The following is a 230686-nucleotide window of genomic DNA, read 5'->3' on the forward strand; positions in this document are numbered from 1 at the left end:
ATTGGAACGTATTCGTATGATGCTTCTTGGAGAGAAGATTCTAAGATAAAATCATTTACATTAAAACCTGGTGTAAACACAATCCAATCTCCAAATGGGGGGCTGATTTATTTTTATAATAAACAGCAAGGAGGTAGCATTCGAACAACAATTACAACAGGTGGAACGACTACGCCTTTCTTTGAACTAGGAAAGCATACAAAACAAGATTTAATAAACATGCTGGACCAATATCCTAATGCACATGCAGTGGAGTTAAAAGGCGAACGTGTATTAATTACGGCCAGCCCTGCACGTGTTAAGAAATATTTGTTGGGTTCTAATACAGATCCTGTACAACTCTTAAAAAAGATGGATGAAGCTACTCGAATTCAAGACAAAGTAGCTGGATTATCTGAAGAACAAGTAGATAAACATTATGTTCATTACGTAGAAGAAAATCATTCTCCTGATTATTATATGTATGCAACTTCTTATCGAACAGCATATGTAGGAGATGCAATCCAATACGTGTTAGATATTAATAAATTTATAACAGATGGCTGGGGCCCTTGGCATGAGGCAGGACATTTGAGACAACAATCGCCCTGGAAGTTTTATAATATGACAGAAGTACAAAATAATATATACAGCCTTTCTGTAGAAAAAGCATTTAATCAACCATCCAACTTAGAGAAAAGTGGAATTTATCCAAAAGCATTTCAATATCTAGAACAAGTGAATAAAAATTATGATGAAATTAGCGATGTTTTTGTAAAGCTTGTTATGCTTTGGCAACTACAGTTAGCGTATGGAGAGGATTTCTATCCTAAATTGCATCAATTGTATAGAGACATGCCTGCAAGTGAACTTCCACAAACTGATGAAAATAAAAAACAATTATTTATGATTTCAGCATCAAAAGTAGCCAAACAAAATTTGATTCCTTTCTTTGAGAAGTGGGGATTACGTCCAAATAACGATACTATTCAAAAAGTAGCTGCATTAGGATATCCAATTTTAACAGCAGAGATTTGGAAGGGTACGGATTCTAATCCAATTAAACCAGATATGCCTAATGTGAATAATATTTTAGAAGGAAACCAGTTTGCATGGTCACTAAAAGGAATTAGTGATTTCGAGTTTGCTAAAATTAATTTCAATAAATCGACAGAAGAAATGCAAGTAGACTTAAAAGCAGGCGTACCGCATCATTATTTTAATGAAACATATGCGAGTATTAAAGTACAAAATGCATCAGGGAAAGTAGTATACAATAAAGACATTTATGGAAATAAACAACAAAATGCTGAATCGCAAAAAGTTTCAGTCAAAGTAGGGGATTATATTGAGTTAACACATCTAGAAGGTGTGCATAGAGCTACTCTCACAAATGTAGATAATAGTAAACAAGAGAGCTTTGGAAAAAAAGCCATGTACGAAGTTACAAAGGAAGGTCTGAAGAAAGTAAATCAAATTGTTAATCCGAAACCGGACACAGAAGCTCCAACACAGCCACAAGGGTTATATGGAAGCAACCTTACTTCTAACAGTGTAGAGCTAAAATGGAATCCTTCTACAGATAATGTAGGTGTAAAAGAATATCAAGTATTACGCGATGGACAATTGATTCAAACGGTACAAGGAACGACGTTTACTGATCAAAACTTAACAGTTAATAAGGAATATAAATATGCAGTGAAGGCTGTAGATGCAGCTGGAAATACATCAATCCAAAGTGAAATTCTTCTTGTAAAAACCAAAGATCAAAATGTATCTTATGAAAAATGGGATCCAAAGAAGGCATATACAAAGGGCGATAAAGTAGAACATCAAGGGACAGTGTATGAAGCTGTTCAAAATCATCAAGGAAATGGTGACCCGAATTGGATATTTGCACTATCGTTATGGAAAGCAATTACAATCAATTAATATGTAAGAATCAGATGTAAAGATAGAACAACATCCAGTATTTTGAAGAATTACTGGATGTTGTTTGAATTTTGATAGATTTCTCTACTACGTTAGTATTCAATAATAAAAATTAGAAAAGGATGTAGATTAGTGATTAGTCAGAAAACAAAGCAAAGATTTAATAAAGTTATTATAATTACCGCAGCATGTAGCATGTTTTCTATGTTTGGAACGTCTATTTTGCACACTAAAGCTGCAACACATTCAGCTGCTCCAGCAGTTTATGTGAGTCCCCAAAATATACCTGCCTCAGATATTATTAGTATAGACTGGTCACCAGTTCAGACACCACCTTATACGTACTGGGCTGTACACAACTGGAATGCAGGTGGTGAAGCTGGAGGATATGCTGGTTTTCAACAACAAAGTGGGTTTGATGAAAATGGAAAACGTACTTTACATTTTGCCTTATGGGATCCAATTTCCTCTAAAGAAGCAATAAAGGCCGAATACTTATCTCCGAATTCGCAAGCTGGACCCTTTGGAGGAGAAGGAACAGGAATGAAGGTTCAAACAACTTATGGTTGGAAAGACTACAATTGGTACACAATGACAATGCGTTCATGGCAAGAAAATGGTCATACTAAATTTGGACAATGGATGAAAGATGTAACAAAGAATAAATGGCATCAAATTGCAATTATGGACTTTCCGGTTGCTAATGTTGCATTTAATCATGGATTAGGAATGTTTCAAGAAGACTGGGCTGATAGTGGACAGAATGTTCGAGAAGCGCGTCTAAAAAATGGTTATAGCCGAAAATTAGTTGATAAACAATGGAGTTCTTGGAATAATCAAAGTATTTCTGGAACGCATGATAATACTTATCAATATGATGGAGGATCTACTTCAGAATATGTATGGGTCAAAGCAGGAGGTAATACGCAGTCTACTATTGGGGCAGGAAAAATATTCACGCTAAATCAACCTACTCAACCTGAAATAGGAAAACTAGATTTTGATATCCAATCTATATATTATGAAAATGAAAAATTAAATGTATCTTGGAAACTAAAAGAAAATAGTACACCGCAATTTAAGGGGAAAATTGAAATTTATAACAATGAAAATATGACGGGCCAACCTATTAACGTAATTAATGATATTAAATCCTATCAAAATGGAATCAGTCAATCTATATCATTACCAACAAATGCTTATGCAAAGATTGTATTAACGGATATATTTGATCAAACTGTTGAGAAAAAGGTACAAATCAAAAATGAATCTCCAAACATTTTTGAAGGTAATGAATTTGCATGGTCGTTGAAAGGGATTGGAGATTTCGAATTTGCGAAAGTAAATTTAAATAAATCAACAGAAGAAATGCAAATTAATCTAAAAGCAGGTGTACCACATGACTACTTTGATAGTACATATGCAAGTATTAAAGTGCAAAACACATCAGGTAAAGTGGTCTATAACAAAGAGATTTATGGAAACAAACAGCAAAGTGCTGAATCGCAAAAAGTTCCAGTCAAAGTAGGCGATTATATAGAGTTAACACATCTAGAAGGTGTACATAGAGCTACTCTTACAAATGTAGATAATAGTAAACAAGAGAGCTTTGGAAAAAAAGCCATATACGAAGTTACAAAGGAAGGTCTGAAGAAAGTAGAAAAAATGCCAGAAGCAACAATTTTAGAAGGAAACAAGTTTGCATGGTCATTAAAAGGATATAGTGATAGAGAAATTGCAAAAGTAGATTATGATAAAACGGTAGAAGAGATGAAGGTAAAACTAGAAGCAGGTGTACCACATTCCTATTTTGCTAGTACGTATGCGAGTATTAAGGTCCAGAATTCTTCTGGTAACGTTCTGTACAATAAGGAAATCGTGGGAAATAAACAACAAAATGCTGAAAGCCAAACTGTGCCCGTCAAGGTAGGGGATTACATTGAATTTACCCATATAGAAGGAGAAGCAACAAAGGAAAAAACGCGAGCAACTTTAACTAACCTTGAAAATAACAAAAATGAAACCATTGGAAAGACAGCGAGGTATCAAGTGACAAAAGAAGGCTTGAAGAAAGTAGAGAAAATGCCAGAAACAACGGTTTTAGATGGAAATCAATTCGCTTGGTCATTAAAGGGATATAATGATCGAGAAATCGCGAAAATAGAATATAACAAAGCAACAGAAAAAATGCAGATTAAATTAGAAGCGGGTATCCCCCATTCTTATTTTACTAATACGTATGCAAGCATTAAAGTCCAGAATTCATCCGGTAATATTTTGTACAATAAAGAAATTATAGGAAATAGACAACAATCTGCTGAGAGCCAAACCGTTTCAGTCAAAGTAGGAGATTGTATTGAGTTTACTCATATAGAGGGAGAAGCACAAAAGGAAAAGACACGCGCCACACTTACTAATCTTGAGAATAGTAAACAGGAGTATATGGGAAAGAAAAGAATATATCAGGTTACCTTTATGGGATTATTAATAAAGCCATAGATTTCACTACAAAAGTTAAATTATAGATTTATATATTATATAAAAATCTTAACCATTATACGCATTAAAAAATGTTCAAGAGAATATAGATTGGCGGGTATAGTATGAACATATTTAAAGGGTTTCTAATTTCATCAATTGCAATGACCACATTTGTAGGAACAGATCTAATTCTACAAAATGATAGTATTCATAATAAAGTTTACGCTGAATCTTATAATGTCACATACAAAGAAAGAGATTCACAGGAAGAAAGATTAATTGTAAAGTTTAAAAATCAAATTGACTTACCTTATGAAGATGGTATTGAGAAACGAATAAAAAATGGGGATTATGATAACAATTTAAAGAATTTATTTTCCGAAAATACAGAACTTACTTTGGATCGTCTGTTCTCATCTGTAAATCCGATAGAGATTGAAAAATTATCAGTACAATCTAAATCAGTTGCTAATGAATCAGCTAATAATTTATTAAATTATTATATTGTACAAGCTCCTAATAACATAGAAATAGAATTATTACTGAAAAAATTTGAAACATCTCCTCTCGTAGAGGAGGCTTATATACAAGAAAAACAAATTTTGACACCCCCTGAAATACAGTTACCAGATTTATCTGTAAATCCGTACGATGATCCTAGATTTCAAAATCAAGGATATCTTGAAGCGGCACCAAAGGGAATTAATGCCTCGCATGCTTGGAGCATTAAAGGTGGTGACGGAAAGGGTACAACTTTTGTGGATATGGAATATGGATGGTTATTGAACCATGAGGATCTAGTTAATAAAAATATAAAGCTTATGTCTGGACAAAATATAAGCCAGCATAGAGCTCATGGTACTTCTGTATTAGGAATTGTTTCATCAGAAGATAATCAAATTGGAAATATTGGAATTGCACCAAGTGCAAATGTAAAAGTAATATCCCAGATCAGGGATAATGGAATTTATAATACAGCGGATGCTATTTTAAGTGCTGTACATAATTTACAAGCGGGAGATATTCTTTTATTAGAGGCACAAGCTTCGTATGATGGGTATGGGGAGAAATATTTACCTGTAGAAGTACATCCAGATATTTTTGATGCAATTCGTGTTGGTGCAGATAAAGGGATTATTATTATAGAAGCTGGCGCAAATGGTTCAAACGACTTAGATAATTTTAAAGATCGTAATGGAAAAAAGATCTTAAATCGAAATAGTCCAGAATTCAAGGATTCAGGTGCTATTATGGTTGGGGCGGGATCATCAACTGTTCCACATAAACGTTTATGGTTTTCAAATTATGGAAGTCGATTAGATGTATATGGATGGGGAGAAAATGTTGATACAACATCAGCAAATCCAAGTCAAAATACTACAAATTTATATACATCAACATTTAGTGGAACATCAAGTGCTTCACCAATTATTGCTGGAGCAGCAACTTCGATTCAAGGTATTGCTAAAGAACATCGAGGTTCTCCTTATACACCAGCCGAATTAAGAAATATCTTAAGTAATCCGAATACAGGAACAAAATCTCAAGATCCGTGGAATGATAGAATAGGTGTTTTACCTGATCTAAAATCTATATTAGATAACTTAGGTTTTAATTCAGATATACCGGACTCTTCTAGTATTTTAGAAGGAAACCAGTTTGCATGGTCACTAAAAGGAATTAGTGATTTCGAGTTTGCAAAAATTAATTTCAATAAATCAACAGAAGAAATGCAAATCGACTTAAAAGCAGGCGTACCGCATCATTATTTTAATGAAACGTATGCGAGTATTAAAGTACAAAATGCATCAGGAAAAGTAGTATACAATAAAGACATTTATGGAAACAAACAACAAAATGCTGAATCGCAAAGAGTTCCAGTCAAAGTAGGAGACTATATTGAATTAACACATCTAGAAGGTATTCATAGAGCTACTTTAACAAATGTAGGTAATAGTAAACAAGAAAGCTTTGGAAAAAAAGCAATATACCAAGTTACAAAGGAAGGTCTGAAGAAAGCAGAAAAAATGCCCGAAGCTACAATTTTAGATGGAAATCAATTTGCATGGTCACTAAAAGGAATTAGTGATTTCGAGTTTGCAAAAGTTAATTTTAATAAGTCGACAGAAGAAATGCAAATCGACTTAAAAGCAGGCGTACCGCATCATTATTTTAATGAAACGTATGCGAGTATTAAAGTACAAAACACATCAGGTAAAGTGGTCTATAACAAAGAGATTTATGGAAACAAACAGCAAAATGCTGAATCGCAAAAATTTCCAGTCAAAGTAGGCGATTATATAGAGTTAACACATCTAGAAGGTGTACATAGAGCTACTCTTACAAATGTAGATAATAGTAAACAAGAAAGCTTTGGAAAAAAAGTCATGTACGAAGTTACAAAAGAAGGCTTGAAGAAAGTAGAAAAAATGCCAGAAACAACGGTTTTAGATGGAAATCATTTTGGGTGGTCTTTAAAAGGATATAGTGATAGAGAAATCGCAAAAGTTGATTATAATAGGACAACAGAGAAAATGCAGGTGAATTTAGAAGCAGGCGTACCACATTCTTACTTTAATAATACGTATGCAAGTATTACAGTAAAGAATTCGACCGGTAGTGTTGTGTATAATAAGGAAATAGTGGGAAATAGACAACAAACTGCTGAAATCCAAAAGGTGCCCGTAAAAGCGGGAGATTACATTGAGATTACCCATATAGAAGGGGAAGCAGTAAAGGAAAAGACACGCGCTACACTTATTAACCTTGAGAATAATAAACAAGAATATATAGGCAAAAAAAGAACCTATCAAGTTACTTCAACGGGATTAAACAAAATAGATTAACATGAAGAACCTTCTAATTATTAGTTAGATGCAAATAGTCGTTCATTATGAACGGCTATTTGGCTTTTATTTAAAGAAAAGTGAAATGAAAATACTCTCTCTTTTGTATATACTCTCCTTGCCATCAACTGCTACATTTGTTTATCAGGGAGGGGGGATTTTAAAAATGTGCTTGAGAATTGATAAATGTTTAAGTGTTATAGATTTGAGAAAAAAGAAACAGAATAGTAAGGTATTTGTTGATAAACCCTCTCCGGTATTACAATATTTTACATATCTGGTATGATATATATGAGTTCTATGTATATTAAGGGAGGAATGAGAATGAAAAGTTTCATAACACGTGCAAGTGGTAATACAATCTCAAAAAGGTTAGTTTTAATGGTGTTGTCGATGGTTTTAATGATATTGATGATTACACCATCGAATGATGTATCGGCAGCCAATCTATCAAAAGCAGGTTCACTAAAAGGCGTAAATTTATTTAATGGAAGTTGGACAGTTGCTATACAGGCAGCAAATTTACAATATGTATCGGCTGAGCCTTCGGGAAATATAATAGCAAATCGTAATGCAGTTAATGGATGGGAGAAATTCGAATTAATTTCGACTGGGGAATTATATACGTACGCTTTAAAAGCTAAAAGTAATGGGAAGTATGTTTCGTTTGAGCCAAATGGTAGAGTAGTAGCAGATCGTACATCAATTGGTGCATGGGAAAAGTTTATCTTATATAATGGTGGAGACAATAGGATATATGTATTACAAGCACTAAGTAATGGTAGATATATATCAGCAAATGGTGGTAGAGAATTAACAGCTACTAGTTATGTAGCTGGAAGCTGGGAAAGATTTGTTATTGTATACTTCTAAACTTTGAAGTGTTATATATCTAAATGATAATGGCATGTTTAGTTGGTATAAATACCTAATACAATAAAGTTTTAAGCATGTAATACAAGTGTATATTAACGTGTAAAAGGGCTGCAAATAATTAGCAGTCCTTTTTGCATGGACTTACTGAGGTTATAATGAGAAGAAAAAGAACCCTATGGGGTTCTTTTTCAAGGCATATTAACAGTAAGGAGAATCATGAAATGCTACTTCAAATCTTTATTAGGGGAAAGATTTTGAATAAGCTTAACATACATCTATTTTTACATAAATGTAAGATATAGTAAATTGATAATTTTTATACTTACTATTACCAATATTCAATTAACATAGTTAACACTATTTGTATAGTGTTAATCGGTGCTTAGTACAGTATACATTTAGAAATCTAATAGTAGATTTCATTTGTTAAAAAAACTAATAGATATATTATTTCAAATTCTAACTAACATTTAAACGGTTTTAATTGAAAATGGTTGTGTATTAACTCTTATAAGCCATTAAAAGTAAATAAAATAAACAAAGACCCTGTAAAAATACAGGGTTAAGGGAACACATAGTTTCTTAGAATTATAATAGCATATATTCTTTGTATAGCTACATGAGGATTTTGACAGAATTAAGAACAAGATAGAAAATCTGTAAGAAAGCAAATATAGTGCTGGAAATGTGATTTGAAATTAAATTATAGGCCTATTGAAATAGGTGAAAACTCTTGAATACCTTGATTAAATTCCTTCTAAATATGAGGTTTAGATTAGAGGGATAATTGGATCTTACTGAAAAGGAAAATATTTTTCAGGTTAAAAGAAGAAAAGACACCTTTTGGGTGTCTTTTCTTTAGGTAAACAGTTCACATATTGCTGAATTAGATACGAAACCATAATTCGAATACGAAGTAAATCTTAACATAATCTGAACTGAAAAATATGTAATTTTTGTTAAATAAAAAAAACATGCACAAAAATTGTGCATGTTTAATAAAAAGCTATGTCTTGTCTATGTAAATATATGTTTGGTTTATACAAACTGTGAGTATTTTTAAGTAAATTATTTGTTTATAAACAAATATAAAGAGCGTCCTGGAGGACGCTCTTCCACCCAAACTTACAATGAAAAAGAATACGTGGCATTGTATGCATTTTTTTTCTCTTTGTGTAGTTTTTCAACAAAAAAGAGCGCTTTTAAAGGCGCCCAATGACCAAGATTTATATAAAAAAGGTGCACAAGATATGGTATGTATGCTCCTTAATCTTGGTGCAGATTTAATACAAAATCCTTATTTGAAAACAAAAAGCCCTAGAATTAGGGCTCTAGGGCTTTTTGTTTTGGTATTCTCACATGGTTTTTCAAAAAGAATAGAACATATTGAAGATAACATGTGAATGTTTCATAAATGTATCAAAAAAGTGAACAAAATTGCTATTGCAGAAGAAGCAAAAATGAAGTTTCTAATACGTAAGTACGTGAAAGGTATTATTTCCAGTGGATAAAGTGCGTATGGGACATCTAATTATTATTTTATCGGGGGAAAAGAATATGTTATGAACTCGGTGGAATGAAAAAATGAAAATTTTACTTTTAGATTGAAACTAAACAAAAACGCTATTTTGTAGAGCTTTAATTCCATGAGAAAAGAGCACTTCATAAAAGTGCTCTTTTGACCAAAAACCATTTTGTAAAAGAGAGGAATACGTAATATCATATGAATTTATTTTTAAATGTGTTTAAAATCGTATAAAAACTTCTTTTTGCACAACAAAGTAGCCAGCTTAATTAGCTAACTGCTTGTTGTACAAAAGAAAATTAGGCCCTACAAGTAAATGATATGTAACTTTAAGTTACAACTATATTATAAGCAGAATTAAACATGTTATGCGGTAGTAAAAATAAGCTTAATCAAACTTTCATTTTGTATTAAGTTGGAATATAAAAAGAGCACTTAGTAAAGTGCTCTCGTGACGAGTCTCATTTTATAACGACTATTTTATAAAGAAAGGAACTCAGGATATTATATGTGCGCCAGTCAATTGAGTACCTTGTACAAATAAAGAGCAGCTAACAAAAGTTAACTGCTCAAGTTGTATTATGAGTAGTATTGTTAGAATATCAAATTTTATCCGTTTAATAAAAAAAGCAGCTAGCAAAAGCTAGCTACTTAGCCCCAGGGAAGGGAGAGGAGCGATCAATTAAGTCTAAGTTTGGAATAAGGTTTTTAGATTTTAATTCAAAGGTATCTGTATTGTACAAAGTTTATATGATGTGGGACTGGGATTCAAAATCAATGCAATAGTAAATGTCAATGGTGCGACACACTCTAAAGGCTAAATGTTTTATATCATAGCAAATTCAAAGTTAATTGCTGTGTAGTAAAGAGAAATTCACTTTTATAAGGAGGAATATTCTTGTTTGCTATTCTAATTTATCTGACTTAATAAATAGAAAATTATCGTAATTTTTGGTGAGGAAAGTATCAAGATTTTTCATAGAAAATTCCTCTGAAACTATTATCTGAATTTTCAGAATAAATAGGGGGACGTTTGTTTTTATATCAATTGTGATCAAGTCTAAGCAAATTGTAATCAAAAACATAGTCTATCTTATAAAGCAGTGAGGCAGTTCTAAAATAAGATGAGATTTACTTTACTAGTTTTCATTTCATATAGTAAGTAGGTTTGATTCAAAAAGACTTCTTCACTCCTTTATAAATTTCAAAGGAAAGGTTGATGAAAATGGCAGAACATCATGAAGATGAAATCCGTACTTTGTTACGCGCATTTCAATTAGTAGGAGCAAGAGTTGTATTATTTTTACCTTCATTCCACGTAGAAGGTCTTATTACTCGAATCGGAGAAACTTTTGTTACGCTTCGTCGTGGTAATGGAGAAGGCGTAGAAGTAGAAAGTAATAATGCTGGAAATGCACTTGAAAATCCTAACCAAATTAGTGTGAAAATTAGTGATATTTTATCAGTTAGTGATGATCAAGGAGCGTAATTAGCAAGCTTAAAAATGCACTAGGTATTTGTAATCCTAGTGCATTTTTTTAATATTATATAAAATTTGTATAAATGATTTATCAAATGAAGAATTTGAATTTAATTACATACAAGCCTAGTGATAGTGCAATTACCTAAAATATAAGTAATATCAATATTTTAGGTAATTGCACTATCACTTTTATACAAGTCATGTTTACAATATAATACAAACTTTTATAGGAGGGGATTATATGTGTAAGTTCTGTTCAAATCAAAAAAATACTCAATTTAAATTATTTGATATAAAACCTATCCCGTTTTTTATTCCACCAAAAACTTTTGCATATTCATCGGGGCCTCAAGAAGCACCTGATACTTCAACAGAACCAATAAGGCCTCAAGGATCACCTGATACTTCAACAAAACCAATAAGGCCTCAAGAAGCACCTGATACTTCAACAGAACCAATAAGGCCTCAAGAATCACCTGATACTTCAACAGAACCAATAAGGTCTCAAGAATCACCTGATACTTCAACAGAACCAATAAGGTCTCAAGAAGCACCTGATACTTCAACAGAACCAATAAGGTCTCAAGAATCACCTGATACTTCTGTAAAACCAATAAGACCTCAAGAATCCACTGATGCTTCTGCAAAACCATTAAAAACCCCAAAATCCTCTCGTGTTTTATTAAGATTAAGTGATATTTTTAACAATCCACCAACCCCTAAAAAATTCATACTATCGCAAGATAATTCGCAATTATTATATAGTCAAAAAGAATCTCATTACCAAATAGATACATCTAATAATATTGAAATAAAAACAACTGAAATTAAAAAATTACTATGTGATTATCAACTAACCAATTTATACATTATATTATTTTTAGAAGATATTCATATCAAAGGTTTTATACTGCACATTAGCAAAGATCTAGTTACTATTATTGGACCAAATATAAAAGTAGAAAGCAATTCAACAGATAATCTTATAGGATCACCAAACAGAATTAACGTAAAAATTGACATGATTCAAGGGATTGGTGATGTAGGAGCTTCTCTCTCTAGCTAAGATAAATTTGTATATCAATATGGATAGTGTTTATGTATTCGTATTGATATACAGTTATTACGGTAATGTGAAACCAATATTTCTTTTTAAATTTGCATTGAATCTATTAGTTCTTGCTCAAGTTGTTCTTATGTATCATCTGTAACTAGTGATTTCGGAACTTTATTTAATTAGTTAAGAATCTCGTTATTTCCAATGAACTGTTCCGGAATTGAAACGAATGACCTCCACTTTACTATACTTCTCCAATGTAATTACATGAAATAAAGGTATATCCTTAGAACGTAAGTACTTCAATGGGAAAATAATCAGTATGTAAGAAGGTGTGTGTATTATCTAAATAAAAAAGTGCTAACAAGTTTGCAAACGAACTTGCTAACACCAATATAAAATAGACATAAATTATCGCTGATATGTCGTCTTTGAAAATGGCTTTAATCAGTTACATCATACTTATACGAAATGCTCATAAAAACAGTCTTAATATCAAGAATAAAGAAAAAATTATGAGTAAAGATTTTGTTTGCTCTATATGAAAAGATAAATAGATATTCATCAGACAAGGATAATTTAGCATATCTTGAATAGGGTGTAGGAACGAATTAAAGAAAGGGATATTTGTTTAGGAAGGGACTGACTCAGGAGTAGGACTTTCGGACAGGATTTGGGGAGCGGTGGTTGCCTTTGGCATTGCGACTAATATCGTTGCTTGTATAATGGCAGTATACATTCAAAAATATGAGCTAATGATAAATCATCTTACAAATATTTTATTTTTAATAATTATCTCTTTAACGTTTATTAAAATGAAAATTAACAAATGGGTGGCTTTAGGATTTACATTGGTTGTAATAGAGAAAGGTATTAAGGCGGGATATGACTTCTACACACATAATTATTATGGTGTCAGTTGGAGTTTGGCTATCATTGTCTATTGCATATACGAGATGAAAAAGTATCATATTGAAATAAATGAATAGCCGCAACAATAAGATGTTAGTAGACGTAATTTTTTAAAAATACTATAAAAAAGACACTACAAGAGTGTCTTTTTTTTGAAAATACTCTATAATTAACTTTGGGGAAGGTAATGTTAGAGTATTCGTTTAGCATTATCTTTATATTTGATAAACCATGAAATCGAAAGATTTTGTGGTTTATTTTATGAACAATAGATATTACAGTATTGGCAGTGAGCTATTGATCATTATAAGCATTAGGAGAGAAGGGATTAAAAGTCTAACATCGAATAACAGTTCCGGAATATAGCGTTGCGAAATGATCTCCCATATCCCAGACGGTACTTGCTTGTATATAGCCCTTAAAGCCTTCTGAAGAATAATAAATCTCTTTTGGTATACTTTCTTTAGTTTGGAAATGTGCTTTAGAATATTTTACATAATGGTTTTTAACAACTTTTGCTTCTGGAACAATAGTGTTTTTTTGTTCCAATGTTTGCCTAGCACTAGAAGGTGGTATGAATTTTTGAGTGTCTTGGTAATTATGATCTAAGGTGTCAGCCTGTACACTGTGTGACGACATAAAGACGCTTAAACTACTTCCCACAATTAATGTTGCAAATGCTAACTTTGAGACTTTCGTTAATCTAATCATTTTATAATCTCCTTTTCATTATTTTGTAAGGTACCTCCTTACACCTCACAGTCTATATCCACTACATAAGGGTGTACATACATATTGATAGACAAAATTCTACAAAATACCTCGTGTTTTTAGGTTTGTGTATAATAATTCAATATTTGATAATTTATCAGAAGCAAAAATGTAGGCCTTATATAAATGAAAATGAATAATTTATGCAGAGCTTGTATATAAAATTATTGTTCAAATATTCTAAAATAAGTTGATAAAGATGGTGTGGTATTATTAGACAATAATTGATTCGATAGGTTGGATTTGAAAAGTGAATTCTCTTTTTGAGCTTTTATGAATCATCAGTGGAGAAAGTAAAAAGAGATTCAATATATAAGCAGGAGCTTTAGTGGAGTAGCTACAAGAAGGGGGATAGTTATAAAATTGTTAAAGCAAAACATAATTATCGAAACCTTCCCTTGTTTCCTTTTCGGATAGAATAAGTAGAAGAAGACAGGAATTTTTTCTTTGAACTGAGCATTTTTGACAAGAATAGATATTTTGATAACTAGAACAAATAAATGAATAATTGCATATACTGTCTTTTCATTAAAGCAAAGCATTATTCTCTCAAAGGAATCACTAAAACAATATGTGAGTCCTTTGAGAAATGCTATTAAATGCTAGATTAATTTCTAATGGTCCCAGTATCTTTTATTTTGACGTGTGTCTTTACATTTATTTTCGCCTCTGCTAACGCTTGCAACCAATCTCCTTTTACTTTTTTCCATTCTTTATATTGAAAAGCTCTAGCATATAGGGATAATCCTATTGGATCAATTTTATTCTGCTGTATTTCATTTAATATATTTTGTAAATTATTATTAATTTCTTTTTGAATAGCACTTTTTAAATGATATATATTTTTTTTATTATCATAGTAACCCTTAATTAAATTCGGATTGGTTTTTTCTATTAAAGCTACATTAGCATATATATCGAGATTAAATACAAACTTTCCGTTTTGAAAAGTAACATCTACCTTCCTTGTCGCGTTCTGTACAAAGATAGAAGTATTTGTTTTTTTGTTGGAATTTTTAGGAGGAAGTGCAAGGTGTAGTATCATTCGCCCGTTACTTTTTGGCTTATTTATAAGATTGAAAAATTTTACATCTTTTTTAGGGATATAAGTTAAATATTTCCCTTTTCGATTTAAAAATGCAATTCCAACTGTGTCGATTTCATTCTTTGTTTTTTTGATAATTGGAACAGTTTGCGTCATTCCATCTTCATTTTGTTCTCTCATTAATTGCTGAATTGTAGAAGAGACGGATTGGTTATTTTGAATTGAGGATTCGATTACACCATTTATATAAGATGATAGTGATGGTTTACTAGGCTTATAAATTTTGAAAATTTCTTCTGCAGGCCCATCTACAAGTACTACTTTAGCATTAATGGTAGCGTAAGGATCACGGTAAGAAGAATCAAGCTCCTGCAACCAGTTTGCTTCTTGCGCTAATTTTTTCCCAATTAAAATGATTTCAGCTTTGGAAGCTGTCAGATATCCCGTTAACTTCGTATCTATCTTACTGAATCCATTATATACAGTTGATGCTTGTGTCCAATGCTCTATAGTACTTTTTTGCTGCTTATGATGAAAGAGTGGTATGCTTGTTCCAACTTTTATGTCTCCATTAGAGGTTCTATCCAAGCCAATTAACAGGATTAATGAAACCTTCTCAAGAGGAATTCTCTGACTACAACCAATTATATATACACAACAAATTACAATCCATATCCATTTTCGAATCAAAGTTGTTTCCTCCTAGTAACCCAAGTAAAAAGAATACTGTAAGCGAAAAATAAGATTGGTAATAGAATAAAGAAAATGACATTTAAGATATCCATAAGAGAATATATAAACAAATATTGATCCACATCGGGATTTAGGAAAATAAATACTCCAACTATAAATAACATAAAAGCAAGCAGCGCCCAATTTCGGGCGTTTTTTTGAAGTGATATGGTCATAGATTCAAAACTGAAAAATAAATACGGATATAAAGTAGTGGAGAATACAATTAAATAGTAAGCGATATAAATAATTTCTAATCGTTCCATGAAAGAAAAACGAACCCCTTGTAACAAATGAAATACGGGCCAAATTACGTCTTTTATCCCCTCGGGGCTAAAATATATATAAGAAAGAATAGTCACATATAGATAGAAAATCATGGTTCCAGTATTAGCTATTAGTATTCCTTTTATGGCCTTTTGTTTTTTTTGTAAGAACGGATATATATAATATGCAATTTCTAAGCCAGCATAAGGAGTAATAGTTTCTTTTGTTGCCTTTAAAATAGGGTATAATCCCTCTTTAAAAATAGGTAGTAGGTGTAAAGGGTTGTAGTTACTCTTTAGTGAAAAAAGAAGAAATAGTGGCATCCAAGTAGTGAAGAAGAAAACAAGCATAGAATAACTAGTAAGAGCCCTTAACCCACTCAGAGCTAAAGTAATAAAAGGTAATAGTAATAATATGGTGATTTGATAAGCAGGAGTGGAAGGGAATATCCAAACTTTTACAATATCAGTTGCCTTTAGTAAAGTATTAAAGCCAGCAAAAAATAGATAACAGGCATATAAAAGAAAAAGAATCGTCCCTAGCCATTTACCAAAGTATGTTTTTAAGATTTGTGAGAAATTTTTGTTGGGATTTTTTTGTAACATTAATATAATAAATACACCGATTATAGAAGTAACCATCCATCCAAGAATGATTGAAATCCAGCCATCTGTGCCAGCAATAGTAGCAAGTGGGCTTGGCATAATTAACATACCAGATGCAAGTTGCAGCGAATGGATGAAAATAATAAATTCGAATAAAGTTATATTTTTGAATTTAAGATTCCCCATGCGAACCACCTTCTTTTTTCTTTTCTTGTTTCGGCTGTCCAGTACTCGAGCGGGTGGTAATCATCGATATAGGAAACCTTACAAAAGAATCTTTTAACTCTTGGAGCCGAAATGGCGCGATTGGCAATCCGTATGGTGAACCATAGGAAGTTAGTGAAACAAAATGAGCAAATAAGAGCATTAATCCACTTACAATACCTACAATCCCATAAAAGTATGCCAATAACATCATTGGAAAACGAATAAGGCGTATAGAACTTGATAAATCATAATTAGATACAATAAATGATGCAATGGCTGTAATAGAGACGATAATAACCATAACGTTACTCACAAGCCCAGCTTGAACAGCTGCCTGTCCAATTACAATCCCTCCAACTATTCCAATGGTTTGTCCAATTGGTTGTGGTAAGCGAATACCAGCTTCACGTAGCATTTCAAGTGTAATTTCCATTATAAATGCTTCCAGTAGGGGAGAGAAAGGGACTTTGACTCTTGACGTTGCAATAGAAGTGTATAGATCTATAGGAATGATTTCAAAGTGAAAAGAGACTATAGCAATATAAAATGCGGGTAAAAAAATAGCTATAATAAATCCTGCAAATCGTAATAAACGATAAAAAGATGCAATGAGCCAATGAATATTATAGTCATCTGGGGTTTGAAAAAATCCAATCAAATTCATAGGAACAACCATAGCACCAGGGGATCTATCCATTAACACTGCTACTTTTCCATCAAGTATATGATTTGAAATGGCGTCTGGACGTTCGCTTAAATAAGCCTGTGGAAAAGGAGTCCAATTTTGATCTTTTGTATAATTAGATAGCTCTCCAATACTTAATACCGCATCTGTTTTGATTTTACAGATTCTAGTTTCTATTTCTTGGACGACATCTGAGTTTGCTACATCGCCTAAGTAAATTAAATAGACTAAAGAAGTGGCTCGTTCTCCAATCGTCAGCTTTTTGATTTTTAACTCTGTAGAAGGGATATATCGACGAATTAGGCCTATATTTTTTGTGACATTCTCAATAAAACCATCATGTGAGCCTTTAATAGTAACTTCTGAAATTGGTTCTTGAATGGCTCTCTCTGCCCAGCCTTTTGTATTTATTAGAAGTGACCGATTTTCTCCTTCCATAAACAGTACACATTGACCCTCAAGTAATCCTTCTTTAATTTCATTCCATGTATAAACGATTTTTGTATGAGTAGCAATAATATTAGAATTAAAAATTTGACTGTCTTCATTTACTTCTTGTAATAATGGTGTAACAACATTCGCTTTTAATGCAACACCATCTGTAAGGCCTTCAAAATAATATAGTAAAATATTAGTGTTTGTTTTTAATTGCAAAGGATGTTCAATTAAATCTGCACTAATATCAAAGATATTATCTAGTGTATGTTTAAGTTGTTTTAAGTTACTTGTTTGGATCTGTTCAATGGTTTTATCTGTCTTAGTTTCTAAGGTCTCTTCATTTAAGGACAAAATTGACACCTCTTTAATATATAACGATTAGTTGTATTTATTATTTTTATATGATTGAATTTTATTCACTAATTTAAACTAATTGAAGATAAGAATTAATAAATTTGATGTGCGATATTATTAATTCAATAATTGAGAGCAAAAAGTAGATGTGATTTGTGTGGAAATCTAAGTATTAAGATAGAATTGAAATTTGAATGATTATAATAAAAAGAACCCTTGATAGGTTCTTTTTATTTGGTAAATATGTTGTCAACAATAGATGGCGATAAAGGTAGTAATTTAGATGTCTTTATGTTAATCAGCTAAATTTTGTAGGAAGAATTCTTTTTTCATACCTTAATACTCAATGAAAAAGGATATTTCATTTATTTGGGTGTTCTAGTGTATTTGAATTTTGCGCACCAACAAATTTTGTTTAGGGACAAAATGCGTTTTCTTAATTATCAGAAAAAATAGCGCAACAAAATTCCTATTCATTATTTTGGTAGGTATCAAATATTTCTTTGGCCTTATTTTCTTGATATTACCGTACGTTTATATGTTTCTAAGGGAAAGAAATACTTTCATTTTTATGACCATCTATTGTTTGATTAAGATGGTAACACGAAATAGAAGCGTTTACAACCAGAAAATAAAGAAAAAATATTAAAATTAGACTTTTTTCGACAATTATTTTATATTTATATTTCATTTTATTATAGGAAAAGGCGGGGGAAAGCGGACCTTTTCCTATAAAATGTTTTGTTGGAATTAGAAATAACTAAAAAAGTAATATTAGCTTAAAATTAAAGTGAAATTCAATGATAAGGTTATAATTGAATTTTTAAACATCATGTGTATTGAAAGTATGGTCAAATCTTAATCCACGTTGCGTTTCTTCCTTTTGTAACTAGCTTAATATGGCCAAACACTTGCAAGGAATTTAAAGCCTTACTGATTGTACTTTCTGCAATGTCTGGATAAGTGTTACGAATACTTTCCTTAGTAAAAGGTTGTTTTTGTTTAAGTATAAAATCCTGAATTCTCTCAACTTTAGTATGTTTACATATAGAATCTAGAACTGTGTTATGTAGATCTTTGTAAGCCTCTAATATAATAGTTAAAAACGTTTTTAACCAAAAGCTACTATTGTGTTCCTCGCAGTACCAATTTACCGAAGATTTATAAATTGAATTGTAATATTCAGATTCGTTTTTCTTAATATACTTATCCAAACACACATATTTTACAAATGTATGTCCACTCTTAATTAACAGCAATTGCATTAACATAAATGCCAGCCTGTTATTACCTTGATTGAAAGGGACTATGCAATAAAAATTTAATATAAAACGAGCTATTAATAAAAGTGAATGTAGCCCCTTACTAGTATTTAATGAGTTGTATTGATCACATAATTGCTCCATAAACCGTGGGATAAGTTCATGCGGAAGAATGCGGTAACTATTCAAGTGCATTCCATGTTCTGGAACTCCCGGAATAATAAAAGGTTTTTCACGCCATTTGGCACTGTCAGAGGTAAGGTAATGTATTAGTTGAAAATGTAATTCCTGTATAGTTGCTGGATTAATTGATAAAGTACAGGAGTTTTTATGTACAAAAGAAAGTGTTTGATAATAGCAGAAAATAGCATCTTCAGAAATATTTTGAGGTACTATATCATCTAAAATAAGTTCTTTTAATCTTTTATTAGGAACTTTTATATCCTCATAAATAGTTGTGAAATTTTTTATGTAATGTAGTGGTATGGTTTTTTCTAAACTATTAAATATGTCAGGGTTTTGTTCCTGATAAGCAGCTAATTTTCCTTTGAATTCGCTAATTTCACTTATTAAATTGATTAACCTCCTTTTTAATTCAATATTTTTGTACTTATCATCAAAAAAGTCTCTCATTTTTGTTCCTCCTGTAACCCCTTAACACGTTGTTGCATATATCTTTCCATTCTAAAGGTATGCCACGAAATCATTGTAAAATAAAGATATTGTAGGTCTGATTTTGAATATATATATCAGAATCTATATTTTTATTTAACAATTAAAATATGGAAATTATAAAGAAGAATCGATAGGATTCAATTTTAATAGGCATAATCCTAACATCAAATGCAAAAATGTACAATAAAAAAATATAAAACTATCGAATCTTTTGAAAGATTATCTAAAAGAGTTTTAATAAATTGTAGGTATAGATGTGCTTTGGTTTAGGAGTAAATAATAAAGCGGTAATAGAGTTTTCATAGGTAATTAAAAAGTAGATAGACTATTAATTTGTGACAATTACGTGCCTAATCTATCATATGCTTTTATGAGAATTCTAAAATTAAATCCTAAAGAGCTGAATTTTCTATATTTAGCATAAATATTAGGAGAGGCGTGCTGATGAAATGTATCATTTTATATAGAAATATGTAACGTTTAACACTCGTATTGTAAAATATTTTGACATACGTTAATTTAAATATTAGGTACAGGAACATGTAATAAAAACTCAGTACTAAAGTACCCTTTAAACGTTTCACCCTAAGAACGTTTCTCAAGCAACTGAAGTTTACCCTTTGTTTCTGTGCCTTATTAGATAAAAATAACATAATAAATTTTTGGAATATGATAATGAAAAATGAATTTTCCTTAAACATTAACAATTTCTTGATGATCTGTTTAAAGTAAGGAAATGCAGGGTAGACAATGGTATTAATAAAGAAAATACAGTTAAGTTAGATACCCTAAGTTAGATACCCTAAGTTATTTTATAAGTAATTAAGCGTTAGATTGAATTAGTAAGAATATTATATGTGTTTGCTAAATGGTTTGTTTTAATTGGTCTGTTACTATTAATTTATGAATTTTAACATTTAGAAGCTAGTCAACATATAGGTTATATTAGTTATGTTGGTTTTAACTTCAAGTGTATATGTTTAAGGTTAAAGGATTTGTGAGTGGTATAAAAGAAGTGAAAGTCTGGAAGAAACGGATATAATCGGTTTCTTCCAGACTTTTTTTGCTTTTTTGTAATATAAAAAATTTATTTTTCCTACATGATTTAATTATCCGTTTTAATATTTGAATTTTTTGTGAAATAAAATGAGGTTTTTATTCTTCTTTAAATACATAATGTTACAAGATAGCGTAATTGTATTTACTTTATTTTTATAGGAGATTAAAAATAATAATAAATGTACCAATTTATGAGGGATATTAATATATTAATTGGTGATTTGTTCGTTTATCCCTATATTGCTATTATATTAGCGAAAACAATATATTGGGGGGACAAGAATGAATTTGAAATTAACATCTAAATTGGAAAGATTAAGAAAAAGTAAAAAAGGAATTGGTGCTTGTGTTCTGGCTGCAGGGGTGACGGCAATTACAATGATTCCTCAAAGTGCGTATGCACATGGGTTTGTTGAAAAACCGAGTAGTCGTGCTGCTTTATGTAGTCAGAATTATGGGGTATTAAATTTAAATTGTGGAAATGTAATGTATGAACCTCAAAGTCTAGAAGCACCTAAAGGGTTTCCAGAAGGTGGACCGATTGATGGTAAAATCGCTTCGGCAGGAGGACTATTTGGAGGAACTCTTGACCAACAAACAACAAATCGTTGGTTCAAAAACACAATTAAGGGTGGAGCAAATACATTTACATGGAAATATACAGCAGCACATTCTACAAGTAAATGGCATTATTACATTACAAAAAAAGGATGGGATCCTAATAAACCATTAACACGTGCTGAATTAGAACCAATTGGAACTGTGAAACATGACGGTTCGGCCGCATCAAATAATTTAACACATACAATTAATGTACCAACTGATCGTAATGGTTATCATGTTATTTTAGCTGTATGGGATGTAGCAGATACGTCAAATGCGTTTTATAATGTAATTGATGTAAATTTAGTAAATAATGAAACTCCTGATACAGTAGCTCCAAGTCAACCAACTGAATTAAATGCCTCTAAAGTTTCTGCCAATAGTGTTGAGATAACATGGAAGGCCTCTACTGATAATATAGGTGTAAAAGAATATCAAGTGTTACGTAATGGCGAAGTAATTGATACGGTACTAGGTACAACTTTTATTGATAAAAAACTAAAAGCAGATACGGAATATACCTATACAATAAAGGCATTAGACTCTGCTGGAAACATATCAAAAGAAAGTGAAAAACTAAAGGTTAAGACAACACATGCAATCCCAGATATAGAGGCTCCAACTCAACCAAAAGGATTACATAGTATGGGTACAACAGCGAAAACTGTTGATTTGATGTGGAGTCCGTCTGAAGATAATGTAGGTGTTGACCATTATATTGTATATAGAGAAAGCGCTGGGGTTATGAATAAAATTGGGACAGCGGCTAATACATCCTTTATGGATAAAGATTTGAAGGCTAATACATCGTATAAATATGTAGTGACGGCGGTTGATTTAGCTGGAAATGAATCTAGTAGAAGTGATGTTTTGAATGTAACAACAAAGTCAGAGGATTCCACATATGAAAAATGGGATGCAAGAAAAGCATATACTAAAGGCGATAGAGTAGTACATGAGGGAAAAGTGTATGAAGCAGTTCAAGATCATCAAGGAAATGGCGACCCAAATTGGATTTTTTCCTTATCGCTTTGGAAGCCAGTTTTGAATAAGTGACAGGTGGGAAAAGGTAGTTAACATTTTGGGGGTTTCTTTTAAAAATTAAGGGCTGTGCCAAATATGAATTATCTTATGATTTAAATGATAAATCAATAAGATTTAAACCCCATCCTAATGTTTACGAAATGAAATTAAAAAAGAATCCCAATGGAATTTCATTGGGATTCTTTATTTTCTAATTTGTAATAGCGTATATTTTCACTGTGAATTTGTTAGTGGCACCCGTTGGACTTGCAATATAGTATTTAGTATTTGTGTAAGCTTCAGTCCTAGATCCATGTGAAATGTTTTTCCAACGAGTAGAATCTATTCCTAGGGAAACATCAATCATCACATTGAAAGAGATAGTAGAAGAATAATCTTTTTCTGAAGGCTCAATAACCCATTTTAATTCTTTGGTACCTACAGGTAAACTATCAATTTTAAAGTTTTGACTGGATCGATTTTGTTGCCCGGATAAAGGACTAGATTCAGATGATATTTGCGAAATTAATATTTCGTTTTCATTAGAATGTAGACCATTTAATTTAATGATACTATCAATTAAACCTGGACCAGGAAAATCAGCTGCGATGATACCAGAATGTTTAATTACGCCTTGTTGTAAGAGATCGGTCCCAAGTGTATTCATTCCCCCATAGTATACTTGTCCGTTTCTATCGCGAGGGAAATCACTCCATGCATTTGTGGAATTCGTTTGAATCAATTTAGGACTACTATCAGTATTTCTGCTCTCTTTTCCGCTTGCAATAAACCAAGGATATACATTATTTAAAAATGCCGCTGCGCCCCCCGTACCACTAAAATGGTTGAGATAAATTTTTCCATTATTAAAGTTAGTATTTGCATTTTGTAGATGGGTTTTTATCGCAATCCATTTTGCATATATTTCGTCTGGTTCGCCTCCAATTTCAAATTTATCTTGTATATTCAAACCTTCGTAATCAATACCGTACAATTGAGTGGATGTAAAGTTTTGTAAGATTACAATTTTCCCGCGGGTATCTCCTAAAGTAGGGTTATTTCTATCTGAAGTTGGTACGGAATTAGGATCCCAAAAATATGAAGCATTAACGTTTTTATATTTTAAAAATATCTCCTCAAATGATAGAGATCCACTTTCAGGAGTAGTTTCTTCTTTTAAGCGCATTAATATTGTTTCTGTTGGATGATCTTTTAAAAATTGAATGGTCTCTTTTAATACATCTTCAAACACAGCTTTTTGATTTACAACGCCATGATACATTGCAAAAGAATCTTTTACACGTTTAACACGCATATCTACATATCGAATTCCGGAATTTAATTGTTGGGATAAACTGATAGTTTGATTTCTTGTCAAATTTTCATCAAGAAAACTCGCTCCATGTAAAGCCATCGTACCGTGAGTCCCTGGAATAGATATTTCACTTATTTTTGTTGAATCTTCTATTTTCGACATCCACGATGGATTTTGATACCCTATATTGGATTCATAGGAGTAACCTGGATGACTATCAGCTAAAATAGTAGATGGTGTACTTAAACTTGCTAGTGTAATACAAGTAAGGATGCTAATTTTAAAGAAATTTCTCATTTTTATTTTGTTCATTTTTTCTCTCCTGACCTTCAAACAATTGTTAGATGATTTTTTACTATATTTATTGTTTTTCATTCTTAAGATAATAAATTTTTGTATTTAAAAATAATTAACAATAGGGGGAGTAAGTTATTTGAGACTTTAATAATTTTTTATTATAAATTGTCACTAATAGTCAAACGTATTCTTGAAAACTCGAAGTATAGCCTCCAAAAAACAACTGTTTATCGTATTGAATACAAACAAAACAGAAGTCCTAAAAAAGACTTCTATTTTGTGACATATAATGAATGATAAGATGGTAAACAAATCAAGATAATGTGATTGAGTGGTAAAAATTTATTAATAGCTGTTTTAGAATCTCTTATAACAAGGCTGATTACAAAAAGCGGATCTCTACACTGCTAATAAAAATTGAAAAATTCTACTCATTAAAACTTAGACTAACTACAGTTGCAATTGATTGGGCTGCATGTTCCCAGCTTCCATCTATAACTTTACCAATCTGCTGACCAAGTGCATTTAAATCATTTGGATTAACTGGAATTCCATTATACGCAGCAAGAATTGATAAAAGTGGAGCAGCAAATGGTGTCCAGCCACCTCTATCAATATTAAATACAGGTTTATCTAGTACCTTTCCATCTTGTACTGTAAACTCATAATAAAATTGATCATCTGGACGAAAACTTAAATGATGAGAAATTTGCCCCTTAACATATTTTTTTCCTGCACCTAGATTTACTACTTCTATTTCTTTTACATTAAATTCATGTTCAAATACTTTAATTTTTTTGACTTCTGGACCATTTAAGGCAGCTTGAACGGCTGTTTCCAAATTATTTTGTGCAAAAGGTTGAATACTCATTTGTGCCTCTTTTGGTTGAATAGGAGCCTCTTTTTCTGCAGCAAACACCGAAGTAGTAGGTAGCACACCTGTAGCTAATGTAGCTGCAAGTGCTGTTGTCATAATGATTTTTCTTTTCATCTTCATAGTTTTCCTTCCTCTCTTAAAGTTATGATATATAATCTTTTAAAGACTGACACAGTGCAATTTTTTTCATAATGTACGCAAAAAATCAGTTTAAGAATTATGTGAAATCGTGTCAGAAAATTAAAGGTAATTATATATGTATTTAAGATGATATCCATCTACACATGTTTTTTCAATTTTTAGATAAATGTAATAGTAATGACTTCTTGAGAATTAATTTAGCACCTTGTTTATCTAGAAAAGTCCTATAAACACATTTAGTTCATAGTAAAAGTAATATATTTGATATTAAATGTCTTGCGTAATGCGATAAAATTTCACAATTTTTCATCATTATATACAGAAAAAGGTAAAGAAACTTAAGTGATATTTAATGCTTGTCTTAGTTGTGAATTATGTGAATCTACTTATTGTAACAGCTAAGATGTTAGATCTTGTTTTTTTTAAAACATTACTTATCCGGATTCATGAAAAGTATTTTAATATATTAGTTTTATTCGATGTAACAATATATGGTTTTGTTATTTAAAATAAAATATGGAAGTAACATAGGGGATTTACGCATATAGTAATGGTAATGGTATAATTAACGGAATTTTCACTTAAATATGATAAAACTATGGTGTTTTTAACTTATAATAATGTTACTACGATGAAAATATGGCTACTAATTAGTTAATTTAAAAATCAATTTTAGATAGGAAGAGGATAATGAAGACTAGAGATAGTTATAAAATTATTGTCATTGGTGCCGGGACTGCAGGACTATCTTCTACTGCACATTTATTACGAAATGTCCCCCTATTGAAAGAAAGTATAGCGATTATTGATCCGTCAAAAAAACATTATTTTCAGCCACTATGGAGTTTAGTGGGGGGAGGAATTGTTTCAAAGGAAAGTACGATGCGTGATCAAGAATCACTTATTCCAAAAGGGGCAACGTGGATCCCTAAAAGTGTTGTTAAGTTATGTCCATCTGAAAATAAGATACTTTTAGATGATGGACTGTTGCTTGAGTATGAAATTCTTATTGTAGCAGCCGGAATACAAATAAATTGGGAAGGTATTAAAGGCTTAAAAGAGTCTATTGGGAATAATGGGGTTTGTAGTAATTACTCTTATAAATATGTTGATTCAACTTGGAGAGAAATTGAAAAATTTAAAGGAGGAAATGCGGTTTTTACCCACCCCAATACTCCTATTAAATGCGGTGGTGCTCCACAAAAGATTATGTATTTAGCAGAAGAGTATTTTTCTAATAGCGGTGTAAGAAACAAAAGTGAAGTAATGTTTTATACTGCGAACGCTAACATATTTCAGGTTCCACGTTATGCAAATACTTTAGAACAAGTACTAGAAAGAAAGCAAATTATAACAAATTATAATAAAAACTTAGTAGAAATTATTGCCGAAAAGAAAGAAGCAATTTTTGAAGATACGCAAACACTGAAAAGAGAAACTGTACCATACAGTATGATCCATGTTGTTCCACCAATGGGGCCACCTAATTTTATTAAAGAGAGTGAGATAAGTGATTCTCAGGGGTGGGTAGATATAAGCCCTTATACTTTACAGCATATACAGTATAAGAATATTTTCGGACTTGGAGATTGTACCAATTTACCCACCTCTAAAACTGGAGCGGCAATTCGAAAACAAATACCTGTCTTAAAACAAAATATTATGGACGTAATTAACGGAAGAGACTTGCATGCTAAATATGATGGATATACATCCTGTCCGATTGTTACAGGATATAAAAGTCTTATACTCGCTGAATTTAACTATGAACATGAGCCCCAAGAAACGTTTCCATTTAATCAAGCGAAAGAACGGTATAGTATGTTTTTACTTAAAAGATATATGTTGCCCTATATGTATTGGAATTTAATGTTGAAAGGGACCTTATAGGAGAAGATAAAAAGTGGTTATAAAAATTGAAAAACAATTTGAAATAACTATTTGGAGGGAATAACTATGCTTTTAAAATATTTTTATGATGAAAAATTAGCACATGCTTCCTATTTAGTCGGTTGTCAGAAGGAAGGTGTAGCAATTGTAATTGATCCAGGTCGCTATATAGAACAATATATAGAGTTTGCTAAGAAAGAGGGGATGGAAGTAATTGCTGCAGCTGAGACTCACATTCATGCAGATTTTTTTTCTGGATCTAGAGAACTTTCTAATCTTTATCATGCAAATTTATATGTATCTGATGAAGGAGATTGTGATTGGAAATATCAATATCTTAACGAAGGTCGATACAAATTGGTTAGAGAGGGCACAGAGTTTAAAGTAGGTCATATAAAATTTAATGTAATTCACACCCCAGGGCATACGCCTGAAAGTATTTCTTTTTTAGTAACTGATACAAGTCAAAATAACTATACGAATGATAAGCCGATAGGAATATTCACAGGTGATTTTATATTTGTAGGAGATATAGGAAGACCGGATTTATTAGAAACTGCTGTCGGCATGAAAGATACTGCAAAAATAGGAGCGAAACAATTATTTGATTCCATACAAAAAATAAAAATATTTCCTGATTATTTGCAAATATGGCCTTCACATGGTGCAGGAAGCGCATGTGGAAAAGCATTAGGAGCAATTCCAACTTCTACATTAGGTTATGAAAAGATGTTCAATTGGGCATTTCAGTGTAATGAAGAAAGTGATTTTGTATCGACTTTATTGACGGGACAGCCAGAGCCTCCAAAGTATTTTTCATTAATGAAGAATTTAAATAAGTATGGTCCGCCAATTCGTAAGAAGAGAAAAAGTACTGCTATTAATACAGTAGAAGAACTTCAAGAAATTTTGAAGAGCGTTCATCAAATAGTTGATATAAGGGATGTAGAGAGTTTTGCTGCAGGTCATATTGAGAAGTCAATTAACATACCTTATAACAATTCATTCACAACTTGGTGTGGATGGTTATTAGATTATAAAAAAGAAACTTTAATAATTCTAGATGAAGAAAAAGTTAAAGTGGAGGCAGTTATTAGAGAATTTGAATCCATTGGGTTAGATAATATTATTGCTTTTGCACCCTTAAAAGTAATACAAAGACTTGATAGATTTGAAAGTTACAAAGAAAAAACATCGATTGAATTATATCCGCATATAAAAGGTGAAAGCGTTAAGGTTATCGATGTGCGTAGTAAAAAAGAGTGGGAGGAAGGACACCTTCATGATGCAATACATATCACTTTAGGTAATCTAATTGAACAGATAGATTATATACCGAAAGATTGTCCAATAGTTTTGCAATGTCGAACCGGACTACGTTCCGCTATAGCAGCTAGTATTTTACAAAGAGCTGGTATAAAGGAAGTAGTGAATTTAAAGGGAGGATTTCTTGCATGGAAAAAAGAAGGGCTTCCTTATACAACATGCAATCTCAATGTGTAGGAAAATATTATATGATAGGTAAGGATAATTAAAAGAAGTTATAGATGACGTGTTAGACAAGGAAATCATAATTGTTGCAGCTTCAGGAAATACATTAGGATTATTAATTGATTATCCGGTAAATATGAAAATGTAATATTTGTTTTAGCATTAATGAATTTAACATTTGATCCATCTTTTATGGAATGGTAGTGTTGGAAGTACTTAGGTATTATCAATATGAACCCAATCAAAAATTCTCTTGGATGCAAGAGAATTTTTTTATTGGGAATAGTAAGGGGGAGGGGAGGTGCATTACATATGGGAAAAGGTAGAAGTAATAATGCTGGTAAAAAGCAACCGAATTTTGATGATTCATCTAATTTTGCTAAACAAAGCCAACCGACAGAAAAGAAGAAGAAATAAGAACAGGAGCTCTCTTGATAAAGGGAGCTCCTATTAAAAGTGTATTAACGCTTCAGAACAACATATCGAAATAGCTATAAATACAAGGTTTTAATTTTTACGAATGGCACCTCATTTAATATTATTGTCCCGCTTTTTTATACTTATTGACGCGTTAAATCCATTTGAAATGCTCCTTAATGGCGTTGGGCATGACCTCAATTAAAATTTTTTAAACCTAATGGGACTTACCATTAAGAGAGCGAGGATTAAAGTAATCCATGCATTGCTATATGAAAACAATCCCATACCAGCCAATGATAATCCTGCAGCTGGAATAGGTAATCCTTTAAAATATCCAATAGTTGGTTTAACACTAAATTTAGCTAATCTTAAAGCACCCATTATTGGGAAAAGGATAAATGCCAAAGACGTTAAAATAGAAGGTGTTGCTATCGTATGAAATAAAAGCGCAGGAGCGACGCCGAAACTAACAATATCAGCTAAGGAATCCAATTCTACGCCAAACTCACTGTTCACTTTTAATTTTCTCGCAATTCTTCCATCAAGAAAATCTAAAACAGCTGAAAAGAAAATGAAAATGGAGGCTGCTCCTAAATATTCACTCATATTCAAGGTGATGGAGAAAACACCGCACAATAAATTTCCAATCGTAAATAAATTCGGTATAACTTTTACAAGCTGATTAAACAAGTTTGTTCCTCCTAAATTAATTAAACTTCACATTTCTATAGCAATTTCTATATATTCTTCCGTTATTCTTAAAAATATATGACCACTGTATTACTGTAAATTAATTAAATTTCGATAAGAGAAAAATTGATTTCTTAAACGTTCCGCTGGTTTATAAAAATGTTTAATGATTTTCAGTACGCGTTATTGAATATTAGTACCTGATAGTTGATATTTTGAGTAGTCAGGGATTTTCCGGTTCTGGTGCAAAAAATTCAAGGTAATTAAAAATAATCTCTAAAAAGGAGACATAATGATACTATTATTTTAAAAAGGTTCGTGGTTGGTATCGAATATAAAAAAGTTGGGGTTTTTATACAAAAAGCGCCCGAAAGGGTGCCTTTTGTATCTCTTAAAATGACTTAAGATGTGTTTACCTGAGTTCATTAGGTAGTTAGAGGTTCATAGACTATCTTTAACGAAAATGTTGGGCGGTTTGTAATTTTTATATATAAATTTAATGATAATAAGAGGGTAAAACCATAGGGGACTTAGAAAGTTTCATGGAAAGTACATATCAAGCTGACTGGAAGATTGGAAATTTAATAACTGGTAATACATTTTACTTAACGCAACATTTTGGTGCGTTAAGTAAAATTTTTAAAGTCCACACAAATGGTACCCTAGAACGATTCCAAACAAGAGAACCAGAATTAAAATAAAATTTGTTGCAGGATCTATTAAATTCATTCTTTGTTATGAAAACACATTTTTAGCGGAAATATCTTCTTCACTATTTTGCGCTGGACAGACTTTATAAAAAATGGTTACGTTTCCTGATCTTGAAATAATCCTCTCAAATTGCAATCCTACTTTTTCTAAAAGTTTTTTAAATGAAATTTCTAAAAGTTTGATATGCAATACCAAGGGAAAAGACCGTAGCTACCATATGTGCAGTCCATTTAGGAATATTTAAATTCAATACGGTATTGTACAAGATTCCATATATGATACAAATGATTAATACAAATGCAATGAATTGAAGAGCTAAAAAAAATAGTGGTTGTTCCATTTATTCTCACTTCCTTTGTTTGATATATTAATATAATTTTTTGAAAGTGGAAGTTTTATTTCTATAAAGTTCCAAAAATGTGATATGAAAGGGATATTAGTAATCACAAGAATTGATGCAACTATAATGTAACTAAAAATAGTATTACAAAATCAGTAAAATAGTAAAGAAGGTCGCCATTCACGGCGACCTTCTTTATTATGCGTTATATCCAAATAACTTTAGATCTTCTCCAGATCCTGAGATAATCTTCTCAAATCGTAATCCTACTTTTTCTAAAAGCTTTCCTGAATTGATGTTATCTATAGAAGTAATTGCTACAATGCGTTTTAGGCCTAGCTTTTGTACACCATACTCAATTACCGCAGAAGCTGACTCGTAGCCATATCCTTTTGAACGGAACTTTTCTAAAAAGGCAAAGCCGATATCAACATCTTCTAATGAATCTTTTTTAATAAGACCACACATACCAAGTGGAGTGAGATCTTCTTTTCGTTCTACTAAGTAAAGGCCAAATCCGAGGTTGTTATACATATCGATGGGACCGTTTACAATATAATTTTTTGCATCGTCTAAGTTTCTAACTCCTTTGTCACCGATAAACTGAATCCATGCAGGATCGTTTACTAATTCGAGAATAAAAGGAGCGTCTTTTATATCAAACCAACGAAGATTAAGACGTTCAGTTTCAAGAACTATCAATTATTACACCACCTTTAAAAAGTTATAACAATTAGTATGGATTGTGTAAAACAAAAGTGCAACATATTTTAATGGGGGTGTTTGTTCACATAAAGTTCGTTTGTTTTGTATAGAGAGATATTTTATAATTAGGATTGATTGTAAAGAGTGAGATACTTATACAATGACTCCTAAGTGACTAGGAGTTTTTACTATATAACTATCATTATTACTAAATATGACACACTACACATTCTACTCAAGGAGGTACATAATGAGGAAATTATATAATGCATCGTTTACGTATTTGATTATCGGTTTATTATCAGGGATTTTCGCTAGGGAGTATGGTAAGTATAAAGGGATTTTAGGATCTACTTTGTTAAATCTTTTGCATACACATACACTTGTACTTGGCTTTTTCTTCTTTTTAATTGCTTTAGGATTAGCAAAAGTATTCGCGTTTCATGAAGTGCAAGGGTTTAATAAGTGGTTTGTTTTACATAACATTGCATTAACATTAATGTTAGGTTCGCTAGCAGCGAGAGGGCTTCTTCAACTAAATGGAGCTGACTTTAAAGGGTTAACTTATATTGTAGGGTTTTCTCATTCGTTGATGGCAGTTACTTTAATTTGGTTTATGTTGTTAATAAAGAAATCGTTTAAAATGTAGTGAAAAAGAACTTGTAGCGTGTGCTGCAGGTTCTTTTTTGTATGTTCAGATTTTAATAATCTCATTTTTCTAATTATTTTGTATAAAGATGGTATACTTGTTTTAAAATTAAAAAGGAGAGTTGATTATGGAAATAACAATTGAACATGTAGTAAATGAATTAAAAGGCATACTTCCTGAAGATCGAGTAGTAATAAATATGACAGTAAGAGAGTTACATAGTAAAGATGAATCTTACCACGTTAGTAGTTTACCTGATGTAGTTGTTTTTCCAAAAACGACTGGAGAAGTTAGCGCGATAATGAAAATAGCGAGTCAGCATGGGACAGCTGTCGTTCCATTTGGAGTAGGATCCAGTTTAGAGGGACATGTAATTCCTTACGAAAAAGGAATTACAATGGACTTTTCTCTTATGAACAAAATACTTGAAATAAGAGAAAAGGATTTTCTTGTGAGAGTACAGCCAGGAGTGACGCGCTCTCAGCTTAATAAAGAATTGAAAAAGTATGGATTATTTTTTAGTGTAGACCCAGGAGCTGATGCAACGTTAGGAGGAATGGCTGCTACAAATGCGAGCGGAACGACAGCGGTAAAGTATGGTGTAATGCGTGATCAAGTTCGAGATTTAGAAGTCGTTCTTGCTGATGGAGGATTTATACATACGGGGAATTTAGCGGCGAAGTCATCATCAGGTTATCATTTAAATGGTATTTTCGTAGGATCAGAAGGAACACTTGGATGTTTCACGGAGTTAACTTTAAAAGTATACGGTATACCAGAACATGTTATGGCTGCGAGGGCATCGTTTCCAACTATAAATGATGCAGTAGAAGCTGTAATTAACATACTACAAGCAGGTATTCCAATCGCGAGAATTGAACTCGTTGATGAATTATCTATGAAACAAGTAAATCATTACAATGAAACAAGTTACAGAGAAGAACCGACACTGTTTTTAGAGTTTCACGGCAATGAAGCAGGGTTAAAGCAAGATATTGAATTTACGAAAGAAATCGTTCTTGATCATAAATGTATAGAAATTGCGTTTGAGACGGAAACAGCAGCGAGAAATAAACTGTGGGATGCAAGACATAACTTAGCGTACTCTTACGTGCATAGTTATCCTGGTAAAAAGCTAATGAGTACAGACGTATGTGTGCCAATTTCGGAATTAGCTGGAGCGATTCAACATGCGAAAGAGGTATTAGATAAAGTAGGGCTTATTGGCGGTATTCTAGGTCATGTTGGAGATGGGAATTTCCATGTACTCTTAATGATTGACACAAATGATAAAGAGGAAGTAAAGAAGGCGGACGAAATAAACGAAAGTATCGTTCTGTATGCTCTTAAACGAGGAGGAACGTGTACAGGAGAACATGGCGTTGGAATCGGAAAACGAAAGTATCAAGAAGAAGAACATGGGGCGGCATTATTTGTAATGGAGAAAATAAAGAAAGCTCTTGATCCGCAAAATATTTTGAATCCGAATAAGGTGTTTCAATTAAAAGATAGGGGCTGAGTGGATGAAAGTACTAGAAGCGATAAGTAATATAGCTGGAAAGTATTTTGCATTTTGGGTTATTTGTATGGCAGCTATTGCATACTTCATTCCCGTGCCATTTCTAGGGTTAACTAGTTACATAACGATTTTACTTGGGATTGTAATGTTTGGGATGGGATTAACATTAAAGGCTGTTGATTTTAAAATCATCGCTACAAAACCATTGCCAGTTATTATCGGTGTATGTGCTCAGTTTATTATTATGCCACTTGTCGCATACGTACTAGCCTACGTTATGAATTTACCAGCGGAATTAGCAGCTGGATTAGTGTTGCTCGGTTCAGTACCGGGTGGCACTGCATCAAATGTTATGGTTTATTTAGCAAAAGGGAACTTGGCGCTGTCTATTGCAATGACTTCATTATCAACGTTACTAGCACCAATTGCTACACCACTCATTTTACTATTACTTGCGGGGCAATGGATGCCAGTAAATGCTATGTCCATGTTTCTTTCTATCGTACAAGTCATTATTGTGCCTATTATTTTAGGACTAGTAGTGAAAAAGTTTTTCCCTCATATCGTTAATAAAGGAATGACTGTTATTCCTTTATTATCAGTTGTAGCAATTATCATAATTGTTTCTGCAGTTGTTTCAGCGAATGTAAGTAGCATTACTTCTTCAGGACTTCTTATCTTTATTGCGGTGATGCTCCATAATGCTTTCGGTTTTTTGCTCGGATATATAACTGCGTTCGTACTTGGACTAGACGAAGGGACAAGAAGGGCTATTTCAATAGAAGTAGGAATGCAAAATTCAGGTTTAGGTGTTGCACTGGCGACAGCGCATTTTGGACCGGCTGCTGCACTACCAAGTGTATTAGCGGCAGTATGGCATAACATTGCAGGGCCAATATTAGCAACCATCTGGTCAAAAAATGCAAAGAACACTTTCAGCGATGAAAATGTATCAATAAATATAGAAAAATAGGAATGATAAATAATGCAAAAACGTATTGTACATTTTGAAGGAATGGTTGTATTTTTAGCCACGATTTATATGTATTCGATATATGAGTTTAGTTGGATTATATTTTTTGTATTCCTTTTAGCGCCAGATTTATCTATGTTAGCGTATGGGATCAATAATCATGTTGGTGCTAACATTTATAATTTATTTCACACATATATCATATCCATATTAATTGTTCTAATAGGTGTCTATTTTAAGATAGATACCGTTATAATGATTGGCTTAATATGGACAGCACATATTGGAATGGATAGAATGTTTGGATATGGATTGAAATCTGAGACGGATTTTAAGGATACTCATATTCAGCGGTTATAATTTGTTTTGAGAAGAGGGGTACGTTGAAGCAGAGAATTGCTATCGAAGAATATAATGTCAAATGGGAAAGTGAATTTAATAAAATACACACTCTTATTAACAATGTAATGGAAGACAGCATTGTATCTATTGAACATGTTGGGAGTACATCTGTTAAAGGGCTTGCATCAAAACCAATACTAGATATTGATATTGTAATAGAAGAGTACGAAATTTTTCATGAGGTAGTAAAAAAACTGGAGAAGATAGGGTACTATCATCAGTTAGAATGGAGCTTTAAAGGAAGAGAGGCGTTTGGAAGAAAGGATACGATCGTTCCATGGAACGAGGGAAATACAGTTTGGATGGAACATCATTTATATGTGTGTGATAAAAATAGTGAAGAGTTGAGAAGGCATATAGCGTTTCGAGATTTCCTTCGTGAACATACTAAAGTAGCTAATGAGTATGGAAACTTGAAGGAAGAGTTAGCAAGAGAGTCGAAAAATCGATCTAGTTATATTGAAGGTAAGACCGTATTTATTACAAATATATTAGAAAAAATAAACTAAGGCAGCATGGAATACATGCTGCCTATTGTTTTGAAATAGAAAGCTGCCATTATAAAACAAATACAAACTGGCCCTGTTGATTGATGCGGTTACTAAATATAATAGGAAATAAAATAGAAAAGAGCGGAAAAGAGGGAGCTTATGTACATACCAAAATATTTCGCAATACAAGATGAAGAGATGAAGTACGAAATAATGGAACAAAATAGCTTTGCGACACTATTTTCTCAACATAACGGAGAACCATATGCAACGCACTTGCCGTTGTTGCTAAATAGGGAAACTCTTACTTTACATGGTCACTTCGCACGACCGAATGAACAGTGGAAAGATATTGGGACTCAGCAAGTGCTAGCTATATTTCAAGGACCACATAGTTACATCTCTCCGTCATGGTATGAAACAAACAATGCAGTACCAACATGGAATTACGTTGCAGTGCATGTATATGGTGAATTAGAAATTGTTGAAGATGAGAAGACATTAGTAGATTCTCTTCAAGATTTAGTAAATAAATATGAAGATCCAGAGAGTACCTACTCACTTAATGATGTAGATCCAAATTATATGGAGGGATTAAGTAAGGGAATAGTTGGATTCAAAATAAAGATAAATAAAATAGAAGGAAAAGCGAAGTTAAGTCAAAATCATTCTGTAGAGAGACGGAATTTAGTTGTGGAGAAACTTGAGAAAGTTGGTAGTGAGGAGAGTAAGAGGATTGCGGAGTTGATGAGAAAATAAAGCCTACATGAAAGGAAAATATTCTAAATAAGCGTATTTAAAAAGACCTTCTTAATTGAAGGTCTTTCATTTTTTAAAGTGCTTTTTCAGTTGTTGTTGAGTTGTAGTCTTTACTTACGTCAACGGATTGAACAAGGTCAGGTCTTTGTGGTGCAGGGGTGTCCCCAATGTTTAATGCTACATATCCTAACTGTGTTTTCGGTGTTTCTGAGGTGAAGCTTAATCCAAGGGTTGTGATGCTAATAACAGCTAAGCCAATGATGCTCAATTTAATCTTTTTCATTATATCAAAGCTCCCTTTTCTTCATGTTTTTTTCTTGCTTGATTGGCCATGTAAAAGTATTGACTAGCTTTTATATGGTCTTCTTTTTCATAAAACATATTTGCTAGAACATCAGTGTACTCTTGTATACATTCCCAAAGGTTTTCTGTTTTAAAGTAAGAAATTCCTTCCAAAATTATCATTTCTAAATCATTTATAGAAGTTTTATTATTTAGTTCTCTTAAAATCATGAAACGATATTGAAACTCTTTGTTTTCTAGTTTATTTGAGATGTTTAATCCTTTTTTTATAAGTTCTTTAGCCTGGGTATATTCTCCAAGCTTGTAGTATTCACGTGCTTCAACAAAAAGTGCTTTAAAGTGATTTGGTTGCTTAGTGGTAACCTCTGAAATATGACGCATTGCTAACTCTGAAAGGTTTTGACTTGCATATAGCCAAGCTAAATTATGTCGTACTCTTAATGATAAAGTCTCCTCTGAATACTTCTGTAGAATATTTAATGCTGAATCAAGTCTAATTTCAGCTTGTTCAAACTGTTTTAAATCAATACAAGATAAACCAAAGATGTTATCACACAAAGCAATATTAATTTCGCAGTTTATATGTTTTGAAAAAATCGCTTTAGCTTCATTTGCAGATTGGATTGCTACTAGTGGTTGATATGTTTGATAATAATAGGAAGCTAAGCGGTAGTTAAATTCAGCATTCTCTAGTTCGTCAGATACGTGTATTAGCAGCTTTTTAGCGTTCTCGAAAAGGTGTTTTGCTGTATTGTAGTTTCCAATAATTGTATTGTGAATAGCTTTAAAAAAATGATAATAATAAGAAAATAGCCCATTCTCTGGAAGTGGGAAAGAATCAATTTTATTAAAATCATCTTTATTAATATTTAAACCATCTGTTAAAATTTTGTATCTGAAATTAAAAAGTGAATAATACAATTGTAGGTTTGTATCTTCTTCTGAGTTAGAGATGATATTTTCAATATCTTTTTTTATTTTTGTTGCATGGGTAGTTTGATGCTGTAACATAGCTCTATACCAGTCATTAAATAATTTTGTAATTTGTTCATTACCTTGTAGTTGAACGTTCATGAAATCCCCTCACTTTTTGAATATTCTTATAAAATATAGTATCAAAAATAAAAATATTTAGAAATGATGTTTTATATTTCTCAATATTTGTTTAACAAGCTTACGAGTAAGTCTATTGGAATAGTGTAGAATTTATTTTGGATTAAAGAAATGGCATCGGGGGATGTGCATTTTAAAGTTTTAGTTGAGTGGGGGGATATAAAAAGGGTGCGTTCACACAATTTATATGAACGCACCTTTTTACATATTAAACAATCAAGTCCCACAAAAAGTACGATAAGGGCGATTCGTCGGTGCAGGCGGAATACAGTATTCTTCTTGATCTGTAGAATACGCATAAGGGTTTGATAAAGCTTCAAGAAGTTTCTCCATTACGCTATAGTCGTCATTTGTAACAGCTGCTTCTAGTGCCTCTTCTACACGGTGGTTCCTTGGGATGATTGATGGGTTATTATTTTTCATCATCTCGTAGGCGTTTTCTTTCGATTCTTCTTGTCTTTCTAATCGAGATTGCCACAGTTTGTACCACTTTTTAAATTCAGGACTTTCAAATAAAGCTGTAGTTTCAATAGTATCAAGTGTTAGTGAACGGAATGTATTTGTATAATCCGCTTTATATTTCTCCATCATTTTTAAAAGTTGCTCAATAAGTGATTGATCTTGTTCCTCATTGCTAAATAGTCCTAATTTCTTTTTCATTCCAAGGAACCAATGGTTTTCATACTGTACGCTAAATTTCGAAATTTCGTCTTGGGCGATTTTTAGTGCTTCTTCTTCATCTTCGTGCAGAATTGGTATTAAAGATTCTGCTAATCGGGCGAGGTCCCATGCGGCCATATATGGTTGATTTCCATATGCATAACGGCCTTGTGTGTCAATAGAGCTAAATGCGGTTCCTTGGTCGTAATTGTCCATAAATGCACAAGGACCGTAATCAATTGTTTCGCCACTAATCGTTATATTGTCAGTGTTCATTACGCCGTGAATAAATCCAACAAGTTGCCATTTTGCGATAAGACTTGCTTGTTTTTTAATGACTTCTTGTAGTAATGCAGTATATCGGTTTTCATGAGATTCAATTTCTGGGTAATGTCTTTTTATCGTATAGTCAGCTAGCGATTTCAGGTCCTCTATTGAACCACGAGCTGCAGCATATTGAAATGTACCGACGCGTATATGACTACTAGCGACTCTAGTTAAAATTGCTCCAGGTAACTTTGTTTCACGATAGGTTGGCTCGCCGGTTGTGACAACTGCTAAACTGCGGGTAGTTGGAATATCAAGTGCATACATAGCTTCACTAATAATATATTCACGTAGCATCGGACCGAGTGCAGCACGGCCATCTCCTCGGCGTGAATAGGGAGTAGGGCCAGAACCTTTCAGTTGAATATCGAAACGCTCACCTGAAGGAGTAATTTGTTCGCCAATTAAAAGAGCACGACCGTCGCCTAACATATTAAAATGTCCGAATTGATGACCAGCATATGCTTGAGCTAATGGATGAGCTCCTTCTGGGAGTGCATTACCAGCGAAAATAGCAATTTCAGCTTCCTTTTTCAGTTCTTCAGGGGTCAAGCCAAGAGATATCGCTAATGAATGGTTTAGTTTAACTAACTCCGGTGAACTTACGGGAGTAGGGGGGATTTCTGTATAAAATGATTGTGGTAAAGTCATATAACTATTATCTAAATTCCAACCTGTTTCATTATTTTTAGTCATTGTATCTCCTCCTTTTTGTATTTTAAATTATGTATTTGTACGTATGTATTCTTTGTAAAGTTAACTAAAAGTATAATACAATATTTCCCCTTGCAATCTATTGTAAGGACTTCATTGTACTATGTCTATTTAACAGCAAATTTAAAACCTCCATTTTTAAAAATGGAGGTTTTATTATTGTTTAATTTTTACAATTATTTTTCCTTTTGCTCTTCCAGACTCTGAATATTCCATTGCTTTTTGCGCATCTTCAAAAGGAAAAACTCGATCGATTACAGGTTTGATTTGTCCAGCTTCAATATAGTTTGCAATAGTACGTAATTGATCCCCGCTTGGCTTCATAAATAAAAATGAATATTGAGCATTATGCTTTTTTTCAAGTGCAGTAAGTTTTTTGCTGGCTAATGAAAATAAGAGAGTTTTAAAGAATCCTGAACCAAATTCTTTACCGAAGCGAGCATTCGGCATGCCTGAAACGGAAACAATGTTTCCTCCCCTTTTTATAATATTGAATGATTTTTCAAGTGTTGCACCGCCGATTGTATCAAATACGGCATCATAATTTTTTAGTATATCTTCAAATTTCTCTGTTTTGTAATTAATAATTTCATCTGCGCCAAGAGACGTTACTAAATTCGCACCAGCTTCACTAGCAGTCGTTGTAACAATGGCACCCATTATTTTTGCTAGCTGAATAGCGAAAGTACCAACACCACCGGATCCGGCGTGAATTAAAATCTTTTGTCCTTTTTGTAATTGCATGATGTCATGTAATGCTTGATATGATGTTAAGCCAACGAGTGGAATCGAAGCAGCTTCCTCAAAACTTAAATTTTTCGGTTTTAAAGCTATATCATCTTCATGAATGGCTATATACTCCGCGAAAGTACCAATCTTATTTTTTCTTGGACGAGCATATATTTCATCACCAACTTTAAAACGAGTTACTTTTGATCCAACCTTCGTGATGACACCGGCAAAGTCGTTACCAAGGATTAGGGGCATTTCATATTTTAGTAACATTTTTACTTTTCCGTCGCGTATTTTAAAATCAATTGGGTTAATGCTAGCTGCATGAATTTCTGCGAGCACTTCATGTTCATTTATTTCAGGAGTAGGTACTTCTGTCATACGCATTGGAACTTTCCCGTACTTATCAATTATCATTGCTTTCATTTCTTATACCTCCACATTTCAATAAAAGTTGTGCAATAGCTTTTCAATATCTAATACAAGATTTTTTAATAAACTTAATTTTGTACGTATATCAATATAATAAAAGTTTTTTGTACCTTCTTTTCGCATTAAAATAATACCGGCTTCTCGTAAAATCCTAAGGTGATGCGATACCGCTGGTCGAGACAGGTGTGTTTGCTTCGTAATTTCTCCTACACGTAATCCTGTTTGACATTCCGTTTCCATGAGAACTAACAAAATAGCTTGACGTGTTTCATCGCCAATTGCCAATAATACTTTTTGAGAATCAATAAAATCTTTTTTTATAACATTTAATTGTTCTTGTTTATTCATTTCAATCACTTTACCTCCAAAAAATTGGTCGAAAGGTTTAAGATGATGAACCATTATATCGATACGGTAATGCTACATGATTGTTGTATGAGCTGCAATATTGGGAAAGAAAATCGAGACGAATGAAGTTTTATGATTTGAAAATGCTAGGGGATAGAAAAGGATTACATACTAGAATGGTTGAAGTTTTAAAAATAGAAAATAATTTCATAATATGTTGTTTACTGGGGATAAAGGATAAAGATTTTAAAAAAATAAGCGGTCGTACCCTGAATAACTTATAAGGTTACGACCGCTTATCATGTTTTTATTATTTTGGTGTCTAATAAAAGTGAGTTGTTTCGTTTTACTCTTTCATTCACGCATAATTCAAACAGATTATAGATGTATGAAAAAGTAAAAGTAATTTGGGGCGTAATCTATCTATATGATAATTTAAAATGAAATATAAGTCTATATCTTTGTTGTTTTTTTGATTATATTTATATCACTGAGCTCAGAACAATGATGTGGAGGATAAATATATGAAATCGAATGATGTACCAGTTTTAATTGTTGGAGGGGGATTATCAGGGTTAGCGTCTGCGTTATTTCTTGCCAAACATAATATTGATTATTTATTGATTGAAAGGCATCCGTCTACTGCAATTCATCCAAAAGCAGGTGGAATCACTTTTCGTACGATGGAGTTATTTCGAGAATTAGGTTTAGAACAAAGAATTAGATCGGCGGGTAAAGCGTTAGGAAATTGCCGTGGAAGAATAGCAGTTCATACAATAGCTGATGCGAATAAAGAAGAATTGGAACAAATGAGAGCGACGCAATACGGAAACGATGAAGAGTTACTTCAAAAAATAGAAAAGATTAGTCCATCAAAACAAACTGCGTGTTATCAAATTATTTTAGAAGAGATGATGTTACAAGAAGCGAGAACATTAAGCGGAGAATTATCTTTTTATCAAGAATTAGTTTCTTATGAACAAAATGAGCACGGGGTAATAGCAACGATTCGGAATCGCGAAACGGAAGAAGAAAGTATTATTCATTGTGACTATGTAATTGCAGCGGATGGAGCGAAAAGTAAAATACGTGAGCAGCTAGGGATAAGTACGGAGGGACGAGGTACAATCGGTGGCTATTATATGAATATATATTTTGAAGCGGATTTAAGCGAATTTATACAAGGAGATGCATTTGGTTTTTCTATGGTACTTCATGCGGAAGTTCTTGGTGCGCTTATTCCAGTTGATAACGAAAGAAGGTGGATTTACCATGTATCCTACGATCCATTAAAAGGAGAGGGGCCAGAGGATTTTACTATAGAACGTTGTAAACAAATTATCCAAACCGCAATTGGAAGCACAAATGTTAAGTCAGAAATAGTAAGTGTTTTACCGTGGGAAGCGACTGAAAGTACTGCTACAAAATTTCAAGATAATCGCATTTTTTTAGTTGGTGATTCTGCACATATTATGCCGCCAACTGGAGGTTTCGGTTCAAATACAGGAATACAAGATGCGCACAATCTTGCTTGGAAATTAGCAGCTATTTTAAAAGGCAAGGCAAATCCAAAATTGTTAGAAACATATTATGAAGAGAGATATCCTGTTGCAAAATTAACGACAGCTTATGCAAGTAGTTTACTGTTTCGTGCTGCGAAGAGAGAGGAAGGCAGTTTGAATAATATGGATGGTTTAGCTGTTACAGTTGGATATCAGTATTGTTCAGAGGCGATTATAGATAATTCAGTCACTCCACATAGAATGGATAGCATAGAGTTGAACGGAAGACCTGGAACGCGAGCGCCACATTTATGGGGAACGTATGAAGGAAAGGAAGTTTCTATATTAGACTTATTCGGTAACAGTTTTGTATTACTTACAAGAGTAGAAAATAGTTCTTGGGCTGAAGCAGCACATACTGTTTCAGCTAAATTAGGAATAAATATAAAAGGGTATCGTGTTGGCTTAAGTGGAGACTTTATTGCTCCAGAAGATATTTTTAGCAAATTATATGGTATAGGGAATGGAGGTGCTGTATTAATTAGACCAGATGGCTTTATCGGATGGCGTTCGGAAAAAACGGTAGTAAATCCAGATATAGTATTGGAAGAGGTAATGAGAAATTTATTATGTGATTTTTAAGTAACTACGGAAATATTGTTTTATGTGCTTCACTGTACTGAAAAAAACATTCACAAATTTCAATAGGTTTGATATGATTAAATTCGACAAGTTAATAGAGGCCGGAGATATTTGAGAAAAGCCATAAATTTATTTAGGGATACAGGAGTGTAGCCTAAATAATTTATGGCTTTTTTTATTGAATGAACCGTACAAAATAGGGAGTTACATGTGAAAAGGAGGGCTATAGGAATTAAATAGGATAATACTAGTTTTCTATATTAATAATATAGAGAAAGTATATTTGTAGGAGTGGAATTTTAATATAGGTTTATAAAAATAATGAAAGTGTGTCTTCTATTTCGTGTAAATCTCATTAGCTTGTTGAAATTTGCAACGTAGGAAGGGTTAGAAGGATGAGAAAGATTATTAGCGTTTTAGTTATTTTCTTTATGACGGGAAGCATCTTTGCTGGGGGAGCTGTTCATGCAAAGGCAGAAGGAAAGCATGAGGGGAATGCGAATAAGTTTTTAAATATTGCACATCGCGGAGCAAGTGGACATGCACCTGAGCATACTTTTGCTTCTTATAATCTAGTGAAAAAAATGAAAGCGGATTATTTAGAGTTAGATATCCAATTAACAAAGGATGGCCAATTAATTGCAATGCATGATACAGCAGTTGATCGCACTACAAATGGAACAGGCGAAGTACGTGATAAAACGTTAAGCGAAATAAAGAGTTTAGATGCAGGATCATGGTTTAATAAAGCGTATCCAGAAAAGGCTAAGCAAGAGTATGTTGGGCAAAAAGTTCCAACTCTTGAAGAAATTTTTCAAAAGTATGGAAGAAGTATGAAGTATTATATTGAAACAAAATCACCAGATGTGTATCCAGGAATGGAAGAGAAATTGTTGGCGTTGTTACAAAAATATAATTTAGTAGGTCAAAACATGTCTTCTAGCCGTGTTATGATTCAATCATTTAGTAAAGATAGTTTGAAAAAGATTCATAGTATGAATGAAAATATTCCGTTAGTTCAATTGCTTTGGTATTATCCAAATGAAAACAATGAAATTGTCGAATGGTCTGGCATTACACATGAACCGAAAAGTGTAACGAATGATGATTTTCAAGAAATTAAAAAGTATGCAGCTGGTATTGGACCAAACTTACGTAATGATAACGGAGAATTAATTATTGATGAGTCATATATGAAAATGGCTAGGAAAAATGGACTGTTAATTCACCCTTATACAATTAACGAGAAACCAGATATGAGACTGTTAATCAAATGGGGTGCTACAGGAATGTTTACAAATTACCCGGATCGATTACATAGTGTATTGAAGGAAAAATAAGTGGAAAAGGGTATACCAGTGTTTTAGGTATACCCTTTTAATTTAACTCCCCGATAAACAGAATCTCTTTTTCATAGCATTCATCTAAATCATAAATAATTTCTTGAAAGCGAAGTGTTTGGAAGGAATGATAAACTGAAATTTTCCATGTCTCCCAAAAATCAATTTCATTTGAAAGAAGAATCCATTTTTGAAATTCACTATTTCTATTAAAGAAATTATGAAAGTAGTCCTCATTTTTAAATATAATGATTTGCGAATCACACAAATTATTTATAGAAATCAAAACAACAACTCGATATGTATATGTATCGCTCGGTTTCATATTTATTAAATGATTTGCTTGATTTAATAAGGTTTGAATACATAATCGCTTTACTTTTCTAGGTGTTTTACGAGAGTCAATAAAAGCTTGCGAAACTGGCAATAGCATATTCCAATATTCATCGTTATAGAAAGTAGAAGGGAACGTTTTTGTATGTTCCTCAATTCGTTTTATCATAGTGTTTGTTTTTCGTTTCATACCACGTATTTTCTTTTCACGCATTGAGAGTCATCTCCATAAATTTTTGTAATGCAGCAGAGTGATATATATCTTTTCTAGTAATAAAAGTAGTAGGAACTTTTTTGAAGCTATTTGGCAAAGGGTTGAATGATATGTCATGTTGATGACCATTTAAAATAGACTTCATCATAATTGCTACGCCCATACCTGATTTTACACATGCGAGTATCGCTTCAATTGTTCCAAACTCTAATACTCGTTTAGGTGAAATTCCTTCTTCTTGAAGCCAATTTTCTAATAAATTTCTATAATAGCACCCGTGACTAAATGCAAGTAAATTCATGTCTCCTATGTCTTTAAAGGAAGATAAAGGCTTTTTGCTAATGAGAACTAATTCTTCTTCACGAAATATATTTGTATGAAGTTCAGAATGCTGAGTAGAGCCAGCTATAAACGCTCCATCCAGTTTTCGTTCTAATACAAGTCTAATCAATTGTTCCGTCGTATTTGATTCTAAAATCAATTCGACTTTTGGGTATTCCTCATAATAGGCCGTTAATATAGATGGAAGTCTTACAGCGGTTATAGATTCTGTACATCCAATTTTTAAAGTGCCTCTTGGTTCGATCCCATTACTTTGAACTGCTTTAACAGACTGATTCATTAAGTGGATAATTTGTTTGGCGTATGTTAATAAAATCTCACCGTTAGAAGTTAAAGTTACACCTTTTCCGTTTCGGTAAAATAAAGGCACACCTAATTCGTTTTCTAGTTGTTTCATACGCATTGTCACGCCAGACTGTACATAGTTTAAATTTTTAGCTGCGTGAGATATGTTTTTTTCTTTCGTAACTTCGTAAAATACAGTTAAATCTTTTATATCCAAGTATCATCCCTCCAGAAAAGGTATCATTTTTTTTGATGGATCACATGATAAATCTTTATTTTATATGATATCAGAACTTTCATACAATGGAAGGGGATGGAGGGATTATTGTGTTAATGGAAGAAAGGGTGAATAGTACTTATAAGTGGGTTATGTTAATTTTTGCGACGGTTGCTCAAACTACAGCGACACTTATAACGTATGGTGTTGGAGCGTTTGCTTTATTTTGGAAAGAAGAATATGCACTTACGAATACGGAGATTGGATTGTTAGTAAGTGTTGTAAATATAGGACCGCTATTTTGTATGCTTTTTGTCGGGCGGCTACTTGATCAATACAATGAAAAGTTGTTAATTTCGATAAGTTCATTTTTACTAGGGGGTTCGTTTTTACTGACTAATATGGTCAATGGATTTAATGGGTTACTCTTTGTACTTTTATTAGTAGGAACGTTTTATAGTGTTTCGCAGCCAGGAGGAAGTAAGGTGATAATGAAGTGGTTCTCAAAAGAAAATCGCGGGTTAGCGATGGGGATTAGACAAGCCGGTATACCGATTGGTGGTACATTAGCGGGAGTATTGATCCCGTTTCTTACAATAAAATATAATATGGCCTATGCGGTAAATAGCATTGCATGCATTTGTATAATTGGAGGGTTTTTATTTTTTATATTTTATAAGGAACCATATATTCAAGAGAAAGTTAAACAAGAACGTATTAAACTTTCTTTTTGGATGCAGTTAAAAGAAGTGATGTGTAAAAAAGAGTTATATGCAATTTATATAACTGGCATTTGTATGATTTCATTGCAAATGGTGTTAGTTGGACACTTTATAAAATTTTTAGTATTGGAACAATCAATCACACCAATTTTAGCCGGAAAAGTATCTTCCGTTATGTTCTTTTCTGGAATGGTTGGTAGGGTTATATTAGCAGCTACTAGTGATTTGTTTTATAAGGGAAATCGGCGTACCCCCTTATTTATAACTGTTTGTATTTCTATTTTCTTCATTCTAATATTAGTAATGAGCATACATACAATAACTAATGTATTGTATGGTGTAAGTGCATTGTTAGGGTTCTTTTCAATTGGATGGTTTAGTCTTTTTATAGCTGAAGTTGCAGAATCAGCAAGTGAAGAATCAGTAGGGATGACAGTGAGTTTTGCACTTACATTAAATCAAATCGCTATTATTGTTGCGCCTGCTTTATTCGGTTATATTGTAGATGAGAAGGGATATACGTATGCGTGGTTGTGCATAGTTGTATTACTAACTATTTCAGCGGTTAGCTTATATAGGAAGTGTAGAAAATGAAGGAATGTTAGCAATGTAAATTTTTTATGAAGAAAGTCTAAAGAAATGTTGAATGAGCGACATTTCTTTTTTTATTTGTTGTATAATCAAAATGTAAATGAGATTCGTTTTCAATTTCGTTCATTACCTCTTTTGAAATTACCTGTAATTTTAGCCATAATTAGCTGTTTTTCTTTATTGTTATTTGCATGATTTATTTTATTTAAAAATTTTTCAGCATCATTTCCTTTTAATGTGATGATTTGTTTTCCGTAATATTCAATTAATATCATGTTGTTTTTTGTTATCCGATAATGAAACATCTTATCATCTAAACGATTGCGTTTATCGGTGTTTTTCATATTACATCTCCATTCTTTTTAGTATGTAACAAATGTTACAAAAGAATTTGAAATTATAGTGTAATGCATCCGATTGTATGTTGGAAATTTTGCAAGAAAGAAATACAATAGAGAGTAGTCAAAATCGAAAATGAGAAAAAGGAATCTAGTTTTAACAGAGTGAATATTAAATAATATTATAATATACTTGATAATTAAAAGATATAAAATAGAATGGATATACGTTAAGTGAAACTAGATAAAAGAGGGTTCCTAGTATGTTAAAGAAATGGTTAATCATTTTCTTTATTTTTGCTGTTTTTTGTGGAAGTGTTGTTACACTGATACATGCAAATAAAGGAAAAAAATATGATGCAAAGGCATTTTCTAATGTAAATAGTAAGAAAAAAGATGTTAAGCAGGAAGTTGATGCGAATGAGAAAAAGCGTTATGAAATTGCAGCTGGAAAACTAGATCAGTACTTAAAAGATAAAGGATTTAATGGGAGTGTTCTTGTAGCAAGTAAAGATCATGTCATTTTACGAAAGGGCTACGGCTATGCGAATGTGAAAGATCAAGTATTAACAACGCCAAGAACGAAATATCGCATTGGGTCTATTACGAAAACAGTTGTTGCAATATCTATTATGCAACTAAAAGAAAAAGGGAAGTTGAACATTGAAGACAATGTAAATAAATATATCCCATCGTTTCCGGCAGATAAAAACATTACGTTACGAAACTTGTTAACACATACGTCTGGATTACCAGAACAGGGACAAGGTAGTGTTGACGCAGCATCACGGTTAAAATTAGTAACGTGGATTGGGGCACAAACGTTACAATTTCCAGCAGGGACAGGCTGGAAATATACAGATTATAATTATATGGTGCTTGCATATATTGTAGAAAAAATATCGAATAAACCACTTGCTGAATATGTGAAAGAAAATATTTTGACTCCTGTTGGAATGCATGAATCTGGAATGGGCGCAACACTCCCAGAAGATATTTTCTTAGCAGAAGGGTATACGAAAAAAGATAATAAGTTAATAGCCACGCCTCGCTTAAAAATGAACTGGCTGTATGGTTGTGGTGAAATGTATACGACTGTTGAAGATATGAAAAAGTTAGATGAAGCTATTATGGATGGTAAACTACTTTCCAAACAAAGTGTATCAGATATGTTTTCTGCATCACCTGCAAGAAAATATGGATTTAGTTTCTATATTTACCCAGATTATTATCATAACCACGGTGTATTAGCTGGCTGGAACACTTTTAATAATTTTAACTGGGATAAACGAACGTTTGTCATATTATTTTCTAACGTCCAAAATGGTATGAATGATGCATTTAATCAAGAATTTAGGAAAATGGCGAATGATTTAATAGAAGGAAAGTAATTATAAAAAAATCGGTATTGATATGTAATTATCAATACCGATTTTTTTATTTTGTAAAGTTTTACTTACTGAATAAAGTGAAACTTTAATCAGCAGGGCCCCACCTAACTTCTTTGCTTTCGCTGAATTTTGAGGTGGGGGTCTTACTGCCCACAAATAGCGGGATAAATAGGTGAAAAAGGTGATTGGCATTTGAATAAATCTAAATAGGTCGTTAAATGCTAAGTAATGCAAAGAACAATTGGTAATTTTTACATTGATAAAAAAGCTTGAGCTTCACACTATGTGAAGCTTTACAGTATTGGAGACAAGAACAGGAGGTTGAAAAAATGAAAAAAGCAATAAAGTTTTGTTTAATAGCTACATTATCTACAACAATTATTAGTGGATGCTCTTTTGAGGGTAACAATGAAAATGTTAAAGGGAAAGAAGGGGAAAAAGTAGAGGTACAGAAAAATGCTGGGAAATATACGATGCCAGATGAAAAAGATAAACATGAAGGTACATGGCTGCAATGGCCACATGAATACACATATGGTGAAGAGTATAAGAAGGAAGTTGAACCTATTTGGGTTAAGATGGCAAGTGCTTTAACTGAGGGTGAGAAAGTCCACATTGTTGCATATGACCAGGAAGAAAAAGAAAGAATCAATAACCTTTTAACAGATGAAGGGTTAAATATGGAGAAGATTGATTTCTTTATCGCGCCTACTGATGATGTATGGGCAAGGGACAGTGGACCAATTTTTGTTTATGACAGCAATAAAAATCTCAAAATATTAGATCCAGCATTTAATGGTTGGGGGAAGAAAACACCTTATAAAAATGATGCTCAAATACGTAAGAATGTGAGTAAACAATCAGGAATTGAAAGAATTGATTGGGGGAAATTTGTCCTTGAAGGCGGCGCAATTGAATTGGACAGCAATGGGACTGCGTTATTAACTCGAAGTGCGGTAACGAATAAAAATAGAAATCCTGATTTATCAGAAAAGGAAATTGAAAAATATATAAGTGACCTTGGGGTATCAAACTTTATTTGGTTAGACGGAGTACCTAATTTAGATATTACGGACTTTCATATTGATGGATTTGCTAAATTCCATAATAAATCTACCATTGTAACGATGAAAGAAGATGACCTAGCCGAATGGGGTTTATCTAATAAAGATATGGATACATTGTTAGATGCAAAAAATGCTTCAGGACAGAAATATAAGTATGAATACTTGCCGCTTAGTAAAGAAAAGGTTGCTTTAGAAAATGGAAAAACTCTCGATTATAAGGGGTCGTATATCAATTATTATATCGGAAATACAGTTGTATTAGTGCCTAATTATAATGATCCGAATGATAAAATCGCAAACGATACGATTCAGAAGTTATACCCAGATCGTAAAGTAGTCGGTATTGATGTGAGAGAGTTGTATAAAAACGGTGGTATGATTCATTGTGTGACACAACAACAACCAATTGCATTGAAGTAATTAATTGTAATTTCGTTGTGCTGCTATATAGACAAAATAGGTGAAATCTTATCTTTACCTATTTTGTCGTTCCTTATTATTTGTAAAAATAAAATTTAAATATAATGATAATCGAATTATAGTGTATGTTCGCTTTTCGTTTTATATGGTAAAGGAGAAAAATGTTTGTGTTAAAGAATTTTAAAATAGTGTTTTCGTATTTCCCTATCGTTTTACAGTACATTTTAAATGTAGCTTTAATTTGCTTAGGAGTTGTTCTAAGTGTGTTTCTTATGAAAGAAGTCATTCAGTTTAAACAAGAACTGAAATTGGATGGTAATGAATCTAGTTATCATTTAATTGATAGTATCGTCGTATTCTTTTTGTACTTTGAATTCATCGTAATGATTATAAAGTATTTTCAAATGAATTTTCATTTTCCATTACGATATTTTATATATATAGGTATAACAGCTATTGTTCGTCTTATTATTATAGATCACGATAGTCCGTTAGATTTATTGTTATATGCCTGTGCAATCTTTGTATTAATTAGTGCGTTGTTCATTGCAAATTCTAAAATGATGCGTCGTGATTTAGAATAGTGGACATTTGTTGTTGAATTAAATAAGATATTTTATCTTTTTGAAAAAAGGAGTAACGGTATTGAAAGAAATAATCTTAACCAGCCTCATAATGATAGGGTTTATGATTCTATTATTTAATTGTATACTTTCATAATTTAAAAGAATAAAAGGTTAATAGAGAAAGAGGTTTTTGTAAATATGGTTCATTACAATAATCAAAATAGTTTACATCAAATATTTACATTAAAAGGGACAATTATAAGAGATATTTTCCCGCAAATCGTATTATATACGTGTATTTCAACAATAGTAGCTGTAATTAATTATTACTATGCAGAAATAAATATAAATCAGACTCCTTGGGTAATCGTCGGAGGAGCTTTAGGATTACTATTAGTGTTTCGTACGAATACTGCCTATGATCGGTACTGGGAAGGTAGAAAGCTCTTTGGCACGATTGGTGCTTGTACTAGAAATTTAGCAATTAGTTTTTTATGTCATTGGGATTCTAAAGGGAAGAGTATGGAGCAGGAAAAAATAAAATTTTTACATTTATTAATTGCATTTCCAAAGTTAGCGAAAGGACACTTGAGAGAGGAAAAAGATCTATCTGAAGTGAAATCATTGCTTGCTGTCTGTTCTGAGAAGGAAAAAGCATTTTTGGTTGAGTCCAATCATTTACCGATTAGTATAGTTTTTATGTTGAAAACTATACTATCAAAAGGTTTGAAAACGGGGCAAATTCATCCAAATGCGATAATTAGTATGGAAACAGATTTGAATACGTTACTTACATCTGTGGGTGGATGTGATCGTATCAAAACAACACCTATTCCTTTTGCATATTTTGCTCATATAAAAATTTTATTGATTATATTTTGTGCAACTTTACCGATTGGTCTTGTTGATAGTCTCGGATGGTTTACAGTACTTGCGACTACGTTTATAAGTTTTGCATTCATAGGTATTGAAGCAATAGGGGTTGAAATTGAAGATCCCTTTGGTCAGGATCCAAATGATCTTCCGCTAGAAGGAATTTGTATAGGAGTAGAAGCACATTTAGTGAATTTATATAATCAAAACGATCTATTAGAAGTAATGGGTTTGAATCTTGATAAAAAAATCATTTAATCATTTATTGTTGTTTTAAAATAGGTTATTTAAAAAACTTGTCAAGAGTCAATTTAAGGCTTAACGTCAGCTTTATATTTTTTATATAAATATATAATATTTCTCCATGCTATAATCCATTCATGAAATATACGCGGTTCATGAGTTGTAATGAAAAGAGAAATGAATTGAGGAATAGTTGGCTTTGTGAAATCAGTTATGTAACTACTATTAAAAAGCGAGGTAAATAATATGGAACAAAAACATAATGGGATTATTTTTACTGCAATACCAGACGAATCGAATGAATATTATCAACCATTTTATGAAGACTTGATTTACTTTAATGAATGTTTAAATGAAAAGAAATCAATTGCAGATCAACTTATATCTTTATCTGTTGAAGAACAAGACTTTCATACGAGCTGTTTTGAGTATGATGATATTTGGCTAAGAGATGTTGCACCGGTTGTCACAAATCATCTAGTTAAATTTAAATATCGACCAAATTATTTGCCAGATGATCAAGGGCGATATTTAGATCAACAGTTTAATAAATGGTTGAAAAAGAATGACTTTGAATATGTGAAATCCCCATTAATATTAGATGGTGGTAATCTTATTTGGAATAAAAAAGATACCGTAATATTAACAGAACGTATATTTGATGATAACGATGATTGGACAGAAGAGGAAATTATTGAGCAGTTAGAATGGGATTTAGATGTGAGCCGAGTTATTATTATTCCTGCTGAAGAAGGGGATGTACTAGCACACGCAGACGGAATGGTTAAATTTATTGATGAACATACAATGTTTATTAGTGATTTTTTAGGGGATCATGAATTTAGATATAGTGTTCAAGAGATTATTCAAGAACAAATGCCAGAAGCTGCATTTATAGTTGTTCCTTCATCATATACAGAGAAAGGACAATATGATCAAGAGATAGCATCAGCAAAAGGGTTGTATATAAATATGTTAGAATCATGTGATGCTCTTTATGTTCCTAAGTTTGGACTAGCTAAAGATGAGGAAGTTTTACGATATATTCAACAGTATACGGAGAAGCAAGTTATTCAAATTCATGTAGGAGAAATATCAACAATGGGAGGCGCAATGAATTGTTTAACGTGGTATTGTCCAAGCCATTTGTTACCTTCAAAAATGAGAAGATTAAAAAATCAGAATGAAGATTTTTCAATGAAGAAGATTTTTGATTGGTTTTAATAAATAAGTAATGAAAAGAAAATCTATTCAAGGAGTATTGATATGTATACCATCGCTGAGTTTTCTCGGATTTGTAAAATGAGTACGCGGATGTTAAGACATTATGACAAAGAGGAGATATTAAAACCGGCATATGTGAATCCGGTTAATGGGTATAGGTATTATGAACAAGGGCAGCTAGAAGTAGCGTTGAAAATCAAAAAGTTAAGGGAGTATAAATTTCCTCTTCCAAAAATTAAAATTGTTTTACAGTCATCAGATCAAGATTCGTTTGTTCAACATATACAATCACAAATTATCGAGTTGTCTCATGAAGTGAAGCAAAATTTACAGGTTATTTCAGAAATGAATGAAATGGTAAAGGTGAATAGTAGTCTAAATATTGCTCGTCATAGAAATTACGATATATTAATGGGAATGAGGAATGAAGTAACGATAATTACTCAAAGAGTAAAAATAGATATAGATGATATGGATGATTATTTTTATGACTTATATGAAGAGGTACAAAAACATAATTTTCAAATAGTCGGTTCACCATCTGCAGTCTTTTATGATGAAGAATATATTCCAAGTAACAGTGATATTGAGTTAAGAATTCCGGTTATGCAGGGGAATGATGAAGACGTAGCACAAGAGTATGAAATGAAACAACTAAGTCCACATCATATCGTTACTACTATGCATTATGGAAGTTACGACTATATAGGTTACGCTTATATAGCGTTAGAAGAATGGATTGAAAGAAATGGGTATGTGATAATTAATTCGCCATATGAGGTTTATATAAAGGGACCTGAATGTGATTGTTTAGCAGAAGAGTATGTGACACAAATTTGTTTTTTAGTTACGAAAATAGAATGAGAATAAGGATTGACATTAACATTATGTCAATCCTTATTCTATGTACGAAAGCAATTTATCATAATAAAAAGGCGAAATAAAGAGTCACCTTATAAAGTTGCTACAAGTAAATGAAGATATTCCTGTTGACCTTAACACGATGTCAAAGTATAGACTGTACGTACATTCATATAAGGGGTGAACACGTATGAGAAATATAGAAAATAGTTTGTTTTATATGCCTGCGGAATGGGAGAAGCATGAAGGTACATGGCTCCAATGGCCACATGATAAAACACATAGAGGTGAAGGTTACAGAGCTAAGTTAGATGATATTTGGACATCGATGGCAAAGGAGCTTCATTATGGAGAAAATGTCTATATTGTTGTATGTGATGAAGAAGAAAAAATACATGTCCAATCGAAGTTAATGGAAGCTAATGTAAATATGGATAAAATTGATTTCTTAATTCAAGAAACTGATGATATTTGGATAAGAGATAACGGACCAATCTTTGTAACGGATAAGGAAGGGAATCGCTGCCTAACGCACTGGATATTTAATGGTTGGGGAAATAAATATCCGTACGAAAAAGACGCTAATATTCCGAATAAAATAAGTGAAATGTATCGCATTCCAAAAGTTGAATCTAGTGTCTGTCTAGAGGGCGGGGGAATTGAGATAAACGGAAACGGGACCTTAATGGCGGCGAAAACGTCTATTATAAATGAAAATCGAAATCCCACACTAAGTCAGAAAGAAATTGAAATGGAGTTAACGAAATATTTAGGAGTAACGAATTTTATATGGATAACTGGTATACGCGGAGAAGATAATTATGATGAAGATACGGATTATCATATTGATGGCGCGGCACGGTTTGTAAATGAAAATACGATACTGTATGAATATGATCCTTTCGATGAAGGAGAGCCATACCTTTTGGAGGCATACGAAAAGCATTATCAAGAATTGCGGCAAGCGAAAAATATAGATGGAAAGCCATTTCAGCTCATTCCAGTACCAGTAACAAGACAAGTGGTAAAAGAAGCAGATTGTAAAGGATCGTACTTGAACTTTTACATTGGTAATGAAGTCGTATTGGTACCTATATACGGTGATGAACATGATAAATTAGGGTTTCAAATCATTGAAGGTCAATTTCCAGGGAGAAGAATTGTCGGTATATATGTTAACGAATTGTATGCATACGGTGGCATGATTCACTGTGTGACGCAGCAGCATATAAAATAATTCAAATAAAAAGCATGCAGAGCATATACTCTGCATGCTTTTTATAATGCTGAAAACTCCTCAACAAGTTGAGTGAATTGTTTCAAGGCACTTTCAATTGGTTCTGGCGTTGTTAAATCGACACCAGCTTTTTTCAGTAGGTTTAGTGGATAATCAGAACTTCCACCTTTCAGGAATTCGATATAATTTTTCTGGACATTCGGATCACCGCTTAATAGTTTATCAGCGATTTGAATGGCAGAGGCGAAACCAGTTGCGTATTTGTATACGTAAAATGGACGGTAGAAATGAGGAATTCTAGCCCATCCGTATTTTACTTCTTCATCAAATACAAGTGAATTACCGTTATATTCTCTAAATAGCTTTTCATAAATTTCACTGAAGACTTGTGCATTTAATGGTTTACCTTGTTCAGCCATTTCATGTGTGATTTTTTCAAATTCTGCAAACATGATTTGTGTAAAGAAAGTACCTTTAAATTTCTCAATAAAATGGTTAATTAAATGGTTACGCACGTTCGTTTCTTTTGCTTCTTTTAATAAATAGTGAATTAATAACACTTCATTTACTGTAGAAGCGACTTCTGCGACAAAGATGGAATAATGCGCAGAAATTCTTGGTTGGTATCCATGTGAATAGTGCGTATGCATACCGTGACCGCATTCATGAGTAAGAGTGAACAGGCTGTTTAAATCATCGTGATGATTTAAAAGAATGAAAGGATGAACACCGTATACGCCAAAGTTATAAGCACCAGAACGTTTTCCTGGTGTTTCTCTTACGTCTATATATCGTTTATCTTTAAAACTTTTTAATGTTTCAATATACTCTTCTCCTAAAGGAGCTAGTGATGCAATCATAATGTCAAATGCTTCACTATATGGAATGTCTTGTTTTGCACCTTCTACTAAATCAACGCCTAAGTCATATTGTCTTAGTTCATCTACGTTTAATTTTTCTTTTCGAATTTCATTGTATGTATGTAATGTTTGAATGTTTTTTTTCGTTGTATCAATTAGGTTTTCATATACTTCTTTCGGAACCATATCGCCAAATAATGATTTCTCTAGCGCTGATGGATAGTTTCTTAGCTTCGAAACGGTAACATTATTTTTAATAGCAGCGGATAAAGTAGATGCGATGGAATTCTTTAACTGAACATATGGTTTGTAATATGCTTTATAAGCTTCTTTACGCTTTTCACGATGCGTATCTTCTATTAACTTTGCATACATTCCGCGTGTTAAGTTCACTTTTTCTCCATCGTCAGTCGTCACTTCACCAAATAATATATCTGCATTGTTTAACATACCAAATGTGTGCTGTGGAGAAGAAAGAGCTTCACCCATCTGTGATAAAATTTCTTCTTGGTCCTTATTCAATACATGTTTTTTATAACGGTATAATTCAAACAAGTCTTCTTTATAATATTGTAAGCCTTCTGTTTCTTCTATGTAAGAATGTAATGTGCTTTCGTCTATGCTAAGTAAGAAGGGGGAAAAGAAAGATTTCGCCGCACTTACTTTCACGTGTAATTGTGATACTTTATCGACAAGAGATTGCGCGTCAGTATCGCGTGTATCAAGGTCAGATTGTAATCGTGCATAAGCGAACATTAAAGATATTATGCTAGAAATTTCTTCACTCTTCGTTAAATAAGCTAATAAACTATTGCCATCGTGAATATTGCCATTAAACTCGTGTAACTCCTTCGTTAATACTTCAATTTTATGAAAATCACTTTCCCAATCTTCAATTGTATGGTAAATGTCTGTTAAATCCCATTTTTCTATATCAGCTACTTGTAATCGATCTTTAAGTTCTGTCATAATCATTTCCTTTCTAAACATGTAGTTATATTTCTATATAACTATGAAATACAACAAATTGCAAAAAATCCCTGCTGAAAATTGAAAAGCCTTGCTAAAATAACAAGGCTTACATACTTATAGTGCAATTCCGAATTTTGAATGTAAAAGGTTTGTATATTGCATGTCTGTAACGGTTTCTTTCGTTTTTTTACCATTTTTCGCTACTGTAAGGCTATCTTTCGTTAAAGAGGCATGCCCATCTTCAGTTAGTTTTACAATAAGAGGTACTTTATTAAAGGGTGATCCTTCATGTTCAACGATAATTTTTTGTGCTGTATTTGCTTTTTCTTCATCCACTTCTTCTATATAAAATGCATAGCCTAACGTCCAATCATCAGCAGAAGATTGATCCAAAAACTCATTGTTTTTCCGCATCTCTAAAATGTAGTTTCCCTTTTCGGTCATTTCTTTACGAATACGATAATCTCCTGTAACAGAGTGAATGACTTCACCTGAGAAAGGGACAGGGGCAAGAGGTAAGTATGATCCGAATCCTACTTCAATTAAATAAAGTTCATTATGATGTGTTAAAACGGTTGCGATATGGCCAGAATCAACAGCCCATATGGAGTTTGCAGCGTTATAAACTGTTCCTGAAACGAGATGAACATCGAATCCAGAATCTTTCAGGAAGTAATACATAGTAGGATTGAGTTCATAACAAAGACCGCCACGGTTATTTACTAAAATTTTCTCTTTCAAATTTTCTTTTGATATTTTTTTAAAATTCTTTTCGAGAATATTTAAGTTTTCAAAAGGAACAGTTTGTGCCATTGCGTACATAATGTTAGATAAATCTTCAAATGAAACTGTGTCTTTTTCTTCTATATATAATCGTGCGAAAAATTGTTTTTGAAAGTCTGTCATAGAAATCCCTCCGTTATGTTTTTATAGGTAAATTGTAAACAATCTTGAATAGGATGTGAAATTAAAACTACGTTGAATATTTGAAGTGAGATTAAAAATAATGTGGGAGAGTGAGAGATTGCTACTTTACTAACGGAGGAACGAATATTATAATAATTCTGATAAACTATGCAAACGCTTTCTTAGAAGGGGATGATGTACAGATGTTTAAAAGAATAACAATAGTCGGATTGTCAGGTATTTTGTTTTTACCTGGTATATATGGGGAGAGTAAGGCATATGCAGATACAGTTAACAATGGAACGTTAATGCAGTATTTTGAGTGGTACGCTCCGAATGATGGTAATCATTGGAATCGTTTGCGTATTGATGCTGAAAATTTAGCACAAAAAGGAATTACATCTGTTTGGATACCACCTGCATATAAAGGAACTACGCAAAATGACGTAGGATATGGAGCGTATGATTTATATGATTTGGGGGAATTCAATCAAAAGGGAACAGTGCGGACGAAATATGGGACGAAAGCACAATTGAAATCTGCAATTGACGCTTTACATAAGAAAAACATCGATGTATACGGTGATGTAGTTATGAATCATAAAGGTGGGGCTGATTATACGGAAACTGTCACAGCAGTTGAAGTAGACCCGAGCAATCGAAATGTTGAAGTATCAGGTGATTATGAAATTAGTGCGTGGACAGGCTTTAACTTTCCAGGGCGTGGAGATTCTTATTCTAATTTCAAATGGAAATGGTATCATTTTGATGGAACAGATTGGGATGAAGGAAAGAAATTAAACCGAATTTATAAATTTAGGGGCATAGGTAAAGCATGGGACTGGGAAGTGTCTAGCGAGAATGGGAATTATGATTATTTGATGTACGCGGATCTTGATTTTGATCATCCAGATGTTGCGAATGAAATGAAAAAATGGGGAACGTGGTATGCGAAGGAATTAAATTTAGATGGCTTTCGTTTAGATGCTGTTAAACATATTGATCATGCATATTTGCGCGATTGGGTAAATCATGTTAGACAGCAAACAGGGAAAGAAATGTTTACAGTAGCTGAATATTGGCAAAATGATATCCAGACTTTAAATAATTATTTAGCGAAGGTCAATTATAATCAATCTGTGTTCGATGCACCACTTCATTATAATTTTCACTATGCTTCAACAGGAAATGGGAATTATGATATGAGAAATATTTTAAAAGGAACGGTAGTTGCGAATCATCCTACACTTGCGGTTACTCTAGTTGAAAATCATGATTCACAGCCTGGTCAGTCATTGGAATCTGTAGTGAGCCCTTGGTTCAAACCGTTGGCATATGCATTTATTTTAACGCGTGCAGAGGGATATCCTTCTGTTTTCTATGGTGATTACTATGGTACAAAAGGAAATAGTAACTATGAAATTCCAGCGTTAAAGGACAAAATTGATCCGATTTTGACGGCACGAAAAAACTTTGCATATGGTACGCAGCGGGATTATTTTGATCATCCAGATGTAATTGGCTGGACAAGAGAAGGTGATAGTGTACATGCTAATTCTGGTTTAGCAACATTAATCTCTGATGGACCAGGAGGGTCAAAGTGGATGGATGTTGGGAAGAATAACGCAGGGGAAGTATGGTACGATATTACGGGTAATCAAACAAATACTGTAACAATTAATAAGGATGGTTGGGGACAATTCCAAGTAAGTGGAGGATCAGTTTCCATATATGTTCAGCAGTAATTTGGTGATGAAAAAGAAGAGGTAGACTGAAATATAAGTTTTCCTCTTCTTTTTATATTGTGCATATTTATCCCGCTATTTGTGGTCAGTCCGATTGGTGAGGGCTTATTAAAGTTTCACTTTATTTTTCCTGAATTTTTATTGTAATAAAAGAGTTAGTCGACCTTTATAACAACAAGAGAGGCATTGGAATATATAATGTCACCCGTGGCTTCTCTTATTCGTACTCGAAGAACATCCCCTTGATTTAAAGGTAGTAAATCAGTTCTGGCAGATGTAGCTCTTACCCCAGAATCACCACCAACTCGCGTTTCGATTGCGAATTGAATGGAATCGTTTATTGTAAGATTTAATATACTAGACGATATAGCTTGTATTACAAATACAATTGAAAAGGATACAGAGTACACGCCAGTGGTATCAATTGTAATAGAATTATTTAATGGATTTAGAGTAGTTCCACTAGCAGGTCCTGGAATGGTAAAATTAACATTTGTATTAACTACTGCTGAAAAACCGATTCCTACTTCAGAAGTTATTGTTCCAAATACGGGAAGGATCCCTAAACCGGCTGCGCCAGTAGGACCTGTAACCCCGTAGGACCAGTTATTCCGATTCCGGTAGAACCTGTACCCCCAGTAGGACCAGTTATTCCAATTCCGGTAAAACCTGTCGCGCCGGTAGGACCTGTGATTCCAGTAGGTCCGGTGGGGAATGTAAATGGTGGAATTGATGGTAGTGTGGGACCGATTAAATTTGGTTCCAGAGCAGTTCCATGTAAAATACTATATTCTTCACTCATATAGTAAACCTCCTATCATTGCTTGTCATAATTATTAAATGTATCAGGGGAAGGAAATGACATTCGCAATACGGAGGCGCTTCTTATAATTTCTCCTCAGCGAATATAGGTCTAATTTAAGAAATATTGAAGTGTAGAGTTGCGTACTACTGAAGTATGGCACCTTTACTTCTCACGTAACATATAGTATGATGATTTCAATAAATTAGATTTCAATGACTATAATATAAATTAATGAGAGGTGCTTTTTGTGAGTGCGGTAGGTATTAAATAGGAAAAATTTAATGAAATAAATCGGATAAGACCAGGGGATTTTTATGTGCACCATACCCCTAATTTTGTCATGCATTTATTTCAAAACCTATGAAGATACCTACAATACTTTATAAAGCGTGTAATAAGGGACTGCCATCTATTTTTTATGGCTTATTTCCTCATATGTTATTACACATGCCTTGTAAATGTAAAAGCTGCGGTATCCCCCGCAGCTTTTTTGTATATGTTTTTATTGTATAATTATGGAATTTTATATATGGCTCATTGGAATCTAATGAGTAGGTATCTTCATTTATGATAAAAATCAATCATAGTGAGGAGAAACAAAATGAATACGATGACTTTTGAAAAGTTACAGTATAACGAATTAAAGGATATAGTGAAATCTTATTGTGTAAGTGGATTAGGTAAGGAGTTATTAAATAAATTAGAGCCGAGTACGAGTATAAATGTAGTGAGAAATCGCTTGAATGAAACGACAGAAGCACGAGCTATATTAGATGCAGAAGGGCATGTTCCTTTCTTCGGCATTTCTAATATTGCTAGTACAATTCAAAAATTAGAAAAAGGGATGATTTTAGATCCAGAAGAATTAGTAAGTGTTTCAGACTTTTTACGTGGGTGTAGAAAGATTAAAAAGTTTATGTTAGATAAAGAATTTTTTGCACCAGTATTAGCTTCTTATGCAAATTCAATGACTGAATATAAAAGTATTGAAGAGGAAATTAACTTTTCAATTAAAGGAAATAGTATTGATGTAGCTGCAAGTAAAGAGTTAAAACGAATTCGAAATAATATCGATTCTGTAGATGGGAAAATAAAAGAACGTTTAACGAAGTTTTTAAATAGTAGTGCAAATAAGAAATTCATTCAGGAATTTTTTATTAGTAAAAAGGATGACCGTTATACGATTCCAATTAAATCTTCCTATAAAAACCAAGTTGCCGGAAGTATTATTGAAGCCTCGGCAAAAGGTTCTACTGTATTTATAGAACCGCATACGGTTACGAAATTGAATGCGGAACTAGCAGGTTTGAAAGCAGAAGAAGCGATGGAAGAATATCAAATTCTAGCGACTTTATCAGGAATGGTAGTAGAAAATATTTATCATATAAAAATTAATATGGAATTGATTAGTCAGTATGATATGGTGTTTGCGAAAGCGAAGTTTAGTAAATCGATTGATGGAATAGAACCGAAGTTAAACGATCATGGCTACATTCATTTAGTGAATTGTAAGCATCCGCTTTTAACAGGGCAAGTTGTACCGTTACATTTTAAAATTGGTCAAGAGTATCGTAGTTTAATTATTACAGGGCCGAATGCGGGCGGAAAGACAATTGTGTTAAAAACGATTGGATTGTTAACATTAGCTACAATGTCAGGTCTTCATATTGCAGGAGATAAAGGTACAGAAATCGCTATTTTCGAAAATGTATTCGTAGATATTGGTGATAATCAAAGTATTGAAAATGCACTAAGTACATTTTCGTCTCATATGAAAAATCTTTCTGAGATTATGAGGATGTCAAATAATAATACGTTACTTTTATTTGATGAAATAGGGAGCGGTACAGAACCAAATGAAGGTGCGGCACTTGCAATTTCTATTTTAGAAGAGTTGTACTTTGCGGGATGTATTACCGTTGCGAGTACGCATTACGGAGAAATTAAACGATTCTCAGAAATGCATGATGACTTTATGAATGCAGCGATGCAGTTTAATAGTGAAACGCTAGAGCCGCTTTATAAATTAGTTATCGGAAAATCAGGAGAAAGTAATGCACTTTGGATTGCGAATAAAATGAGCGTAAAAGAACATGTACTGAAAAGAGCGAAAGAGTATATGGGAAATAAAGAGTACGCTTTAGAAAAAGTGAATGAAAGTAAAATTAGAAAACCGAAATTTGTACAAGAAAAAAGAGAATCTCATTATGAGTACAAAATCGGCGATCGTGTGAATTTATTGGATCATGATGATTTTGGTATCATCTATAAGGAAAAAGATAATTTGTATAACGTTGTTGTATATTATAACGGTGAATTCGTTGAAGTAAATGTAAAACGTATTACTTTAGAAGTAGCAGCGAAGGAGTTATATCCAGAAGGATACGATTTAAATACACTATTTGTTGATTATAAAGAAAGAAAAATGCAACACGATATTGAGCGCGGATCGAAAAAAGCACTGCGTAAAATTCAAAAAGAAATAAGAAAGAATAGAGGATAAGTTAAAATGGTAACGATTAGACAAGAACAAAAAAATGATTATAGAAAAACAGAAGAAGTCGTAAAAGAAGCATTTTTAAAGGAAGAATTTAGTGATAAAACAGAACATGAACTTGTAAAACGTATTAGAGAATGTGACGCGTTTGTTCCAGAGTTATCAATTGTTGCGGTAGATGAAGATATAGTTGGTCACATTATGTTATCGAAAATTACAATAGAACAAGGTGGAACTTCTATAGAATCGTTAGCACTTGCACCAGTTTCAGTTGCTAAGGGCCATCAGAAGAAAGGAATTGGCGGAAAACTGATCACGGCTGCTTTAGAAAAAGCGAAAGAACTTGGATACGGATCAGTTGTAGTATTAGGACATCCAGAGTACTACCCGAAATTTGGTTTTAAGAAAGCAAGTGAGTGGAATGTAAAAGCACCGTTTGAAGTGCCTGAAGAGGTATTTATGATAATGGAATTAACAGAAAATGCTCTTGAAGGTGTAGAAGGAATTGTACAATATTCGAGTGCTTTTGCTGAGTAGGAGTATCGGATAAGAAATGTAATCGTAAAAGATGCTATCTTTTTGTATGGATATATAGAAAGATAGCTTTTTTATTAAGCGGATCTACTGACGTATATTTTGCTTAATGAATAATTGAGGTGGTAAAATTAATATAGAAATGTAAAGGGAGAGAATAGAATGAAGAATCGAGAAACAGATAGCAATGAGAATGTAGTTACGTTATATGTTACAAGACACGGTAAAACAATATTAAATACGAATCATCGCGCGCAAGGTTGGGCAGATTCTCCTTTGGTAGAAAAAGGTGTTGAAGTTGCCACAAATTTAGGAACAGGATTAAAAGATATTCATTTTATGAATGCGTATAGTAGTGATAGCGGCCGCGCAATTGAAACTGCTAATTTAGTATTAAAATATAGTGAGCAATCAAAATTGAAACTTGAGCAAAGAAAAGATTTGCGAGAATTAAATTTCGGTATTTTTGAAGGTGAAAAACTTGAGAATATGTGGGATGTGGTTGGAAAAGCTGCAGGCGTTGCATCACCAGAAGAACTTATGAAGTTTTCTATTCAAGAAGTGATTAATCTTATTAGAGCAGCAGATCCTACGAAACAGGCGGAAGATTGGAAATTATTTTCTACTCGTATAAAAACAGAGATAGATAAAATTAGTGAAGAAGCTGCTGGAAATGGTGGCGGTAACGTTTTAGTTGTCGTTCATGGGCTTTTGATTACTACTTTAATAGAAATGTTAGACAGTAGCAAAACAAAACTTGGAGTGGAAAATGCTAGCGTGACGAAGATTGTATATCAAGATGGAACATACACAGTCGAGTCGGTTGGAGATATGAGTTATGTTGCAAAAGGGAAAGAAAGTGTTGAAATATAATACTATCTCAAATAGATATAAGAAAAGGAAGTTAGTAAAATCTAGCTTCCTTTTTATTTTTTAGTGCATCATTTATAAGGTTATATGGGATATTATGATGATTATTTTCTATTGTGTAGAATGTTTCTTTGTTCAACAATTGGGTCATTTAATTGAATAAGGGCGTATTTTTTTGAATAGGACCACTTTGTTAAAAAGGATACATCCAATTTTTAGCGAATACAGGGTTATAAATAAGAAAAAGTGGTGAGATAAATAGGAAAAGAATGTAATTCCTTTTTGGACAATAAAACAGAAAAATGTATAATTAACAGGCTTCAGAGCTCGGGTTGTGTTTTTGCAGAAGAAGAGACCCGGTTACTTATTTCAGCAGCCCGAACTCCAGAGGACCTCAAGAGAATGGTGGAAATGCGAGCCGATGGTTTGCCACTTGAATATGTTATTGGATACGCAGAATTTTGTGGGTTGCGGATAGAAGTGGACCGGGATGTTTTCGTACCTCGTCAACGTACCGAGTTTCTTGTTCACCAAGCAGAAGCTCTGTTATGCTTTGGTGATATCGTCGTTGATCTATGTTGCGGTTCAGGTGCTGTGGGTGTAGCTCTGGCGGCAGCTTTAGGAAGAGTTGAATTGTATTCGGTTGACATTGATCCTGTCGCAGTACGATGTGCTAGCCGCAACGTAACAAATTTCGGTGGCCATGTTTTTGAAGGTGACTTGTATAAAGCTTTGCCTCACACACTTAAAGGCCATGTGAACACCCTAGTTGCAAATGTACCTTATGTTCCTACCGAGGCAATAAAGCTGCTTCCACAGGAAGCCCGCCTACATGAACCGAAAATGGCGCTAGACGGAGGAGAGGATGGACTCGACATTCAGCGAAGAGTAGCAAAAGAAGCATTTCTCTGGCTCGCACCGGGAGGGCATCTTTTAATAGAGACTAGTGAAATGCAGGCAACTCAGACCGTTGAAATCTTTGCTGATGCTGGGCTTACTGCGAGAGTGGCTAGAGACGAGGAATTAGATGCTACTGTTGTTATAGGATTAAAATCTAGTTTTTAGCTTAAATCGGTACGTAGCCTTATTCATAAATAAAAATGATAATTTTCTAGCAATATACAAATAAAAGAACATATGCAATTAAAGGGCGTTTTAATTGCGCAAGGAGCTCAAAATTTATTCAAAAGCTATACTGGCCCGTTATTTGAAGAAGAAAGGAGATAACATATTAGTCATATAAAATATGTTATCTCCTTTCATTTATCAATTTTTTTCATTTAGGTCTTGATAAAGCTTCCTTTTTTATTGGAACGATTATGGAATTAATAAAATCTTCCCAGTACTTTTTCTGCTCTCTAATAATTTATGTGCAAGAGCACCATCTTGTAAGGCGAATGTAGTAGGACTCGCGATGTTTACTTTTCCACTAGTGATCCAATCGAATAATTGAGTAGAGCGCTGCTTACGTTCTTCAAAAGTAGTAAGCACGTTCCAAAGGTCTCCACCAGTTAAAGTTTTTGAAGTATCCATAAGCATACGCGGATCAACTGGCGCAGGATTACCACCAGCCATTCCGTAAAATACGACAGTACCGCCAATTTTAGTAGCGTTAAAACTTTCCCCTAATGTAGAACCTACTGATTCATACACAACATTTACTCCAGTTCCATTAGTCATTTCAAGTACTTTCATATGCCATGCTTCGGTATATAAAAATACGTGATCGGCACCAGCTAATGTAGCTATCTTTGCTTTTTCTTTTGATGATGTAAGACCAATTACTGTTCCGCCCTGTAGTTTAATCATTTGAATCAGAAGTTGACCAACGCCACCAGCCGCAGCATGGACTAAAGCTGTATCACCTTGTTTTATTTGATAGCTATCTTTCGTTAAATAATGTGCCGTTAATCCTTGTAATAAGACAGAAGCGGCTGTTTCAAAAGAAATAGAATCCGGAAGTAGGATGGCTTTTTCTGATGGAACGGCAACTAGTTCTGCATTTGCAAATGGAACATCAGCAAATGCAATACGGTCTCCAGGGGTGATAGTTGTAACATTAGCTCCTACTTCTTCAACAATACCAGCCCCTTCATAACCTAATATATAAGGCGGATTACCAGCGAGATGATAATCACCGCGGCGTCTATAAATATCAGCGAAGTTTAATCCGATTGCTTTCGTGCGTACTAGAATTTCATTTGGGTTTATGGTTGGATCGTGTATTTCTTTATATTGTAGTACATCTGGACTTCCAAACTGTTCGAAACAAAGTGCTTTCATATGGAATACCTCCATTTTATTGTTTGTCGATGCTCTTTATCATACAATATAAATATCAATAGACAAAGAGGATTATTTCGATGAAATCAATCGAAAATACCGATTGAAAAAGAAGGATGATAAATGGAGATAAAACAATTAATTACATTTAAAGTAGCAGCAGATACTTTGAACTTTACACAAACTGCGAAGAAATTAAACTTTGCCCAATCGAGCGTTACAGCACAAATTAAAACATTAGAGGCTGAGCTCGGTACACCACTATTTGAGAGATTAGGGAAACGTCTTTTCTTAACTGAAGCAGGAAGAAAGTTTCAACTATATGCGGACAAGATAATCGCACTTAGTAACGCAGCGAAGACGGCTGTGAAAGATGATGAGGAAATAGCAGGTACGTTAATAATTGGTGCACAAGAAAGTCAATGTACATACAGACTGCCTTCTATATTAAAGAGGTTTAAAGCACAATTCCCAAAAATAAAACTTATATTTAAACCAGCACATTCCAATAAAGATGCGAAGGAACAATTGATGGAGGGAAAAGTAGATCTTGCATTTATTTTGGATGAGTGTAAAACAGAAGATGTTTTACATGTGGAACCGCTTATGAAAGAAGAATTAAAAGTAGTAGCTGCTCCTACACATCGTTTACTTGAACAGACTACTGCTTCTATAAAAGATTTAGAGAGTGAAACACTGTTACTAACAGAATTAGGCTGTTCATATAGAACTTTATTTGAAGAGCTATTTCGCGGGGAAGACGTATATCCAGCAAATAAAATTGAATTTGTTAGTGTTGAAGCAATTAAACAATGTGTTATTGCAGATTTAGGTATAGCCGTTTTACCAGCGATAGTAGTAGAAAAAGATATACGGGAAGGGACGTTAAAGGAGTTAATGTTAAACGAAACAATATCTCCAATTTATACACAAATTGCTTGGCATAAAGATAAATGGATGACAGCACCACTGCAGCAATTTATTGATGTAACGAGGGAGTTTTTTACAACAGATTAAGTGGAGAAATATTTATTTTATATAAAAGAAAAAATGGCAATTTTGTATAAAGAACCGATGCTTGAATATAACAAGTATCGGTTCTTTATGTTTTAAATATAGAATGCTATAAAATGTGTATTTCTCAACTTTTTTCTTACAAGGATAAGTAAAATTCTTCGTATATTCCAATAATCATAAGGGAATTTACAACATTTATTCGTTTCTGTAAGATGCATCTAGGAAGCGTGAAAGGAGGGCTTACATAGCAGTATAGGTTGTCTTTAGTATATATAATCATTTTGAGGGGGAATTTAAAATGTTTAAAAAGTTAATGAAAGTATGCGTGTTAAGTGCGGCAAGTATAGGTGTATTATTTAGTTTCCAAGGAAGTACATTTGCAGCTACTGATTTAAGCAGTTATTATGACGGGAAAAATCCAGCAACAACGAAAGTATACGGGGGAAGTACGACGTGTGATGCAGATGGATTTAATGCAAAGTCTACAGCAGTTTATGAAGGTAGTAAAAAAGTAGGAACAGTGTATTTACGTTACAGTAATAAATGTCATGCAGCATGGTCTAAGCTTGTTTTAGATCAACCAGCTCCTTCTGTTTCTGGAGGGGTATATGCTTACGCTGTTATTAATAAATATAAAAATGGTGTATTCCAAAAATCAGTAGACTCTAATAGTGGCAATGGAGCAATAAAAACAGGACAAACGAGTACGTATACAGGAATGGTGTTTGATTTAACTGCTGATTTTGGTTATACAGCTGATGCCGAAGCGGTGACGATTAATAATGGTTACGGGAAAACAGCACGTTATTAATAAAGGAGCGAAATGATATGAAACTTTTAAAAAAGACGAGTGCATGTTTATTGCTATCTTTACTCGTTGTAACTAGTATGTTTAGTACGACTAATAGAGATAAAGCATACGCAGAAGACCATTCATATGATGGGAAAAGTCCTTATTATAATAGCTGTGATCAATCCGCAGTAACGAAAGAAAAGAAGTGGATTGATTCAAATTCTTATGTAGAATTAAAATTTAGCACGACGTGTAAGACAGCATGGGCAAAAGTTACTGTAACTCGCCTGGCAATTTATAATAATGAAGCTGATGCAAGGATTGTTAGAAAAACAGATGGAAAGGCATACACTTGCGGAAGTGCTGGAGGAAATGGTGTTGTAAATAAAGGGCAAACATCATGCTATACGCCAATGGTATATGATTTAGATCCAAGAAAGGCACAAGCACAAGGGAAACATGCCATTCCGAATAGTGATGCATATAATTATGCGGAGACTATTTGGTATTGATACGATTATACATGTTTTAAGAGCTGTTATTTGATATAAAAAAAGAAAGAGCCTTACTGCATTTTATTGTGGTAAGGTTCTTTAAAATTGTTTAATAGATTAAGTACATCCATTTACAAAGGTCTGTCTATATAATCGCTTTTAAGTATGGCCATAATAATTTCATCTGAGTATGTATCGTTATAAAATAAAGATTGACGTAAGGTTCCTTCTTTTACAAAACCAACTTTTTCATAAGCTTTAATTCCGCGTAAATTATGGCTAAATACTTCTAACTGTAAACGATTTAATGATAGTTGTTCAAAAGCAAAACTTAAAACTATTTTAATAGCTTCAGTTCCATAGCCTTGTCCTGTTAATGCTATTGAAATCATTGATATTCTGAATCCTGCTCTTTTGTTCTCCTCATCGATATCTAAAATCGACAACTCTCCAATCATCTCGTCAGTACTTTGTAAACAAATAGCGAAATCATAGCGACTTGAATCATTATTTATATGATCTATATGTTTCGTAATTTGCCCCAATGAAAAAGTGGACTTAGTTCCAGTCATATATCTTATTTCATCATCCATTGTACTTTCTAATATAATAGGAGCATCTAGCTGACAAAGAGGCCTTAAATAAATTCTTTCGCTCTCTAATCTCATTATAATTTTCTCCTTTAGTTAGTAATTGAATGTATAAATACTTAAACTTTCTTCAATGAGTTACATAAAAAATATGAATCTTAATTCGATGTTACATGAATTTTATAATGGCATGGTATACCTAAAACAAATAATAAATGTTTTATACACAACAAAATGTATCAACGAGTTTTTAATAGATATTTTAAGCTGAAAAATAAGCATGTATCACTAAACTGCATCGTAGTTCAACAAAAATTAAATTATTTTATCGTTACTTTAAAAGCGCATGTTTTGATCGCTTTTCAAAACAAGCCCTTTCTTTTTATTTATTTATCCCCCCTTAACGGATAGTAAGATTCCACATTCGAATTGCGAATGAAACAGAGTAGGTAGGTGGAAGTGGGCTCACTCTTAAAAGCCTGATTTAGTATGGATGATCCTTTAATGTTTTTGGGATAATTTAACATTAAATATTTTCTTTTATCCAAATTTATGCTGTAATTAAAACAAAGGAGGCAAATAAATGGGGAATGAGATTAAACGATATGTAATATGTACTTTAATATTTACATGGACACTTTGGGGGTTATTAATTAGCTTGATAAGATTAAACATTACGACATTTGGTACACCGCTAGCGATGATACTATTTGTTTTCGGTGGGATTATGCCGGCAATCATTGCGATTAGTCTAAAGAAAAAATATGGATCACAAGAGGAGTTTAGAAGTTTTATTAAAAATATTGTAAATCCTAAACATCACTTTGCATGGTATATTCTAATCATTATTCTAGCTTTTATTAGCTGTTATCTTCCGACAATATTTGGTGGAGCAAAGATGCAAACACCATTATACGTGGCATTACTTAGTTTTCCAATAATGATCGTTGGTGGTGGTCTTGAAGAAATTGGATGGAGAGGATTCTTACAACCTGCCCTTCAGAAAAGGTTTTCGGTATTTTTAAGTACGGTTATTGTGAGTGGTATATGGGCTATTTGGCACTGGCCGTTATGGTTTATTCCAGGCACGAATCAAACTCAAAGGGATTTTATAGCCTTTATAATTACGACATTTGCCGTATCTTTCTTATTAACTACAATTATCAACGCAACTAAAAGTATTTTTATGTGTCTAATTTTTCATGCGCTTCTTAATTCTTTTTGGAGTGTGTACGTGCCAAATGATAAAGTGTTACCAGCGTTTTCAGCTTGTATTTTCGGAATTTTCGTGTTTATTTTGTATACATTCATAATAAAAAGAAAGAACCTCTTATTGATTAGGTAACTGAAATAATAAAAGGAAACATATTAATATATTATTTATGGATATGAAACTAGTTAATAAGAACACGGCACAAACATAATTAAAATATATTACAAGTTTGTGCCGCAAAAAAATTGCAAGACTATAAACAACATCAAAAAGAATGAAGAGCCTTTCCATATATATAAACACTGCTAACGATAGTTATAGGAGTTCATTTGTTTGAACAATTGAATTAACTAAGGTCTGTATCAGGAGGAGTATATCCAAGGTGACGAGCCATAGATACAATTTGTCCTTTATGGTGAAATTCATGCGTCTCCGTATGAGTTAAAAGCCATAGCGGAGTTGTGCTCCAAGGTTCTTTTTGCCATTTCACTTCATTTGCTATATTTTCGAGCCAACGGTCATTGTATTCATCTAAAAAACGTTGTACAGTCTCATCTACTAACTTAAATCTAGCGCGAACTTTTTCCACATCTGCATGCTCAATTTCGTAATCGCTAGCAAATGAAAAATCTGCTCTTTTTTGCTTGAATGCGAATGATCCAAGCCAGTATCGATAGCAATCGGCTACATGAATATGAGTCTTTATAATGCTACCGCTTCCGAAATTCGGAACAGTGCTATGTAATTTTTCTAATGGGATTTCTTCTAAAAATGTGAATAGAGTTTCTCTTGTAGAGCTAATAAGATTATATTGCTGTTTTAAAATATGTAACATGCAAGTACACTCCTCTTTTATTTACATAGTAAGTAATTCTATATTTACGAGGAGTGAACCTTTTTATTATTTTTAATAGGCATATTAGATGTATTTCTTATTTGTTTCTGATAGATTAAACAAGGTCAAACTTTAATAAGTTGAACATTCTTAGTTCATAATAAATTGTACATCAAGAAGGAGAACGATAACATGAATAGACTAGTGGGTTTAAAACAATTTGAAATAACGCGCGGGGCGTTACTTAAATTTATGGAAACGTTAGATGATAAAACTGCAGATACGCAGCCAGAGGGTTTTAACAATACAATTCGTTGGCATATCGGTCACGTGTTAACAGCAGCAGAAGTTTTCATGTTTGGAAAAGAATTCAAACAATTACCAACTGAATATCCAGGTATGTTTGGGTATGGATCACGACCATCTAAATGGAAAACAGAAGGACCATCGTTAGAAGTGTTAACGGCTCAATTAAAAGAACAAGCAAAACGTATTAACGAAATTCCAGCAGAAGCATTTGAAAATAAACTGCCAGAGCCATTCCTAGGATTGGAAACAGTAGGGGAGCTTTACGGTATGATGCTTTATCATGAAGCTGATCATATTGGTCAGATGAAAGCGATGGAACGTATTATTAAGGCTCTTTAGTCTTAATTGCATATAACAAGCAATACAGGTGTAATGTTAAATAATATATACAAAAAAGGTAGATAAATTATTATCTACCTTTTTTGTATAACTTCTTGAAGGATTAGGGATTATCATCGTGATGCTGATGAAGAAGGATAAGAGAATTTTATAATTTTTATGGTGTGATTATTAATTATAGTATTCCTAAATATGGAATATACGTATAATGATAGAGAAGAACTAGAAATAGGGGTGAATACTATGATTACATTAGAGCAAAAGTTGGAGCAATATACACATACATATGTACAGTTAAAGGGAGAACTAAAATGGAAAACGAGTGATTCTCGAACAGGAATGATGATTGCTGCTATGTATGCAGGTAGTGATAAATTGTTTGATCTCGGACGTTTTTTAGAAATTAGTAGTTATATTAAGAATCAGGTAGGGATGTTTTCATACTTAAAGTCTTATCATCGTTTTGTAGTGGCCGCAACATTAGATATTCACTTTACAGATTACAAGGAAGCTTTTCGGACGTTTTTAGATTTATATGAACAATTGGTCACTGGTGGCTTTAGCCGGAGTATATTTACTTATCTCGCAGCAGCTGTGCTTTTAACAGAAGAAAATGAACAGCATGGCACACATATTCAGCGTTCGATGCAAGTATATAAACGCATGAAAAAGGATCACCTCTTTCTTACAAGTACAAATGATTATCCGCTCGCAGTTTTATTAGCAGGACAATCAGAGCGTGTAGAAACACTTATGGACCGAGTGGAACGTCTTTATCAGAAACTAGCGACAGCTGGTTTGCGTAAAGGGAATGATCTTCAATTTTTGAGTCATATTCTTTCACTAAAGAAGGATGTCAGGGAAGAACTATTAGTTGCAAAATGTACAAATATATGGAATTTGTTAAAGCAAGAAAAGGTAAAAGTAAAACAGATGCATTACCCAGCTATCGGGCTACTAGCGTTACTCGAGGATGGAGAAAAAGAGATTCATTCTATTCGATCATTTATTGAAAAATTGCAGGGGGATAAATTGTTCCGTTGGCATACAGATACAAATATTCTTATTGCTATTCAATTGTTCGTAAGTCAGAAAGGTGAGGAAAGTAAAGCTACCAACACAGGTTTACAAACAATGATAGAAGTCCTCATACAAGCACAACAGGCAGCCATGATGGCAACGATTGCCGCTTCATCTGCAGCAACATCTTCTGCTAGTAGTGGTTCATAATTTGTAATTGCTTATGTTCTTGTAAATTATGATGAATCTATAACGAACGGTTTAAAAAATATTAATAAAAAAGGCCCATCACTTTCTAATGAGTGATGGGCTAACTGTTTTTATATAATCAGCATTATCTTTTCGACTCCTTCAAATGTTTGAGCTGCGTAACGATCATTATGCTAATAACAACGAGTAAAAACCAGGAACTAATTTTGCTTAAGTGAACGAGATTCCACGCTTCCTGTTGATTTGGGTATTGCCATGCACCGAAAAATGTTGCGATGTTCTCTGCAATCCGAATAAAGAATCCGATAAGGAAAAAGGAGAGAACGAGTGGCATTTTATATGTAACGCCTTGTAATGAAAATTCTACAAATGTGCGAGAGAAAACAATGAATAATAGTAAAGTTAATATCCATCTAAAGTCGTATGTAAAGTGGTGTGTGAAAAAATTGAAGTAAATCATAGCTCCTAACGGTACGGAAAAAATAGTTTTCGGCCAATGGTGCATTTGTAAATACAATCTTCTCCACGATTGGCATATGTAACTTGCGACACTCGCATACATAAAACCACTGTAAAGCGGAACTCCAAAAATCTTCGAATATGCTTCTTCAGGATAACTACATGAACCGAAATGAACTTTATATATTTCTAGTAAAAGGCCGATAAGATGGAAGACAGTAATTACTTTTAATTCGTCTTTCGTCTCAAGTTCAATTTTGTACATAATCCATTGCATAAGAAGACATACGATGAGTATGAAATCATAGTGGTATAACCCAGGGATAGAAATGATTTTTGAAAGGGCTAGTGTCAAGAAAATAACGACTGGGAATAAGCAGGATAATGCTTGTTCGTAAGTGAAATGTAGTAGTTGTTTTATATAGAACATTGTGTCACCTTCGGTGTTTTTTTGTTAGAAAAATCAAAATAATTAATAAGTATACTACAATTTAAAAAATAATCCAGTAGTCTATTTTGCATGTATTTGTAAGTTTTAGAAGGGAATTGTAATGACTATTTTAATATTGTAGCAAAGTAAAAAAATAGTTGCTATTTAAAAAAGGTGGGGATATAATAGCTAAATGAAAATGATAATTATTATCAATAATGATTACAAATAAAAAATAATTATAAAAAACAACTGAATATAAAGGATGAAATGAAACATGTTACATAAATCTACTGTACATGCTGGTAATAACCGCTGGATACATATTAAGTTCATATGTTTTATGAGCTTAACAATTTTATGTTTAATCGGATCTATATTTTTAGCCATTTCATTTGGTGCAAAGGATATCCATTTACAAACGGTGTGGGCAGCGGTTTTTGATTATAATCCGAAATTAACGCAGCATCAAATTATTTATGAATTAAGGCTTCCGAGAGTAATTGGAGCGGCAGTTGTAGGAGCAGCTTTTGCGGTTGCTGGTGCCGTTATGCAAGGAGTAACACGAAATCCTTTAGCTGATGCAGGTGTACTCGGAATAAATGCAGGTGCGATGTTTGTAGTAGCACTTAGTTTTGCTTTTTTCCCGCATATGCCGTATTCCTATTTAATGATTGTCTCCTTTATTGGAGCAGTCTTAAGTACAGTACTCATTTTTATTATAGGATCAGCAACATCAGGTGGATTAACACCAATGAGGTTAACGATTGCTGGAGCGGTTATGGCAGCGCTTTTACATTCATTAAGTTCAGGTGTTGCGATTTATTATGATTTAAGTCAAGATTTAGCGTTCTGGTACGCTGGTGGTGTTGCAGGGGTTAAGTGGGAACACTTGAAATTTTTAGTTCCTATTATTCTTATAACGATTGTTTTCGCGACAATGCTAGGGGGATCTATTTCACTTATATCAATGGGGGATGATGTCGCTACGAACTTAGGTGTGAAAACAAATCGAACGAGAATATTAGGGATGATTATAGTAGTTATTCTGGCAGGTGTTTCTGTTTCAGCTGTTGGTTCAATTGGGTTTGTAGGACTAGTTATCCCGCATATTGCTAGAAAATTAGTTGGTGTTAATTATAGACTCATTATTCCTATGTCAGCGTTATTAGGAGCTATGTTATTAGTTGTAGCTGATTTAGGGGCAAGAACAGTAAACCCTCCTAAGGAACTTGCGATAGGAATTATGGTAGCTCTTGTTGGAGTTCCGTTCTTCCTCTATATAGCACGTAAAGTTGGGAGGGAGTTATAAGTGAAAGGTCTTTTTAACACGGATAAAAAGAGAGCTATTACTGTAACTACAATATTTGGATGTGTAAGTATCGCTGTAATTTTAATTAGTTTGAATACAGGAACATTGAGTATAGCGCCACTTAAAGTAATTCAAACACTTTTTGGTTATGGTGATTTTGAGAGTGCAACCGTGCTATACGACTACCGTATGCCAAGAATTATAATTACAACGCTAGCCGGTATTGGCCTTGGGATTTCTGGTGCGATTTTGCAAGGGCTATCTCGCAATGCGCTGGCCGATCCTGGTATTCTTGGACTGCATTCGGGTGCAGCTTTCGGCCTAATTATATTTGTTACTTTCTTTCATTCTATTAATGAGAATGCATCGATTTTAATACCGTTATTTACATTTGGCGGGGGAGTATTAGCTGCATTTCTTATTATTTTACTTGCGAGTGATCGGTCAAAAGGTTTGCTTCCTATTAGACTTATTCTCGTAGGTATTGCAGTTTCAGCTGGTTTTAGTGCGATTTCGTTATTTTTCTCGCTCAAGTTAAATGATGAGACATACACATTCGCTTCTAGGTGGTTAGTTGGTAACGTGTGGGGGAGAGATTGGATTCATGTACTAGCATTATTACCTTGGATTTTTGTACTAACCCCGTATGCATGGCTAAAATCTAAAACGTTAAACGCACTGTCATTAGGTGATAGTGTAGCAGCAGGACTTGGTGTTTCTGTTCAAAAAGAACGGTTACTACTTTTAGCTACAGCGGTTGGATTATCTTGCGCCAGTGTATCAATGGCAGGAGGGATTGGGTTTATCGGCTTAGTTGCTCCGCATATCGCCAGAAAGTTAGTAGGTACTACCTATCAACACTTTCTTCCTTTAGCTGGCATTATCGGAATGATTATTTTAGTGCTAGCAGATACGATAGGTCGTTCTATATTTGAGCCAAACTCTATTCCAGCTGGTGTAGTAGTGGCAGCTTTAGGAGCACCTTATTTTCTTTATTTACTTACAAAAACAAAATAAATACTTCAAAGAGGAGAACATATGAAAAAGAAACTTACTATTTTATTTAGCATGATGTGTATTTTAGTATTAGCAGCATGTGGTCAAACGAAAGCTAATGAAGAGGCAACGAAAAAAACGGAAAAAAGTAATGACCCAAAAATTGCTTCAATGTCTATTCATTTAACGAATGATTTACTTGCATTAGGAATTACACCAGTAGGTTCTGTTATTGGTGGAGATTTAAAAGATTTCTTACCGCACGCTAAAGAGAAGTTGAAAGATACGAAGAAGCTTGGTGTTGTAACAGATCCGAATATGGAAGCGTTACTTCAATTAAAGCCAACTGACATTTATATTGATGAAAAATATGCGGGTAAAGATGTAGCGAAATACGAAAAAATTGCGAAAACACATTCTTTCAATTTAGATGAAGGTACGTGGAGAGATCATTTAAAACAAGTTGGTAAACTTGTAAACCGTGAGAAAGAAGCGGATAAATATATTAAAGATTACGAAGAGCAATCAAAACGAGTTAAAAGTTTAATAGATAAAGAGCTAGGTAAGAACGAAAAAGTAATGGCAATTCGCGTTACTGCAAAAGAATTACGTGTATTTAGTACAAAAAGACCGATGGGACCAATTTTATTCCAAGACTTAGGGTTACAGCCTGCAAATGGTGTAGAGAAAATTGATGGAAACCGTCCTTTCGAAGTCATTTCACAAGAAGTATTACCTGACTTTGATGCAGATGCGATTTTCGTTGTTGTAAATAGAGATGATAAAGCAAAAGCTGCATTTAAACAACTTCAAGAAACACCAATTTGGAAAGACTTAAAAGCAGTTAAAGGCAAGCACGTATACATTATCAATGATCAACCATGGCTTGACTATTCTGCTTTAGGAAACAAAATGGCAATGGATGAAGCGGAGAAAATGTTTACGAAATAATATAGTTTTGCTATTAGGAAAGGCCCTCTAAATTTGGAGGGCCTTTCTGTTATTGTTAGAATAAATAAAAAATTATACAATAAAGTTAATTCAATATGGAGGAGATGTGCCAATGTCAGCGCTTATTGTAAGTATCCCGTTTATAAAGCAGTTTATGGAACAAGGGGATAAATAGGCTAAAATAAGTATCCCTGTTACTTAAAAAGGGGGAGTTTGAAATGACAATGAATCTTTTTCGAAATAAAACGATCAAATTATCAGCTAGTAGAGAAAAAGATGCTGAAGTAATGGCTATATGGCAAGAAGATAGTGAGTATTTAAGAAATGTTGATACAGATGTAGCATTCCCGCGATCTTTAAATGAAATAGCAAGTGATGGGTTATTAAAGGGACGGAGATCGAATAGTATATCTTTCATGCTAAGAACAGTTCAAGATGATCGCTTAATTGGTTTTATTGCAATTCATGGCATAGAGTGGAATAACAGAACAGGTTTATTAGCCATTGGTATAGGAGATGTAAATGATAGGGGAAAAGGATATGGGAAAGAAGCAATACATCTTATTCTAAAGTATGCTTTCTATGAATTGAATTTACACCGCATCGGTCTCGATGTTATTTCGTATAATAAATCTGCCATTGCATTGTATAAAAAGATGGGTTTTCAAATGGAAGGCTGTATGAGAGAAGCGGTTCAAAGAGACGGGAAGTGTTTTGACCGTATAATTATGGGGATATTGCGGGATGAATGGATAGAGATGCAAGGTTAGAAAGTACATTCGAAATTATATATGTAGTATGCAGGAGATATAATGGTAATTGGCGAAAATTTACAGTGTACTGATTGAATTTATAAGGAGTCATGCAAAATGAATTTAGAAAAGGCAAAACCAGTAAATGAAGAGGTCGCCGAATTAAAAGAACTTATTAAAGAGTTACACGGAAGTGTACACCAACTTCAAAGTGAAGTGCAGCAACTAAGGCACGAAAGACCAGTTGTTGAAGTGAGAAAAGGTGTTCAATTATCACCAACAATTGTCGGACAAATTGGTGGTATGATTTTAGGTGGTTTAGCAATTATCGGTATATTTTGGTGATGAAAAAAGGTTTGCAGCACGGATGCTGCAAACCTTTTGTATTTGATGATATAATTTCATGCAATATAAATTTTACATTAAATAACGTAAATATATATAAGCATGTGATAACAAGAGTGCAACAATAGTTAATGGTAAACCAATTTTTAAGAAGTCCATATAAGAGAAGCCATGTCCTTCACGTTTTGCAATACCAGCAACGACTACGTTTGCAGATGCTCCGATTAGCGTTCCATTTCCTCCTAAGCAAGCTCCAAGAGATAACGCCCACCATAGCACTTCGATTTGCTGAGAATCGACAGATAGTCCGAGTCCTGTAGCTAAGTCTTGAATAAGAGGGATCATCGTTGCGACAAATGGGATGTTGTCGATTGTTGCAGATGCGATGCCAGATACCCATAAAATAAGTATAGCTGCGAATCCGATGTCACCGTTTGTTACGTCGATTACTTCTTTTGCAAGTGAAGAGATAAGTCCGATATCAATTAACCCGCCAACGAGAACAAATAATCCGGCGAAGAAGAAAATGGTAACCCATTCAACGTGGGCAAATACATCTTCAATATCATGTTCTTTCACGCCGATTAACATAAGAAGTGTAGCGCCTGTCATCGCGATAACAGCAGCGTCTACATGAATAATCGAATGAAGTACGAAGCCTAAAATAGTTAGTCCTAAAATCGAAATAGATTTTAAAAGGAGGCTTTGATCTTTAATGTAATCTTTTTCGTTTAATGCCATTAGTTTTTCGATTTGTTCAGGTGTTGTTTTTAGTTTGTTACGATACATGAAGTAAATAATGCCAAGTGTCACGATAGAAATAATAATTACGATTGGAGCTAAGTTAAGTAAAAAGGCGTTAAAGTCTAAATGCTTGTTTGCTGATCCAATCATAATATTAGGTGGATCACCGATTAATGTTGCTGTTCCGCCTATATTTGAAAATAGCACTTCTGAAATCAAATAAGGCACAGGATTTACTTTTAAAATACGTGTAATGGATAATGTAACAGGAACGATTAATAAAACGGTCGTTACATTGTCCAAAAATGCTGATCCGACAGCAGTTAATAGGGATAGTAATAATAAAATGCGAATCGGTTTTCCACCAGCTGCTTTTGCCGCTTTAATGGCCACAAATTCAAAGACGCCTGATTGACTCGTAATATGTACGAGAATCATCATCCCAATTAAAAGGGTAATCGTTTCCCATTGAATATGTGATGTGAAAGCAGTATGTAAATCTACAACTCCAAAAATAATCATAATAGCAGCACCGAATAGTGCGATTACAGCACGATTCAATTTCTCAGAAATAATAAATCCGTACGTGATTAAAAATACGGCAATTGCAAAATAATATTGCCAATTTGCTACTTCATGTGCTGATTGTCCCAATCATGTCACCTTCTTTAAAGTATGTATTCAATTGTCGAAATGTATCTCGCTGCAATAATGCGGGATAAAATATATTGTAGCAAATTCAAAAAAGAAAGAAAACTATTTAACAAAGTGAAGGAAAAAATGTATTTTTTACATATCATATAAAAAATATAAAAAACACAGTGCAAATTATTAGGAAAAGTGAGCGTTGTCCTCTAATATAGAGATAGCAATTTACATTATTTTTGCGTAAAATGGTTTAAAGAGGTGAATTCCGATGGAAATAGTAAAAGATAGTTCTCTTATTCAAAATGAAATTGAACGTTTTGTAAATAAAGATGTATATATTCATTTAGAAACGACAAACGGAGCGTATGCATCACACATAAATGAAAAGATGATGACAGTTGGTGCTTTCATTCGAAATGCGATTATCCGTTTTGAACGCGGGAAGATAACTGGAACAAATCCATACCGAGTTGGTCTGAAAATGGATCACGGTTGGGTATATGCTGAAGGTATTACGCACTGGGAAGTAGACGATCAAGAGCGTTTATTATTAGCTGGACATGATAATTTAGGTCGTCTAGCAGTTGCACTTGAGTTAAGCTTAACACCATTTAAGTAAGAAGGAGGGAAACTTATGGAGAGACATGTACTTGTTGTATTTCCTCATCCAGATGATGAAGCATATGCTGCGGGAGGAACAATTCGCTTATTAACAGATCAAGGAGTACCTGTAACATATGCATGTGGTACTCTAGGACAAATGGGACGTAACATGGGTAAGAACGTATTCGCTAACCGTGAAACGATTCCACATATCCGTAAGAAAGAATTGAAAGATGCTTGTGAAGCGATGGGCATTAAAGATTTAAGAATGCTTGGCTTCCATGATAAAACGTTAGAATTTGAAGATGTTGATTTCGTTGCTGACAAAATTGAAGCAATCATTCAAGAAGTAAATCCATCTCGAATTATTACATTTTATCCAGAGCACGGTGTACATCCAGATCATAATGCATTTGGCCGCGCTGTCGTTCGCGCTGTATCACGTATGCCAAAAGAAGAGCGCCCAGTTATTCATGCTGTTGCGATTACGAAAAATCGTGAAGCAGTATTAGGAGAACCGGATGTTGTAAATAACATTAGTGAAGTATTTGATCATAAATTAACTGCATTAGGTGCGCACCGTTCACAAACAGAAGCAATGCTTGAAGACACGCATGCAAAAATAAAAAACAAAGATGCAGCAACATTGAAATGGCTGCAACTTGAACAGTTTTGGACTTATAAATGGGAGTAGGCTAGAAGGATACATTCTAGTTGCTCTTATATAGAAAAAGCGCCGTCACTTGTGATGGCGCTTTTTCTTGTTGAAGACTATATATTTCTTAGGGTGCTTCAAAATTTTTAAATTAACGTGCAGTATAGCCTCCATCAACAAGAAGTGTTGTACCGTTAACAAAACTAGCATCATCACTTGCTAAAAATAAGACAGCTTTAGCGACTTCTTCTGGTGTTCCAAGTCTGCCTTGTGGATGAAGTGAAGCTAAATATTCTTTCTGTTGAGGATTAACACTACCTAGTAAAGGGGTGTCAATATAACCAGGGCACACCGCATTAATACGTATTCCATATTTAGCGTAGGCAGTACATAAATTTTGAGTTAATAGTTTCACACCACCTTTTGCAGAGGAGTATGCTGTTGGTGTAGGTAATGAAACAAAACTATGAATCGAACCAGCGTTAACGATGACACCACCTGTACCTTGTTTAAGAAATTGTTCAATCGAATATTTATTAGAAAGGAATACCCCAGACAAATTAATATCAATAGTTCTTTTCCATTTTTCATAGGATAATTCGTTTGCCGGTGCATCATCAGCAACGCCGGCATTGGCATACATAATATCTAATTTACCGTATGTACTTACTGTCTCATGAATTAGCTGTTTAATATCTGTCTCTTTTGTTACATCAGTTTTAATAAATAACGTATTATAACCATGTGCATTCAATTCATCTGATAGTTCTTTTCCACGTTCAGAAAAGTCAGCAATAACTACTTTTGCACCTTCTTCGATAAAAAGACGAACCGTAGATTCGCCAATTCCACTTGCACCACCAGTTATGATTGCCACTTTGTCTTTTAATTTCATATAAACCTCTCCATTCATCAATGAATTTAAGTCGAATTTTTAAATCTTGTTACTAAACTATTAACCTTAAATAGTAAGTAGATAGAAGAAACAGTTTGCGTTTACTTAATTGTGAGAGTGCTATTTTTTTATTGTAATTTTTTATACAGTGATGGAAGAAAATATTAATTAGGTCAATTTTATCATCAGATTGAATATTCAGTAAAGTATTCTCGAATAGAGTGAGTGCTGAAGTTAAACTACTAATCTACATAGATAGAACGAGAGAGACTACATATAGTTGCTCTTTTTATTATATTAATTAACAAATTTTCAAACTTGCTGATGATGTAGTGGACTTAAATAAGTCACTTGTTTTTAAATTGAATCAAAAATAAAAAAACAGTAAAAATAAAACGCTTAATAATAATTATTTATTGAAAAACGATAAATAAAATGATATTATCAAATTGAAAATTAGTAAGAGAGGTGCTTTTTATAAAATGTAAAACGAATGTTATGTATTAAAAAGAAATTGATGTAAATTAGGGAAATTATATATTTTAATAGCGAAATAAGAAAAGGGAGTTAGAGCATGATTAATAAAACAGTAAAGAAAGTTATCTTGATTGCAGGTGGTTTGTATATTACATATTTAGTAGGTGTAGTTATTTTAGCGGAATCTATACAGTATCCTACATCTCAACAACTTAAAGAAGCCGAAAGAGTAGTTGAACGCTATGTAGGTGAAAATAATGGAGTAAAAATGATAAATACATCTAGTAGCTTCACGGCTGAGATGTTCAATCGTACAATTCATATTGAAGGAAATTCAAAAGAAAATCCGGAACAATTATATCGAATGAATTTAGATCAAGTTTCTAATGAAAGTGAAAAAATAACCGAAAAATCGATAAATACAGTTTGTAAATCAAATGATGGAGGAAAGAATTTTACGTGTGCTGATACTGAATAGCTAAAAGTAGGATCCGTAGCAGCATAGTAACAGTTGATAACCATTACTCTAGTTAAATAGGAAAAAGCCTCGCAGGGGGGCGAGGCTTTAAACAGGGTATTAAAAATTATCGAGTCATTAAGAATAACTTCTTTTGAATAAACTAATTTTAGCATGATAACTCATCTATATGTATTACGAATTTATGAACAAAAAATCAATGATAAAAATACAGAAAAGACAATAATTTATTTGGAATCTGTATCATTACATAAAGTTTGAGTGAAAAAGAAAGTATACTTTTGTATTGAGGAATAAAGATATAGTCTGCCTACGGAAATAGGCAGGCTATTTTTTTATAAAGAAAAGACAACTTGAGGTAGAGTCCGTGTTAAGAAATAAGATCGTTCAAAAGATAAAGATATTGTATTGAAACACGTCATTATTCGTGGAATAAGTTATATTTTTGATAAAAAATCTTTAAAAAGCATTATAATCCCTAGAAGAGATAAGACTTCAATTGAAAACCAAAATACACTTTTTTGAGGTTTTTTAAACTCCATTAGTATGGAGAAAAATAAAAAGATAGCAATGAGAAATATAATTAAGAGACGAAGTATATCAAACATAAATAGCACTCCTAATAGTTAATTTGTTTTACTATATAGTTATTTCCAATATTACAGAATGTAAGAAGCGGCTTATCAATATTAAAGCAAAAAGTTCTCAGAAGCTATGAATTAAAAATAAAAATTTTTTTGAATCACTGAGCACAGGGGGATTATCTATTAATTAGCTTGGTGATTGAAAGAGTAATTTTTTAATCTCTTAAATGTCCGATTGGTTTAACTAAATAATCAGCGGGGAATGGACAAACCACCTACTGATTAGAATTTCATTTTATTTGTTTTCTTTTTTTTCTTTTTTATCTAAATCCTTAGAACTGATATTTAGTAGTGATTTATAAGAAACATATATTTTGAATTATTTAATAGAATAATATATATTTATATTGATTTAATGATTTTAGTTTGTTAAAAATGGGGAAATCGATATGAAAGTTAAATTTGCCGTAATAAAAGATGAGAATTTTGATTGTAGTTTATTGGAAACAAGATTATTGAAAACTTTTAAAGAAGTAGATTGTGAAGCAGATATTGTAAAGGTTGAGGATGAAATTTTTGAAAACAATGATATACAAACGCATTTATCAGAAATAACCATTCATGTTACTGGAAAAAATATTGGATATAGATCCGTTTCAGCCAGTATATTTATTGTTCTAGAGAGTTTATCAATACAGCTATTTCGTATTCATATTAGTATACTTTAAGCAGTTCAAAAAGTGGATTCTTCAGAAAATCATACTGATTATATTGAGTTGTAAATATGAAAACAATAGAAATTATCGTAGGTGCTCCCGAATGGTGGATTGCACCTTGTTTGTTGTTAAATAAACAAGGGATTCCTTTTCTAATTTTAATATATCTTAACGCTAATTTATAAATAGAAGAATGGAAACATGTGAGTAATTCAATTAGATTGTACAAATAATTTGGTACGCAGATATACGCAATGTATTCACAGGTAAGAGGGTTGTCTCATAATATATATAGATTTTTCTATTAAGATGAATAGAGGGTGTGGATATATGGAAGATGTTTACGCTAAAATTGACAGTTTAAAAGCGGAGCAAAAAGAAATTATGAGAGACATTCGTAATTTAGAAACGCGTACCACTATTAATGAAAAAGACATAGCAACAATCAATAAGCAATTAGAAAAAATAAGTACAAACACAACTTGGATTTTGCGAATTATTATTAGTGCGATAATAATGTCAGTTTTAGGATTGATATTAAAAGGAATGATTTAGTCTTGTGAAATAGAACGATAGAAAAGAAAGAGGGGAGCTCCCTCTTTCTTTTCTGTAAATGAGAAGCTATAAATTTTCTGTTTCCTTTTCACCTGCATATTTTTCCTCTAAAGAAATTAATAGAGGAATGGATACAGTTACTAGAATGATTAAAGTAGTTATAAAAGATTTAGAAAGAGAAAAAGAACCTTCAATTAAAGGTGATAAAAACTTGAATGAAAGTATACTTGTTATGAAGGAAATTACTAAAAAGCTCAAAAGAGATATATTTTTATTCTTTATAGATGTCTCTATAAAGTCTTTAACACAGGTTATTACGACAAATATAGTTAATATGATAAGAGAAACAAAATAATGTGTTAAATTCGTCATACTAATAGTAGGGTCGTCTATTATGTAAGCAAGTAACTTAGATACTAATGTTCCTCCAAACAATAAAATAATAAAAGCAAGTAATCCTTCTGATATATAAGTGCTGAAATTGTCTTTCTTGTTAAAGAGTTTATAGTTTAGAGTAGATTGGGTTATTTGAATTAGGAATAGGGTAATAATCCATACATAATATACAAATGGTAATTCTCCTGAGAATAGAGAAATTAGAAAGTTTACTACTGTCCTTAAAATTTCAATCATTACGAAAGTCCTCCTGTTTGTAAGCTTGTGACATTAAAATATGCTAGTCTATCGTTTAATAATTAAGTTTATGAATTCAAACTATTTCTAATTATTCCATAAAAAGGTGAATGCATCAAGTTATCTTTTTAACAATCCTCCAAGGTTGAGCACTAGTAAAAGAAACGCAATATGTAATATAATTGAAAAAGTATATTTAAAAATCGATGTTAATATTACCCTCCTATAAGTATTAACATACGTAATTGAGGTGTTTTCTTTGTTGTTTTATGACCGGATTTCTATAATGGCCCCTCCTGTTCCGTAGCTAAGGAAAGTCTTTTTATTTCTGAGATTTTCAAAGTTATAGGAGGGTATGAAAAATGAAAAAAGTCTCAGTACCATCACTTTTGTTAATGATTATTCTTGTCGCATTTCCGCAAATTAGTGAAACGATTTACACACCGTCTTTACCGGACATTTCAAAGGCGTTACATGTAAGTAATAATGAGGTGCAGTTAACACTTAGTGTGTATTTTGCTGGATTTGCTTTAGGTGTATTTTTTATTGGATGGCTATCAGATATAATTGGCCGTCGCCCAGCAATGTTATTTGGAATTGTAATATATGGCGTTGGGAGTTTCTTATGCTTTATTGCAAATTCCATTGAAGTTTTATTGGTAAGTCGTTTTATTCAAGCGTTTGGAGCAAGTGCAGGATCCGTGGTTACACAAACGATTCTTCGGGAAAGTGTAGAAGGGCATAAGCGGCATGTTATGTTTGCTCAAATTTCGGCAGTCATTGCTTTTACACCAGCGATAGGACCTTTAATTGGTGGCTTTCTTGATCAAATGTTTGGATTTAAAATAGTATTTTTAAGTTTAGTAGTTATGAGTGTCGGAATTTTTCTGTATACATTTGTTTCTCTTCCCGAAACAAAGACGGACTCAGTAACGAATAAAATAAATGTGTTTTCAGTCTTAAAGAAGTTAATTACAAATCCGAAAGTAGTAACGTATGGGCTATTAATTGGAGGAGCAAATGGTGTTTTATTTAGCTATTATGCAGAAGCGCCGTTTATCTTTATTGAATACTTTCAATTATCGCCTAGTATGTATGGATTCCTAGGAATTGTTGTAGCGTCTGCTTCTATTGTTGGAGCGAAAGTTTCGAAACGTTTACTTGCTACTTATAAACCAGAGAAAATTATATATATCGGTTGTCTCGTAATGACAGGAGGAGCTATCCTTTTATCTGTTATTACGTTTGTGGGATCAAATCCGAATGTAATATATATGGTTGTATTTTTAATAGCGATGTTTATATTGCTATTAGGAATTGGAGTAGCATTACCTAATTGTTTAAGTTTAGCGTTAGTAGATTTTCAAGATGTCATTGGTACAGCAGGTGCATTGTTTAGCTTAGGGTACTATGTAATTGTAACGATGACAATTTGGGGAATGAGTCAACTGCATACAGGCTCGTTAATGGTGATGCCACTTTATTTTCTGGTTATTGTAGTTATAATGGTAGTGTTTACTAGGGTGTTTATCTTTGGTAAGCAAACTTCGAAATCGATTTAAATATGAAATTGTAAAAGAGTCTCATTTTTTAATGAGACTCTTTTATATTTTGGCTGGGGTAAAGAAGTTAGTAGTTTATTAATATATTAAATTTCTCATTGGTATATAAATCGAATGTGTGGGAAATTACGTTATCAACTATAAAGGTTGAAGTATTTGACATATGAAACCGAGGAAGAAATGCTCTCCTCTGTTATTTATATTGTAATAATATACATGCCGGAATCATATTGAATAGATGTATTTTATTGTTAATTTAGTTAAAAATTAATCAGACTTATGTATAATAATTTATTGAAAAAATAATTGAATTTTTCAGATTAATGAATTAATATAAGGTAAGTAATTTTAATATTTATAGAATATTGGAAGATGAAAGGTTTTGAGAATTTTATTAGGAGCACAAAACGATTTTAGGATAGCTTTAAAGCTAGTGTAAAATGACGTTTGCTTCATCATTTTCAGAGCCGAAAGGAATTAGGGGAAAGCATCTTGTTTTAAAATGCGGCTATGAATCATCTAAGAGGGGGAAGTGAAGTGGCAAACAAAGAATTGAAAAGAGGTTTAGAAGCACGTCATATTCAAATGATTGCTTTAGGCGGAACGATTGGTGTTGGTTTGTTTATGGGGTCAGCCAGCACAATTAAATGGACAGGTCCGTCAGTAATGCTTGCTTATGCAATTGCAGGTATTTTCATCTTCTTCATCATGCGTGCCATGGGAGAAATGTTGTATATGGAGCCAAGTACAGGCTCATTTGCGACGTTCGGTCATAAGTATATTCATCCGCTAGCTGGTTATATGACAGCTTGGAGTAACTGGTTCCAGTGGGTTATCGTTGGGATGTCAGAAATTATCGCGGTTGGAGCGTATATGCAATATTGGTTCCCGGACTTACCAGCTTGGATACCAGGTATAATCGCAATGGTCATTCTTGGCGCAGCTAACTTAATTTCTGTTAAGTCATTTGGTGAATTTGAATTTTGGTTTGCGATGATTAAAATCGTTACGATTCTATTAATGATTATTGCGGGATTTGGTCTTATTTTCTTTGGAATTGGTAACGGTGGAGAAGCGATTGGCATATCTAATCTTTGGTCAAATGGCGGTTTCTTTACAGGTGGTTTTTCAGGATTCTTCTTTGCATTATCACTTGTAGTTGGAGCGTATCAAGGTGTGGAATTAATCGGAATTACTGCTGGCGAAGCGAAAAATCCGAAGAAGACACTTACAAGAGCGATTCAAAGTACAATTTGGCGTATTTTAATATTCTATATTGGTGCTATTTTCGTTATTGTAACTGTATATCCGTGGGATCAATTAAGTACAATTGGTAGCCCGTTCGTAGCGACTTTTGCGAAAGTTGGTATTACGGCAGCAGCTGGACTTATTAACTTCGTTGTAATTACAGCGGCAATGTCTGGTTGTAATAGTGGTATTTATAGTGCTGGTCGTATGCTTTATACGTTAGGTGTAAATGGACAAGCACCGAAATATTTCACGAAACTTTCTGGAAATGGTGTACCTTTATTCGGTACAGTTGGCGTAATTATCGGTCTGGCGGTTGGTGTTGTTTTAAGTTACATCGCACCGAAAAATTTATTCGTATATGTATATAGCGCGAGTGTACTCCCTGGTATGGTACCGTGGTTTGTCATTTTAATTAGTCAAATTAATTTTAGAAAAGAAAAGGGAGCAGAGATGAAAGATCATCCGTTCAAAATGCCATTTGCTCCTGTAACAAACTATTTAACGATTGCCTTTTTAATTATGGTATTAATCGGAATGTGGTTTAACGATGATACTCGTATTTCATTAGTTGTAGGTATTATTTTCTTAGCTATCGTTACAATTAGTTTCTATGCTTTTGGAATAGGAAAGCGAGCTCCGTTAGACGTTCAAAATAATAAAGAGATTTCAAGTAAATAAAGAAAAGGCTGTTCATCTGGAACAGCCTTTCCTTATTGTTGCTATTTGTCGATAAATCGATATACCTTGTCGAATCGTTGATATAATTTGATTTGTGATAGATATATTCGAAAAATCATTTATATAATTTCACATACTATCTATCACTATCATGATTAAAATTTCTCTAATACGATTTTCCCAATGGTGTGCCCGCTGTCAAGTAGTGCATGTGCTTTCTTTAAGTTTTCAGCGTTAATCGGTGTTAATGTTTCATTTAAAGTAAGAATTCTTTACTTCTATATTATAGATGGTGAAATACTGCTATGTAAAAAAATACCCTCTTTTTTATGCAAGCTGTACCGATAGTCTAGAAGGAGTTTATTTCTAAAAAGAAGAATTTTTTACTGTATTACTTTATCCAAAACTAAATGTAAAGGTGGATACATAATGACAGTAAAGAAACTTTATTTCATCCCAGCAGGTCGTTGCATGTTGGACCATGCGTCTGTTAACAGTACGTTAACACCGGGGGAACTATTAAACTTGCCGGTGTGGTGTTATCTTTTGGAGACGGAAGAAGGTCCTATTTTAGTAGACACAGGTATGCCAGAAAGTGCAGTTAATAATGAAGGGCTTTTTAACGGTACATTTGTTGAAGGACAGATTTTACCGAAAATGACTGAAGAAGATAGAATCGTGAATATATTAAAGCGTGTAGGGTATGAGCCAGACGATCTTTTATATATTATTAGCTCTCACTTACATTTTGATCATGCAGGAGGAAACGGTGCTTTTACAAATACACCGATTATTGTGCAGCGAACGGAATATGAGGCAGCACTTCATAGAGAAGAATATATGAAAGAGTGTATATTACCGCATTTGAACTACAAAATTATTGAAGGGGATTATGAAGTGGTACCAGGTGTTCAATTATTGTATACGCCAGGTCATTCTCCAGGCCATCAGTCGCTATTCATTGAGACGGAGCAATCCGGTTCAGTTTTATTAACGATTGATGCATCGTACACGAAAGAGAATTTTGAAGATGAAGTGCCGTTCGCAGGATTTGATCCAGAATTAGCTTTATCTTCAATTAAACGTTTAAAAGGAGTTGTGGCGAAAGAGAAACCAATTGTTTTCTTTGGTCATGATATAGAGCAGGAAAAGGGTTGTAGAGTGTTCCCGGAGTATATATAGTGCAAAAAGTCATGAGTTCGCGTGCTCATGACTTTTTCGTTTAAATAATTTTTTTAAATAAATTATAAACTTTTTTTGAACTATCTTCGTTTAACTGATAGTACGTAAGGTTTACATCATCAGGAGTATCTTGCTGAGCAATCATCACTTCGCTTCTGTGATGATCAACTATCCATATGAAATATTTTTTATAAGTTCCATCCTCGAAAGTAATCCACATATCACAATCTATTAAATCTGATCCTTCTTCATCCAATGTTAATTTGCCTTTTTTTGCGGTATTCATACTGTTAATAAATGTTTTTAATTCATCTGTTTTTGTGAGAAAGATATCCTTTTTTGTTTTAATTGATTCTACATGAATATCTTTTATTTCCTGCTTTCCTAAAAAAACAGGGGGCTCATTTGGATCTCGCGAGCTTGAAATAATAGTAGCTTTCTTTTTCGGTTTGTTTGCAGTATAGAGATCTTGAATAGATTTTCCCGAGTTTACAAACCATACAATTCCACAAATAATTAATACGCTACCTAGCAATAAAATAATTTTTTTAATAGGATTTTCTCCTCTCTATTACTTCGTGTGAAGAGCTTTTCTATTAATATATGATAGGTAAGCGTAAAGTATTATAGTTGAACTTGGTTATGCTTCACAGTTTTTATCGGGCGATCTATGAGTAAATTGTAAGTGAGCCCAATTAATACGAAAATGCCACCGATAACTTTACCAATTGAGAGTTCATTTGTCAGGAAGAAATCAATAATAGTCCCCGCAAATAATTGTCCGATAAAGATGAGTAATGTTAAATAAAAGGCTGATATTTTAGGAGTAATATAGTTGGATAATGAAATAACGATAACGCCTACTAATCCGCCTAAGTACACAGCAATAGGAATAGATTGTAACGTCTGCATTGGAATATACAATGAATCTGAACTGAAAATTAAAAATAGCATAGAGAAAAATAATCCAGTAATATAATTAAAAAACGTGCCTTCCCAATTTCCGATTTTCGCTGCTAAATTCGCGTTAATAATTCTAGCAACAACGATAGAAACACCAGCTAAAATAGCGATCGTAATATATAACATTTTCTTGCCCCCATTAATAAATTGTCATGATTATAATTCCAGAAGAGATGAAACATAATCCAATTAGTTTTTTCTTTTCAAACTTTGCAACTTTCATTCCTAATAAGCCGAAATGATCAATAACGATGGAAGCAATAGATTGACCGAGTAAACTTAATGCGATCGTAATAGAAGCACCAAGGACGGAGAAACTTATATTGTTAAAAAGAACAGTGAATACTCCAATCGCTCCAGCGCTATATAAAAAAAGTGGAATACTTTTATCGAAACGAATTTTATTTTTGTTTAAGATTAAAATGAAGATAACTGCAATTAAACCGACAAGGTGAATGACAACGCTTGCTGTGTACTTGCCAATTAACTCAGATAAAATCCCATTCAGTGGAAGCATAACGGCGATGAGCACACCAATAAAGACAGAAAGAAAGTTATACAATGTAATATCCCCTTTGTATTTCATATTTGTAATGACTGTATCATGCTGAAATTGTGTATTACTATGACATATGTCATAGTGGAAGAAGAAAATTTTGATTACAATGGGGATGAGTTGTAAAGGTGGGGGACTATGAAGAAAGTATGTAATTCTATTAAATTAGCAGAGTATATGAAGCAAAATAATATTGATTCATTTTTTAGTCATGATATGAAGCCATATATGGAACTTATATTTTTTAAAAAGAATGAGTTTATTTGTAGAGAAAATGAAGAGATAGATTATTTATATTTCTTTGTTGAAGGAAAAGCAAAAGCGTTTAACACATTAAGTAACGGGAAATCAGTATTGTTATGTTTTTACGATAGTTTGCAGTTACTTGGAGATGTGGAGTTAATTCATTCTCAAAGAATCACTTCAAACGTACAAGTGATGGCAGATTCGTATTGTGTGGGGTTACCTTTAGGAAAAGTGAGAAATAAGCTATTTCATGATGCGAAATTTTTAAGATGTATTTGCGGATCATTAGCACATAAATTAAACCGACTTTCAAAAAACAGTACAATTAATTTATTGTATCCGCTTGAAAATAGACTTGCGAGTTACATGTTAGCAGCAGGGGAACGAGCAGTTCAGCATGAAAATAGAATTGTGTTTAGTGGGAATTTAACGGAAATAGCGGAATTGTTAGGAACGAGTTATCGGCATTTATTACGTACTTTGAATCTCTTTTGTGATAAAAATATAATCAAGAAAAACAATGGTTGTTTTGAAGTAGTGAATGTAGAAGTTTTGAGGGAATTGGCTGCGGATGTTTATAAATAATATATTAAAGTAGGGATTAAGATGAAAATAGCTATAATCTCAGATATCCATGGAAATAGTCATGCTTTAAAATCGGTATTAAAAGATATTACACGTCGCAAGGTCGAAATGATAATAAATTTAGGAGATAGTGTGTATGGGCCGTTAGATCCTTTAGAGACAATTGAAATATTAATGAGTAGCGAGATGATACATATTAAAGGCAATTGTGATCGCATGCTTTGGGAACCTATACAAGAGCAATCTGCTACACTAACTTTTGTTCAAAATCAATTAACAAATTATCATATAGGTTGGTTAAAACAACATCCTTCACAATTTATTGTAGACGATATGTTATGTTGTCACGGTACGCCAACTTCAGATGAAGTGTATTTGTTAGAAGAGATGAATGAGAATGGTGCAATATTAAAGAATGAAAAAAATATAATGGATCAACTCCAAAATATAGAACAAAAAATAATAGTATGTGGTCATACACATATTCCTAGAGTTGTTTATTTAGCGAACGGAAAGATCATTATAAATCCAGGAAGTGTAGGACTTCCAGCATACAAAGATGAGTTACCTGTTATGCATAAAATGGAATCAGGAACTCCGCATGCAAAATATGTAGTGATAGAAAAGGTTTTGGGAGAATGGACAATTGAACAAATTTCAGTTCCTTATAATTGGGAAGAAGCTGCTGGATTGGCTGTTCAACAAGAAAGATATGACTGGGCACAGGCGCTAAAGACTGGGAAGATAGAATGAAGGGGAGTTTACTTTATGGTAAACTGCTCTTTTTTATTTTGAGTAGATATTGAATCATATAAAAAGAAAATGTTATGATTATGGAAACGTATGAATATATGAACAAGTATTCATATGTTTAAGAAGAGGAGGGATTAGAATGAAATATCTAATTATTATTGGGGCGGGTCAAGCTGGATTAACAATGGGATATTACTTGAAGCAAGAAGGGTATAATTTTTTATTACTTGAGGCAGGAAAACGAGTTGGTGATTCATGGAGAAATCGATATGATTCTTTGCAGCTTTTTACCTCAAGGTCTTACAGTAGCTTGCCGGGTATGACGTTAATAGGTGAAAAAAATGAATTTCCATATAAAGATGAAATTGCAACTTATTTAGAAGAATATGCAAGACATTTTCAATTACCGGTACAATTACAAACGGAAGTTCTAAAAATAAAGAAAGAAAAAGAAATATTTGAATTACATACTCCTACAGAAATTTTACAAACGAAAAAAGTTATTATCGCATCAGGTGGTTTTCAGCAACCATTTATTCCCTCAGTTTCAGCAAATCTATCATCACATATTTTTCAAATACATTCATCACAATATAAATCACCATCACAAATTCCTAAGGGAAAAGTACTAGTAGTAGGTGGTGGGAATTCAGGAATGCAAATTGCAGTAGAACTGGCAAAGACTCATGAAGTTACGGTGTCTATTAGTCATCCTTTAACGTTTTTACCGTTACAACTTTTTGGAAAAAGTATTTTTAATCTGCTAGAAAAAGTGGGTTTATTGTACGCTGAAATAAATACAAAGAGGGGAAGATGGTTTCAGAAGAGAAAGGACCCTATTTTCGGTTTTGAAGGTAAGAAACTTATTCGTAATGGAGCAATCAAACTGCAAGAAAAAGTAGTAAGTGCATCAGGAAATAACATTATGTTTCAGAATGGTGATACTTATAGTGCAGAAAGCGTTATATGGTCAACTGGTTTTGTACAAAATTATAATTGGATTGAAATTGAACAGGCAGTGAATGAGAAAGGATTTCCTAATCATATAAAGGGAATCAGTCCAGTAAAAGGATTGTATTATATCGGTTTACCATGGCAATCTCAAAGGGGTTCCGCACTTATTTGTGGTGTAGGAAAGGATGCAGCGTATGTACTTTCTGAAATCAAAAAAATAGATCAGTAGCAATAACTACTGATCATCCATATGTACATGAATTAGGAGAGGTCAAACATTTATTAACTTTATTATAATAGATTTTCATAGAATTAAAAACTGAAAATTCAAATTTAATGTTGAGAAAGTTTTTTGTATCGAGATATATGAAAAAATAGGGATTTTTATTAAAACAGAAAAAGATATTTCTATTTTAGTAAATTATGATATAGTCTAAATAAGCGTGTTTTTCCATAAATGTAATTATTTTCATTGTAGTTTTGTTTATATGAGGGAAGGAGAAGTAATTATGAAGTTTGATGATCAACGCTTACTAGGAGTCCGATTAGGTTCTGTACTTGTGACAGAGGAAAATCAATATTTAGTAATTAAGAAAAAAGATCATTATGCACTGTTAAATATACATAATTTAGAATGCACTCATGTTGAAGTGCAGTTAGAACATTTGGAAGAAATGTTGCGGGAAGATTTCCAAGAAAGTATAACGGAGATTATCGCACCAGAACATATAAAAATTGTTGCGAAAAATGTTATATAGGTAAAGAAGCTGGAAGGAACAGCTTCTTTATTTTCATTATAAGGGTAACGTTTTTACAACCTCACCAATGATCCCTTCCATTTGATGAACACCTAAATCGGAATTGGTCATAATAACAGCACCATTCCCGCAGTATGGATAACAAACCATCATACATTGAAATCCAACGCCCCATCCGAGGGAATAAACCTGTAATTCTTCATTAGGATCATCTAGAAAAACACCTAATCCAGTCCATTTTGAACAACCTTGAGGAGAAATCATGTCTAGTACTAATTTTTGAGAAAGTTTTAGTTTGCCCTTTCTTTGTAAGGAATGAATGATTTCAATAACTAAAGCTGATAAGTCAGTTGGTGTTGTCCAAATACCTGAAGCAGCTGCAAATGGATAAAATGGATACTTCTCATTTGTTACAGTTCCATCTTTATTATGGCCGCAAGCAAAAACATCGGTTTTATCTATGTCTTTTGGAGAGAAGAGTGTACTATTTTTTATTTGTAGTGGTTGGAAGAGATGTTTTTCTAATAACTGACTAAATGATTTTCCTGTAATATCTTCTAGTAGTAGTTCGATTATACAAAAGCTTGCGTCTGAGTAGTGAAATTCACTTTCTGGTTTATAAGTTACCTCTATAGGTACGGGGCAATATAGTGTTTTACCGGAAAGGAGCTCAGACATATTAGGTAATCCTTTTGCAGGTGTATAATGTTCAAAACTATTAGGTGGATCAATGAGTCCAGATTGATGGCTTAATAAGTTTCTCAAAGTGATGCTTTTTTGTGAAGTAAATAGATTAGTAGGAATGTTCCAAGATGTGAGTTTATCATTTACGTCTTCATCTAAATGCACGATACCATGCTCTGATAATGTTAGTACGAGCATTGTAGTGATGAATTTGCTGATAGAACAAGAATTAAAGAGAGAATTTGTAGTAACAGCTCTAGTTGTTCCAGCTTCAAGTGTTCCAAAGGCAGTCGCTTCATCTAGTTTGCCATTACGTATAACAGCGAGGCTTAAACCTGCAACGGAATATTGATTCATTTTCTCGTATATATTGCTACTTTTTAAGTTCATGGTGACTCCTTTCTTTAAAGACAGAATATTATTTTTATTATACAGTAGTAAAAAAAAGAAAACACTTCGTCATTCATCAATGAAGTGTTTTCTTTTTTAGTTAGTTTGAAGTGAACTTTTGAAAAAATTTGTCTCGGTACATGTACATAACCCATGAGATTGTTATTAAAGAAATGATGATTTGTTTGTTTTTAATTGGTGCATTGAAAACAAGCCAACCAACTATATCAAATAATAAATGTAGCAAGATTGAAAGAACTACAAATTGAAGTAACGTATTTAAAAATCTTTTCATAAAGTGTCCCCCTAAAATAATAGGTTTTATTAACAGTTTGATATAGTGGCATTATAAAGTAAATGTGTCCTGTGGTAAAATTTACATAAGTTAGTGAAATAAAACAAATGAAAGTTAGTAAGGGGGAACATTTATGGAATTCTGGATGGTTATACTGATATTAGCCTTTGGTTTCATTTATATCGCTGAAAAATTAGCTACAATTGAAAAGAAAAATGATGCGCGTTTAAAGAGAATTGAAGATAGATTACAATTAATTACGAAAGAAATGGGAATTGTAGAAAGAGAACCTGAAATTAATAAAGAACTACGCCAGCTTGTAGAAGAAGGAAAAAAATTTACAGCAGTTAAGAGAGTAAGAGAAGCTTTTGGTTTTTCCTTACTAGAAGCGAAGCAATATGTTGATAAATTATAAAAAAGATCATCCATTTGGGGGATCTTTTTCACTGCACCATGCGTGTATTTACATAAGCCGCGATTATAAAGTGTCCAATTAGAATGATAGGAATAACGATTGTGACATTAGGCGTAGTGAAGACACTACCGATTGTGGCAATGACACCAGCAATTAAATTATAAAGACCAACTATTTTTGATAACTTCACTTTATCAGGCACGCGGCGTTCGTTGAATCCTGATAAGAGCCAAGTGTATTGTTTTACTTCAATGAAATAAGCTAGTGCAAATGAAAGGATTGCCACTATGAATAATGATGGGGAAGCGAAGAGAGTCATTGCAAACACCTCCGTTAATGGGCTATAAATAAATTATAGTCCGAATGTTATAATTTAACAAAATATAATTTTGGTTTTAAGTGTAATAGAAAAATGGAAAAGAAAAGTATATTGATTTGAATGTGTTTTATGGGAATGAGGAAGAGTTTGAGAATTATGGAATGGAAGATTAAGTTTTAAAGCGTATAACATTTTGTACGCTTTTTTATTATTTCTAAAAAAATATGTAAGAAATGATGGAACAAAGATTGGAGATGAATTGTCTAATATAGGTAATAACTATTTAGTTTGAAAAGAAGGATGGAGAAAATGAAAAAGAATACATTATTAAAATTAGGGGTATGTGTTAGTTTACTAGGAATAACTCAATTTATTAGTACAATTTCTTCTGTGAAAGCAGAACAAAAGCTAGAGCAAAAAGTAATAAAAAATGAGACGGGAACTATTTCAATATCTCAGTTAAACAAAAATGTATGGGTTCATACGGAGTTAGGTTATTTTAATGGAGAAGCGGTTCCTTCGAACGGTCTAGTTCTTAATACTTCTAAAGGATTAGTACTTGTTGATTCTTCTTGGGATGACAAATTAACGAGGGAATTAATCGAGATGGTAGAAAAGAAATTTAAGAAGCGGGTAACGGATGTCATTATTACACATGCGCACGCTGATCGAATTGGCGGAATAACAACGTTGAAAGAAAGAGGCATTAAAGCGCATAGTACAGCATTAACTGCGGAACTAGCAAAGAAAAGTGGATATGAAGAGCCGCTTGGAGATTTACAAAAAATTACGAATTTGAAGTTTGGAAATATGAAAGTAGAAACGTTCTATCCAGGGAAAGGACATACAGAAGATAATATTGTCGTCTGGTTACCTCAATATAAAATTTTAGCTGGGGGCTGTTTAGTGAAATCTGCGGAAGCAAAAGATTTAGGAAATGTGGCGGATGCGTACGTAAATGAATGGTCTGTATCGATTGAAAATGTATTGAAACGATATAAAAATATGAATTCTGTCGTACCTGGTCATGGTGATGTAGGGGACAAAGGGTTACTTTTACATACATTGGATTTACTAAAATAAGACATTGTGAGAATTCAAAAGAGAGGAGAAATAATTTTCTCCTCTCTTTCTTCTAACTATATTTAAATGCTGAATTTGTCGATTATGCCAGCATATATTACTGAGATTTTAATTCCAAGTATACAAATACTAGTACCGTCATAATTGCAATAACAACGTAAGTAGCATCAAGCATTATAAGTGTTTTTAAAGTTTCAGTCATCCTAATTCACCCCTGCTATAAAAATATAACATAATCTTTTTATCAATCAGATAAGAGATCACAAAGATACAATATACATGAAATTTCTTAAGTAGGTTCTATTTAAATATATCATATAAATAATGTAAATAATGTTAAGATAGTGTAAATGTATTGTAAATAAAAAGGTTTACAATAAAGGCTTTAATAAAAAATGATAGTTCCTTAACATGAAAAATACACTATTCTTTCTGTTGAATGATAGAAAAGGATGGTGTTTTTGTATGTTTATTTTTATATGTGATGAATTACAACTATTTGAATAAGAGATTCAAAAAAAATTTCGTTATACATTTTTTTAAAAATTAATTATCTAGCTATTTAAAAGTATCGAAAGATGTGCACACACTAATGTATATTTTTTAGTGTCAATAAAAATATTATGTCAACAATATGAACTGTCACAAATCTTTATATATTATTGTGATTGATATCACATCACTTTTTTTCAATGGGTATTATGCTTAAGGTGTAATGAATGATTGGGAGAGGGTGGGATGATATGTTTTGTTATCAATGTGAACAAACGCCAACAGGCGGATGTAAAGTAATGGGTGTTTGTGGAAAGAATGAAACGATTGCTAGTTTACAAGACACGATTGTGTTTGGGCTAAAAGGAATTGCGGCTTATCGTACTCATGCTGCTCAGTTAGGATATACGGATGCATTTGTAGATGCTACAACACAAGAAGCTTTATATATGACATTAACAAATTCTAATTTTAACGAACAAGAGCATATTGATATGGCTATGAAAGTTGGGAAATCAGCTTTACGGGTGATGGAGTTATTGGATGAGGCACATACGAATCATTTTGGTGTGCCAGAGCCTGTACAAATTACACAAAATCGTGTAGAAGGTAAAGCAATTGTAGTTACGGGTCATAATTTATTTGCACTAGAAGAATTATTAAAGCAAACAGAAGGAAAAGATATTAATATTTATACACATTCTGAAATGCTACCAGCACACGGATATCCGCAGCTGAAAAAATATAAACATTTAAAAGGAAACATCGGCAAGGCATGGTATGATCAAAGACGCCTTTTTGAAAAATTTACTGGTACCATATTAGCTACAACGAACTGTGTTATGCCAATTAAAGGATCGTACTCTGATCGATTCTTTTCATATGATATTGCAGGTTTAGAAGGTGTACAAAAAATTGAAAATGATGATTTTACACCATTGATTCAAAAAGCACTAGAACTTCCAGAAGTACATATGGAGTCGGATGAACAGTTAGTAACAGGCTTTCATCATAATACAGTATTATCATTAGCTCCAGAAATTATTGATGCAGTAAAAGAGGGGAAAATAAAGCGTTTCTTTGTTATCGCCGGTTGTGATGCACCAGGAAAAGGCGGAGAATATTATCGTGAATTAGCAACGTCACTTCCGCAAGAAACAGTTATTTTAACGACTTCTTGCGGAAAATTCCGCTTTAATGATGTAGATTACGGTGTTGTACCTGGTACGGAAATTCCGCGTTACATGGATTTGGGACAGTGTAATAATTCCATTTCTACAGTGAAAATAGCGGCTGCATTAGCTGATGCTTTCCAATGTGAAGTGAATGAATTGCCAGTAAGTATTGTGCTATCATGGTTTGAACAAAAAGCGGTTGCCATTTTACTCGGGCTATTTAGTCTTGGGATTCAAGATATTCGCATCGGTCCAAAGGCTCCTGAATTTATTTCACCTGGCGTGCTTGATGTATTACAAGAAACATTTGGTTTAAAACTAATTACAAATGCAGCAGAAGACATGGCTATGATGTTATCGTAACGGAAAAGATGTTTTCACTTAATTGTGGCTTTATAAATCATTTGTATGTGTGTGAGTAAACGCACATACAAATGATTATTAATAAAGAAAATCTGCTATATTTATAAATTTTATAGAGCTTTTAAAGTGTAACACCACATGCCCATCACCTTAAGATTTTAAGTATCCCCAAAACGAAATTTCTACATGAATATCTATAATTTTACCTCGTTTTCATTTGATTTGAAAATAAGCTTTCTATTTTTAAAAACCAACGATACCACCTCAAATTATATGAATAAAATCCATTCATTTATTAGGAAAATGGATTGAAAATAATAAGGTAGACTAAAAAGTAAAATATTATTTATGATAATCATTCTTTTATAAAATTTAAATTGGAAATAGCCCTACTCATTTTGATTGAGCATTTTCAAAATGGAGGGGCTTTTTTTACTGTAAAATCAATAACTGCAGCTTATTTTTGTTGAAAAAATTCTCATTCTTATTTTGAAAGTGATATGGGTACAATTACATGCACATCAATCTTTTATTATGAAGTGGCCCTTGAATATATTGTTTTTTATTGACAGACATAAAAATGATTTATTTGCTGTATTGATAATTTATAGACGTTATAATAAAATGTTTGTGGATATGTAAACTTAATTTATTTTCGTTTAGTTTTATTGTGAAGTTAGGCAGTGTTAATAACAATAAAATAATGAATATATCATCTGCAAAAAGAATGAAACCAATACGGAGAAGATGATTTCGCTAAAAATTCGAAAAATAAGCGTTATTAGCTCTTGAAGAAAAACGACTAGAAAAATTACAAGCATATGGAAAATAGGGTTATACAAAAGTCCTAAAGGGGGACGGAATTATGGAGAAAAGAAAGTATTCAGTAACACCACAAGATCGAATGAATTATGTATTAGGTCTTTATTCTGCAGATCAACAAATTAATGCAGTTCTTTATTTTCCTGTAGGTATATCCAAGGAAATACTTGAAGAATCAGTAAGGATAACGTTGCAATTGCAACCAGTTTTGAACAGCCGGTTTGTAGAAAATGATATTCCTTACTGGGAGGAACATTCATCTGACACTAACTCATCTATTTGCTTTTTTGCAGAAGGAAATAATCAAGAACTTGAAATAATGGCAATAGATTTTATTAAGGAACCTGGTGATCGTATTCAGGGGCCTATGGTTCAAACGAAATTATTACGGGGCACTACAACAGATATGTTAGTTGTGAAATTGTCTCATCTATGTTCAGATGGTGCAGGAGTCAAGGAATATATTAAATTGCTTGGAACAATATATACTCACCTTTCATTGGGACGGTCTAAGAAGCAAATTATAAAGGAATTTGATGAGGGAAATGAGAGTTGTCGAGATCAATCACATGTATTCAAATACGCTGGAATATCGGACATAAAAAGTGCGTATCGTCCTAACCAAGAACAGCAGGCATTGTTATGGTCTTTTCCATCTCAACCTAACAAAAATAAATTTCCCCAAATGTCCGTACGGCGATTGAGCCATAAGCAAACTCTACGTTTAACCCAATGGACAAAAGCACAACAGGTTACCTTGAATGATGCAATCATGACTGCTTACTTCCGAGCTTTATCACATTTCACTGTGTATGCAGAACCTCGCACTGCAGAAAAAATGATTGGCTTGACAATTGATTTACGTCGATATCTGCCTAATAATACAACTGGTGCTATTTGCAACTTATCCGGTATGGAAATACCAGTGATTAAAATGGAAGACGATGAAACATTTAAGCAGACTCTTGTTCGAGTTAAACAATCAATGGATAAAATAAAGTCTCAAAATCCAGGTCTTTCTTCAGCAGCAGGAATGGAGTTACTGGCAGAAATGAAGCTATCTACAGTGAAAGAAATGTATAATCAGCAATATGAACAGGCTGTACAGATGGGGATGGCGTTGCCATTACTGACAAATTTGGGAGTGATTGCTGAGGAACCTATTCAGTTTGGTCAAATTCAAGCTGAGGACGGGTATATGGCATCACCTATTATGTATGCACCATTCTTTTCAATGGGAGCAAGCTCTTATAATGGAAGGCTTACATTTACGATCGGTTATCATACGCCGGATACATCAAAAGAAAAGGTAGAAAAATTTTTAGATAGTGTTGCTAATCAACTATCAGAAATAAAATAAAAGAGAATATAGAGAACAGATTTCTAACAGAATTGTATTTTAGGGGCTCGTATCATGTACGGATAATCTCTGGAAATTTTCTCTGACCGCACTTGCCTTTATGCTTTATATGCAATGGGAATGGTAGTGAGAAACAATTTGTATCGTGAAAAAACAAGATATAACGGTATGAAAACAATAAAGTAGAGCTGATTTAAATTACACTTTGAATCAGCTCTGTTTTACTAGTTTGATGGCCCTTACAACAAAAAAGGAGGCTGTATCCGGTTAGGGTAAAGCGGATTTTTAATTTTTTTGAAAATAAAGTTGACATCCACAACTACTTAGTCATACAATGTAGTTGTAATAAGTAATACTGAATAGTGTGGTTTTACTCAAAAGCTATTTAGTAAAAAATTCGCCTTAGTACTCTGTGATACTGAATATAAGTCAGACAGAATAGGGGGTAAAGGAGGATCAGGACATGGAAAATTTAACTGAAATGCTGAAAGGTTCACTGGAAGGGTGTGTACTGGAAATCATTAGTCGCCGTGAAACGTATGGCTATGAGATTACCCGCCACCTGAATGATCTTGGGTTTACCGAAGTTGTGGAAGGTACGGTGTATACTATCCTTGTACGATTAGAGAAGAAAAAGCTTGTGAATATTGAAAAAAAACCATCAGATATGGGACCGCCTCGTAAGTTTTATTCATTAAATGAAGAAGGCCGCCAGGAGCTTGAATTGTTTTGGGAAAAATGGGATTTTGTATCGTCAAAAATTAACGTCTTGAAGTCAAAATAGGTTCATAAGATAAAATGTTCCGGCCGATACTTTGAAAATTTCTTGTTCGGTTTTATAAAAAAGGAGGAAAATAAGATGTTAGAAATGTTTAAAAAGTTAATTGGTGATAAAAAAGAGTACAAAATGATGATGGCCCGAGTGGAGGCTCTGCCAGAGGACTACCAATTTGTATTTAAGAAAATTCAAAACTACATGTGGAATTTCTCAGCGGGTAACGGGATGGATATGTTACACATACAGTATGAATTAATCGATTTGTTTGAAGCTGGTGCAGCAGAAGGAAGACAAGTGCTTGACATTACTGGGGATGACGTGGCTTCCTTTGCTGACGAACTAGTGGCAAATGCTAAAACTTACGTCTCCAAGTATCGTGAAGATTTGAATGAAAGTATTATGAAGAAATTGAGAAAAAAATAAATGGAATAAGTAATACCGACTGATTAGCTGGTTACACATATGAATTGCCACCATAGCTATTCAGTTATATTTTTAGCTCGGTACTAAGTGATACAGAATATCAGTGATACTAAATAGATAGAGGTAAATAAACTATCTTCGCAAAACATTTTTATAGGGAGGAAAAATGTATGAGTCATGCAGCGATTTCTGTAAAAGGCTTGAAAAAATCCTTTAAAGACAAGGAAGTTTTAAAAGGGGTAGATTTTGAGGTGCAGCGTGGAGAAATTTTCGCGCTGCTAGGCTCAAATGGAGCGGGAAAGACGACAACGGTCAACATCCTTTCGACACTAATGAAGCAAGATAGCGGTGAAGTAAGTATTTGTGGATTTGATGTACAGAGTCAACCAGATCATGTTCGTCAAAGTATCAGTTTGACAGGGCAGTTCGCAGCTTTAGACGGTATGCTGACTGGGAGGGAAAACTTGATAATGATCGCTAAGTTACGTGGTGTTTCCAATCCTGCTCAAGTTGCTGACAATCTACTTGCAAGATTTAGCCTGACTGATGCGGCAAACCAAAGGGCAGGTCAGTATTCAGGCGGGATGAAGCGCCGGCTTGATATCGCGATGAGTTTGATCGGGGCACCAGCAGTTATTTTTCTTGACGAACCAACGACTGGACTTGATCCTGAAGCGCGAATCGAAGTGTGGGATACAGTCAAGGAACTTGCCGGTAGCGGCACAACGATCTTGCTTACGACCCAGTACTTGGAAGAAGCCGAACAACTAGCAGACCGTATCGCTATTTTGCATGGCGGAAAAATTATTACGACAGGTACTCTTACTGAACTAAAAGAGATGTTCCCACCGGCAAAAGTGGAGTATATCGAGAAGCAACCGACATTGGAAGAAATATTCCTTGCGATCATTGGCAAAAAGGAGGAGATGTAAATGAAAAGTAAAACAGGTGTATTACTAGGTCGTTTAATGCGTAACATTATGCGCAGCCCGGATACAATTATTACAGTAGCGATTACGCCGATTATGATGATGCTATTGTTTGTATACGTATTTGGTGGGGCTATACAGACAGGAACAGATAACTACGTCAATTATTTATTGCCGGGAATTTTGCTAATGGCTATCGCATCCGGTGTAGCTTATACTTCTGTGCGACTCTTTACGGATGTAAAGAGTGGGCTGATGGCACGTTTCATTACGATGCCTATTAAGCGTTCATCGATATTGTGGGCTCATGTTTTAACCTCTCTTGTTGCTAATGTACTTACTATCGTTGTAGTTATTTTTGTTGCGCTCTTAATGGGTTTCCGTTCTAGTGCGAATATTCTAGATTGGCTTGCAGTAGCTGGCATACTAGGAATGTTTACGTTAGCGCTAACATGGTTGACTATCATTCCAGGGTTGACGGCAAAGTCTATGGAAGGGGCGACAGCCTACTCGTACCCACTAGTTTTTCTTCCATTTATTAGTTCAGCCTTCGTACCTACCGAAACGATGCCAAAAATTGTTCGTGTGTTTGCGGAGAATCAGCCTGTAACTTCAATCGTGAATGCGATTCGTGCTCTTTTATATGAAGGAACTGTTGGAAACGATATTTGGATTGCGCTCGCTTGGTGCGTAGGAATTATGGTTATTGCTTACTTCTTCGCTAGTAAAGCATTTAAACGTCAGTTAGGGTAAGAAACGTGATAAACGAAACCTTCAGGAATAATATATATTTAGAAAAGCACGGGAGATTTTCCGTGCTTTTATTATTTATCATGCTCTCATTGTAGTAAATGAAATGGTATTTAAAAATAGGATAATTATCCAGTGATAAAGCTTAATATTTGAGGCTCACTGCTTATGGAATGTATAAGCACACTCGTTTTTGTAAATCTGCTAATACTTCATCGGGTATTTCTTTGATTTTAATATCCTTCCCTAGAAAAAGCAGCCAATTTATTATTTCCGTCACTTCATCGGGATTGTTAACATTGATAAAAGTTTTTAAAATGGCTGTGGATTGGTAAGGATTAGTATAAGATATTGAAATTTTTAAAGGATGGTATTTTTTGAACTGGGCAATTGCTTTTGGTCCAAGTTCAAGTACCAAGTTGATTATTTCGTCCTTCTTACTTAGTTTTTCTAAAATCTTTTTCTTATTTAGCCTTTTGTTCGTCGTGTATGGTTCGATATTAATGAGATCATCGACAGGAAACATCATCTTCTTTTCTTTTTTTAAGTCAAACCCTTCAATGATCCAATGGCTTTTTTCTTGATAAAGGTGCAATAGATAAATTGGATAAGACTTGATTTCTTCATCTTCTTTCATAGTAATCAATAAATGGTTATCCAAAAGAAGGATTTGAATGAGTTTTTCTAACATAGGATGGGGGAGATCAGAAAGCTCAAGTAGATCGGGATTATGAGGGTTAGTCCCTTGGAAAAGCAAGAGTTGATTTAAAAGAACGAGATCATCTTGCTGGGTTTCTGAGATGAGTCCTAGTAGTTTTTCGGCTAAAGATTGACGACTCTTTAGGTAGGGAAGTTGTTGATTCCTCGTAGCCATAAAGGCAATAAAAAGAGCTTTCACTTCATTATCAGTAAAGCGAACAACGGGCAGGATAGAGTTGTGCATAACAAAATATCCCCCGGTCCTCCCAACTTCAGCGACAAGTGGCATTCCCATAGCTTCAATTTCTCTAATGTCTCTAATAGCTGTCGACCGTGATATGTTAAATTCTTGTATAATTTCAGGAATTGTAAAGTGAGAGCGGTTGTTGATATACCGCATAATTGTATTAATCCGTTCAACTTTTTTCATTTTAGTCTCCTAAACAGTATCATTTTTTGACATGGTTTAAAGGTATTATAAACGTATCAGATGAAAAGATAAATCGTTTGATTAATAAAAAAAGAGGCAGGTTTTGCATATGAAAAATTATACTATAGAAGAAAAAGATAGCTTTATTGTGTTAGGTATTGGAACTGAAATTAAGAGTGAATACACAGACTTTGCTGGAATAAATAAAGAAAAGGAAGACTTTTGGTCGGCTGTTAAAGAAGATGGAAGGCTGGACACTTTAAAAGCTTTAGCGACAAATGAATACATTTTTTCTGTGAGCGAAGCGGTGAATAACAAAATGATGTATTATGCGGGTGTCATGACAGAAGCACAAATAGAAGAAGAATCTAGAGTGATTCAGTTTCCTAAGGGAGAATACTTAGTAGTAAAAGGGGAAGACAAAACAGCTGAAAAGTTAAGTAATAAGTTGACTGGCATCGCCTTCGGTCAAGCTTTACCAGATGCAAATGAGTTTGCTTATGTTGGTGGACCAAATACAACGGTTGAGATGGGGAAAAGAAACGGCTTAGTGTTTGGTGAAATGTGGATTCCAGTTGTTAAGAAGTAAAGTGATAAAAGGTACGAATATGGGAAGTAGAGGCTAACAATCTTGGATTGTTGGCCTTTTTAACATGAATATAATATTCATATGTCTATTGTATTTTTTGCGGCAAGATTAAATAGCTTTTTTGTTACTTTACAATAAAGTATACTTAATATCAGTAATTCATGTAATTAGGGGTGGTTTCTATATTTAGAGAAAATACAAAAAGGATACTTCTGTCATTAGTAACAAATCCAATACTAATAATTGTATACGGGATTTTTTGTTATGAGTTGGCCTTATACTGTAAGTACGGAAGAATGAATTATAATATTTACATTTTGTTATTATGTATAGTACTTTTTATATCCATAACTACATTTACTACAATACGGGTGATAAAAAATAGAGAATATGAATCTAAAAAATTAACTAATTCAATAGCATGGAGATCCATTTCTATTATCATTATTGTTGTAATTACATCATTTTATGGGATGCAGATTTATAAAAGTGCAATAAATTACAATGGTAAATTGGCATGGTTTATAGAAAAGTTAAAACATGAAAGGTCAGTTAAACTTAAACATAATAATATATATAAGTCTGGAGTAGAAGGTATTTTTGAAGATATAAATAAAAAATATCCTTTGCCAAAGAAATTGTATATGGCAACTGATTTTGATCTTACATTTCATTCAGACGGAACAATCACAGCGTTTGATACATTTGTTTATGGGAAAAATGATGATGGGAAAGAAGAAACTTATTTAATCTCTTATAATAAGAAGAAGTCAGAAGATATTACTATAATACGAGACGGATACGCAAAGCCTGATTATAATGATGATAAATTAGTAGAACCTTTAATTGAAACGGTTAAGGCGATTCCAGTTAAGCAAACGGTTAGAAAATGGAATGAAAGTAAGTATGGGTTGATTTATTATGGAAAAAGAAATTGGGGATCCAATACAGAGGGAATTATTAATATTACTGAGGATGGTAAGGGGCAGAGTCTTAAAAAAGCAGCTTCTGATATCATTGGATATACTGTATCTATATTTGTCCCTGGAAAAGAGCAAGAGCTAGTCCCTGCTAGATATAATTTAATAAGTGACGCAAGTTGGAGTAAATCAAAGACGCCTCCAAAAGAAGATATGCTTAAAGAGAAGAAACAACAAGATTTAAAGAATGAAAAAGAACAGTTTTTCCTATCGAAAGAAGTTGGTTATAAACTAAATATGACAGATAAAGCATTAGGGAGCGCCTTTTATTCATTAAGCAAGACTAGTGATGAAGGGAAAACATGGGAGGTTATCAATCCAGACCCATTTAATGGGGGGATTGGTAGTGTATCAGGAATCACTTTTATAAATGATAAACTTGGGTTTTTAGGAGCAATTAGGCCTTCTGGTAATGAAGGAGAGTTATATCGCACAGATGATGGGGGAGTATCTTTTAAAAAGGTAGAATATCCGCCGCATGAAGTGAAATTAGATCATACACAGTCCACAATAAGTCCTTTTGATTCACCTAGTATGCCATATGAGAAAGATGGGGTTTTTAATATGTTAGTTGGACAAGGGGCAGATGGAGACTACAATGGCGATAGTAGTGCACTTTATCAATCAAAAGATAACGGAGAGACATGGGAATTTGTAGAAGAAGTGAAAAAGAAATAATTAGAATGTTTTTTTGAAAAATAAGGTAACTACTCAGCTATACATTTTATTTAGAAGTTTGGTAAGGGGTATAATTCCAGCCATGAAGATAAAAATGGACCTATACCTCGCTGCCTTTCTTTGTTTTATTTCTTATGCTTACTATCAACGCTATATTTATAGAAAGGTATTTTGGTGATATACAAAAATGGATTCGAAATATCACATGTTGTTTTGCTTTATTTGTAGTGGTTTTAGTAGCTCTATGGATAGGGTACTCTTAGATCCTAACTTAAGAGAATGAGAAGTATGTGATTACAATACATTAGATCCGATAATATTACTTAGTTGCATCGTTTTATATTAATCTTTTCTCTCCTCAATCATGATAAAATGTACAATAGGAAATTTTATGTAAAATAAAGGGGGAAGGTTTATGGTCAGCTTGAGTACATTGGTAGCTTTTGCAATTGTTTCGCTTAGCATGGTTTGTTCACCTGGGCCTAATATGATTTACCTCATTTCCCGTTCCATTACGCAAGGACGTATGGCGGGATTTATTTCTTTATTGGGCATCATGCTCGGATTTGTAATCTATATAATCGCAACTATGTTTGGACTTACAGTTCTATTCGTTGCTGTTCCCGCTGTATATGAAGCAGTAAAGTGGGCAGGTGCTGCTTACTTGCTCTGGCTCGCCTGGAATTCGATAAAACCTGGTGCTACATCTATTATGGAACCTCGTACGATTTCTAATGAGCCACCAAAGAAATTATTTCTGATGGGACTCATGACGAATCTTCTGAATCCAAAGATTGCTATTTTGTATGTATCACTTCTACCTCAATTTGAAGATCCAGAGAAGGGATCGTTGCTTTTTCAAGGTGCAGTTTTGGGGCTTACGCAAATCACTGTTAGCTTTATAGTTAACCTTGTAATTGTATGTACAGCAAGTAAAATTGCAAAATGGTTTGGCACACGCCCGACGTGGCTACGAGTACAGCGTTGGCTTATGGCAAGTGTTTTAACGGGGCTTGCTGTACGTCTTGCTTTTGAACGTCGACAGTAAGAGCCTCTTTACCGTCAGTTTCTATAATATAACCTAATAAATATTAATATAATTTATGTATAGTAGATATTTACCTTATAAAATAAGGGGGGAATATTATGACTGAGACAAACGAATCTTTAGAAGTTAATTTGAAAAAAGATGTGAAGTTTTCTATTATAATTCCTGCGCATAATGAAGAAAAGTACATTAGAAAATGTTTAGATTCAATTGCAAAGGCATCAGAGGCATATAAAGAGCAAACGGAAGTTATAGTTGTTTTAAATCGTTGTACAGATAAAACAGAGGAAATAGCAAAATCTTATAATTGTGTTACATTGAAAAATAACGATAAAAACTTATCTAAAATTCGAAATGCAGGGGCTAAAATAGCTAGTGGAGAAATAATCGTTACTATAGACGCTGATACCATAATGACAGAGTCTATGTTGTTTAATGTAGATAAATATTTAGCTTCAGGTACATACATTGGTGGTGGGGTGAATGGTAAGTTTGAAAGAATATCTTTAGGAATATTTCTCTCCGCAATGTTAATCATAATCCCCTTACTTTTTAAGTACGGAGCTATATCTGTAGGGATTTTTTGGTGCTATAGAAAAGACTTTATGGCAATCAACGGATTTAATGAAAACATGCTTATGGCAGAAGATGCAGATTTCGCTAAACGTTTAAAAGAGTGGGGAAAGAAAAATAATAAGAAATTCGGTACTATTAAAAATGGAATGATAACTTCATGCAGAAGATTTGATACATATGGAGACTGGACTTTACTTAAAAATCCAAAAGTAATTTTAGCTTATCTAAAAGGAAATGATAGAAAATACGCAGATAAGACATATTATGATAACCAAGAAAGATGAAAATGGAGAAAATCTGCAGGGGATAGCTAGTACTTTTTTAGATATAATGAGAATCCAACTTAATTTAATAGATATTATAAGAAAACCATCAATTTGATTATCTTTTTTCAAATTGATGGTTTTTATTTTTGAAATAAATATGTATTTTTTTATGAAAATATTTTTTGACCCCCATAAAACTATGTATTCCTCCGAATATGTATAGTGAAGAAAATAAATAGAAGAAAAATGACTATGAAAGAATATAGAAGCATTAATAAAATTACTAGATTAAGTGGGCATCCAAAATGGAAGGATGAAATTACCAATTATATAAAGAAGAGTTATTCAAGGATTGCAGATAAAATAGAAAAAGAATAAGCAAAACGAACACGGTAGAAAATAAGAAAGTAGATAAAAATACAAACTTAACTTTAGTGCCGAGAGAAAAGGAAAAATCATTAAGAAAACGTTAGACTCTAAAAATATAACTAACAGCAAAAAAAACAAGACCGAAGAAAAGTACCAAGAAAATCTGGTTAAATGGTCACTTGTGTAGTGGCCATTTTGCTATTTGAAGGAGGCTGGGAGATTACAAGTGTTGAGTTTAGTAATGAAGATCTTAAGAAAACCGAAAATAGAAGATATCGTATGTAACATACAAAACAACGAAGAAGATAAAGAAGCATTTATCGTACAGTATCAGCCTTTTATTAGAAAATCAATTTCATCTGTCTGCCGCCGGTATATTACAGAACAGGATGATGAATATAGCATTGGATTGTTTGCGTTTAACGAAGCAATTGAACAGTATTCATATACAAAAGGAAAATCCTTTTTAGCGTTTGCTGATCTTCTTATAAAAAGAGATGTAATTGACTATATACGTAAGGAGTCTAAACATAACTTTGTCTTTTTAAAAGAAGATGAGCAAGAGGAAATGTTAGAAATGCAAGTGTCGCTTACGGAGTATATGAAAGAGATGGAAAATAGTAACCGTAAGGAGGAAATTCTTCATTTTCAAAGTGTGCTAGCTGAGTTTAAAATCACATTCTCAGAGCTTGCTAAAGAATCTCCTAAGCATCGTGATACACGTGAGCACTTAATAGGAATTGTGAAAATAATTATAAAAGAAGAGGAAATGATGGAAGAGCTGTTCCGAAAGAAAAAGTTACCGCTTAAACATATTGAACCGCGTGTTAGGGTAAGTCGTAAAACGTTGGAACGACATAGAAAATACATTATTGCAATGTGTATTATTTTTGCAAACAACTATACATATATTCTGGATTACATAAGAGGGGAAAAGCATGATGAATAAAGGAATTGTGATGGATATAAAAAAGCATAGCGTAGTTGTTTTAACACCAAATGGAGAGTTTATTACGTGTAAAAGAAAAGGGGATTCTTGCATAATCGGGGAGGAAATCTCGTTTGATGAGCAAGAACAAAAAGCATCGCATTTTTCGATTCCTTCCTTTTTAAAGCCTGCATCAATACTTGTTGCTTGTTTTCTATTTGCAGTGCTGTTTTTCTACAACCAACCAGAAGAAAAAGTATTTGCTTACGTCTCAGTTGATATAAATCCAAGTTTAGAGGTGAGCGTAACAAAGGATTTTCGTGTTATAGATTTGCAGGCTTGTAATGATGATGGAAGGCGTATTTTAAAAGAATTGAAGCAATGGGAAAATAAACAATTACAAGAAGTAATACGTACTATTATAAAGCAAAGTCAAGAGGATAAGTATTTAACGAATGATAAGCAAGTTATGCTAACAGCTGTTGCAAAGGACAAGGCACTAGAACCACTTTTGGAAAAGGCAATGAAAGAATTAAAGAAAGAATATGAGCTAAAACATATTACAGTTGAATATCAAAGTAGCACAATGCAAATACGAGAGAATGCTAGAAAAGCTGGAATTGGCACAGGTGTTTATATAAAGCAAGAGAATGAGAAGAACAAATCACTTACGCCTCCTGTCACCCCGTCTAATCCGGTGGAAAACGAAGAAGAGGTAAAATCACAGCCGGAGTCATCTCCTGATGCAACACTCGATTTGTCTCCTGTAAAAGAAAAAAAATATGAAAAGCAAGAGCAGAAAGAACAAAAGAAAACAGAGGAACAGCCATCGAAGCAAATAAAAGAAAACAATGGAAGAGGATCTCAGCAAGAAAATAGAGGGAATCAACAGGAGAATAACAGTAGAGAAGCTCAACAAGGAAATAATGGGAATCAGCAAGGGAACAACGGAAGAGGATCTCAACAAGGGAATAATGGGAATCAGCAAGGGAACAACGGAAGAGGATCTCAACAAGGAAATAATGGGAATCAGCAAGGGAACAACGGAAGAGAATCTCAACAGGGAAATAACGGAAACGAGCAAGGGAACAACGGAAGAGGGTCTCAACAAGGGAATAATGGAAATGGGCAAGGGAACAATGGAAGAAATCCTCAACAAGGAAATAATGGGAATCAGCAAGGGAACAATGGAAGAGGATCCCAGAAAGAAAATGACGGAAACGAGCAAGGAAACAATGGTAGGGGGTCTCAACAAGAAAATAGAGGCCACCAGCAAGGGAATGAAAAGAAGAATCAATAGAATATGGAAGTGAGAGATTCATTTCAAAGCTAAAAGGATTTCTCTCGCTATTGTGGGCAGTAAAACTCCCATCTCAAAATTTGGCTGGGGCAAAGAAGTTAGGTGGGAGTTGGGCTGCTTGTAAATGCCCAATTGGTGAGGGCTGATTAAAGTTGCACTTTATTATTTTATAGTTCTATTAAGAAGGAGTATGTGAAAAATATAATGGAGAAAAACATTCAACAAGAGAAAGATAAAGAAAAACCTGTTTTTTATGATCCGAAAGGAAGGAGAAACATAGCCTTTATTTGGTTTCTATGTATCTCAATAGTTAGTGTAAGTGTTGTATTTTATTTTTTCTTTCAAAGTATTTTTTCAACACCAGAAATTCCAAATATGAATAGCGCTGTACAACAAGATACTAAACTTGTACCAATTAATCAAAAACTTAGTGATCAGCAGTTAAAGAAGGAAGCATTTAACCCAAATACCGAAACAAAGGATAATAAAAATTTGGTGAATCCGCCGAAGGATAGTAAACATCCTAAAGAAGTGTATGGTTTTTATGTAAACTGGGATGAAAATAGTACCGCTTCTTTAAAAGAAAATATCGATTCATTAACTACGTTAGTACCAGAGTGGTATCATTTAAAAGCAGATTTAACGATTAGAAGTGAGATAAAACCTGAGATAGTAAAGTTGGCAGAAAAAAATCAAGTGAAGATTATGCCTTTGCTTACTAACTATACTGAGGAAGCTTCTGGTCCTGATAGTGGGCTAATTCATAAGTTACTGAGTTCCTCAAACGATGTAAAGACAAAGTTTATTAATGATTTAGTAATCCAAGTTAAAAAAAATCAGTTTTCAGGTATTAATATTGACTTTGAGGCCGTACCTGAAAGTGATAGAGAAAACTTAACAAATTTTATGAAAGAACTTACTAAGGAATTTCATGAACATGATTTGCTCGTTACACAAGATGTTCCAGCTAATGATAAGGCTTTTGATTATAGTGCGTTAGCAAAAATAATAGATCGAATGATTGTAATGATGTACGATGAGCACTATGGAGCGGGGGAACCAGGACCAATTGCTTCAAATAAATGGTTCCAACATACATTAAAAGAACTGAATATTCCGTCTAATAAACTTATAGTTGCTTTCGGTAACTATGGATATGATTGGGAAGTAAATAGTAAAGAAGCTGCAAAGTCTATGACTTTTTCAGAAGTTATGGCAATGGCTCATGATTCAAATATAAAAATTCAATGGGATAAGGTGAGTGGAAATCCGTATTTTAGATATAAAACAGGAGAGAAAGAACATACTGCTTGGTTCTTAGACGGTGTTACTCTTTATAATCAAGTGAAAATCGCAATGGACAATCATGCAAAGGGGTTTGCGCTATGGAGATTAGGAGCAGAAGATCCTACAATATGGAAAGTTTTAAAAAATCCTATTGAGGTACAAAAAAATCCTAATGTATTACATAAAATCAGTAGTTTAGATGAAGTGAATTATTCTGGACAAGGTGAAATTTTACAGATTGAGAATGAAAGAAAAAATGGATTGAGAGATTTTAAAGTAGGCAAAGATGATTATATTACAGATGAAGTATATCAATCCTTACCATCTGCATATGAAGTGCAACGATATGGAAAACCAAATGGGAAACAAGTAGTATTAACATTTGATGATGGACCAGACCCGAAATATACGCCAGAAATATTAGATATATTAAAAGAGAATCAAATAAAAGCTGCTTTTTTTGTGCTTGGTGAAAACGCGCAACTAAATACTAGTATTGTAAAAAGAATATACGATGAAGGGCATGAAATTGGCAATCATACTTTCAAGCATCCTAACATAGCAGATACGTCTTTACTACGAACGAAAGTAGAACTTAATACGACGCAACGTTTAATTCAGGAAGTAACTGGACATTCTACGGTTTTATTTAGACCGCCATATGAAGCGGATGCTAGCCCGGATTCATCAAATGAAATATTGCCTATTTTACGTGCACAAAATATGAACTATACAATGGTAGCGGAAAAAGTTGATCCCGAAGACTGGGCAATACCATCAACAAATGAATTAGTAAAGCGTGCTCTTAATCCCATTTATAAGGGAGAGGGAAATATTATTCTTCTCCATGATGCGGGAGGGAACCGTACACATACAGTAGAGGCGCTCCCAATCATTATTAAAGACCTAAAAAAGCATGGATATAGTTTTGTAACAATTTCAGATTTAATGAATAAAGAACGAGATGAAATTATGCCTCCTGTTTCTTCTGAGGGGAAGCAATATTTACTTTACAATAAAGCTGTCTTTTCAGGGGCAGGATACTTTAAGCATATATTAACAACTATTTTTTATATTGCTATTGGATTAGGGATTTTTCGATTTTTATTCTTAATTTATTTTGCATGGAAGCAGAAAAGAAAAATGTTATCTCGCTATATTAATTCGTCCTATCAACCTTTTGTTAGTGTTGTCATAGCAGCATATAATGAAGAAAAGGTGATAGCCAAGACGATTCGCTCAATTTTGGATAGTAATTATAGAGAATTTGAAGTTATTGTTGTGGATGACGGATCGACAGATGGTACGTCAAAAGTAATGAAAGAAACATTTTATAAACACCCTAAAGTTCGTTTCATTCAGAAAGAAAACGGCGGGAAATCATCGGCAATGAACCTAGGGTTTCAACAATCGCGAGGAGAAATCATTGTCACTTTAGATGCGGATACTATTATTGCGCAAGACGCCATTTCTCTAATGGTTAGACACTTTGAAGATCAGAATGTAGCTGCAGTTTCAGGTAATGTCAAAGTGGGGAATAGACGGAATTTGTTAACTACTTGGCAACATGTTGAGTACATTACAGGGTTTAATTTAGAACGTAGAGCTTTTGATGAGTTAAATTGTATTACAGTAGTTCCAGGAGCTATTGGGGCGTGGCGCAAAAAGAATGTAGTTGAATCTGGATATTTAAGCGAAGATACGTTAGCAGAAGATACGGATCTTACTATTACATTTTTACGTCAAGGGCATAGAATTGTATATGAAGAAAAAGCGCATGCTTTTACGGAATCACCTGAAGATGTGAAAAGTCTCATTAAACAGCGGTATCGTTGGTCATATGGTACACTTCAATGTCTTTGGAAACATCGAAAAGCGTTATGTAATCCAAAGCATAAAACATTAGGATTTATTGCACTGCCTAATATGTGGTTATTCCAATATGTGCTGCAATTCATTGCTCCTTTTGCAGATATATTAATGATTATAGGACTATTTAGTAGTAATCCGCTAAAAGTTTTAGGATTTTATCTTGTTTTCTTTTTAATGGATCTTCTCGCTTCTCTGTTCGCATTTAAATTAGAGGAAGAGAACCCAAAACCATTGGCATGGTTAATTTTACAACGTTTTATTTATCGCCAATTTATGACTTATGTTGTCATTAAATCTATATTCTCATCGCTTCGAGGAGTAGCGGTAGGGTGGAATAAACTAAAGAGACTGGGGAGTGTTAAACATTCCACGGAACATAAGGAGGCATCATAAAAGAGCAGACTATCTGCTCTTTTTTTCATTGGTTTTAGTTAGTTGAATGTAGAGTTGTAGTATAAAAACTGCTGCTTCTATAATGAGATTCCTATTCATCATTAATGGTGAGACATTATGTTAAGCTAATCCTTTAGTTTCGGATTAAAGTTTTTTTATATTTTTTTAAAATGACGGACACAAAAACGCATATACCTCCGAATTATATATATGGATAACATAAATATGTATATAAAAGGGGAGAAATAAGATGAAAGAAAAAAAAGAAATGTTTCAAGAAATCGCTGAGGTGTTAAAGGTATTGGCGCATCCAGTTCGTCTATCTTTAGTAAAAATAATGCTTGCAAAAGGTCCTACTAATGTAACAACAATGTATGGGGATTTACAAATGCCTCAAAGTACAATTAGTCAACATTTATCTAAACTAAAAGCTGCTAAAATGGTTACAGGTACTCGGAAAGGATTAGAAATTTATTATGAGGTAACTGACAATCGCACAAAATCAATATTAGCATGTTTAGTTTAAATAATGACTTCTATTTCAAAATAAAAAACGCTATTCTTTTCTATGATTTTACAGAGAGAATAGCGTTTTTTATTTTTAAGGAGTATCTTTTTATATGCCTATAGAATGGAGTGAAAGGTTTATGGGTTTAAATGTACCCTACCATTACCTTAGGTTCTAATGCGTCTAATAATGAAAAAATTCTCGGTTTAGGGGTGCTTCTTTATAGCTTACGTACAATTGAGATTAGAAAAAGTAGAGCGAGCGCTTAATGAGGCGGAAGTAGTGTTTATATGCGAAACTTTATAGAAATCTCATTTTTCTAATTGTATCTTTTTAGATTGATGGATGTGGGGTCACGTCCATCAATCTAAGAAAACAAGTTAGCTAAAAAATGATGAAAATAAACTTTATAGAAATAAAAAATATGAACGTAGAGGATTAAACAAAGTATATAGTGCTTTTTTAGTCATGTAATCTTTTAATCTGATGATCTTTTCCCCATTCAAACAGATCATTCATTATTTGCATTAAAGATTTTCCGTATTCACTTATGGTGTACTCAACCTTTGGTGGTACTTCTTGATATACGGTACGATAGATAATCCCATCAGCTTCAAGTTGCCGAAGTTGTTGTGTAAGAACCTTTTGTGTAATGTTTGGGATTTCTCGTTTAATTTCATTTGTTCGCATTTTTCCATCCGACAAAATACATAAAATATGAACTTTCCATTTTCCACCGATTACATCGAGTGTTGTTGCAATTGGGCAATTATCATTTTGATTCATATAACACCTCCAAAGGTACTTCAAGGTTCCTATAGTACCTGAAAGTACGTACTTTTCAATTATATGTAACTCATTCATACTAATACGTAAAGGATTGATTAATTTATAAAGGGGCTGGAAAATGATGAGAACACTTGTAATTGTAGCACACCCTCATATTGAAAAATCAAAAATTAATAAAAGATGGATAGAAGAACTTGAGAAACATTCAGATGAAATTACGGTGCATGAATTATATAAGGTGGCACCGGATTGGGAGTTTAATATTGAAGAAGAGCAAAAGTTATTAGTAGAACATGACAGATATATATTTCAATTTCCGCTTTACTGGTACAGCACACCACCATTATTAAAAAAATGGTTCGATGATGTATTAACATATGGATTTGCGTACGGATCACAAGGAGATAAAGTGAAGGGGAAAGAATTTGGTGTAGCTATTTCTATAGGTGGATTAGAAAAAGACTATGAAAATAGTGGGATTACAATGGATGAGTTGACGAAACCATTCCAAGCTACATGCCTATATACAGGTATGGAATTTATACCTTCCTTTTATTTATATGGTGCAGAATACAAACTAAGTGATGAAGAGATTGATAAAAGTGCACCTGAGTATGTGCAATATGTAATGAACAAGAAGTATTCTAATATATAATGAAAAATAGCCATTTACTTGTGAAGTAAATGGCTATTTTATATTCTTCTTATATTCACTAAGTGTAATCTTTAGTAAATTAATAGTTAATCTGGTAAAATAAAAAACCTAACATATATAAAGGGGAGTTTTACTTGAGAACGATGCGACAATTATTACAAAAGAGAGCAATGCAATCACCAAATTTGGAAGCGCTTGTAGGGGGGAAGAAAAGATATTCGTTTCAGCAATATAATGAACGAGTAAATCAGCTTGCACATTATTTGTTACATAATGGTGTGCAAAGAGGAGATCGTATAGGAATACTATGCAAAAATAATCACCCATTTCCAAGCGTTATGATGGCAAGTTTAAAAATTGGAGCGGTATTTATTCCGCTAAATCATCAGCTTACTGTATATGAATTAGAAACGATTGTAAAAGAAGCGAAATTAAAAGTGTTAGTTATTGATGAAGAATTTAGTGAAGTGTTATTAAATGTTGATGCTGTTAAAGAAATCCCTTATGTAATTCAAACGACAAAAGAAGGCTTTGGTTCATTTGAATTAGAGTTGCAAAAACAGCCAACGACAGAACCGAACGTAGAAGTTCATGAAGAAGACGATGCCATTTACTTATTTACTTCAGGAACGACTGGACAGGCGAAAGCATGTGTAATTGGACATAAAAATTTACATCATTATTTTGCTGAAATTGCGGGACAAAGAGAAATCCCAGCAGGTGAACGCTTTTTATCTGTGCATCCATTGTTCCATATGAGTGGCGTGCTTTCTATTTTAAATTGTATTTATCATGGCGTTACAATGATTTTCTTAGCTGATTCGAACCCCACTCTTATTTGGGATAAGATTGAAGAAGAGAAAATTACTACGATGCTTGCGTTCCCAGCTGTTTATAGTTACATGCTTGATGAATTAAATAAAAAAGAACGTAATATTTCAACCTTTAAAGTAGCACAAAGCGGTGGTACAAAAGTGCCAGAAACACTCATTCAAAAATATATGGAAAAAGGAATATATATGGTGCAAGGCTATGGTAGTACAGAAGGTTGGGTTGTAACCTCATGGCATCCAATGATGGGAAAAGAAAAGATGTCTTCTGTAGGAAAAACCTTGAAAAATGTAGAGGTGAAAATTGTTCATCCGGAAACAGGACATGAACTAACAACAAATGAAGTTGGAGAGATTCATGTGAAAAGTCCATACATGTTTAAAGGGTATTGGAATAATGAAAAGGCGACAAAGAAGGTAGTAAAAGATAACTGGTTTAACATGGGTGATGCTGGCATGATAGATGACGATGGATTCCTGCATATTATGGGAAGATATAAAGACGTTATTATACGCGGTGGTGACAATGTATATCCAGATCAAGTAGAAGATGTCATTCATGAAATACATGGTGTTTTAGAAGTTGCAGTAGTTGGAGTTCCAGATGACTTTTGGGGTGAGGTTCCGACAGCGTATATTGTAAAAGATATGCAAACGTCTTTAACGGAAGAAGAAATTATGCAGCATTGTAAAGAAAAACTAGCAAGTTATAAAATACCCAAAGTTGTATTTATGGAAAAATTGCTGAAAAATGCTTTAGGAAAAGTATTGAAGAGGGAATTAAGAGAAGATGTATTTGTAAAATAAAAAAGCTATTAGATGATGAATCCAGTTATGTGTAACGCATAACTGGATTTTTTGTTTATGATTCTGTTAGTGATTATTGTTGATATTTGGAACTTTCTTTGTGTTTTTGCTGTAATATTGAAAATAAAGGAAGTTAATTAATTTCAGTACAAGGGGGAGAAAATATGGCTATAAAATTAGAAACTGAGCATTTATGTATAGAACCTTTTACCAATGATGATGTGTTTAGAATTAAAGAATTGGCTAATGACAAAGATTTAGCTAATATTCTTGGGCTTCCACACCCATATAAATTGGAGTTCGCGCAAGATTGGGTTGATATGCAACCAGAACTTATTAGGCAAGGAATCGAATATCCTTTAGGAATTGTTTCTAAAGAATCAAGAAAAATTGTAGGTACAATTACGCTAAGAATTGACAAGGGTAATAATAGAGGTGAGCTTGGTTATTGGATTGGTAAGAATTATTGGGGCAAGGGTTTTGCAACTGAGGCTGTAAACAGAATGATTCAATTTGGCTTTATCGAATTAGGTCTAAACAAAATTTGGGCATCTGCCATTTCTAGAAATAGATCGTCGATTAAAGTGTTAGAGAAGTCGGGCTTACGTAAAGAAGGTACATTACGACAAAATAGACTTTTAATAAATACATATGAAGATGTTGATGTTTATGGAATATTAAAGACAGAATACACGGTTTAAATTACAGATAAGATTGGTAGTACGATAACAAAAGGAAACCCTTCAGAATAGGGTTTCCTTTTTGTATTTCTCAAAAATCAACATTGTAGTTTAGCAGACCCTTGTTCATCAAAAACATAATAATTTACTAGATTTTGTATTTTGTGTAAGATAATAAAGAATATTCAATTAATAATTCGAGGGATGAAATTAAATGAAGCTACCGTTATTAGAAGTAGAGACGGATAGACTCATTATCCGTCCATTTCAAAAAGATGATTATGAAAGTTGGTTAGATGGATTTAACAAGAGACTGCCATCGCAGTATAAATACGACGATGGCTATCAAGTTATGGCATCATCAACAAAAGAATGGTTCACGGAATGGATAAGAGGTTTTGATGAAGCAGCGCATCGAGATGAGATGTATGTATTAGGTATTTTTCGTAAAGAAGATGGGGTTAATATTGGAAAGCTAGAGCTAATAAAAATTTTACGTATGGACTATCAATGGGCGATGATGGGATATTCCATACATAATCAATACTGGAGAAATGGATATGGTGTTGAAAGTGTGAAAGCTGCGTTATCGTTATTTTTTAATAGCCTGAAGTTCCATAGAATTGAATTACATATACGTTTTGATAATGAGCCATCGGTTCGTCTTGCGGAAAGAGCAGGTTTTTCATTTGAATGCAAAAGAGAGGCGTTTTCTTTAGAGAATGATAAGTGGATGGATTTTCTTATTTATTATAAAAATAAGGAGATGAATATATGAGAGTGTTTATTACAGGTGGCAGCCGCGGGTTAGGGTTACAGTTAGTAAAAGTATTTCATGAAAATGGGCATATCGTTTATCCATTAGTTAGAACTGAGGTTGCAGTAACGCAATTGAAGCAAATGTTTAGTGGTAGATGTTTTCCTATATTGGCAGACTTAACGGCTGATGAGAGTACGGAGCAAATTAAGAAGCAGCTTGAGGAATATACAGAGTATGTTGATCTAGTTATAAATAACGCTGGTATTACTGGGAAGGAGACTGAGATTTTACATACAAATTCAGAAGAGTTAACGGACTTATTTAATATTCATTGCTTAGGTGTAATTCGGGCTGTAAAAGGTATATATGTGGCGTTGGCTAAATCGAATCATCCGAGAATAATAAATGTGTCCTCTCGATTAGGATCATTACATAAAATGGCGAACAAAGAGTTTCCGCAAGGCCAGTTCTCATATTCATATCGAATTGCTAAAGCTGCACAAAATATGTTAACACTCTGCTTACAACAAGAGTTTGAGAATAAAGGAATTCGTGTAACTGCCATTCACCCAGGAAAATTAAAAACTGATATTGGTGCCTTTGATGCGAATATGACTCCGGCTGAAGGAGCAAAAAATATATATGATTGGGTAATAGATTCAAATGAGGATATTTCAGGAAAGTTTATTGAGCCTGGTGTGGGGGAATTGAAGTGGTGATATACGATCTTGCAATCATTCAGAATCTATTTGGCCCTTCTAAAAAAGTATTAAATGGCTTACCAAATGCAGTAACGATTGAAGAAATAGAAGAAGATGTTTTGTATAACGTACAAACATATAAAGAAAAGGTAAGTAGATTTGAAGAGGTTTGTTTTAATTGGGAGTTAAAAAGAGCAAGTATTGTATTAAACAAAAGGTTTAGTAGTTATAACTCAAGTGTGAGAGTGTTACTTGATGCAGGTTTTTCTTTGTATGCCGCAAAGATAGAAGTATGTAGAGAATTAAACAATGTAGAAGAGCTTGAAAGACAATATACATATCGATCAATAGCAGAAGGAACGTTATCGGAAAAAGAATTTAAATATATTTGGGGACAATGTATGTCGGGTTCAGGGAATCAAACTTCAATTGTAACTATCGATGAACATTTTTATTCAGTGCAAACAGAGTTAGGTAAGGGTTGGGAAAAGTCATGTATTGTTTTTTATGATAAAACTGAGCCAATTGGTATGTCCATACCGCATATAGAAACTGGAACAGAAAGTGAAGGACGATTATTTTACTTTGGAGTAATGCCTTATTATCGCGGGAAAGGAATTGCTTCCCAGCTGCATCTTCAATCGTTGCATAGGTTAAAGGAAATGGGGGCTACTTATTACATCGGAAGTACACATACTTCAAATGAAAAGATGCAGAGGATATTTTGGAGAAATTATTGTTCGGTGAAAACGGAGACAGAGCTTTATTATAAAATTTTTAAAGTAGATTAGGAGAAAAGAAAATGAAGACTATAAATGTATTTCATTACGACGCATTTACGAATAAACCAAATAAGGGAAATCCAGCAGGTATTGTATTAGAAGCAGATGGATTAACGGAAGAGGAAATGCAAATTATTGCTGAAAAAGTTGGATATAACGAAACAACTTTTGTTCTTTCCTCAGAAGTAGGAGATATAAGAATGCGCTATTTTACACCTGGTTTTGAAATGAATTTATGTGGTCATGGGACAGTAGGGACGATATATGCCTTGCGCGAAAAAGGTTTATTAGAAGAGAAAAGTAACCTTACGATTGAAACGAAGGCTGGGATTTTACCGATACAAATAGGTGTAAATGAAAATGGAGAAACCTTTATTAAAATGAGACAGGCAGGACCTCAGTTTAAAGAATTTACAGGTTCAAAAGAAGAATTAGCTCATAGTATCGGTTTAGAAGTAAATGATTTAGATGTAAGTTTACCGATTGTATATGGAAGTACTGGTAATTGGACTGTAATTGTACCGATTAAAAATCTAGATGCGTGTGAGAGAATGAAACCTAATAATGCTGCATTTCCGTCAGTATTAAGAGAAATACCTAATGCTTCTATTCACCCAATTTGTCTAGAAACTTATGATGAACTAGCACAAATGCATGGCCGTCATTTCTCGTCAGCTTATGCTGGGACGATTGAAGATCCAGTGACAGGAACAGCTTCAGGTGTAATGGGAGCGTATTATGCGGAGTATTTAGAGAAAGATTTTGAACATGAATTGGACTTAATCGTTGAGCAAGGACAGGAAATAAATAAAGATGGTCGTGTAACTGTTTATGTAACGAAAGGGATAGAAAACGAAAAGTTACAAATAGATATTGCTGGAACAGCGGTGTATGTGAAAGAGTTTGAAGTTTTAATATAAAAAAGAAAGCCCGGCATACATCCGGACTTTCATTATCTGTTCAACACTTCAATATACGAAGCATCTCCAGTTGTTCTTAAAGCAGAGCGAAAATTGTTATTTTCTAGCGTTTTAGCGACTTGTTGTAATTGCTGTGCATCATCATGATGGATAAGTAAGCTGTCAGCACCGCTTTCTTCTATATGAATATGTTCGACGTTTCCAATGGCATCATGTACAGCTTTTAAAAATTCAGGTTTCATGGTGTCCTCCTATATGTATGTAACGTTTTTATTTAGTATTTCCTTATTTTTGAAATATAAAAGTAAATGAAAGGAGAAATAAAATGAATATAAAGCAGTTTAACGAACATATAACATCACTATTTGGAGAGCATCTTCATAAATACGGCGATGATGAATATGGTTTTACTCATATAAGTAAAGATGAATTTCACAAAATCGGTTACACAACAAATTTAACGTTAGAAACTATTGAAGAAGCGTATAAAAATGGAGTCGATATGATAGTTACACATCATGCGCCGTGGAGTTTTTTATTTGGTATGGAAGAGGCTTGTATTGAGAAATTGAAGCAATATGAAATGAATCATTTTTGGGTTCATTTGCCGTTAGATTTTGTAAAGTTTGGCACGTGTACATCGTTATTTAACGGAATTGGGATAGATACAATACTGGAATATTCCACGTATGAGGAAGAAGAACTACCGGGAATAGGAGAATATAAAGAAGCGATTCCTTTTTCAAACTTAGTTGGAAAACTTGAAGAAAAAATGGAAGAGAAAGTGAAGAGCTGGAGAAATCACGATAAACTAGTAAAACGGATTGCGATTTTAACCGGTGCAGGAAACAATACAAATTTGATTGAACGTGCATTAGAAAAAGGGTGTGACACGTACATAACAGGTGAAAAAACATTATATACAGTGCAACATGCGAAATTTAAAGGGATTAATTTAATTGTAGGCAGTCATACGTTTACAGAAGTGTTTGGTGTAGAAAGTTTGGCTCATAAATTACAAGACATAGACCCTGCAATAGAAATTATTAGAGTATATGAAGAGCATTTAGAGTGATAAAATCACGTTATCATAAATGAGATATTGAAGAAAGCCATTGTAATAAAATAAAATTGTTGTTTGTTATATTAGGATGGTTGGGAGGATTTCCCTTGCGTTTGTCAAATAATAGTAAAGTTGTCTTTTGAATTAAGGGAATCTTCCGAATTAAAGGGTGAGAGAATGGACATTTCAATAATCACTGCACAACTAGTTAAGGAAAAAGTTATTTCACATTATCCAAATAGCGTAAAAGCATTAAACGGGGGAACGGCAAGTACTATATATTTGTTAGATGAACAATACGTTGTAAAGTTGAATGAATCGGATGTCATACGTGAAGAAGCTTATTTTCTTCAGTTTTATAAAAAGGACGAATTATTTCCAAAGCTTTTATATAAGGAACCTTTAAATCGCTATATTGTTTACTCATTCCTTGAGGGCACAACTTCTTGCAAACTAGGCTATAAACGGAGTGTTCTTTGTAAACTTGTAAAAGAAGTTATCAATGAGTATGAAGTAGCTACAGAGGTTGATGGCTGGGGATGGAAAGAAAATCCGGTTCAATCTTGGAGTGAATTTTTAACAACAAATGTGATAGAAGCTCATGAAAATGTAAGGCGTTACATAAGTGAAGAAGAGTATAGAACGGTTCTTAAGTTAGCGAATAGGGACGCTGGAATAAATCAGCCGTTTTTATTGCATGGTGATCTTGGATTTCATAATTTTATATTTCAAGAGAATAAACTGCACGGTGTAATTGATCCTTTACCAGTGTTAGGAGATCCTATATATGATTTAATTTATGCGTTCTGTTCAACTCCGGAAGATTTAACAAAAGAAACGATTGGTTATGCGATGAAACAATGTGTATTTCATAAAAATGACCGTGATTTATATGAAGAAATAGTCATAGGATTATATTTGCGTATAGATACATGTTTACGGCACCACCCGAAAGATTTAGAAGATTATTTAGAAGCTTGGCGTTATTGGATAGGTGAGGTTGAGGTGACTTTATAGTACAAATATTTTTGGGGAGATAATGAGATGAATGTTGCAGAAGCGAAAAAGGATTTACTGTAATTCCATTATCGGTTACAGTTGTCTATTTACTTACTTTTATAAGTTTAAAAATTGAAAATAAAAAAGCAGATCATTATCAACAAAAGTCAGCTTAATAAAAATATAGGGATAGGGGAAATTATGATGAAAAATTTCGTTTGTACAACGTGTGGCGTGCAGTATGCAGCGAGTGTAGAAGAACCGGTGAGTTGTCATATTTGTGATGAAGAGAGGCAATATGTGAATCCGAAAGGGCAGTCTTGGACGACTTTAGAAAATTTACAAACAGATGATACATATAAAAATGAAATAATAAAAGAGGAAAATGGACTTTATAGTATTACGACAAAACCAGGATTTGCGATCGGTCAAACGGCATTTGTAGTGAAAACAGAGTCATATCGTTTACTGTGGGACTGTATTACGTATTTAGATGAAACGACAATTACGAAAATAAAAGAGCTTGGCGGATTAGATGCGATTGCATTGTCTCATCCTCATTATTATTCAACGCAAGTAGAATGGGCAGAGACATTTGATGTACCAATTTATATACATGAAGATGATAAAGAGTGGGTGATGCGTCCGAGTAGTCGTATTATTTATTGGTCTGGTGAGTCTTTACAATTAGCTGATGGATTAGTCATTCATCGTTTAGGGGGACATTTTAAAGGTGGATCTGTCTTACATTGGGAAGAAGGTAATGACGGAAAAGGAATTTTGTTAACAGGTGATATTATTCAAGTTGTAGCAGATGAGCGGTGGGTAAGCTTCATGTACAGCTATCCAAACTTAATTCCACTACCAGCGAGAAAAGTGGAAGAAATGGTGAATCGAGTGAAGCCGTTACAGTTTAATCGTTTATACAACGCTTTTCATCGAGTAGTAAAAGAAAATGCAAATGAGGCAGTTGAACGTTCTGCTGACAGATATATAAAAGCAATAGAAGGAAAGTTGTTTCATACGTAAAAGGAGAGTAGCTTAATGAAAACGTTAGTATGTTTTGGAGATAGTATTACAGCTGATGAAACATTTTTTGATGGAATGCCGAGATTAACACCACGTTTGCAAGAGATGTTTCCGAACTGGAAAGTAGTGAATGCAGGTGTTCCAGGTGATAATACATTCGATGCGTTAAATAGAATTGAAGAAGATGTAATATCATATAAACCAGATTTCGTAACAGTTTTTCTTGGTACGAATGATGCAGTTTCTTTTTCTCAAGTGTCATTACAAGCATATAAAGAAAACTTAGAGAAGATTGTGAACCAAGTTTCATCAGATAAAGTACTACTGATTAGTCCTGCACCAGTTGATGAAGAAAGACAGCATAATAGAACAAATAGAGTGCTTAGTCAGTATGCAGACGTGGTAGAGGAAGTGGCAAAAGAAACAGGAAGCTATTTTCTAAATTTGTATGCTGAAATGATTCAAGAACTGAATTATAAAAGGTTTGTAGAAAATGATGAAAAAGATGGATTACACTTTGGGCCAGAAGGTTATGAGTATGTAGCGAAGTTAATTGGTGAAAAGTTAAAAGGGATTTTATAAAAAAAGCAAAGCGATATCGCTTTGCTTTTCATTGTTTTTAGTAAATTAATCTAGAAATGCTTGCTGCAATGCTTTGAGCCCATCGCTATAGATACCATGAAACAGATTAATTGCCTCTTCATCACTAACTTCAACAGGAGTGAACGTACCAGACCACTCTACTAACGATGTGTTACTTTCAGTACCTTCTTTAACCTGGATTGTAGATAAATAATTAGTGACTGGGAACGGTGCATTCATGATTGAATACGTGTAGTAGCGCTCTTTATCATTGAATACTTCTAATCGTTCTATAATTGTATCGCCATCTGGATTAGCTAGATGACGTACACGACCGCCTTCAGTTAATTTACTGCTAGGTATATAAGGTAACCAGTCTGGAAGGGAGTTGAAACCTCCGATTAATTGCCATACTTGTTCAGGTGAAGAAAAAATTTCCATAGATGTAGTAGTATGTGCCATATTCATTACGCTCCTTTTTATCTCGATATTTGCGAGCAAATAATCAGTGGGGATGACCCCACTGATTAAGGTTTCAAATTATTTTACGTTGATTGGTAGTGGTGCATTAGGTGCTACTAGTTTTTGTTCGCGCATTTCTTCCCAGAATGCTGCTGGAATTACTGTATTTAAGGCATTTTGGTCTTCTACAATACGTTCCGGTTTACTTGCACCAGGAACAACAGCAGCAACTGCTGGATTGGCTAGTGAAAATTGTAGTGCAGCAGCTTTGATGCTGATTTCGTGACGATCTGCAAGAGCTTTGATTTTCTCAACTTTTGCAATAATTTCTGGCGATGCTTTTTGATATTCGAAGTGAGCGCCGCCAGCAAGAATACCTGAGCTATATGGGCCACCAACAACAATATCCATATTATGCTTTACAGCTGCAGGCATTACTCGTTGCAATGCACGTTCGTGGTCTAATAATGAATAGCGACCAGCTAGTAAGGATATATTTGGTTTCGCTTCTTCTAAATCAAGCATAAGTTCAATTGATTCTACTTTGTTTACTCCAAGCCCCCAGCCCTTAATAACTCCTTCTTCACGTAAACGTGTTAGCGCACGGAATGCTCCTGTTCGAGCTGTTTCAAATTGTGAAATCCACTCATCACCATAAAAGTCTTGTGCTAAATCATGAATGAAAACAAAGTCTAGACGATCTGTTTTTAAACGTTTCAAACTTTGCTCGATAGAACGAAGTGTTGCATCTGCGCTATAGTCATTGATCATTTTATTTTTGCGACCAAATTCGAAAAGTCCGCCTTTTTCACCTAAATCACGTGCAGATGGATCTTCTAGTTCATCTGAAATCGTTCGACCTACTTTGGTGCTTAAAAAGTAATCATCACGATTTCTTTTTGACAGTGCTTCACCAAGACGGATTTCCGCTAATCCAGATCCATAAAGTGGAGCTGTATCAAAGTAACGAACGCCATTCTCCCAAGCAGCATCCACTGTAGCGATTGCTTCTTCCTCTGGGATATTACGGTACATATTTCCTAGTGGTGCTGTACCAAACCCGATTTTTTCTTTTAGTAATTTACTCATTATAGATATCCTCCTAAAATATATTTGAAAATTATTTATTCATTGTGAATGGATGTGAAAATGAAAACATGTCATTTCATCGTCTGACAAAATGTATGATAAAAATACTCACTTTAAAGTACAGGTACTAACAGGTAATTTCTAACACTGCATGACTCACTCAACTCTTACAAATGCTATTATGAAATGTATTTTACATAATGAAAAGTACGTACTTTAAAGTGATATAGATACTAAAAAGTAATACAGGTACTTTTTGGTGCCGTACTACTCATCTGCTGTTTACGTATGCTATTATGAAACATGTTTAACACAATAAAAAGTACGTACTTTAAGGTGCTATAGATACTTAAAAGTAATATTTAAATATTTTAGCTTATTTGTCTTATAAAATTATTAAAGGAGATTTTTATATGAAAACATACAATATTCCTGTAGAGGCAACTTTAGAGGTTATCGGTGGAAAGTGGAAAGTAGTTATCCTTTGTCATTTAAAGAAAGACAAAAAGAGAACGTGCGAATTAAAACAATTAATGTCTGGTATTACACAAAAGATGTTAACACAACAATTACGTGAATTAGAAGAAGATGGTGTAATCGAGAGAAAAGTGTATAACCAAGTGCCACCAAAAGTAGAATACTCTTTAACTGATTACGGTCATTCTTTAGATTCTATACTCGATACTCTTTGTAACTGGGGAGAAAATCATCTTGAAAAGAATGGTAACACGTCTATGCTTATAACCGCAGCTGAATAAAGAAAAAAAAAACGAACGAGAATACGTTCGTTTTTTCTTTTTGTATAGAGGGAGATTTTTAAGCAGCATAATTACTTTTTTGTAATATAGGTACTTTTTTGTGCTGTAGGAACTAAAATGTGCCGTATAGAAAATTATTTATTTTTACGTAACAATAGATAAGGAATTTATAAAAAAGGAGAGGAGATCGCGTGAAACAATATAATATACCTATAGAAGCAACTTTAGAAATTATCGGGGGAAAGTGGAAGGTCGTCATTTTATGTCACTTAACGAAAGGGAAGAAGCGAACGAGTGAGTTACAACGTTTGATGCCTGAAATTTCTGTTAGAATGTTAACGCAGCAACTACGTGAGCTGGAAGAAGATGGTGTGATTACACGTGAAATTTACAAAGAAATTCCCCCTCGAGTAGAATACTCCCTAACCGATTATGGGTGGTCTTTACAAAATGTATTAAATCAATTAACCGCATGGGGAGAACGATGCATAGATAGAAAAAACACAGAAGTTAAGTGAAATCTCTATATGTAATATTGAAAACACCACCTAATGACGAGGTGGTGTTTTTCGTTTTAAAACTTTAGAACGTTGTTATGATGAAAAGTAAAATTTTTGAGGACCTGTTTCAGTCATGGGTACTTAAAAGTGCCTACATCACTTTAAAGTACGTACTATGCTTCATAATATAACCGTTTTATAATGACACTCGTAGCAAGAAGTCAGTACAATAACGATTTTAAGCTATGTTCAAAAAGACTTATTAACTAGTATAGTTTTTTGTTCAATTTTTTAGTAGGAGATGTTTTTATGGTTGAAGAACTTTTTTATAAAAAAATACTTAAAAATCTGTTTTCAGATCCAGTTCAAATTACACTTTGGAATGGAGAAACAATACAATATGGCGAAGGGGAACCTCAATTTCATATAACATTCCATAAGCCGCTCTCAAAAAAAGAAATTGCTAAGGATCCTTCTATTGCATTCGGTGAAGCATATATGAATGGGGACCTTGAAATAGAGGGGAATCTTGAAAAAGCAATTCAATCTATTTATAAAAGGCAGGATAGCTTTTTAGGTGATAGTAAGTTGCAATATTTCAAAAGTAAATGGAATTTCTCAAAACAAAAAAATAAAGAAGATATTGCTCACCATTATGATATTGGGAACGATTTCTATAAATTATGGCTTGATGAGACAATGACATATTCTTGTGCGTATTTCCAAAATGAACAAGATTCTTTAACGACAGCTCAACATAATAAAGTGAATCATATTTTGAAAAAGTTGAACCTTCAAAAAGGTGATACGCTATTAGACATCGGTTGCGGGTGGGGTGAGCTCATTACAGCTGCCGCTAAGCAGTACGGTGTGAAAGCGATGGGAGTAACATTAAGTGAGGAACAATTTGCAAAGACTTCCGAGCGAATTAAACAAGAGGGACTTACGGATTTAGTTGAAGTATCTTTACTTGATTACCGCGATATTAGGAATCATAAATTTGATAAAATTGTTAGTGTAGGTATGATCGAACATGTAGGAAAAGACAACATTACGCAATACTTTGAAACAGTTAACAAACTACTAAATGATGGCGGGATTTCTCTGCTGCATTGTATTACTTCTCCGGCTAATGGTGGTGCTACGAATGGTTGGATTGAAAAATATATATTCCCTGGTGGGTATGTTCCTGCTGTTAACGAATTAATCACGGACATGACAAACGAACAATTTTTCATTGTTGATGTGGAAAGCTTACGTAGACATTACGGGAATACATTACAACATTGGGCTCAAAATTTTGAAAACGTACTAGAGGAAGTTCGCAAAACGAAAGATGAGCGATTTATCCGCATGTGGCGTTTATATTTAAATGCATGTGCAGCTTCGTTCTTTACAGGTAATATTGATTTACATCAATTTGTATTTACAAAAGGGATTAATGATACAATTCCGATGACACGTTCGTATATGTATGAATAAGAGTATATAACCAAGTAGCTCTCAAGTCATTGAGTATAAATAAAATGATGATAGGATATAAGTCTATAACGTAAAGTCGAGATGGGAATCAGAAAATGATTTCTATCTCGACTTTTTGGTATATAATTTTGAAATTAAAACTATATACTTTTAAAGATAAAAATATATAATAAATGTAGAAACGAAAATTTATGAGCAAGGAAGTTGAAGAACATGACATTAACAATGGGCTTTATTGGATTTGGAAAATCAGCTAACCGTTATCACCTACCTTATTTAAAGACACGTAATAATATAAAAGTAAAAACAATTTTTGTACGTCAAATAAATGAAAAATTAGCGGCTCCATATGAGGAAAAAGGTGTTTACTTCACTACTGATTTAGACGAATTGTTGAATGACAAAGAAATTCAAGTTGTGACAATTTGTACGCCAGCACATACGCACTATGAATTAGCAAAAAAAGTTATACTAGCTGGAAAATCAGTTATCGTTGAAAAACCATTTTGCGATACAGTAGAACACGCCAAAGAATTATTAGCATTAGGACGAGAGAAAGGCGTAGTCGTTATGCCTTATCAAAACCGGCGTTTTGATGGTGATTTTTTAGCTGTGAAGCAAGTAGTTGAACAAGGATTCCTTGGTGATATTATTGAGATTGAATCACATATTGATTATTTCCGTCCTGGTTCAATCACTCATGAAGCTCCAAAAGAAGAAGGTTCATTTTACAGTTTAGGTATTCATACGATGGACCGCATGATTTCACTATTCGGCCGTCCAGATACGGTGACATACGATATTCGTAATAATGAAATGGAAGGTGCGGTTGATAACTATTTCGATGTTGGTCTACATTACGGAAATCAGTTGAAGATTAAGCTGAAAACGAACCATGTCGTAGCAAAAGATTATCCACGCTTTATTGTCCATGGAACAAATGGATCGTTTATTAAATATGGTGAAGATCAGCAGGAAAATGATTTGAAAGCGGGTATTATGCCTGAGAGTGCAGGGTTTGGTGAAGATTCACCGATGTACTATGGAGTTGCTAAGTATCGTAATACAAATGGTGACTGGATTGAAAAACAAATTAAAACGCCACTTGGTGATTACGGTCGTTTCTATGATGCGGCGTATGACACAATTGTCAATGGTGCATCAAAACTTGTGAAAGACGAAGAAGCGGTAACGAATATTGAAATCTTGGAAAACGGATTTGCTGCCCCATCACCTTCAGTTTACAAACTTGAGGCTTTACATTTGAATGAATAGAAGAGAGTTTGCAGTATAAAGGAGGTATGGAAATGGCAAGCGGATCAACACAAGTAAAATACCTCGGCATTTATCAAAAGATTAAACAGCAAATTTTAGACGGTGAATATAAAATCAACGAAAAAATTCCAAGTAGCTCTGTCCTTGCTGAAGAATTCGATGTTTCAGCACTTACTATTAAAAAAGCGCTGGATCTATTAGTAAGAGACGGCTACATTATCCGCCGGCGCGGAAGTGGAACCGTGGTACAAGATTGGCATCAGCAGGAAAAGGCACGAATGATTCAAACTTTAACAGGTACGAAAGCTGTTTACGGTAGTGAGGTAGAAAGTAAAATTATCGAGTTTGCGATTGTAGGTGCTGATGAAGTAGTTGCTGAGAAATTGGGAGTTTCAATTGGTGATTTCGTCTATAAAATCATTCGCCTTCGCATCATTCACAGCATTCCGACGATTATGGAGCATACATGGATGCCAATTTCGGTTATCCCAGGTGTTGAGGCTTCTGTTTTAGAGGAGTCGATATACTCACATATTCAAAATAAACTTGGTCTTGAAGTAGGGACATCTGTTGTCAGGGTTAAAGGAATTCGCCCAGATGATAGGGAAAAGCAGTTTATGAACTTAACAAATCAGGATTTCCTAATGCGAGTTGAGCAAGTAGCTTACTTAACGGATGGACGAACTTTTGAATATTCTTACGCAGATCATTTACCGGAAACCTTTGAGTTTGAAACAGTCATTACGGCAAAAAATTATAAAGAGACATAAAAAACGGTTGAGGCAAGTATTGTCTCAACCTATTTTATGTCTTCTACAGTTATTATTCATCAGCAGTAATCAGCATGGATGTGTTCCCGGTTTTTTCAAGATGAACTTCTCCCCAGGAACAGAGGGAATCAAGTATAGCTCCTAAAGACGAACCGTAATCCGTTAAAGAGTACTCTACTTTCGGTGGTACTTGGTCATATACTTTCCTTTGGATTACACCATCTTCTTCTAGTTCCCGTAATTGTTGCGTTAACATTTTTTGCGTAATACCAGGCATTAAACGTTTTAATTCACTCGTTCTTTTTGTTCCTTTTTTTAAATGACAAAGGATAACAACCTTCCACTTTCCACCAATAACTTCTAAAGTCGCTTCTACAGGAATATTATATGTCTTCATAAAAAAAACTCCTTTGATGAATTTAGATTACAGTTGTGAGCCTACATCCGTTGTAATACTAAAATTATTTCTTTTTAGTACCTATAACACTTTAAAGTGCGTACTATTTATTGTGCTAAATATCGGTCATAATAACCGATGTAAGAGAGAAATAAGCAGAATGGCACTTGAAAATGCATATGTTCCTTTTTAGTACCTATAACACTTTAAAGTACGTACTTTTTATTAGGATGAATATAATCCATAATAGCACTTGTAAGCAAGAAATGCGTGAAATGTGCTTTGAAGGAGCCATCATGCTATGGGGAATTTTACATGAGAATAATTTGTTGTGTTATTAAAATTAATCCAAGACTTAACAGTTGATTAATTGAACTGTAAAGTTTAAAATTACAGTAAGATTTTTAAAAGTGAGTTGTTAACGTCTGTAAAATGTAGCATGAATAATAGAGATAAATGAAACATTGCTGAATAACTAACATTATGTGAATTTGATTCTAAACTGTAATTTTTTTTAATACATTTCAATAAGCGATATTTAAAATGTACGTTTAATAACATTAAAGGAGTGAGTTAAATATGGTAATTCTATATACAACAGCAAGCTGTGCTTCATGCCGAAAAGCGAAAGCATGGCTTGAAGAGCATCAAATTGATTATATTGAAAAAAACATCGTATCAAATTCTATGACAGTTGATGAGCTTAAATCGATTCTTCGTTTAACTGAAGAGGGGGCTACTGAAATTATTTCAACTAGATCCAAAACTTTTCAGGACTTAAATATAAATATTGATGAGCTCTCGCTAAATGAATTTTATACATTAATAATTGAGCATCCACTAATGTTGCGTCGCCCGATTATGCTGGACGAAAAAAGATTGCAAATTGGTTTTAACGAAGAAGAAATTCGCAAATTTTTACCACGTAGCGTCCGAACATTTTTAAACATTGAACTGCAAAAGCTGGCTAATTAATAAGTAATATTTTTTAGGAAAAGTGGTATGAAAGGAGGAAGCTGAAAATGATAGAAGTATGTGTTACAGTCCATTATAACGATAGAAATTATCAAACAAATGTTATTGTAAGTAAAGATACGATATGGACAAAAATTAAACAATTGGCAGAAGAACAAGTCAAAAAACAGTGGGGCTTTTAAATTGGATTATTTAAAAAGTGAAGTTACACGTTAGAGGCTTTAACTAAATCTAAGACTTTTCAGGACTTAAATATAGATAAGAAATTTGTATGAAAGGAGGAAGAAGGAAATGATAGAAGTATGCGTTACAGTTAATTATAACGATAGAAATTATCAAACAAATGTTATTGTGAATAAAGATACGATATGGAAAAAAATTAAACAGTTGGCAGAAGAACAAGTGAAGAAACAGTGGAGTGTTTAAATGTATTTTTAACTTAAAAAGCTAAATGAAGTTATGGAATCTATTTCTTTATGCTAAGAGTGGTTCTTATATATTTTAACGTTCAACTAACCTATCTGTAATGTTTATGGCTACAGTATGTTAATATAGGAGAAACAATATTTTTGATTGTAGGAGGAAAACAATGAACAGCGACTTTACCTTGGCCATACACAGTTTAACTTATTTAGCTTTACAGCCAGATCGGATGTCAACAAGTAATGCTATTTCAGAAAGTGCAGGTGTACATCCAGTACGTATTCGCAAAGTACTAAGTTTGTTAAAAAAACATAAGTTTATACAATCGAAAGAGGGGACTGGTGGCGGTTTTATTTTCGCTCGCGATTTAGATGAAATTAATCTTTGGCATATTTATCAGATAACCTCTGAAGGTGCTTTGCAGCCGAAGTGTCCGGAATCAAACAATCAGTGTGTTGTAGGTTCGAACATGCGAAAAGTTCTTTTCGCTATTTTCTTAGGTGCTGAAGAGCATCTAGGTGAATACTTAAAGAATTATACAATGAAAGAAGTTGTTGACCTTATCAATCAAGAGCGTTAAGCGGCTTAATTATTATACAGCCGTGAGTTCTTAACACTTAAATGTAATGAAAAATATTACAGTATAATTTGTTTTTATATCTTTTTTATCGTCACAAAAAATATTTATAGGAAGGTGAAACGGTATGATGTCAAATAATAATCATGTTTTAAAAGTAGGAGATTGGGTTCGTGGAATATCAAATGAAGGTGAATTAATAGTTGGTTATATTGTATCACTTGATGATATAGAGGATATAGTTACAGTTAGTATTGTGAAACGTGACGGCAAGTATACAATAAACGAAGCGATTTTACTCTTTAGTAAACACGTTAACAAACTCCCTGAATCAAAGGTAATAAATAAGGAACAAATCCTTTATCTTATAGATCTTGCATTATTAACAGGGGATGAAGAATGGTTTATCGAGCTTTCTTCAAAATTAAACTCGATAAAAGAGCTAGTTAATGAGGGATTTTAAAATTTAAACTTTTGAGGGTGCACACAATCCGCCTTATGGAGAGGACACAATTACTTTTCGCATAAAAGGAAATGATGTAAAAACGATTTATTACAAACATAGAGATATACCTGAAGAAGAGCCGAACAAACTACAATTAAGATGATATTGAAGTGATTTGTTTGTGTATTCCTGATAACGATAATTATGTAAATGAGCTGTCCATATGGGGCAGCTTTTTTGTTTTTTGCTCAGTGTAGCTTTTTAAATTGTATATGAATTCAATATTAATAATATATATCCTAAAATTTGGTTTTTGTATTTTGGGATTTTTTTCTTTTTACCTACATTAATTATTTATTAGAATATCTTTTATGTTTAAAATAAAATTTTTTGATAAAAGGGGATATAAGTATCTTTATAATAAGTCACTTAGAAAAACAATGTATTATTGTATTTTTTTACTAACTAATTCAGCTTTAAGCGATAAAAACAATGGCTACATGCTAACTGTAAAATATTATCCATATAAAATTATTCCTCTTTAATATTTCTGAAAATATAAAAATATTAATTTTATAAATATACACGTTATAATGAGGGCGTCGAGAGAAATTTTATTATCTCTGGAGAAAATATAAAAAATGCGATTATTAGTAAGAAAGGTGTGTGATTAGAGGCGAAATGTATGTAATGTGCTTCAGTGGCTTGTGTAAGCAATATCATCAGTGCTACCGAAGTTATGAAAGTAATGTATAGAATTGAGAAAGAAATGCCTCGCAAATGAAGAGAGGCCGGTTTAGCTAAAATTACTGTTAAAAGTAAAAAAGAGAAACCATTAAAGTAATACACTGTTATTAGAAATGTTGCAACGTATTTATGAAGTCTATTCTATATCGTTCTCTTAAGGGGTCTTTATATAAAGAGCGGATATTACGAGTAAACTTTTTTGTGAACGCTAACAATTATATTAGGACGCTAATTAGCGAATGTTTCAATTTGGATTCATTATGATGAAGGACATACAATGTGGGGCAACTTGTAAGGAATTCATTTTCCTAAAAGGGAATATTTGTTAGGTGCAAAGAGAGATGCAGGAATAGATACAAGGGGGAGTTATTATATGAACGGGAATACTGCAAAGAAAATAGAAGTTCAAGCTGAAAATACCGCACTAAAAAATGAGCAATATGCAGATCCGAAAAAGTGGCATAAGCAGGATACTACATGGGCACTCAGTCTATTTGGAACTGCAATTGGAGCAGGGGTGCTCTTTTTACCGATTAATGCAGGTTCAGGTGGTTTATTATCTTTACTACTAATTACATTGCTTGCATATCCAGTTATGTACTACTCACATAGGGCACTTGCTAAAATGATATACGCTTCTAATTCTGCTGATGAGGGGATCACAGGTACAATTAGAGAGTATTTCGGAAATAAAGCGAGTATCATTTTTAACATCGTATATTTCGGTTCAATTTATACAATCGTACTAATGTATTCGGTTGCGCTTACAAACACTGCAAGTAGTTTTATCGTGCATCAATTGCACATGCCAGAACCTCCAAGAGCTATTTTATCACTTGTATTAGTTCTTGGTCTTATCGCTATACTGAATTTTGGTCAAGATATTACTGTAAAGGTAATGAGTATGTTAGTGTATCCTTTCATAGTTTCTCTACTTTTTATCGCAATATCTTTAATTCCACAGTGGAATACGTCAATGCTTAGTTTTTCAGCTGTTTCAACTGCTTCAACAGGAACAGGCTATTTTGGGACGATATTGATGATTCTACCAATCATCGTATTCTCATTTAATCATTCACCTATGATTTCATCATTTGTTGTGAAACAGAGAGCTACGTATGGAATCGAAGCCACTGATGCTAAATGTGCGCAAATACAAAAGGTTTGTTATATCATGACATTCGCTGTTGTTATGTTCTTCGTTTGGAGTAGCGCATTGAGCTTGACTCCAGATGATATAAAAATGGCAAAAGAACAAAACTTATCAATTCTTTCATATCTTGCTAATGAACTTAATTCGCCTGTAATCACTATTGCAGCTCCAATTATTGCTTTTGTGGCTATTACAAAGTCTTTCCTTGGCCATTATATAGGAGCATTTGAAGTAATGCGTGACATGATTATTAAGTTTGGTAAATCACGTGGAAAAGATATTGAAGAAAAAACAATTAAGACAATAATTCTTACTTTTGTTGTATTATCATGCTGGTTTGTTGCTTATACAAATCCAAGTATTCTTGGACTTATTGATTCTCTAAGCGGTCCTTTAGTTGCTGCTATCTTATGTCTATTACCGATGTATGCGATTCAAAAAGTGCCAGTACTAGCTAAATACAAAGGGAAAATGAGCAACGTATTTGTTATTATTGTAGGTGTACTTACTGTCTTAGCAAGTATTAAGTCATTATTCTAATTCACTACTGTTGGTTTTAGTATCAAAATAGTTGGATCTGAGAAAATAAGGAGCAAGTTTTGAATAGTTTTTTTCAAAACTTGCTCTTAAAATATTCTAAGGAATTAATTTTACAAATAAGTTTATTCATATTAGTCATCTAGCGTTTTGGTCATATACTCATCCAATATTATCAAGACCTAAATCGAAAAATTTTAAATATCAAGCGCCTAACGTATTATATATCCCTAATATGTTAGGCGCTTTTATTTTGGATAATAAATTTTGAACCTGAATTTGAATAGTATATTTCTCTATTTGATGCTTATTTAATATTGTAAAATTTGTATTGAAAATTCGAGGTTTTAAAAGTATCATATACATATTCAAACATTTGAAGATGTATATGATACTTTTTGAAATTGAGGAAAAGTAACGGAGGGATTTCAATGGGAAACGAAATGCAACAATTTAAAGCAGATTTCTTTAAAGCCTTAGCACACCCTTTGCGAATAGGTATTTTAGAATTATTGTCAGAAGGTGAAAAAAGCGTAAACGAAATTCAAGATATTTTAAATAAGGAAGGCTCAGCTGTTTCTCAGCAATTAAGTGTACTACGTTCAAAAAATATTGTTGTTGGTAGGAAAGATGGAAAAAGAGTTTTATATTCTTTACGAGACCCTATTATTGTGGATTTATTGGTGGTTGCACGGAAGATTTTTAATAACCATTTAATCGATACGATTTCAATGTTAGAAGAGCTAGATGAAGCAGAAAGTGAAATGATGGCCAAGGAGGGATAGGTTGAGTATTGAGGTTAAGAAAGAAGATATCATCCAACATGGGATTGAAACATTTCGCTCATTAGGAGCTCATTACGTTTGTGAAGTTTGTATAAAAAGTGGGAATTCTTGTTGTTTTTCATGCCAACATTTACAAGATGGAGTTGGATGTCGAAAAAGAAATACTGCTTGTACAGCTTGGTTATGCGGAATTCAAGGTTTTTTATTTGATCAACTAGGATTACTGGATGAATGGAATCGTTTTTGGAGTGAAATTCCAGGACAAATGTTTCGTAGAGATATTACTCCAGATAAGGTAAGGATTAGATCGTTTATTGATACGAAGAAGCTAGATAGCCGAGCCGGAGAACGTCTAGCAGAAAGATTGAAATCCTATGTACAACAAGGTGGAGATATAGGTGAATTGGAGTGTCATTTAAGTAAAACATATAGTAAATATTAGGATGGTTTTTCTTTTTGTGAAAAGGACAATTTTCTGTATAAGGGACCGAGAAATACATTTGTAATCCAGATCTATTAAAAATAGAAAAGAAGGGTTTGTAATGAGAAAGTTATTTACAGGAAGGTTTGAAGGATATTCATTAGCACATTTTCAAAAGGATCTTCTTTCAGGAATGATTGTTGGAGTTGTTGCGATTCCACTTGCTATGTCTTTTGCTATTGCCTCTGGTGTTAAGCCAGAGTATGGGATTTATACAACCTGTATTGCTGGAATACTCATTTCACTGTTTGGTGGTTCGAAGTATCAAATTGGAGGACCTACAGGTGCTTTTGTTCCGATTCTTTTAGGAGTTGTAATTACCTATGGATACGAAAATTTACTACTCGCGGGTTTGTTAGCTGGAATTATTTTATGTCTTATGGGAATCTTCAAGCTAGGCTCTTTAATTAAGTTTATTCCACGTCCTGTAACAATTGGTTTTACTTCAGGTATTGCTGTTATTATCTTTACGGGACAAATTGCTAGTTTTTTAGGTTTAACAGGTATAAAAAAACATGAGGAATTTCTAGCGAATTTGAAGGAACTTTTCACTCATATCAGTACTACCAATTTTTATAGTGTTATAACTGCTTTGATTTGCTTTTTTGTTATACTCATAACACCAAAGATTTTACCAAAAGTGCCTGGTTCATTAGTAGGTGTTGTTATTTCAACTGTAATTGCAACTGTATTTTTCTCAGGTCATGTACCTACTATTGGTACAGCATATGGCACGATTCCAAATACACTTCCTCAGTTTGATATACCAGAAATCACATTAGAACGTATAAAACAGTTAATTGGTCCTGCATTTGTTATTGCGATGCTCGGTGGAATTGAATCGCTTTTATCCGCTGTCGTGGCAGATGGTATGACAAATAGTAAACACAACAGTAACAAAGAGCTTGTCGGTCAGGGGATTGCAAATATTGTTACCCCGTTATTTGGTGGGATTCCAGCAACTGGAGCAATTGCTCGTACAGCGACTAATATTAAGAGTGGGGCTGTATCTCCGATGTCGGGTATTATTCATGGGGGATTTGTGTTATTGACACTTTTACTGTTAGCTCCATATGCTTCACATATTCCTCTTGCTAGTATGGCTCCCATTTTAATGGTGGTAGCTTGGAATATGAGCGAACAAAAACATTTTTATCACATACTCAAAATGAAGACAGGAGATTCCCTTGTATTACTAGTAACATTTTTACTTACTGTATTTACTAGTTTAACAACAGCTGTGGAGATTGGTCTTATTTTAGCTGTTATTTTGTTTACAAAACGTATGGGTAATATGCTTGTTATATCTAAAGTGCTTCCTGATCATACAAAAAAGAATGAAAAATTGTTATCGCATGTGGTAAATAAAGCTCATGATTGTCCACAAATTAGTATTTATACAATAGAAGGGCCATTATTCTTTGGGGCTGCTCAAACATTTGAACAAAATATTTTAGCGACTATTCATTATAAACCTAAAGTTTTAATTTTACGTATGGGAAAAGTTCCTTTTATTGATACCACAGGAGAGTCTTACTTTAGGAATATTGTTCAGCACTTCAAAAAACAAGGTGGCGTACTTCTTATTTCTGGAATTCAATCAGAGCTAAAAGCCAATCTAGATAAGAATGGATTGTATGCTGAAATTGGGAAAGAAAACTTTTTTGATCATACCGGGGAAGCAATTAATTGTGCTTTAGGACATCTGAATACAAAAAAATGTATAGGGTGTAAGCATTTTGCTTTTCATGAGTGTACAGGGCTTTCTCAGCAATCTCAGGAAATCAATACAATAAAGAATAAAGTAAATGCATTAGATTTTTAAAAATTTCACTTCACATACAAAGTTTGTTTGATTTAATCTACTTTTTCATCATTTTATTAAAAAATAGAGAACAAGAAAGTTTGCTTTGGAGAATGTGGAGAAGATTTTTTACAAGGTGTGAACAAGTAGTTTTTTTATACATTCAACAAATAAGTATCAAACAGTAAGAAGAGAATATTTCCCGTATATTTAAACGAAAAAGGGAAATTAAAAATAATATTTATTTAATAGAATACACGAAAATGAGTGGAGGAAATAAAAATATGTCTAATTTACCAAATTGTCCAAAATGTAATTCAGAATACACTTACGAAGATGGGAATCTTTTTGTTTGTCCAGAATGTGCTCATGAGTGGGCTTTAGAATTAGAAGCTGAAAATAGTGAAGATACAAAGGTAATTAAAGATGCAAATGGAAATATTTTAAACGATGGTGATTCTGTAACAGTAATTAAAGATCTTAAAGTAAAAGGAACTTCATCAGTTGTAAAAATTGGTACAAAAGTAAAGAGTATCCGATTAGTTGATGGAGATCATGATATTGATTGTAAAATTGATGGTTTTGGAGCTATGAAATTAAAATCTGAATTTGTTAAAAAGGTATAGATATTATTCTATTAAATAAATGAATATATATAGTTCTTCCTGTTGTACCTTATGTTCAGCGGAATTACCCTCATGTTAATACTAAAACCCACCTTATTATAAAAGGTGGGTTTTAGTATTAACATGAGAAAATGTAGTATCTATTCACAAGGCTATTATAGGACTTGTAACCATCTTGATTTATATGAATTATTTACGTCTAAACGGGCCTTTTGGAGCAATTAGCTCTAAATTAGTACCATCTGGATCACGGAAGTAGGCAACGCCTGTGCCAAATCCGGATTTCTAGCCGTCTTCTTGAAAGATAATTGGTTCGTCATATGGGTGCTATCCTATGCCCATCAAGCTAACAAAATGGATTGCCTCTGAAACAAAAAAATTTTTATTACTATAAAAAACGTAAAGTATCTGTTTTTAGAAAAAATTAATTTTTATAAATTGATGGAGATATAACTCAATTCTTTTATATATTTAGTTAAATATGATTGTCAGAATGAACTTAAAGTAATTATGATTTCTAGAAATGCGAACTGATGTTTTGAATTGGTTTAAAGTTGCTGGAACAAAATAAAACCAATTGAGCAAAAAAACTTGCAAAAATAAAAAGAGAGATGTATATTAATTGATGTATCAATAATTGATATATCAATTAATATTTTGACAAGAAAGAAAAGGAACATTTTATGAAGGAAATGTTCGTAAATATCAGTGGAGAAGAACGCAAAATACTTATTCGTGTTCTATTACAGATGCAAAAAAATGTAGAGAATATTAAAGAATAGAGAGTGTAGGGGGCAGAATAGTGTGGAAATAATCGCAGCTATTTTAGTCGGGATCGTAGCATTAGAACATTTGTTTATCATGATCCTTGAAATGTTTTTTATTGATTCAAAAGTAGCGAAACGTGCTTTCAAATTACCGAAGCATTTAGAAGGAGATCGAAACGTAGCCATTATGTTTGCAAACCAAGGTTTATATAATGGATTTTTAGCGGCTGGTCTCATTTGGGGACTTGTACTTGGGCTCAATCCAATTGGTTATATGGTCCAATTATTTTTCGTGATTTGTGTGGTGATAGCAGCTATTTTTGGAGGTTTCACATCTAATAAATCAATTATTGTGAAACAAGGTCTTCCAGCTGTTTTAGCACTGGTTGCCCTTTTATGTATGATATAGAATCAAAGTTTCTCAATAAAAGAACTCATTTTTGAAAAGAATACGCTATTCTTTCTTTAGAATTATAGGAAAGGATGGCGTTTTTGTATGTCTATTTCTATACGTAGTGAATTATAACTATTCCCTCAAGTGACTCAAATGCTTTTCAGCTTTTGGATATATTTCATCCATCTTTGTTTCCTCCTATTGTTGGATAGTGTAATAATTGATAAAAATTTTGATGAAATTGGATTATAACGATTGATCAAAAAAGTTAGTGATTAAAAATATTATTCTTTAGTACATACATTTTTAAGATGTTAAATATATTTCATAATAGTCTCTGTAAGATAGGGATAAGTAGAATAGTACTTTAAAGTACCTATAGCACTTTAAAGTGCGTACTTTTTATAACTTTGAATATCATTCATAATAACACCAGTAAGAAGAAAACAAGATTTACGGTACTAGTTACCAACGATGTTACAGCAGTTTATTTAGAGTCAGATTGATTGAAAGGTTGTACTATATGGCCTAATAATTTCGGGAAAATGTCGGTGTCGCATAAAACAATTATGGAGGTTAAAGATATGAGTACTTCAAATTTGAATGAAATAAGTAAACAAATTTTAAAAGAGGAGGAAACACTTCAATTTTCCTCTTTTACAAATGAAGATGCCTTGCAACTAGGTTTATTTATCGTTGAAACAGCAAAGCGAGAAGGAAAATTGATTGCTGTTGATATAACGAAAAATGGTGTGCAATTATTTCATTTCAAGATGACAGGGACAAATGAGGAAAATACGAAATGGATTGAGCGTAAAAAACGAGTCGTTTCCCTGCATGATCGTAGCTCGTATTATATGCAGATACAAAGTGAAATAACTGGAATTTCATATAATGAAAAATATCTTTTAGATACTTCGGAATATGCTGCGTTTGGTGGATGCTTTCCTATCAGAATAAAAAACGTAGGGGTTATTGGAATGATAACAGTTTCAGGATTACCACCAGAAGAAGATCACGAATTGGTAATAAGAGCAGTTAAACATCAGTTGAACCAATAGTTGTAACTAGTGAATAGATAATTAATTTTAGGGGGCAATACTATGCCATTAATCGAGCTAAATACTTGGCCAACCATGTCAACAGAAGAAAAGAAGGAATTTATTTATAGTGTAACGGAACTTACAATAAAACTATTAAAAATTGTCCCTGACAAAATTCAAGTGTTGATAACGGAACTTGAGAAAGAAAACTGGGGGAAAGCTGGGGCTGTAGCAAGTGATGCTACCTTTGCTGAGAAAAGTAGGGTGTCTAATTGGGAAACAAAAGAGTCTTACGATACACTAGGTCGTAACGTTAATGGAATGGCTATTATTAAGATTGATATATGGAATACATTTGATCAAGAGACAAAGGATAAGTGGGTAAACGAACTTACACAAGTAACATCTAAATATACTCATGCACCTTTGGATAAAGTACTAATTCTTATTCGCGAAATGATTCCAGGGAACTGGGGACAAAGTGGTGTAACAGGAGCTAATGCAGATTTCCTTTCCAAAAGTCGTGCATTTTAATCGCTAAATAAAAAGGCAAAAATGAACATATTTCTGTTCGTTTTTGCCTTTTTGATATTTGTCTGCGGTAATGAATATGGTCCTTTACATGTGTAAGTAAAGTCCTCTCAAATTGTCTCTACGGGAAAAATGTATTTTTTCATTGATTTCTATTCAATAAAATGTTTCTGTTTATATTATGACTTTTAAATTACTTTAGGCGAGCTAAAGAACTGATTAACAGTATTAAAGTTTGACATAAAATAATGCATTCTATATTATGTACGCTATAGCATGTAAATTGCGATTTATTTGGAGGTGGCATATGGACTTATATGAGTTAACAGGACATCTTGTTCATCATACTGATGTGAAGTTAACAAATTATATAATGTAAGTTTTTAATCACATATTGCTTATAAAATTTATCTTTTATATGCTATGGCATATAAATGTCACCTTTTAACTTGTAACGGCAAAAATTTAAATAATACAGTAGATATATTATGAAACGAGGAGATTTTAGTGATGAAAAAATTCATATTAGCGTTTGATAGAGAACTTGTAATTGCAGAAAAAAAAGACTCAACATGGAGCGTCCAATCGCAGTTTGTAGGTGCGAATCCAGTTGCGTTAGCCTTAGATCCATACGACCCAGAAAGAATGTATTGTGGTACTTTTGATAGGGGATTATGGAGAAGCAAAGATGGAGGAAGTTCATGGGAAGCACTTGGTACGTTGCCTTCATTTGGTGAAGTGTTCTCAGCTAATGCTATTCATATGAGAGCTATTACAGCAATTTCTGTATCTCCAGCGAAGGGTGATGACGGTAACGGGATTGTATATGTAGGAACTGAACCGAGCGCAATGTTCGTATCCAAAAATGGGGGAGACAGTTTTGAGTTGCTAACAGATTATCGACAAATGCCATCTTATTCATCATGGTTCTTTCCTCAAAGAACATATACACACCACGTAAAACATATTGAAATTGATGCTAATAATCCAAAAACTATTTATACGACTATTGAGGTTGGGGGATTAATTAAAAGTGTAGATGGCGGTATGACGTGGACTGAGGAAAAAGAGGGGAATTATCCTCAAGATATTCACATTCTTAAATCACATCGCAATGCGCCAAATCGTTTATACGGGGTGTTAGGTGATTCATTCTTGAAAGAACCAGGTCAAGAGTATGCGGAGAGTAATGAGGGAGGTAAGACTTGGAACTATATTTGTAGCGGGCTAAAGCATCATTACGCATATCAAATGGCAGTTAACCCAAATGATCCAGAAAATATTATTATCGCGACATCTTCAAATCCACACGTAGCGCATGATTACAATAATGGAAATTGTGAATCATTTATTTATAAGAAAGAAAAAAATCAGTCTTGGGCAGAAATGAATGCAGGTTTACCAACTCCTAAAGGGACAATCATACCAGTATTAAAGGCAACAAGTGATGGAACGTTTTATCTGCTTAGCAATAAAGGAGTGTATCAGTCTGTAGAGGGTGGTTCAAATTGGACATCATTAGAGATTCCTTGGGAGAATAGATTTATGGAACAACATCCATATGAGATGTTAATTATTAAATAAGTGACGGGTATAGTTTTTACTACTATTCATTGGTAATGTTTAGTTGAATTTAAATTAAAAATGTAAAAAGGCAGGTAATGTGTTATTCATGCTACCTGGCTTTTTTGACCAGCAATTTAAGGTTATTTTCATATTTGTGTAAATATGAAACAAGCAGGATACATGAATAGAGAATGGGTAAAATAATACCGAATAATCACTAGATTGTATCAATGATGTTATAAGACGTTTTTAGGTAAACTGAAGAAAGAAGCAGTGGTTTAGATTCAGAATGATTAGCAACTGGTGTTAGGGAGTTCAATGGTTAAAAAATGAACTTATTTAAACTCATATTATCTTCGTGATGTGTCATTTGGAAGAATATTAAAACTTAGGAGGAAATGAATTATGACAAAAGATTTCTATACTGCACTGAAAGAAAGACGTACTTACTATGGAATTAATAAAGAGGTACAAGTATCAGATGAAAAAATTAAAGAAATCGTGGAGTTTGCTGTGAAATATACTCCATCCGCTTTCAATTCTCAAACTGCGCGAGTAGTTGTATTATTTGGTGAAGCTCATAATAAATTATGGGATATTACAACTGAAACATTAAGAAAAGTAGTTGGAGATGGAGATTTCTCAGGAACGCAACAAAAAATGGATTCCTTTAAAGCTGGTTATGGAACCGTACTATACTTTGAAGATGAAGCTATAGTTAAATCACTTCAAGAAAAATTTGCTGCATATGCTGAAAACTTCCCAATTTGGTCACACCAAGCATCAGGTATGCACCAATTAGTCGTGTGGGCAGGATTAGAAGCAGAGGGATTAGGGGCGTCTTTACAACATTATAATCCATTAATTGACGATGAGGTAAAACGAGAATGGAATGTACCTGCTAATTGGAAACTAATTGCACAAATGCCATTTGGTAATCCAACAGCTGCACCAGGTGAAAAAGAATTCCAACCACTTGAAGAGCGTGTGAAATTTCATAAGTAATAAACGTTATCCATAAGGAATGAGTAAAAAGATTCTAGTTATGAATTCGATCACAAGTGTAACGATATGTATATTAAAAAACACGAAGACTTTTAAGTCTTCGTGTTTTTTTGATTCATGTTTGAAAGTGATAAAGGAGTATAATGGTTTTTAGTTAATTAGGATAAAAATAATCTTATAACTGTATGTAAGAATGTGTAATTTTACACTCTTTTCTATGATGGAAAAGGATACTACGTTAGTAAATATAAAAAGTTAGAAATTATAGTAAATAGGGCACTTTTTTGTTCCTATGGAACTTTAAAGTGCGTAATTTTCTTTCTAGTTAATATATATCATAATGGTATTTACTAGTTGGTTTTAGCTTTACTCTGCTGTTGATGTGATTTTTTAACATTACAATGATTAGAATCAGAATTATCGAGTAGATCTAAATGATGATAATTTCGATTTTTAATTCAGTACAGAGTCCAGTAGCTACATAATTTTCGTTTATCCCGCTATTTGCCGGGCAGTAAGACCCCCCACTGATTAAAGTTTCACTTTATACTCTTTCGAAAAAAGGGTGGATTTGCTTATTTTCTGTTAAAGATAAGAGAAGTGCACCACAATATAAACGTAATTATTTATTCCAACGTAAGTCAATCATTTAGCACATGAATTTGGAGGAATCTATATGCATACGCAATTAAAAGGAAAAACAGCACTGGTTACTGGATCTACGGCAGGGATTGGAAAAGCAATTGCCACTTCTTTAGTAGCGGAAGGAGCTACTGTACTTATTAATGGACGCCGTGAAGAAAATGTTAATCAAACGATAAAAGAAATTCGAGCGCAGTATCCTGATGCTATCCTTCAACCCGTAGTAGCTGATTTAGGGACAGAACAAGGGTGCCAAAATGTGATTAAAAAGTACCCTGAAGTAGACATTCTTATTAACAACTTAGGAATTTTTGAACCTGTAGAATATTTTGATATTCCTGATGAAGATTGGTTTAAATTGTTTGAAGTCAATATTATGAGTGGTGTTCGACTTACTCGCTCGTACTTGAAAAAAATGATTGAAAGAAAAGAAGGAAGGGTTATCTTTATTGCTAGCGAAGCAGCTATTATGCCATCTCAAGAAATGGCTCATTATAGTGCGACTAAAACGATGCAACTCTCACTTTCTCGCAGTTTAGCTGAGCTGACGACAGGAACGAATGTGACTGTTAATACTATAATGCCTGGTTCGACTTTAACGGAAGGAGTGGAGACTATGTTAAATAGTCTTTATCCTAATGAGCAATTGACAATAGAAGAAGCTGAGAAGCGATTTATGAAAGAGAATCGACCAACCTCTATTATTCAAAGACTTATTCGACCAGAAGAAATTGCCAATCTTGTCACTTTCTTAAGCAGCCCACTTTCTTCAGCAATTAATGGTTCCGCGCTGCGAATAGACGGGGGATTAGTACGTAGTGTGTTTTAAAAAATTAAAAACAACATAATATTCTGTTGAAGGTAAAGATGGTAAGGCAAATGAGTTGTATTTTATCTATTAATGGAAATATACAAAAAGCAAATTGCGACATGCAAACAGCCGAATTTTCTACTATAAGAAAAATTCGGCTGTTATTTTTTTACTTGTTGTAAAGGAGTGAGAGCGTTTAGCGTTGTGGCATCTCTTAAGAAAAAGATAAGACGAAGCGATCCCGCTGTTATTTTCCAACAACAAACATTTGTTATTTGTATTACTTAGTGAAAGTTACCAAACATTTTTCAACACTATTTTCCCAATTGCTTTATTTGACTCCAAATATTCATGTGCTTGTGCAACTTCATCAAACGTAAAAGGTTTAGAATCTAGCAATGGTCGAAGGTGTCCTTCTTCTACTATTTGCGTTAGTTTAGTTAAAATTTCCCCGCAAGCGTCACGTTTATCTGTATGTAATATTTTTAACGCCATAAAAGTAACGTGCAGAGAGAGTCCTTTTGCGTGTAAAGGAGAGAGGTCATGGGTTGAACGAGCTGCAATTGTTACGACAGTTCCATTAACTGCGGTAGCTTCAAAAGAATGATCAAGATTCTTGCCGCCTACTGTATCAAATATAACTTCAAATCCGTTGCCATTCGTATATTTTTGTACATATTCTTGAACAGATTCTTTTTTATAATTAATAGCTATATCGGCTCCTAAACGATGGGCTATTTCTATTTTGCTTTGCTGAGAAGCGGTTGTAAAAACTTTAGCACCTGCCCATTTAGCTAGTTGAATGGCTACGTGTCCTACGCCACCAGTAGCTCCATGAATGAGAACATTTTGACCAGGTTTAATATTTGCACGATCAAATAAAGATTCCCAAGCTGTAATTGCCACTAATGGTAGAGCAGCTGCTTCTTCCATTGTTACATTTTTAGGTTTGTGAGCAATTAATCGCGCATCAGCAAGCATAAATTCTGCAAGTGCACCACCAGTTTCTTTAAAACCTCCGGCACATCCATATACTTCATCACCAGTTTTGAATTTCGAAACACCTTCTCCTACTTCTATAACAATACCAGCGACATCGCCGTGTAATACAGCTGGAAACTCAGGAGCGACTGATGAAACAGCGCCACTGCGCATTTTCGTATCGATTGGATTTACACTTGTTGCTTTTACATGAATTAGAACATGACCTGGTAAAAGTTTTGGTTTTGAAACTTCTTCTAATTGAAATACAGATGAATCTCCAAAAGAATGGATAATTTGTGCTTTCATTGATCCTTACCTCCTGTTCGTGGTTATAGCATAGCAAAGTACAAAAAATAAGTATAATATTTTGAATTTGGTTAGTGAGAATTTTATATAAAGAAGAGGAAAGTGCATGAAATGAAATAATGTAACGTACTTCTAAAAACTACTGTAAAGCTTTTTGAAGAAAGGGTAGATGTTATTTTTGCAGCATGAGTTATTATTACTCACTTAGTATAGGTACTTAAAAGTGCCTACATCACTTTAAAGTACGTACTGTTATTCATGTTATGACCGATTTATAATAACACTCGTAGCACAAAGAAAGTTATAACGATGACAATCGGCAACAATGTGGTGTTACAGTATTGCCTATCAATTTTGAGAAGAAATATGAAAAGTATAGATTTATATGAATAAAGGAAAGTGAGTGAAACACATGGAAAAGTTTGCGAATCATTTTGGATATAATCGTATGTTTGCGAAAAATCAACTTACATTAGGAGTTCACATTCCGATTGAAAATTATCAGTTTCATGCTCCAACGATGGAAAAACAGGTAGAGTTAGTGCAAAAAGCTGAACAATACGGTTTTACAGGTGTATGGCTTCGCGATGTTTTACTGCAAGACCCTGACTTTGGTGATCCTGCAACAGGTCAAATTTACGATATGATGATTTATTTGACGTATTTAGCAAGCAAGACAGAGAAAATCGCATTTGGAACGTCGGCAACAGTGTTGTCACTTCGTCATCCATTGCGTGTAGCAAAAGAAATTGCTACATTAGATCAACTATTTCCAGAAAGAATTATGCTTGGCGTTTCATCCGGTGACAGACGTGCCGATTTCAAAGCGTTAGGTGTTAGTCATGAAACACGAGGTGAAAAGTTTAGAGAAGCGTTTGCTTACTTGGAAGAAATTTTGTATAAAAACTTCCCGTCTATCCAGTCGACACTAGGAGAAGTTCATGGTGCGAATTTAGTTCCAAAACCGTCTAAACGTGTTCCAACCTTTATTACAGGTTTTAGTCAGCAAAATATGAAATGGTTTGCTGAACATGGAGATGGATGGATGTATTATCCACGTAGTCCAATACATCAGGCGGGAGCAATTGGACAATGGAGAGAACTAGTAGAGGATTATCATCCAGCTGTATTCAAACCATTTATCCAACCGATGCATTTAGATTTATCTGAAGATCCAAATGAACGTCCTACACCAATACGTTTAGGTTACCGTACAGGGCGTAAGGCACTAATTGAATTACTTGATATATATAAAAGTATTGGTGTGAATCATTTATTCCTTGCTCTATTTGATGGTCAACGTCCAGCTGACGAAGTATTGGATGAGCTAGGAGAAGAAGTACTACCTCATTTCCCAGCATTGTAAAGGAGTGAAAAGAATGAAAGCAATAGGACTTATACAATATGGAGATAAAAGTGTACTACAAGAGATTGAAATGCAGACACCGCTATTGGGAGACAACGATATACTGATTGAAGTATATGCAGCTGGTGTAAATCCTGTGGATTGGAAAATTCGTGAGGGTTTACTTCAAGACGTAATTTCTTATGACTTCCCGCTCGTTTTAGGATGGGATGTTGCAGGTGTAGTTGCTGCTATAGGGCCAAACGTTACAGTATTTAAAGTGGGGGATGAAGTATATAGTCGTCCAGATATTGAACGAAATGGTACGTATGCAGAGTACGTGGCAGTAGATGAGAAGTATGTAGCGAAAAAACCGAGAAATCTATCTTTTGAGGAAGCAGCATCAATCCCTCTAGTAGGTTTGACAAGTTGGCAAAGTTTAGTGAAATTCGCTAATGTTCAAAAGGGTAATAAGGTTTTAATTCATGCTGGATCTGGCGGGATTGGTACGTTTGCTATTCAGCTAGCAAAAAGCTTCGGTGCACATGTTGCAACTACGACTAGTACGAAAAACATACAGTTTGTAAAGGATTTAGGTGCTGATACTGTCATCGATTACAAAACAGAAGATTTTTCTTTGCTTTTGCATAATTACAATATTGTATTTGATGTGTTAGGCGAGGATGTACTAAAGGATAGTTATAAAGTACTTGCACCAAATGGAAAGTTAGCGTCTATCTATGGTCCGAAAGGTATAGAAGTCCCGCAAACTGAAATATCTATAGAGAAAAATATTCAGGCTGAACATATATTTACTGAACCTAACGGATATGAACTTTCTCTTATTACAGAATTAATTGAGGGCGGGAAGATTAAACCTGTTGTAACACATGTGCTGCCTTTACATGTAGAAGGTGTAAAAAAAGCACACCACATAAGTGAGTCAGAACGTGCTCTTGGCAAAATTGTATTGAAGAAACATTGGTAAAGTATGAGGTTATAGAGACAGTATTATGCTAAGTGGCGAATGAGCTTATATATTCTATTCTAGCAATTGTTTTAAAAGGGAGAGAACAAATGGATTCAATGACATTTCTTTTATTCGGAGCGACAGGGGATTTAGCGAAACGTAAAATTTATCCTGCTTTATACAATCTATTTAGTAATCAAAATATACCGCAATCTATTTCGATTATCTGTATTGGCAGAAGGGCAATGTCAGATGTGGAATTTCAAACAATAGTAGGACAATCCCTTACCACATTTTCTAGAATATCTACTGATGACCAATCAGGAGTAGAGGAATTTATTAGCACATTTCGTTATTGTCAATTAGATATAGCGAATATAGTGGGCTATCAAGATTTACTGAGCCTTGTAAAAAAGCGTGAAACAGAATTAAACATTCCTGAAAACCGTATGTTTTATCTATCTGTTATACCAGAAGTATTTGATGTGATTGCTTTAAATATTAAAGAGAGTGGATTGTGGGCTACAAAAGGATTAAACCGTCTTATTATAGAGAAGCCTTTTGATTATAATGTAACGTCTGCTCGCGAGTTTAACGGAAAATTAATTGAAGATTTTGATGAAACTGATATTTGTTATATTGATCATTATCTTTGAAAATGAATGGTAACTAGGAATACACTTAGAAAAGTATTATGAAATAAATAGTATTTAATTCAAGACATTTTTATTGACGGTAATAATTTATGTGGTTAATATATTAGACATAAGATTACTTAATTACTAAAAGTAATTAGATATAAAATATTTCGTTAAGTTCTATAAATAAGTAAGTTGCAGTAGAAATGCTTTGAATTACCACTATTAATATTGGGGACAATGAGAGAGCGAAAGGTATAAAAAGAATTGGAATTAGATAACTCTTTGTTTTTTATAAAAACAGGAAGTATAAGAGTATGAGCTTCTGTACAATTCATTTTTAGTATATTGACGAGGATTATACAACAAGAGGGGGACTGAAATTGGAATCAATGACCTTTGTTTTATTTGGAGCGACAGGGGACTTAGCGAAACGCAAAATTTACCCCGCGCTATATAACTTATATAGAGATCAAAAGCTTCCAAAGCAGATATCTGTTATCGGGCTTGGAAGACGTCAAGTATCTCATGAAGATTTTCAAGAAAGAATAAAAGAATCAATAGAGACGTTTTCTCGTCAGAGGGAAGAAGGTACTCCGGAACTCGAAGGTTTTTTAGATAATTTTCGCTATTGTCCATTAGATGTGAGTAAACCGGAAGACTATGAGAGGTTATTACAAGTCGTTCGTGAAAGGGAAGAGGAACTACATATAAAAGGTAATAGAATGTTCTATCTTTCAGTTGCTCCTGAATTTTTCGAGACGATTGCTTTAAATATTAAGGAAAGCGGACTTGATAAAACAGGTGGATGGAAACGCCTGATGATTGAGAAACCGTTTGGGCACGACCTTACATCTGCTCGTGAGCTTAATGATAAGCTTAGTCGCACGTTTGAAGAAGACGAGATATACCGTATTGATCACTATTTAGGTAAACCGATGATTCAAAACCTTGAAGCACTAGAATTTGCAAATCCTGTTCTCCAATCGATTTGGAACAAAGAACATATAGCAAATGTACAAATTACAGCTAGTGAAACAGTTGGGGTTGAAGAAAGAGCCGGATATTATGATCATGCAGGAGCCATTCGAGATATGGTTCAAAATCATATGTTACAAATATTAATGATGACTGCTATGAATCTGCCGGAAAAGGTTAATGCATGTGAAATTCGAGAGGAAAAACGAAAGGTAATGGAGACGCTTCGTAAAGTGAAAAAAGAAGACGTTCAAAGCCATATCATTCGAGGTCAATACGCTTCAGGAGAGATAAAAGGCGGGCAAGTTGTAGCGTATAAAGAGGAGCCAGGAGTAAATCCTTCTTCTAACATAGACACATTTGTTGCTGCTCGTTTGTGGATCGATAATCCATTTTGGACTGGCGTTCCCTTCTATATACGAACAGGAAAACGAATGAAAGAAAAGTCCACTCGTATTGTAATCGAGTTTAAAAATACGTTAAAACAGCAATATCAAGATAATAATCCAAATGCAGCACCTAACTTATTAATAATTGAAATTAGCCCAGGCGAGAATGTTTCATTACAGTTAAATAGTAAAAATCCATTGAAAAATGGAGAGATTGAACCGATGCGTATTAACTTTACTTGCGAGCAAGTGGATGTGGGAGTACCTGAAGCGTATGAAAGACTCATTCATGATGCGGTGAGTGGAGACGCTACATTCTTTGCACATTGGAGAGAAGTTGAATTGTCATGGGAATGGGTACAACCAATTCTTGAAGCGTTCGAGGAAAACTTATTACCGCTTCATGAATATGAGTCTGGTTCATATGGTCCAGAAGCGTCTAATGAACTGTTGCAAGAAAGTGGATTTAAATGGTGGTTAGATCAAGAGACGGAAAAATAAGTACTTTCTTTCATGAAAGCATTTAGGGGGACGATTACTATGACACAAAACATAAATCAATTAGCAGTGAATACACTTCGTACGTTATCGATTGATGCTATTAATGCGGCAAACTCAGGTCATCCAGGTCTTCCGATGGGAGCAGCACCAATGGCTTATGCATTATGGGCGAATCATTTAAATTACAATCCTAATCACCCAGAATGGTTTAACCGTGATCGTTTCGTTTTATCGGCGGGACATGGATCTAGTCTGTTATATAGCCTACTTCATTTAGCTGGATATGACGTTTCAATTGATGACTTGAAAAACTTCAGAAAGTTAAATAGTAAAACACCAGGACATCCTGAGTTTGGTCATACTCCTGGAGTTGAAGCGACTACAGGCCCGTTAGGACAAGGGATTGCTAATGCTGTCGGAATGGCAATGGCAGAAGCTCATTTAGCAGCGAAGTTTAATAAGGATGGTCACTCTATTATAGATCACAATACGTATGCTTTAGTCGGAGATGGTGACTTAATGGAGGGTGTCGCTTATGAAGCGATGTCAATGGCAGGACATATGAAACTTGGCAAGTTAATTGTACTGTATGATTCAAATGAAATTTCACTTGATGGTGAATTAGGCATTGCTTTCTCTGAAAATATTCAGAAAAGGGCAGAATCTGTACATTGGCAATATGTAAGAGTTGAAGATGGAAACGATGTCGATGCTATTACAAAAGCCATTACATTAGCGAAAGAAAATACGGATCAACCTACTCTTATAGAAATTAGAACCATTATAGGTTATGGAAGTCCAAAAGTTGCTGGAACGAACAAAGCACATGGTAATCCGCTTGGAGTAGAAGAAGCGACAGCGACAAAACAAGTGTATGGTTGGCACTATGAGGAAGACTTCTTTGTGCCTGAAGAAGTAACAGCTCATTTTAATGAACTGAAACAAAAAGGTATTGAAAAAGAGAACGAATGGAATGAGCAATTTAACGTATACAGAGAGTCAAACCCTGCACTAGCAGATGAATTAGAAAAAGCGATTACAGGTGAGGTTTTAATTGAAGCGAAAGACATTCTATCTTTTGATACTGAAAAAACAATTTCCACTCGTGTTGCAAGTGGGGAAGCTATTAATCATTATGTGAAATCGATTCCTTCTATTTTCGGTGGAAGTGCGGATCTTTCTCATTCTACGATGACAGATATAAAAGGTGAAGCAGTATATGCAGTAGAATCATATGCTGGACGAAATATATACTTCGGTGTACGTGAACATGCAATGGGCGCGGCAGCGAATGGACTGGCTCTCCATGGAGGAGTAAAACCTTTCGTAAGTACATTCTTTGTATTTAATGATTACCTTCGTCCATCGATTCGACTGGCTGCACTGCAAAAGCTACCTGTTACTTACGTATTTACACATGATTCGATTGCTGTAGGAGAAGATGGTCCAACGCATGAACCAATTGAACAATTGGCAGCTCTTCGGGCAATTCCTGGTTTAACAGTTATCCGCCCGTCAGATGCAAATGAAACAGCAAGTGCGTGGGCGTATGCTTTACAGCAAACGGATGGTCCAGTCGTTTTAGTACTTAGCCGTCAAAATTTACCGGTGTTTAATGAAACGAAAGCAAACATAGAGAATCTTTCTAAAGGAGCTTATGTATTAACACAAACGAATGAAAATCCAGATGTGATTTTAATTGCGACAGGTTCTGAAGTATCCTTAGCTGCTAGTGCAAAAGCAAAACTAGAAGAAGACAATGTCTCTGTTCGCATCGTTGCAATGCCGAGCTGGGAGTTATTCAATCGCCAATCGAACGAATATAAAGAATCCGTTCTTCCGTCTTCTGTAACGAAACGAGTATCTCTTGAGATGGGTGTATCTCTCGGTTGGGAACGTTATGTAGGACAAGAAGGAAAAGTACTATCAATTGAAACATTTGGAGCTTCAGGTACTGGAGCTGAAGTCATGAATCTATTTGGATTTACGACAGAAAATGTTGTTCAAATTACAAAAAATGTGTTGAATTCTTAAGCTATGACTGTGAAAACCTTTCTGTACATACTAACATTTCAGTGCTGAAAGGTATTCCGGATTGTAGTGATATGGATTTTTAATAAAAGATGATTTGAGGAGGAATTATATTATGCAAGTAGGATTAATTGGGTTAGGTAAAATGGGATTAAATTTAGGGAAAAATTTAATGGATCATAAACATGAAGTAGTAGCATTTGATTTAAATACGAGCGCAGTAGAAGAAATGAAAGAGTACGGGGCAACAGGTACATCTAGTTTAAGTGAACTTGTTCAGTCATTACAATCACCAAGAATTCTTTGGGTAATGGTACCACATGCTGTTGTTGATTCTGTTATTGATGAGGTTACACCACTTTTATCAAAAGGAGATATTTTAATTGAAGCTGGTAATTCACATTATAAAGAGTCTATCCGCCGATATGAGCAATTAAAGAAAGATGGCATTCACTTTATGGATGCAGGAACTTCTGGCGGAATGGAAGGCGCTCGTAATGGGGCTTGTTACATGATCGGAGGAGATCAAGAAGCTTGGGACATCGTTGAACCTATCTTCCGCGATACTGCTGTAGAAAATGGATTTTTATATGCTGGAAAAGCTGGTAGTGGTCACTTCTTAAAAATGGTTCATAACGGAATTGAATACGGTATGATGGCTGCTATTGGTGAAGGATTTGAGATTCTAGAGAAAAGTGAATTTGACTACGATTATGAAAAAGTATCAAGAGTATGGAACAACGGTTCAGTAATTCGTTCTTGGTTAATGGAATTAACAGAAAATGCATTTTCTAAAGATGCAAAACTGGATGAAATTAAGGGTGTTATGCATTCTTCTGGTGAAGGAAAATGGACAGTAGAAACAGCATTAGACCTTCAAACAGCAACTCCTGTTATCGCAATGTCTCTATTAATGCGCTACCGCTCATTAGACAATGATACATTTACAGGAAAAGTTGTAGCAGCTCTGCGCAATGAATTTGGCGGACATGCTGTAGAAAAGAAATAAACATCTTAAAAATTTAACTCATTGACGTTTAAAAAATGGAGGGAATAGATCATGAAGTTTTTTATTGATACTGCAAATCTTGAGGACATAAAAAAAGCATATAAACTTGGAGTTTTAGCTGGTGTTACAACGAACCCGTCTTTAGTAGCAAAAGAGGGCGTTAAGTTTGAAGACCGTATCGCAGAAATTTGTCAGGCAGTACCTAAAGTTGAGTCTGTTTCGGCAGAAGTAACGCCAGATGCTGTTACAGCTGAAGAAATGATTGCTCAAGCAGAAGAATTAATTAAAATTAACGGTGGCGATAAAAACGTCACGATAAAACTTCCAATGACGCTAGCAGGATTAGAAGCTTGTCGCTATCTTACTGAAAAAGGTGTGAAAACGAACGTTACACTTATTTTCACTGTGAACCAAGCACTTTTAGCTGCTCGAGCAGGTGCAACGTATGTTTCTCCATTTTTAGGACGTTTAGATGATATTTCTGAAGATGGTGTATTATTAGTTGCTAAAATTGCTGAATTATTCGATGTTCACCAATTAGATACACAAATTATTGCGGCTTCTGTCAGACATCCAGATCATGTAACTCGTGTAGCGATGGCAGGTGCTCACATTGCAACAATCCCTTATAAAGTAATTGAGCAACTTGCTATGCACCCATTAACAGACCAGGGTATTGAGAAATTTGCTGCGGATTGGGCGAAAGCTCCTAAATTATAATGCATGAAAGTGAAGGTGCTTTCAGAAAATTGCTTTTTATGAGAGGACAAATCCTAAGTAACTTCATCGTTTAAACTGGATCCTGAGTTTGTAGTCTTACTACGTGAAAACAGCAGAGATGAAAGTGTCATTCACTTTTAAAAAAGGAAAAATTGATCGCGCGAAGCGTTTATCACAATAACATTATAATTATGAAAGAGAAATCCCCTTATTAGAGAGATGAGTTATAGTGTATCTCTAATAAGGGAGATTCTTTTTATATAAATCATTATGATGTGAAGATGCTTTTAAACGTATAGCAATATGAAAAGGTATCTTTTACTCAAGTAAGAACTATATAGGTTCTTTTAATTATATAGTAATTATGAAAGGGTTTACATAAAGGGGGATTGAGTATGAATATGTACCTTTTAATTATTACATTATTATCAATTGTAATTGTTATTTTAGGGGTATCGTGGTGGAGATGGCATGCGTTTATTAGTTTAACGATTGCAAGTTTGTTTTTAGCAATTATGTCTGGAATGCCAATGGATAAAATAGTGAGTGCTTATGAAACAGGAGTCGGAAGTGTTCTCGGGCATTTAGTAGGTATTTTAGTATTGGGTACAATTTTAGGGAAAATGATGGCAGAGTCAGGTGCTGGAATGCAAGTGGCAGAGTTCTTTATTAAATCCTTTGGGATAAAAAACTTACCATGGGCTATGTTAATTGCAGGTTTTATTATTGGAATTCCGGTGTTTTTTGAAGTAGGTATTTTAATATTACTGCCGTTAGTAATTTCAATTCATAAAACTACGAAACAAAATATTTTATTGATAGCGTTACCAGCAATTGCTGGGCTATCTGTCGTACACGGCCTTGTTCCTCCACATCCAGGGGCAATCGTTGCAATTGGTATTTATAAAGCGAATCTTGGGAAGGTACTATTGTATTCACTCATTATTACATTTTTTGCAGCGATTATTGCAGGTCCTATATTCGCTAAATGGATTCATAAACGTGTAATTCCTGAAAATGAGCCAGAATTGATTCGTGTAAATACAAAATCAACGAAATTACCAGGAATAGGAGTTTCATTTTTAGTTATTTTGTTACCTGTTATGTTAATGGTTTTAGCTGCAGCAGCTCCTTATGTGCCTCTTTCTACTACTTTGATGAAGACTGTCACATTAATCGGTAGTCCTATCATTGCGCTATTGATTGCATGTTTTGCGGCGTTCTATTTTCTTGGATTTCGTCAAGGTATCGATAAAAAAGCTATTAAGAAGATAACAGAAGATAGCTTATTACCAATCGGTTCAATTGTTGCGATTATAGGTGCTGGTGGCGGATTTAAGCAAATTCTTATCGATAGTGGCGTAGGGAGTGCTATTGCTCAAATGTCTGAACATTTAGCTCTATCTCCAATTGTATTAGCATTTATGGTTGCTGGATTAATTCGAATTGCGACAGGATCAGCGACAGTCGCCTTAACAACAGCAGCAGGTATTGTTTCGCCAATCGTTGAAAATACGACAGGTGTGAACTTAGAGTTACTCGTCATTGCAACAGGTGCAGGAGCATTAATGTTTTCACACGTAAACGATGCTGGTTTTTGGATGGTAAAAGAATACCTAGGGTTAACAGTGAAAGAAACATTTAAAACATGGACGGTATTAGAAACGTTACTTTCATTTATCGCTTTTGGAGGAGTTTTACTACTCGATATGTTTGTTTAAGATAAAGATGTTTCTATTTAGATAATTGTGGCATACAACGTTATCAATAGATAAAAGGAATGTATTTTTATGGTGGGATACTGTAACAATTTTTTGTTAGGAGGAAGAAATGGTGAGCTCAAAATATATGATTGGTGTAGACATTGGGACAACTAGTACAAAATCAGTTCTATTTTCTACTGATGGATCTGTTATTGCTAGTCATGGAATTGAATATCCTTTATATTCTCCTACACCTGAAACAGCAGAACAAGACCCAGAAGAAATTTTTCGTGCAGTAATAAATACGATTAAAGAAACTGTACGATCAAGTAGTGTACAGCCGAATGATATTCTTTGTGTCTCTTTTAGTTCGGCAATGCATAGTATCATTGCCGTAGATGAAAAAGGAGAGCCGTTAACGAGATGTATTACTTGGGCAGATAATAGAAGTGCAAGCTGGGCGGAGAAAATAAAGAATGATATGAATGGTCATGAAATTTACCTTCGTACTGGGACACCAATTCATCCGATGTCACCACTTTCGAAATTAGTTTGGCTACAGAATGAGCAGGCAGAGTTATTCGCAAAAAGTTATAAATTCATTTCTATTAAAGAATATGTTTTTTACAAGTTATATAAAGAGTATGTAATTGATTATTCTATAGCGTCAGCAACAGGGATGTTTAATTTAAAATCTTTAAAATGGGATGAAGAGGCTTTACATGTTGCGGGAATTACAGATGAAAAGCTTTCAAAGCTTGTTCCAACAACGCACAGTTTAACAGGATTAGATGAAGAGCTGGCCAAAGAGATGAATGTACTTGTTTCTACGCCTTTTGTAGTAGGAGCGAGTGATGGAGTACTATCTAATTTAGGTGTAAATGCAATAGATCCTGGCGTTGTGGCTGTTACAATTGGTACAAGCGGTGCGATACGTGCTGTAACAAATCGTCCTGTAACAGATCCAAAAGGTAGAATTTTTTGTTATGCGTTAACTGAAGACCATTGGGTAATCGGTGGTCCAGTTAATAACGGTGGTATGATTTTCAGATGGGCTCGTGACCAATTGGGCACTTCAGAGATTGAACTTGCAAAGCGCTTAGGAAAAGATCCATATGAGGTGCTTACTGAAATAGCAGCAAAAGTGAATCCTGGATCTGATGGTTTATTATTTCACCCGTATTTAGCAGGGGAAAGAGCTCCTTTATGGAATGCAAATGCACGAGGATCTTTCTTTGGACTCGGATTGCATCATAAGAAAGAACATCTTATCCGTGCTGTTTTAGAGGGGGTAATTTATAATTTATATACAGTTCTTCTCGCTTTAAAAGAACTAATTGGCGAACCGAAAAAAATTCAAGCGACAGGCGGTTTTGCAAGGTCAGAACTTTGGAGACAGATGATGGCAGATATCTTTCATCAAGATGTATATGTTCCCGAAAGTTTTGAAAGCTCTTGTTTAGGAGCTGCGATTCTCGGTTTATATAGTTTAGGTGAAATAGATACGTTGCATGTAGTTTCTGAAATGGTAGGTGCAAATTTTTATCATGAGCCAAACATGGAAAGTGTGGAAAAATATAAAGATTTAACACCAATCTATATTCGTCTGTCCCGTCAATTGGAAGAAGAATATGAAAGTATAGCAGCTTATCAAAAAAAATGGGTTTAAAGGCTATTTAGCAAGAAAATATGGTAACGTATAAAGAGGTACTCCGATTTTTTAGGATATTCTTTCAACATAAAATATTTTAAGAAGTATGATGAACGAAAAATATAGGGAGAGAGGGTTATGAAAATGAAGGATAACAAAGAGTTTATTGGATATGTTGGAACTTACACGAAAGAAAATAGCGAAGGAATATATAAGTTTACTTTAGACACAGAAGCAAAAAAAATTAGTAATGTAACACTTGCCGCTAAGCTGGATAACCCTACATATGTAACGATTAACCGAAATAATGAATATCTCTATTCTGTTGTTAAGGAAGGCGAATCTGGTGGTGTAGCTGCGTATTCTATTGATAGTCATACTGGAGAACTAAAAGCGAAAAATAGACAAGTAGTAGAAGGTGCTTCTCCTTGTCATATTAGTGTTGATAGTGGAAATCATACAGTAGTTACAGCGAATTATCATAAAGGAACGATTGAGTCTTTTGAAATAAATGAAGAAAATGGAACTGTAAATCCTGCTTCATCTATTATGGCGCATGAAGGTTCAGGTCCGAATAAAGAAAGACAAGAAAAACCACACGCACATTACGCGGGGTACACTCCTGATGAAAAATATGTAGTGGGCGTTGATTTAGGGATAGATAAAATAATTACGTATGAAATAAAAGATAGTGCATTACAAGAAGTGAATAGTTTATCTGTAAATCCAGGGAGTGGTCCAAGACACATTACTTTTCATCCAAATGGAAAATACGCTTATGTAATGACGGAGCTTAGTTCAGAGGTTATTGCGCTAACATATAACTCGGAAGAAGGATCCTTTACAGAATTACAGTATATTTCTACTCTTCCAGAACAATTTGATGAAAATAGTCAAGGCAGTGCTATCCATATTTCTTCTGACGGCCGCTTTGTATATGCAGGTAATCGTGGTCATAATAGTATTGCTGTTTTCAGTGTGGATCAAAACTCAGGTGAGCTTGCATTTGTGGAACATACATCTACAGAAGGAAATTGGCCAAGAGACTTTGTATTAGATCCTACTGAAAAATTTCTTGTTGCTACAAATGAAAAGTCACATAATCTTGTGCTATTTTCAAGAGATGAATCTACAGGAAAGTTAACACTTATCCAATCTGATGTCGCTGTGCCAGAGCCTGTTTGTGTGAAGTTTTTAAATGTTTAAGTTGTGTTCGATATAATTTCATATACTCAGAAAATAATAAAAAGCAAAGCGATATCGCTTTGCTTTTTATTGTTTCTTTTTCGGTCTACGTACTAATTCGCCGCCGCAATTTGGACAAACGTTTTGTCTTTCTTCTGTACATGGTGCGCAAAATGTACATTCATATACACAAATGTATGCTTCAGAATCTTGTTCGAGCGATTGATCGCAAATTTGACAGTTTGTTTTCATTTCTAGTGCCATAATAAGTCTCCTTTTAGTTAGAAAATTTATAATTTAATTATAATTCGTTAAATAGAAAAAGTCCTTTTCAATTGAAAGGAAATCAAATGATAAAGTTATGAATTGAAACGAAAGATGCCGGTTTATTTTAAAATTGATTATTTATTACAGTTGGAATATTATGAAATAGTCAAAAGACAACAGGGGGTATAGATTTTGACTAATCATAACGATTATTTAAAAGCAAACTGCGAAAAATGCTTCGGTCTATGTTGTGTTGCATTACCGTTCGCAGCATCGGTAGATTTTGCAGTGAATAAAGATGGTGGTAAACCATGTTCCAACTTACAATCAGATTTTAAATGTAGTATACATAAAAATCTTAGAGGAAAAGGTTATAAAGGTTGTACAGTATTTGAGTGTTTCGGTGCTGGGCAGAAGATTTCTCAGGGTACGTTTATAGGGATTGATTGGCGGAAAGATGCAAAGCATGCAAGAAAAATGTACGATGCTTTTCCGGTTATGCATCAACTTCATGAAATGCTTTGGTATTTGAATGAGGCGATTCTTTTAAAGGCAACACAGCCAATTCATAAAGAGCTGGAGACCGCAATTGAGGAGACAGAGCAACTTTCGAATTTAAATCCAGATGAGTTAATGAAAATAAATGTTCCAATGCATAGGGCAGAGGTGAACATTCTTCTTTTAGAAACGAGCGAATTAGTATGGAAGGAAATGAATACTGCGCGTAAGAAACGAATCATTCACCGCGGAGCAGATCTTATGGGAGCAAATTTGAAAAAGAAAAATTTACAAGGTGCAAATTTAAGAGGAGCTTACTTAATTGCGGCAAACTTAAATGGAGCAGATTTAAGAGGAGCTGATCTCATCGGAGCAGATTTACGAGATGCAGATATTCGCGGGGCTGATTTTACAAATAGTATTTTTCTGACGCAAGTTCAAATTAACGCAGCGAAAGGGGATAAGCATACGAAATTACCGAAAATGTTATCCCGTCCATCGCATTGGAGTGCGTAAAGAGTGAGGAGTATTTAGTTTGGATATATTTCAGTATTTAGAAGAGATGCAAGAGGATGTCTTTTCGTTAGCAGTAGAGCAAATAGAAGCGAAGTATTATGATATTTGTTGCATGTTGGCGTCTACAGAATATGCAGAACGAATTAAAGCAATTGATTTAGAGTCATATAAGGAAAGTATTCGAGTAGGTTTGGATGCAGCTGTAGAAATGGCTACTAATGAAGAATCAAAAGCGATTTATTTTGAGTATGACCTTGATAACGAATGGGATAGTCAGTTTTATATTTGTGAGGAATATATTCCACTTGAAGAAGAGGACGATGATTGGGCATCTGAATGGACATATAATATTGAGGGACCGGGGTCTGTAGAATTAGCAGATATGTATAATGGAAATGGCTTTGACACAAGTGAAAAAGCAGTCGGTGTAACTTTATATTTAATTGCTAAAACGCTGTGTAGTTTTATAAGTGTACGTAGTGAAGTGCAAAGTAATATACCGATTTGTATTGGTTTTCACGACCAAGATCCAATTATGCGAACAGGCAGAGACTAAGAATCTCTGCCTGCTTTTTATTTCTTTTCAAAAGTAGTAATGAAAACGCTACATATAATGAGAATACCACCAATGAAAAAGTTACTATTTAATGTCTCATTTAATAAGAGCCAGCCAAGTAATGATCCAACAATAGGTTGGAAGAAGAAAAATAAGGAACCGATGCTTGCATCCATTAATTCTAATCCTTTATTCCAAAGGAAAAAGGCACCTGCTGTTGAGACGATTCCTAAGTATAATACGCCTAATATTACGTACGTATTTACTGTTCCGATAGAGGATGTTTGTAGTTCCCATATCATAAAAGGTGTAATAAAAAAGAGTGAAAAGAATATGGCATACGTTGTAATAACTAAAGATGAAAATTGGATTGAAGCGATTTTTACATAAATAGATAGTAAAGCCCACGTAATAGCGGCCCCGACTAATATAATTGTACCGATAAAATAGGAGCCAATTTCAATATCCCATCCGATTACAATAATGACACCGATTGTCGCTATTATAGTAGATAAAAGTCTACGAGCAGTTAGTTTTTCTTTCAAAATGAGCGCTGCAAATATAACCATAAATGCAGGTGTAGCTGATGTAACTAACGAGCCTGTATGAGCGTCGGATAATTTTGTTCCGATAAATTGGCATGTGATCGAAATGAAATAGCCGATAAATCCAATCCAAGCGAATAGGAGCCAATCTTTTTTGCGAATGGTTACTTTTTTCTTTTGCTTTTTCTCAGCTAGTTTCAAAATGCCATATAAAACAACAAAAGCGATAATAAAGCGTAGCCAAACGAGTGTTAGTGGTGGGATAAAATCGAGTACGTATTTGCTAACAACATACATACCGCCCCATATACTTGCTGCTAGTGATAAATATATAGCTCCTAAAATTGTTTGTTTCATGTAAAGTACCTCCGTCTATTTTTAGGGTATTATGAGTTCCCTAAGACGAGGCGTAGTGTATGTGTTATATGATTGCCCGTCTTAGTTTATAGACGGCCTACAGGTTGATCGTTTTCGAATGAAGTGTTGTAGTACATGCGTGCATTCCTCCTCTTTAAGTTATAATGATATTATAACTTAATTTTCTGATTATTGGAGGTTGTTATGAAATATATCGTTATAAAATCACATGTTAGCAATTATCCTAATCCAATTCGCTTAGAAGAGGGGGATGTAGTGAAAATGATAGAGAGTTACGCTGGTCCGGAAAACTGGGAAAACTGGATGTTTTGTCACGAAGAGAAGTATAACCGGAAAGGAGGGGTTCCGGAGCAAATTATAAGAAAAGATATGAATGGAACAGGAATTATTATAAAACAATATACTGCGAAAGAATTAAATGTGAGTATTGGAGAAAGATTGATCGGATTAGAAGAATTGAATGGATGGGTTTGGTGCGAAGGAAGAGATGGTGAGAAGGGCTGGGTACCAAAGGAAAACTTACAAAAATATTAATAATAATATTTGATCAATAATTAGGAAACATATTTTTGCTTATGAGTATATTGGTTGTAGGATAAAAAGTAGATTAATAGAGAAAGAGGAGGAGATTATTATAACTACAACCGTTATTTCACATTTTTACAATGAAGAGTATTTATTGCCATGGTGGCTTATGCATCATACGAAACTTTTTGATCATGGTATTTTAATTAATAAAGGTTCAACAGATCGTTCTGTTGAGATTTGTAAAAAATTCGCACCGCATTGGGAGGTGCGAGATTCTGTAAATCCAGAGTTTGATGCATATGCGACAGATCATGAAGTGATGAGGATAGAACAAGAAGTACAAGGATGGAAAATGATTTTAAATACGACTGAGTTTCTTTGCGTGCAAGATAAAAATCAGTTTTGGAAATCGCTAAATGAATTGGGGGGGAGGATGTATTGGCTGGACGGGCTTATTATGGTTGATGATCCTAACTACAACTATCCGGACCTTAACTTTGGAATACCTTTAATGAAACAGCGATTTCATGGTTATTTACCAGAAGATTGGCCGTTATGGAGAAGAGGTAGATTTATTCATAATCATGAGCATGGAAGTTATACGGTTGGAAGACATTTATCTGCGCATGAATCGATGATTTATCCACCTCTTGCCTGTATATTATGGTTTGGGTTTAGTCCGTGGAACGATGCGATGAGAAAGAGAAAGTTACAAATTGGTCCGACTCTTTCTGAAGCTAGTAAGCATGGGGGAATGGGGACGCAACATATTGTTACGTCGGAAAGATTAGAAGAATGGTATAAGGAATTAGCGAGAGGAACGAAGGATTTACGTTTTAATGATGCATATCGTTATGTTTTTGTATAAATGATTTCCACCATAAAATTGTTTCTTCAATTCCTGTATTTAGATCGTATGTTGGTTTCCAGTTTACTTCAGTTTTTAAACGTTCTACATTAACCCCGACAAATAAAGGTTCATCTTTAGAGAAAGGGATTGCACCTAGTTTAATTAAATGTTCTTTTCCTATCTTTTTAGCAATGATAGAAGCTAACTTTTTAATTTGTACAGATTGACCAGAAGCGATATTGATGGTGCCTGTAACGCTGTGTTCTAATATTGTTACGAGAGCGTCAGCGACGTCACTCACATGGAGGAAATCTCTCGATTGCTTTCCATGTGTACATAGTGCTTCCTCGTTTTTTAATAAGGAAGTGATAATGTTAGAAACGAGCCGATTACCTTGTTCGTGAGGTCCATACATATGAAAAATGCGGCCCCAACACATGCTGAGGCCTGTTTGTTGTGCATACGTTTCTAGCCAGGAGTGCAGTGCATTTTTACATAAAGAATACGGGGTTTTATAGGAAAGGAGCGGTGAATCTTCAAATAATACGCCGTTAAACCATTCGTACTCTGCGCCAGTACCTGCAACGACAACACGCTTTCCACCGCATGTTGTGAAGTGTTGAATCAATGAAATACTAGACTTTAGCCAATAGTAATTATTAATAGATACATAGCATGCTGGTGGCACTGCTTCCCAAGCAAGGTGAATGAGATGGCTAGGCTGAACATCCGAAATGAATTGTTTTACTTCGTCATCGCGAAGCAAGTTTACTTTATGCCAATGGCAAGGGAGGTGAGAGGGGTTATTTTTATTATACGTGGCGTGCACTTCATATCCCTTTTGTATAAGTGAATGTACAACATATTTACCTATCCAGCCACTACCACCTGTTACAACAACTTTCTTCATGGCTCGATCACCTCAATTTCTGGAACCGTCACTAAAAATTTACCGCCCCATTCACGAATGAAAGAGCATTCTTTCATAATTTCGTCTTTCAAATTCCAAGGAAGTATAAGAATGTAATCCGGTTTTGTACGTTTAATTTCTGCTGGAGATTTTATTGGAATACGAGTTCCTGGTAAAAGGAGATTTTGTTTGTGAGGATTTTTATCTACTGTATAAGCTAGAAATTCTTTACCTATCCCGCAATAATTCAAAAGGGTGTTTCCTTTAGCTGGAGCACCGTAACCGATAATTTGTTTGTTTAAAGCTTTCGCTTCAATAAAAAACTTTAAAATATTTATTTTCAATTGTTCGATGCGTTTAGAAAAAAGGAGATAGCAATCTAAAGTATCTAACCCGTGGTCGACTTCTTTTTGAATTAATTTTGTAACATTGGAATGGATAGTTGATTGGGCACTTAGATGGTTTACAAAAATCCGTAAGGAACCACCATGCGTTGAAAGTTCTTCTACATCAACAATTTGTAAATGATGATAACTTAAAACTTTTTGAAGGCTTATAAGTGAGAAGTAGGAAAAGTGCTCATGGTAGATAGTATCGAACTGTTTAAAGGATATGAGGTTTAATAAGTGTGGGAATTCAATTGTTATCGTGCCATCTTGTTTTAATAACGTTTTTAAACCGGCAACAAAATCATGCAAGTTTGGAACATGTGCTAATACGTTATTTGCGACGATTAAATCAGCTTGTGGCAATTTTTTTGCTAAGTCATTACTGAAAAAATTCACATGAGTAGGAATTCCTTTTTTGATAGCAATTTCTGCTACGTTTTTTGCTGGTTCAATTCCCAACGTCTCGATATTTTCTTTTTGAAAGTATTGTAATAAGTACCCATCGTTACTTGCAATTTCAATCACTTTTGAATGTTTCGTTAAGTTGAAACGCTTAATCGCCATTTCTACGTATTGTTTAGCGTGTAGTAGCCAACTTGAGGAGTAAGAGCTGAAGTATAAATAGTTATGAAAAATATTTTGTGGAGATTCAAATTCATCTAGCTGTACGAGTAAACAAGAGTTACAAACAAATGTGTGCAGGGGATAAAAAGGTTCCATTTTATATGAGCTTTCAGGAGCTACAAATGAATTAGCGAGAGGGGAAACGCCTAAATCTAAAAAAGTATTAGTTAGTAATGAGTGGCAAAAACGGCATTTTTTCTGTTCCATTTTATAGCCCCCTTATAAATTTTTGAATGTGTCGATTTGTTGTCGTGTGAAAGATTCTATATTTTCACCAGATGCATATTTTTTGTACCAATCAACAGTCCAAGTAATAGAATCATCTGTTGATAACTTAGGAGTCCAGCCGAGTTTGTTTACTGCTTTTGTACTGTTGAGTGTTAAAATTGGTGATTCATAAGGAGTTTTTGTAGAGGGAGAATGGATTGTGAGTCGTTTATTCCATAATTTCATTACGGATTGAATGACATCATTTACGGTTCTGCTAGGTTCATTGATTGGACCAAAATTCCACGCTTCTGCATATTTAGCATCATTCCAAAGTTTCTCAGCTAAAAGGATGTAGCCGTGTAGAGGATCTAAAACATGTTGCCATGGACGGATGGCATATTTGTTTCGAATACACAAAGTATGATTGTGCAAATATGCCCGAATGATATCAGGGAATAATCGATCTTCTGCCCAATCACCACCACCAATAACGTTACCTGCTCTTACAGAAGCAAGCGAAGTAGTATTCGTGTGAAAAAAAGATTTGTGATAAGATGTTGTAACTAATTCAGCACAAGCTTTACTAGCGCTATAAGGGTCGGAACCTCCTAGTCGGTCATTTTCCACGAACGCTTGGTCGCCACTACCGTCATTCTCATAACATTTATCGCTTGTCACATTAATAATGATACGTACGCTTTCGACGGACTTTGCTGCTTCTAGCACGTGGACAGTACCTAAAACATTCGTTTTGAATGTATCGATAGGATTTTTGTATGAAGCAGTTACAATTGGCTGAGCTGCTAAATGAAATATTATGTCGGGTTTATGCTGCTTCATGGCATGAAATAAAGAATGGTAATCTGTAATATCGCCTTTCATTGTCGTGCACTCTTTTGCTACGTTACCTTGTTCAAAAATGTTAGGAATGGATGGGGGATGAGAAGAAAAGCCTACTACTTCTGCACCTAAAGAACTTAAGAAAAGGGTGAGCCAGGAGCCTTTAAATCCAGTATGTCCCGTAATAAATACTTTTTTCTTATTCCAAAAAGATGATGAAGCCATATTACCAAACCTTCCACGGAGCGTTATTACTTTCCCATAGCTCGACTAATTTATTTTTATCGCGCAATGTATCCATCGGATGCCAAAAACCAGAATGTTGATATGCGGCCAATTCATTTTTGTTTACTAACTGAACTAAAGTGTCTGTTTCAAAAACAGACTTATCTCCACTAATGTAATTGAAAACTTCAGGATTTAAAACGAAAAATCCACCGTTAACCCATCCGCCATCACCTAATGGTTTTTCTTGAAAAGATGTTACAGACTGTTTATCTAATATGAGAGAACCAAATCTACCAGGAGGTTGTACGGCAGTAACAGTAGCCATTTTCCCATGTTTTTTATGGAATGTAATAAGTTCTTTTATATTTACATTACTTAATCCATCACCATAAGTGAGGCAGAAAGGTTCGTCTCCGACATAATTTTGAATCTTTTTCACTCGGCCACCCGTTTCGGTATTTACACCAGTATCGATTAGTGTAACTTTCCATGGTTCTACACGATGAGAATGGCTAGTAATTGTATTATCGCTTAACTGTATTGTGAAATCAGACATGTGTAAGTTGTAATTTAGAAAGAACTCTTTAATTGCATATCCTTTATAGCCTAAGCAAATAATAAACTCAGTAATCCCGTAATGACTATACAAACTCATAATGTGCCATAGAATGGGCTTTGTTCCAATTTCAATCATAGGTTTCGGTTTTAAATGTGTTTCTTCCCCAATTCTTGTACCGTACCCACCAGCAAGAATAACAGCTTTCATTTTTTCCTCCTAAAATAAAAATTTATTATTTATACAGTATTCATGTTTTATGCAAATGAGATTGTTTTTGATTAAGCGAATGAAAATGTTTGAGGTGATGACGATGCAGAAAATATTACGGTTTGAATTTTGGAAATAATTCTTGATATTCAGGGTTATGACGGAGGTCTTGTGTTAGGTTACTAAGCTCTAAAAAACGTATGTCCAGTACTTCAGGAGATTGACCGTAATGTGTTTGAAGTCCCATTTGAACACCCCTTTTTGAAAGGGTAGGTGTAATTTGTAATTTTCTTGCCTTTGATTGTTCATTCCAAGGGCTAAAATAAAATTTTAAAATAAATGAAGGATAGTCATAAATTATATATCCGTGCCGCGAATGATGTCTACCAGGTAAATATGCACCGTCTAGATGATTGTGAATAAATCTCCAAGCACATCCGAGATTTGGGTTATAAGGGAAGACACCGTGGTATCGCTGTTCTACTAAGGGGATAGAATATCTAGGCTTTGAATAATTATAATTATGATTATCTATCATTAAAATCATTCTAATCGCATACATGTTTTGGCCTAGTGTATGAAGAGATGAAAAAAATTCTTCAGTATTATTACAACAAAAGAATTCAGTAGTATTTAAAACGATTTTCCAACCTGAAACTTCTCTTTCAATTTCCATCACTTCAATATCAGTATTAGTTGGATCAAACTCAAGAAATCTTGAATTTCGTACTTCCCAGTGGGGTGCTAATAGTTTACAAATCTCTACGGAACGATCTGTAGACCCTCTATTAATTAAAATGCCGTGATCGAATATTTTCGTGTGATGCATAAGCCACCATGGAAGTAGGTATTCTTCATTATAAAAATGAGAAATGATTGTCTTTTTCATATTAATTCCCTCCTATACAAGCAATCATTATTAGTAGGATATGCTTTTAAATAAGAAAGGTTAAAAGTGGCAGACAATGTAGTGATTAGGTAGTAGTTTAGTAATTTTATTGTATAAGTGTAGATTACTCGTATTGAATCATCATAGGAGGAGATTGGAATTTTGTATAAATTGTGAATAATAAACCGTCACGTTTGACTGTACAGTTTATGTGTTGTATGATGTAAGTAATATAAACAAGGGGGGAAGATCGTTGGGAAGGTGTATCGAATCGGACAGTTGGCTCTCATGGCTCACGTGTCGAAACGAACGATTGATTATTATACGAATCTAGGTATCTTAAAAGCGGAGCGATCTCAATCTAATTATCGCTATTACGACGAAACAGCATTTGAGACATTACAATTTATTGAGAAGTGCAAAGAAATGCATATGCCGCTTTGTGAGATTAAAGAGAAAATCGAGGAGAAGAAGAAGCTGCTCGGTATCAATGAACACGTTTCGAAACAAGTGAATGAAGTGACAGACCATATTCATCGATTAGAAGTGGAGCTTACAGAGTTAAAGCCGCTTTTAGATGAATTGACTGATTCACAACGTGAAAAAATATCGAAATCTTTATCAGGTCAAACGACAGCTTTAATACAGACACTTGCTCTATTATTATAGAATAAGTGAAATCCGACCTCTTTAATTTTTGTATCGGGCTATGTTTTCTAACAAACAAATAAGAAAACATTATAGTATACAGGAGGTGGACACCTTAGTTTTTTAACTAAGGGGATTCATTGGAAATATTTAATTTAGTCATGGTTGCGATTTTAATCGCATTTACTGGATTTTTCGTAGCAGCAGAGTTTGCGATTGTAAAGATACGTTCAAGCCGTATCGATCAGCTTGTTGCGGAAGGAAAACGCGGTGCTTTAGCAGCGAAAAAGGTAACAACAAATTTAGATGAATATTTATCTGCTTGTCAATTAGGTATTACAGTTACAGCTATGGGATTAGGTTGGTTAGGTGAACCGACAATTGAAAAGTTATTACACCCGTTATTTGAGAAATGGAACTTAAATCCTTCTATTTCATCAGTATTAACATTTGGTCTTGCTTTTATGATTATGACGTATTTACACGTTGTAGTAGGGGAATTAGCTCCGAAAACGATGGCAATTCAAAAGGCTGAAAGGGTAACGTTATTATTGGCAGGTCCATTAATGATGTTCTATAAAGTAATGTATCCATTTATTTGGGTATTGAACGGTTCAGCTCGTGTGATAACTGGTTTATTCGGTTTAAAGCCAGCTTCAGAACATGAAGTAGCTCATACAGAAGAAGAATTACGTCTTATCCTTTCAGATAGCTATGAAAGTGGCGAAATTAATCAAGCTGAATACAAGTATGTAAATAACATTTTTGAATTTGATAATCGTATTGCAAAAGAGATTATGGTACCGCGAACAGAAATCGTTGGTTTCTACCTGGAAGATTCAGTAGAAGAACACATGAAAGTAATCCAAAATGAGCGATACACACGTTATCCGATTTTTGGAGAAGATAAAGATGATATTATCGGTATGGTCAACGTAAAAGATTTCTTTATTCGATATATGACCGAGGATCAAAAAGATTTATCATCTATTCGCTCGTATATGCGTCCGATTATTGAAGTGATGGAAACGACTCCAATTCACGATTTATTACTTCAAATGCAGAAGAAGCGAATTCCGATGGCTGTTTTATATGATGAGTACGGAGGAACAGCTGGAATTGTAACGCTTGAAGATATCTTGGAGGAAATCGTCGGCGAAATTCGTGACGAATATGATGAAGATGAAGCACCACCAATTCAACATGTGAACGAGCAACATATTATTGTTGATGGAAAAGTGCTTATCTCAGAAGTGAAAGATTTATTTGGATTACACATCGAAGAAGATGATGTGGATACAATCGGTGGATGGATTATGATGCAAAATCATGAAATCGAAGAAGGACAACATGTTGAGGCAGAAGGTTATGAATTTAAAGTGTTAGAAAAAGACGCTTACCAAATTAAACGTGTTGAAATTCGTAAGATGGAACAAGAACAAGAACAAGAAGAAGAGAAAGCAGCAACTGTGTAAGTTGCTGCTTTTCTTCTAAAGTACAAAAAATGAGAACTTAGGAGCGGATATTTTGATTCAAGAAGCCTTACGTGTATATCGATTACAATTGTATGTGATCTTTAGTGGTTTACTACTTATGTGGACGATTACTCCGTTTGGAAAACAAGTGACAGGGTTCGGTATTGGATTAGCAGTAAGCGCCTATTGTCTTTGGTTATTAGCTCGCAGAGTGGAGAAACTCGGGAAAAGTATCGTAATGAAGGAAAAGGCTCCTGGATTAGGAGTTTTAAACCGATTTGCAGCTGCTATTTTAGGAGCTATCATCATGTATGAAATTGAGCATGAAATGGAAATGTGGGCATTCGGTACAGGTATTTTAGGTGGTCACTTTTTAATGATTGCAAATTTAGCTTATGCAAATATGCAATTAGTGAAAGAAGAAGAGAAGCAAAGGGAACATGCTTCGAAAAATATAGAGCTATGATGAAAGGGACCTAATCGGGTTCCTTTTTTAGTTTAGCGATAATATACAAGTAATCAAATTAACGACAAATATAATACGCTTCTTTTTTTCGTTTTTCAATAGTATGAAAAATAATTTAAAAAAATTTAAAAACCCATCGATTTCTAAAGGTTATGTATGTTATCATGACAAAAGACTTTTTGAAAGAGGTGGATACCAATGTTACAAGCGCTACTTATTTTTGTGCTTCAAATTATTTATGTTCCAATATTAACAATTCGTACGATTTTGCTTGTAAAGAATCAAACAAGATCCGCTGCAGGCGTAGGATTGTTAGAAGGGGCTATTTACATTGTTAGTTTAGGTATTGTGTTTCAAGATTTATCAAATTGGATGAACATTGTTGCCTATGTCATCGGTTTTAGTACGGGACTTTTATTAGGTGGTTATATAGAGAATAAATTAGCGATTGGTTATATTACGTATCAAGTTAGTTTACTAGACCGTTGTAATGAATTAGTAGATGAGTTACGTCACTCTGGATTTGGCGTTACAGTATTTGAAGGCGAAGGTATTAATTCTATACGTTATCGCTTAGATATCGTCGCAAAGCGTTCTAGAGAGAAAGAGCTTTTAGAAATCATTAATGAAATTGCACCGAAAGCGTTTATGTCTTCGTATGAAATTCGCTCGTTTAAGGGTGGATATTTAACGAAGGCGATGAAGAAAAGAGCGTTAATGAAAAAGAAAGATGAACATGCATCGTAAAAAAGAGGAGTAGTACTGCATTAAAAGCGCAGTATAAGTCCAAATGTAAAAGGGAGGAATCTATTTTGATGTAGATTCCTCCTTTTTCTATGAAAAATATTCATCTGTTAATTCAAAAAACTAAATCGTATAATTATTTTTTTTACTCATTCTCAAATTAATGATTAGCCATATAATTTGAAAAAATACCGGTATGATAAACGCAATTAATAAAACGATAAGTGATATTGATTTAATTCCGGGTGTTTGAGTAACACCGGCCCCATCAACATCTCGTAGCCAAATAATAGCTGCCCATATTCCAAAAACGATAATCCAAAATATGTTACCAATCCACCAAGAAATCCATCGTCTTTTCATGTTAGCACCCCTTACATTTCTACTCTGTTAAAAGGATATTTTCGTTCGTTACATTTATAATGAAACAACTTTAAAATTAGTTTTTAACTGTATATCTAACTTGTTTAAAGGTTACCATTTCTCCATCATCATTATCATCTTTCGTTTGCAAAAGTTGAACTTTTGGTTTGTAGTCCGTCCTATGAGCGTGTTCGATATCTTTAATGTTAAGCTTGTAGGATTCACCATTCTTTAGCTTTTGTTCCAATACTTTTTTATTAGCAACATAAATAAAAGTTACTTTATTTTCATCAATGCCTTTAGTTTTAATTTCTAATTCATTATCTTTTGTTGTGATCGTTGGTGTTAATAATTCCATACTGCCTTTCCCGCTTTCTAAAGAATTCTCTGCTATAGTTGAACATCCTGATAATATGATTCCAGTGAATAGAAGAACAGCTAATTTCTGTTTCATAACACCCCTCAATTCCATGTGAATTTTGATTTTGGTATTGCTAGATTACTAGTGTGGAGCGTAAATGTTTAGTTAGTACCTTTTTAATTGTACCATAATATGTAAATTGAAACAGGGTGTATATCCAATTTAAGGGAGATTGAAAAATTTACTGATTGTTGTAAATTCGTGTGTTTTAGCTTCTATTTCAATCGAAATGTAGACGAGAGAAAGAAATTTTTTTATAGAAATTATAATTTTTACATTTTACAATAATGATAGGGAATAGATGAATTCATTTACTTCGGAGGTAGTTATTTGAACATTAATGAGAAGGCAATTGAAATGTTTGAACAAAATAAATATGAGGAAGCAATGGAACTGTTTCAACAAGCAGTACATGAATCTAGAGACGTACAATCTCTCAATAATCTGGCTTGGATGTACTTTTATGAGGAAGAGAATGATGATAAAGCTCTTGAATTAATAAGAGAAGTTGTTAAGTTGAATCCTTCTTCATACTTTCCTTATAACATCTTAGGGGACATTTACATGAAACAAGAAAAATGGACAGAAGCGAAAGAAGCATTACAAAAGTCTATTTCGATTCAACCATCAGATGAAGCATATCATAATGTAGCTGTAGCGCATTATAACCTTGGAGAGCTGGAAAAAGCTTCAGAATTTTTCTTGCGAGTTGCAGGGGATTCGGACTATATCATGTATAGCTATGTAAAATGTTTAATTGATTTAGAACGAACGACAGAAGCAAAAGAGAAGTTAGATACTTTTAACAGGGAATCTGATAATTTTTTAGGGGAAATTAATGTAGCAGATTTATATGTTGAGTTGAATTGCTATAAAGAAGCAATTGAATGGTTCGAAAAGGGATATAAAGAATGCTGGAAAAGTCCTAATTGGATTGGTAGATTTGTGTATGCTCTATATAAAACGAATAATTTCTCCCGTATAAATGAAGTTATACGGGAGTCTATCGAAGCGAAAACAGCAGAAATAGAAGATGTTCAGAATGAAGAAGTAGAAGAAAACTGGACAGAAAATGATAAGGAAGAGTTAATTGAGGAATATACAGAAGAGAATAATTGTTATAAAACAATGGTAGAACGTATCAAATCTGGATACGTTCCAGGATTAGAGTTTGAAACTGATTATATAGGGGCTTGCTATTTATTTGGTTGTAAAAGACATAATCACCTTGAATATGAAAAATAAAAAGATTCGACTGTCATATATGATGGTCGAATCTTTTTCGTTATAGGTCGCTTGTATTACATAGGTGTATATCCTCTTTAGAGGCCACTTTTTTTATATTTAAAATATGTAGTGAAATAAAACCAATAAGTCCTATTCCGCAAAAAATAAGCCATGGTGTATACATTCCGCTTAAGTTGGATGTAAAAGATGTACCGGTATAATTACCAATGATAAAACCAAATGCGAGTGATAGTTGATAAAATCCGAAGAAGGTGGCTGTATATGATTCATTACTGTAATTTGCAATAGCGATATCAGCGTTAGGTAATACGAGTGTTTCACCGATTGTAAATAAAATTATACAAATAAAGAGCCAATATGGATGTTGAAATAAAGGAATGAGTAAAAAGGAAATACTCATTAATAAAACACCGTATTTAATAATCGAAAGTGTGTTGTATTTGTGGAATAATTTTCGGAATAATACCATAAATATGACGCCTGTTATCGCATTTATCGTAATAACGAGTGTAGCAAGTTGATTGCTATTACTAATGTTTTTCATATGAAGTGGAAGTGCGACAGTAAGCTGAGTAAACATAATATAGAAGAAAATCATGATAAAGGAAAACAGAAGGAAAGACTTGTTTTGTAAGATGGCCTGTATTCCTAATGTAATAGACGTGTTTTCAGTAGTGACTTGGAAGTGATTTTTAAGTAAGTAAAAGATAAAAGCAAATAACAGCATAAGAGATCCTGTTAGAGAGAAAGCGTAGAGTGGATCGAGTAAGAGTAAGAGCCCTCCTGCAATTGGTCCGATTATTGCACCGCAATTAAAGCTAAGGTTTAAATATGTAAATAAATTTTTTCTCAAATGAGCTGGCTGTGAGCCAAATATAGCGCGAGCGGCAGGTTCGTAAAATGCAGTTCCGAAGCCAATAAGTGCAGAAGAAATAGAAATTGTATAGAAATCAGAGCATATTCCTAAAGCGATAAATCCGATTCCTCTTAAAAATAATCCGACTATCATCATAATGATATAGCCTATTTTATCAGCAATTAACCCTGAGAATAATGGGATAACTCGTGATGTAATTGTCATAACCGTCAACACTGTTCCTACTTGGACAGCAGAAAAATGAAGAAAGGTTAATAGATAAATAGCTAAAAATGCGTATACTGCAAAATACCCAAAAGACATAAAAAATGAAGAAATAAGCATGAAACGTATCGGTGTTGAGAAACTTTTCATAGAAATCCTCCTAATTGTGTAACCAGTAAAATTATTTGATGGTTAACTATTTTATACTATAATTATACATAAAGTCAGAAAAAAGTAAATTTTAAGAAGAAGGTGGATCGAATTGAATCAAAACGCTCCAAATGAACTAGAATATATTCGGGAATTTTTAAATACATGGAGAATACCAAACGATACGAGAGAGCCAATTGATTTGCTGCAATCAAAAGAAGATATAAAGCTCTTTATGAAAGAATATTTTGATGAAGAGTTTCCGTTTCATACGATAGAGGAATTAAGAGGTTTTCGAGAAGATATTCGGATGACAATTGAAGGCGAAGGATCATTGCAAAAATGGTTAGAGAAATACCCATTTCATGTACATATAAAGGATGATATGAAAGGTATTACATATGAACCGGTATATGAAGAGAATGTGTATACAAAAGTGTTAAGCATTGTGTTAATGTCAATTCAAGAAAATGTGTGGGGAAGGTTAAAAGCATGTCCAGATTGTCGCTGGGTATTTTATGATCATTCGCGAAATGGGAGTAAAAGATGGTGCGGTATGTATGCTGGAGAAGAAGGAGGAAGAGCATGCGGTACGATTGCGAAAGTGAAAAACTACCGGGCGAAGAGAAAAGGACGATCTGGTTATGATATGTAATTAATATTAGAGAAAGAAAAATGGATGGGGGGAATGTAGAATATGAAAGGTACGCAAATGTTAGCTTTAAATAAAAAGTGTTGGGATACAGTTGCACCTTATTTCTTTCAAGTGGATTGTTTACCTAAATATGGTCCGTATACGGCGTCTGAAGATGAGATTCGTTTGTTCGATTCAATCAGAAAGAAAAAGGTTCTTGATATTGGCTGTGGAAGTGGGCATTCGTTGCAATATATGGCGGAACAAGGGATAGAGGAATTATGGGGGCTTGATCTTTCGAGTACACAAATTGAAATAGCGAATAAGACGTTAAAGGATTGGAATCCAAAGTTAGTATGCGGAGCAATGGAAGAAGAAGGAGATATTCCGAAAGGATATTTTGATATTGTATATTCCATTTATGCATTAGGTTGGACTTCGGATTTAAGAAAAACGTTGGAATTGATATATTCATATTTAAAGTCGGGAGGAAGCTTTATTTTTAGCTGGGAGCATCCCGTATATTCAAACTTAATGTATGGAACAGAGGAGATTGCTTTAAGCTCGTCTTATCACGAAGAAACTCCTATTACGTTTGAAACATTTAAAGGTAAGGATGTACAAGCGACATTATATAAAAGAAAAATGAGTACATACATAAACGAGCTAAATAGAGTTGGTTTTACAATTGAGAGAATAGAAGAACCTGAACCATCTAGCACGTTTGATGAAGAACTAGCGATGCCTTCTACGAAGTATTATTCTTTATATAAGGCTAGAATGGTGCCGACTACTTTTATTATTAAAGCTAGAAAATAAAATGTTTTTATAAAAGAAGCCTATCATTTCAAACAAATGATAGGCTTCTTTATTTTAATAAAATTGAGGTTAAATGTGTACTTTTATTATAAAAATGCATTTCATATAAAAGGTGTAATTATTTTGGGGAAGGGGGATTGTTGTGCGTCATCATAGAAAGTGCAAAAAATTTGGAGTGGCACTGCCTCTTCCGCTTATAGGAGCAACGGGTCCGACAGGTAATAGTGGTCCAATCGGTCCAACTGGAGGGCATGAAGGTCCTGTTGGTCCTACAGGGGTGACTGGACCGACGGGAGCAACTGGGCCCCAAGGTCCTCAAGGTATCAGGGGAATACAAGGTCCCCGAGGGACAACAGGAGCACAAGGAATACAAGGAGCTATTGGTGATACAGGAGAGCAAGGTATAACTGGCCCGACTGGTCTCCAAGGTGCTCAAGGATTAATTGGTAACCAAGGTCTAATTGGTGATATTGGAGTACAAGGATTAGAAGGAATACAAGGAGCTACGGGTTCTGCTGGTAGTCAAGGTATACAAGGCACACAAGGAATACAAGGGGAAATAGGTGAGCGAGGACAAACAGGAGCACAAGGAATGCAAGGAGAGAGAGGCATAACTGGAGTCTCGGGTGTAACTGGTTCACAAGGCCCTCAAGGTGTTCAAGGAATACAAGGAGAGCAAGGGGCTACTGGTATACAAGGAGAAGACGGCTTCCAAGGGATACAAGGAATTACTGGAGAGGAAGGCCCGCAAGGAGCACAAGGAATACAAGGTGAAGTGGGTCCAACTGGTTCTACTGGAATGCAAGGTGCCCAAGGTATAAGTGGAATAAAGGGGACAACAGGTGCAATAGGTTTACAAGGACCACAAGGTGTGCAAGGAATACAAGGTATAACGGGAGCAACAGGTTTTCAAGGGATAAAAGGAATAAGAGGTATAACGGGAGCGACGGGTAGCATTGGTATTCAAGGCTCAGAAGGACCACCGGGCGGTCCGATGGGAACAACTGGTCCAATTGGTCCATCTAGTGGGGTGACTGGACCAGCTGGCCCACCCGGTCCACCAGGAGGTCCAACAGGTCCAACGGGAGCGACTGGTTCAACAGGTGTAAGCGGAGGGATAGGACCAATTGGAGCGCAAGGAGTGCAAGGTATAACCGGTCCAACAGGTGCTCAAGGTGTAAGGGGAGCACAAGGTTCCCAAGGTGTAGTTGGAGCAGTTGGAGTACAAGGGGCACAAGGTCCTCAAGGTAACCAAGGCATAACAGGTCCAACGGGTGCAGAAGGTTCTCAAGGAATACAAGGTCCGCTGGGAGTAATAGGTCCAACAGGTGCAGAAGGTCCTAAAGGTATTCAAGGTATTCAAGGTGTAATAGGTCCAACAGGTGCACAAGGAATGGTGGGAATACAAGGCGTAGCTGGTCCAGCTGGTGTTACAGGAGCGGAAGGAGCTCAAGGTGCACAAGGAATCCGAGGAGCAACCGGTCTTGCTGGAGCACAAGGTATACAAGGAATTCAAGGTATACAAGGAGAAACAGGAGCAGCTGGAATACAAGGTCCTCAAGGTGTTCAAGGGATACAAGGGACTACCGGATTGACAGGCACACAAGGTGCACAAGGTCCTCAAGGAGTGCAAGGAATAATAGGACCGACTGGAGCTATTGGCTTGCAAGGTCCTCAAGGATTACAAGGAATAACGGGTCCAACAGGAGCGCAAGGTGTGCAAGGAATACAAGGAGTGCAAGGAATTATCGGTCCAACAGGTGCACAAGGAATTAGAGGTCCCCAAGGAAATACAGGGGAAGTCGGTATAACAGGCCCTCAAGGAGTCCAAGGGGCGCAAGGTAGTCAAGGACCCCAAGGCCCACAAGGAAATGTTGGAATTACAGGTGCAACGGGTGAAACTGGAGCAACTGGAGCAACTGGACCACAAGGTGTGCAAGGAGTGCAAGGGATTACGGGAATACAAGGAATAACGGGAACGACAGGCAATACAGGTGCAACGGGTCCGCAAGGAATACAAGGTATACAAGGGGTTCAAGGGTTGCAAGGCCCAAGTGGAGCAAGTGGGGTGACAGGTGCTAGTGGTAGTATAGGCCCAGTTGGAGCACAAGGTAGTCAGGGCCCAAGTGGCGTGGTGGGACCGACAGGAGCAACTGGTAGTGCAGGTTCAATAGGTTTCTTGGGAATAGCGGGAGCGACTGGAGCGACTGGCTTGCCTAGCGGGGGCGGTTATTTCTTTTCTACTTCAACGAGTGCAATTGCAGCGAATGCACTAATACCAATCAATTCCGGTTCTACAATTTTTGGAGCAGGAATTAGTTTAACAAGTGCAACAACGATAACGTTAAGTACGCCAGGAATATATTTAGTAAGTTATTATTTTCAAGGTGATCCAACTGGTGGAAATGAAACGATTTCAGTGAGCCTTACTTTAAATGGAACGCAAGTCACAGGGAGTTTTATTCTTTATGTTACAGGAGGTACTTTTATATTAGAGCCAGCAGTTTCGAATACGATGGTCATTGAAGTTACTTCTCCAAATTCCACCTTGTCATTACAAAATGGTCCATTAGCTATTGGGCACGTAACGACATTATCTGGTGTGATAACAGCTAGTTTAAATATATTAAAAATAGTTTGATGCATTATAAACGGGGGGGAGATGCTTGTGAAGGATCAAGATAAGTGTAGTAAGTTTCAAGCACCTATTCCTTTTCTGCCTTCAGGTATTACAGGTCCAACTGGTCCAACCGGTCCGACAGGTTCTTTAGGTGGACCGACTGGACCGCAAGGAATCCAAGGCGTGCAAGGTCCAATTGGTCCAACCGGTCCCACAGGAATTCAAGGAGCGCAAGGGGTGCAGGGAGAGATTGGCCCAACAGGTCCAACTGGTTTAACAGGACCACGGGGTGCTCAAGGGAGTCAAGGGCCGATAGGGGAACAAGGTCCACAAGGGATTCAAGGTGTTCAAGGTATTCAAGGCGAACGAGGTCCGACTGGCCCAACTGGAATTCAAGGGATACAGGGTATACCTGGGCCAATGGGAGAAACAGGTCTAACAGGAATACAAGGAATACAAGGTATACAAGGAGAGATTGGTCCAACCGGTCCAACAGGAATACAAGGTATACAAGGAGTACAAGGTGAAATAGGTCCGACTGGCCCAACAGGAAATACGGGTATACAAGGTGTGCAAGGTAATTTAGGAAGTAGTGGTTTACAAGGTGTAACAGGAATACAAGGAATACAGGGTCCGATTGGTCCAACCGGCCCAACCGGTTCTCAAGGGATTCAAGGGGAACAGGGGCCGGTGGGGCCACAAGGGGAAACTGGTGTTCAAGGTTTACAAGGTCCCCAGGGAGACATGGGGCAGGTAGGCCCAACCGGTTCTCAGGGTATACAAGGAGTGCAAGGGGTAATAGGACCAACCGGCCCAACAGGCTTGCAAGGGGATCCAGGTCCAACAGGCTCGACTGGCCCAACCGGAGCAACCGGCGAGGCGGGAGCAACGGGTCCACAAGGTCCACAAGGAATCCAAGGCCCACAAGGGATAACAGGTTCAACTGGAGCAACCGGCCAGACGGGAGTGACTGGAGCAACAGGACCGACTGGAATACAAGGCATACAAGGAATAACTGGAGCAACAGGGGGAACGGGAGTAACAGGCCCAACAGGTGCCACGGGTCCAACCGGTTTAACCGGTGCAACAGGATCATCTGCTATATCAACAGGTGGTGGCTATTTCTTTTCTACATCCACAAGCACAATTGCAGCAAATGCCAACATCCCAATTAATTCTGGATCCACTGTATATGGAACTGGTGTATCTTTAACTAGTGCTACGACAGTCACAGTAGCGACGCCAGGAATGTATTTAGTAAGCTACTATTTCCAAGGGGACGCGACTGGTGGGAATGAGACAGTATCTGTTAGATTGCTATTAAATGGAACGCAACTAACAGGGAGTTTTATACAAAACGTAACGACATCAACTGTAGTAATCGAACCAGCCATTTCAAATACACTTCTTGTGAATGTAACGAGTGCCAATTCAACATTAATATTACAAAATGGCCCGTTAGGTGTAGGGCATTTGACCACTATAGCAGGTGCAATTACGGCAAGTTTAAATGTAGTGAGAATTTTATAAAAAATATAAAAAACACAAGGAATGTCTTTGTAAGACACACCTTGTGTTTTTTAATATTAAATAAACATTTTCTTTATCTTTTCGGTTGAAAAATATGCTGAAAGAAGTATTTGTGATGTAAGTTATCTACAACCTTATTTGCTTGATATGTGCGATGTTGTTCTAATCGAAGTCTTTGCTCCATCATTTTTATTGCGTGATCAGATAAACGTAACATAATACATATCTCCTTTTCTATAAATATAGGTGACTATTTGGTATCGATCCCATATTTATAATTAAGGAGGCACACTGTGTAACATAGGCAAAAAGCACCTTCCTCTCCCATTACGCTTACGAGGTTAGCTGTCGGACTCGGGAAGTGAGAGTTTCCCTACTTTAAATAAGATTCGCCCCAAGTAGCATAGCTACAAAAATGGTTCCCCCGCTCCAAAATTTGGACTCAGCAAAAGGTTTTATAAAGTAAAAGATAACATAAATAAATTGACGAGTCAAACTATTTATTTTTTTCTGATTTTTTAAGTGAGGTTAAAACCACTCCATCGGGTAATATGATATCCTTTACTTCAATAAAGCCATGTTTTTTATATAAAGACAGAGCAGGTGTATTTTCTTTTCCTGTTTGTACAATATATGACTTTGAAGAGGAGAACATGTCAAATATATATAGTAATAGCTTAGTAGCAATTCCTTTATGAAAATGATCGGGGGATACTACTAAACGATGAATATCAACTTCCTCACCACCAATTTTAAAAGAAATAAATCCGGCAAGTACGTCTTCATAAAAATAGCCGTAAAAAATTTCGTCACATGATTGAATATCAGCTACAGTATCATAAAGGCGAGGGATAGCTGTACTATTTATATATTTTGCCTCAATTTCATAAGCTGGTATTTGAATGCTTAAAATAGAAGTAGCGTTTTTGTGAGAAGTTGTTATTAATTTTTGAATCATAGAGAAAGAACCTCCTTGTTGGTTGTATTTTCATAGATTTGACAAGATTTTTCTTTATTGGATATAATAATTATAATAGTTACATAACAATTTAGTATGAAAAAGAAATACACCATAATAGAAATGGAGGACTAAAAATGGGATGGATTATCACATTAATAGTTGGTGCTATTATAGGTGCAATTGCAGGTTCTATAACGGGTAAAAATTTTCCGGGTGGTATGTTTGGAAATATTATCGCAGGTTTATTAGGTGCTTCGTTAGGTGGTAGATTATTTGGATCTTTTGGACCATCATTTGGTGGGATTCATGTCGTGCCAGCATTATTAGGGGCAATCGTGTTAATTCTTATTGTATCATTTGTAGTGAAAGCTGCAAAGAAATAGAGATATAGATCATGATGAAAAGCCCTGAATAAGGGCTTTTCATCATTCGAAGAGGTGGTTTCGTTGGAAAAATTAAATATTAGAAAAAGAGATAAGTTGAAAAAGTTTTTTAGAGAACAAAATTATTTAGCGGTGTTACTCGGATTTGCGTTATTGTTTATTAACATATTACTGCTAACAAAAATTTCTTTTGTGTTTACTCCGTTTATCGTCTTTTTAAAAACAATTTTCTTCCCCGTATTATTAGCGGGTGTACTATTTTATATTTTGCATCCATTCGTTTCGCTTTTAGAAAAGAAAGGTGTTTCAAGAATCGTATCAATAGCCTCAATATACTTAATAGTAATTGGATTATTTGTGTTTTTAGTTTTAACGGTTATTCCTATTATTAAAGATCAAATTGATGCATTAATTGATAACTTACCGTATTTCGGTCATGAGATTGAACGAGCAGCACGTAGATTCGGGGAAAGTAATTTACTCGGTAAAATCCAGGAGAATTTAAATATTAATGTTGCGAATATGGTAAAAGAATATACAGTTGATTTTACAAAGTCATTATCATCAGTAACTGGGAATGTAACTGGATTTTTGAGTACTGTTACAGAGGTTGTTTTAACATTTGTAATGGTTCCATTTATATTGTTCTATCTTTTAAAAGATGGTGAGCAATTACCGAATCACTTTTTAAAGTTCATTTCAGAGCAAAGACAACCAGCAGCAATGAGAATACTAGATGATATGCATTATGCGATTAGTTCGTACATTAGGGGGCAAATTATAGTTAGCTTGTTTATCGGTATTATGCTATTAATTGGTTACCTTATTATCGGTATTAAATATGCAGTACTACTCGCAATTTTAGCGATGATTGTAAATATCGTTCCGTACGTAGGACCAATTATCGCCATTACACCAGCGTTAATTATTGCGTTTATTGATTCACCAGGGATGGTTTTAAAGGTAATTATTGTAATGATGGTTGTACAATTAGCAGAAGGTAAATTTATTTCTCCGCAAGTCATGGGGAAAAAGCTAGATATTCACCCGATTACAATTATATTTATCATTTTAACTGCCGGAAACTTATTCGGGATTATGGGCATTATTTTAGCCATTCCAGGATATGCGATATTAAAAGTGCTAGTTACGCACGGTTATAGATTTGTTAAGTTGAATACGTGAAAAAAAGAGCTAAAACAGTGGGAACTGTTTTAGCTCTTTTTTATTAACAATTCATTTGCATATTGGCGCGCCCATTGATCCGCTTCTAATATAGCATCTAGTGAAGGATCTTTTACGTTATGATGAGCTTCAACTGTTTTGTAAATTGTTTTTTCAATATCGAAAAAGGCAATTTCATTTTTTAAGAATAGTGCATTCGCAATTTCATTTGCTGCATTTAATACAGCGGGAGTAGTACCACCGATTTTGCCACATTCATATGCGTATTGTAGACAAGGGAACTTCTCTAAATCTGGTTTTTCAAAATGTAAACTACCGATTTCTAATAAATTTAATTTTTCATAGGAAGAAGGTAGCCGAGTAGGATAGTGAAACGCATATTGAATCGGCATTCTCATATCAGGAGCACCGAGCTGTGCCATAACTGATCCATCAATAAATTCTACTAAAGAATGAATGATACTTTCTTTATGAATCATTACATCAATTTTTTCATATGGAATATCAAATAGCCATCTCGCTTCCATTACTTCGAATCCTTTATTCATTAATGTGGCAGAATCAATCGTTAGTTTTGCACCCATTAACCAGTTTGGATGTTTTAAAGCGTCCTTAGCTTGTAATGTTTGCATTTCTTCACGTGTTTTATCACGAAAAGCACCACCGGAAGCTGTTACAATTAACTTCTCAATCTCTTTATTATTTTCGCCGTTTAAACATTGGAAAATAGCTGAATGCTCACTATCTACTGGAATTAAGCGACATCCGTTTTGTTTCGCTAGTTCAGTTACGATATGTCCAGCTGCAACCAAAGTTTCTTTATTAGCAATAGCGATATCTTTCTTCGCTTTTAATGCTTCAATTGTTGGGAGTAATCCTGAAACACCTACAACAGAGCTTAATACAAGATTTGCATCAGGGTGAGTAGCTACTGCAATTAAGCCATCAGTCCCGTGTGTGATTTTTGTATTTGCTGAAATACGCGTACGAAGCTTGTCTGCTAAGTCTTTTGTCGCAACGCTTACAATACGAGGTTGAAACGTTTTGATTTGTTGCTCAAGAAGATCGATATTATAATTTGCGGTTAAACCGACGATTTTAAAATGTTCAGGATGAGCTGAAACGACATCTAATGCAGATGTGCCGATGGATCCTGTTGAACCTAAAATGGATATATATTTTACCATGAAAAAACCTCCAAAGTTGTTTCGAATATTTCTACAAACCTATATAACATTAGACAATTGAAGTGGAAATTCCTGCTATATAAAATAGAGAATTTTGGTTTGTTTAGAAGTGAAATGTGATAAACTGTAAAAAATAACGAAAAAGCAATGAAAGAGAAGAGTACATATTCGAAACTTTTTAGAGAGCTGATGTGTGGTGGAAATCAGTAAGGGATGAATATGGAATGGGCTCTGGAGCTTCTAACTGAAATGAGTAGGTAAAGACGGTTACTTCACGTTAAGAAGTTGAAGTGAGCTATAATGATAGCTAATTAAGGTGGTACCGCGGGAGTCTCTCGTCCTTTTTTAAGGATGAGAGGCTCTTTTTATTTTGAGAAAGGAGGAGTTAGTGTGAGTGAGAAAATAATGTTAACAGGAATTAAGCCGACAGGTTATCCGCATTTAGGAAATTATATTGGTGCGATTAAACCTGCATTACAAATGTCAAAGAATAATGAAGGAAAAGCATTGTACTTTATAGCTGATTATCATGCATTAAATGCTGTTCATGATCCAGAGAAGTTCAGCAGTTATACGAAAGAGGTAGCAGCTACGTGGTTATCGCTTGGACTTGGGGAAGATGTTGTTTTTTATCGGCAAACAGAAGTATCGGAGATTCTAGAATTAGCTTGGATTTTAGCTTGCCTAACTCCGAAAGGTCTTATGAACCGTGCTCATGCGTATAAAGCGAAGGTGGAGCAAAATAAAGAAGCAGGGTTAGAGGTCGATGCGGGAGTGAATATGGGGTTATACACGTACCCGATTTTAATGGCAGCTGACATATTATTATTTCAAGCTACTCATGTACCAGTTGGAAAAGACCAAATTCAGCATATTGAAATTGCGCGTGATATTGCGACGTATTTTAATCATACATTTGGCACGACATTTACACTTCCAGAGTATGTCATACAAGAAGAAGGAGCTATTTTACCTGGTCTTGACGGAAGGAAGATGAGTAAAAGTTACGGAAATGTGATCCCATTATTTGCAGAGCAAGAAAAACTACGAAAGTTAATATTTAAAATCAAAACAGATTCTTCACTTCCAAATGAACCGAAAGAACTAGAAACCTTATTTACAATTTATAAAGAATTTGCGACAGAAGACGAAGTACAGTCATTACGTAAAAAATATGAGACTGGAATCGGATGGGGCGATGTGAAAAAAGAGTTGTTTCGCGTTGTAGATCGTGAGTTAGCTGGACCTCGTGAGAAATACACTATGTATATGAATGAACCGAATTTATTATATGAAGCGTTAGAAAAAGGTGCTGAGCGAGCAAGAAAAATCGCGAAGGTAAATTTAGTAGAAATTAAAAAACGGATTGGATTTGAGAGGGGGCGCTGAGCGTTCCCTCGTTTTTCGATATAAATTATTCTTCATATTGATACGTAGAGCAAGGAGTTCGCACTTCTTTTCCGAACTTATTAGTTGCATATATTAAAAAGTATGCTAATATAGGGTTACTTATTAAACGTGTTTAATAAGTTTAATTAAAGGCACTTATTAAAGATGTTTAATAAGTGCATTCCATATAATAAAAAGGAGAGGATTGTATGAAAACGGAGAAAGAAAAGATGGTGGCAGGAGAAATGTATATTGCGGATGCCGAGGAATTGGTGGCTGATAGGGTGGAGGCAAAACGTTTAACACGCCTTTATAACGAGGCGATGGAGACAGGAGATGAGAGGCGTTTTACGTTATTAAATCAGCTTTTAGGTTCTTCAACTGATGGGAAAGCACAAATTAATCCTGATTTTCGTTGTGATTACGGCTACAATATTCATGTTGGAAAGAGCTTTTTCGCAAATTTCAATTGTGTGATTTTGGACGTTTGTGAAGTTCGAATCGGTGATAATTGTATGTTTGCACCTGGTGTTCACATTTATACTGCTACTCATCCATTACATCCGGTGGAACGAAACTCTGGCAAAGAATATGGAAAACCGGTAAAGATAGGTAACAATGTTTGGGTTGGCGGAGGCGCTATTATTAACCCTGGTATTTCAATTGGAGATAATGTTGTAATTGCTTCAGGGGCAGTTGTGACAAAAGATGTACCTAATAATGTAGTTGTTGGTGGTAACCCAGCTAAAGTTATTAAAACGATAGAAGAGTAAAAGGTGTTTTCATTAGAGTATAAATTATCGTATAGACAATTTGAAAGGTGTTTCATATGAAGAAAGATTTTGCGGAAAATGATACAAAGACGCTACTTGCCTCTCGAAATGCTCTATTCCTCTTATTTGCTTTGCCAGGTGTGGCATTTGCTACATGGATTTCTAGAACAGCAGCTACTCGAGATATTTTAGCAGTGTCAAATGCAGAAATGGGCTGGATTTTGTTCGGATTATCTGTCGGTTCAATAATTGGTTTACTGAGTGCAAGTTATTTTATTGACGGTAAGGGAGCTAGAGACGTTATTATAGGCAGTATGTTTTTTATGATTGTTGGATTGCTTTGTTTAGGTATTACTATTTATTTTGTTTCTAGTATGGGGGCTTTTGGTAGCTTACTAGTATTTGGAGTAGGATATGGATTAGCAGAAGTCGCATTGAATGTAGAAGGTTCTGCCATTGAGCAGAAATTAGGAACAACTCTTCTTCCGAAATTCCATGGCTTTTTTAGTATAGGAACTTTAGTAGGCGCGCTCAGTGGTTCTGCCGCCATCTCGCTTCACATCCCAATTCTGTATCAATTTCTTGCGATTTCGGTCATGTTTGTATTACTTGTATGTATGTTGTATCGTTTTCTTCCGCATGGGACAGGAAAGAAGGAGAAATCGCGAAACAAAAAGCGAGCGAAGCATACTTCTTTACGGATGGAAAAAAAGGTGCTTTTACTTGGTCTTTTTGTGCTTGGAATGGCATTTGCAGAAGGAAGTGCAAATGATTGGTTACCTATTGTGATGGTAGATGGACATGAGCAAAGTGTAGTGACAGGTTCTATTATGTACACTATTTTTGTATTGGCAATGACATTAGCTCGAATGTGCAGTAGTTATTTTCTTGATCGATTCGGTCGTGTCGCGGTTATGCGTGCTACTATTATGATGGCGATTATAGGAATGACAATCGTCATATTTGGGAGTAACTCATATTTTCTAGCAATTGGTGTAGTACTGTGGGGGATTGGTGCCGCGTTAGGTTTCCCGATTGGGCTTTCTGCTGCTGGAGATGACAGTGAAAATGCGACTTCTAATGTTGCTGCAGTTTCTATCATCGGTTTTACAGCGTTTTTAGTCGGACCACCATTTTTAGGAATACTTGGAGAAGCATTCGGAATACGTAATGCTTTGCTAGCTGTTTTATTATTTGTTATCTTGTCTGGAATTGTATCGTCTGTTACGAGAGAGAATGCATCGAGTTAAATACGGAGTGCCGCTAGTAGAAATATATCATCTCTATTGCTTTAGAAAATGATGTATGATATATTGTCAACGCAACTTATTAAAAGGGTTTAATAAGTATGTTGATTAAGGTGGTGAGCGATTTGAGTGAACAATTTGTTACTCAAAAATCGATTAAAGAGACAATCCTTCGCGGTATTCGTACAGTTCTTCTAGAGCGAGGTAGTGCAACGAAAGTTGAGCTTAGTAATACATTAGAAATTAGTTTTCCAACGATAAGTAAATTTATAGAAAAAATGAAACAAGACGGTGAAGTCACTTTAGCTGGTTTAGATGATTCAAGTGGTGGAAGAAGAGCGAAACGATATGAATATAATCCAGAATATATGTTAGGTTTAGCGATATTTTTAGAAAAAAATGAAACAAACTATAAAATTTTCAACTGTTTAGGGGAAGTAAAAGAACAAGGAAGTACTTCAAGTATGTTAATTGATACGGGCGTAAATCTATTATCTAAACATATTGAAGGTCTTATCGCTACATTCCCGAAAATAAGCTCTATATCAATTGGTGTGCCTGGTTCGGTTGATAATGGTCGTATTTTTTATATTCCTGGATATGAAAAGTTCCAAAATTTTAATTTGAAAAGTCATTTGGAGGAACAGTTTTCTATACCAGTAGTAATAGAAAACGATATGAATGCCGCAGTGCTTGGTTATTATAAAAACACTGGAAACTATGATAATTCCTCTCTTGTATATTTGTATTCAGGTCAAAATGGTCCGGGTGCAGGTATTATGATTAATGGAGATGTCGTAAGAGGAAGTACTTTTTTCTCAGGAGAGATATCTTTCGTTCCGCAGTATGATAATAAAAATTTCTTACAAGCTTTGAGAAGCGAAGATTCGAATAATCCAGAGGCATATAATATAGATGCTATTACTCGTTTAATAGCTACATGTATAGCTATTATTAACCCTCATGGATTCATCTTCTGTGATGATGAAGTGAACCAAATTGTAATAGATCAGATTGTAAAAAGTTGTCCGCAGTACATTCCGGCAGAACATATTCCGAAAATAACAGTGAGCAACTGGAAAGAAGATTATTTATATGGGTTAAAAAGCCTTGGACTTGATCTTATGATTACGAGAACAAATAAAGAAAATTAAATGTACTGGCAATGAAGCATCCAATTGCCAGTTGAATAACATAAAAGAAAAGGTGTCGATTATGAAAATTGAACATGTAGCAATTTGGGTGAATGATTTAGAAAGAATGCGTGATTTTTATAAACAGTACTTCGGTGGTGAAGAAAATAGCTTATATCATAATCCGAAAAAGCAGTTTGAATCTTATTTCATAACTTTTGAAGGCGATGCGCGTCTAGAACTTATGAAGCAGGTAGGGATAGACGAGAAAGTACAAACACAAACAATAGGATATGCGCATATTGCTTTTTCAGTAGATAGTAAAGAAAAAGTGAACGAATTAACTAATACATTAAGAGAAGCAGGATACTCAGTGTTAAACGGGCCGCGTACTACAGGGGATGGTTATTATGAAAGTGTAGTAAGTGATCCTGAAGGAAATCAGATTGAGATAACAATCTAACATTATATTTACTAATAATTGATAAAAAATAAAATTTTGTTGTTCCCCCAAATGTGTATGAGAAACCTATTATTTCTGCAGAAAGGGGGACATAACGTTGAGTGAAATCATTTTTATTTTCTGTATATATCCATTGCTTGTTTGTATTGTTTCAATAGCTGGAGCATATAAAGTAGGTACATTTTATGTGATGCCAATAGTAACATTTCTTATTTTTCTTATATTAAATGTTACAGTGCACGATCCAGCATTTTTCTTTTGGGTGGGCATGTATACTATTCTTTCATTTATTGTTTCTTATATAACTATCCTTTTTATAAAGGGATATAAAGTTGTAAAAAGAGAGCGTTAATATCATTTTGGGAAAATAGGGATTTACGGTGAACGATAACAACCTCATTTCACGTTGTAATGACGGGAAATGAGGTTGTTTGATTTCTATTTTTTATTGGAGTGATGAAAATCGCGAAGAATCTTCTCAATGACTGGATGAAGAGTACTAGGTAACTCATCAAGCGGAAAGAAACGTAATTCTTTTGACTCAGTTTTATCACATACAAGCTCCCCATAAAATTCTCGGCAAATATAAACAACGAGTACACCGTGTACTTGATCGCCATTTGGATAGATTTGAAAGAAATCTGGCCCTGAGTATGTACGGAATAGTTCTGGATTTTTAATAATAAGTCCAGTTTCTTCAAACACTTCTCGTTTTAAAGCATCTTCTAACGTTTCGTTATATTCTAAGGCACCGCCAATAATGCCCCAGCAGTTAAAATCTGTACGGAGCTGCAGCAATACTTCATCTTTTTCATTTAATATAATGGCGTGTGATCCTATTAGAATAAGTGGATGATTTCCTACTAGATTTCTCATATCTTCAATATAACCCATGTTTTGACTCCTTGTTTTTAATAGTAATTAGGAAGTTCTTTTAACATTCTTTCTGTTTTACGTGCTGTAAAGGCTAAGTTATGGTCATCTTTCGTTCTAAAAAATAATGTGCGTAAAAAGGTTTTAATATTAGCACATAAAATACAATACTCATTAAGCGAAAGGCGTTTTCTAATTTGAGGAAGCCTTTTTATTTTTTTTTGAATAATAGAAATTAACTCGTTTTGAGGAAAATCATGATACAGCATTGCTAGTAATGGAGTAACGATGCGCTCATCTTCGTTATTATGAAAAAGGTCAGATGGAATAAAGATTTTATTTAATAAACAATGAATTAATTCTTCGTACCATTCAAAAGTGGTATACGTATTATGAACAATTTCAGTAAAAGCATCAGATACGTGAGCAAGACAATGAGCCCATCCTTTATTTTCGATATAGCCCCGAAAATCTGTTTCTAAGTTTGTGTAAGTAATGAGTTTATTTTTTATTTCTTCGATATCCTCCTCTGTACAAAAGTAGTGCGAATTAGCGAATTGGAGTATTAACGCAATTAACGAAACAGTGTAAGAACGTGTGAAAACCCCATCTGTATGTGGGGAGTAAATGTCACAATATAAATACTCATCACTTAAACAAGTTTGCAATAGTAATTTCAGTTGATCATCCATAAGGAATTCATGATGAATGAAATGCGCAAAACATTTATATATAAGTTGGTAACGAACGTAGCTATCAGTCGTTCCGATATACTGAAGCATGTTCAAAGTTAACTCATTTACGTCTATATGTTGCAGTTGCGTGTAGTCATTTTGTTGTATAAGCTCTAACTGTTGTTGCAATGCTGTAATATCCACTGGAGAACCTCCTCCGCACTTTAAAGATGCGATCTTTTCTAGTATTCTATATATTCAAGGACAATCCTGCTCATGCAAGGAGAACGATTAGAAATTCGAGTATGATATAGATGAGGGAAGAATATGACGACGATAGAACAGTTAGAAAAACATTTTAAAATAAGAAGAAGTGCTTCTTCTATTATGATAAAAGAAAATAATGCAGAGATTTTTACAGAAGAGCAATTAGAGGAAATGATGCAATATTGCGTTGCTGAAGCTAAAAAAGATGGATTAGAAAAACTACATTTTGAAATCTCTTCAAAAAGTCCAAATTATGATGTGTATAAAAAATGTTTTGAAACGTATTCATTTGAATATGTTACGGAAAACATGATTGTATTTAAAGATATATACGAAGTAGAAGATGTAGAAAGTGAAATTGATTTTAAGCTTATTGAAGAAGTAGGAGAGGATACTTTTTATTCTTTTTGGAACGAAATGACGGAAGAACAAGTCGACTATAATCAATTTGTACATATGATGGAACAAGAAATTGGTGAGCAATGGAAAGAACATTGTTTAACAGCAGTTGCAAGCGAAGAGCCAATAGGAATTGTAATCCCGCATATTGAGAAAGGTACGTTAGAAGAAGGGAAACTTATGTATTTCGTAATGGCTCCAAATATGCGAAATAAAGGGTACGAAGCAACATTCTTTACAGGTGCAATGTTTGTCTTAAAGGAAATAGGTGCATCTTATTATATTGGCGAGACAAATGTACAAAATGAGTGGATGAAGGATGTTTTTGAAAAGAATGGATGTCAGTTGCTGAGTTGTACTGAGCGATATGTGAGGGAGTTTTAAAGGATGAATGATGTACTCTCTCGAACTCATTTAGCGGGAGGGGTATATATGTTAAAACAATCCATACATTCATTCGTTTTACTGTATCCAAATGTGTTGTTAGAAGGATGGGAAATTGAAAAAGTTTCAGAACGTTTTGAAGGTGAAAAGTGGGAAACTGTTTGGTTTCAGATTGATACTCCAACCGGAATGTTTCGGGTAAAAGAGTTTTTTCTCGATATAATGGAGCCAGTATTCCCTGATAGTTGTATTTCTCAGGCGAAAGGATATTGCTTTCAATATAAAGGGCTTGTGTATTGGAAAGGTATAAATTACAAGGGGAAAGAAAGTTATGTTACATCTAAATGGAAAACACAAATTGAAATTTCTATTGATCGTGGATATATAAACAAAGATGAAATGGAAAGATTTCTATTCGGGTTGCAACCAGTAAATATGGAGTTTGCGAAAACGATATTACATACACCATTTCACCTATTGAGCTTTCAAGCAAAAAGAGATGGAATTGGTGAGATAGGAAGATGTCGAGGGTGGAGTGCTCCAAATGATGTATCATATTCGAACTTGCCAATTCATGGAAAGGTAAGTTGGAAGCTCGAATCGGTCGGATTAGGGAATGATGAAACGCAGTATGTATACTGGGACGAAAGTAATAAACTATATGCACTTTGGGTTTGTAGACATAAAAACAAATCGTGTTATCCTGTTTCTTCATGGACAAAGAACTATGGTGTTAAACAGATTATAAATGGATTAGATTTTTATTCGCATAGAGAGCGGGGAACAGTTGTATATCAGGATTTAGGTAGGGAACAAATCGCATACGTATTTCGAGGGAATCCGTGTACAAATTTTGAACAAGTAAAAGAACTTTTCGCCTGTTTGTAAGATAAAAAGAAAAATGAGAACGACAAAATAGATATTCCTATAATACAATAGAGTAAGATTCAATTATACGAGAAAGCGTTGGTGAAAGAATGGAGCAGCAAAGAAATTGGCTACAAGCAACTGTAGAAAGAAATGAAGATAATACGTTACAAATAAAGTGGGAAAATAATATAGAAGAAGTTCGCATTTACTGGAGTACTTCGCCAGATCATATTGAAGAAAATGGAGAATTACTTACAACTGTAAATGGAGAATTATCATATACAATTGAAAACCCGAGTGAAAATGAACGTCCATATTTTAAATTAGTAGGAAGTAATGGACAAGCAGTAACAGTAGCTGAGCGTAGACTGCCATTACAAGGCGCGTTTAACTTCCGTGATATGGGAGGGTATGAAACGACAGAAGGCCGTAAAGTAAAATGGGGTAAATTATATCGTTCTGAAGAATTAGCAGGGCTAACTGAATGGGATATTGCCTATTTACAAAAGTCTGGCTTAAAGTTAATTTGCGATTACCGTACAGACTTTGAAGTGAAGCATAAGCCGAATCCAGAAATTACGGGTGCTCGTCAAGTGTGCTTACCAGTTATGCAAGACTTAGCGAAAGATCTAAATATAAATGAATTTTTCCAAGTTGGTGACCTTTCTATGTTAGGAAAACCAGGTGAGTATCTTGTGAAAATGAATCAAGATTTCGTAAGTGGTAACGAGGCATTCGTGAGCTTCTTAAACTTAGCGCAAAACCCGGAAAACTTACCATTAGTAAACCACTGCACAGCTGGAAAAGATCGTACTGGATTTGGTTCAGCATTATTACTACTTTTACTAGGTGTACCAGAAAAAACAGTAATGGAAGACTACTTACTAAGTAACGGATTCCGTGAAAAGCTAAATGAAAAAATGATGGCCTTTTTAGGTGCGAAATTACAAAACGATGAGAGCAGAGCGATATTAGGTGCAATGTTTGAAGCACGTGCTGAATACTTGCAAGCTGCGATTGGTGAAATTCAAAAGCAATACGGATCAGTTGAAGCATACGCTGAAAGGGCTCTTGGCTTTACGAAAGAGTCGTTAGAGGAAATGAAAGAGTTATTACTAGAAGACTAATAAGTAAAAGGAGGCTGAGCGGATTAGCCTCCTTTTACTATTGTTGCTATAATTTTGTTAATGAGGATGTTGTGCACCGAGGAGAAAATGGATGAAAAGAACTTAAGAATCGGGGGATAAAATGATTTATACACGTGTAAAAGCAGAGGGGTTAAGAGAAAAGCTGGCAACAATACTAAGTCAAGAGTATAAGGAACTAGCTATTCAAGATTTAAAGGTGATTGGAACGGGAGTGCAAAATATTGTTTTTCAAGGAGATTCAGAAAAGGGGTCTTTAGTATTTCGAGTACCGTGGGAAAGAGAAGTGGAAAATATAAATGAAGACTTATTTAACAGTCGGATTTCGTTGCAAAAGGAAGCGGAGCTGTCTAAGTATTGTCATTCAAAAGGTATTCCAGTACCAAGGATACACGGATTGCATCTTTCAACCGAACTTGATTTTTTAATTTCGGATTGTGTGTATGCTGATCATATGCCAATTTCGCATGCAAAATAGGGGAGTTAGTGAGCAAGCTTCATAGTATGCCAATTGATGGTTTGTATTACAAATAAAATATTAGAGAGCCCATTAGTAAGTATATAGCAGAACGAATTGTGAAACGGATAGAAGGGTTTAATACAATCACGAACTGTAAAATTAATCTTCCGGATACAAAAACAATTGAATATATTCTTAGTACAGCAGATTATGTAAAATGTTTATTACATATGGACATTCGACCAGCCAATTTAATCGGGTATAATGGAGAAGTTAAAGCAATAGTTGATTGGGATAACGCTTTAATTGGTCATCCATTACTGGAGCTTATGAGAATAGCTGAAACAAATGAGGTTAGTTGGGATGAATTTAAAGATGGATATAAGAATGATAGTATCTTTAATGTTACTCCTCATATTGTTAGTTTATTTTATAGACTAGATACAGCAGTCATGCTAGCAAACTTATTTATAGCACATTTGAAAATAAAAGATAAAGGTGTATTCTATAAAGAGCGGGTTAAAGCGCTTCATCACGAAATATATAAAAATTTATAAGCAATGAGAACGAAGCTTTTAAAATAGGAATTGAGGAGAACATCATGAAATACAAAGTTATATTATTCGACGTAGATGATACATTATTAGATTTCCCTGAAACGGAAAGACACGCATTACATAATGCGTTTGTACAGTTTGGCATGCCTACAGGGTATAATGATCATCTTGCAAGTTATAAAGAGATTAGTAATGGATTATGGAGAGATTTAGAAAATAAAATGATTACGCTAAGTGAATTAGCCGTAGAGCGATTTAGACAATTATTTGCACTTCATAATATAGACGTAGATGCGCAGCAATTTAGTGATGTATACCTTGAAAATTTAGGGAAGGAAGTACATCTTATAGAAGGCGCAGTACAATTATGTGAAAATCTACAAGATTGCAAGTTAGGTATTATTACGAATGGATATACGAAGGTGCAACAATCAAGAATCGGAAATTCGCCTTTATGTAATTTCTTTGATCATATTATTATTTCTGAAGAAGTTGGTCATCAAAAACCAGCACGTGAGATTTTTGATTATGCGTTTGAAAAGTTTGGGATTACAGATAAATCAAGCGTACTCATGGTTGGAGATTCGTTAACTTCTGATATGAAAGGCGGAGAAGATTACGGCATTGATACGTGTTGGTATAATCCAAGTTTGAAAGAGAATAAGACGAGTGTTAATCCGACTTATGAAGTGGAGGGTCTTCTACAAATTTTAGAAATTGTAGAAGTGGCTGAAGAAAAGGTAGCTTCATTTTAATTGTGCTGATATTTGTCGAAAAATCGATATATTGAAAAAATCGTTGATATATTGTAAGTTGCGATAGATATATTTGAAAAATCGCTCATATAAATTCATATACTAAGATATAGAACAAAAAAATAGAGCTACTATACAAGGTCATTCACGTGTTATAATGCGTGAATTAAATATGCGTATATAAATAGTTTCCTAGCGTGATGCGATGTCATGTATGATTAGTGTAACAACTAGAGGTGAATAAAGGATGTTAACGTTTTTATTTGAGTTAGACAAGAATCTCCCGCAGAAGGATGAGCCACGGTATGTTGCTTATACAAATGGTTTTATCGAAGGGGATTTAACAATTTGTATGGGTGACAGAGTATTTTTTCAAAAATCATGTATGAAGGTTGCAGAGCTGGGCATTTATTTAGGTCAGTGGATGGAACAAGTTCAACACGGGCAAAACGTGCCTATGAAATATGAAACGGCTGACCGTGAAGAGGTAATTCTTGGTTTCTTCTATGAAGAGGATCATAATCAATGGAATGTTTTTTCCAGCTGGCAAGAATTTGAACTTCAAGAGCGTATAGCTACTACAACATTAATAGAGAGTGTTCAACGCTATTTGTATGAGCTAAATAAAGAACTGCGCATGATAGAATATCCTGTGACGTTTGATCAGTACTTAAGAGGAGAGCGAATGATGCAGCTCTCTTACAAACGACCGTGTGATAGCAAAGCAGATACGACGCCGGTAGAGGTTTATAATGGAAGCGAGCAAGTAGGCGTAGTAAGGGGCTATTATAAAAATACGCTGATGAGAGTGCTGGATTTTATTCCGAAAATTGGTAGTAATATCATTTATGAAATAAAGGATATTAAGAACAATATTCGCGTCATTGCAAAGGATGTAAGTAGGCAGCGCCAAAGAAAGATTTTAGTAACGTACATCGATAATAATGATGCAGAGCATGAAATACTTGTATGTGACGGAAAGTTATTGGATGCAAATTTTATATTTACCTTTACATATAAGGCAGAAGAATATGTTGTTCATAAAACTTCATTTGGAATGGGAAAATTATTACGAAAAGGCTATTTAATCGCAGATTGGAATATTCGTCTTGAGGAAGATATGTATTACATCGAGATGAATGCATATGATGGAGATTACATGGAGGATCAATACTTACTATTAGGCGTATTTCATGCGGTTTTATATGGATAATCTATGAGAAATACCGTCATTCTTCTTGGAAAGAATGACGGTATTTTTTATTTATCCTCAAAAATAAAAATCTCATCAATCGTACTATGAAGTGCCTTCGCTATATCGTGAGCGAGTTGCAATGAAGGATTATACTTACCTTTTTCAAGGTGGCTAATTGTTTCACGGCGTACACCAACTTGCTTCGCTAAATCTTCTTGTGTCATGTTCAATTTGGCACGGTATTCTTTTATTCTCGTTACGAACGCCATGGTGCATCTTCCATTTCATCAATTGGTTTATCGAAAAAGAACATAGAAAAACCGAATGTAAGAATGAGTGTGCCGAAAATAAGAGCGATATCAATCTCTTGTAGCGTAGAGTTTGGAAATAACATTTCAATAAATATAATGATAGCAGTAGTTAGTAATGTAACGATAAATGCATTGCGGCACGATTTATTGACAATTTGTTCAAACAGTTCATCGTGTTGAACTGTTCTATACGATGTGAAAAAGGAGAAGAAACAGAACATAGTAAACAATCCTTTTTCATAAAAAAAACCGAGGAAACCGAAGAAACCGAGAAACCCTAAATATTTTATCCAAGTTGTTTTCATGATAGTTCCTCCTTATAGTGTTAGAAATAAATCACGTTATGTTATAAATATATCACATATGGATAGGAATGGTAATAATAGTTTTCCAGTTTTCTTCATAATAATAGTAAAAAGAGGAAATATGCTGCGAAATAAAGAGGATAATATTGTAAAATGGTTGTAAGGAGGGGGAGGAAGAAATGCTAACTTGGATCATGATCGTTGTATTACTTGTAGTGATTACTGTCATTGCGACGGTTTTAATTGGGCGGAATGGTGATGCAAATTATAGCAAAGCGACAAAGGGGAATATTAAACGCTTAACAATGATTTATATTATACTAGCTGTCATTTTAGTTGTTGGATTAGGGGTGTATATTTATTTTAAAGGTTAAATATACTGAAAAATGTAAAAATCTTAAAATAGAACTATGCTATAATATCAATATAGTTATTTGGTAATTAAGGAAAGGATTGGATGGAATGATTGAAATTACGAATGTGTCAAAAAGTTATAATGGGTCTACCTATGCAGTAAAAGACTTAAGTTTATCTGTACCTAGCGGCGAAATCTTTGGATTTTTAGGACCAAATGGTGCGGGTAAATCAACGACAATTAAGATGATTACTGGTATTCACGGGGTGGACAAAGGGACTATTACGATTAATGGAAAAAATATTATGGAAGAGCCGATGGAAGCGAAGAAGACGTTTGGTTATGTACCAGATAGTCCAGATATGTTTTTACGATTAAAAGGAATTGAATATTTAAACTTTATGGCCGATATGTATGAAGTGCCAAAAGAAGTACGACAAGAACGAATAGAGTCTTTAGCGAAGAAGTTTGATCTTTATAATGCTTTATCTGATCAAATTCAAAGTTATTCGCACGGTATGAGACAAAAAATCGTTATTATTGGTGTGCTCGTACATGAGCCAGATGTATGGATTTTAGATGAACCATTAACTGGGCTTGATCCGAAATCTGCATATATTTTAAAAGAAATGATGAGAGAGCATGCGGATAAAGGAAAGATTGTATTTTTCTCTACACACGTATTAGAAGTAGCGGAAAAAATATGTGACCGGGTTGCTATTATTAATAAGGGGAATTTGCAGTTTAAAGGAAATTTAGATGAAATGAGAGATCATTTTAAATCCAATGAATCACTTGAAAAAATGTTCTTGGAGATGACGGGCAATGAGTAAAATTTGGACGTTAACGAAGGTACTATTAAAGTTAAATTACGCAGATTTTATAGCAGATAAGAAGAAGCGATGGGCGTATTTATTTTCATTTGCAGCTATTTTATTTGTTGGATTTTTAATATTTGGTTCGATGACGCACGGAATGTATGAAGGTCTGAAACAATTAGGGAAAGGGCCGGGAATGATTATTGCAATGGGACTTGCGATTGCGAGTATATGGGTATTTTTAATGAGTATAACGAACATTTTAACTGTATTTTACTACAGCAATGATATTGAAATGTTACTGCCGTTACCATTAAAACCAGCGCAAATTATTTCGGCAAAATTTTTAACGGTATTAATTACACAATACGTAATGAGTTCATTCATTTTATTACCAATCTTCATTACGTACGGTTTAAAAAGTGGCGCATTTATTACATATTACATATATATGATTTTTATTTACTTACTCTTCCCAATCGTGCCGTTAGTATTAGCTTCGTTACTGATGACAATTATTATGAGGTATACAAATATAGCGAAAAATAAAGATCGAGGAAATATATTTATTGGAATCGTAAGTATATTATTTATTGTAGGAATTAACGTATTTATGCAGTGGAGAAATAAAAGTGCGTTTTCTGGAGATGGGGCTGCGGAATACCTTGTAAATAATCAATCTTCTCTTTTAGTACAAATGACAAATTATTTTCCAACTACATATTTTGGAGCAGTGGCATTAGTAGAAAATGCAAATTGGAAGGGACCTTTATATGTAATAATCTTTGCAGTTATTTCATTTGTCTTCTTTGTGTTGTTTTATTACATAGCAGAGCGTACATATTTAAAAGGGGTTATTGGACTTTCAACGAGTACAGCAAAGAAACAAGTTATTTCGGCGGAAGGTTTACAGAAATCAACAGTACAAAGTTCGCATTTAAAAGCGTATGTGAAAAAAGAATTTAAAACGTTATTCCGTACACCACAATTTTTCTTGAATTGCATTGTACAAACTTTCGTTATGCCAATTATGTTGTTCTTTATTTTATTTGTGCAAGATGGAAATTTAAAGTTTATTACAGAGTATATTAACAATCCAGAGACAACGGGATTTGCAATTGGTGTTGGCCTTTGTGCATCGTTATTTTTAATGGGTAGTAACGTCATTGCAACAACGTCATTTTCGCGAGATGGAAGCTCTTGGTTTGTGAATCGTTATTTACCAGTAAAGGCTTCGGATATCTTTTTTGCGAAAGCAATCACTGCTTGGTTAATTAATGTAATCATTTTAGCAGTATTCGGTATTACGATGGCAGTTGTAGCTGGGATTTCTCCAGTTTTTATGATACTGTGGTTTTTACTAAGTGCGAACGGGTTGTTATTAATTAATTTAATCGGAACACGCTGGGACGCGCAAACTGCAGATATTCATTGGGATACAGAACAGAAATTATTTAAAAGTCGATATACAACTTTATGGAATTTTTTAGCTAATATTTTAATAGCTTTAATTATTGTGGGTGGAGTAAGTGTATTATACTTCTTCCTTCAAGTAGGACTTTGGGTTATGTTTATCGTTTTATTTATAATGTTTACGATTGTAAACTATATCTTTATTAAAATGTTAAAATTAGGTGCTGAACGTATACTGTCAAATATTCAATAAGAAGATAGATCCTCTGTATTCATGCAGGGGATCTACGTATAGATGGAGGAGAAAAAGGTGAAGAGAATAGCAATTGTAACAGGGGCAACTCGTCTGAATGGAATTGGTGCAGCTGTATGCAAGGTGCTTGCTCAAAAGGGGATAGACATTTTTTTCACGTACTGGCCAAAGTATGATAAAGCGATGCCATGGGGAATGAGTGATCAAGAACCCTTTTTGCTGAAAAAGGAGATTGAAAGTTACGGTGTTCGATGTGAAATGGCAGAAATCAATTTATCGCAGTCTTATTCGCCAACTCGTTTGTTTTATATGGTATCAGAACGGTTAGGTGATCCATCTATTCTAATTAATAATGCAGTGTATTCTACTCATACGAGAATTGAGGAATTAGATGTAGAGCAGTTGGATAAACATTATACAGTTAATGTTCGGGCTACTATGTTATTAAGTTCATTGTTTATAAAACATTATTCACTTAAAACGAGCGGGAGTATTATTAATCTTACTTCAGGACAGTCAGTAGGTCCAATGCCAGATGAACTAGCATATGCAGCAACGAAAGGGGCAATTGAAGCATTTACAAAGTCAGTGGCACCAGTAGCGATGGAGAAGGGGATTACAGTGAATGCTGTAGATCCAGGACCGACGAATACAGGATGGATTACAGAGGAGCTGAAGCATCATTTAGTATGGAAGTTCCCGCAAGGTAAAGTAGGAGAACCGGTGGATGCTGCGCGCTTAATTTCTTTTTTAGTAAGTGAAGAAGCGAAATGGGTTACTGGGCAAGTCATTCACTCGAATGGTGGTTATTCATAAAAATATTATGTTAACAAATGTTGAGAAACAAAAAAAGAAAGAAAATTTTTTTTGTATAAATAAAATGTCAAGAAAGATAAAAATTTGATAGAAGAGTATATCGTCATATGAAGATAGTAATTCTTAATGTGACAATATACTCTTTTTCTTTTACTTGCGAGCAGAAAAATGAAGTAGAAGAAACTCGAATATTAAAATAAGTTTATCAGTTTTTGTACGTATTATTATGAAGATTACTGTCGGAAAGAAGATAATTCGTATGAAAAGGGATTTTTTAAGGGGAAATCGAATCGTAAAGGGGAGGATAAATTATGTAAAACATAGGGGGATTTATATGAAAATGAAAAAGGTCGCTATCGCATCGATAACAATTGGTACAATGCTTACTATGGCAGCTTGTAGTCCTTCAGCAGATAAAGAAACGGAAAAGAAAGAGCAAGTAACTGCGCAAAAGGATGGAGAAGCAAAAACGACAAGTGCAGATGAAGCGTCAAAAACAACGAAAGATACTGAAAAAGAAACAAATACTTCTTCAAATGAAAAAACAGATAAGGATGCAAAAAATACGAAAGAATCATCAGGAACAGAAAGTAACGGTAAAACGTCAACTCAAAATGAGAATGGAAAAACAAAAGAAAAAGAAACGACAGGAAAAACGAATGATCAAACGACTAGCGGGAAAACAACAGATCAAAGCACAAGTACTAGCACAAACAATAACGGAAAGACAACGAAAGATCCGAAGAAAAGTGTTGCTGTGAAAACGAATGTTAAAGAAGTTGTAGCATTAATTGATAGCTTGGACAAGCAGTTAGCTGCTAATCCGAAATTGGAAACAGTGAATAAGCTTGGCAAACAAATTAATGAAAAGTGGGATGTGATTGAAAAAGAGCTAGAGGCATCACATCCGACGGATTCTAAAACAATCGGTCAAAGTATGTATCCGTTAATTGTAGGAGCGGAGAAAGAAAAAATCGATATTAATAAAATGAAATCTTTAACGACGAAAACGAAAAAAGATTTAAATCAGTTATTGACGAAACTTTCGTAGTTTCAAAAGCCTACTCGTGTGAGTAGGCCTTTTTTGGTTGTTATACTGTGCATAGTATAACTTATTTATTTTCATTTTCAATTACGATACGAAAAGAACTGAATGCTTGTTGACTGACATAATCTTCTTCGCTAACTTTATAAGGAAATGGAAAAGCGACGAGTTGAAAATTACTTTCCTGATCCACTGAAGGCAATATGAAATTAAAGATTTGCCTCGTTTCAGGTGCAACCTTAGTATAAACGACTTTTCTATTGTTAAATATTTCAACTTGTTTCCAATCTTTAAAAGCCACGATTGCGTAAGTCATTTCATCTTTTGTTTCATTGCCGTTTGATAAGGTTAATTGCTTGCCTTCCTTTTCAAAGAAGACAGTTTGTAAGTTCTCTTCACGGTTTGTAACAAATAATGGTTCGTAAAGACCATCTTTTAAAATAGCATCTGGATCTATAAGGGAGAGTTTTATTTTTTCTCTTTCTTTCTGAAGAGGATGCATTGAGTATCGCATACTTAGAATATCTTCTAAAATGGCTGCTTTATTTAAGTTATTATCTTTTAATTTGTATTCAGGTTTTTTAATTATTAAAAAGGTTAATTCACTTGCATTAGGAGAAGTGTGTAAAGAGATTTTCGTAGTCATTGAACTGTTTGGCTTCATATCAAAAAAATAGTGTGATATTTCATTAGTAGTATCTTCTATTTTAAAAGGTTTTTGTTCGTAATCTTCTAGAACAATTAATCCATATTTTCGGTTTTCGTTAATAGTATGTACGAATGATAATGATACATTAATTTTATTATCCTCACTAGTAATTGTGCTACCGTTGTTAATATGTTGGCCTTGATTATCCTTCAATCCGTAAGAAATAGTATTGGTTTGTTGCTCTCTCTTATTTTCTTTAGAAGGTGGATGAGGTTGTATGATTGAAGTATTGAACAAAATATAAATTGTAAGTAATGAAATGAGTAAAACACCGATAATAATATATATTTGTTTCATAAATAGCACCTCAATATATGTAAAGTATTAGAGAAAAAAGATATGCAAGATGCATATCTTTTTTCTCTTTCTTACCAGAAGGCTTTTGTTTCGTGATTCACATCATTATAACCACTTAATTTATAGGTATGATTACCGATAGCGTAATCATCTCCATAATAAACGCTTGTGTTGGTCGCTGTAGCACTGACAAAGGATGATTTTTTTGCACTATTACTTTTCGTATTTACTAATGAGCCATCGCCATTGAAAGTTCTTGCTTTTGCATAAACATAGTCTTCGGTCGTAGTTGATTTCGATTTAGCAACTGCATATGGGTTATCAAAAAAGGGAGTATATACGCTAATGTTAGAGTCATTCTTAGGTGCAGCTGCAACAGTCAAACTAGGAACACTAGATGTTTTTGTTGATTGAATTGTATCAAAGTCAACTAAAACCGGCTGCTTGTCTACAGTATCGACCTCTGAAGCACTTGCGTTATTAGTAAAACCAAAACCTAAAACCGCTAACCCTAAAGTTGTCACCGATAAAGATTTTTTCAAATTCACTAATTTTCCCACCTTTTTTAAATTTTTGAGTTCGAACTCAATTCATACAATATATGAAAATTTCGAAACTCTCAATGGTTTATCCCATACTTAACTTTTCTTTTACTTTCGATTCAACATGTCTTCATTTGCAAAAAAGCGAATATATCTTCTAATGCTTAGCCAGCAAGGGATACAGGTTTAACTTTATGAAATTCGTGTAAATTTAAATCTATTCATGTCATTATCTCTGTTATTTTTAAGTTCATATGGGAAACTTATTAAAAAAAGGATGGTGACAAAAATGACAATCGATCGAATTTGTACAATTGGACCCGCAAGTAATAATAAAGAAACGTTAGCACAGTTAATAAAGAATGGTATGAAAATTGTTCGACTGAATTTATCGCATGGCACGCATGAAAGTCATAAAGACATCATTCGTTTAGTGAAATCATTAGATGACTCTATTAAATTTTTGGGTGATGTACAAGGACCTAAAATAAGATTAGGTGAAGTGAAGGGAGAGCAAATTACACTTCAGGCAGGAGATTCTTTTATTTTACATACAAAACCAGTTACAGGGAGTAATACAGAAGCAAGTGTTGATTATGAAGGAATTGCGAATGATGTGAAAATAGACAGTAGAATTTTGATTAATGATGGAGAAGTTGAATTAATTGTTGAAAAGATAAGTACGGACAAAATAGAAACAAAGGTTAAAACAGGTGGCAATATCTCATCTCATAAAGGAGTTAATTTACCAGGTGCGGTTGTTCGTTTACCAGCTATTACAGAGAAAGATAAAAAAGATATTCAGTTTCTTTTAGAAGAGAATGTTGATTTTATCGCATGTTCTTTCGTAAGAAAACCTAGTCATATAAAAGAAATACGAGATTTTATACAACAGTATAAAGAAACTTCACCTAATGTAATTGCAAAAATAGAAACGATGGAAGCAATCGAGAATTTTCAAGATATATGTAAAGAAGCAGATGGAATTATGATTGCAAGGGGCGATTTAGGAGTAGAGTTACCTTATCAATGCATTCCGCTTTTACAGAAAATGATGATTCAGGAATGTAATCGAACGAATACATATGTCATTACAGCAACACAAATGCTTCAATCTATGGTAGATCATTCTATTCCAACAAGAGCAGAGGTGACTGATGTGTTTCAAGCTGTACTGGACGGGACGAATGCAGTTATGCTTTCAGCTGAAAGTGCATCAGGAGAACATCCAATCGAAAGTGTGAGAACATTACGTCTCGTTTCAGAATTTGCGGAGCATGTTAAAAAAGATGGACCTTTTGCGATGAAAGATGTACTGGAGTTACTGCATAAATCACTGAATGAGTGATGAATAAAAAAAAGAGGGTGGATATGCATCCCCCTCGTGTTTACTCTTGTTCTTGTTCATCTAAAATCTTATCAAAAGCAGCAGATACTTTATCAAACTCTTCATCATTTTCAATGTATGAAAACTCATTATCTTCTTCTACTTTTAAAAAGAAAATATCAATGTCTTCCTCAGTTTCTGTTTGGATATCTTCAACAAAGGCAACTGCAATATACTCTGCACCTTCGACATCCATCGCTCCAAGTACTTCTACTTCTTGCTCTTCGTTATTCTCATCACTAAGAGTAAACACTTCGCCAACTTCAATATCAGACATATTCATTCTCCTCCTGTTCGACTCTAAAAATAGAGCACTCAAACTGTATACATACTAACATATCTTTCCATGAAAAACCAAATTCATACGTAAGAAAACAACTGATTCTTTTTTAGTATGAGTATACAGCTATTAGGAGCATTATTTGTCTGTGCTATATTACTTAATCCATTCAACAATTGTATCCATAGTCTGTCTTGTTTTGTCACGCTTTGGCTCTTCTTTACGGTAACCAAAGGCAACCATAACTGATACTTCAAGATTATCGCCTTGTATAATGCCTTCTTGACGAAGTAAAGAATCTACTTCCTCTTTATCAAACCCTTCTATTGGACAAGAATCAATACCGATTTGAGCTGCGCTCGTCATCATATTACCTAAAGCGATATAAGTTTGTTTAGATGCCCAATCAAATACAGCACGATCGGATTGTAATAAGTTAAAATCTGATTCCTGGAACTTTTTGAAGAATTCATATCTAATTTTTTGAGTGTCTTCAGGCAATCCAATAATATCGTTCATCATATATTTAATATACTCTGCATCATAGTGCATATCTTTAATGTTTCTTGAAAGAACAATAACAAAATGACTAGCTGTTGCAAGTTGCCCACCAGCGCCCCATGAATACGGTTGTAGTTTTTCTCTTAATTCTTTATTTTGTACGACAATAAATTTCCAAGGCTCATATCCAAAAGAAGAAGGAGATAATCTGCCTGTTTCTAAAATGAATTTGAAATCCTCTTCTGAAATTTTGTGCATAGGATCGAATTCTTTACATGCATGTCTGAAATGAAAAGCCTCCATAATTTTTTCTTTTGTAATTTGATTTATATTTGTCATAAAAGTTCCTCTTTTCATGAATTTATTTTTGTAAGTAAATTATATTTTTAAAGTAACATAGATACAAGTACGCACATTTATGTGGTATAGTATCAAAAAAGATACTAATGTTAAGGGAAGGGATTTATTATGGATTGTCCAAACGAAAATAATATAAATTACCCATTTTTAAATAAATATTCTTGTCCAGTTGAAGCTATGGTTGAGGTGATTGGAGGGAAATGGAAAGGGGTAATTTTGTATCATTTATTAGATGGTACAAAGCGGTTTAATGAATTAAAAAGATTAAAACCAAATATCACACAAAGAATGTTAACACTGCAGCTGAGAGAACTTGAAGCAGATGGCATCATACATCGCGAAGTATACCGTGAAGTGCCGCCAAAAGTAGAATATTCATTAACTGAGCTTGGTGAATCACTACGTCCAGTGATTCTATTAATGATGGAATGGGCAACTCATAATATGGAGAAGGTTTTGGAGAGTAGGAATACGAAAGATAATAATTAAGAGTTGAAATTGGTATAGACGAGATATGTGAAATAGTTGTAGAAATAAAAGGTGTTTCCATACGTGAAAACACCTTTTATTTCTATATTTTTACTTTTTAACTTCAACTGCTGAAGTTGGAAAGTTATTTAAGTTTGCAATTTGACCATACCAATCAGCATGTTTAAAAACAACACCTTTTCCATATCCTTCAGTTGAAGTACGTTCCCATAGCGTTGTTGAATAGCTAGCAGTAGGGGATGCTGTACGTACAGAAACAATTTGATTTTGCCAACTAGCAGACAAGTTTTTATAACCGCTACTTACAGAAAAATACTCGCTACCTTGATTTGTGCGTTTATAGAAGTCTGTACTACCAGGTCCGCTTCCTCCAACACCAAGGGGAGTGATTGAATTATTCAACCTTTGTTTATCTTTTTCAATAAAAGACTCTAAACTTTCTTTGCTCGAAAATCCATAAGATAACCAGTCTCCATTTTGATTTTGTTTCGGTAGAACTAACGTTATTTTTACGTCTTCCTTTAATGGAGCACTCAATTTGTTAAACGAATCAACAGTTTTTTCATCTACAGTTACATATTCGAAAGAGGAAATCGTATAATCTTTTTCGGTACTAGCTGATACTAATCCCACTCCTCCAGTTAACGACGAAACAGTTAATAATGCACCTGCTACCAACTTTTTCAGCATGGATTCATCTCCTTAAAACTTAGATTTTTTACATAACTAAAATGTATGTTAATTTGAATGTATTATAAATATTTAGAAAATTGTAAAATTAAACAGAATATTCTTTTATTAGTCTTGAGTAAGGAAAGTAATTAAAAATGAAAAAAGGTTTACTTAAAAAGTAAATCCTTTTTGCCGACCTATCTCAAAACTCTATGGATTAAAGTTTCATTTTATCCATCTATGAATCATACACTTCTTTTGCATTCATAGAAACAGCATCTAATAAAAGAAAAATGGCTGCTATAATATGTAGAAGGATTTCTATATAAGGAAAGAAGGCAACTAGAGTAACGATAATACCTATATAATGAGCGTACGTATTCATCCCTGCTTTTTTAGCTAATAAAATAGTAGTGATATGTAAAGCAATCAATAGTAGTAAAGGTAATCCATCTAGGTTAACAAGACTTGGAAATAAATAATAACAAGGAAGTAATAAAAGATGAGAGATCCCTGTAGTCCACTTTAGTGCTTGGATGTAGGTTTTCAAAGTTAATCCTCCTAATATAATTTACATCTATATATTACCAAAAATAATAGGTAATTGGATATTGTGTATTTGTAGTTTTGAGTGGATTATAATTATTTTATGTAAACTAATTATTGGTATCTATAAAATAAAAAAACCACCCAAACGAGGGTGGTTCGTATTATAAATAATTACTTAAAGAAGAAAGCGAAACCTTCACCTCACTACCTTCCTTCATATTCCGCAGCATAGCTGTTTCTGTACTAAGTTCTTCTTCCCCAATAATAAGCACATAAGGGATATTCTCTTTATTGGCATAATTAAGGGCACGTTTTAATTTGCGTCCTGCTAGTTCAAGTTCGACTTTTAAGGAAGTGGTAGAACGTAATTGCTGGGCAAGTTGTAAGCATTGTAATTCTGTCCCAAGCGGGATGATAAATACATCCGCTGTAGATGATATCGTTTCTTTCTGTGATAGTGCTGTATAAATAACGTCTAAACCGAATGAAATACCGACTGTTGGATAGTTCACATTATCACCACGGAATGCTCCGATAATGTTATCGTAACGGCCGCCACTACCTATGCTAGATGTAATTGAGCCATCTTTTAGGAAGATTTCATATACAGTCCCTGTATACATTGTGAGTCCTCTTGCTAAAAACGGATTGAATATCGTATTTTCATTTATTCCAAGAGCGATTAAATATTGCTGTAATTGTTGCAATTCGTTTACTCCATCGGCAACGAGTTGGTTATTGAAAGCTTCTTTAAAGTCAACAATTGTAAGCTTTAGACAAGATAATACAGTATTACATATTGTATCAGCCATTTCTTCAGAAATGCCGCGCTCTAATACATCTTTTCGTACACCATCAATCCCAATCTTTTCGATTTTATCTAATGATAAAATGACGTCACTCGTTAACTCAGTAGGGATGTTAATAGACTCGAGAATACCGTTTAATAATTTTCGGTTGTTATATTGGATCGTTATTTCTAAGTTTAACGTTCGGAACAGTTCAAACGCCATGCTCATAAGTTCAGCTTCTGCCATGACAGACTCAACACCGACAATATCAACGTCGCATTGTATAAATTCACGAAATCTTCCTTGTTTAATTGGCCCATCTCGAAACACTTTCCCGATTTCATACCGTTTAAAAGGAAGGCGGATGTTCGGATTCATTGCCACAACTTTTGCGAATGGAATTGTCAAATCGTAACGTAAGGCAAGTTCGCGTTTTCCTTGATCTTGAAGCGTATATATTTCTTTTAATATTTCATCGCCACCGCCGTACTTGTATGACATAAGCTCATACATATTTAACGTCGGAGTTTCTAACGGTTTACATCCGTATCGTTCAAACGTGTCTTCGCACGCTCTTTTAATTTTATTTCGCAGCACTTGTTCTTCTGGTAAATAGTCTTTCGTTCCCTTTACATTTTTCATTTCCATCATAATCACTCCTTTTTAAATTAAAAAAAGCTATGCAGGTATAAAAATACCCACATAGCTTTATGAACGCTTCGTGGGTAAACAGGAAAAGCCCTGTACCCACGAAGAAAAATTTTTCTTCGGATACACGGCGTTACGTATGATGATGAAGTTGGAAAGACGTATTAAAATTTTGCATTAGAAATCTCTCCTTAACATAAGTTTTTCAAAATTATATCAGATGATTTTTGAATTATCAATATTTTTAGTTTTGAAATATACGTGAAGTTATGTAGGAGAAATGGAAAAGGGTGTATAATAAAACTTAATAATATGAAATAACCTTTTAAGGAGATCACTATGAAAAAAGATAAAACAAATGCGATGCGAATATTAGATAAAGAAAAAATTGAATATTCGATGATGTCATATGATCCAGATGATGGGAAAATTGATGGCGTATCAGTAGCCGAGAAAATTGGACGAGAAGTGAGAGAAGTATATAAAACGTTAATTGCTCAAGGAAATAGTAAAAATTATCATGTCTTTATTATTCCAGTAGATGAGGAATTAAATTTAAAAGCTGCCGCAAAAGCAGTAAGTGAAAAGAAAATTGAAATGATTCCCGTAAAAGATATTACGAAAGTATCAGGATATATTCGCGGCGGTTGTTCACCAGTCGGAATGAAAAAGTTGTTTTCTACATGTATCGATGAAAGCGCCCAATCGCTTGAAACGATCATTGTAAGCGGCGGGAAAATCGGTATCCAAATTGAGCTTAAAGTGGATGACTTAGCGAAAGTGACGAGAGCGCAGTTTGGTGAGGTAACGAAGTAAACATACATAGGAAAAGAAATTCTAGTTTTATTAAATTTAGATAAAGATTTATAGGATAATTAGTCCATTATGAGGGCGGATTATCCTTTTTATTTACGTAATAAAACGTTATGTTAACCGACTATGTATACAGTATTCAACCGAAAACAAACAACATATCAACTCTCTGAAATGGTAAAATAGGGAAAAGGGCATTCTGAATAATACCTTTAGAAACCACTATTTATCACATAGGGGTTTTCAAAAAAAGTAAAGGGGGGGGATAAATGAAATATATTAATGGATTGTACATATCACTTATATTGATGATGTTCATTAATTTACTTAATTTCACAATTTTTGATAATAAATACTCAGGGATAACAATGTATCTTTCTTCCGTTATATTCATAATTGGGAGCGCATTTTTCGGAAGTGCAAAACGGCTTAAAATGAGTGAGAAAAAATAAACCATTTAGGAGGTGATAATCATTAATGAAACAACAAGAGCAAGTTATCTTACGTGAGGTTCAGCGATCCCCAATTTGGGTATGGATACTCATATTAGGGATCGCCATGCTGATGTGGTATGGATTTATTCAACAAATTATTCTTGATATCCCGTTTGGAGATAAACCAGCTCCTAATGGTGTATTAATTGTTATATGGTTGTTTTTCGGGATTGCCTTTCCTGTATTAATGCTTGGAGTATTGAAACTGATCATTGAGGTCCGTGAAAAAGGTCTTTATGTCCGCTTTGTTCCTTTTCATTTTCAATATAAGCAGTACCTTTTCAAAGATATACATCATTATGAATGCATTACTTACAGTCCTATAAAACGATTTGGAGGATGGGGAATTCGTTTTAATCTTAAGAATGAAAAAGCCTATAACATGAATGGAAATAAAGGTATAGAGTTAAAGTTGCAATATAACACAGTAGTAATCGGCACTCAAAAATCAGACGAATTAAAAAAAGCACTGGACTCAGTACAAAAAGTATAATGAAAATTAAACTTTAATAAACGGGCACAATTCAACAATTTCTACTAGGTATACCTACTTTAAAAACAACTTGAATTTACTTCCAATATCGAAAATTATGTAAATAAGCTGTTCACTGGATTCCCATAGAAAACTGTGATGAGATGAAATGTTTGATTTTGAAGCACTTCAAAATCTTAGCTAGATGGCTATGTAGCGGTACCAACATTAAAAAGGCAGGAATATATCAAATATGTTCCTGCCTTTGATTTTAGACAGATGTTTCCTAACAGTTGATTTTGTAAATGAAAGTCGAATTTAAATCCATATTTTGTGTGAAATATAAAACATATAATAAAAGTATGAGGTGATACAGTGAGAGAGATTCATATTCATAAAATCATTGCGAATAAGAGAAAAGAAAAGGGAATTACGCAGGAAGAGTTAGCGGCGTATATCGGTATTACGAAGGCATCTGTTTCCAAATGGGAGACGGGACAGAGTTATCCAGATATAACATTTTTACCACTGTTAGCATCATACTTTAACATTAGTATAGATGAACTAATTAGTTATACACCGCAAATGAAACAGGAAGATATTAAAAATTTATATCATAGACTCGCAGAAGCTTTTAGTGAAAAACCGTTTGATGAAGTGATGATAGAGTGCAGAGGAATAATCAAAAAATATTATTCTTGTTTTCCATTATTACTTCAAATGGGACTACTTTTTATTAATCACCATATGTTAACGGAGGATACGGATAAAAGAATTGAAATGTTAGAAGAGGCAATGCATCTCTTTAGCAGGGTACAGGAAGAAAGTGGCGATGTTTCTCTTGTGAAAGAGGCGGTATCGTTTCAAGCAACTTGCTATCTTATACTCAATAGACCGAATGAGGTGCTTCAATTACTTGGCGAAACGATACGTCCTAACGTCCCAGCGGAAGATTTAATCGCACAGGCGTATCAAATGCTTGGAAATACTGAAAAAGCGAATGAAATAATGCAAATTAGTATGTACCAACATTTAATACAACTTGTTGCGACAATACCGAATTATGTAGTAGTAAATGCCTCAAGCGCTGAAAAAGTAGAGGTAATTTTAAATAGAGCTTTCATGTTAATAGATATATATGAAATAGAAACATTACATCCCAATATGACTTTAAAAGTATACTATGCTGCTGCACAAGTATATTGTATGCAAGGGAATTTTGAAAGAGCATTAGAAATGTTACGGAAATATGCAGCGGTTTGTGCGGCGAGCTTTACAGTAAATAGTCTACATTTACATGGAGATTCCTATTTTGATGCGATTGATGGATGGTTTGCAGAGTTTCCACTTGGTGCTAAAACAGTTAGAAATGAAGAGATTATAAAGCGAAGTATGTTACAAAGTATTGCAGAGAATCCAGTTTTCGCTCCGATGAAAGATGTAAGAGAGTACAAAAATATAATAGCGAGTTTGAAATTCAAATTAGATATAACTGAATAAAAGGAGGGTTCATATAATGACCTTTGACGAATATGAAGTAGCGATAAAGAGGGAATTAACTTTGCTAGGTACGATTACTAAACCGAAAGCCGACGGGAAGTATGCAGCGGTTGTCATTATCGCTGGATCTGGAGAGATTGATCGTGATGGAACGATAGTACCGCTAAAGCTTGAGTCGAACATATATAAAGATTTAGCACATGTATTGGCGAGGCTTGGGGTAGTGACGCTCCGCTTTGATAAGCGCGGAGTAGGAAAGAGTGACGGAGATATCATGAAGACTGGAATGTGGGATTTAGTTAGTGATATAGAGTCTACGATTACGTATTTAAAAGAACAGCCATTTGTTGATCCAGAAAATATCATTTTAGCTGGTCATAGTGAAGGATGTATGTTGGCAACAGTAGTAAATGCAAGAAGACCAGTTAATGGGCTTATCCTTCTTACAGGGGCTGCGGAATCATTAGAAGAGGCTATGAAAAGACAAAGAGAAATTGCATATAAAGAACTAAAAGAGCAGAAAGGAATAAAAGGAAAACTAATGCGTCTTCTCAATGTGGAGAAACGTGGAGAAAAGCAGATGGAAAAAATAAAAGAGAAAATGATGAACACAGAAAAAGATACGATTAAAGTTGGTTTTAAACCGATGAATGCAAAGTGGTTTAGAGAGCATTTTCAGCATGACATCTATAAAGACTTACAACAAGTAACATGTCCAGTACTAGCTATTGCTGGTGATAAAGATATTCAGGCTGACCCTGAAAGAGCGAAGCGGATCGGTGATTATGTGAAGGGTGATTCTGCAGTACATGTAATCAAAGATATGGATCATAGTTTAAAAAGTTTTGAGGGGGAGTTCAAAGCTTTAGATTTTAAAAAGAATTATGAAAAAGGAGCGAGAAAGTCCCTTCATCCAGAGCTGGAAGAAATAATTGTGAATTGGATGGATACGCATTTTATCTCGCAACATGCGGGTAGAAAGATTTTCGGCTCAATATTAGGCGAAAGTGAGGAAGTTGGAAGGAAGAGTAATTGTCTGTAAAAAAACGGTTGTTGTAGATTGATTTAGTTTAGTATATGAATTTATTTTTTACGAATTCATTCATTATAAAATGTTCGTTTTTATTAATTATCGCAATAAAAACGAACATTTTTTTATTTTAAATAAATTGGGTAATTAGATTATAACATTAATGTGTATGATTGAATATCATAATAATATAATGGAGGTGATGTTATATGGCTCTTACTACAGGCCCAATTGAAAACGTAGGTAATCAACCTGCTAATGCAAATAGAGTTAGGGTGAAGATCCTTAACCGTACTGCTGGCCCACTTACTGGAGTAGCTAGAGTTTTTAGACTTGACGGTTCAATAGTATTAATTGAACAGGTAAACTTTAATGTGAATTCTAATGCTTCTACTATTACAACTCTAAGTTTAGTTCATCCTGCTTTTGGACAAGCACTTGAATATGAAGTTCAAATTGTTCCTAATCAACCTGGTGGACTATATAGTGTTTATGGGCTAACAGCTGAAAGTGTTATCATTACTGCACAACGTGTTGTGAACGCAGAATTAACACAGTTTCTTTAATTAAAATAGATTGGTGCCTATATGGTATCCAATCTATTTTTGTACTTATTCTTCAGAGGAAGAAGGGCTTTACACAAAAATAAAGACAGTTATGGAAAAAGGAAAAGTCGAACTATCATCTTGATTTTTATTATTTCTGTCTTAGACCGTATCTGTTTTGTTGCACGGTTTTCTTTGAATGCTTTTTATTCAAACTGTTTTTTTTAAGTATTTATCAAATATGCATTATTGCATAAATAAATTTAAATTTATAAGTTAATATTAAACTACTTTTTAATTGTAAAGAATATTTTAATAATCTTTACGGGAGAAGGATATTTCTTGTGAAAAGTAAAATTGTTTGGAAAGTAGATAAACAAAAAGTTTGGAAATGATATAAACTCAATAGAGTTTTGTATTAAATAAAAAGAAAAGGGTGGGTATGGGTTTCTAAAAGTTTTGGGGGGAGAAAGCATTTTTTAGTTAGTAGCTTCAAATTATATTTTAAAGGGGAATGGGTATATGAAGTTTCGAAATACAAAGATTGCTATGGTTACACTATCTTCATTTTTTATTTTAGGTTCTGCATCTCTATCATTCACAGATACTATACACGGTGAAGTAGCTCCTGCATCAGCACAAGAGATTATTGTAAAAAGTTATGACGATACATATTATAATAATGCAATAGGAAAAACGGGGTTAGAATTAAAGAAGGAACTGCATAATATTATTGATAATCATACAAAGTTATCATACAGTGCGGTTTGGGAAGCACTAAGAGATACTGATGAAGATCCAAATAATAAAAATAATGTGATACTCTTATATACTGGTCGTTCGCAAGGGAAGCTTACGAATGGATCAGGAGTAAATAACTGGAACCGAGAGCATGTTTGGGCAAAATCTCACGGTGACTTTGGAACGACTGCAGGACCTGGAACAGATCTACATCATTTAAGAGCGACGGATGTATCTGTAAATAGTTCACGTGGAAATCTAGATTTTGATAATGGTGGTGTGAATCATTCTGAAGCGACAGAGTGTAAATATGATAGTGATTCTTGGGAACCTCGTGATAGTGTAAAAGGAGATATCGCTAGAATGCTGTTTTATATGGCTGTTCGTTACGAGGGAGACAACGGCGAAATAGATTTAGAACTAAATGAAAAAGTGAATAACAATAAAGATCCATACATGGGGAAACTATCTGTCTTATTAAAATGGAATGAACAAGACCCGGTCGATGATTTAGAGCGAAAGCGTAATGAAGTGATTTTTACAAAATATCAACATAACCGCAATCCTTTTATTGATCATCCTGAATGGGTAAATAAAATCTGGAACTAAGATTTTTAAAGGTATTATAGTTTGATAAAAGGGATTGATCATTATGATCAATCCCTTCTTATATTTTTACTAGAATAAATGATTTTAATAGGACTAGTGAGGGAAATAGAATAGATATTTATATGGAACGATAGTACTTATTTATCTAGTTAAGTATTTAGTAAGGTCCCCACTCAATATTCACCCCAACAATAAGAAAAACAAGTCCAATGATAAACCAAATGAGTGCAAGTGGAGCCATGAAACGAATCCATTTTCCATAAGAAATCCCGCTCGCTGCGAGAACGCCCATTAAAACACCAGAAGTTGGATTTAAGCAGTTTACTACACCTTCTCCAAGCATAACAGCTTGTACTGTAACTTGGCGTGTAATGTGCATGAAATCAGCTAATGAAGCTAATATCGGAATGAAAATAACCGATTCTCCTGTCCCGGATGAAATGAGGAAATGTAATGCGGCACTACTCACATACATGCCGATAACACCAAATACAGGGCTTTGTCCTTCGAGAGCTTGTGCGAGTTGGTTAACGATTGTATCAAGTAATTTGCCTTGTTCTAAAATGACTGAAATACAGCGAGCCATTCCGACGATTAAAGCACCGTAGATAAGATTTTGGCAGCCAGTTAGAAAAGTGGATGCGATATCGTTTGCTTTCATGCCACCTATTATTCCTGCTGTAATTGCAATGAAAATAAAAGTAGCGGTCATTTCTGCGTCCGTCCAATGTAGACGAAAAGCGCCTATTAAAAATGCAATTAATGATAAAGCTGAAACGAGTAAAATTAATTTATGACGTATCGTCCAAGGGACTTCTTTTTTCTCTGTTTCTTTTTCGCTTGAAAGAGCGTTACTAGGAAACCAGTTGTCGCCAAGGATGCTTCCTTTATTTGATTTTTTCAAGCGTTTTACATACCAATTTATATAAAGGATAGTGGCAAGTAAAAAAGATATATAGATTGCGGTGCGTAAACCAATCCCGGAAAACATCGGAAGTTCTGCGATCTTTTGTGAAATGCCTAAAGGTGAGGGAGATAAAATAGTAGCATTAAAACCAGCATAAGTACCTAAATAAATAATTGCTACACCGACGATAGCGTCCCATTTTAACGTGCGTGCAACGATGATGCCGATGGGGATAAAACCGATAACTGAGTTAACGATAATACCAGTCGTTCCAAGAATAGAAAAAAGCGCAGCAACTATACAAATGAAAAGTAATTGCTGATTACGAAATTTGTTAATAACATGATAGATTAAACCGTCAAGAGCACCTGTTTTTTCAAGAATTGCAATGGCTCCACCTGTAAATAAAATTAGAAAGATAATAGGAGCAGCAAGTGTCATTCCTTTTTCAATAGCGGTAAAAAAAGAAACAAATCCTACGGGTGATTGCGGAACAGAATGGTAGCTACCTGGTATTGTCGTTGTAACGGTCCCGTTTGTAACCCTTTTAAATTCTCCAGCAGGAACGAAGTACGTAGCAATGGCGCAAAGTAAGGCAATAAAAAATAGTAGTACGTACGCATCAGGCATTTTAAACTTTGGTTTACTAGGTTGTTTTTTTGCCTCAGTTTGTATTTGCATAAAATCCCTCCTTCTTCACTTGGTTAATTTTTAATATTCTGAATTTAATCTGTGAAATAGATTATAATAAAGCTAGCTTCTTAAGGCAATAGTTTTTGTATCCTTTCCCGTACATACAAATTATTGCAATATTAGACAGGGAAACGATAATAAGCCAAGAATATGTTATGTAGAAAGAAAAAGGAAAAGAGGGAACAAGATGTGGAAAACTACTGATCTATGTGATGAATTTGAAAAGGAATTACAAATATGTCGCCAGTCTTTTCGGTCTTTTGGGAAGAAAGAACAATTCCACGGGAAAATTGCAACTGTAAAAGTGAAAGATGATAATGTACTAGTGAAGGAAGGATTGCAAACATTACCAGAAGGAACAGTATTAGTTGTTGATGGCGGAGCGTCTACGAATTGTGCTTTACTCGGTGATAATTTGGCAGCTATTGCGGAAGAAAGAAAGCTAGCAGGAATTATTGTGAATGGGTATGTTCGTGATTCTAGTGAACTAAAGAATATTAATATTGGTATTTTAGCGTTAGGAACGATGCCAAATAGAAGTGTGAAAGAAGGAAAAGGAGAACGAAATATTTCATTGCACTTTGGACAAGTAGAATGGAATCCAAATGAATATGTCTATGCGGATGAAGATGGCGTCATTATTAGTGAAAAGAGTTTACATAGTTAAGAGTTAATAAGTTATTATTCTTAGAAAATAAATCCGATAAAGCATGGACAAAATTCTTTGTCAATAGTAAAATAATACAGAAATTTAAAATTTACAGAATGTATAGGTTTATCGTTTTACGATAACTTAAATGGGAGTAAGTTGTGCCAAGAAAAGTGAATGTTATCACAATGATACGTTCATAAACAAAATTATTTTTCCTATACAAATATAGCCGCGAATGATGCGGGTAGGAGGTGTTGTACATTTTTGTTCGACACTTACAAAAAGAGAGTGTCAATCGCACGCCCTTGAAGGGCCTTTTTTTGTGTAAATGGTAGTAAGGGAGGAAATTTTGGGATGGCAATGTTGAAAAAATGGCTGCTTACGTCGTTAATGGCAGTGACACTTGTATTTGTTTCTTTTGCGAATACAGTACATATTACGTTTGCTGAAGGAAATACAGCAAAACTTGCAATTATTGGGGAATCACAAAAAGGCATTATGTTATGTCCGAAAGAAGAGCAAATTAAAGATGGGGAAACAGCTTTAAGTTTGCTGCAAAGGGTCATGGGGGACAAGGTAGAATCTGAAACGATGTCGTTTGGAACATATGTAAAAGGCATCGATGGTTTAATGGCCGGGGCTACAAGTGCTTGGCTGTATGATGTAAATGATCAGTCTGCAGAAGTCGGAGCAGATAGTTATAAATTAAAATCTGGAGACGTTGTTGTCTTTCGTTTTGTTTCAGACTGGAGCAATATAAGCCAGGAAACATTGAAAGAAACGTTAGATAAGTTCGGAACGTGTAAAACAGAAGAACCAAAACCAGAAGGCGAAAATGGTAAACCGACAGTCGAGCCAAAACCAGAAGGTGAAAATGGTAAGCCGACAGTCGAGCCAAAACCGGAAGGTGAAAATGGCAAACCGACAGTCGAGCCAAAACCGGAAGGTGAAAATGGTAAACCGACAGTCGAGCCAAAACCGGAAGGTGAAAATGGTAAACCGAAAGTTGATCCAAAACCAGAAGGTGAAAATGGTAAAAAACCAGAACAACCAAAGCAAGAGAATGTTCAAATTCCAGCGAAGCAATTAGAGGAAGCAATCTCAAAAACATCTGACAAGATGTTACAAGATGGAATCGAAAGTGATTGGGTAGCTGTAGCGCTTTCTCGTTCTGGAAAGAATGTGCCAATTGAGGCAAAATTAAATTATGTTAAGTCAGTAACTGAAAAAGTAGAAAAGCGCATTAATCGTTTTTCAGCGACAGATTTAGCTAGAACGATTATAATGATGAATGCAATGAGTGCAGACCCTAAAAATGTAGGTGGACATAATTTAGTTCAAAAATTGTATGAGTCAGATAAAGTGAATTCTGTTACAGGTTATGCATTTGCTTTACTTGCATTTGATACGAAGAAGTATGAGATTCCAGTTGAATCAAAATGGAACAGAGTTGCTCTAGTGGAAGCACTGTTAAATAATCAGCATTCAGACGGTGGATGGACTTATAATAGTTCAGGTAGTAAAGATAGTGCTAGTAGCGTTGATGTAACAGGTATGGTTTTATCAGCATTAGCTCCTTATCAAGAGCGATCAGATGTGAAACCAGCTATACAAAAAGCTGTTGCGTATTTATATAACGAACAGCTGCAAAATGGCGGTTTTTCAGCTGATGGACAAGAAAATTCAAATAGTACTGCGCAAGCAATTATTGGATTATCGCTTGTTAAAGATGTAGATCAAAATCGTCTTCATAAGGCAATGCAAAACCTATTATCATATCAACTTTCAAATGGTGAATTTAAATGGTTACCAAGTGATCAAAATGGTAACGGAATGGCTACAGAACAGGCTCTTTTAGCATTACTTCAATTTAAGGAAATGGGAAAATCTATTTATGATTGGTCTAATGTAGACGCTGGTGATGTAATTAAGCCAAAACCGATTGAAGAGCCAGAAAAGGTCGTTGAACCAGAAAATAATGTAGTAGAAAAAGAAGTTACTGAAGAACCGAAAGAACAAAAACAAGTACAACAAGAAACAAAAGATGAAAATCTAAAAGTAGTTGTAGATAACGAATCGGTTAAGAATAAAAAAATCGGAAACGGTAACAGTCTACCAAAAACAGGAGCATCTTCTCATAGTGCAGCAACAGAAGTAGGTATGGGTGTATTATGTATTGCTTCTGCATATGTATTATGGAGACGTAAAGCAGCTTAACAAAAAATTAGGAGCAATTATTTGCTCCTAATTTTCGTATGAAAGGTGAGATATAGGATGAGTAAGGTGAAATGGTTCATTTCTTTACTGCTTTCGCTCGGGCTACTTGCCGGATGTGAAGAGGCAGCTGTAAAGCCTGAGAAGAAGGTAGAACCGAAGCAAGAAGAGGTAGCGAAACAAGAAGAACAAAAAAATGAAGCGAAGCCGGAAGAAAAAACAGAAGAAAAGCAAGCTGAATCAGAGCAAAAGCAGCAAGAAGAACAGAAAGAGAAACAAGAACAAAAAGTAGAAGAGAAGCCGAAAGAGGAAAAGCCGCAGGCACAACCAGAGGTAAAGAAAGAAGAGAAACAACAGGAACAACCGAAAGAGCAACCTGCTGTAAATAAGCAACCAGAGCAGCAACAAGTACAAGAAGAGAAACAACAACCGAAAGCACCAGAAGTAAAAGAAGAAGCAAAGGTTGTGAATCAGCCGAAAGAAACACCGAAGCAGGAGCAAAAGAAAAAGCCAGAAGAGAACAATAGTGTACCAGCTCCACCAACACCGGTACCACCACCAAACCCAGTGCCACCACCAGTACCACCAGTACCTAAAGCAAAACAAGTAACAATCTCGGTAAAAGGAAATAACGGATATATAATGGGTGCGAAAAAGATGGATGTACAAGATGGCGATACTGTGTATAAAGTATTACAACGTACAGGATTAGATGTTGATGCAAGCGGATCTAGAGATAGTATTTATGTAAAAGGTATTAATGATTTATATGAAAAAGATATTGCGGATACTAGTGGATGGAAATATCGTGTGAACGGTGCTTTTCCAAACCATAGTGCTGGTGTAGCTACGGTAAAACCAGGAGATACAATTGAGTGGGTATACGTATTACAATAAGAAAGGCATTCGGTAAAGGGCTATGAAAATAAGTTTTTCTTCTTTACATCCTTTTGTGAATTTTTTCTATTATATCGGGGTGATGATACTATGTATGATGTGTCTTCATCCTCTTTTTTTAATTGGAGCAATAGTATTAATTATTATGTTAAATGTGATGCAAGGAAATAGCGAAAAGATAAGAAAGATGCTACCGAGCACAATTGTTTTCTTCTTTATGGTAATTTTATTTAATTCGTTATTAACGCATAGAGGTCGAACTACGTTATTTTGGTTAGGTGATAGCCGTATTAAGCTTGAGGCGATTATGTTTGGAATAGTAATGGGGTTATTACTAGTTGCAGTTATGTTTACGTTTGCGTCATACAATGATATTATTTCCAGTCATAAATTTTTATATTTGTTTTCAAGAATTTCACCGAAAGTTGCATTGTTAACGATGATTACAGTGAGATTTGTTCCTTTGTTTATAAGGCGATTAAAGAAAATCACACTCGTTCAAAAGACGAAAGGTGTGCAGGTAGATTCAGGTTCGATAATTGAACGCGTCAAAAATGGTATGCAATTGCTGCAAGTATTATTAATTTGTTCATTAGAAGATGCACTGCAAACGGCAGATTCTATGCAAGCTCGTGGATTTGGTGTAACGAAGCGTACGACGTATATTCGCTATAGAATGGAAAGGCGTGACTGGTATACGCTCAGTTATTTAATCATTCTATTTATAGCTGCTATTATATGTAGTAATTATGGCGGAGGGAAATTAATTATTTATCCGAAAGTCGAATCGATTCTATTTCAACAATACGACGGGATGATGTTTGTCGTATTTACGATGTTTATTAGTTTACCAATCATAATGGAAGGGAGAGAATGGATATGGTGGCGCATGCAGAAATAAACAATTTATCATTTGTATATGCTGATGAAAACGAATATGCGTTACAGCATATTTCTCTTTCTGTTCAAAAAGGTGAGTTTATTGCACTTGCTGGAGGATCGGGATCTGGGAAGACGACTTTATTAAAACATTTTAAAAAGGAGTTACTTCCAATTGGTACGCGTTCTGGGGATACATATTATGATGGTACTTTATTAGAAAATATACCTGATTTGTTATCTGCTCAAGAAATTGGTATGGTATTTCAAAATCCAGAAAATCAACTCGTAATGGATACAGTTATTCAAGAATTAGCATTTTCTTTAGAAAATATTGGGTTACCATCACATATTATTCAAAAACGAATAGCAGAGCTCATTAGCTTCTTAGGATTTCAAGATTTATTGCACCAATCTGTTCATACGTTATCTGGCGGACAAAAGCAACTTGTTAATTTAGCTGCGGTATTAGTTATGCAGCCAAAGTTATTATTATTAGATGAACCGACAGCACAATTAGATCCAATTGCTGCAAAAGAGTTTTTAGGATTATTAAAACGGATTAATGAAGAACTTGGAATTACGATTGTTTTAAGTGAACATCGTTTAGATGAAGTGATACCACTTGCAACGCGCGTGATTTGTATGAATAACGGCCGAATCGCGTATGACGGTAGTCCGAAAGCGGTTGTAGCGAACATGTGGGAAGTAGAAAAGTTCCGTCCATTTATTCCGCAAATTCCAAGATTGTTTTTAGAGTGGAATGCGAAAGATATTCCGTTTACAGTGCGAGAAGCACAAATGAAAATGAATGATTTTTCAGCGATATCATATGTAAATGAGCCAATAGCACAAAGTGAAAAGCAAGAAGTCATTTTAAGTGCCGAGCATATTTCGTTTCAATATGAAAAAAATAGTCCGCTTATTTTACGAGATTTAACTGTATCGATTGAAAAAGGAAAATGGGTAGCTCTCGTTGGAAAGAATGGGACAGGGAAGTCTACACTGTTAACGCTTTTAGCTGGATTGCAAAAAGTGAGAAGAGGGAAAGTAAAGTGGAATGGGAAAGTGATACATAAAATTGATTCGAAAGAACGATTTAAAAGTATTGGGTATGTATCGCAGCATCCATATTATCATTTTACATTTGATACAGTGTGGGATGAGGTGTATGAACGTGCACGTGAATTATACGGAGAACAAGGAAAAGAAATAGCAGAAGATACGCTAAAACAGTTTTGGTTGTACTCGCTTAAAGAACGCCATCCGCACGATTGTAGCGGAGGAGAGCAACAATTACTTGCGTTATGTACGACATTATTATCAAAGCCAACTTTATTATTACTGGATGAACCGACAAAGGGGCTAGATCCGTGGAAGAAAGAAAGAGTAGGAGAGCTATTTAGGAAGCTACAAAAAGAAGGTACAACAATTGTAATGGCAACGCATGATATTGAGTTTGCAGCGAAATACGTGGATCAATGTATGATGTTATTTGATGGAGCAGTTATTATGAATGATGCACCGAAAGAATTTTTTAGTGGTAACTTCTTTTATACAACATCTATTAATCGATTCATTCGAAAAGAATTACCATATGCATTAACGTGGGAGGATGTGTACGAAGCGTGTCCAAACGATATGTTGCATTCATAATATGTATTTTTGCAGTAATAATAGGCACATTACTCTTTACTACACTTATTATGGACGGTTATTACATGTTAAGTAGTTTGTTTTTATTAGTTGTTATTATGTTACCTTTCTATATCCGTTTTGAAAGGAAGGCGTTTGTTTCACGTGAAATTGTTCTCGTTGCTGTATTAGCGGCAATTGCAGCAGTTAGCCGCGTACCATTTTCTATTTTACCGAGTGTACAACCAACTTCTTTTGTTATTATCGTTTCTGCAATTGTGTTTGGAAGTGAAGCGGGTTTTATGATCGGTGCAACAGCAGCGATTGTGTCTAACATCTTTTTAGGGCAAGGTCCGTGGACGCCGTGGCAAATGTTTTCATGGGGTATGATTGGTTTTATAGCTGGATTATTGCGTAATACATTTTTAATGAAAAAGCTATGGGGAAGACTCCTGTACGGATTGTTTGTTGGATTTTTATTTGGCTGGATTATGAATTTCTGGGGACTTCTCGGTTTTATACGAGAGGCAACGTGGGAAACAGTCATTTCGTATTACATCGCAAGTTTTTATTTCGATTTGAGCCATGCAATTTCGAATGTTGTCTTCTTACTATTATTTAGTACTTCTTGGATTACGATTCTCACAAGATTTAAAAAGAAATACGGTATATTAGATAAGCATAACATAGCATAGAAAAGCATACTCATATAAGGTAGGGTCGCGACTTACATATTCGTTTGCCTCTTTCATGCTTCTTACATATTGTAAGGAGCATTTTTTATTGTCAAAAAATAGTCCAATATATATCCGTTACTATATAAAATTATTTGTATAATAATAGGTGAGAACTATTTTCAAAAGGGAGGTGTATAGTTAATGAAGTTAGTTATTCCGAAGCAACATGGTGCATGGGCGATGCTTGCTATACCATTTCTATTAAGTGTCATACTTGGAAAACCTACTATTTATCATATTCCATTGTTTATAGCATGGTTCTTTATCTATTTAGCCGCGTATCCATTTCTTACGTACATAAAGCAAAGAAGAAAAAAAGAATTTTTACATGCTGCCATTGTTTACTTTACTATCGCGTTCCTATTTGGGATGATTTCTTTATTATATGAGTGGCGAATTCTTTTATTCGTAATAGTAATGATTCCATTATTTATAGTGAATATGTATTACGCTCGTCAAAAAAATGAAAGAGCTCTATTAAATGATATTTGTGCGATCATTGTGTTTTGTGTTGGTGGGTTAATTAGTTATTATTTTTCAATGAAACAAATCGATCATACAGCATTATTCATTGCACTTATTTCATTCTTATACTTTTTAGGTAGTACGTTTTATGTGAAAACGATGATACGTGAGAAAAATAATCCGAAGTATCGTTTTATATCTTGCGGTTATCATATTCTATTAACAATCATTGTATTTGCAATTAATCCGTGGTGCACCCTTATTTTTATACCAAGTGTCATTCGAGCCATTATATTGTATGGCAAAAAAATTTCTATTATAAAAGTAGGGATTTTAGAAATTGTGAATTCTGTATATTTTTTAATCATAACGGCAATAATTATGAAGTATGCCATTTGAAAAAACTTCCCACCTTATGATGGGAAGTTTTTTCAATCTTGTTCTAAAATGTGAACGGTGTAATCGCAGCGTTGAATAGCTTGTTCGATCGCATAAAGGGATTGCTCAATACGAGCGCGATTAAAATCTTTTTCAACAGTCTGTAGTGCTTCTTCTAAACAATGTTTTGCTTCTTGTAAT

Annotated in this window: 228 protein-coding genes, 9 pseudogenes, 1 riboswitch and 1 other annotated feature (1 of these 239 cut by a window edge); of the genes and pseudogenes, 168 read left to right on the plus strand and 69 right to left on the minus strand. The window is 34.1% G+C overall.

Features of this window, described 5'->3' with window-relative positions:
- The 8 genes from ACTJJY_RS15885 to ACTJJY_RS15920 form a co-directional block, all read left to right on the plus strand.
- The coding region (locus tag ACTJJY_RS15885; protein ID WP_440605954.1) for a M60 family metallopeptidase at nucleotides 1-1911 on the plus strand (1911 nt) is incomplete at its 5' end.
- Nucleotides 1912-2043: 132 nt separating this feature from the next.
- Entirely contained in the window at nucleotides 2044-4410 is a 2367-nt protein-coding gene (locus ACTJJY_RS15890) for a putative mucin/carbohydrate-binding domain-containing protein (RefSeq protein WP_440605955.1), read from the plus strand.
- A 104-nt stretch (nucleotides 4411-4514) separates the two neighbouring features.
- The gene (locus tag ACTJJY_RS15895) at nucleotides 4515-7238 is read left to right on the plus strand and encodes a putative mucin/carbohydrate-binding domain-containing protein (RefSeq protein WP_440605956.1); all 2724 of its coding nucleotides are present in this window, start codon (nucleotides 4515-4517) and stop codon (nucleotides 7236-7238) included.
- 324 nt (nucleotides 7239-7562) lie between these two features.
- Entirely contained in the window at nucleotides 7563-8111 is a 549-nt protein-coding gene (locus ACTJJY_RS15900) for a fascin domain-containing protein (protein ID WP_000834557.1), read from the plus strand.
- A gap of 1133 nt (nucleotides 8112-9244) precedes the next feature.
- Entirely contained in the window at nucleotides 9245-9517 is a 273-nt protein-coding gene (locus ACTJJY_RS15905; RefSeq protein WP_440605957.1) for a hypothetical protein, read from the plus strand.
- A 1341-nt stretch (nucleotides 9518-10858) separates the two neighbouring features.
- Nucleotides 10859-11128, plus strand: coding sequence for a hypothetical protein (locus ACTJJY_RS15910; protein ID WP_372584120.1), 270 nt, complete (start codon nucleotides 10859-10861; stop codon nucleotides 11126-11128).
- Between the two features lie 235 nt (nucleotides 11129-11363).
- Complete coding sequence (locus ACTJJY_RS15915) at nucleotides 11364-12188, plus strand: hypothetical protein (protein ID WP_440605958.1); 825 nt, start codon at nucleotides 11364-11366, stop codon at nucleotides 12186-12188.
- Between the two features lie 674 nt (nucleotides 12189-12862).
- Complete coding sequence (locus tag ACTJJY_RS15920) at nucleotides 12863-13168, plus strand: hypothetical protein (protein ID WP_440605959.1); 306 nt, start codon at nucleotides 12863-12865, stop codon at nucleotides 13166-13168.
- 259 nt (nucleotides 13169-13427) lie between these two features.
- Here ACTJJY_RS15920 and ACTJJY_RS15925 read toward each other — a convergent pair whose 3' ends face one another.
- The 5 genes from ACTJJY_RS15925 to ACTJJY_RS15945 form a co-directional block, all read right to left on the minus strand.
- Complete coding sequence (locus ACTJJY_RS15925; protein ID WP_440605960.1) at nucleotides 13428-13802, minus strand: hypothetical protein; 375 nt, start codon at nucleotides 13800-13802, stop codon at nucleotides 13428-13430.
- Nucleotides 13803-14469: 667 nt separating this feature from the next.
- Nucleotides 14470-15597, minus strand: a complete 1128-nt coding sequence (locus tag ACTJJY_RS15930; protein ID WP_088344601.1) for a Ger(x)C family spore germination protein — start codon at nucleotides 15595-15597, stop codon at nucleotides 14470-14472.
- Complete coding sequence (locus tag ACTJJY_RS15935; RefSeq protein ID WP_440605961.1) at nucleotides 15594-16697, minus strand: GerAB/ArcD/ProY family transporter; 1104 nt, start codon at nucleotides 16695-16697, stop codon at nucleotides 15594-15596. Before ACTJJY_RS15935 ends, ACTJJY_RS15930 begins: the two co-directional genes overlap by 4 nt.
- The gene (locus tag ACTJJY_RS15940; protein ID WP_440605962.1) at nucleotides 16684-18192 is read right to left on the minus strand and encodes a spore germination protein; all 1509 of its coding nucleotides are present in this window, start codon (nucleotides 18190-18192) and stop codon (nucleotides 16684-16686) included. The genes ACTJJY_RS15935 and ACTJJY_RS15940 overlap by 14 nt, the downstream gene beginning before the upstream one ends.
- An 854-nt stretch (nucleotides 18193-19046) precedes the next feature.
- Nucleotides 19047-20090: a Fic family protein gene (locus tag ACTJJY_RS15945; RefSeq protein WP_440605963.1), complete on the minus strand. Its 1044-nt coding sequence runs from the start codon at nucleotides 20088-20090 to the stop codon at nucleotides 19047-19049.
- Between the two features lie 1383 nt (nucleotides 20091-21473).
- Between ACTJJY_RS15945 and ACTJJY_RS15950 the strand changes: the two genes are divergently transcribed.
- A complete protein-coding gene (locus ACTJJY_RS15950; protein WP_440605964.1) occupies nucleotides 21474-22850 on the plus strand; it encodes a lytic polysaccharide monooxygenase in 1377 nt (458 codons plus the stop codon).
- Between the two features lie 178 nt (nucleotides 22851-23028).
- Here ACTJJY_RS15950 and ACTJJY_RS15955 read toward each other — a convergent pair whose 3' ends face one another.
- A complete protein-coding gene (locus ACTJJY_RS15955; protein ID WP_440605965.1) occupies nucleotides 23029-24444 on the minus strand; it encodes a phosphatidylinositol-specific phospholipase C in 1416 nt (471 codons plus the stop codon).
- Nucleotides 24445-24856: 412 nt separating this feature from the next.
- Nucleotides 24857-25426, minus strand: coding sequence for a hypothetical protein (locus ACTJJY_RS15960; protein WP_016130655.1), 570 nt, complete (start codon nucleotides 25424-25426; stop codon nucleotides 24857-24859).
- 711 nt (nucleotides 25427-26137) lie between these two features.
- Here ACTJJY_RS15960 and ACTJJY_RS15965 point away from each other — a divergent pair.
- Together ACTJJY_RS15965 and ACTJJY_RS15970 are read left to right on the plus strand one after the other, a co-directional pair.
- Nucleotides 26138-27337, plus strand: a complete 1200-nt coding sequence (locus ACTJJY_RS15965) for an FAD/NAD(P)-binding oxidoreductase (RefSeq protein ID WP_089171536.1) — start codon at nucleotides 26138-26140, stop codon at nucleotides 27335-27337.
- 66 nt (nucleotides 27338-27403) lie between these two features.
- Nucleotides 27404-28840: an MBL fold metallo-hydrolase gene (locus tag ACTJJY_RS15970; RefSeq protein WP_440605966.1), complete on the plus strand. Its 1437-nt coding sequence runs from the start codon at nucleotides 27404-27406 to the stop codon at nucleotides 28838-28840.
- Nucleotides 28841-29446: 606 nt separating this feature from the next.
- Here the strand turns inward: ACTJJY_RS15970 and pssA are convergent.
- A complete protein-coding gene (gene pssA / locus ACTJJY_RS15975; protein ID WP_098611152.1) occupies nucleotides 29447-29938 on the minus strand; it encodes a CDP-diacylglycerol--serine O-phosphatidyltransferase in 492 nt (163 codons plus the stop codon).
- A 542-nt stretch (nucleotides 29939-30480) separates the two neighbouring features.
- Here pssA and ACTJJY_RS15980 point away from each other — a divergent pair.
- Nucleotides 30481-30639 carry a hypothetical protein gene (locus tag ACTJJY_RS15980; protein ID WP_377821187.1) on the plus strand — a complete coding sequence of 53 codons (159 nt, stop codon included), beginning with the start codon at nucleotides 30481-30483 and terminating at the stop codon, nucleotides 30637-30639.
- Between the two features lie 167 nt (nucleotides 30640-30806).
- On the opposite strand, the gene ACTJJY_RS15985 is transcribed toward ACTJJY_RS15980, so the two are convergent.
- Together ACTJJY_RS15985 and ACTJJY_RS15990 are read right to left on the minus strand one after the other, a co-directional pair.
- Nucleotides 30807-30989: a hypothetical protein gene (locus ACTJJY_RS15985; RefSeq protein WP_440605967.1), complete on the minus strand. Its 183-nt coding sequence runs from the start codon at nucleotides 30987-30989 to the stop codon at nucleotides 30807-30809.
- 198 nt (nucleotides 30990-31187) lie between these two features.
- Nucleotides 31188-31691 (minus strand): GNAT family N-acetyltransferase, encoded by a 504-nt coding sequence (locus tag ACTJJY_RS15990; protein ID WP_440605968.1) that lies wholly within the window; start codon nucleotides 31689-31691, stop codon nucleotides 31188-31190.
- A gap of 253 nt (nucleotides 31692-31944) precedes the next feature.
- On the opposite strand from ACTJJY_RS15990, the gene ACTJJY_RS15995 reads away from it, so the two are divergent.
- From ACTJJY_RS15995 to ACTJJY_RS16020, 6 genes are all read left to right on the plus strand, one after another.
- Entirely contained in the window at nucleotides 31945-32343 is a 399-nt protein-coding gene (locus ACTJJY_RS15995) for a DUF2871 family protein (RefSeq protein ID WP_440605969.1), read from the plus strand.
- Nucleotides 32344-32470: 127 nt separating this feature from the next.
- Entirely contained in the window at nucleotides 32471-33862 is a 1392-nt protein-coding gene (locus tag ACTJJY_RS16000) for an FAD-binding oxidoreductase (RefSeq protein WP_440605970.1), read from the plus strand.
- 4 nt (nucleotides 33863-33866) lie between these two features.
- Entirely contained in the window at nucleotides 33867-34835 is a 969-nt protein-coding gene (locus ACTJJY_RS16005) for a bile acid:sodium symporter family protein (RefSeq protein ID WP_440605971.1), read from the plus strand.
- A 12-nt stretch (nucleotides 34836-34847) separates the two neighbouring features.
- Nucleotides 34848-35195 (plus strand): DUF4260 domain-containing protein, encoded by a 348-nt coding sequence (locus tag ACTJJY_RS16010; RefSeq protein WP_440605972.1) that lies wholly within the window; start codon nucleotides 34848-34850, stop codon nucleotides 35193-35195.
- Between the two features lie 23 nt (nucleotides 35196-35218).
- Entirely contained in the window at nucleotides 35219-35746 is a 528-nt protein-coding gene (locus ACTJJY_RS16015; RefSeq protein WP_440605973.1) for a GrpB family protein, read from the plus strand.
- 141 nt (nucleotides 35747-35887) lie between these two features.
- Nucleotides 35888-36487, plus strand: a complete 600-nt coding sequence (locus ACTJJY_RS16020) for an FMN-binding negative transcriptional regulator (protein ID WP_440605974.1) — start codon at nucleotides 35888-35890, stop codon at nucleotides 36485-36487.
- 73 nt (nucleotides 36488-36560) lie between these two features.
- On the opposite strand, the gene ACTJJY_RS16025 is transcribed toward ACTJJY_RS16020, so the two are convergent.
- From ACTJJY_RS16025 to ACTJJY_RS16045, 5 genes are all read right to left on the minus strand, one after another.
- Complete coding sequence (locus ACTJJY_RS16025) at nucleotides 36561-36770, minus strand: hypothetical protein (protein WP_000721431.1); 210 nt, start codon at nucleotides 36768-36770, stop codon at nucleotides 36561-36563.
- Complete coding sequence (locus tag ACTJJY_RS16030) at nucleotides 36770-37864, minus strand: hypothetical protein (protein WP_440605975.1); 1095 nt, start codon at nucleotides 37862-37864, stop codon at nucleotides 36770-36772. Before ACTJJY_RS16030 ends, ACTJJY_RS16025 begins: the two co-directional genes overlap by 1 nt.
- Before the next feature lie 255 nt (nucleotides 37865-38119).
- Nucleotides 38120-39586 (minus strand): protein adenylyltransferase SelO, encoded by a 1467-nt coding sequence (locus tag ACTJJY_RS16035; RefSeq protein WP_440605976.1) that lies wholly within the window; start codon nucleotides 39584-39586, stop codon nucleotides 38120-38122.
- Between the two features lie 174 nt (nucleotides 39587-39760).
- Nucleotides 39761-40762 (minus strand): NADP-dependent oxidoreductase, encoded by a 1002-nt coding sequence (locus ACTJJY_RS16040; protein ID WP_440605977.1) that lies wholly within the window; start codon nucleotides 40760-40762, stop codon nucleotides 39761-39763.
- Nucleotides 40763-40780: 18 nt separating this feature from the next.
- Entirely contained in the window at nucleotides 40781-41125 is a 345-nt protein-coding gene (locus ACTJJY_RS16045) for an ArsR/SmtB family transcription factor (RefSeq protein WP_000571881.1), read from the minus strand.
- A gap of 113 nt (nucleotides 41126-41238) precedes the next feature.
- On the opposite strand from ACTJJY_RS16045, the gene ACTJJY_RS16050 reads away from it, so the two are divergent.
- The 3 genes from ACTJJY_RS16050 to ACTJJY_RS16060 all read left to right on the plus strand — a co-directional run bounded on the left by ACTJJY_RS16050 (nucleotide 41239) and on the right by ACTJJY_RS16060 (nucleotide 44600).
- Complete coding sequence (locus ACTJJY_RS16050) at nucleotides 41239-41400, plus strand: hypothetical protein (protein ID WP_440605978.1); 162 nt, start codon at nucleotides 41239-41241, stop codon at nucleotides 41398-41400.
- Between the two features lie 240 nt (nucleotides 41401-41640).
- Nucleotides 41641-43260 carry an FAD-dependent oxidoreductase gene (locus ACTJJY_RS16055; RefSeq protein ID WP_440605979.1) on the plus strand — a complete coding sequence of 540 codons (1620 nt, stop codon included), beginning with the start codon at nucleotides 41641-41643 and terminating at the stop codon, nucleotides 43258-43260.
- 395 nt (nucleotides 43261-43655) lie between these two features.
- A complete protein-coding gene (locus tag ACTJJY_RS16060) occupies nucleotides 43656-44600 on the plus strand; it encodes a glycerophosphodiester phosphodiesterase (protein ID WP_098400787.1) in 945 nt (314 codons plus the stop codon).
- Between the two features lie 37 nt (nucleotides 44601-44637).
- Here the strand turns inward: ACTJJY_RS16060 and ACTJJY_RS16065 are convergent, their stop codons facing one another.
- A complete protein-coding gene (locus ACTJJY_RS16065; protein WP_023522636.1) occupies nucleotides 44638-45147 on the minus strand; it encodes a DUF3916 domain-containing protein in 510 nt (169 codons plus the stop codon).
- Entirely contained in the window at nucleotides 45140-45991 is an 852-nt protein-coding gene (locus ACTJJY_RS16070; protein WP_440605980.1) for a LysR family transcriptional regulator, read from the minus strand. The genes ACTJJY_RS16065 and ACTJJY_RS16070 overlap by 8 nt, the downstream gene beginning before the upstream one ends.
- An 86-nt stretch (nucleotides 45992-46077) precedes the next feature.
- Here ACTJJY_RS16070 and ACTJJY_RS16075 point away from each other — a divergent pair, with 86 nt between their 5' ends.
- Nucleotides 46078-47307, plus strand: a complete 1230-nt coding sequence (locus ACTJJY_RS16075) for an MFS transporter (protein WP_440605981.1) — start codon at nucleotides 46078-46080, stop codon at nucleotides 47305-47307.
- 110 nt (nucleotides 47308-47417) lie between these two features.
- Here the strand turns inward: ACTJJY_RS16075 and ACTJJY_RS16080 are convergent, their stop codons facing one another.
- The gene (locus ACTJJY_RS16080) at nucleotides 47418-47648 is read right to left on the minus strand and encodes a hypothetical protein (protein WP_440605982.1); all 231 of its coding nucleotides are present in this window, start codon (nucleotides 47646-47648) and stop codon (nucleotides 47418-47420) included.
- 257 nt (nucleotides 47649-47905) lie between these two features.
- On the opposite strand from ACTJJY_RS16080, the gene ACTJJY_RS16085 reads away from it, so the two are divergent.
- The 7 genes from ACTJJY_RS16085 to ACTJJY_RS16115 all read left to right on the plus strand — a co-directional run bounded on the left by ACTJJY_RS16085 (nucleotide 47906) and on the right by ACTJJY_RS16115 (nucleotide 55524).
- Nucleotides 47906-49033, plus strand: a complete 1128-nt coding sequence (locus ACTJJY_RS16085) for a serine hydrolase domain-containing protein (RefSeq protein ID WP_440605983.1) — start codon at nucleotides 47906-47908, stop codon at nucleotides 49031-49033.
- A gap of 329 nt (nucleotides 49034-49362) precedes the next feature.
- A complete protein-coding gene (locus tag ACTJJY_RS16090; protein WP_000709178.1) occupies nucleotides 49363-50520 on the plus strand; it encodes an agmatine deiminase family protein in 1158 nt (385 codons plus the stop codon).
- Nucleotides 50521-50687: 167 nt separating this feature from the next.
- Nucleotides 50688-51104: a phosphate-starvation-inducible protein PsiE gene (gene psiE / locus ACTJJY_RS16095; RefSeq protein ID WP_440605984.1), complete on the plus strand. Its 417-nt coding sequence runs from the start codon at nucleotides 50688-50690 to the stop codon at nucleotides 51102-51104.
- A gap of 180 nt (nucleotides 51105-51284) precedes the next feature.
- The gene (locus ACTJJY_RS16100; protein WP_153592450.1) at nucleotides 51285-52217 is read left to right on the plus strand and encodes a bestrophin family ion channel; all 933 of its coding nucleotides are present in this window, start codon (nucleotides 51285-51287) and stop codon (nucleotides 52215-52217) included.
- Nucleotides 52218-52448: 231 nt separating this feature from the next.
- Nucleotides 52449-53426 carry an agmatine deiminase family protein gene (locus ACTJJY_RS16105; RefSeq protein WP_048564528.1) on the plus strand — a complete coding sequence of 326 codons (978 nt, stop codon included), beginning with the start codon at nucleotides 52449-52451 and terminating at the stop codon, nucleotides 53424-53426.
- 42 nt (nucleotides 53427-53468) lie between these two features.
- Nucleotides 53469-54290 carry a MerR family transcriptional regulator gene (locus tag ACTJJY_RS16110; RefSeq protein WP_153592448.1) on the plus strand — a complete coding sequence of 274 codons (822 nt, stop codon included), beginning with the start codon at nucleotides 53469-53471 and terminating at the stop codon, nucleotides 54288-54290.
- Between the two features lie 187 nt (nucleotides 54291-54477).
- Nucleotides 54478-55524, plus strand: coding sequence for an agmatine deiminase family protein (locus tag ACTJJY_RS16115; RefSeq protein WP_023522628.1), 1047 nt, complete (start codon nucleotides 54478-54480; stop codon nucleotides 55522-55524).
- A gap of 41 nt (nucleotides 55525-55565) precedes the next feature.
- Here the strand turns inward: ACTJJY_RS16115 and pepF are convergent, their stop codons facing one another.
- Both pepF and ACTJJY_RS16125 read right to left on the minus strand, forming a co-directional pair.
- Nucleotides 55566-57353 carry an oligoendopeptidase F gene (gene pepF / locus ACTJJY_RS16120; RefSeq protein ID WP_440605985.1) on the minus strand — a complete coding sequence of 596 codons (1788 nt, stop codon included), beginning with the start codon at nucleotides 57351-57353 and terminating at the stop codon, nucleotides 55566-55568.
- Nucleotides 57354-57470: 117 nt separating this feature from the next.
- Nucleotides 57471-58262, minus strand: coding sequence for an arylamine N-acetyltransferase family protein (locus ACTJJY_RS16125; protein WP_440605986.1), 792 nt, complete (start codon nucleotides 58260-58262; stop codon nucleotides 57471-57473).
- Between the two features lie 203 nt (nucleotides 58263-58465).
- Between ACTJJY_RS16125 and amyS the strand changes: the two genes are divergently transcribed.
- A complete protein-coding gene (amyS, locus tag ACTJJY_RS16130; protein ID WP_440605987.1) occupies nucleotides 58466-60007 on the plus strand; it encodes an alpha-amylase in 1542 nt (513 codons plus the stop codon).
- Nucleotides 60008-60162: 155 nt separating this feature from the next.
- Here amyS and betA read toward each other — a convergent pair.
- Nucleotides 60163-60809, minus strand: a pseudogene (gene betA / locus ACTJJY_RS16135) (collagen-like exosporium glycoprotein BetA).
- A 604-nt stretch (nucleotides 60810-61413) separates the two neighbouring features.
- Here betA and ACTJJY_RS16140 point away from each other — a divergent pair.
- The 4 genes from ACTJJY_RS16140 to ACTJJY_RS16155 all read left to right on the plus strand — a co-directional run bounded on the left by ACTJJY_RS16140 (nucleotide 61414) and on the right by ACTJJY_RS16155 (nucleotide 65778).
- Entirely contained in the window at nucleotides 61414-63315 is a 1902-nt protein-coding gene (locus tag ACTJJY_RS16140) for an endonuclease MutS2 (protein ID WP_440605988.1), read from the plus strand.
- 6 nt (nucleotides 63316-63321) lie between these two features.
- A complete protein-coding gene (locus ACTJJY_RS16145) occupies nucleotides 63322-63846 on the plus strand; it encodes a GNAT family N-acetyltransferase (protein WP_440605989.1) in 525 nt (174 codons plus the stop codon).
- 159 nt (nucleotides 63847-64005) lie between these two features.
- On the plus strand, nucleotides 64006-64716 hold the full coding sequence (locus ACTJJY_RS16150) for a histidine phosphatase family protein (protein ID WP_440605990.1): 711 nt from the start codon (nucleotides 64006-64008) through the stop codon (nucleotides 64714-64716).
- Between the two features lie 279 nt (nucleotides 64717-64995).
- Entirely contained in the window at nucleotides 64996-65778 is a 783-nt protein-coding gene (locus ACTJJY_RS16155; RefSeq protein WP_440605991.1) for a putative protein N(5)-glutamine methyltransferase, read from the plus strand.
- 252 nt (nucleotides 65779-66030) lie between these two features.
- On the opposite strand, the gene ACTJJY_RS16160 is transcribed toward ACTJJY_RS16155, so the two are convergent.
- Nucleotides 66031-66996, minus strand: a complete 966-nt coding sequence (locus ACTJJY_RS16160) for a quinone oxidoreductase family protein (protein WP_016123106.1) — start codon at nucleotides 66994-66996, stop codon at nucleotides 66031-66033.
- Nucleotides 66997-67119: 123 nt separating this feature from the next.
- Between ACTJJY_RS16160 and ACTJJY_RS16165 the strand changes: the two genes are divergently transcribed.
- From ACTJJY_RS16165 to ACTJJY_RS16175, 3 genes are all read left to right on the plus strand, one after another.
- A complete protein-coding gene (locus tag ACTJJY_RS16165) occupies nucleotides 67120-68013 on the plus strand; it encodes a LysR family transcriptional regulator (protein ID WP_440605992.1) in 894 nt (297 codons plus the stop codon).
- Between the two features lie 298 nt (nucleotides 68014-68311).
- On the plus strand, nucleotides 68312-68824 hold the full coding sequence (locus ACTJJY_RS16170; RefSeq protein ID WP_000473735.1) for a DUF2690 domain-containing protein: 513 nt from the start codon (nucleotides 68312-68314) through the stop codon (nucleotides 68822-68824).
- A gap of 17 nt (nucleotides 68825-68841) precedes the next feature.
- The gene (locus tag ACTJJY_RS16175) at nucleotides 68842-69318 is read left to right on the plus strand and encodes a DUF2690 domain-containing protein (RefSeq protein WP_440605993.1); all 477 of its coding nucleotides are present in this window, start codon (nucleotides 68842-68844) and stop codon (nucleotides 69316-69318) included.
- A gap of 113 nt (nucleotides 69319-69431) precedes the next feature.
- Here the strand turns inward: ACTJJY_RS16175 and ACTJJY_RS16180 are convergent, their stop codons facing one another.
- Nucleotides 69432-69968 carry a GNAT family N-acetyltransferase gene (locus ACTJJY_RS16180; protein WP_377856045.1) on the minus strand — a complete coding sequence of 179 codons (537 nt, stop codon included), beginning with the start codon at nucleotides 69966-69968 and terminating at the stop codon, nucleotides 69432-69434.
- Nucleotides 69969-70473: 505 nt separating this feature from the next.
- Here ACTJJY_RS16180 and ACTJJY_RS16185 point away from each other — a divergent pair.
- Entirely contained in the window at nucleotides 70474-71235 is a 762-nt protein-coding gene (locus ACTJJY_RS16185; RefSeq protein WP_440605994.1) for a CPBP family intramembrane glutamic endopeptidase, read from the plus strand.
- A 214-nt stretch (nucleotides 71236-71449) separates the two neighbouring features.
- Here the strand turns inward: ACTJJY_RS16185 and ACTJJY_RS16190 are convergent, their stop codons facing one another.
- Nucleotides 71450-71938, minus strand: coding sequence for a DinB family protein (locus ACTJJY_RS16190; protein ID WP_377895265.1), 489 nt, complete (start codon nucleotides 71936-71938; stop codon nucleotides 71450-71452).
- Nucleotides 71939-72130: 192 nt separating this feature from the next.
- Between ACTJJY_RS16190 and ACTJJY_RS16195 the strand changes: the two genes are divergently transcribed.
- On the plus strand, nucleotides 72131-72586 hold the full coding sequence (locus ACTJJY_RS16195; RefSeq protein WP_001081119.1) for a DinB family protein: 456 nt from the start codon (nucleotides 72131-72133) through the stop codon (nucleotides 72584-72586).
- 192 nt (nucleotides 72587-72778) lie between these two features.
- The gene (locus ACTJJY_RS16200) at nucleotides 72779-73816 is read left to right on the plus strand and encodes a DUF4003 domain-containing protein (protein WP_440605995.1); all 1038 of its coding nucleotides are present in this window, start codon (nucleotides 72779-72781) and stop codon (nucleotides 73814-73816) included.
- Between the two features lie 124 nt (nucleotides 73817-73940).
- Here the strand turns inward: ACTJJY_RS16200 and ACTJJY_RS16205 are convergent, their stop codons facing one another.
- Nucleotides 73941-74705, minus strand: a complete 765-nt coding sequence (locus tag ACTJJY_RS16205; RefSeq protein WP_440605996.1) for a DUF817 domain-containing protein — start codon at nucleotides 74703-74705, stop codon at nucleotides 73941-73943.
- A gap of 277 nt (nucleotides 74706-74982) precedes the next feature.
- On the opposite strand from ACTJJY_RS16205, the gene ACTJJY_RS16210 reads away from it, so the two are divergent.
- The 5 genes from ACTJJY_RS16210 to ACTJJY_RS16230 all read left to right on the plus strand — a co-directional run bounded on the left by ACTJJY_RS16210 (nucleotide 74983) and on the right by ACTJJY_RS16230 (nucleotide 79061).
- Nucleotides 74983-76017, plus strand: coding sequence for a FecCD family ABC transporter permease (locus ACTJJY_RS16210; RefSeq protein ID WP_440605997.1), 1035 nt, complete (start codon nucleotides 74983-74985; stop codon nucleotides 76015-76017).
- Nucleotides 76018-77034: a FecCD family ABC transporter permease gene (locus ACTJJY_RS16215; RefSeq protein WP_434164136.1), complete on the plus strand. Its 1017-nt coding sequence runs from the start codon at nucleotides 76018-76020 to the stop codon at nucleotides 77032-77034.
- 21 nt (nucleotides 77035-77055) lie between these two features.
- Entirely contained in the window at nucleotides 77056-77964 is a 909-nt protein-coding gene (locus ACTJJY_RS16220; protein WP_157417784.1) for an iron-hydroxamate ABC transporter substrate-binding protein, read from the plus strand.
- A gap of 218 nt (nucleotides 77965-78182) precedes the next feature.
- Entirely contained in the window at nucleotides 78183-78734 is a 552-nt protein-coding gene (locus ACTJJY_RS16225; protein WP_440605998.1) for a GNAT family N-acetyltransferase, read from the plus strand.
- Between the two features lie 99 nt (nucleotides 78735-78833).
- On the plus strand, nucleotides 78834-79061 hold the full coding sequence (locus tag ACTJJY_RS16230; RefSeq protein WP_001047304.1) for a hypothetical protein: 228 nt from the start codon (nucleotides 78834-78836) through the stop codon (nucleotides 79059-79061).
- 72 nt (nucleotides 79062-79133) lie between these two features.
- On the opposite strand, the gene ACTJJY_RS16235 is transcribed toward ACTJJY_RS16230, so the two are convergent.
- Complete coding sequence (locus ACTJJY_RS16235; RefSeq protein ID WP_440605999.1) at nucleotides 79134-80459, minus strand: ArsB/NhaD family transporter; 1326 nt, start codon at nucleotides 80457-80459, stop codon at nucleotides 79134-79136.
- 262 nt (nucleotides 80460-80721) lie between these two features.
- Between ACTJJY_RS16235 and ACTJJY_RS16240 the strand changes: the two genes are divergently transcribed.
- Nucleotides 80722-81072 carry a YojF family protein gene (locus ACTJJY_RS16240; protein WP_000407045.1) on the plus strand — a complete coding sequence of 117 codons (351 nt, stop codon included), beginning with the start codon at nucleotides 80722-80724 and terminating at the stop codon, nucleotides 81070-81072.
- Between the two features lie 15 nt (nucleotides 81073-81087).
- Complete coding sequence (gene bshB2 / locus ACTJJY_RS16245) at nucleotides 81088-81750, plus strand: bacillithiol biosynthesis deacetylase BshB2 (RefSeq protein WP_000439483.1); 663 nt, start codon at nucleotides 81088-81090, stop codon at nucleotides 81748-81750.
- A gap of 112 nt (nucleotides 81751-81862) precedes the next feature.
- Here bshB2 and ACTJJY_RS16250 read toward each other — a convergent pair whose 3' ends face one another.
- Nucleotides 81863-82606, minus strand: coding sequence for an SDR family NAD(P)-dependent oxidoreductase (locus ACTJJY_RS16250; RefSeq protein ID WP_440606000.1), 744 nt, complete (start codon nucleotides 82604-82606; stop codon nucleotides 81863-81865).
- 574 nt (nucleotides 82607-83180) lie between these two features.
- On the opposite strand from ACTJJY_RS16250, the gene ACTJJY_RS16255 reads away from it, so the two are divergent.
- From ACTJJY_RS16255 to ACTJJY_RS16265, 3 genes are all read left to right on the plus strand, one after another.
- Nucleotides 83181-83561, plus strand: a complete 381-nt coding sequence (locus tag ACTJJY_RS16255) for a hypothetical protein (RefSeq protein ID WP_440606001.1) — start codon at nucleotides 83181-83183, stop codon at nucleotides 83559-83561.
- 1033 nt (nucleotides 83562-84594) lie between these two features.
- The gene (locus tag ACTJJY_RS16260) at nucleotides 84595-84873 is read left to right on the plus strand and encodes a hypothetical protein (RefSeq protein ID WP_266003264.1); all 279 of its coding nucleotides are present in this window, start codon (nucleotides 84595-84597) and stop codon (nucleotides 84871-84873) included.
- A gap of 318 nt (nucleotides 84874-85191) precedes the next feature.
- Nucleotides 85192-85416 carry a hemolysin XhlA family protein gene (locus ACTJJY_RS16265; RefSeq protein WP_000390462.1) on the plus strand — a complete coding sequence of 75 codons (225 nt, stop codon included), beginning with the start codon at nucleotides 85192-85194 and terminating at the stop codon, nucleotides 85414-85416.
- Between the two features lie 66 nt (nucleotides 85417-85482).
- On the opposite strand, the gene ACTJJY_RS16270 is transcribed toward ACTJJY_RS16265, so the two are convergent.
- The gene (locus tag ACTJJY_RS16270) at nucleotides 85483-86049 is read right to left on the minus strand and encodes a DUF5823 family protein (RefSeq protein ID WP_098389935.1); all 567 of its coding nucleotides are present in this window, start codon (nucleotides 86047-86049) and stop codon (nucleotides 85483-85485) included.
- 362 nt (nucleotides 86050-86411) lie between these two features.
- On the opposite strand from ACTJJY_RS16270, the gene ACTJJY_RS16275 reads away from it, so the two are divergent.
- Both ACTJJY_RS16275 and ACTJJY_RS16280 read left to right on the plus strand, forming a co-directional pair.
- A complete protein-coding gene (locus tag ACTJJY_RS16275; protein ID WP_440606002.1) occupies nucleotides 86412-87611 on the plus strand; it encodes a multidrug effflux MFS transporter in 1200 nt (399 codons plus the stop codon).
- A 537-nt stretch (nucleotides 87612-88148) separates the two neighbouring features.
- Nucleotides 88149-89540: an amino acid permease gene (locus ACTJJY_RS16280; protein WP_001284410.1), complete on the plus strand. Its 1392-nt coding sequence runs from the start codon at nucleotides 88149-88151 to the stop codon at nucleotides 89538-89540.
- A 155-nt stretch (nucleotides 89541-89695) separates the two neighbouring features.
- Here ACTJJY_RS16280 and ACTJJY_RS16285 read toward each other — a convergent pair.
- Nucleotides 89696-89803 (minus strand): annotated as a pseudogene (locus ACTJJY_RS16285) (zinc-binding alcohol dehydrogenase family protein); the annotation flags it as partial.
- 166 nt (nucleotides 89804-89969) lie between these two features.
- On the opposite strand from ACTJJY_RS16285, the gene aiiA reads away from it, so the two are divergent.
- Nucleotides 89970-90722 carry a quorum-quenching N-acyl homoserine lactonase AiiA gene (aiiA, locus tag ACTJJY_RS16290; protein ID WP_440606003.1) on the plus strand — a complete coding sequence of 251 codons (753 nt, stop codon included), beginning with the start codon at nucleotides 89970-89972 and terminating at the stop codon, nucleotides 90720-90722.
- Between the two features lie 40 nt (nucleotides 90723-90762).
- On the opposite strand, the gene ACTJJY_RS16295 is transcribed toward aiiA, so the two are convergent.
- The 3 genes from ACTJJY_RS16295 to ACTJJY_RS16305 form a co-directional block, all read right to left on the minus strand.
- Nucleotides 90763-91257 carry a hypothetical protein gene (locus tag ACTJJY_RS16295; protein WP_440606004.1) on the minus strand — a complete coding sequence of 165 codons (495 nt, stop codon included), beginning with the start codon at nucleotides 91255-91257 and terminating at the stop codon, nucleotides 90763-90765.
- Between the two features lie 89 nt (nucleotides 91258-91346).
- A complete protein-coding gene (locus ACTJJY_RS16300; RefSeq protein ID WP_000965802.1) occupies nucleotides 91347-91811 on the minus strand; it encodes a DMT family transporter in 465 nt (154 codons plus the stop codon).
- A gap of 13 nt (nucleotides 91812-91824) precedes the next feature.
- Complete coding sequence (locus tag ACTJJY_RS16305; protein ID WP_440606005.1) at nucleotides 91825-92271, minus strand: DMT family transporter; 447 nt, start codon at nucleotides 92269-92271, stop codon at nucleotides 91825-91827.
- Nucleotides 92272-92379: 108 nt separating this feature from the next.
- Here ACTJJY_RS16305 and yeiL point away from each other — a divergent pair, with 108 nt between their 5' ends.
- The 4 genes from yeiL (at nucleotide 92380) to ACTJJY_RS16325 (ending at nucleotide 95537) form a co-directional block, all read left to right on the plus strand.
- Complete coding sequence (yeiL, locus tag ACTJJY_RS16310; RefSeq protein WP_000754839.1) at nucleotides 92380-93072, plus strand: transcriptional regulator YeiL; 693 nt, start codon at nucleotides 92380-92382, stop codon at nucleotides 93070-93072.
- 21 nt (nucleotides 93073-93093) lie between these two features.
- On the plus strand, nucleotides 93094-93825 hold the full coding sequence (locus tag ACTJJY_RS16315) for a metallophosphoesterase family protein (protein WP_353052497.1): 732 nt from the start codon (nucleotides 93094-93096) through the stop codon (nucleotides 93823-93825).
- 139 nt (nucleotides 93826-93964) lie between these two features.
- Entirely contained in the window at nucleotides 93965-95008 is a 1044-nt protein-coding gene (locus ACTJJY_RS16320; RefSeq protein WP_440606006.1) for a flavin-containing monooxygenase, read from the plus strand.
- Nucleotides 95009-95288: 280 nt separating this feature from the next.
- The gene (locus ACTJJY_RS16325; protein ID WP_000666948.1) at nucleotides 95289-95537 is read left to right on the plus strand and encodes a hypothetical protein; all 249 of its coding nucleotides are present in this window, start codon (nucleotides 95289-95291) and stop codon (nucleotides 95535-95537) included.
- Between the two features lie 36 nt (nucleotides 95538-95573).
- Here ACTJJY_RS16325 and ACTJJY_RS16330 read toward each other — a convergent pair whose 3' ends face one another.
- Together ACTJJY_RS16330 and ACTJJY_RS16335 are read right to left on the minus strand one after the other, a co-directional pair.
- Nucleotides 95574-96611 carry a serine hydrolase domain-containing protein gene (locus tag ACTJJY_RS16330; RefSeq protein WP_440606007.1) on the minus strand — a complete coding sequence of 346 codons (1038 nt, stop codon included), beginning with the start codon at nucleotides 96609-96611 and terminating at the stop codon, nucleotides 95574-95576.
- Nucleotides 96612-96711: 100 nt separating this feature from the next.
- On the minus strand, nucleotides 96712-96906 hold the full coding sequence (locus tag ACTJJY_RS16335) for a hypothetical protein (RefSeq protein WP_006929474.1): 195 nt from the start codon (nucleotides 96904-96906) through the stop codon (nucleotides 96712-96714).
- A 133-nt stretch (nucleotides 96907-97039) separates the two neighbouring features.
- On the opposite strand from ACTJJY_RS16335, the gene ACTJJY_RS16340 reads away from it, so the two are divergent.
- Nucleotides 97040-97321 (plus strand): hypothetical protein, encoded by a 282-nt coding sequence (locus ACTJJY_RS16340; protein WP_440606008.1) that lies wholly within the window; start codon nucleotides 97040-97042, stop codon nucleotides 97319-97321.
- A 28-nt stretch (nucleotides 97322-97349) separates the two neighbouring features.
- Here the strand turns inward: ACTJJY_RS16340 and ACTJJY_RS16345 are convergent, their stop codons facing one another.
- The gene (locus tag ACTJJY_RS16345) at nucleotides 97350-97640 is read right to left on the minus strand and encodes a DUF3784 domain-containing protein (protein WP_440606009.1); all 291 of its coding nucleotides are present in this window, start codon (nucleotides 97638-97640) and stop codon (nucleotides 97350-97352) included.
- Nucleotides 97641-97732: 92 nt separating this feature from the next.
- Here ACTJJY_RS16345 and ACTJJY_RS16350 point away from each other — a divergent pair.
- The 8 genes and pseudogenes from ACTJJY_RS16350 to ACTJJY_RS16385 form a co-directional block, all read left to right on the plus strand.
- Nucleotides 97733-97813: pseudogene (locus ACTJJY_RS16350) on the plus strand (GH25 family lysozyme); the annotation flags it as partial.
- A gap of 136 nt (nucleotides 97814-97949) precedes the next feature.
- Complete coding sequence (gene bla2 / locus ACTJJY_RS16355; RefSeq protein WP_440606010.1) at nucleotides 97950-98723, plus strand: BcII family subclass B1 metallo-beta-lactamase; 774 nt, start codon at nucleotides 97950-97952, stop codon at nucleotides 98721-98723.
- 743 nt (nucleotides 98724-99466) lie between these two features.
- Nucleotides 99467-100753, plus strand: coding sequence for a hydroxylamine reductase (gene hcp, locus ACTJJY_RS16360; RefSeq protein ID WP_440606011.1), 1287 nt, complete (start codon nucleotides 99467-99469; stop codon nucleotides 100751-100753).
- Between the two features lie 865 nt (nucleotides 100754-101618).
- Nucleotides 101619-102935 (plus strand): condensation domain-containing protein, encoded by a 1317-nt coding sequence (locus ACTJJY_RS16365; RefSeq protein ID WP_440606012.1) that lies wholly within the window; start codon nucleotides 101619-101621, stop codon nucleotides 102933-102935.
- Nucleotides 102936-103398: 463 nt separating this feature from the next.
- Nucleotides 103399-103719: a PadR family transcriptional regulator gene (locus ACTJJY_RS16370; protein WP_000429487.1), complete on the plus strand. Its 321-nt coding sequence runs from the start codon at nucleotides 103399-103401 to the stop codon at nucleotides 103717-103719.
- Nucleotides 103720-103794: 75 nt separating this feature from the next.
- Nucleotides 103795-104136 carry a DUF1048 domain-containing protein gene (locus ACTJJY_RS16375; protein WP_000891986.1) on the plus strand — a complete coding sequence of 114 codons (342 nt, stop codon included), beginning with the start codon at nucleotides 103795-103797 and terminating at the stop codon, nucleotides 104134-104136.
- Nucleotides 104137-104306: 170 nt separating this feature from the next.
- Complete coding sequence (locus ACTJJY_RS16380; protein ID WP_440606013.1) at nucleotides 104307-105068, plus strand: ABC transporter ATP-binding protein; 762 nt, start codon at nucleotides 104307-104309, stop codon at nucleotides 105066-105068.
- The gene (locus ACTJJY_RS16385) at nucleotides 105069-105818 is read left to right on the plus strand and encodes an ABC transporter permease (protein WP_440606014.1); all 750 of its coding nucleotides are present in this window, start codon (nucleotides 105069-105071) and stop codon (nucleotides 105816-105818) included.
- A gap of 163 nt (nucleotides 105819-105981) precedes the next feature.
- Here the strand turns inward: ACTJJY_RS16385 and ACTJJY_RS16390 are convergent, their stop codons facing one another.
- Nucleotides 105982-106944, minus strand: a complete 963-nt coding sequence (locus tag ACTJJY_RS16390; RefSeq protein WP_440606015.1) for a helix-turn-helix transcriptional regulator — start codon at nucleotides 106942-106944, stop codon at nucleotides 105982-105984.
- Between the two features lie 109 nt (nucleotides 106945-107053).
- Between ACTJJY_RS16390 and ACTJJY_RS16395 the strand changes: the two genes are divergently transcribed.
- The 10 genes and pseudogenes from ACTJJY_RS16395 to ACTJJY_RS16440 all read left to right on the plus strand — a co-directional run bounded on the left by ACTJJY_RS16395 (nucleotide 107054) and on the right by ACTJJY_RS16440 (nucleotide 117756).
- On the plus strand, nucleotides 107054-107533 hold the full coding sequence (locus tag ACTJJY_RS16395; protein WP_440606016.1) for a GyrI-like domain-containing protein: 480 nt from the start codon (nucleotides 107054-107056) through the stop codon (nucleotides 107531-107533).
- A 173-nt stretch (nucleotides 107534-107706) separates the two neighbouring features.
- The gene (locus tag ACTJJY_RS16400; protein ID WP_078994385.1) at nucleotides 107707-109191 is read left to right on the plus strand and encodes a WD40/YVTN/BNR-like repeat-containing protein; all 1485 of its coding nucleotides are present in this window, start codon (nucleotides 107707-107709) and stop codon (nucleotides 109189-109191) included.
- Between the two features lie 107 nt (nucleotides 109192-109298).
- Nucleotides 109299-109454, plus strand: a pseudogene (locus ACTJJY_RS16405) (DUF3963 domain-containing protein); the annotation flags it as partial.
- Between the two features lie 152 nt (nucleotides 109455-109606).
- A complete protein-coding gene (locus ACTJJY_RS16410) occupies nucleotides 109607-110239 on the plus strand; it encodes a LysE family translocator (RefSeq protein ID WP_440606017.1) in 633 nt (210 codons plus the stop codon).
- A 98-nt stretch (nucleotides 110240-110337) separates the two neighbouring features.
- Nucleotides 110338-111099 carry a glycosyltransferase gene (locus ACTJJY_RS16415; protein WP_416515992.1) on the plus strand — a complete coding sequence of 254 codons (762 nt, stop codon included), beginning with the start codon at nucleotides 110338-110340 and terminating at the stop codon, nucleotides 111097-111099.
- Nucleotides 111100-111333: 234 nt separating this feature from the next.
- Nucleotides 111334-111459 carry a hypothetical protein gene (locus tag ACTJJY_RS16420; protein WP_257130312.1) on the plus strand — a complete coding sequence of 42 codons (126 nt, stop codon included), beginning with the start codon at nucleotides 111334-111336 and terminating at the stop codon, nucleotides 111457-111459.
- 217 nt (nucleotides 111460-111676) lie between these two features.
- A complete protein-coding gene (gene sigI, locus ACTJJY_RS16425) occupies nucleotides 111677-112399 on the plus strand; it encodes an RNA polymerase sigma factor SigI (protein WP_440606018.1) in 723 nt (240 codons plus the stop codon).
- Nucleotides 112389-113678 (plus strand): anti-sigma factor domain-containing protein, encoded by a 1290-nt coding sequence (locus tag ACTJJY_RS16430; protein WP_440606019.1) that lies wholly within the window; start codon nucleotides 112389-112391, stop codon nucleotides 113676-113678. Before sigI ends, ACTJJY_RS16430 begins: the two co-directional genes overlap by 11 nt.
- A 204-nt stretch (nucleotides 113679-113882) precedes the next feature.
- Entirely contained in the window at nucleotides 113883-117230 is a 3348-nt protein-coding gene (locus ACTJJY_RS16435; protein WP_440606020.1) for a glycosyltransferase, read from the plus strand.
- Between the two features lie 250 nt (nucleotides 117231-117480).
- Complete coding sequence (locus ACTJJY_RS16440; protein WP_000660066.1) at nucleotides 117481-117756, plus strand: ArsR/SmtB family transcription factor; 276 nt, start codon at nucleotides 117481-117483, stop codon at nucleotides 117754-117756.
- Between the two features lie 444 nt (nucleotides 117757-118200).
- Here ACTJJY_RS16440 and ACTJJY_RS16445 read toward each other — a convergent pair whose 3' ends face one another.
- Nucleotides 118201-118524 carry a winged helix-turn-helix transcriptional regulator gene (locus ACTJJY_RS16445; protein ID WP_001072980.1) on the minus strand — a complete coding sequence of 108 codons (324 nt, stop codon included), beginning with the start codon at nucleotides 118522-118524 and terminating at the stop codon, nucleotides 118201-118203.
- A gap of 124 nt (nucleotides 118525-118648) precedes the next feature.
- Between ACTJJY_RS16445 and ACTJJY_RS16450 the strand changes: the two genes are divergently transcribed.
- The 7 genes from ACTJJY_RS16450 (at nucleotide 118649) to ACTJJY_RS16480 (ending at nucleotide 124662) form a co-directional block, all read left to right on the plus strand.
- Nucleotides 118649-119182: an NAD(P)H-dependent oxidoreductase gene (locus ACTJJY_RS16450; RefSeq protein ID WP_016123075.1), complete on the plus strand. Its 534-nt coding sequence runs from the start codon at nucleotides 118649-118651 to the stop codon at nucleotides 119180-119182.
- A 134-nt stretch (nucleotides 119183-119316) separates the two neighbouring features.
- Nucleotides 119317-120819 (plus strand): class I adenylate-forming enzyme family protein, encoded by a 1503-nt coding sequence (locus ACTJJY_RS16455; protein WP_440606021.1) that lies wholly within the window; start codon nucleotides 119317-119319, stop codon nucleotides 120817-120819.
- A gap of 164 nt (nucleotides 120820-120983) precedes the next feature.
- On the plus strand, nucleotides 120984-121520 hold the full coding sequence (locus ACTJJY_RS16460; protein WP_377858630.1) for a GNAT family N-acetyltransferase: 537 nt from the start codon (nucleotides 120984-120986) through the stop codon (nucleotides 121518-121520).
- 193 nt (nucleotides 121521-121713) lie between these two features.
- Nucleotides 121714-122277, plus strand: a complete 564-nt coding sequence (locus ACTJJY_RS16465; protein ID WP_440606022.1) for a GNAT family N-acetyltransferase — start codon at nucleotides 121714-121716, stop codon at nucleotides 122275-122277.
- The gene (locus ACTJJY_RS16470; RefSeq protein ID WP_440606023.1) at nucleotides 122274-122978 is read left to right on the plus strand and encodes an SDR family NAD(P)-dependent oxidoreductase; all 705 of its coding nucleotides are present in this window, start codon (nucleotides 122274-122276) and stop codon (nucleotides 122976-122978) included. The genes ACTJJY_RS16465 and ACTJJY_RS16470 overlap by 4 nt, the downstream gene beginning before the upstream one ends.
- On the plus strand, nucleotides 122975-123751 hold the full coding sequence (locus ACTJJY_RS16475) for a GNAT family N-acetyltransferase (protein WP_440606097.1): 777 nt from the start codon (nucleotides 122975-122977) through the stop codon (nucleotides 123749-123751). Before ACTJJY_RS16470 ends, ACTJJY_RS16475 begins: the two co-directional genes overlap by 4 nt.
- Before the next feature lie 11 nt (nucleotides 123752-123762).
- Nucleotides 123763-124662 carry a PhzF family phenazine biosynthesis isomerase gene (locus ACTJJY_RS16480; protein WP_440606024.1) on the plus strand — a complete coding sequence of 300 codons (900 nt, stop codon included), beginning with the start codon at nucleotides 123763-123765 and terminating at the stop codon, nucleotides 124660-124662.
- Nucleotides 124663-124694: 32 nt separating this feature from the next.
- Here the strand turns inward: ACTJJY_RS16480 and ACTJJY_RS16485 are convergent, their stop codons facing one another.
- The gene (locus ACTJJY_RS16485; RefSeq protein WP_000801653.1) at nucleotides 124695-124904 is read right to left on the minus strand and encodes a hypothetical protein; all 210 of its coding nucleotides are present in this window, start codon (nucleotides 124902-124904) and stop codon (nucleotides 124695-124697) included.
- Between the two features lie 83 nt (nucleotides 124905-124987).
- Between ACTJJY_RS16485 and ACTJJY_RS16490 the strand changes: the two genes are divergently transcribed.
- The 5 genes and pseudogenes from ACTJJY_RS16490 (at nucleotide 124988) to ACTJJY_RS16510 (ending at nucleotide 128335) form a co-directional block, all read left to right on the plus strand.
- Nucleotides 124988-125737, plus strand: coding sequence for a Nif3-like dinuclear metal center hexameric protein (locus ACTJJY_RS16490; RefSeq protein ID WP_440606025.1), 750 nt, complete (start codon nucleotides 124988-124990; stop codon nucleotides 125735-125737).
- Between the two features lie 165 nt (nucleotides 125738-125902).
- A complete protein-coding gene (locus ACTJJY_RS16495) occupies nucleotides 125903-126742 on the plus strand; it encodes an aminoglycoside phosphotransferase family protein (protein ID WP_440606026.1) in 840 nt (279 codons plus the stop codon).
- Nucleotides 126743-126783: 41 nt separating this feature from the next.
- Nucleotides 126784-126900, plus strand: a pseudogene (locus ACTJJY_RS16500) (DUF7010 family protein); the annotation flags it as partial.
- A 25-nt stretch (nucleotides 126901-126925) separates the two neighbouring features.
- Entirely contained in the window at nucleotides 126926-127753 is an 828-nt protein-coding gene (locus ACTJJY_RS16505; protein ID WP_081366351.1) for an MBL fold metallo-hydrolase, read from the plus strand.
- Nucleotides 127754-127768: 15 nt separating this feature from the next.
- The gene (locus tag ACTJJY_RS16510) at nucleotides 127769-128335 is read left to right on the plus strand and encodes an SGNH/GDSL hydrolase family protein (protein WP_423115368.1); all 567 of its coding nucleotides are present in this window, start codon (nucleotides 127769-127771) and stop codon (nucleotides 128333-128335) included.
- Between the two features lie 45 nt (nucleotides 128336-128380).
- On the opposite strand, the gene ACTJJY_RS16515 is transcribed toward ACTJJY_RS16510, so the two are convergent.
- Complete coding sequence (locus ACTJJY_RS16515; RefSeq protein WP_000951538.1) at nucleotides 128381-128797, minus strand: SRPBCC family protein; 417 nt, start codon at nucleotides 128795-128797, stop codon at nucleotides 128381-128383.
- A 78-nt stretch (nucleotides 128798-128875) separates the two neighbouring features.
- Entirely contained in the window at nucleotides 128876-129886 is a 1011-nt protein-coding gene (locus ACTJJY_RS16520; RefSeq protein ID WP_006924216.1) for an aldo/keto reductase, read from the minus strand.
- Between the two features lie 413 nt (nucleotides 129887-130299).
- On the opposite strand from ACTJJY_RS16520, the gene ACTJJY_RS16525 reads away from it, so the two are divergent.
- The 5 genes from ACTJJY_RS16525 to ACTJJY_RS16545 all read left to right on the plus strand — a co-directional run bounded on the left by ACTJJY_RS16525 (nucleotide 130300) and on the right by ACTJJY_RS16545 (nucleotide 134671).
- A complete protein-coding gene (locus tag ACTJJY_RS16525) occupies nucleotides 130300-130644 on the plus strand; it encodes a winged helix-turn-helix transcriptional regulator (RefSeq protein WP_000860820.1) in 345 nt (114 codons plus the stop codon).
- Nucleotides 130645-130835: 191 nt separating this feature from the next.
- Complete coding sequence (locus tag ACTJJY_RS16530; RefSeq protein WP_006924211.1) at nucleotides 130836-131162, plus strand: winged helix-turn-helix transcriptional regulator; 327 nt, start codon at nucleotides 130836-130838, stop codon at nucleotides 131160-131162.
- Between the two features lie 291 nt (nucleotides 131163-131453).
- The gene (locus ACTJJY_RS16535) at nucleotides 131454-132626 is read left to right on the plus strand and encodes a cyclopropane-fatty-acyl-phospholipid synthase (protein WP_440606027.1); all 1173 of its coding nucleotides are present in this window, start codon (nucleotides 131454-131456) and stop codon (nucleotides 132624-132626) included.
- Between the two features lie 213 nt (nucleotides 132627-132839).
- Nucleotides 132840-133901 (plus strand): oxidoreductase, encoded by a 1062-nt coding sequence (locus ACTJJY_RS16540; RefSeq protein WP_440606028.1) that lies wholly within the window; start codon nucleotides 132840-132842, stop codon nucleotides 133899-133901.
- A 32-nt stretch (nucleotides 133902-133933) separates the two neighbouring features.
- On the plus strand, nucleotides 133934-134671 hold the full coding sequence (locus ACTJJY_RS16545; RefSeq protein WP_016123066.1) for a GntR family transcriptional regulator: 738 nt from the start codon (nucleotides 133934-133936) through the stop codon (nucleotides 134669-134671).
- 52 nt (nucleotides 134672-134723) lie between these two features.
- Here ACTJJY_RS16545 and ACTJJY_RS16550 read toward each other — a convergent pair whose 3' ends face one another.
- Nucleotides 134724-135068 (minus strand): winged helix-turn-helix transcriptional regulator, encoded by a 345-nt coding sequence (locus ACTJJY_RS16550; RefSeq protein WP_000860831.1) that lies wholly within the window; start codon nucleotides 135066-135068, stop codon nucleotides 134724-134726.
- Between the two features lie 579 nt (nucleotides 135069-135647).
- Here ACTJJY_RS16550 and spxA point away from each other — a divergent pair.
- The 11 genes and pseudogenes from spxA to ACTJJY_RS16605 all read left to right on the plus strand — a co-directional run bounded on the left by spxA (nucleotide 135648) and on the right by ACTJJY_RS16605 (nucleotide 143621).
- Nucleotides 135648-136043 (plus strand): transcriptional regulator SpxA, encoded by a 396-nt coding sequence (gene spxA, locus ACTJJY_RS16555; RefSeq protein WP_000236189.1) that lies wholly within the window; start codon nucleotides 135648-135650, stop codon nucleotides 136041-136043.
- A 47-nt stretch (nucleotides 136044-136090) separates the two neighbouring features.
- Nucleotides 136091-136225, plus strand: a complete 135-nt coding sequence (locus ACTJJY_RS16560; protein ID WP_440606029.1) for a BA3454 family stress response protein — start codon at nucleotides 136091-136093, stop codon at nucleotides 136223-136225.
- 109 nt (nucleotides 136226-136334) lie between these two features.
- Nucleotides 136335-136469, plus strand: a complete 135-nt coding sequence (locus ACTJJY_RS16565) for a BA3454 family stress response protein (protein WP_023522572.1) — start codon at nucleotides 136335-136337, stop codon at nucleotides 136467-136469.
- A 163-nt stretch (nucleotides 136470-136632) separates the two neighbouring features.
- Entirely contained in the window at nucleotides 136633-137046 is a 414-nt protein-coding gene (gene saiR / locus ACTJJY_RS16570) for an Rrf2-family transcriptional regulator SaiR (protein WP_001083465.1), read from the plus strand.
- Between the two features lie 124 nt (nucleotides 137047-137170).
- Entirely contained in the window at nucleotides 137171-137506 is a 336-nt protein-coding gene (locus ACTJJY_RS16575; RefSeq protein ID WP_440606030.1) for an IDEAL domain-containing protein, read from the plus strand.
- A gap of 7 nt (nucleotides 137507-137513) precedes the next feature.
- Nucleotides 137514-137651, plus strand: a pseudogene (locus ACTJJY_RS16580) (DUF3888 domain-containing protein); the annotation flags it as partial.
- 957 nt (nucleotides 137652-138608) lie between these two features.
- Nucleotides 138609-139928, plus strand: a complete 1320-nt coding sequence (locus ACTJJY_RS16585; RefSeq protein ID WP_001014168.1) for an aromatic amino acid transport family protein — start codon at nucleotides 138609-138611, stop codon at nucleotides 139926-139928.
- A 428-nt stretch (nucleotides 139929-140356) separates the two neighbouring features.
- A complete protein-coding gene (locus ACTJJY_RS16590) occupies nucleotides 140357-140710 on the plus strand; it encodes an ArsR/SmtB family transcription factor (RefSeq protein ID WP_000526187.1) in 354 nt (117 codons plus the stop codon).
- Between the two features lies 1 nt (nucleotide 140711).
- Entirely contained in the window at nucleotides 140712-141152 is a 441-nt protein-coding gene (locus tag ACTJJY_RS16595) for a hypothetical protein (protein ID WP_000021463.1), read from the plus strand.
- A gap of 100 nt (nucleotides 141153-141252) precedes the next feature.
- On the plus strand, nucleotides 141253-143016 hold the full coding sequence (locus ACTJJY_RS16600; RefSeq protein ID WP_440606031.1) for a SulP family inorganic anion transporter: 1764 nt from the start codon (nucleotides 141253-141255) through the stop codon (nucleotides 143014-143016).
- A 263-nt stretch (nucleotides 143017-143279) separates the two neighbouring features.
- Nucleotides 143280-143621 (plus strand): zinc ribbon domain-containing protein YjdM, encoded by a 342-nt coding sequence (locus ACTJJY_RS16605; protein ID WP_440606032.1) that lies wholly within the window; start codon nucleotides 143280-143282, stop codon nucleotides 143619-143621.
- Nucleotides 143622-143810: 189 nt separating this feature from the next.
- Here the strand turns inward: ACTJJY_RS16605 and ACTJJY_RS16610 are convergent.
- Nucleotides 143811-143945 (minus strand): annotated as a pseudogene (locus tag ACTJJY_RS16610) (VOC family protein); the annotation flags it as partial.
- A gap of 480 nt (nucleotides 143946-144425) precedes the next feature.
- On the opposite strand from ACTJJY_RS16610, the gene ACTJJY_RS16615 reads away from it, so the two are divergent.
- The 6 genes from ACTJJY_RS16615 to ACTJJY_RS16640 all read left to right on the plus strand — a co-directional run bounded on the left by ACTJJY_RS16615 (nucleotide 144426) and on the right by ACTJJY_RS16640 (nucleotide 150398).
- Nucleotides 144426-144797, plus strand: a complete 372-nt coding sequence (locus tag ACTJJY_RS16615; RefSeq protein ID WP_000402472.1) for a DUF1304 domain-containing protein — start codon at nucleotides 144426-144428, stop codon at nucleotides 144795-144797.
- A gap of 530 nt (nucleotides 144798-145327) precedes the next feature.
- On the plus strand, nucleotides 145328-145843 hold the full coding sequence (locus ACTJJY_RS16620; RefSeq protein ID WP_440606033.1) for a heme-degrading domain-containing protein: 516 nt from the start codon (nucleotides 145328-145330) through the stop codon (nucleotides 145841-145843).
- Between the two features lie 42 nt (nucleotides 145844-145885).
- Nucleotides 145886-146359 (plus strand): tautomerase family protein, encoded by a 474-nt coding sequence (locus ACTJJY_RS16625; protein WP_440606034.1) that lies wholly within the window; start codon nucleotides 145886-145888, stop codon nucleotides 146357-146359.
- 507 nt (nucleotides 146360-146866) lie between these two features.
- The gene (locus ACTJJY_RS16630) at nucleotides 146867-147940 is read left to right on the plus strand and encodes a WD40/YVTN/BNR-like repeat-containing protein (protein WP_440606035.1); all 1074 of its coding nucleotides are present in this window, start codon (nucleotides 146867-146869) and stop codon (nucleotides 147938-147940) included.
- Nucleotides 147941-148327: 387 nt separating this feature from the next.
- Nucleotides 148328-148927 (plus strand): nitroreductase family protein, encoded by a 600-nt coding sequence (locus ACTJJY_RS16635; protein ID WP_440606036.1) that lies wholly within the window; start codon nucleotides 148328-148330, stop codon nucleotides 148925-148927.
- A gap of 676 nt (nucleotides 148928-149603) precedes the next feature.
- On the plus strand, nucleotides 149604-150398 hold the full coding sequence (locus tag ACTJJY_RS16640; RefSeq protein WP_440606037.1) for an SDR family NAD(P)-dependent oxidoreductase: 795 nt from the start codon (nucleotides 149604-149606) through the stop codon (nucleotides 150396-150398).
- A 276-nt stretch (nucleotides 150399-150674) separates the two neighbouring features.
- Here the strand turns inward: ACTJJY_RS16640 and ACTJJY_RS16645 are convergent, their stop codons facing one another.
- The gene (locus ACTJJY_RS16645) at nucleotides 150675-151670 is read right to left on the minus strand and encodes a zinc-dependent alcohol dehydrogenase family protein (protein ID WP_440606038.1); all 996 of its coding nucleotides are present in this window, start codon (nucleotides 151668-151670) and stop codon (nucleotides 150675-150677) included.
- A gap of 412 nt (nucleotides 151671-152082) precedes the next feature.
- Here ACTJJY_RS16645 and ACTJJY_RS16650 point away from each other — a divergent pair, with 412 nt between their 5' ends.
- The 10 genes from ACTJJY_RS16650 to ACTJJY_RS16695 all read left to right on the plus strand — a co-directional run bounded on the left by ACTJJY_RS16650 (nucleotide 152083) and on the right by ACTJJY_RS16695 (nucleotide 164811).
- On the plus strand, nucleotides 152083-153036 hold the full coding sequence (locus tag ACTJJY_RS16650; RefSeq protein WP_440606039.1) for an LLM class oxidoreductase: 954 nt from the start codon (nucleotides 152083-152085) through the stop codon (nucleotides 153034-153036).
- 13 nt (nucleotides 153037-153049) lie between these two features.
- On the plus strand, nucleotides 153050-154003 hold the full coding sequence (locus ACTJJY_RS16655) for an NADP-dependent oxidoreductase (RefSeq protein WP_440606040.1): 954 nt from the start codon (nucleotides 153050-153052) through the stop codon (nucleotides 154001-154003).
- Between the two features lie 89 nt (nucleotides 154004-154092).
- A complete protein-coding gene (locus ACTJJY_RS16660; protein ID WP_440606041.1) occupies nucleotides 154093-154641 on the plus strand; it encodes a glucose-6-phosphate dehydrogenase in 549 nt (182 codons plus the stop codon).
- A gap of 365 nt (nucleotides 154642-155006) precedes the next feature.
- Nucleotides 155007-156491, plus strand: coding sequence for a glucose-6-phosphate dehydrogenase (zwf, locus tag ACTJJY_RS16665; RefSeq protein WP_440606042.1), 1485 nt, complete (start codon nucleotides 155007-155009; stop codon nucleotides 156489-156491).
- Between the two features lie 39 nt (nucleotides 156492-156530).
- A complete protein-coding gene (gene tkt, locus ACTJJY_RS16670; RefSeq protein ID WP_440606043.1) occupies nucleotides 156531-158525 on the plus strand; it encodes a transketolase in 1995 nt (664 codons plus the stop codon).
- Between the two features lie 112 nt (nucleotides 158526-158637).
- Nucleotides 158638-159531: a phosphogluconate dehydrogenase (NAD(+)-dependent, decarboxylating) gene (gene gnd / locus ACTJJY_RS16675; protein ID WP_001195925.1), complete on the plus strand. Its 894-nt coding sequence runs from the start codon at nucleotides 158638-158640 to the stop codon at nucleotides 159529-159531.
- A 51-nt stretch (nucleotides 159532-159582) separates the two neighbouring features.
- Nucleotides 159583-160251 carry a fructose-6-phosphate aldolase gene (gene fsa / locus ACTJJY_RS16680; protein WP_000667692.1) on the plus strand — a complete coding sequence of 223 codons (669 nt, stop codon included), beginning with the start codon at nucleotides 159583-159585 and terminating at the stop codon, nucleotides 160249-160251.
- A gap of 395 nt (nucleotides 160252-160646) precedes the next feature.
- Complete coding sequence (gene gntP / locus ACTJJY_RS16685) at nucleotides 160647-161972, plus strand: gluconate permease GntP (protein WP_440606044.1); 1326 nt, start codon at nucleotides 160647-160649, stop codon at nucleotides 161970-161972.
- 109 nt (nucleotides 161973-162081) lie between these two features.
- Nucleotides 162082-163623, plus strand: a complete 1542-nt coding sequence (gntK, locus tag ACTJJY_RS16690) for a gluconokinase (protein WP_440606045.1) — start codon at nucleotides 162082-162084, stop codon at nucleotides 163621-163623.
- A gap of 120 nt (nucleotides 163624-163743) precedes the next feature.
- The gene (locus ACTJJY_RS16695; RefSeq protein ID WP_440606046.1) at nucleotides 163744-164811 is read left to right on the plus strand and encodes a lactonase family protein; all 1068 of its coding nucleotides are present in this window, start codon (nucleotides 163744-163746) and stop codon (nucleotides 164809-164811) included.
- 66 nt (nucleotides 164812-164877) lie between these two features.
- Here the strand turns inward: ACTJJY_RS16695 and ACTJJY_RS16700 are convergent, their stop codons facing one another.
- Complete coding sequence (locus ACTJJY_RS16700; RefSeq protein ID WP_001162791.1) at nucleotides 164878-165054, minus strand: DUF1272 domain-containing protein; 177 nt, start codon at nucleotides 165052-165054, stop codon at nucleotides 164878-164880.
- A 195-nt stretch (nucleotides 165055-165249) separates the two neighbouring features.
- Between ACTJJY_RS16700 and ACTJJY_RS16705 the strand changes: the two genes are divergently transcribed.
- Together ACTJJY_RS16705 and ACTJJY_RS16710 are read left to right on the plus strand one after the other, a co-directional pair.
- Complete coding sequence (locus tag ACTJJY_RS16705) at nucleotides 165250-166071, plus strand: pentapeptide repeat-containing protein (RefSeq protein ID WP_440606047.1); 822 nt, start codon at nucleotides 165250-165252, stop codon at nucleotides 166069-166071.
- A 19-nt stretch (nucleotides 166072-166090) separates the two neighbouring features.
- Nucleotides 166091-166627 (plus strand): hypothetical protein, encoded by a 537-nt coding sequence (locus ACTJJY_RS16710; protein WP_440606048.1) that lies wholly within the window; start codon nucleotides 166091-166093, stop codon nucleotides 166625-166627.
- 17 nt (nucleotides 166628-166644) lie between these two features.
- On the opposite strand, the gene ACTJJY_RS16715 is transcribed toward ACTJJY_RS16710, so the two are convergent.
- Entirely contained in the window at nucleotides 166645-167529 is an 885-nt protein-coding gene (locus ACTJJY_RS16715; protein WP_098272716.1) for a DMT family transporter, read from the minus strand.
- A 204-nt stretch (nucleotides 167530-167733) separates the two neighbouring features.
- Between ACTJJY_RS16715 and ACTJJY_RS16720 the strand changes: the two genes are divergently transcribed.
- Together ACTJJY_RS16720 and ACTJJY_RS16725 are read left to right on the plus strand one after the other, a co-directional pair.
- The gene (locus ACTJJY_RS16720) at nucleotides 167734-168084 is read left to right on the plus strand and encodes an SH3 domain-containing protein (protein WP_440606049.1); all 351 of its coding nucleotides are present in this window, start codon (nucleotides 167734-167736) and stop codon (nucleotides 168082-168084) included.
- Between the two features lie 61 nt (nucleotides 168085-168145).
- Entirely contained in the window at nucleotides 168146-168946 is an 801-nt protein-coding gene (locus tag ACTJJY_RS16725) for a glycosyltransferase family 2 protein (protein ID WP_440606098.1), read from the plus strand.
- Here ACTJJY_RS16725 and ACTJJY_RS16730 read toward each other — a convergent pair.
- From ACTJJY_RS16730 to ACTJJY_RS16750, 5 genes are all read right to left on the minus strand, one after another.
- The gene (locus ACTJJY_RS16730) at nucleotides 168915-169838 is read right to left on the minus strand and encodes an NAD-dependent epimerase/dehydratase family protein (protein WP_000758375.1); all 924 of its coding nucleotides are present in this window, start codon (nucleotides 169836-169838) and stop codon (nucleotides 168915-168917) included. The two genes, ACTJJY_RS16725 and ACTJJY_RS16730, sit on opposite strands and share 32 nt — an antisense overlap.
- Nucleotides 169835-171058: a methyltransferase domain-containing protein gene (locus ACTJJY_RS16735; protein WP_440606050.1), complete on the minus strand. Its 1224-nt coding sequence runs from the start codon at nucleotides 171056-171058 to the stop codon at nucleotides 169835-169837. Before ACTJJY_RS16735 ends, ACTJJY_RS16730 begins: the two co-directional genes overlap by 4 nt.
- A 12-nt stretch (nucleotides 171059-171070) precedes the next feature.
- The gene (rfbG, locus tag ACTJJY_RS16740) at nucleotides 171071-172126 is read right to left on the minus strand and encodes a CDP-glucose 4,6-dehydratase (RefSeq protein ID WP_440606051.1); all 1056 of its coding nucleotides are present in this window, start codon (nucleotides 172124-172126) and stop codon (nucleotides 171071-171073) included.
- A gap of 1 nt (nucleotide 172127) precedes the next feature.
- Nucleotides 172128-172895, minus strand: a complete 768-nt coding sequence (rfbF, locus tag ACTJJY_RS16745) for a glucose-1-phosphate cytidylyltransferase (RefSeq protein ID WP_023522544.1) — start codon at nucleotides 172893-172895, stop codon at nucleotides 172128-172130.
- Between the two features lie 115 nt (nucleotides 172896-173010).
- Entirely contained in the window at nucleotides 173011-173784 is a 774-nt protein-coding gene (locus tag ACTJJY_RS16750; protein ID WP_000750973.1) for a glycosyltransferase family 2 protein, read from the minus strand.
- A gap of 261 nt (nucleotides 173785-174045) precedes the next feature.
- Between ACTJJY_RS16750 and ACTJJY_RS16755 the strand changes: the two genes are divergently transcribed.
- The 4 genes from ACTJJY_RS16755 to ACTJJY_RS16770 all read left to right on the plus strand — a co-directional run bounded on the left by ACTJJY_RS16755 (nucleotide 174046) and on the right by ACTJJY_RS16770 (nucleotide 177120).
- A complete protein-coding gene (locus ACTJJY_RS16755; RefSeq protein ID WP_000285639.1) occupies nucleotides 174046-174453 on the plus strand; it encodes a MerR family transcriptional regulator in 408 nt (135 codons plus the stop codon).
- Between the two features lie 119 nt (nucleotides 174454-174572).
- Nucleotides 174573-175907, plus strand: a complete 1335-nt coding sequence (locus ACTJJY_RS16760; protein WP_000402260.1) for a hemolysin family protein — start codon at nucleotides 174573-174575, stop codon at nucleotides 175905-175907.
- Between the two features lie 52 nt (nucleotides 175908-175959).
- Nucleotides 175960-176373 carry an ATP synthase subunit I gene (locus ACTJJY_RS16765; protein WP_000613876.1) on the plus strand — a complete coding sequence of 138 codons (414 nt, stop codon included), beginning with the start codon at nucleotides 175960-175962 and terminating at the stop codon, nucleotides 176371-176373.
- 198 nt (nucleotides 176374-176571) lie between these two features.
- A complete protein-coding gene (locus ACTJJY_RS16770; protein WP_000938441.1) occupies nucleotides 176572-177120 on the plus strand; it encodes a DUF2179 domain-containing protein in 549 nt (182 codons plus the stop codon).
- 120 nt (nucleotides 177121-177240) lie between these two features.
- On the opposite strand, the gene ACTJJY_RS16775 is transcribed toward ACTJJY_RS16770, so the two are convergent.
- Together ACTJJY_RS16775 and ACTJJY_RS16780 are read right to left on the minus strand one after the other, a co-directional pair.
- Complete coding sequence (locus ACTJJY_RS16775; protein ID WP_440606052.1) at nucleotides 177241-177480, minus strand: DUF3923 family protein; 240 nt, start codon at nucleotides 177478-177480, stop codon at nucleotides 177241-177243.
- A gap of 76 nt (nucleotides 177481-177556) precedes the next feature.
- The gene (locus ACTJJY_RS16780; protein WP_202626568.1) at nucleotides 177557-177952 is read right to left on the minus strand and encodes a hypothetical protein; all 396 of its coding nucleotides are present in this window, start codon (nucleotides 177950-177952) and stop codon (nucleotides 177557-177559) included.
- A 279-nt stretch (nucleotides 177953-178231) separates the two neighbouring features.
- Here ACTJJY_RS16780 and ACTJJY_RS16785 point away from each other — a divergent pair, with 279 nt between their 5' ends.
- Nucleotides 178232-179146, plus strand: a complete 915-nt coding sequence (locus ACTJJY_RS16785) for a tetratricopeptide repeat protein (RefSeq protein WP_440606053.1) — start codon at nucleotides 178232-178234, stop codon at nucleotides 179144-179146.
- Between the two features lie 40 nt (nucleotides 179147-179186).
- Here the strand turns inward: ACTJJY_RS16785 and ACTJJY_RS16790 are convergent, their stop codons facing one another.
- Nucleotides 179187-180380, minus strand: a complete 1194-nt coding sequence (locus ACTJJY_RS16790; RefSeq protein ID WP_440606054.1) for an MDR family MFS transporter — start codon at nucleotides 180378-180380, stop codon at nucleotides 179187-179189.
- A 112-nt stretch (nucleotides 180381-180492) separates the two neighbouring features.
- Between ACTJJY_RS16790 and ACTJJY_RS16795 the strand changes: the two genes are divergently transcribed.
- The 4 genes and pseudogenes from ACTJJY_RS16795 to ACTJJY_RS16810 form a co-directional block, all read left to right on the plus strand.
- The gene (locus tag ACTJJY_RS16795) at nucleotides 180493-181035 is read left to right on the plus strand and encodes a CGNR zinc finger domain-containing protein (protein WP_440606055.1); all 543 of its coding nucleotides are present in this window, start codon (nucleotides 180493-180495) and stop codon (nucleotides 181033-181035) included.
- Between the two features lie 42 nt (nucleotides 181036-181077).
- Nucleotides 181078-181833 (plus strand): class I SAM-dependent methyltransferase, encoded by a 756-nt coding sequence (locus tag ACTJJY_RS16800; protein WP_440606056.1) that lies wholly within the window; start codon nucleotides 181078-181080, stop codon nucleotides 181831-181833.
- A 142-nt stretch (nucleotides 181834-181975) separates the two neighbouring features.
- Nucleotides 181976-184474, plus strand: a complete 2499-nt coding sequence (locus ACTJJY_RS16805; protein WP_440606057.1) for a collagen-like protein — start codon at nucleotides 181976-181978, stop codon at nucleotides 184472-184474.
- Nucleotides 184475-184552: 78 nt separating this feature from the next.
- A pseudogene (locus ACTJJY_RS16810) lies at nucleotides 184553-185983 on the plus strand (collagen-like protein); the annotation flags it as partial.
- A 73-nt stretch (nucleotides 185984-186056) separates the two neighbouring features.
- Here the strand turns inward: ACTJJY_RS16810 and ACTJJY_RS16815 are convergent.
- Both ACTJJY_RS16815 and ACTJJY_RS16820 read right to left on the minus strand, forming a co-directional pair.
- Nucleotides 186057-186200: a hypothetical protein gene (locus ACTJJY_RS16815; protein WP_000945246.1), complete on the minus strand. Its 144-nt coding sequence runs from the start codon at nucleotides 186198-186200 to the stop codon at nucleotides 186057-186059.
- A 97-nt stretch (nucleotides 186201-186297) separates the two neighbouring features.
- A riboswitch (cyclic di-AMP (ydaO/yuaA leader) is annotated at nucleotides 186298-186441 on the minus strand.
- 38 nt (nucleotides 186442-186479) lie between these two features.
- Complete coding sequence (locus tag ACTJJY_RS16820) at nucleotides 186480-186941, minus strand: GNAT family N-acetyltransferase (RefSeq protein WP_434164033.1); 462 nt, start codon at nucleotides 186939-186941, stop codon at nucleotides 186480-186482.
- 137 nt (nucleotides 186942-187078) lie between these two features.
- Between ACTJJY_RS16820 and ACTJJY_RS16825 the strand changes: the two genes are divergently transcribed.
- Both ACTJJY_RS16825 and ACTJJY_RS16830 read left to right on the plus strand, forming a co-directional pair.
- On the plus strand, nucleotides 187079-187327 hold the full coding sequence (locus tag ACTJJY_RS16825) for a GlsB/YeaQ/YmgE family stress response membrane protein (protein ID WP_000539720.1): 249 nt from the start codon (nucleotides 187079-187081) through the stop codon (nucleotides 187325-187327).
- 63 nt (nucleotides 187328-187390) lie between these two features.
- Nucleotides 187391-188512: an AI-2E family transporter gene (locus ACTJJY_RS16830; protein WP_213744330.1), complete on the plus strand. Its 1122-nt coding sequence runs from the start codon at nucleotides 187391-187393 to the stop codon at nucleotides 188510-188512.
- A gap of 29 nt (nucleotides 188513-188541) precedes the next feature.
- On the opposite strand, the gene ACTJJY_RS16835 is transcribed toward ACTJJY_RS16830, so the two are convergent.
- Entirely contained in the window at nucleotides 188542-189699 is a 1158-nt protein-coding gene (locus tag ACTJJY_RS16835; protein WP_213744331.1) for a 1-deoxy-D-xylulose-5-phosphate reductoisomerase, read from the minus strand.
- A 138-nt stretch (nucleotides 189700-189837) separates the two neighbouring features.
- Nucleotides 189838-190045, plus strand: a binding site (T-box leader).
- Nucleotides 190046-190089: 44 nt separating this feature from the next.
- Here ACTJJY_RS16835 and ACTJJY_RS16840 point away from each other — a divergent pair.
- The 6 genes from ACTJJY_RS16840 (at nucleotide 190090) to ACTJJY_RS16865 (ending at nucleotide 195056) form a co-directional block, all read left to right on the plus strand.
- Nucleotides 190090-191088, plus strand: coding sequence for a tryptophan--tRNA ligase (locus ACTJJY_RS16840; RefSeq protein WP_440606058.1), 999 nt, complete (start codon nucleotides 190090-190092; stop codon nucleotides 191086-191088).
- Nucleotides 191089-191297: 209 nt separating this feature from the next.
- Complete coding sequence (locus ACTJJY_RS16845) at nucleotides 191298-191861, plus strand: maltose O-acetyltransferase (protein WP_440606059.1); 564 nt, start codon at nucleotides 191298-191300, stop codon at nucleotides 191859-191861.
- Between the two features lie 56 nt (nucleotides 191862-191917).
- Nucleotides 191918-193111 (plus strand): MFS transporter, encoded by a 1194-nt coding sequence (locus ACTJJY_RS16850; protein WP_153592826.1) that lies wholly within the window; start codon nucleotides 191918-191920, stop codon nucleotides 193109-193111.
- Nucleotides 193112-193233: 122 nt separating this feature from the next.
- Nucleotides 193234-194262: an ROK family protein gene (locus ACTJJY_RS16855; protein WP_440606060.1), complete on the plus strand. Its 1029-nt coding sequence runs from the start codon at nucleotides 193234-193236 to the stop codon at nucleotides 194260-194262.
- Nucleotides 194263-194323: 61 nt separating this feature from the next.
- Nucleotides 194324-194704 carry a VOC family protein gene (locus tag ACTJJY_RS16860; protein WP_440606061.1) on the plus strand — a complete coding sequence of 127 codons (381 nt, stop codon included), beginning with the start codon at nucleotides 194324-194326 and terminating at the stop codon, nucleotides 194702-194704.
- Between the two features lie 97 nt (nucleotides 194705-194801).
- On the plus strand, nucleotides 194802-195056 hold the full coding sequence (locus ACTJJY_RS16865) for a YbeF family protein (RefSeq protein ID WP_440606062.1): 255 nt from the start codon (nucleotides 194802-194804) through the stop codon (nucleotides 195054-195056).
- Nucleotides 195057-195142: 86 nt separating this feature from the next.
- Here the strand turns inward: ACTJJY_RS16865 and ACTJJY_RS16870 are convergent, their stop codons facing one another.
- The gene (locus ACTJJY_RS16870; RefSeq protein WP_440606063.1) at nucleotides 195143-195598 is read right to left on the minus strand and encodes an NUDIX hydrolase; all 456 of its coding nucleotides are present in this window, start codon (nucleotides 195596-195598) and stop codon (nucleotides 195143-195145) included.
- Between the two features lie 17 nt (nucleotides 195599-195615).
- Entirely contained in the window at nucleotides 195616-196455 is an 840-nt protein-coding gene (locus ACTJJY_RS16875; RefSeq protein WP_053563955.1) for a DUF2785 domain-containing protein, read from the minus strand.
- A 123-nt stretch (nucleotides 196456-196578) separates the two neighbouring features.
- Between ACTJJY_RS16875 and ACTJJY_RS16880 the strand changes: the two genes are divergently transcribed.
- The 6 genes and pseudogenes from ACTJJY_RS16880 to ACTJJY_RS16905 all read left to right on the plus strand — a co-directional run bounded on the left by ACTJJY_RS16880 (nucleotide 196579) and on the right by ACTJJY_RS16905 (nucleotide 202301).
- Entirely contained in the window at nucleotides 196579-197301 is a 723-nt protein-coding gene (locus ACTJJY_RS16880; RefSeq protein ID WP_440606064.1) for a GNAT family N-acetyltransferase, read from the plus strand.
- A 3-nt stretch (nucleotides 197302-197304) separates the two neighbouring features.
- Nucleotides 197305-198189: a hypothetical protein gene (locus ACTJJY_RS16885; RefSeq protein WP_440606065.1), complete on the plus strand. Its 885-nt coding sequence runs from the start codon at nucleotides 197305-197307 to the stop codon at nucleotides 198187-198189.
- A gap of 89 nt (nucleotides 198190-198278) precedes the next feature.
- A complete protein-coding gene (locus ACTJJY_RS16890) occupies nucleotides 198279-199298 on the plus strand; it encodes a tyrosine-protein phosphatase (protein WP_440606066.1) in 1020 nt (339 codons plus the stop codon).
- Between the two features lie 121 nt (nucleotides 199299-199419).
- Nucleotides 199420-200333: pseudogene (locus ACTJJY_RS16895) on the plus strand (phosphotransferase family protein).
- A gap of 44 nt (nucleotides 200334-200377) precedes the next feature.
- On the plus strand, nucleotides 200378-201088 hold the full coding sequence (locus tag ACTJJY_RS16900) for a YjjG family noncanonical pyrimidine nucleotidase (protein ID WP_213744337.1): 711 nt from the start codon (nucleotides 200378-200380) through the stop codon (nucleotides 201086-201088).
- 247 nt (nucleotides 201089-201335) lie between these two features.
- On the plus strand, nucleotides 201336-202301 hold the full coding sequence (locus tag ACTJJY_RS16905) for a tubby C-terminal domain-like protein (RefSeq protein ID WP_440606067.1): 966 nt from the start codon (nucleotides 201336-201338) through the stop codon (nucleotides 202299-202301).
- Between the two features lie 47 nt (nucleotides 202302-202348).
- Here ACTJJY_RS16905 and ACTJJY_RS16910 read toward each other — a convergent pair whose 3' ends face one another.
- The gene (locus ACTJJY_RS16910) at nucleotides 202349-202552 is read right to left on the minus strand and encodes a helix-turn-helix transcriptional regulator (RefSeq protein ID WP_000896321.1); all 204 of its coding nucleotides are present in this window, start codon (nucleotides 202550-202552) and stop codon (nucleotides 202349-202351) included.
- Nucleotides 202540-202899 (minus strand): DUF3796 domain-containing protein, encoded by a 360-nt coding sequence (locus tag ACTJJY_RS16915; RefSeq protein WP_440606068.1) that lies wholly within the window; start codon nucleotides 202897-202899, stop codon nucleotides 202540-202542. Before ACTJJY_RS16915 ends, ACTJJY_RS16910 begins: the two co-directional genes overlap by 13 nt.
- Nucleotides 202900-203078: 179 nt before the next feature.
- Here ACTJJY_RS16915 and ACTJJY_RS16920 point away from each other — a divergent pair, with 179 nt between their 5' ends.
- The 5 genes from ACTJJY_RS16920 to ACTJJY_RS16940 all read left to right on the plus strand — a co-directional run bounded on the left by ACTJJY_RS16920 (nucleotide 203079) and on the right by ACTJJY_RS16940 (nucleotide 207605).
- A complete protein-coding gene (locus tag ACTJJY_RS16920; protein ID WP_440606069.1) occupies nucleotides 203079-203273 on the plus strand; it encodes a hypothetical protein in 195 nt (64 codons plus the stop codon).
- 88 nt (nucleotides 203274-203361) lie between these two features.
- Nucleotides 203362-204087 (plus strand): ABC transporter ATP-binding protein, encoded by a 726-nt coding sequence (locus ACTJJY_RS16925; RefSeq protein ID WP_000570204.1) that lies wholly within the window; start codon nucleotides 203362-203364, stop codon nucleotides 204085-204087.
- Complete coding sequence (locus ACTJJY_RS16930; protein ID WP_440606070.1) at nucleotides 204080-205738, plus strand: putative ABC transporter permease subunit; 1659 nt, start codon at nucleotides 204080-204082, stop codon at nucleotides 205736-205738. The genes ACTJJY_RS16925 and ACTJJY_RS16930 overlap by 8 nt, the downstream gene beginning before the upstream one ends.
- Nucleotides 205739-205795: 57 nt before the next feature.
- Nucleotides 205796-206554: an SDR family oxidoreductase gene (locus tag ACTJJY_RS16935; protein ID WP_440606071.1), complete on the plus strand. Its 759-nt coding sequence runs from the start codon at nucleotides 205796-205798 to the stop codon at nucleotides 206552-206554.
- Between the two features lie 334 nt (nucleotides 206555-206888).
- Nucleotides 206889-207605, plus strand: coding sequence for a hypothetical protein (locus tag ACTJJY_RS16940; protein WP_440606072.1), 717 nt, complete (start codon nucleotides 206889-206891; stop codon nucleotides 207603-207605).
- A gap of 61 nt (nucleotides 207606-207666) precedes the next feature.
- On the opposite strand, the gene ACTJJY_RS16945 is transcribed toward ACTJJY_RS16940, so the two are convergent.
- Nucleotides 207667-208605: a hypothetical protein gene (locus ACTJJY_RS16945; protein ID WP_440606073.1), complete on the minus strand. Its 939-nt coding sequence runs from the start codon at nucleotides 208603-208605 to the stop codon at nucleotides 207667-207669.
- A 71-nt stretch (nucleotides 208606-208676) separates the two neighbouring features.
- A complete protein-coding gene (locus tag ACTJJY_RS16950; protein WP_440606074.1) occupies nucleotides 208677-209153 on the minus strand; it encodes a XoxI protein in 477 nt (158 codons plus the stop codon).
- Nucleotides 209154-209436: 283 nt separating this feature from the next.
- Between ACTJJY_RS16950 and ACTJJY_RS16955 the strand changes: the two genes are divergently transcribed.
- Nucleotides 209437-210495 (plus strand): pyruvate kinase, encoded by a 1059-nt coding sequence (locus ACTJJY_RS16955; protein WP_440606075.1) that lies wholly within the window; start codon nucleotides 209437-209439, stop codon nucleotides 210493-210495.
- A 40-nt stretch (nucleotides 210496-210535) separates the two neighbouring features.
- Here the strand turns inward: ACTJJY_RS16955 and ACTJJY_RS16960 are convergent, their stop codons facing one another.
- Nucleotides 210536-210817 (minus strand): DUF1292 domain-containing protein, encoded by a 282-nt coding sequence (locus tag ACTJJY_RS16960; RefSeq protein WP_025118598.1) that lies wholly within the window; start codon nucleotides 210815-210817, stop codon nucleotides 210536-210538.
- A gap of 153 nt (nucleotides 210818-210970) precedes the next feature.
- On the minus strand, nucleotides 210971-211654 hold the full coding sequence (locus ACTJJY_RS16965; protein ID WP_440606076.1) for an NAD(P)H-dependent oxidoreductase: 684 nt from the start codon (nucleotides 211652-211654) through the stop codon (nucleotides 210971-210973).
- A gap of 129 nt (nucleotides 211655-211783) precedes the next feature.
- Here ACTJJY_RS16965 and ACTJJY_RS16970 point away from each other — a divergent pair, with 129 nt between their 5' ends.
- Entirely contained in the window at nucleotides 211784-212164 is a 381-nt protein-coding gene (locus ACTJJY_RS16970) for a winged helix-turn-helix transcriptional regulator (RefSeq protein WP_069355954.1), read from the plus strand.
- A gap of 90 nt (nucleotides 212165-212254) precedes the next feature.
- On the opposite strand, the gene ACTJJY_RS16975 is transcribed toward ACTJJY_RS16970, so the two are convergent.
- The 3 genes from ACTJJY_RS16975 to ACTJJY_RS16985 form a co-directional block, all read right to left on the minus strand.
- Nucleotides 212255-212854 carry a hypothetical protein gene (locus tag ACTJJY_RS16975; RefSeq protein WP_440606077.1) on the minus strand — a complete coding sequence of 200 codons (600 nt, stop codon included), beginning with the start codon at nucleotides 212852-212854 and terminating at the stop codon, nucleotides 212255-212257.
- A gap of 220 nt (nucleotides 212855-213074) precedes the next feature.
- Entirely contained in the window at nucleotides 213075-213386 is a 312-nt protein-coding gene (locus tag ACTJJY_RS16980; RefSeq protein WP_440606078.1) for a hypothetical protein, read from the minus strand.
- Between the two features lie 160 nt (nucleotides 213387-213546).
- Entirely contained in the window at nucleotides 213547-214824 is a 1278-nt protein-coding gene (locus ACTJJY_RS16985; protein WP_440606079.1) for a histidine--tRNA ligase, read from the minus strand.
- Nucleotides 214825-215163: 339 nt separating this feature from the next.
- On the opposite strand from ACTJJY_RS16985, the gene ybaK reads away from it, so the two are divergent.
- The 7 genes from ybaK (at nucleotide 215164) to ACTJJY_RS17020 (ending at nucleotide 221028) form a co-directional block, all read left to right on the plus strand.
- On the plus strand, nucleotides 215164-215640 hold the full coding sequence (gene ybaK / locus ACTJJY_RS16990) for a Cys-tRNA(Pro) deacylase (RefSeq protein WP_098313891.1): 477 nt from the start codon (nucleotides 215164-215166) through the stop codon (nucleotides 215638-215640).
- 266 nt (nucleotides 215641-215906) lie between these two features.
- The gene (locus tag ACTJJY_RS16995; RefSeq protein WP_000875162.1) at nucleotides 215907-216089 is read left to right on the plus strand and encodes a hypothetical protein; all 183 of its coding nucleotides are present in this window, start codon (nucleotides 215907-215909) and stop codon (nucleotides 216087-216089) included.
- Between the two features lie 25 nt (nucleotides 216090-216114).
- Nucleotides 216115-216624 (plus strand): DUF6141 family protein, encoded by a 510-nt coding sequence (locus ACTJJY_RS17000; protein WP_440606080.1) that lies wholly within the window; start codon nucleotides 216115-216117, stop codon nucleotides 216622-216624.
- A 354-nt stretch (nucleotides 216625-216978) separates the two neighbouring features.
- A complete protein-coding gene (locus ACTJJY_RS17005) occupies nucleotides 216979-218103 on the plus strand; it encodes a helix-turn-helix domain-containing protein (RefSeq protein ID WP_440606081.1) in 1125 nt (374 codons plus the stop codon).
- A 16-nt stretch (nucleotides 218104-218119) separates the two neighbouring features.
- Complete coding sequence (locus ACTJJY_RS17010) at nucleotides 218120-219145, plus strand: alpha/beta hydrolase family protein (protein ID WP_440606082.1); 1026 nt, start codon at nucleotides 218120-218122, stop codon at nucleotides 219143-219145.
- Between the two features lie 197 nt (nucleotides 219146-219342).
- The gene (locus ACTJJY_RS17015; RefSeq protein WP_440606083.1) at nucleotides 219343-219699 is read left to right on the plus strand and encodes an ATPase; all 357 of its coding nucleotides are present in this window, start codon (nucleotides 219343-219345) and stop codon (nucleotides 219697-219699) included.
- Nucleotides 219700-220200: 501 nt separating this feature from the next.
- The gene (locus ACTJJY_RS17020) at nucleotides 220201-221028 is read left to right on the plus strand and encodes an endonuclease I family protein (RefSeq protein WP_016512554.1); all 828 of its coding nucleotides are present in this window, start codon (nucleotides 220201-220203) and stop codon (nucleotides 221026-221028) included.
- A 157-nt stretch (nucleotides 221029-221185) separates the two neighbouring features.
- On the opposite strand, the gene ACTJJY_RS17025 is transcribed toward ACTJJY_RS17020, so the two are convergent.
- Nucleotides 221186-222616, minus strand: a complete 1431-nt coding sequence (locus ACTJJY_RS17025) for a YfcC family protein (protein WP_440606084.1) — start codon at nucleotides 222614-222616, stop codon at nucleotides 221186-221188.
- Between the two features lie 199 nt (nucleotides 222617-222815).
- On the opposite strand from ACTJJY_RS17025, the gene rraA reads away from it, so the two are divergent.
- The 7 genes from rraA (at nucleotide 222816) to ACTJJY_RS17060 (ending at nucleotide 230506) form a co-directional block, all read left to right on the plus strand.
- A complete protein-coding gene (rraA, locus tag ACTJJY_RS17030; protein WP_029442832.1) occupies nucleotides 222816-223295 on the plus strand; it encodes a ribonuclease E activity regulator RraA in 480 nt (159 codons plus the stop codon).
- Between the two features lie 339 nt (nucleotides 223296-223634).
- Nucleotides 223635-225497 carry a DUF4430 domain-containing protein gene (locus ACTJJY_RS17035; protein ID WP_440606085.1) on the plus strand — a complete coding sequence of 621 codons (1863 nt, stop codon included), beginning with the start codon at nucleotides 223635-223637 and terminating at the stop codon, nucleotides 225495-225497.
- Nucleotides 225498-225554: 57 nt separating this feature from the next.
- Entirely contained in the window at nucleotides 225555-226391 is an 837-nt protein-coding gene (locus ACTJJY_RS17040) for a DUF4430 domain-containing protein (RefSeq protein WP_440606086.1), read from the plus strand.
- Between the two features lie 22 nt (nucleotides 226392-226413).
- The gene (locus ACTJJY_RS17045) at nucleotides 226414-227292 is read left to right on the plus strand and encodes an energy-coupling factor transporter transmembrane component T (protein WP_002101120.1); all 879 of its coding nucleotides are present in this window, start codon (nucleotides 226414-226416) and stop codon (nucleotides 227290-227292) included.
- A complete protein-coding gene (locus ACTJJY_RS17050; RefSeq protein WP_440606087.1) occupies nucleotides 227265-228926 on the plus strand; it encodes an ABC transporter ATP-binding protein in 1662 nt (553 codons plus the stop codon). Before ACTJJY_RS17045 ends, ACTJJY_RS17050 begins: the two co-directional genes overlap by 28 nt.
- Nucleotides 228899-229600: an ECF transporter S component gene (locus tag ACTJJY_RS17055; protein WP_023522507.1), complete on the plus strand. Its 702-nt coding sequence runs from the start codon at nucleotides 228899-228901 to the stop codon at nucleotides 229598-229600. Before ACTJJY_RS17050 ends, ACTJJY_RS17055 begins: the two co-directional genes overlap by 28 nt.
- 183 nt (nucleotides 229601-229783) lie before the next feature.
- Entirely contained in the window at nucleotides 229784-230506 is a 723-nt protein-coding gene (locus tag ACTJJY_RS17060) for a YwiC-like family protein (RefSeq protein ID WP_440606088.1), read from the plus strand.
- 32 nt (nucleotides 230507-230538) lie between these two features.
- Here ACTJJY_RS17060 and ACTJJY_RS17065 read toward each other — a convergent pair whose 3' ends face one another.
- On the minus strand, nucleotides 230539-230686 hold the 3' portion of the coding sequence (locus ACTJJY_RS17065; RefSeq protein WP_000554029.1) for a hypothetical protein. Its footprint extends 44 nt past the window's final position; only the last 148 of its 192 coding nucleotides appear in the window; its start codon lies off the right edge, out of view; it ends in the stop codon at nucleotides 230539-230541.

This window comes from Bacillus sp. 22475 (genome assembly GCF_052044835.1).
Classification (GTDB): Bacteria; Bacillota; Bacilli; order Bacillales; family Bacillaceae_G; genus Bacillus_A; species Bacillus_A cereus.

Excerpts from the sequence above, each read along its gene's own strand:
- ybaK (WP_098313891.1), top strand. The coding sequence starts at position 215,164 with ATGAAAAAAGATAAAACAAATGCGATGCGAATATTAGATAAAGAAAAA.
- rraA (WP_029442832.1), top strand. The coding sequence starts at position 222,816 with ATGTGGAAAACTACTGATCTATGTGATGAATTTGAAAAGGAATTACAA.
- ACTJJY_RS15985 (WP_440605967.1), bottom strand. The coding sequence starts at position 30,989 with ATGGAACAACCACTATTTTTTTTAGCTCTTCAATTCATTGCATTTGTA.
- ACTJJY_RS16525 (WP_000860820.1), top strand. The coding sequence starts at position 130,300 with ATGAAAACATACAATATTCCTGTAGAGGCAACTTTAGAGGTTATCGGT.
- ACTJJY_RS16020 (WP_440605974.1), top strand. The coding sequence starts at position 35,888 with ATGTACATACCAAAATATTTCGCAATACAAGATGAAGAGATGAAGTAC.
- ACTJJY_RS16260 (WP_266003264.1), top strand. The coding sequence starts at position 84,595 with ATGAAAGTTAAATTTGCCGTAATAAAAGATGAGAATTTTGATTGTAGT.
- ACTJJY_RS16845 (WP_440606059.1), top strand. The coding sequence starts at position 191,298 with ATGAAAACGGAGAAAGAAAAGATGGTGGCAGGAGAAATGTATATTGCG.
- ACTJJY_RS16305 (WP_440606005.1), bottom strand. The coding sequence starts at position 92,271 with ATGAAATACAAAGGGGATATTACATTGTATAACTTTCTTTCTGTCTTT.
- ACTJJY_RS16790 (WP_440606054.1), bottom strand. The coding sequence starts at position 180,380 with ATGAAAAGTTTCTCAACACCGATACGTTTCATGCTTATTTCTTCATTT.
- ACTJJY_RS16385 (WP_440606014.1), top strand. The coding sequence starts at position 105,069 with ATGAAAAGTAAAACAGGTGTATTACTAGGTCGTTTAATGCGTAACATT.
- ACTJJY_RS16110 (WP_153592448.1), top strand. The coding sequence starts at position 53,469 with ATGTATACCATCGCTGAGTTTTCTCGGATTTGTAAAATGAGTACGCGG.
- ACTJJY_RS16635 (WP_440606036.1), top strand. The coding sequence starts at position 148,328 with ATGACAAAAGATTTCTATACTGCACTGAAAGAAAGACGTACTTACTAT.
- ACTJJY_RS16395 (WP_440606016.1), top strand. The coding sequence starts at position 107,054 with ATGAAAAATTATACTATAGAAGAAAAAGATAGCTTTATTGTGTTAGGT.
- ACTJJY_RS16915 (WP_440606068.1), bottom strand. The coding sequence starts at position 202,899 with ATGAAAACAACTTGGATAAAATATTTAGGGTTTCTCGGTTTCTTCGGT.
- ACTJJY_RS15995 (WP_440605969.1), top strand. The coding sequence starts at position 31,945 with ATGAGGAAATTATATAATGCATCGTTTACGTATTTGATTATCGGTTTA.
- fsa (WP_000667692.1), top strand. The coding sequence starts at position 159,583 with ATGAAGTTTTTTATTGATACTGCAAATCTTGAGGACATAAAAAAAGCA.
- ACTJJY_RS16905 (WP_440606067.1), top strand. The coding sequence starts at position 201,336 with ATGTTAACGTTTTTATTTGAGTTAGACAAGAATCTCCCGCAGAAGGAT.
- ACTJJY_RS16620 (WP_440606033.1), top strand. The coding sequence starts at position 145,328 with ATGTCGGTGTCGCATAAAACAATTATGGAGGTTAAAGATATGAGTACT.
- ACTJJY_RS16640 (WP_440606037.1), top strand. The coding sequence starts at position 149,604 with ATGCATACGCAATTAAAAGGAAAAACAGCACTGGTTACTGGATCTACG.
- ACTJJY_RS16230 (WP_001047304.1), top strand. The coding sequence starts at position 78,834 with ATGAATTTAGAAAAGGCAAAACCAGTAAATGAAGAGGTCGCCGAATTA.
- ACTJJY_RS16900 (WP_213744337.1), top strand. The coding sequence starts at position 200,378 with ATGAAATACAAAGTTATATTATTCGACGTAGATGATACATTATTAGAT.
- ACTJJY_RS16345 (WP_440606009.1), bottom strand. The coding sequence starts at position 97,640 with ATGACTCTCTTCGCTTCCCCATCATTATTCATAGTGGCAATCCTTTCA.
- ACTJJY_RS15900 (WP_000834557.1), top strand. The coding sequence starts at position 7,563 with ATGAAAAGTTTCATAACACGTGCAAGTGGTAATACAATCTCAAAAAGG.
- ACTJJY_RS16860 (WP_440606061.1), top strand. The coding sequence starts at position 194,324 with ATGAAAATTGAACATGTAGCAATTTGGGTGAATGATTTAGAAAGAATG.
- ACTJJY_RS16590 (WP_000526187.1), top strand. The coding sequence starts at position 140,357 with ATGGGAAACGAAATGCAACAATTTAAAGCAGATTTCTTTAAAGCCTTA.
- ACTJJY_RS16440 (WP_000660066.1), top strand. The coding sequence starts at position 117,481 with ATGAAAGAAAAAAAAGAAATGTTTCAAGAAATCGCTGAGGTGTTAAAG.
- ACTJJY_RS16265 (WP_000390462.1), top strand. The coding sequence starts at position 85,192 with ATGGAAGATGTTTACGCTAAAATTGACAGTTTAAAAGCGGAGCAAAAA.
- ACTJJY_RS16800 (WP_440606056.1), top strand. The coding sequence starts at position 181,078 with ATGAAAGGTACGCAAATGTTAGCTTTAAATAAAAAGTGTTGGGATACA.
- ACTJJY_RS16065 (WP_023522636.1), bottom strand. The coding sequence starts at position 45,147 with ATGCGTGAAAAGAAAATACGTGGTATGAAACGAAAAACAAACACTATG.
- ACTJJY_RS16365 (WP_440606012.1), top strand. The coding sequence starts at position 101,619 with ATGGAGAAAAGAAAGTATTCAGTAACACCACAAGATCGAATGAATTAT.
- gnd (WP_001195925.1), top strand. The coding sequence starts at position 158,638 with ATGCAAGTAGGATTAATTGGGTTAGGTAAAATGGGATTAAATTTAGGG.
- ACTJJY_RS17035 (WP_440606085.1), top strand. The coding sequence starts at position 223,635 with ATGGCAATGTTGAAAAAATGGCTGCTTACGTCGTTAATGGCAGTGACA.
- ACTJJY_RS16815 (WP_000945246.1), bottom strand. The coding sequence starts at position 186,200 with ATGTTACGTTTATCTGATCACGCAATAAAAATGATGGAGCAAAGACTT.
- ACTJJY_RS16850 (WP_153592826.1), top strand. The coding sequence starts at position 191,918 with ATGAAGAAAGATTTTGCGGAAAATGATACAAAGACGCTACTTGCCTCT.
- ACTJJY_RS16115 (WP_023522628.1), top strand. The coding sequence starts at position 54,478 with ATGAGAAATATAGAAAATAGTTTGTTTTATATGCCTGCGGAATGGGAG.
- ACTJJY_RS16515 (WP_000951538.1), bottom strand. The coding sequence starts at position 128,797 with ATGGCACATACTACTACATCTATGGAAATTTTTTCTTCACCTGAACAA.
- ACTJJY_RS16490 (WP_440606025.1), top strand. The coding sequence starts at position 124,988 with ATGAATATAAAGCAGTTTAACGAACATATAACATCACTATTTGGAGAG.
- aiiA (WP_440606003.1), top strand. The coding sequence starts at position 89,970 with ATGACAGTAAAGAAACTTTATTTCATCCCAGCAGGTCGTTGCATGTTG.
- ACTJJY_RS16890 (WP_440606066.1), top strand. The coding sequence starts at position 198,279 with ATGGAGCAGCAAAGAAATTGGCTACAAGCAACTGTAGAAAGAAATGAA.
- hcp (WP_440606011.1), top strand. The coding sequence starts at position 99,467 with ATGTTTTGTTATCAATGTGAACAAACGCCAACAGGCGGATGTAAAGTA.
- saiR (WP_001083465.1), top strand. The coding sequence starts at position 136,633 with ATGAACAGCGACTTTACCTTGGCCATACACAGTTTAACTTATTTAGCT.
- ACTJJY_RS16700 (WP_001162791.1), bottom strand. The coding sequence starts at position 165,054 with ATGGCACTAGAAATGAAAACAAACTGTCAAATTTGCGATCAATCGCTC.
- ACTJJY_RS16055 (WP_440605979.1), top strand. The coding sequence starts at position 41,641 with ATGAAATCGAATGATGTACCAGTTTTAATTGTTGGAGGGGGATTATCA.
- ACTJJY_RS15955 (WP_440605965.1), bottom strand. The coding sequence starts at position 24,444 with ATGAACAAAATAAAAATGAGAAATTTCTTTAAAATTAGCATCCTTACT.
- ACTJJY_RS15950 (WP_440605964.1), top strand. The coding sequence starts at position 21,474 with ATGAATTTGAAATTAACATCTAAATTGGAAAGATTAAGAAAAAGTAAA.
- ACTJJY_RS16145 (WP_440605989.1), top strand. The coding sequence starts at position 63,322 with ATGGTAACGATTAGACAAGAACAAAAAAATGATTATAGAAAAACAGAA.
- ACTJJY_RS16520 (WP_006924216.1), bottom strand. The coding sequence starts at position 129,886 with ATGAGTAAATTACTAAAAGAAAAAATCGGGTTTGGTACAGCACCACTA.
- ACTJJY_RS15935 (WP_440605961.1), bottom strand. The coding sequence starts at position 16,697 with ATGGGGAATCTTAAATTCAAAAATATAACTTTATTCGAATTTATTATT.
- ACTJJY_RS16435 (WP_440606020.1), top strand. The coding sequence starts at position 113,883 with ATGGAGAAAAACATTCAACAAGAGAAAGATAAAGAAAAACCTGTTTTT.
- ACTJJY_RS16240 (WP_000407045.1), top strand. The coding sequence starts at position 80,722 with ATGGAAATAGTAAAAGATAGTTCTCTTATTCAAAATGAAATTGAACGT.
- ACTJJY_RS16925 (WP_000570204.1), top strand. The coding sequence starts at position 203,362 with ATGATTGAAATTACGAATGTGTCAAAAAGTTATAATGGGTCTACCTAT.
- spxA (WP_000236189.1), top strand. The coding sequence starts at position 135,648 with ATGGTAATTCTATATACAACAGCAAGCTGTGCTTCATGCCGAAAAGCG.
- ACTJJY_RS16125 (WP_440605986.1), bottom strand. The coding sequence starts at position 58,262 with ATGACAGACTTTCAAAAACAATTTTTCGCACGATTATATATAGAAGAA.
- tkt (WP_440606043.1), top strand. The coding sequence starts at position 156,531 with ATGACACAAAACATAAATCAATTAGCAGTGAATACACTTCGTACGTTA.
- ACTJJY_RS16370 (WP_000429487.1), top strand. The coding sequence starts at position 103,399 with ATGGAAAATTTAACTGAAATGCTGAAAGGTTCACTGGAAGGGTGTGTA.
- ACTJJY_RS17010 (WP_440606082.1), top strand. The coding sequence starts at position 218,120 with ATGACCTTTGACGAATATGAAGTAGCGATAAAGAGGGAATTAACTTTG.
- ACTJJY_RS16275 (WP_440606002.1), top strand. The coding sequence starts at position 86,412 with ATGAAAAAAGTCTCAGTACCATCACTTTTGTTAATGATTATTCTTGTC.
- ACTJJY_RS16380 (WP_440606013.1), top strand. The coding sequence starts at position 104,307 with ATGAGTCATGCAGCGATTTCTGTAAAAGGCTTGAAAAAATCCTTTAAA.
- ACTJJY_RS15945 (WP_440605963.1), bottom strand. The coding sequence starts at position 20,090 with ATGAGAGACTTTTTTGATGATAAGTACAAAAATATTGAATTAAAAAGG.
- ACTJJY_RS16105 (WP_048564528.1), top strand. The coding sequence starts at position 52,449 with ATGGAACAAAAACATAATGGGATTATTTTTACTGCAATACCAGACGAA.
- ACTJJY_RS16085 (WP_440605983.1), top strand. The coding sequence starts at position 47,906 with ATGTTAAAGAAATGGTTAATCATTTTCTTTATTTTTGCTGTTTTTTGT.
- ACTJJY_RS16970 (WP_069355954.1), top strand. The coding sequence starts at position 211,784 with ATGGATTGTCCAAACGAAAATAATATAAATTACCCATTTTTAAATAAA.
- ACTJJY_RS16550 (WP_000860831.1), bottom strand. The coding sequence starts at position 135,068 with ATGAAGACATATAATATTCCTGTAGAAGCGACTTTAGAAGTTATTGGT.
- ACTJJY_RS16885 (WP_440606065.1), top strand. The coding sequence starts at position 197,305 with ATGAATGATGTACTCTCTCGAACTCATTTAGCGGGAGGGGTATATATG.
- ACTJJY_RS16220 (WP_157417784.1), top strand. The coding sequence starts at position 77,056 with ATGAAAAAGAAACTTACTATTTTATTTAGCATGATGTGTATTTTAGTA.
- ACTJJY_RS17020 (WP_016512554.1), top strand. The coding sequence starts at position 220,201 with ATGAAGTTTCGAAATACAAAGATTGCTATGGTTACACTATCTTCATTT.
- ACTJJY_RS16715 (WP_098272716.1), bottom strand. The coding sequence starts at position 167,529 with ATGAAACAAACAATTTTAGGAGCTATATATTTATCACTAGCAGCAAGT.
- ACTJJY_RS16060 (WP_098400787.1), top strand. The coding sequence starts at position 43,656 with ATGAGAAAGATTATTAGCGTTTTAGTTATTTTCTTTATGACGGGAAGC.
- ACTJJY_RS16185 (WP_440605994.1), top strand. The coding sequence starts at position 70,474 with ATGGGGAATGAGATTAAACGATATGTAATATGTACTTTAATATTTACA.
- amyS (WP_440605987.1), top strand. The coding sequence starts at position 58,466 with ATGTTTAAAAGAATAACAATAGTCGGATTGTCAGGTATTTTGTTTTTA.
- ACTJJY_RS16375 (WP_000891986.1), top strand. The coding sequence starts at position 103,795 with ATGTTAGAAATGTTTAAAAAGTTAATTGGTGATAAAAAAGAGTACAAA.
- ACTJJY_RS16655 (WP_440606040.1), top strand. The coding sequence starts at position 153,050 with ATGAAAGCAATAGGACTTATACAATATGGAGATAAAAGTGTACTACAA.
- ACTJJY_RS16630 (WP_440606035.1), top strand. The coding sequence starts at position 146,867 with ATGAAAAAATTCATATTAGCGTTTGATAGAGAACTTGTAATTGCAGAA.
- ACTJJY_RS16445 (WP_001072980.1), bottom strand. The coding sequence starts at position 118,524 with ATGAATCAAAATGATAATTGCCCAATTGCAACAACACTCGATGTAATC.
- ACTJJY_RS17060 (WP_440606088.1), top strand. The coding sequence starts at position 229,784 with ATGAAGTTAGTTATTCCGAAGCAACATGGTGCATGGGCGATGCTTGCT.
- ACTJJY_RS15905 (WP_440605957.1), top strand. The coding sequence starts at position 9,245 with ATGAAAAAGAATACGTGGCATTGTATGCATTTTTTTTCTCTTTGTGTA.
- ACTJJY_RS16535 (WP_440606027.1), top strand. The coding sequence starts at position 131,454 with ATGGTTGAAGAACTTTTTTATAAAAAAATACTTAAAAATCTGTTTTCA.
- ACTJJY_RS16945 (WP_440606073.1), bottom strand. The coding sequence starts at position 208,605 with ATGAAACAAATATATATTATTATCGGTGTTTTACTCATTTCATTACTT.
- ACTJJY_RS16255 (WP_440606001.1), top strand. The coding sequence starts at position 83,181 with ATGATTAATAAAACAGTAAAGAAAGTTATCTTGATTGCAGGTGGTTTG.
- ACTJJY_RS16625 (WP_440606034.1), top strand. The coding sequence starts at position 145,886 with ATGCCATTAATCGAGCTAAATACTTGGCCAACCATGTCAACAGAAGAA.
- ACTJJY_RS16090 (WP_000709178.1), top strand. The coding sequence starts at position 49,363 with ATGAAAAAAGCAATAAAGTTTTGTTTAATAGCTACATTATCTACAACA.
- ACTJJY_RS16005 (WP_440605971.1), top strand. The coding sequence starts at position 33,867 with ATGAAAGTACTAGAAGCGATAAGTAATATAGCTGGAAAGTATTTTGCA.
- ACTJJY_RS17000 (WP_440606080.1), top strand. The coding sequence starts at position 216,115 with ATGAAACAACAAGAGCAAGTTATCTTACGTGAGGTTCAGCGATCCCCA.
- ACTJJY_RS16100 (WP_153592450.1), top strand. The coding sequence starts at position 51,285 with ATGGTTCATTACAATAATCAAAATAGTTTACATCAAATATTTACATTA.
- ACTJJY_RS16480 (WP_440606024.1), top strand. The coding sequence starts at position 123,763 with ATGAAGACTATAAATGTATTTCATTACGACGCATTTACGAATAAACCA.
- ACTJJY_RS16010 (WP_440605972.1), top strand. The coding sequence starts at position 34,848 with ATGCAAAAACGTATTGTACATTTTGAAGGAATGGTTGTATTTTTAGCC.
- ACTJJY_RS16430 (WP_440606019.1), top strand. The coding sequence starts at position 112,389 with ATGATGAATAAAGGAATTGTGATGGATATAAAAAAGCATAGCGTAGTT.
- ACTJJY_RS16720 (WP_440606049.1), top strand. The coding sequence starts at position 167,734 with ATGAAATATATCGTTATAAAATCACATGTTAGCAATTATCCTAATCCA.
- ACTJJY_RS17015 (WP_440606083.1), top strand. The coding sequence starts at position 219,343 with ATGGCTCTTACTACAGGCCCAATTGAAAACGTAGGTAATCAACCTGCT.
- ACTJJY_RS16390 (WP_440606015.1), bottom strand. The coding sequence starts at position 106,944 with ATGAAAAAAGTTGAACGGATTAATACAATTATGCGGTATATCAACAAC.
- ACTJJY_RS16410 (WP_440606017.1), top strand. The coding sequence starts at position 109,607 with ATGGTCAGCTTGAGTACATTGGTAGCTTTTGCAATTGTTTCGCTTAGC.
- ACTJJY_RS16695 (WP_440606046.1), top strand. The coding sequence starts at position 163,744 with ATGAAAATGAAGGATAACAAAGAGTTTATTGGATATGTTGGAACTTAC.
- ACTJJY_RS16040 (WP_440605977.1), bottom strand. The coding sequence starts at position 40,762 with ATGAAAGCAATGATAATTGATAAGTACGGGAAAGTTCCAATGCGTATG.
- ACTJJY_RS16325 (WP_000666948.1), top strand. The coding sequence starts at position 95,289 with ATGAAGTTTGATGATCAACGCTTACTAGGAGTCCGATTAGGTTCTGTA.
- ACTJJY_RS16775 (WP_440606052.1), bottom strand. The coding sequence starts at position 177,480 with ATGAAAAGACGATGGATTTCTTGGTGGATTGGTAACATATTTTGGATT.
- ACTJJY_RS16930 (WP_440606070.1), top strand. The coding sequence starts at position 204,080 with ATGAGTAAAATTTGGACGTTAACGAAGGTACTATTAAAGTTAAATTAC.
- ACTJJY_RS17040 (WP_440606086.1), top strand. The coding sequence starts at position 225,555 with ATGAGTAAGGTGAAATGGTTCATTTCTTTACTGCTTTCGCTCGGGCTA.
- gntK (WP_440606045.1), top strand. The coding sequence starts at position 162,082 with ATGGTGAGCTCAAAATATATGATTGGTGTAGACATTGGGACAACTAGT.
- ACTJJY_RS16140 (WP_440605988.1), top strand. The coding sequence starts at position 61,414 with ATGAATACGATGACTTTTGAAAAGTTACAGTATAACGAATTAAAGGAT.
- ACTJJY_RS16175 (WP_440605993.1), top strand. The coding sequence starts at position 68,842 with ATGAAACTTTTAAAAAAGACGAGTGCATGTTTATTGCTATCTTTACTC.
- bshB2 (WP_000439483.1), top strand. The coding sequence starts at position 81,088 with ATGGAGAGACATGTACTTGTTGTATTTCCTCATCCAGATGATGAAGCA.
- ACTJJY_RS16660 (WP_440606041.1), top strand. The coding sequence starts at position 154,093 with ATGGATTCAATGACATTTCTTTTATTCGGAGCGACAGGGGATTTAGCG.
- ACTJJY_RS16335 (WP_006929474.1), bottom strand. The coding sequence starts at position 96,906 with ATGAAAAGATTTTTAAATACGTTACTTCAATTTGTAGTTCTTTCAATC.
- ACTJJY_RS16770 (WP_000938441.1), top strand. The coding sequence starts at position 176,572 with ATGTTACAAGCGCTACTTATTTTTGTGCTTCAAATTATTTATGTTCCA.
- ACTJJY_RS16450 (WP_016123075.1), top strand. The coding sequence starts at position 118,649 with ATGAGAACACTTGTAATTGTAGCACACCCTCATATTGAAAAATCAAAA.
- ACTJJY_RS16250 (WP_440606000.1), bottom strand. The coding sequence starts at position 82,606 with ATGAAATTAAAAGACAAAGTGGCAATCATAACTGGTGGTGCAAGTGGA.
- yeiL (WP_000754839.1), top strand. The coding sequence starts at position 92,380 with ATGAAGAAAGTATGTAATTCTATTAAATTAGCAGAGTATATGAAGCAA.
- ACTJJY_RS16985 (WP_440606079.1), bottom strand. The coding sequence starts at position 214,824 with ATGGAAATGAAAAATGTAAAGGGAACGAAAGACTATTTACCAGAAGAA.
- ACTJJY_RS16975 (WP_440606077.1), bottom strand. The coding sequence starts at position 212,854 with ATGCTGAAAAAGTTGGTAGCAGGTGCATTATTAACTGTTTCGTCGTTA.
- ACTJJY_RS15910 (WP_372584120.1), top strand. The coding sequence starts at position 10,859 with ATGAAAATGGCAGAACATCATGAAGATGAAATCCGTACTTTGTTACGC.
- ACTJJY_RS16270 (WP_098389935.1), bottom strand. The coding sequence starts at position 86,049 with ATGATTGAAATTTTAAGGACAGTAGTAAACTTTCTAATTTCTCTATTC.
- ACTJJY_RS16835 (WP_213744331.1), bottom strand. The coding sequence starts at position 189,699 with ATGGTAAAATATATATCCATTTTAGGTTCAACAGGATCCATCGGCACA.
- ACTJJY_RS16750 (WP_000750973.1), bottom strand. The coding sequence starts at position 173,784 with ATGAAAAAGACAATCATTTCTCATTTTTATAATGAAGAATACCTACTT.
- ACTJJY_RS16545 (WP_016123066.1), top strand. The coding sequence starts at position 133,934 with ATGGCAAGCGGATCAACACAAGTAAAATACCTCGGCATTTATCAAAAG.
- gntP (WP_440606044.1), top strand. The coding sequence starts at position 160,647 with ATGAATATGTACCTTTTAATTATTACATTATTATCAATTGTAATTGTT.
- ACTJJY_RS16330 (WP_440606007.1), bottom strand. The coding sequence starts at position 96,611 with ATGAACTTAAAAAGTAGCAATATATACGAGAAAATGAATCAATATTCC.
- ACTJJY_RS16025 (WP_000721431.1), bottom strand. The coding sequence starts at position 36,770 with ATGAAAAAGATTAAATTGAGCATCATTGGCTTAGCTGTTATTAGCATC.
- ACTJJY_RS16940 (WP_440606072.1), top strand. The coding sequence starts at position 206,889 with ATGAAAATGAAAAAGGTCGCTATCGCATCGATAACAATTGGTACAATG.
- rfbG (WP_440606051.1), bottom strand. The coding sequence starts at position 172,126 with ATGGCTTCATCATCTTTTTGGAATAAGAAAAAAGTATTTATTACGGGA.
- ACTJJY_RS16510 (WP_423115368.1), top strand. The coding sequence starts at position 127,769 with ATGAAAACGTTAGTATGTTTTGGAGATAGTATTACAGCTGATGAAACA.
- ACTJJY_RS15960 (WP_016130655.1), bottom strand. The coding sequence starts at position 25,426 with ATGAAGATGAAAAGAAAAATCATTATGACAACAGCACTTGCAGCTACA.
- ACTJJY_RS16165 (WP_440605992.1), top strand. The coding sequence starts at position 67,120 with ATGGAGATAAAACAATTAATTACATTTAAAGTAGCAGCAGATACTTTG.
- ACTJJY_RS16225 (WP_440605998.1), top strand. The coding sequence starts at position 78,183 with ATGACAATGAATCTTTTTCGAAATAAAACGATCAAATTATCAGCTAGT.
- ACTJJY_RS16965 (WP_440606076.1), bottom strand. The coding sequence starts at position 211,654 with ATGACAAATATAAATCAAATTACAAAAGAAAAAATTATGGAGGCTTTT.
- ACTJJY_RS16075 (WP_440605981.1), top strand. The coding sequence starts at position 46,078 with ATGGAAGGGGATGGAGGGATTATTGTGTTAATGGAAGAAAGGGTGAAT.
- ACTJJY_RS16420 (WP_257130312.1), top strand. The coding sequence starts at position 111,334 with ATGAAAGAATATAGAAGCATTAATAAAATTACTAGATTAAGTGGGCAT.
- ACTJJY_RS16880 (WP_440606064.1), top strand. The coding sequence starts at position 196,579 with ATGACGACGATAGAACAGTTAGAAAAACATTTTAAAATAAGAAGAAGT.
- ACTJJY_RS15915 (WP_440605958.1), top strand. The coding sequence starts at position 11,364 with ATGTGTAAGTTCTGTTCAAATCAAAAAAATACTCAATTTAAATTATTT.
- ACTJJY_RS17050 (WP_440606087.1), top strand. The coding sequence starts at position 227,265 with ATGGATATGGTGGCGCATGCAGAAATAAACAATTTATCATTTGTATAT.
- ACTJJY_RS16910 (WP_000896321.1), bottom strand. The coding sequence starts at position 202,552 with ATGGCGTTCGTAACGAGAATAAAAGAATACCGTGCCAAATTGAACATG.
- ACTJJY_RS16730 (WP_000758375.1), bottom strand. The coding sequence starts at position 169,838 with ATGAAGAAAGTTGTTGTAACAGGTGGTAGTGGCTGGATAGGTAAATAT.
- bla2 (WP_440606010.1), top strand. The coding sequence starts at position 97,950 with ATGAAAAAGAATACATTATTAAAATTAGGGGTATGTGTTAGTTTACTA.
- ACTJJY_RS16000 (WP_440605970.1), top strand. The coding sequence starts at position 32,471 with ATGGAAATAACAATTGAACATGTAGTAAATGAATTAAAAGGCATACTT.
- ACTJJY_RS16600 (WP_440606031.1), top strand. The coding sequence starts at position 141,253 with ATGAGAAAGTTATTTACAGGAAGGTTTGAAGGATATTCATTAGCACAT.
- ACTJJY_RS16030 (WP_440605975.1), bottom strand. The coding sequence starts at position 37,864 with ATGAACGTTCAACTACAAGGTAATGAACAAATTACAAAATTATTTAAT.
- ACTJJY_RS16315 (WP_353052497.1), top strand. The coding sequence starts at position 93,094 with ATGAAAATAGCTATAATCTCAGATATCCATGGAAATAGTCATGCTTTA.
- ACTJJY_RS16540 (WP_440606028.1), top strand. The coding sequence starts at position 132,840 with ATGACATTAACAATGGGCTTTATTGGATTTGGAAAATCAGCTAACCGT.
- ACTJJY_RS15980 (WP_377821187.1), top strand. The coding sequence starts at position 30,481 with ATGGAAAGTACATATCAAGCTGACTGGAAGATTGGAAATTTAATAACT.
- ACTJJY_RS16960 (WP_025118598.1), bottom strand. The coding sequence starts at position 210,817 with ATGAATATGTCTGATATTGAAGTTGGCGAAGTGTTTACTCTTAGTGAT.
- ACTJJY_RS16415 (WP_416515992.1), top strand. The coding sequence starts at position 110,338 with ATGACTGAGACAAACGAATCTTTAGAAGTTAATTTGAAAAAAGATGTG.
- ACTJJY_RS16195 (WP_001081119.1), top strand. The coding sequence starts at position 72,131 with ATGAATAGACTAGTGGGTTTAAAACAATTTGAAATAACGCGCGGGGCG.
- ACTJJY_RS16505 (WP_081366351.1), top strand. The coding sequence starts at position 126,926 with ATGATGAAAAATTTCGTTTGTACAACGTGTGGCGTGCAGTATGCAGCG.
- ACTJJY_RS16565 (WP_023522572.1), top strand. The coding sequence starts at position 136,335 with ATGATAGAAGTATGCGTTACAGTTAATTATAACGATAGAAATTATCAA.
- ACTJJY_RS16210 (WP_440605997.1), top strand. The coding sequence starts at position 74,983 with ATGTTACATAAATCTACTGTACATGCTGGTAATAACCGCTGGATACAT.
- ACTJJY_RS16735 (WP_440606050.1), bottom strand. The coding sequence starts at position 171,058 with ATGGAACAGAAAAAATGCCGTTTTTGCCACTCATTACTAACTAATACT.
- ACTJJY_RS16050 (WP_440605978.1), top strand. The coding sequence starts at position 41,239 with ATGAAGTTTTATGATTTGAAAATGCTAGGGGATAGAAAAGGATTACAT.
- ACTJJY_RS16300 (WP_000965802.1), bottom strand. The coding sequence starts at position 91,811 with ATGTTATATATTACGATCGCTATTTTAGCTGGTGTTTCTATCGTTGTT.
- ACTJJY_RS16645 (WP_440606038.1), bottom strand. The coding sequence starts at position 151,670 with ATGAAAGCACAAATTATCCATTCTTTTGGAGATTCATCTGTATTTCAA.
- ACTJJY_RS16485 (WP_000801653.1), bottom strand. The coding sequence starts at position 124,904 with ATGAAACCTGAATTTTTAAAAGCTGTACATGATGCCATTGGAAACGTC.
- ACTJJY_RS16870 (WP_440606063.1), bottom strand. The coding sequence starts at position 195,598 with ATGGGTTATATTGAAGATATGAGAAATCTAGTAGGAAATCATCCACTT.
- ACTJJY_RS16180 (WP_377856045.1), bottom strand. The coding sequence starts at position 69,968 with ATGAGATTAGAGAGCGAAAGAATTTATTTAAGGCCTCTTTGTCAGCTA.
- ACTJJY_RS15925 (WP_440605960.1), bottom strand. The coding sequence starts at position 13,802 with ATGATTAGATTAACGAAAGTCTCAAAGTTAGCATTTGCAACATTAATT.
- ACTJJY_RS16585 (WP_001014168.1), top strand. The coding sequence starts at position 138,609 with ATGAACGGGAATACTGCAAAGAAAATAGAAGTTCAAGCTGAAAATACC.
- ACTJJY_RS16780 (WP_202626568.1), bottom strand. The coding sequence starts at position 177,952 with ATGGAATTGAGGGGTGTTATGAAACAGAAATTAGCTGTTCTTCTATTC.
- ACTJJY_RS16495 (WP_440606026.1), top strand. The coding sequence starts at position 125,903 with ATGGACATTTCAATAATCACTGCACAACTAGTTAAGGAAAAAGTTATT.
- rfbF (WP_023522544.1), bottom strand. The coding sequence starts at position 172,895 with ATGAAAGCTGTTATTCTTGCTGGTGGGTACGGTACAAGAATTGGGGAA.
- ACTJJY_RS16035 (WP_440605976.1), bottom strand. The coding sequence starts at position 39,586 with ATGACTAAAAATAATGAAACAGGTTGGAATTTAGATAATAGTTATATG.
- ACTJJY_RS16150 (WP_440605990.1), top strand. The coding sequence starts at position 64,006 with ATGAAGAATCGAGAAACAGATAGCAATGAGAATGTAGTTACGTTATAT.
- ACTJJY_RS17025 (WP_440606084.1), bottom strand. The coding sequence starts at position 222,616 with ATGCAAATACAAACTGAGGCAAAAAAACAACCTAGTAAACCAAAGTTT.
- ACTJJY_RS15970 (WP_440605966.1), top strand. The coding sequence starts at position 27,404 with ATGCTTTTAAAATATTTTTATGATGAAAAATTAGCACATGCTTCCTAT.
- ACTJJY_RS15895 (WP_440605956.1), top strand. The coding sequence starts at position 4,515 with ATGAACATATTTAAAGGGTTTCTAATTTCATCAATTGCAATGACCACA.
- ACTJJY_RS16825 (WP_000539720.1), top strand. The coding sequence starts at position 187,079 with ATGGGATGGATTATCACATTAATAGTTGGTGCTATTATAGGTGCAATT.
- ACTJJY_RS16080 (WP_440605982.1), bottom strand. The coding sequence starts at position 47,648 with ATGAAAAACACCGATAAACGCAATCGTTTAGATGATAAGATGTTTCAT.
- ACTJJY_RS16460 (WP_377858630.1), top strand. The coding sequence starts at position 120,984 with ATGGCTATAAAATTAGAAACTGAGCATTTATGTATAGAACCTTTTACC.
- ACTJJY_RS16605 (WP_440606032.1), top strand. The coding sequence starts at position 143,280 with ATGTCTAATTTACCAAATTGTCCAAAATGTAATTCAGAATACACTTAC.
- ACTJJY_RS16470 (WP_440606023.1), top strand. The coding sequence starts at position 122,274 with ATGAGAGTGTTTATTACAGGTGGCAGCCGCGGGTTAGGGTTACAGTTA.
- ACTJJY_RS16340 (WP_440606008.1), top strand. The coding sequence starts at position 97,040 with ATGGAATTCTGGATGGTTATACTGATATTAGCCTTTGGTTTCATTTAT.
- ACTJJY_RS16170 (WP_000473735.1), top strand. The coding sequence starts at position 68,312 with ATGTTTAAAAAGTTAATGAAAGTATGCGTGTTAAGTGCGGCAAGTATA.
- ACTJJY_RS16160 (WP_016123106.1), bottom strand. The coding sequence starts at position 66,996 with ATGAAAGCACTTTGTTTCGAACAGTTTGGAAGTCCAGATGTACTACAA.
- ACTJJY_RS16575 (WP_440606030.1), top strand. The coding sequence starts at position 137,171 with ATGATGTCAAATAATAATCATGTTTTAAAAGTAGGAGATTGGGTTCGT.
- ACTJJY_RS16560 (WP_440606029.1), top strand. The coding sequence starts at position 136,091 with ATGATAGAAGTATGTGTTACAGTCCATTATAACGATAGAAATTATCAA.
- ACTJJY_RS16200 (WP_440605995.1), top strand. The coding sequence starts at position 72,779 with ATGGAATATACGTATAATGATAGAGAAGAACTAGAAATAGGGGTGAAT.
- ACTJJY_RS16995 (WP_000875162.1), top strand. The coding sequence starts at position 215,907 with ATGAAATATATTAATGGATTGTACATATCACTTATATTGATGATGTTC.
- ACTJJY_RS16820 (WP_434164033.1), bottom strand. The coding sequence starts at position 186,941 with ATGATTCAAAAATTAATAACAACTTCTCACAAAAACGCTACTTCTATT.
- ACTJJY_RS16650 (WP_440606039.1), top strand. The coding sequence starts at position 152,083 with ATGGAAAAGTTTGCGAATCATTTTGGATATAATCGTATGTTTGCGAAA.
- ACTJJY_RS16955 (WP_440606075.1), top strand. The coding sequence starts at position 209,437 with ATGACAATCGATCGAATTTGTACAATTGGACCCGCAAGTAATAATAAA.
- ACTJJY_RS16920 (WP_440606069.1), top strand. The coding sequence starts at position 203,079 with ATGCTAACTTGGATCATGATCGTTGTATTACTTGTAGTGATTACTGTC.
- ACTJJY_RS16320 (WP_440606006.1), top strand. The coding sequence starts at position 93,965 with ATGAAATATCTAATTATTATTGGGGCGGGTCAAGCTGGATTAACAATG.
- ACTJJY_RS17045 (WP_002101120.1), top strand. The coding sequence starts at position 226,414 with ATGAAAATAAGTTTTTCTTCTTTACATCCTTTTGTGAATTTTTTCTAT.
- pepF (WP_440605985.1), bottom strand. The coding sequence starts at position 57,353 with ATGACAGAACTTAAAGATCGATTACAAGTAGCTGATATAGAAAAATGG.
- ACTJJY_RS15965 (WP_089171536.1), top strand. The coding sequence starts at position 26,138 with ATGAAGACTAGAGATAGTTATAAAATTATTGTCATTGGTGCCGGGACT.
- ACTJJY_RS16205 (WP_440605996.1), bottom strand. The coding sequence starts at position 74,705 with ATGTTCTATATAAAACAACTACTACATTTCACTTACGAACAAGCATTA.
- ACTJJY_RS16465 (WP_440606022.1), top strand. The coding sequence starts at position 121,714 with ATGAAGCTACCGTTATTAGAAGTAGAGACGGATAGACTCATTATCCGT.
- ACTJJY_RS16190 (WP_377895265.1), bottom strand. The coding sequence starts at position 71,938 with ATGTTACATATTTTAAAACAGCAATATAATCTTATTAGCTCTACAAGA.